This window comes from Marinilabilia rubra, assembly GCF_003121985.1.
GTDB lineage: Bacteria > Bacteroidota > Bacteroidia > Bacteroidales > Marinilabiliaceae > Marinilabilia > Marinilabilia rubra.
Map to the genome: position 1 here is coordinate 288,358 of NZ_QEWP01000001.1, position 230,686 is coordinate 519,043.

Here is a 230,686-nt window from a genome sequence, read left to right on the forward strand (position 1 = left end):
AAGCGTTACTCTGATTGTGGCCCTTGATTGCGGTATTAAGGCGGTTGACAAGGTTGAATATGCCCGCAATAAGGGGGTGGAGTTTATAATATGTGACCACCATACCCCGGGTGATTATTTGCCTGATGCAGTTGCTTGTCTTGATCCAAAGCGGCCTGACTGCGGATATCCCGAAAAAAATCTTTCAGGGTGCGGCGTCGGTTTTAAAATGTTGCAGGGATTTTGTGAAAAAGAAGGGATCAACAAAGAGAAACTCTATCAGTATCTCGATCTTGTTGTGGTGAGTATTGCTTCTGATATTGTGCCTATTATAGGTGAGAATCGGATTCTTGCTGATATGGGGCTGCGCAAGCTGAACGAAGATCCCGGTACCGGCTTGAAAAGTATTATTCGGGTTTCCGGAATGCAGGGAAGGGAGCTGACCATTAGCGATATAATTTTTAAAATTGGTCCCAGAATCAATGCTGCCGGTCGCATTGAGTCCGGAAAAGATGCTGTTCAATTGTTGGTGAGTAATGATGAAAACCAGGCTTATGGGATGAGTCGTACCATTAATGCATGCAATGAAACACGTAAGGATCTTGACCGGAATATTACAAAAGAGGCATTGAACCTACTTCAGTCAGACAAGCCCGGGAATGGCCGTAAAACGACAGTTCTTTTTCAGCCAGAGTGGCATAAAGGGGTTATCGGCATTGTTGCCTCCAGGCTAACTGAATCGTATTACCGTCCTACTGTAGTTCTTACGGCTTCAAAGGGCATGGTAACCGGTTCTGCCCGTTCTGTGGATGGTTATGACCTTTACCATGCAATTGAAGCATGTCAGGACTTGCTTGAGAATTTTGGCGGGCACACCTATGCTGCCGGTTTGACACTCAAACCCGAAAATATTGGTGCCTTCATCGAGCGCTTCGAAAATGTAGTATCCGAAACCATCAGACCTGACCAGATGATTCCTCAAATCGAGGTGGATGCGGAAATCAGTCTTTCTGAAATAACATCAGGCTTCTTCAAAAATCTTAAACGATTCAGACCTTATGGGCCGGGAAATCTGAAACCTGTTTTTGTAACGCACAATGTTTATGATTTTGGTACCAGTAAAGTGGTTGGGAAAGAAAAAGAACACCTAAAGCTTGAAATGATTGAAAGTACTTCGCCTACAATAGTGAAAGGCATTGCCTTTGGGAAGGGGCATCTTCTAAAACAAATCAAAGAATCCCAGCCATTTGATATTTGTTATACAATTGAAGAAAGTGTTTATGATGATCACCTGCCTCTTCAATTGATGGTGAAAGATATCAAATTTTCGGAATAGCCTCTTTAATTGTTTTTCTTTCTTCTTCCCATGGGAGAGAAAAATTTTTTTCACGTCAATTTTTTTCATCTAAAGCCCTTTTGTTGGGCTTTTTTTATTTGTAGCAGTAGCTTTCGTTTCGCTTTGCAAGCACACAAAAGTGATCGCCAGGAGACTCCATAGACCAAATATCTTTTAGAAAAAAATAAAAAAAGTTCAAAAACACATGCAAAAAAATGTAAAAAGGTTATTTTTGTACTGTACCGTTCTGTTTTAAAAATATTAAACTATGAAAAAAATTTTATGGGGTATTATACTGATGGCAGCTATCAGCGGACCCGTTTCGGGACAGAAATTGCCTTACCAGAATGCCAACCTGAAAGTAAATGATCGTGTTGAGGATCTGCTATCCAGAATGACCCTTAAAGAGAAGTTCTGGCAAATGTTTATGATTCCCGGAGATTTAAGCGATGGAAAAGAAAGGTATCAGGAAGGAATTTTTGGATTTCAGGTTGCTGCTAAGGGCCGGCAAGCTGAGGCTGCTGGTCAGATGTTGGATTACGGATCATCGGGAACCGCCGGGCAGGTGGCCGGGAAGATAAACGAAATTCAGCGCTTTTTTATTGAAGAGTCCCGGTTGGGCATTCCCATTATCCCATTTGACGAGGCCTTGCATGGGTTGGTGCGCGATGGTGCAACTGCTTATCCTCAGGCCATCGCATTGGCTGCCACCTGGGATACTACTCTTGTTGGAGAAGTGGCCCGTGCCATTGCGGTGGAGACAAGGACCCGTGGAATTCGCCAAATTCTTTCACCGGTATTGAATATCGCAAGGGATGTTCGCTGGGGAAGAACCGAAGAAACCTATGGAGAGGATCCTTATTTGACGACCTTTATGGCGAAGTCTTTTATCGGTAAGCTCGAAAATAACGGAATCATTGCAACGCCAAAGCACTTTGTAGCAAATGTAGGCGCGGGAGGAAGAGATAGTTACCCCATTCATTTTAATGAACGGATTTTGGAAGAAATTTACTTCCCGGCTTTTAAAGAGGTTTTTTTAGAAACAGGTGTCCGATCTGTTATGACGGCCTATAACTCTTTGGATGGAACTCCATGTACTTCTAATGAATGGTTGCTCCGGGAAAAACTAAAGGGAGAGTGGGGCTTTGATGGCTTTGTGATTTCGGATGCAGGCGCAACTGGTGGGGCTAATGTTCTGCACTTTACAGCAGCTGATTATGCCGAAGCTACCGAGGATGCAATTGAAGGCGGACTGGATGTGATTTTTCAAACTTCATATGATCATTACCCTCTCTTTTGGGAGGCTTATCAAAAGGGTATGATAGATACATCTGCTGTAAATGATGCCGTTAGAAGAGTACTCAAAGCTAAGTTTGAGCTTGGATTATTTGAAGATCCTTATGTTGATCCTCAAAAAGCGGCTAAGTGGAACAATCATAAAAGTCATAGGAGTCTGTCAAGGAGAGCAGCTGTGGAATCCATGGTTTTGCTGCAAAACTATAACGACATCCTCCCTTTAAAAAACAATAATAACATTGCATTGATAGGGTATGATGCAGATGCAGGACGGTTGGGGGGATACAGTGGTCCGGGAAATGATATTGTTACTTTTTATGATGGTTTGAAACGCCGGTTTGGAAAAAATTCTGTTTCCCTTGCAAAAGGGGTGCCGCTCATGTCTTCTGACTTTGTTTCTGTTTCCAGTGAATTTTTGAGTTCTGAAAAGAACGGGCAAACGGTTCAGGGGCTTAATGCTGAATACTTTGATAATATTAATTTCGAGGGAGTCCCGGTTGTAAAGCGAACCGATAAGCAGGTAAGCTTTGGATGGACTTTATTCTCTCCTGATCCCAAGCTCGAATTTGGTTGGTATTCGGTAAGATGGACCGGAACGATTGAGGCTCCCGAAACCGGTATTTTCAATATTGGCATAGAGGGAAATGATGGCTATAAAATGTGGTTGGACAACGAATTGGTAATTGACAATCAAATTAAAACCACTCATGGTGCGCGGGTTTTTCCTTATTCATTTGAAAAAGGAAAGACTTATGACATCAAAATTGAGTTCTTCGAATCATCAGGAAGGGCAAGGTTCAACCTTGTTTGGGACTATGGCGTTGACCGGCATTGGCAAAAACAAATTGCCAATGCGGTGGCAGTTGCTGAGAAATCTGACGTGGCAGTTGTGGCTGCTGGTATTCATGAAGGAGAATTTCAGGACCGTGGACTGCTTTCGTTACCCGGACATCAGGAGGAATTGATAAAGGCTGTTGCAGCGACAGGAAAGCCAACTGTTGTAGTTTTGTTTGGTGGTAGTGCCATTACGATGAGTAACTGGAAAGAGGATGTTGATGGTATTCTGATGGCATGGTATCCGGGAGAAGTGGGGGGAGATGCACTGGCTGATATCATCTCCGGGGATGCTAATCCGGCCGGTCGTTTGCCTGTTACATTTCCGGTTCATGAAGGCCAATGCCCCTTGTATTACAATCATAAACCCACGGGAAGAGGTGATGATTACTATAATCTGACAGGCGAACCTTTATTTCCCTTTGGTTATGGTCTTAGTTATACCTCCTTTGAATATTCAGGTTTGAAACTGAGCCAATCCGAAATAAATCCCGAGGAGAAGGTAAAAGTGACTTGCAAAATCAAAAATACAGGGAAAGTTGCAGGAGATGAGGTGGTTCAATTGTATATACACGATACTCTTGCTTCAGTTGTCAGGCCTGTTATTGAGTTAAAAGGATTTCAAAGGGTATCCTTAAAACCCGGGGAGGAAAAAGAGGTGTCTTTTGAACTTGGATTTAATGAATTGAGCATGCTGGACAAATCTCTCACACGGGTCGTTGAGCCTGGCGAATTTCGAATTATGATAGGGGGCTCCTCCAAGGATATAAGATTAAGAGAATTTTTGACTGTTACTGAAGGATAAAAGCCATCATAATTGAGATCTGTGAAGCGAGCAGGGAACGTTAATTTTTCAAAACTGTTACAAAAGTGAATGTGTATAATGTAGCCGAATTCCCTGTCTTACAACCAGGAGTGTTCCATGTCAATAATTTAGATAAAATTTATAGAGATGAAACGAGCATGATATTTTTTAAGCATAAATATCACAAAAGAATATGTTTAAAAAATATTATGTGAGAGCGAAGCGGTTCCATTCGTTCTCAAATTTTTAATTAGTTTTTTATCAGATAATTACAAGATTTTAAACGAATGAAAAAATATTATTTTTCTCTGCTGCTGAGTGTGCTTCTTTCAGTCTTTAACATGCATGCTCAAATTAGTTTTAAAACCAATGATTTAGAGATAAAGGTTAATAAAAATGGCCAAATCACTCACCTGATTAGTATTGATTCGGGCCAGAATTTTGTCCCTGAAGAAAAGGGCTTTCTTCTGAAAATTAAGATGAACGGAAAGGTTGTTGAGCCGGAAAGAGTTGAAAAAGAGGAGAATGATTTATTGGTTAGTTTTCCTGAGGGCATAAAGCTTAAGGTAAAAACTTTGGAGAATCCCTCTCACGTGCGTTTCGAAATGGTTTCAGTCAATAACCCGGATAGCGTTGAGGCATTGATATGGGGGCCGATAAAAACCCTGATTTCCGAAATTATTGGTGATTTTGTGGGAGTTGTTAGAAATGATGAGTTTGCCATCGGGATTCAAGCATTGAATGTGAAGACTACCGGCGGACAACTCAAGAACAAGGAGGGCGCTGTTTATTCAAGAGGGACGGCAGCAGTTCCCCAGGACTATGGTTCAAGCTTGCAGGCATTTTGTGTTAATAGGAGTCAATCCCGAAAGATTGAAGTATGGAACGGCTTTAAAGAAACTCAGGTTGTTGGCAATCCTGGTTTTGGAATCGAAGGTAGCGCTATTGCTGTTTTCGGAACAAAGCCTGAAAAAGCTTTGGCGACCATTGGCCAAATTGAAATAAAGGAGGGCTTACCTCATATTCTCATCGATGGGGAGTGGATAAAATCCAGTGAAAAAGCAGGTCGACCTTATATTATTAGTAATTTTAGTGAATCCAATTTCGGTGAAATGTTGGATTTTGTTGAAGAGGTCGGGTTTTACAGTCTTTATCATAGTCATCCTTTTTCCAATTGGGGACACTTTGATTTGTTACCCGGTTTATTTCCGGGAGGACGAGACGGACTCAAGGCTTGTGTGGAAAAAGCCAGTCAGCGCAATATAAGGGTAGGAGTTCATACGCTTACAAATTTCATTACCACCAACGATCCTTTAGTAACTCCAATACCAAATGATGGCCTGGCCATCTATGCGACTACTACTTTGGTGCGGGAAATTGCTGCGGAAGACGATGAGATAATTATAGAAGATCCGGAGCATTACTCCGTAAAAACTTCATTGCAAACAGTGAGAATCGGGGACGAACTGATTCGTTTTGCAAGGGTTAGTGATACAAAACCATACAGATTACTGCAATGCCAGCGAGGTGCCTTTGGGACCAATGCCACAGATCATAAAGCAGGAGATACCATTGGCCGTTTAATCGATCATCCGTATAAAACTTTTTATCCGGATATGAATCTTCAATCGAAAATTGTAGAAAATCTCGTAGACTTTTTTAATGAGACCGGTGTATCTCATCTTGATTTTGATGGGCATGAGGGTGCTTTCTCCACCGGCTATGGCGATGCATCAAAAGACTATTTTGCTCTAAAGTTAATAGAAGGAGTTGATCACCCTTTGATCAATGGCACCAGCCGGTCGAGTCATTTTTACTGGCACATCAATACTTATATGAATTGGGGAGAGCCCTGGTATGGCGGAATGCGAGAGAGTCAGAATGAGGTTCGTTTTAGAAATCAAGCCGTTCTGGAACGGAATTATCAGCCTAATATGCTTGGATGGTTTTGGTACAGAGCAAATACAACGCCTGAAGAGATGGAATGGGTCATGGCCCGGGCTGCAGGTTGGAATGCAGGATATGCCCTGGTTGTCAATCCCGATGATATTAAGAAAAACCCTCATACATCAGAATTGATTGAAATCATTAGGATATGGGAAGAGGCCAAAACCCGTAATATTTTCAATGAACAACAAAGGAGGCTGCTGAAATCTGGCGAGAACGATTTTTCACTGTCCAAAGTAAATGAGCTTCAGTTTAATTTGCAACATTACAAGAAGGAGACGTTTATTCATGATAACATAGTTTTGCAACCCGGGCAGCCCAATTATTCTGAATGGAGTTTTATTTCTCAACAAGATGGACAACCTCTTTATATTCAGCTGGGAGCGAATGGTGAAGAAGGGGTTATTAGCAATATTGTAATGGAATTAGACGGTTTTAAAACCATGAAATTTGGAATTGATTTGCAAGCTGGTTACAGTTGCGTTTACAATGGGGGAAATGCTATTCTTGTTTACAATGAAAAAGGACAGTTTATTAAGAAAGTTTTGCCCGACTTTGAAGATGTGAAATTGGATAAAGGGAGGCATACAATTCGGATCTCTTGTGATAACAGCAATTCAGCGATGAAATTGAAAGGAGAGATTCGGTTAAAAGACAGGGTTGATACAATAAAGTTATAGAAGTAACTGGTAAACGTGAAATTCAATACAGGATTATAAACCCAGCCCTGTTTTCTCACTCCTTTATATTAAAATTGTGCAAATAATATGGGCATGCATCATAAAATTTAATGATCTGTTGTATATTTGTGCAAAACAACATAAAGCTGATTAACTATGAGAAATTTGCTTAACCAACCATTGATCGCCATTATATTGGCTGTTGCATTGGTCTTTTCTGCCTGTCAATCTGGAAAGAAAAAGAACAATAACAAGGAAGAAAGAGGAACAGTTGCTACACAGAAGATAGAGAAAGAAGAGATTGAAAAGGATGTTCGTGAGTTTGTTTATCCTTTGCCAACCACTTTCGAAGTGACTGAAATGCTTAATCGGATAGGTGCCTCTTATATCCTTACATTGTCCAATGCCGCTGAGAATGTGGACAAGTATCTGACAGAGAAAAAGCAGGCCATCAACCTTGGTGTTTATGGAGCTGATTTGAGTTATGCCAGTACTTACAATCAAAAGCAGCAAATAATGAGCTATATGGAAGCATCCAGAAAGCTCATCGATGCCTTGAATATCTCAGGTGCTTTGCCTTCCGACCTTGTTGAGAAGATTGAGCAAAATGAAGATAATAAGGATAAACTTGTGGAAATTATTACCAATACTTTCTACGATACCTATGATTATCTGAATGCCAATAACCGTGGTGCAGTGAGTATGTTGGTGTTGGCCGGTAGCTGGGTGGAAGCGCTTTACATTACTACTAACATCTCTGAGGATACTTATCAGAATAAAGAGATGGTGAAAATTGTCATGCAGCAGAAATCTTCACTTAATAAGCTCCTTGGCTTAATGAAAAATTATGAGTCAGATGAGGATGTTGCAGAAGTGATGGGTAAGCTCAAACCTTTAGCCAGAGTTTACAATATGGTTGAAGAAAATGCTATTTCTGAAGAACAGATGGATATTATCATTAACGAAGTTGCTAAAGTGAGGGCTGACTTTGTAGAATAAAAACTTTAGCAGGAAAAGTTCTTTAAAAAGATACAACCAGGAAGCCACTTCGGAATTACCGGAGTGGCTTTGTTATTCTCAGGACATTAGATGTTTCCTTTATTTATGCTTAAACCTTGGGATTATTTTTTTGTATCTTCACCTTGTATTTAACAATCTCAACAGCCTGTAAATTTAACCGTGCAAGCCATGGAACAAACAATGAGTGAAGCCCTTCTTGAATCATTAATGAAGCTTTTTGCTTTGCTTACCGATCTAAAAACGGAAAGCAAAACCGGAAGAGCTCGCTTCTTGGTGGAAGACTTTCTCACCCGTCACTTTAATACAGAATATGCACAGGAATATTTGAAGAAGTTCGATGAATTCCTGAATCGTTATCATTCCCATATTTATAGTAATAATCAGGAATTAATTGAAAAACAGTCCTCTGATAATCAAACCAGGATACTAAATATCTGTAATCAAATAAACCAGGAACTTGAACAGGAACCTAAGATTATCCTTTTCGTTCAACTTCTTGACTTTCTCAAAAAAGAAGACACCATTAGTGAAGAAGAACACTATTTTGTGGATCTTTTGGCTGAGAATTTAAAAATTGATCCGCAGGATTACGACAACCTCAAAACTTTTATTCTGGAAACACCTGAGGAAGTTACGGATAAAGGTTCATTGCTTTATATCAGCGGAGATAAGGACGCTCCCGATGCCAAAATAAAACACATTTATAACCCCAAACAACAAGTTGCAGTCTGGGTATTAAGAGTGCGTAGTACCAAAACATTTATTTTTAGGTATTCAGGCTCAAGAAACCTTTATCTGAACGGGCATAAAGTAGAACAAAACAGACCGTATGCTTTGGCTGTCGGGGCTGTAATAAAAACTTCACGAATGCCGCCCGTATATTACGGACGTGTAGCGGAGAAGTTCATCCACCGAATTGATAAGGCAAGGATTATTTACCGTGCTGTTGATGTGTCCTATAAATTTAATAACAATCAGATCGGAATTCACAGGTTCAGCTTTACAGGACGATCGGGGCAACTGGTAGGCATCATGGGCGGCAGCGGGACCGGGAAATCTACTCTGTTAAATGTGTTGAACGGAAATTACAAGTTGAGCGATGGAAAAATCACCATAAATGGACATGACCTGGAATTAGACAAGGATAGTCTTGAAGGGGTTATCGGATATGTCCCTCAGGATGACCTGCTCAAAGAAGAATTAACGGTTTTTGAAAATCTTTACTTCAATGCCCGCCTTTGTTTTAGTGATCAATGTCACGATGAAATCGTCCGCAGGGTTGACAATGCTCTTCAGGACTTTGACTTGGTTGAAGCCCGTGATTTGGTGGTGGGGAATCCTTTAAACAAAATCCTCAGTGGTGGACAGCGAAAACGACTCAATATAGCACTTGAGCTTATTCGCGAACCCTCTATCCTTTTTGTGGATGAACCAACTTCCGGCCTCTCCTCCATGGACTCTGAAAAAGTTATGTCACTGCTGAAAAGGCAGGTTTTGAAGGGAAAACTGGTGATGATAAATATTCACCAACCCTCTTCCGACTTATATAAAATGCTTGATAAGCTTCTTATTATTGACAAGGGGGGGTATATTATTTTCAACGGAAATCCTATGGATGCCATTGTTTATTTTAAACAGATGGCTAATTACGTAAACCCGGAGGAGAGGGAATGCTATGTTTGCGGCAATGTTAAGTCAGAACAGGTACTCAGAATTATTGAGGCCCGCATGGTTAACCCCTATGGTAAACTTATTCGTAAACGTAAGGTGAAGCCGGAAGAGTGGTATCGCTATTACCTTGAGAATTTTGAAAGTAAATTTCAATGGAAGGTAAAAAGAAAGATAGATCGCAGAGAGCCACTGCCCGAAAACCTTTACAATATTCCAAACAGGCGAAAACAGTTTTGGATATATACTTTGCGCGATGGCCTTTCCAAATTGAAAGACCGTCAGTATATGCTTATTAATATTTTAGAAGCTCCCGTTCTTGCTTTGATCCTTGGGTTCTTTACCAAGTTTTTGGCCGGTACTGGCAGTAATCCTTCTGCTTATGTTTTTGCTGAGAACGTAAACATCCCTGCATATTTATTTATGTGTGTTGTGGTTTCTCTTTTTATAGGGATGAATGTGAGTGCCGAAGAAATAATAAAGGACAGGAAACTACTGCAACGGGAATCATTCCTTAATTTGAGTCGCTTTAGTTTTCTTAATAGTAAAATATTAATCCTTTTTGCCATTTCGGCTATTCAAACTTTAATGTTTGTAGCTATAGGTAATAGCATTCTGGAAATAAAAGGACTGACCTGGAGTTACTGGCTTATTCTGTTCTCAACGTCCTGTTTTGCCAATATGTTGGGGTTAAATGTTAGTAGCGGGCTTAACTCAGTCGTGGCCATTTATGTGCTGATCCCGCTTATTTTAGTCCCCCACCTGTTGTTTAGCGGGGTTATCGTCAACTTTGATAAACTACATAAATCAATTGCTTCAGAGGAGTTTGTCCCGCGTATTGGTGATGTTATGGTGACTCGATGGGCCTATGAAGCTCTGGCTGTTAATCAATTTAAAAACAATGATTTTGATGCCATGTTTTTTGAGGAAGAACAGGGAATGAGCAATGCCTCCTATTACGGAACTACTTTTATTTCTGAGTTGCTCAATCACATTGAGGCAGCAAAGTGGTCAGCGAATCGCGGAGAAACTGATAAAGCAGTTATGTTTAAAGAGCAGCTTTCCGATGCACTCAGGCAGTTACATCAAAGATTTCCACAAGTTATTCCTGAAGTTGGCTTACCTGATCCCGAAAATTCATGGACAGAATCTGACTTTCAAAAAGCTGATAATGTTCTTTTAACAGGAAAAACCTACTTTAATAATGAATATCAAAAGTGGAATCGGGCTCGGAATGAAAAAATGGAGAGTTTGATTGATCGTATGGGAAGTTCTGAGTCTGTTGTTGATCTCAAAAAAGAGTACCATAATGATGCACTTTATGATATGGTGCTCAAGAAGAATTCAGTGGAACAATTTATCTATAACGGGCATGAATTTATCCGTAAGAAGCATCCCGGATACCAGGAGCCTGCCAGTCAATGGGGAAGAGCTCACTTTTATGCACCGGCAAAGCGGGTGGGCCCCATATCTCTTTCTACTCCGGTTTTCAACATGATGGTGGTTTGGTTAGGAATCGGTTTTCTTTATATTGCTTTATATCTTGATCTGCTTAGACGAATTATTCGCTACTTCGAAACGTTCAGGTTGCGTAGATTGAATAAGCGATTGCAGAAACTGGGTACTTGATAGCTGTTAAAGCAGAATCCGGAAACTATAATTAAAAAGGGGCTTCCGAAATGGAAACCCCTTTTGTTTTCTTTACGCTAAATGTAATCTGGTATTGAAATATATATTCTAAACCAATTTAACATCTACTGCATTAAGACCTTTGCGGCCTTCTACGAGCTCGAAACTCACTTCATCGTCTTCTTTAACTTTGTCAATAAGACCGGTGGCGTGAACAAAAAATTCTTTTTCAGACTCGTCTTCTTTAATGAATCCAAATCCTTTTGACTCATTAAAGAATTTTACTTTTCCTGTTTTCATTTTTAAGTAATTTGTTTGTTAATCGTTCCATGAAGCATTAACGATTGGCAACGGGTTCTTTTACCTTGTTGACAATCATAAAACTGCATGATAAATATTCACAGTACAAATAAAAGAACATTCTTTGGATTTAGCATCATTATAAGGCACAAAAAGTTAGACATTAACAAAAAAATAACAGCCGATTTTTGTTGATCATTGTTGGACATCACCAAATACGGGCGTTTTGGGTTTCAACGGTTTTTGGTGTTAGATTAAGATTTAGTTAATTAGTTCGGTCTTTTGAAGGAATTTTATTATTTTCAACAATATTTTACAAAACAGGTTCTTCAATAACCGAAAACAACACACACAATTTGTATTACCATTTAAAAACAAAGAAGATGAAGAAATCAGTGATTATTTTGCTTTTTATTTTACTTGCAACCAATTTTACAATGTGTACTTCCTCTGAACCTCCAAAAGAGATTGGTCTCCAGTTGTACTCCGTAAGAAATTCCATGAAAGAAGCACCAAAGGAAACCGTCAGGAAAGTTGGAGAAATGGGATATGCCTTTATTGAAGCTGCAGGCTATGGTGATGGTGAATTTTATGGCATGAATCCTCTCGAATTTAAGGCTCTTGTTGAAACAAGCGGCATGAAATTTATTAGTTCTCATACAGGTCGTGCTTTGCCGGATTCTGCCAATTGGGATAAAACCATGGAATGGTGGGACCAGTGTATTGATGCCCATTTGGAAGCAGGCGTGAAATATATTGTTCAGCCCTGGATGGGCGAGCAGGGCTATAATTCTCTTGAAGGATTGAAAAAGTACTGTGAGTATTTCAATGCTGTTGGCCAAAAATGTCGTGAAAAGGGGATTGAATTCGGTTATCATAATCATGATGGTGAATTTGCCGAACTTGAGGGTGAAGTGATATACGATTACATGCTTCAAAATACTAACCCCGAAAACGTGTTTTTTCAACTTGATTTATATTGGATTAAGGAGGGGGGTAAAGACGCAGTGTATTATTTTAACGAATACCCAGGGCGTTTTCTTCTATGGCATGTAAAGGATGAGAAAGAACTTGGTGCAAGCGGAGATATGGATTTTGAGTCTTCATTTGAACTTGCCGGCAAAGCAGGTGTGCAGTATTTGATTGTCGAAGTTGAGAAGTATAACTTTGATCCGCTTGAAAGTGTTGAGAAAAGTCTCCAATATCTGCAGAATGCTGATTTTGTTGAGTCTGCTTATGTGAAATAAGCCAAATTATTTAAACCATTTGACCGCAATGGAGTTTTTCTGTTGCGGTTTTTTTTACCCATAGAAATCTTTTAGGCAAAATTATATCTTTGTTTTTTTTAGATGTTTGTATGCAGAACAATAAGTTAGGAACTTTCGGTGGCGTATTTACTCCTTCTTTGCTGACCATATTAGGAGTAATTATGTATTTGCGTTTTGGTTGGGTTGTGGGCAATGTAGGGCTTATTGGCACCCTTATGATTGTTACTCTATCAACTTCCATTACCTTTTTAACTTCTCTTTCCATTGCTTCTATTGCAACCAACTCCAAAGTAAAAGCGGGTGGAGCTTATTACATGATTAGCCGCTCTTTGGGTGTTGAAATCGGCGGTGCATTGGGTATCCCGCTATATCTGGCACAAACATTCTCTGTGGCATTGTATGTGATGGGGTTTTCTGAAAGTCTTGTGGCTGTATTTCCTGTTCTTAACTTCAAGGTTGTGGGTGTAATTACCACCCTTTTGTTGGGTGTACTTGCCCTTTTTTCAACGAAAGCCACCATTAGGGCTCAGTATTTCATTCTTTCCATAATTGGCTTATCGCTGATTTCATTAGTTCTTGGAAAGCCTATTGAGAATTCCGAAATTGAAATGTGGGGCGTACCTGAGCATATGTCCGTTGGGTTCTGGCAGGTTTTTGCAGTGTTTTTTCCCGCTGTAACGGGTATAATGACAGGAGTAAATATGTCTGGTGATTTAAAAAACCCTTCCAGGTCTATTCCCCTGGGAACTTTTTTGGCAGTGGCTATCGGGTACCTTATTTATATGGGGCTTCCTTTGATATTGGCCGGAAGAGCCGATGCTGCCACCTTAGTAGAAGACCCGTTGATAATGCGGAAGATTGCATTTTGGGGTGGCGCTATTTTGTTGGGTGTATGGGGTGCTTCTCTCTCTAGCGCTGTTGGAAGTCTGCTGGGAGCTCCCAGGGTTCTGCAGGCGTTGACACGAGACAATGTTGTGCCCAGAAAAATGTCGGTATTGGCCAATGGTTATGGGCCGGAAAATATTCCCCGTGGCGGAACCATTCTGACAATTGCCATTACCCTGGTGTCGGTAATTCTTGGTGACCTTGATGCCATTGCACCTGTACTCACCATGTTCTTTTTGGCAACTTATGGAATACTGAATGTTACTGCCGGTATTGAGCGTTTTCTGAAAAGTCCTTCTTTCCGGCCCAAGTTTAAGGTTCATTGGATCTTTTCTTTGGTGGGGGCGGTTGGCTGTATTGCTGTGATGTTTTTAATCCATGCGGTAGCAACAATCCTTTCTGTTGTTTTTATTTTAGCCGTACTGATCTGGCTGCGGAGAAGAAGATTAAAAACCACCTGGGGTGACGTGCGAAGCGGTATGCTTTTGCAGGTAGTGAGGTATGCTTTGTTGCAATTGAAACCACATAACGATCCCAAAAGTTGGAGACCCAATATTTTAGTGTTTTCGGGAGCACCTATAAAACGTTGGCACTTGATTGATTTCGCCAACGGACTGGCCCAGGAGAAGGGGCTGTTTACAGTAGCAACTATTCTGCCTGAGGCAAAAGTATCTCAGGAAAAAATTTACCAATATGAAAAACAGATTAAAGAGTATCTTATTGAAAAGAATATTCGTTCTCTGGTTCGTGTAGTAAGGGCTCAGAATCCTTTTGTTGGGGCCCAATATCTGAGTAATGCCTACGGGTTGGGGCCACTGGTTCCAAATACAATTTTGCTTGGCGATACGACTGATGCTTCCCATCATGAGCCTTATTCAGATATGATCAATCATTTTTACCAGTCAAGGAAAAATGTGATCATACTTAGGGATGAGGAACCTGTTCCTAACCGCAGCAATCTTAATGTGGATATTTGGTGGGGAGGGCTGAAAGGCAATGGCGGTTTAATGATGGTTTTGGGCTACATGATGCAAAACAGTCCACACTGGCAACAGGTTAATATTACTATCAAAATGGTTGTAACTTCTCAAAAGGCTGCTTTGGAGGCTGAAAAGAATCTTGACAAATTGTTGTCCTCTATTCGGGTCGACTTCAAAAAGAAAATTCTTGTATCCGAAAAGGGAGATTTTTTCAATTTGCTATCCAATGATTCCCAGGCAACCGATTTAGTGATGTTGGGGCTTAAGAAGCCTGATGCCGGTTTCTCGGGATATTTTAATGATTTGAAGCGAAAAACAGCTTCTATTCCACGCAAACTTTTTGTGGTGGCTTCACACGATATTGCTTTTAAAGAAATCCTAAGTTAAGCGTAGGTTTACCAAACGATCATTAAATCGAGATTTTAGATTTAAAGGAAGATGAATAAATTGTAAATTATTGTTTACACCTGTGTTTTGCCGTGTTTGTTGCTGATAAAAATCATCTTTGCGAGTCTCGCAGCAGTAATTTGTAAGGATTTTCAGTGTTTTTGGAGGGTGTGTGACTGTAAGTAGCTGAATTGCAGTTGTTAGCGCAATTACTATTTGTGCATTTCCAAAAAAAACAGTACTTTTGCGCTAAATTCAGGATCATACCCTCCTTGTTGGATGATACTACCTGATTGCGGATATTTTGCCTCTATTTGTTCGACAGATTTAAGGCACCCAGGGCTCCTTAGATGTTGCTCGTTTTTACTGGGACTGCAATTATTATGCAGTATTGAGAAGAATTGTTAATAAAAATATAAATTTTGGATGCCTATGAAATATCAGATCTATTCATTGCATAATTATCGCAATATACCCCAGATTGATAAGTTGAATGAGCAGGATTTAAGAAACATAGATGTTGTAGGTCATGTTTTGCCATTTAAAACCAACAACTATGTGGTGAACGAATTAATTGATTGGGATAATTTTCATGAAGATCCTATTTTCATCCTTAACTTCCCCCAAAAACAGATGCTTCACCCCGAAGACTTTGATAATATGTCTTCGGTACTTGATAAACAGACAGATAAAGTAGTTCTAAAAAAAGCTGCTAACGAAATACGTCATAAGCTGAATCCACATCCCGCTGGTCAGGCTCAAAATGTTCCTGAGTTAAACGGACAAAAGCTTCCCGGCATTCAGCATAAGTACGATGAAACCATGCTGTTTTTTCCTACGCAGGGGCAAACATGTCATGCTTATTGTACTTTCTGCTTTCGATGGCCGCAATTTACGGGAATGGACGACCTTAAATTTGCAATGAATCAGGTGGAGTATGTGATTGAGTATCTGAAGGTGCATCCCGAGATATCTGATATTCTAATTACCGGAGGGGACCCAATGGTTATGAAAGCTTCTATTTTGGATGCGTATATCACAAAGATACTGGATGCAGATATTCCGCATTTGCAAAATATCCGGATTGGAAGTAAGTCGCTTTCATTTTGGCCTTATAGATATTTAACCGACAATGATGCCGACGATATTCTAAGGATTTTTGAAAAAGTCACTAAAGCTGGAAAATCCCTTGCTTTTATGGCCCATTTCAACCATCACAGGGAACTTGAGACAGAAGCTGTGTCAAAAGCTGTGGAACGAATTCGTCAAACAGGAGCTCAAATTCGCACCCAGTCTCCAATTCTTAACCATATTAATGCTGACAGTAATGTTTGGAGTACGATGTGGAAGAAACAGGTGAATATGGGAATGATTCCATATTACATGTTTGTAGCCCGCGATACCGGAGCCCAGGAATATTTTGGAGTTTCCTTAAGCCGTGCATGGGACATCTTCCGTAATGCCTACATTAACGTAAGTGGGATTTCAAGGACTGTAAGAGGGCCAAGTATGTCTTGTACACCGGGTAAAGTGCGGATTATTGGTGTTAGTCAGGTGCGGGGAGAGAAGGTTTTTGTTTGTGAGTTTATTCAGGGACGTAACAGAGAGTGGGTAGGATACCCGTTTTTTGCAAAATATGATCCTAAAGCATTGTGGATGGATGATCTGAAGCCGGCTTTTGGTGAAAAAGAATTCTTCTTTGAAGAAGATCTTGCCAGATTGCTTCTGTAAGGGGTTTTTAAACTCAGAAACTGTTTAAATTTTGTTTTTGGAAAATATTTTTGAAGAATTGAGTTCTTAGACAAGTCAAGACCAGAAAACTTCCCGGAGGATAAAACTTAAACAGTTTCTCAATAATATTATGAATAATAAACCGCAGAAGTTTCCAACCTGCGGTTTTTTTATTGGATTTACTTACTTTTGAGGTTTTCTTTAAAATAGGTGGTTGCAACCATTGATATTAGATTGAAAGACTATTGATAGATCCTGACAAAAAGTACTTGAGCAACCGAAATTATTATCAATGCAAAAGAAGAAGCTCTTCAAAACGCTAAAGTTAGTTGCCAAAATTGTTCTTAGCGCTGCTATTCTTTGGTATATTTCTACAAAGATTGATGTGGCTGCTATCGGACGAGCTATTGCACGTGCCAATGTGTGGTGGCTGGTACTGGCATTATTTATATACAGTGTTTCTCAGGTGGCAGCATCTTTCAGGCTAAACACTCTTTTTCGTCTTATACCTATTCGTATTAGTCAAGTTTCGAATTTGAGACTTTATTGGCTTGGGTTGTTTTACAATCTTTTTCTGCCGGGAGGAGTTGGAGGTGACGGCTTCAAAGTTTACATGCTGAATCATTATTTGAAAGTGCCTGTTAAAAGATCGCTGGGAGCTATCTTTGCCGACCGGTTATCCGGACTTACCATTATTGTGACTTATTTATTGGTATTACTTCATTTCGTAGATTTGGAGGTTCCCTACAAAAACTGGCTGATAGTGGCTATCCCTGTTCCGGTAGTGGTATTCTTTTTCTTTATGAGATGGGTATTGCCACTTTTTAAGAAGGCTTTTTTCGCAATAAGCCTGTGGTCTCTGCTTGTACAGGGGATCCAAATGCTTGCTGCGGTATGCATCCTAAATGGCCTTGGCGTTGATAATTCTGCAAGCTATGATGACTATCTGTTCCTTTTCTTCGTTTCGGCCATTATGGCTTCAGTGCCTGTTACCCTGGGAGGAATAGGGGCCAGGGAGTTTGCTTTTTTGATTGGGGCACAATACCTGACCTTGCAGCAAGATCAGGCAGTTGCCTTGAGCCTCCTGTTTTTCCTCATTTCCGCATTATCGGCCTTTCCCGGAATTTTGTTTACAATCACCCCCCGCGAGATTATAAATCATTATGAAGAAGATCAGAAGTTTAAGGCCTCCAGCTGAGGATAAACGCCTTTTTCAAATCTTTCCAGTAGTTTTTGTCTTGCCTCTTTTAGGGCATAATCAAAACTCCCCGGCCGCATACCTTTTACACCTGTAATGGTTTCGCTGAAAATTTCTGTTTTGGTTTCTGCAGAGGTGACTGAAATGTGAAGGTCGGCAAATACCAGGTAAACTGTATATCCATTTCCTTCTTTGATGTCCCCTTTCTTAAAGTTGGCATTTACTTCAATAATGTAAGATGCCTTTTCGGAAGTTTGGGTGAAATTAAAAAAGGTTTCATTGAGGTGCGATTTCAATTGGTTTGAAAAAAGCTTTTGCCCCGTTGGTTGCCCGAAAACAGATTCGGATGCATCAAGCCATGCATCTGACTTTTGTAATTCAATATTGAATTTGGCGGTGGGGATGGTTTCTTCAGGAAGAAAGAACTTTACCAAGGGGCTTTTTATGTTTTCTTCCCGGAGCAAAACTGTGTGGTCAAAAGCAACTTCAACTTGCTGTTTCTTTAAAGATGATTCCAGTTTTTGGATATAACTGTCCACTTCACCTCCCGGGTTGGAGGTAGCTTTTTCCTGCAACAGGCCTTCTCCTTGAACAAACTTGTAGTGAACGGGGAAATTCCTGACAGGCACCTTTCTGCCTGTGGAAGAGTAAAACTCTACCATTGCTTTTAAGGGTTTCTCCATCGTTTTGGAAAATGAAACTTTGTAGTTGGGATTTACCGGAGTTATAGAGATTTTTGAAAAAAGGTGTCTAAGGTCCTGCATTATGTCCGAACCAAAATTGATATTCCCGTCTATTGAACGGTAGGTCAAATCTTCCTTAAGGTGATTTTCCAACGATTCAATGGCTTTGAAGTAGGCACCCAGGGCTGCCGTGATTTGCAATCTCCCGGTCATTTCTCTGGCTTCAAGCAAATATGATGCTGCTTTCTTTTTGGCCATTTCAAGGTCAAGTCGTTTTCTTCGCGTGTATTGATCCTTGTTGAGTTTCATTAACACCCAGTATTCCCTTCTGTTTTCCCAGGTTTTAACTTCATAGCCGGTCAAGTTCTCTTCTGCGGAGGTTGAAATCTCTGATTCAAATGTTTCACGAAAATTGTAATTGTCCTCAAATTGCCGCATCAATGAGTTAGCTGATACGTTGACTTCTATTTCAGAAGCCATTTCTTTTAATGCATCGGCTCTTGCTTTTTTGGCGTAATCAAGACCGGAGGTTTCCTTCTTATAGGCCATACCGATACCAATGTAAAAGCTCCTGTCCGAAGGGCGCTTCTTAACCCACTTGGGTTTTCCGGCTTCTGCAGAAGAGTTGGATAGAAGAAAAACAACGAGAATGACTAATGAATAGAGCCGAGGCATAGTTTTGTGTTTAATAGGTTTAATCATTTTTTAACAATAATTGTTCCACAATTGGAATGACTTCCTGATATTCATATCCCTTAGAAACAGCATTTCGAATAATCGCTGCCTTTTGCTTTATGGGTTCCTTGTTTTTCACCTGACGAAGTTTCTCTTTAATAACATCTTCCAGTGTAAGGGTATACTCATCCTTGTTAATTTGTTTCAGGGCCTCTTCAATTATTTCGGGAGGGACTTCTTTTTGCTTCAATTGCCACCATATTTTTTTTCGGCCCCACCGGTTGAATTTGAATTTATCCCTTACAAAGAAATTGGCATAACGGTTTTCATCAATGAATTTTTCTTCAATTAAACTGACCAGTATTTTTTCAATATTATCAGGACTAATGTCCCATTTTATGAGTTTTTTCCGAATATCTGAACGACAGTACTCCTGGCGCGAGCAAAGAGCCTCTACTTTATTTAAGGCGGTTTTTACGTCCATGTAAATTGATCCTTTTTTAGGTTTTGATGGTTCCACTAAAGTAATGAAATTTAATGAGCCGATTTGGTTAGTATTTTTAAATTATAGGTAATGTTGATCAGAGTAATACTTGTTTCAGGTCTTTTATTTGTTGCCCTGGGAGTTTGGGGCCAAAAGTCCGAAAATAGAGCCCCGCTGCACTATTTGTCAGGGTATATCTATGGAGGACAAATAGAAATTCATTCTTCAAAGATTGATCACTTCCAGGGTGTGCGGCCTTTTGGTGCAGGTGTCGATTTCTCCTGGAAATTTGTATCTAAAAAAGCCTACAGCCTTTGTTCATGTTATCCCTCATTAGGACTTTCAGTCAATTACTGGAATTTTGGACATGAATCTTTGGGAAATGCAGTTTCAACCCTGTTTTATGTGGAGCCTGTTCTTTTTTCTCCTGCTGGAATTGATTTGGCGGTAAAGGCCGGAATGGGAGTCAGTTATTTAGACCATCCATACAACGAAAAGTATAATCCATTAAATGTCACTTACAGTACAAACTTTGCCTTTCCATTGATGATCGGATTGTCTGCAGATGTACCCCTTGATACGAACTGGTCAATTCGTCTGTCAGGGATATTTCAACATATTTCAAATGGGGGAGTTAACCAGCCAAACCTTGGCATTAACTATACCACCCTGGGGGTGGGTTTAAAAAGAAAACTGGATTCCAGAAGTTTGCCTCCTCCAATTAAGCCGGAACCCATTGATCCTGATGCTGCAGAGACGAGATTGCTTTTCGCCTTTTCAAGTGGCATCAAAGAACCGGAGGATTCGGAGGAAAAGGCCATTCTTATGGCTGTCTCGGCCGAATACCTCCATCAGTTTGCACGAATCAATGCCTGGTCGGTTGGCTTGCAGGGAGAATATGACAATAGCCGTTCAGAACCGGGATTTAACAACAAATCCCGGCTGAGTTTGACGGCCGGACACAGTTTTTTACTTGGTCGATTCACCTTTGGGCAAAAGGGGGGAATTTATGTTTGGCGGGGCCACTCCACGCATTCGCCATGGTATCAGTATTATACCCTTGATTTTGACTTGGCCGGTCGGTTTGGTTTCGGGGTGGGCCTGAAAGCGCATGGCAAAGTGGCCGAATATCTTGGTGTTCGATTGCTTTACAAGCTTTAATAAACGTCCTTTGCAATATTGTAAACGCACTGACTGGCCATCATGGTGTAAAAATGCAATAAGTTAAACCCTTTTGATACTAAATCTTTGGCCTGCATGATGCTCCACTCGGTGCCGACTTTGCTTACCTGTTCTTTTGTTTCGCACTTTCTTAATTCCTTTGCAAGCGCTTCAGGAATATCCGTGTGGAAAATTTTGGGTAGAACGGTTAGTTGATTTTTACTGTTAATGGGCTTTAATCCGGGGATAATCGGCACATTTATTCCTGACTGTCTGCATTTTCCCACAAATTCCACAAATTTATCGTTGTCAAAAAACATTTGTGTTATAATGTACTCAGCTCCGGCGTCTACTTTTTGCTTGAGCCAGTAAATGTCAGAATCCAGGTTGGGGGCTTCTTCATGTTTCTCAGGGTAGCCTGCTACGCCATAGCTGAAAGGCGTTTCAAACGGTTCCATCAGCGTACCGTCGAGAAACTGTCCCTTATTCAGGTTATTGACCTGATGGATGAGGTCGATGGCGTAAGCGTTGCCACCTTCTTCCGGCTTAAAAAACTGGTGACGGTCAGAGCAATCGCCTCTTAGCAATAATAGGTCGTGAATTCCCAAAAAGTTAAGGTCGATGAGTGCATATTCAGTTTCACTCCGGGTAAAACCGCTGCAAATCATGTGGGGCACTACAGGGATATGGTATCTGTGCTGAATGGAGGCTGCTACAGCTACCGTCCCCGGGCGTTTGCGAAAAACCTGGGGCTCGGTTATGCCCTGGGCATTTTGTTTGTAAACCACCTCATCGCGGTGCGAGGTAATGTTTATATACAAAGGATTGAACTCTTTTAGCTTATCTATGGTGTTAAATACTTTTTGAATGCTGTTTCCTTTTAGGGGAGGGAGCAGTTCAAATGAGAAGGAGGGTTTATCGGTGTTTCGGATAAGTTCGGCAACTGTAGACATAGTTTCTTGATTTTTCGGCTGCAAAAATAAGATTATTATTTTTATGTGCTAAAAAATAACGGTTTGTTTGTGTTTTGCTGTTTTGTGTAATGAATTTAAATTGCTTCCAATACAACCGTCAGAAGAAGGTATTTCCTTTTTGGTTAGTTGCCATGGGTGCTTTAAAAAAGCCATTTGTTATTCCGCAAAGCCCCGGAGCTATCGACGAATAAGCTTCTGTTCTCCAGCTGAAAACCTGAACTTAATTTATTCAAACTCTATCAGTTTCTTTATTTTTCCTGGTTGTGCCCAGTTCATTGTGCCTTCCATTCTTGTAGATAAGAGATATTCTTCAATGGCGGGATTTTTTAAGGCTTTCAAAATTTTATTGGCTTCCGCTTTGTTTTTTGCCGGAATAAATGCCTGAAGAGCCTGGTTGGCTTGCCAGATACCTGAAACAATAATGGGGCAAAAACATTTACGTCCATATGCTTCCCATACCACCTTGTATGAGGCATAGTTGTAGCTGCCTACACCCAGAAGAGCCCACCATCTCCCCTTCTTTATCCATCCATTGATGAGGGTTCCTTTGCGGCCTGTCAGTTTTTGACGATGGTTTTCCAAATAGCTTTTCAGTTCGGGATAATTGTTAAGTTCATCTTCAGAGAGAGGCATTCCTTTGCTGTCGTGTGGTATTAAAACCCAGGCTACCGGTTTTTCAGTTTGATTCTTGAAGTTGACGGATTTTAACAGTGGAAAAACAAACTTAGTTGGAAGTTTCGTTGTCCCATCCACCATACAGAAATCTTCGTTTATTTTTTGGCAGATGTTGAAAAAAAAGACATTGTTTGCTCCGCAGGTGTTGAGGCCTTGTCTGGGCATTGAATCCTTTGAGAGTTTTATTTTGTTGAAGGAGTTGAGTTTTTTCTCCTGGTGTTTTTTGTATATGCTAAGGGGAGCGGTTGGGGTTCCAACCGGCGCTGAGAGATAGTCCTCCCATTTGTTTTGTTTAAAAACGGAGTACTTTATTGGGAAGTCGGGTGCTTGATTGCGTGAAAAATGAACCAGTCCGTAACGGGTAGAAACTTTCTGAAAAACTGCCTCCTTGTTGAAGTCAAACACCCGGATGGGAGCGAAACTTGTTTCATGGATTTTGTAAGTTCTGAACGGCTGATGCGCCCCGTCGTTTAGCAATAGTGATAAAGGCATAAAGAAATAAGCATCGCCACCTTCTTTTAAAAAACCGGCAATTGAGACCTGAATAATAAGTGCGGCGATATCTATTCGTGAACCGCCTAAAAGGAGATTTCGTTTGTTGTCAATCAGGTCAAATTTGGCAAACAGAGGCTTTATCTTCTGTTTATAGATATCCGGTAAATCTACGTAATTTTGCCAGGGTGGGTTGCCCAGAATAATATCAAATGTTTGTTCCGGCAAATCTAATAGGTCCTTGTTCCAGAGATTTTGAGACATGTCTAGTTTGTATGTCTCACGGAATATGGAAAGTGCCTTTTTGTGATGGCTGTAGTTTAACTCGTTGCCGTATAAGTTTTGGGTGGGGAGTTCTTGGATGGCGTATCCTTTTCTTTGACCATGTAAGATCAATGCTTCAAGCAGATGGCCATGCCCCATGGTGGGATCGAATATGGTGGCCCCTTTCATCCATTTTCTGAAAATGTTGAATTGAGAGATGGCGAATTCACCCCATTTAAGAGGGGTGAAGATATCGCCAATTTTCAATTCTTTTTCAACTTCGGATGTTTTCAAGATTCAATAGGTTAAGACGTTTACTTGTCTGCCAGATTGGTGGGGATCCACTTTTCAAACTCCTCGGGAGTCATACCCTTACGGCTTGCAATATCTTTAACCTGATCGCTTTTTACTTTTCCCACACCAAAGTAAATGGCATCGGGATGAGCCAGATAGAGTCCGCTTACCGAGGCGTTGGGGTACATGCTGAAATGTTCGGTGAGGGTGATTCCGGCATTCTTTTCAACTTCCATGAGATCGAAAAGCAAACTTTTTTCACTGTGATCGGGACAAGCCGGATATCCCAGTGCAGGTCTGATACCACGGTAACGTTCTCTTACGAGGTCATCATAATTAAACTCTTCATCGGGATTGTATCCCCAGAATTCTTTTCTCACTCTGAAATGCATCAATTCAGCAAAAGCTTCAGCCAGCCTGTCTGCCAGTGATTTTATCAGTATGGCATTGAAGTCATCCTGTTGCTCCTCAAATTTCTTTGCCCATTCTTCAGACCCTTCTCCGGCGCTTACGGCAAAACCACCTATGTAGTCGGGAGTGCCTGAATCTTTTGGGGCTACAAAATCAGCCAGTGAGTAATAATGTTTTTTACCTTGTTTTTTCTGCTGCTCCCTCAGAAAATGGAAAGTTGTGGAGAGCTCTGTCCGCTGTTCATCGGTGTAAACCTCAATGTCGTCGCCAACGCTGTTAGCCGGGAAAAGCCCTATTACAGCATTGGGTTGAATCATTTTTTCTTCCACAATCTTCTTGAGCATTTCCTGGGCATCGCGCCAGAGCTTCAGAGCTTCAGTGGCTTTGGCTTTGCTGCTTTCCGAATTAAAATTGCTAAGCCATGCTTCTTCCGATGCCTTATCGGTCACCTTTTCAATGCCCCGGTAATTTCCGGTCAGCCGCCAGGCATGGAAGAAGAATGTCCAGTCGATGAATGGAATTATTTCCTCTACCGGGTAGTCTGAAAAGGTTTTGATGCCGAGAAAACTTGGTTTTTTTACCGGAGCATCTTTCCAGTTGGTCTCCCACTTATTCTTTCTGGCTTCTTCAATGCTTAAATATTCAACCGCCTTTTTATTGGCATTGGCATTTCTGAGTTTTTCATATTCCTGACTAATGCTGTCTACATAGTTTCGATGTTCCTTTTTTGAAAACAGAGAACCCACTACCTGAGCACTCATAGATGCGTCTTTTACATAGAGAACGGGGCCTGAATAAAAAGGATCTATTTTAACTGCGGTATGAACTTTTGAGGTTGTAGCCCCACCTATCAATAGTGGTTGCTTCATACCTCTTTGTTCCATTTCCCGGGCAACATTGCTCATCTCTTCAAGCGAAGGCGTAATCAAACCGCTCAAACCAATGATATCAGCTTCCTGTTCAACGGCTTCACTGAGTATTTTCTCAGCCGGAACCATCACGCCCAGATCAACTACATCGTAATTGTTGCAGGCAAGAATGACTCCCACTATGTTTTTTCCAATATCATGGACATCGCCTTTGACGGTAGCCATCAGTACTTTCCCTTTTTTTGTATTGGCATTTCCGGAAGCTTTTTTCTCTTCTTCGATGAAGGGTTCCAGGTAGGCTACCGCCTTTTTCATTACCCTCGCCGTTTTTACCACCTGGGGTAGAAACATTTTTCCGGAACCAAAAAGGTCTCCCACTATGTTCATTCCATCCATTAAGGGTTGCTCAATGATGTCGAGTGAAAAATCGTACTTGCTGCGGGCCTCTTCCAGATCTTCTTCGAGATAATCGGAAATACCCCTGACCAGACAATGATGTAAGCGTTCCTCAAGAGGTTTATCCCGCCAGGTTTCCTTCTGGATGACTGCCCCTTCTTCTTTTTGTTCTTTAAGGGCTTCAGCTTTTTCAATAAGTCGTTCAGTGGCATCTTCCCGGCGATTGAGCACCACGTCTTCAACCAGTTCAAGCAAGTCGGCAGGAATCTCATCATAAATTTGCAACATTCCGGGATTTACAATTCCCATATCCATGCCTGCTTTTATGGCATGGTACAGAAAAACGGCATGCATGGCTTCGCGGACCTGGTTGTTGCCCCTGAAGGAGAATGAAAGGTTGCTGACGCCCCCGCTTACTTTGGCGTGGGGCAGATTTGTTTTGATCCATTTGGTAGCTGCGATGAAGTCTACTGCATAGTTGTTATGCTCCTCAATTCCCGTTCCAATAGCCAGAATGTTGGGGTCGAAAATAATATCTTCCGGGGGGAAGTTTACCTTTTTGGTAAGCAATTCATAAGCTCTTCCGCATATTTCTCTCCGCCGTTCGAAGGTGTCGGCTTGGCCCTTTTCATCGAAGGCCATTACAACCACTGCGGCACCAAAATCTTTAATGCTTTTGGCCTGATGCAAGAATGGTTCCTCTCCCTCTTTCAGACTAATGGAGTTAACAACTGCTTTACCCTGAAGGCATTTCAGCCCTGCTTCGAGTACTTCCCATTTTGAAGAGTCTACCATCACAGGCAAAGAAGCAATGTCTGGTTCGGCTGCCATCAGATTGAGGAACGTGACCATCTCTTTTTTCGCATCCAGCATGGCATCATCCATGTTAACGTCGATGATTTGTGCGCCGCCCTCTACCTGGTTTTGCGCAACAGAAAGAGCTTCTTCATATTTTTCTTCCCTGATGAGGCGGGCAAATTTACGAGACCCGGCCACATTGGTGCGTTCACCTATGTTGACGAAATTAGTGGTCTGCTCCATTACCAGGGCATCTAATCCGGAGAGCCTGGTTTTGGTCTCTATTTCTGAAGGAATGTGGGGCGTTGCTTTACGGATGTATTGCGAAAAGGCCGAGATGTGTTCGGGGGTGGTTCCGCAGCACCCACCAATGATATTTACTAAACCCTGGTTTAAATATTGAAAAATTTTTGGAGCCATTTCATCAGGTGTTTCATCGTATTCCCCAAACTGGTTGGGAAGTCCGGCATTGGGATAGGAGCTGATGAAATGGGGTGTTTTTTCGCCCAGTGTTTTTACATATGAGCGCAGGTCTTCTGCCCCGAAAGAGCAATTCAATCCAATAGAGAAAATTGGGAAGTGAGAAACCGAAATAAGGAATGCATCCAGCGTTTGTCCGGATAAAGTGCGGCCACTGGCATCGGCTACAGTTACCGAAACCATTATCGGAAAGTTCTTTAAATCACGCTTTTCAAGTTCTCCGTAAATTCCGTAAAGTGCGGCTTTGGCATTTAATGTGTCAAAGATGGTTTCGAGTAATAGAAGATCTGCTCCTCCGTCCAATAGGCCTGCCGCCTGTTCGGCATATACCTCTGCCAGGTCGTCGAAAGTTACAGCACGATAACCGGGATTGTTGACATCAGGACTCAGTGAGGCTGTTTTGTTGGTAGGCCCCATGGAACCGGCCACAAATCTTGGTTTTTCAGGGGTTGAGAATTTTTTTGCCGCCTGGGAAGCTAGCAGGGCTGATTGTTTGTTCAGATCATAAACACGGTTCTCAAGAGCATAGTCTGCCTGAGATATTTGGTTGGAGTTGAAAGTGTTGGTTTCAATGATGTCTGCTCCCGCCTCCAGATATTTTTCGTGAATGGCACTTATGATGTCCGGACGAGTCAGGGATAATAAGTCGTTATTTCCTTTTTGAGGATGACTGTGATTCTTAAATTCATCTCCCCTGAAATCCTCTTCGGTTAATTTGTATTGTTGAATGAGGCTTCCCATAGCCCCATCGAGCAGTAAAACTCTCTTCTGTACCAGTTCTCTCAGTTGTTCTGTTTTACTCATAATGATTCTTGTTGACATAAGCCAATAAATCAGACGACTCATTAGATGTAAGTCGTTGACAGATTTGTCGTAAGGTGGTTAATGATTTGTTTTGCCAAAATTGACTCCGAAGCCTTAAGACATCGTAGTCATTTGAACTGCAAAGGTAAGTAAATATATGGTATTAGAAATCCATCGCAGTTTAGGAGATATAATATGGAAGAGCAGGATGGAGGTTTGGGTTTGTAAGGAATATTTGGCAAAAAGAAAGGGAAGGATTAATCCCTTCCCCTTAATTTATTCAATTCATTTAAGTGCTGGCGAGCCATGGTTTTCTCTTTTTCCAAAGCTCTTTTCCGATGGCCTTCATATTCTTTTTCCAGGATATTGTATTTCTCTTTCATTTCGGAGGTGACATGATGACTCCGTTTAAATAAAAGGAAAAGAAACCCTGCGGCTGCTGCAAGAATAATAACCACCCCCCACATTAATGAGTTGTACTTGCCTTTTGGCATTTCTGATCCAAGAAAGGGAATGCTGTTTTTGGCCGTTACGGCTTCGTTGAGATCCTCTTTTGTGTTATCAAGAGTCTGGTTTATTTCACCAATCCTGTTATTCAGTGAATCGATACTTGAATTTCTGCTTTCAATAGTGGATTGGAGGTTGCCCAATGAATCCAGAACGTTTGATTTTAGCTTATTAAGCCATGCGATCTTGACAACCCTGAACTCTTCATATCTGCTGGATTCCTCGATCATATAATCAAATTGTCCGGAAATTGGTCCCTGGTCAAGAGTGGCTTCGGTTTCATCGTTTTGAGCAGATGCTGAATTGGTAATCAACACTATTGCTATCAAAAAATAAATGCTTTTTGTAATTTTCATGGCCAAATGATTCTTGTGGTTTTTATTTTGTAACGATGAACTGGGTTAAAAATTGTTTGGGATTAGACCTTATTGGAAGGTGCCCAACTCAAAGGTACAAAAAAACCGCCCCTATTTCAGAGGCGGCTGAAAAAAAACAAATTTTTTATCCAAATTAGTCTAATGACCCGGTCATTTTGGAAGGATCAACCCAGTTATCAAACTCCTCTGCTGTCAGATACCCTAACTCGAGAGCAGCATCTTTTAAAGTTGTACCTTCTTTGTGGGCTTTTTTAGCAATTTCTGCTGCTTTGTAATAGCCAATGTGGGTGTTCAGGGCAGTTACCAGCATTAGCGAATTGTCCAGGTGCATTTTAATTCGGTCATGGTTGGGCTTAATTCCGGCAGCACAATTATCGTTGAAGGCTACACAGGCATCTCCGATCAGCTCAGCACTCTGCAAAAAGTTATAGATCATAACCGGTTTGAATACGTTAAGCTCAAAGTGTCCGTTTGATCCGGCCACTGAAATGGTTGTGTCGTTGCCCATTACCTGGGTACAAACCATAGTCATTGCTTCTGCCTGAGTTGGGTTTACTTTTCCCGGCATGATGGAAGAACCCGGCTCATTTTCGGGGATGAGGATTTCTCCAATTCCTGAGCGTGGGCCTGAAGCCAGCAACCGGATGTCGTTAGCGATTTTCATCAGGCTTACTGCAATTTGCTTCAATGCACCATGGCTTTCAACTATGGCATCATGAGCGGCTAGTGATTCAAATTTGTTGGGGGCTGTTTTGAAAGGCAGTCCTGTAAATTGTGCAATGAATTTGGCGACGGTTACGTCGTAGCCTTTGGGGGTATTCAATCCGGTTCCAACAGCAGTACCACCAAGTGCCAATTCAGATAAATGTTCCAGAGTGGACTTTAAGGCTCTCAATCCATGAGTTAATTGAGCAGCATATCCTGAAAACTCTTGTCCCAAAGTAAGGGGAGTGGCATCCATTAGGTGGGTACGACCAATTTTTACCACCTCGATCATCTCCTCAGACTTTTTTTGAAGAGTATCTCTGAGTTTTTCAACTCCCGGAATGGTTTTTTCAATCAGCATTTTGTAAGCAGCAATGTGCATGGCTGTTGGGAAGGTGTCGTTTGAGGACTGTGATTTGTTAACATCGTCATTGGGGTGGATTGGTCTTTCACCTTCTCCTAATTTACCTCCGTTAATAACGTGAGATCTGTTGGCAACCACTTCATTGCAGTTCATATTCGACTGTGTGCCACTACCGGTCTGCCAAACAACCAAAGGAAACTGGTCGTTCAGTTTGCCTTCGATGATTTCATCACAAGCTTTAGCAATCAAATCCCTCTTTTCGGCGGGTAGTACCTCTAACTCCTCATTGGCGTATGCAGCGGCTTTTTTCAGGTACCCAAAAGCCTGGACAATCTCCAATGGCATTGACCCTGATGGGCCAATGGGGAAATTCATTACAGATCTCTGGGTTTGCGCAGCCCAGTATTTTTCGGCGGGCACTTTTACCTCGCCCATTGTGTCCTTTTCTATCCGGTAATCCATTTTGCTTTTTAATTTATTTGTTTTCTGATCTATTGTTTGTCAAAAACATCGTCGGCACCATATTCCATTAAATAGGCTTTGATGAAATCGTCAATATCCCCGTCGAGAATGGCCTGCACATTGCTCGATTCGTGATTGGTTCTTACATCTTTGACGAGTTTGTAGGGTTGCAATACGTAGGAGCGAATCTGAGACCCCCATTCGATTTTTTTCTTCTGGGATTCAATCTTGTTCTGCTCATCCAGTTTCTTGCGGAGTTCAATCTCATAGAGCTGAGATTTCAACATGCGCATGGCATTTTCTTTGTTTCCACCCTGAGAACGGGACTCTGTGTTCTCGATGACAATCCCTGTAGGTGCGTGCCGCAGACGAACACCCGTTTCAACTTTGTTTACATTTTGGCCTCCCGCTCCGCTGGAACGGAATGTCTCCCATGTGATATCAGCAGGATTGATGTCAACTTCAATACTATCATCGATCAATGGAATGACAAACACCGATGTAAATGAAGTCATACGTTTATTAGCAGAGTTGAAAGGTGATAACCTAACCAGACGATGCACCCCGTTTTCGCTTTTCAGATATCCGTAGGCATAATCGCCCTCAAACTGGAGGGTGACAGATTTGATGCCGGCTTCATCTCCTTCCTGAAAGTTGGTTTCAGTGACTTTGTAGCCTTGTTTTTCACCCCAGCGGACATACATGCGCATGAGCATTTCTGCCCAGTCCTGGCTTTCGGTACCACCTGCCCCGGCATTGATTTTAAGAATGGCGCCCATTTTATCTTCCTCTTTCTGGAGCATATTTCTCAGCTCCAAATCTTCGATGAGTTCGAGAGTTTTCTGATATTGGGCATCAACATCGCTTTCCCCACCTTCTCCTTCTTTCAGGAATTCGAGTAAAACAGATGTTTCCTCAATGGCATTCTTGATGTCTTCGTATTTGTTAACCCAGCTTTTTAGCTCCTTGATGTGCTTCATTTTGTTTTCGGCTTCTTTTGGGTTGTCCCAAAAATCAGGAGCCTGGGTTCTCATTTCTTCTTCCTCGATTTCTATTTTCTTGCGGTCGATGTCAAAGATACCTCCTTAACGCAATCTCGCGTCCCGATAACTCTTTCATCATTTCAGATGTTACCATTTTGTTTCGTTTTTGTTGGTTTGCCGCAAAGGTAACAAATAAATTAGGGTGTTGTTAAAAGGAAATCTTAATTAGAGAGAAAATTCTTTAATGGAAATTGGGATATAAAAAAAGCGAACAATCTAAAATCGTTCGCTTTTTTTATTTAGGGTGAAAGACCGGTTTCGAACCGGCGACCTCCAGAACCACAATCTGGCGCTCTAACCAACTGAGCTACATTCACCGTTTTTATGACAGGTGCAAAGGTAAAATTTTTTCCATTAGATTTGCAAATGTTTTTATAAAAAATGCGGCTGTGTCTGCTTTTGGAGTTGATTCTGTTTTACTTAAAAATATTGAAAATGAAGTTTTTCCCTGTGAATCCTGAGGCGGATGAAAAAGTTGAAAAAATTTTGAGGCAGGTGCGCCAGTTAAAAGATGGAGAGACTGCAGAGCTGATTGAGAAGTCCGGTGCTCATTACCGGGTTAACTATGGTGTTTCGCTTGTTCACCTGCGAAAAATCGGGGCTCAACTGGATGTTGATGATGCCCTGGCCCAACGGTTATGGTATCGTAAGATTCGTGAAACGATGATTATTGCCACTATGTTGGCAGATTATGATAAGATGGGACCAGAGGAGCTGGAGAGATGGGGCGACATGATAAATACCATTGAGTTGTCGGAGCAAATGGGACAAAACTTCATGGTTAAATCAGATGTGCCGGAATCGGTTTTAGAAGAATGGTGTAAAAGTGATCATTACTACAAGCAATATACCGCCGCTATGGGGATTGGATGGCGAATTAGGATTGATGGGGAAGCTGGATTTGAAGATTTTCATCAGGTTCTGGGAATATTGAAAGTGTTGACTTCTCAACCAGGACTTCACAGAGCCGTTGGTTTTGCTTTGAAAATGGCAGGAAGGTTTCTCACTTCTTATCGCCGTCTTGTTCTGAACCTGGCAGCGGAGTGGCAAAAGAGTTCTGAGCCGTCTTTAAAACAGCTGGGTGAGGAGGTTAGGTTTGAAATTGAAGCCTTTGAGTAATATGCGGGATGTCATAAATCATCTTTTTTGTTTGTGGGACTCCCTATTTTTGCTCGAACTTAAGTTGATTTTGCCCGTAATAAATTTTGACTGGAATAAAAATAGAAGGTTATGCTACCTCATGAAGGACATTTTGCCGAATTCAGAAAGAATATCGTTGGATTTGATACCCGCATTGAAACGCCCTATGGAGAAAAGCCGATTGTTTATGCCGACTGGATTGCTTCGGGACGTCTCTACGCTCCTATTGAAAAACAGCTGGTAAATGTGATAGGCCCAATGGTAGCTAATACCCATTCCGAATCAAGCGATACGGGACGCATTATGACCAATGCCTACCGGCTTTCGCATAAAATCATAAAGGATCATGTTAATGCGCATAAAGATGATGTAATTATAACCGCCGGGTTTGGAATGACAAGTGTTGTAAATAAAATTCAACGAATTTTAGGGATGAGGGTTCCCGAGCAGGCTCAAAAATATTGTTCTATACCTCGCGAAGACCGTCCGGTTGTTTTTTTGACTCACATGGAGCATCATTCCAATCATACCTCCTGGCTTGAAACAAATGCGGATGTGGTTGTTCTGGAGCCCGAACAAAATATGCTTGTTGATCCCAAATCCCTTGAGAAAGAGATGAAAAAATATGAAAACAGACCGTTAAAAATAGGAAGTTTCACGGCTTGTTCGAATGTGACAGGAATTGAAACTCCTTATCATGACCTTGCTCGTATTATGCACCAAAACGGTGGGTTTTGTTTTGTGGATTTTGCTGCATCAGCCCCTTATGTTCCTATCGATATGCATCCTGAAAATCCGACGGAAAGGCTGGATGCGGTTTTCTTTTCCCCTCATAAATTTTTAGGGGGGCCCGGAAGTAGCGGTGTGATAGTTTTCAATTCAGCTTTGTATCATAATACAGCCCCCGATAACTCAGGGGGAGGAACAGTTAACTGGACCAACAGGTGGGGTAAATACAGGTATATTGAAGATATTGAAGTCCGCGAAGACGGAGGAACTCCCGGATTTATGCAATCCATTCGGGCAGCACTAAGTATCCGTCTCAAAGAGAAGATGGAATGTGATAAAATGCATGAAAGAGAAAGTGCCATGCTTAAGCGGATATTCGAAGGATTCAGGGATATTGCGGGATTAAATATCCTTGCAGATACCCAGGAAGAACGTTTGGGAGCGGTTTCGTTTTATATTTACGGAGTCCACTTTAATCTGGTTGTGCGCTTGTTGAATGATCGCTTTGGCATTCAGGTGAGAGGAGGTTGTTCGTGCGCAGGGACGTACGGTCATTATTTGCTTCATGTTGATTATTATACTTCGAGTAACATCACCCGTAAAATAGATATGGGTGATTTATCGGAAAAACCCGGTTGGGTGCGTCTCTCGATCCATCCGGTAATGTCTGAAGAGGAAATTGACTATATTATTGATGCAGTCAGGCAGGTGGCAGAAAATGCCGTAAAATGGAGCGAGGATTATGAGTATAAGCCTTGCGAGAATGAATTTGTGCACAAGCAACGACCCGCAAAAACCATGGAAAATTATCTTTCCTGGTTTCAATTTTAGTGTGTTTGTTCAAATTAATTAACTTTGAACCGCATATAATTTTTCACGAAGCCATTTATTCTCGTTTTATGCATATAATTGAAGTAAAATCTGATAAAGAGAAACGACAGTTTTTGGATGTCGTAGATACAATTTACAAGGATGATGATGCTTACGTTCGTCCTTTGGATGTCATGATTGAAGAGATCTTTGATCCTTCATCAAATGATTTTTTTCAGCATGGCGATGCCATTCGTTTTCTTCTTTTGGATGATGAAGATAAAGTCATTGGTCGTGTTGCTGCCTTTATTAATGAAAAAAAGGCTTACGGTTTTTCTCAGCCGACAGGAGGAATGGGCTTTTTTGAATGTATAAACAACAGAGAAGCTGCTTTTATGCTCTTTGATAAAGCCAAAGAATGGTTGGCTGAGCGTGGAATGGAAGCAATGGACGGGCCTATTAATTTTGGGGAAAATGACACTTTCTGGGGGCTGTTGGTTGAAGGATTTACTCAGCCTGCATTTGGTGTCCAGTACAATCCATCTTATTACAAAGATTTTTTTGAAGAATACGGGTTTACCAATTATTTTGAACAGGTAACCAATCACCTTGATCTTCAGAAACCCTTTCCGGAACGTTTCTGGAAAATTGCCGGCTGGGTAGCTAAGAAGCCGGGGTATCATTTTCGTCACTTCAAATGGGATGAGAGTGAGAAGTTCATCAAGGATTTTATTGAAGTATACAATGATGCCTGGCAGTTTCATGAAAACTTTACTCCAATGAAAGCGGATACCCTTCGTAATTCATTGAAAGAGGCCAAGGATTTTATGGATGAGGAGTTGATATGGTTTGCTTACCATGAAGAGACTCCGATTGGCTTTTTTGTTCAGTTTCCTGATATTAATCAGATTATTAAACACTTCAATGGCAAAATGAACTTTTTCAATAAACTTCGTTTTGCTTATTTGAGATGGCGTAAGGTGATGACGCGCACCAGAGTTGTTATTATGGGTATTCGGCCTCGTTGGCAACGCAATGGCATTGAGTCCGGAATCTTTTGGCATTTGCGCCAGTATGTGTCGCGTAAACCCTGGTTGAAAGAAATGGAACTGTCATGGGTAGGAGATTTCAATCCCAAAATGAGAGCGTTACACGAATCTGTTGGAGCAGAGTTTGGTAAAAAGCATATTACTTACCGCTATATTTTTGATGAAGAGAAGCGCAAAGAGAGTCAGCGTGCCAGTGCTATTCCGTTTGATACAAAAGAGAAGGCACATGCCTCAGATGAATAATGCAATGGCTTTTCGGCTCGACATTAAATATTTACTGAAAATATTTAATGTCTTTTTTGAGAAAAGTTTTGGTGATTGTTAATGGAATAATTAATTTTGCAGTCCGTTTAGCGTGAGTGTCTGTGCATGAAAATGTTGAAAAGTCGTGCAGGGCAGGCCGGAAGCACGGAATATAGGATTAAAAGAAAAAATAAAATACTGAAGCAATGAAAAAGGGAATTCATCCGGACAGTTATCGCATGGTTGCGTTTAAGGATATGTCCAACGGCGATACTTTTATCACCCGTTCTACTGTAAACACCCGTGAATCCATCGACATAGACGGGACTGAATATCCATTGGTGAAACTTGAAATTTCAAGCTCTTCACATCCGTTTTACACCGGTAAGATGAAACTTGTGGATACTGCAGGTCGTGTTGATAAGTTCCGCAACCGTTACAAAAAACACTACGAAGGCAAAAAGTAATTTTTTGTTTTTAGAAAAGAATATTAAAAGCTTCGGGTTATTCCCGGAGCTTTTTTTGTGAATGAACTTCTGTTTTTTACAGGGCAAACGTGGAAATGGGTGGAAATTCTTGCCTGACATGGCTGACAAAAAGCATTATATTTGTAAGGTTTTTAAGTTTGGTACAGCTATTGCCAGATTAAAGAAATTAAAAAATCAGTGTCGTTCTGTCAAAATGGCATTTTGTGCCGGAGGTCTTCAGTTGTTAGATTCTCTCATTAGGAAGTAAGACGCTGATATATAAGAATAAGAAAAAAGAGACTATATATCTTATGGACAAATTTAAAATATCTGTTGACGCTTTTGGAACGGGGGATTTTGCTGATGGAGAGTCTGAATTCATTCCCATTGTGGGAGATGATATGGAGCAGGATACAGATGATAAGCCAATACCGGAAGAACTTCCAATTTTACCTTTACGCAACACAATTCTTTTTCCCGGCGTTATTATTCCCATTGCCATTGGAAGGGAGAAATCACATCAACTAATTAAGGATGTTGAAAAGGCTAAAGGGTATTTTGGTGCATTGACCCAGCTTGACTATAAGGTGGATGATCCTACCCTAAAGGATTTGTATAAAACCGGAACAGTCGCAAGGGTGATCAAAATTCTCCAGATGCCTGATAACTCTACGTCAGTTATTATTCAAGGGAAGAAGCGTTTTCAGCTTGATGAAATGATCAGCGATGATCCTTATTTTTCGGGGCGCGTTTCTGTGTTAGAAGATAAAGAACCTGAAGGTGATAAAACCCGGGAGTTTGAAGCAGTCGTATCTTCACTCAAAGATCTGTCTCTTTCACTGATTAAGCAATCACCTAATGTTCCTCCGGAGGCATCCTTTGCTGTTCGCAATATTGAAAGTCCCTCCTTTTTGATTAATTATGTTTCTTCAAATTCAGATATTCCTGTTAAGGAAAAACAGAGGTTGCTTGAAACCGATGATCTGAAAGAAAGAGGGATGAGATTGGTTGAGTTTCTGGTTCGGGAAGTTCAATTGATGGAAATCAAAAACGACATCCAGTCCAAAGTTAAGCAGGATATGGATCAGCAACAGCGAGAGTATTTGCTGCAACAACAGATGAAGACCATTCAGGATGAACTAGGCTCCAGTCCCGTTGAGCAGGAAATTAAGGATATGGAAAAAAAGGCTGCTAAAAAGAAGTGGCCTGAAAAAACAGAAGAATTCTTTCATAAAGAACTGGCGAAGTTGCATCGCCTGAACCCGGCTTCGGGGGAGTATTCTATTCAATACAATTATGTACAGACCTTATTAGATTTACCCTGGAACGCATACACCAAGGATAATTTTGATCTTAAACGAGCTGCAAAAATCCTTGATCGCGATCATTATGGATTGGAGAATGTGAAGGAAAGAATTCTGGAGCATTTGGCTGTTCTAAAATTAAAAGGTGATTTGAAATCACCCATCTTATGCTTACATGGCCCTCCAGGTGTGGGTAAAACCTCGCTGGGAAAATCCGTAGCAGAGGCATTGGGACGTGAATATGTCAGAATGTCATTGGGTGGTGTGCATGATGAGGCAGAGATACGTGGGCACCGTAAAACCTATATTGGTGCTATGCCCGGACGAATTATCCAAAACATAAATAAAGCCGGATCTGCTAATCCTGTTTTTATTCTGGATGAGATTGATAAAATTAGCAATAGTTTTCATGGCGACCCGGCATCCGCATTGTTGGAAGTGTTGGATCCCGAGCAAAACAGCGCTTTTCATGATAATTTTCTTGAGGTCGATTTTGATCTTTCGAAAGTGATTTTTATTGCTACGGCCAATACTTTAAATACCATTTCGCCACCATTGCTGGATCGTATGGAAATGATTGATGTTAGTGGCTATGTTCTTGAAGAAAAGGTGGAGATTGCCAAACGCCATCTGATTCCGCATCAAATGGAAAATCATGGTATTCCAAAAGGAACCGTGAGTATTCCCAAAAGGAGCATCGGGTACATTATTGATCATTATACACGTGAGTCAGGCGTTCGGGATCTTAATAAAACCCTTGCCAGGCTTTATCGGAAAGTTGCTTTAAAACTGGCAACCGATGAAGGGGTTAAAAAATCAATTGCGATGGCTGATATCAGGGAATACCTTGGCACCGAGAAGTTTTCTAAAGATACATGGCAGGACAATCGCTTTGCCGGAGTGGTTACCGGCCTGGCATGGACTGCCGCTGGTGGGGAGATTCTTTTTGTTGAAAGTAGTTTGAGTAAGGGGAAAGGTCGTTTAACGCTTACCGGTAACCTGGGAGAAGTGATGAAAGAGTCGGCTATGCTGGCATTGGAATATCTTAAGTCACATGCCGATTCTCTGGAACTGGATGAAAGCATCTTTGATGAGCGAAATGTACATGTTCATGTTCCGGAGGGAGCCATTCCCAAGGATGGACCATCAGCAGGAATTACAATGGTGACATCTTTGGCATCATCTTTTACACAGCGAAAGGTTAAATCGCGGATTGCCATGACCGGGGAAATAACTTTAAGAGGAAAAGTCCTGCCTGTTGGAGGTATAAAAGAAAAGATATTAGCAGCACGTCGTGCCGGAATCAATGAGATAATTCTTTCAAAAGATAATAAGAAAGACATTGATGAGATAAAACCCATCTATATTGAAGACCTGAGTTTTCACTATGTTGAAGATATTCTTCAGGTGCTAAAGCTGGCCTTGACCGAAGAAAAAGCCGAAGCTTAAATACTAAAGAGAAGCCTGATCAGACGATCAGGCTTCTTGTTTTTGTTCCGAATAACTCATATATCTTTTATCGAAGGCCGTCAGAATGGCTTGCATGTCTGGCGTAATTCTTGCCAGTGCACGTCTAGTGATTGATTTCGGGATGTGCTTAAAATAGGCTTCTGCCAATCCACCGGTTATACAAGCTATAGTATTGCTTGGGCCTCCAATCGCAATGGCTAGTCTGATCGCTTCTTCGAAGTCAGATGCTTCCATAAATGCGGCCAATGCAGGTTGAACCGGCGAAATGTCACTTTCCGGAGTGATTTTTTGATTTTTCCAGTCTTCTACTTTAATGGAGAAGTCATAATCAAAAGCCTGACCGATAAAAGTCTTGATTTCTTTTTTAGTTCCGGCAGATTTGCAAATGAAAATTGAGGCTGCAACAGCTTTTGCAGCTTTAATGCGCTCTGGAATGTTATGGGTGATTTTTGTGCTCTTTTCTGCTTCTTTAAGTGCTTCTTCCACACTGCCGGCAGCAAATCCTATTGGACTGATTCTTCTTGCAGCACCTTCCCCTTTACTGACATACGGAGCTGAATCATCGGATAAGGCCCATTCCAAAAAAGCAGGTCGGTAACCGGCTTTGGGAAAAGCTCTTACCCATGATTTCAAGGTTGTTTCCTGGTCTTTCTGATTAATAATGGAATCAGCTGTAGCGAGGGTCAATATGGTGTCATCGGTATAAGCTGAATAGGGTTTGAAAAGTTGAAAATTAGTATCAGGAGTATTATCAGTTTTAAATGCCGAACCAATAATGTCTCCAATTATAGCACCTTTCATTGTACGAGGATTTGGGGTTGAATAAATGAGTTTCAATAAAAGCGACTAATATGATAAGTTTTAGTTAAAAAACAAATTTTTTGGCGCTTTATTATGCGATATATTTGATGGGGTAGCCTTTTTTGTAAGGTCTTTATTGAATAAATGAGAGTGAAAGTCAGGTTGATCCAATGATTTTATCAAACTGCATCCGGATTAGGGGTTTCACTATTCCTTCTTTTTAGTAGTGTCAGCCTTATATGGTTTGAGCTTCTGAAAAAGGTTTCAGATGAATATGCTTCTTCAAAAATGATCTATTGGGCCAGGGATTATTTAAGAATAATTTGGTTAAGATATTTCAACCACATTTAATTTGTATATTTGATTGAAGGCTTTTTTTGATTCTTAGAAGTTGAATGCAGAACTTCAAAAGCTTTCTGTCCAGCTACTGTTTTCAATTGCTTAATTTGCTTGTATGAGGATGTTTCTTAAATACATGTTCCTGACAGCCGCCATTATCGGAGGTTTTTTTCTTTTATGGTATTTCCGGTCTATAGTTTTGTTTGTTTGCGTTGCTGCAATTTTGTCTTTGGTTACCCGTCCAATATTTGATCTTTACCGAAGGTTGAAGATTGGAAAATGGTACCTGGGAAAAAGTATTGCCGCATTGCTGACGGTATTATCGCTTTGGATTTTTATTGTTTTGTTTTTTAGGTTTACCGTTCCTCTTATCGCATCAGAGGTTCAATTCTTTTCTACAATTGATATTCCCCAGGCACTGGAGAAAATCGGCAAATTATTATCGGAAGCGTTAAATCCGCTGCGCGGTTCTGCATTTGGTCGGTCAGTCATGGTTAGTATAGAAGAGCAATTGAAAAGTGCATTGCTGACTTTTATGGACCTTGAAGCAGTTCGTCAATTCTTTACTTCAATTGCAGGTTTTTTTGGAAGTGTTTTTATTTCGGCCTTTTCCATTTCCTTCATTACTTTCTTTTTCCTGAAGGAAGAGGGGTTGCTTATCGGGTTGATCTTGTTGTTTGTGCCGCATAAACACGAGGAAGGAATAAAACATGCGTTATTGTCTATTAAATATCTTCTGAGAAGGTATTTTCTTGGGATTTTGATTCAGACCTCTCTGATGGGAACCATTGTAACATCAGGCTTTTCAATGCTGGGCATTGGGTTTAATCACGCTGTAATTATTGGAATCTTTAGTGGATTGATGAATATTGTGCCATATTTGGGTCCTTTAATAGGAGCTTTTTTTGGAATGAGTGTCGGAACCCTGGTTTATTTGCAGTTGCCGCTTGATTTGGCTTTTCTTTCGTTTTTGGGAGGAATGCTGGTCATCTATGTCACAGCACAGTTGGTGGATAATATGGTTTTCCAACCTTTGATTTTTTCAAACAGCGTAAAAGCCCATCCACTGGAGATTTTTATTGTAATACTGAGTGCTGGTTATCTCTCAGGAATTTTAGGTATGTTTCTGGCTATTCCCGTATATACTATTGTAAGGGTAATTGCCAGAGAGTTTTTTGATAAATATGAAGTGGTTCAAAAGTTGACAGACCGAATGTAATAGCACCACCGGGCTGGTTTTGAAGAGGTCTATTGCTTTTGATTTAGAGCTTCTTCAACATTTAGTCTTTTCCCATTTTTAATAGCTATTATGTAGGCATCTTTCAATCCCAAAGTCAAAACCTCTTTTCGAAATCTCTTTGCCTGCTCGTATTCCGGAAAGATGCCAAGGGTAAACTGATTAATTCCCGAAGAACTGTGTTGGTGGAGAGAGAGCATGTTTTTATTAAATTCATTGAGGTCTTTTCCCAGGTAAGCTCCTATTTGAACACTGAACAGAATTCCATCAGAAGGGATTTTTAATAAAATGGTATCCCTTACGGGGGCAATAATTTTGATTTGGCCGGTTGAAGTCTGAGGTGAAGAAGTTTTCTCTTTGCGTGAAACCGTAGTATTTTTTGTTTGTCTGGCTTCAGATGCAGGGCTCGTCTGCTTACCTTCCATTTCTTTGTTGCCCAAAAAGAAGAAAATAATGGCATACGAGGCTATTATTAGGATGCCGGCAGTAATAAAGGAAATTTTTAACTTCTTAAAAGATTCGCTCTTCTTTTGGTTTTCTTCCTTTAAACGCTCTACCTCGTTTTCGAGAGCGGTTCGCCGGGTATCTTCTTTCCATTTCAGGAATTTTTTTTCGTGTTCGGTCATTGTCCTTTTTTTGGGGTTTATGGTTTCGTCATTATGTTTTACTTTGAAAAAATCAATTTAAATTATGTCAGCTTTCTTAAGGATTTCTATTACTGACGGATAGGTGTGTTTTATAAATTCTTTTCCTTCGCTTTTAGGGGTCCAACGAATGTGAGTAATGTTCTCTTCAAGCTGGGGGGTTGGGGTTGAACTTCCGTGATAGATCATCTCGAACCATCTAACCTCCTTAAGAATTTTTTCCCCATCCAGTTCATAAGTATGAAATGTGGACCCTAACGGCCGGGTTATTTCCGGATGCTCAATGCCGCATTCTTCAGAGACTTCTCTTAATGCCGCTTCTTCGAAAGTTTCATTGATCTCAATTTTGCCCTTCGGAAGATCCGCTTTACCCAGGCGTTCCATGCTTAAGAAATGGCTTTTGTCCTGGTTCCATATTAGGCCTCCTGCAGCTGGAAGGTTTTTGAATAAACCCCTAAAACGCTTTAATAATTCATGTTGGTTGTGGTGATAAATAAAAGCTTCTTTCCTGTCTTCATTTGATTCAAAATGATTCACAAACTGCTTCAGCTCGCCGTCACTTCCCAGTTTATGAATGGCTCCAAAATCCCGGCTCAAATCATTGTCTATTTTATCAGTAAGAAAGACAATTCTATCTTTAAAAAATATCTTGTACATTTGCACTATGAAAAAATTAGAGGAAATAATAGCCCTGCAGCTATTGCAAATAAAAGCAATAAAACTGCAACCTGCAAACCCCTTTACATGGGCTTCTGGGTGGACTTCGCCCATATATTGTGATAACCGGAAAACACTTTCTTATCCGGAAGTTAGAAATTTTATTAAAATCCAGTTTGCCCGCCGTTTGATGGAACGATGGCCTGAGGTAGATGTTGTCGCAGGTGTTGCTACCGGCGCCATCGCTCAGGGGGCAATGGTCGCTGATGTCTTGGGCAAACCGTTTGTTTATGTACGTTCAAGTCCCAAAGGGCACGGATTGGAGAACCTCATTGAAGGAGATTTGAAACCCGGCCAAAAAGTAGTGGTGGTAGAAGATCTTATCTCTACCGGAGGCAGCAGTCTTAAAGCTGTAGAGGCCCTTCGCAACAATGGTGCTGACGTGTTAGGAATGCTGGCCATTTTTACCTATGGGTTTAAAGTGGCTGAAGATAATTTTACCAATGCAGGTGTTGAGAACGAAACTTTAAGTGACTATCAAACCCTCATCAAAGTAGCTGCTGAAGGCGGATATGTGTCGTCGGATGATCTTAGTGAGTTGTCCAATTGGCGTGAAGATCCGGCTAACTGGAAGAAATAATTTTTTATGACACGTTTTGAAAGCTCTGTAAAAAGCATTCCTTATCCGGCCTCACGGATTTATGGAATGCTTTCTGATTTTGATAATTTTGAGTCGCTGTTGCCATCAGATAAGGTGAAAAACTGGGAAAGTCAGGGTGATAGCTGCCGTTTCGAGGTTGAGGGAATTGGTCCTGTAGGGTTAAAGATTATTGACAGGGAAGAACCCAAAACCATTAAGTTTACAGCCGACGGGAAAGTGCCATTTAATTTCTTCCTGTGGATTCAGTTGAAGGAGGTTGAAGATGAGGATACTAAATTGAAACTTACGCTTGATGCCGAGCTTAATCCAATGATTAAGATGGTGGCTCAGAAACCTTTGAAAAAATTCTTAGGATTGCTGGCGGATGCTATTGCAGATCACCATTATTAAAGGATGAATTCAACTTCCTTAAAGGCATATCTGGATATTTCCCCGTTTTCCCGTTTAAGAAACAGATAGCCGGCTTTATCGATGTCTTTTATTTCTGCTTTAAATTCGCCCTTTGTATCTCGATAACGACCCATTTCATTTTTTCTATACAAATGGGAAAAATAATCCCGGGTAATATTCATGGAATTTTCCGAAAGCATCAGATCATAATGTTCTATTATTGCTTCTAAAATCTCCCTGAAGACGCGGGATAGTGGTAATTCTTTTCCGGAATTAAGTTTGACAGATGTTGGATTTGGAAGGTATTCAGAAAACTGTTCCTGATTTATATTAAGGCCTATGCCAATTATAGATTGATCGATTGTGGAACCACTTAGGGAATTCTCTATTAAAATACCTCCCATTTTTTTATTTCCAAGATAGATGTCATTGGGCCATTTAATAGAAATTGGGGAGATGTATTTTTCAATTGCTTTTGCAATGGCAACTGAAACTGTTTGAGAAATAATGAATTGATGTGATGCATGAATCTGGTCAGGATAAAAAACCATGCTGAAGGTAAGATTTTTGTTGGGGGCACTTTCCCATTTATTCCCCGGTTGTCCGCGACCTGCCGTCTGATTGTTGGTGATTACTACCGAACATTCAGGCAGGAAACGCTGTTTCAATAACTCTTTCAGGAACGTGCTGGTTGATTCCGTTTTATCGGGTTGAATTATCTCAGGGGTAATTTCCATATGCTTGATTTATGGGATTAATGCCTGCCACGACATAATGTCATTTTGTGGATGGCAGATGAAACAAAAATAGGCATATATGTCCTATTAAAGTATTATCTTTGAGCTCAAATTTCATTGTGGCATTGTTTTTTCTATGAGATTCCCGTAACATAATTGAGTATTAAAGGGAATTGGGTTGAATTGAAAATTATTATTGAATGGGGGAGAATAATCCTGAATTAGTAGCATCTAAAGAATTGGTAAATACCATTGTTGAAGGTATCCAGGAGAAAAAGGGAGCCAATATTACCATTCTTGATCTTCGCAAGATTGAGAATATGATAGCCGAATATTTTGTTATTTGTGACGGAGACAGTAATGTGCATGTTGATGCATTGTCTGATTCGGTTGAAGAGGTAGTGAGAAGAGATGCCGGAGAAAAACCATTTCATGTAGAAGGAAAACAAAATGCCGAATGGATTCTTCTGGATTATATGAATGTTGTTGTGCATGTTTTTCAAAAACAGGTACGCAACTATTACAACCTTGAAGAATTATGGGCAGATGCCGGACGGACTGATATCGAAAATCTTTTTTAACGGATTTATTTCTTAGCAATTATATGACAGAAAACGAACAAAAAAAGCAAAATGGTTGGAGTAACGATCCAAAGGAACTAAACAAAAAGCCGTCAGGTCCGAAACAGCCATCTAAGAACAATTCTGAGGACTCTGAAAACGGAGATCAAAAACCCCAGGGACCTAAAATGCCTAAATTTAATGCTTATTGGATTTATGGTCTTATTTTAATTGCCTTAATCATTGTTAGTACTTTCAATCTGGGACAGGGACCTCAAAAGCTTTCTTATAGTATTTTTGAGGATGAATTATTACCCGGAGGTGACATTGAAAGAGTGGTGGTAGTTACAAATGAAGGGTTGGCTGAAATTACTTTGAAACCCGAAGAACTGGATCAGTACCGGGATCTTTTCAAAGGAGATTATACCCCTTCCAACGTTGGGCCACATTTTTCGGTTAAGATTCCTACAATCGACCGTTTTGAGGAAGCCCGCAAGGAAGCTGAAGATGAAAATAATATTCGCATCCCTGTGGAATATGAAGAAAGGGTGAATTTCTTTCGTGATTTTCTTGGAATGATATGGCCTTTACTTCTTCTGATAGTGATTTGGGTTTTCATTTTTCGCAGAATGAGCTCTCAGGCCGGCGGCGGAGGTGCCGGAAATATTTTTAATGTTGGTAAATCCAAGGCTAAGGTTTTTGATAAAGAGGCTGATATCAACGTTAATTTTGAAGATGTTGCCGGGCTTTCAGAGGCCAAACAGGAGGTGGAAGAGATTGTTGAGTTCCTCAAAAAGCCTGAGAAATTTACGGAGCTTGGAGGTAAAATCCCCAAAGGAGCTCTTTTGATAGGCCCTCCCGGTACCGGTAAAACTTTATTGGCAAAAGCTGTTGCTGGAGAAGCCAATGTGCCTTTCTTCAGCATGTCAGGGTCTGATTTTGTGGAAATGTTTGTGGGTGTTGGTGCTTCCAGAGTACGCGATTTGTTTAAAAAGGCTAAGGAAAAGGCACCATGTATTGTTTTTATAGATGAGATTGATGCCATTGGCCGTGCACGTGGTAAAAATGCCGGCTTCAGCAGTAATGATGAGCGTGAAAACACTCTCAACCAGTTGCTGACAGAAATGGATGGCTTTGGTTCGAACAGTGGTGTTATCATTTTGGCTGCTACGAATCGTGCGGATGTTCTGGACAGAGCTTTGATGAGAGCAGGTCGTTTTGATCGCCAGATTTCGGTTGAATTGCCTGACATGAAAGAACGTAAAGAAATCTTTAAGGTGCACTTGCGTCCCCTGCGTTTAAAAGATGATGTGGATCCGGATTTTATGGCCAAACAAACACCCGGATTTTCGGGGGCCGACATTGCCAACGTATGTAATGAGGCCGCTCTTATTGCTGCCAGACGCGATAAAAAGCTGGTTGAGAAGGATGATTTTCTCGATGCAGTGGACCGTATTGTGGGTGGTTTGGAGAAGAAGAATAAAATTATCAGTAAAGATGAAAAAAGGACTATTGCTTATCATGAAGCAGGTCACGCCGTAATTAGCTGGCTGTTGGAGCATGCTCATCCACTGGTCAAAGTAACAATTGTTCCTCGTGGTAAAGCATTAGGTGCAGCCTGGTATTTGCCGGAAGAGCGTCAACTCACCACATCAGAGCAGATCCTGGATGAAATGTGTTCTGCACTGGGAGGTCGGGCTGCTGAGGAATTGATATTTAATAAGATTTCCACCGGTGCATTGAATGATCTCGAAAAGGTGACACGTCAGGCTTACGCCATGGTTAGTTATTTCGGAATGAGTTCTAAACTCGGAAATTTGAGTTACTTTGATTCTACCGGACAGAATGAGTATTCCTTCCAGAAACCTTACAGTGAAAAAACAGCAGAGGTAATTGATCGCGAAGCCTCAGCAATTGTAGAGGCTCAATATGCCAGGGCTAAGCAGATTCTTAATGAAAACAAAGAGAAACATGCTGATCTGGCAGAACGATTGCTTGAAAAAGAGGTGATTTTTAGTGAAGATCTTGAAAAGATTTTTGGAAAAAGGAAGGGCCCTGAACATGTTATTTCTGCCAACCCAAATGGAAATGGTGATAATAAAAATCAGGATTCTGAGAAACCTGATAGTTCATCCGATGCCTCTTCCTCCAAAAACAAATCATCTGATGACGGAGATGAGAAATCTTAAGAAAATAAATAATCTCTTTATATCCAGGATTATTGTTTTAAGGTATGTTTAAAGAGCTATATATTTCCCCCGGTAATTTCGTCTAGATGGAAATGCCGCGGGGAATTTTTGTTAATGAGAAATTGATCTGAATGAATCGTGATTCTCAAAATCGCAGCCGGTCAAGAATTCTGTCCAAACTGAGAGCAAACCCGAGGAACTATTGGTCTGAAAAATGGCCTGATACTGTGCCGGAAGGTCGTTTGTTTCCACAATCAGAAAATCTCGTTTCTTCTTTTCAACAAGAGCTTGCCGGACTTGGAGGGGAGGTGTTTCTTGAAAAAGATCAGAATGCTTTAATTGAAAGGCTTTTTGAACTTATTCAGGAAAGAGAAAGGGAATCCGTCGTTTCAGCAGAGAATCTTTATCGACAAAAACTTACAGAAAGGGGTATTCTTGTATTGAGCCCTGATAAAGGTATTGATGAATTTGAGATAGGCATTTCCTGTTGTGAAGCTTTAATCGCTCTTACAGGAGGTGTAATGGTAAGCAGTAGGAGCGGATCAGGGCGAAAGATGAATGTGTTCCCCCCTGTTCAAATAATTGTCGCAAAAAAAAGTCAGTTGGTTGAAACCATTGAGGAAGGTTTCACAATGATTGAGGAGCGATATTCTGATTTCCCGTCTCAAATTTCCTTAATTTCAGGCCCCAGCCGAACCGCAGATATCGAAAAGACTTTGGTAATGGGGGCACATGGGCCTGAAAAATTGATTGTTTTGTTAGATTTGGGAAGTTGATTTTTTTAATTTTAAAGATATGTTAGATTTGTATTGTATTCTTTAACTTTTTCTGTTTTTATTGTTTCGTTTAAACAGGAAATATCATTTATCGCAGATGCAGCGAGCATTGAACATTGAAGTTTTAGAGCTGTCGTATGAGTTGCCATCCGCCGATAGGGAGAGTAATGCTATTTTCATTGGCCCAATGTTTTAGATAGATTTTAGGTATGAATAATTTTTGGCAAAGAACCATTACCGGATTTTTAGTTGTAACTGCAATTATTGTAGGCCTTTGGTGGCATCCCCTTGCATATATGACCATTTTTGCAAGTGTTGTGATGCTTGGTATGTATGAGTTTATCAGAATGATTGAAGGATTGGAAACCAAAGTTCGCGTGTTCTGGGCTTTTGCAATCGGGCTTTTTGTTTACTTTAGTTCTTTCCTGATTTTTTATGCGCATATACAATCTCGTTGGTTGATTATAATTGTTCCTCTGGTTGGAGGAGTGTTTGTTTCCGAATTGTACTTTAAAAACAAGAACTCTCTTTTAAATATCGCCACCACATTAATAGTACCCCTTTATGTGGCATTGCCCTTTGCTTTCTTGCATCACTTAGCTTTTTGGAGCGGCGATTATAGCTATAAGTTGTTATTAGGGTTTTTTTTGATGATATGGGGTAATGACTCCGGTGCTTATCTGGTAGGTTCTTTAATTGGACGTAAAAAACTTTTCCCCAGTGTTTCACCAGCTAAAAGCTGGGAAGGCGCCATTGGCGGATTAGTATTTGCATTTGGAATAGCAGCCTTTAACTTCTATGTGATTGATGCATTGAGTTTGGTTGACTGGATTGTAATAGGCGCCATTGTTTCTGTTCTGGGAACTTATGGCGATTTAATAGAATCTATGCTAAAAAGAAGTGTCAATATCAAGGACTCCGGAAGTATGCTCCCCGGACATGGAGGAATTCTTGATAGATTTGATGCTGTATTTTTCTCAGCTCCTGCTGTAAGTTGTTATCTTTTGTTTTGTTAACTTTGCATGCTTTAATTTTCAATCTTAAAAATCGTCATGACAATTCATAAAGAAGGTTTTGCAACATTGTCTATCGTTTTTCTGATACTGGCTGGCGCCAATACGGGAATTTATTTTCTTATGGATGAGCCCTCTGCAGTGTTGGAATGGACTGTAATGAGTTCAATTGTATTGTTTTTCTTTTTTCTCGCCTTTTTCCGCAGTCCCAGGCGGGAGGGTTACCGTCAGGAAAAGGCGGTCATTGCCCCGGCTGATGGAAAAATTGTGGTCGTTGAAGAAACTGATGAAACTGAATTCTTAAAAGACAAATGTATTCAGGTTTCTATTTTTATGTCTGTTTTTAACGTGCACATAAATTGGTTTCCAATAAATGGCATTGTCCGTTATTTCAGACATCATAACGGGCGCTTTCAGGCTGCTTATCTGCCCAAGGCCTCAATTGATAATGAGAGGACCACTATTGCTATGGAGGCTGCCAATGGCAAAAAAATTGTTGTTCGTCAGATTGCCGGAGCACTTGCGCGCAGAATAGTATGTTATGCAGAGGAAGGAGAAAAAGGGCAACAAGGTCGCCAAATGGGATTTATCAAATTTGGTTCCAGGGTAGATATCTATCTCCCGGCAGGCAGTCGCATTGATGTTAAGCCGGGGCAAAAAGTAAAAGGCAAACAGACCATTTTGGGCTGGATAGATTGATCTATATCCTGATGCCCATGAATATTACATCATCAATCTGTTCCAAATCACCTTTCCACTGATAAAAGCGATCTTTAACAGCTTCGTATTGCTTGTTCATTGGAAGGGTGCGTATTTCATTTAGCATGTTTTTCACCCCTACTTTCATGAACTTCTTTTCTCTTGGGCCGCCAAACTGGTCGGTAAAACCATCTGAAAAAAGATAAATCTGATCTCCTCGTTTGCATTGGTATTCAATGTTTACAAAAGGCGTGTCGTCATCAACCAGAGAATCCCCGATGCTTCGTCTATTGCCTTTAAAAATGGTTTGTTCACCATTGAGATAGAGATAGACAGGGCGCTTGGCTGAAGCGACTCTCACCTTGGAAGTTTCATCTTCAATTTCAATAACAGAGATGTCCATCCCATCTTTTGTATTGTCTTTGTTTTTGCTGTTTTGCAACAATACTTTTATTTCCAGATCTAGCCGTTCAAGCAAATCTGCAGGAGAATTGACATCTTTTCTTTTTACAATATCATTTAAAAGTGTGCTTCCAATCATTGACATGAATGCACCGGGGACGCCATGTCCTGTACAGTCAGCACAAGTGATAATAAAGTGTTCCCTGGTTTTGTAGAACCAATAAAAGTCACCGCTTACGATATCCCGAGGGGCAAAAAACACAAAAGAATCCGGATAATACGACGTCAGAATATTTAACGGTGGAAGTATTGATGATTGGATAGTTTTTGCATAATTGATGCTGTCGGTGATATCACGGTTCTTCCGCTCAATTTCAGCTTTTTGTTCTCTTAACTGGACTGTTTGGAGATCCACTTCACGCTGAAGCATCTCTTTCTGGCGTTTTAGATTGCGTTCTCTAAAGTAGATTATCAAGTAAACACCATAAATCAGCAATGCGGCCAGAACAAGGTAAAACCAGGCTTTTTTCCAAAAGGGGGTGGCTATACTAAATGAAACAGAAATGGGATCAGAGGCTACGCCATCAGAATTGAAAGCCCTTACCTTGAGGGTGTAATCTCCGCTGGGAAGGAAATCATATTCTCTGAATCTGGTTGTTCCAAGGTCAATCCATTTATGGGGAGAGTCATCGCCGGCCTTTTGCAGCTGATATTGATAACTTACTTCCTCCGGGGCTTTGAAAGAGATCCCGATGAAGTCGAAACGAAACTTGTAGTTGTTTCTATAAGGATATGGGAGTTCAATTTTATCGGAGGATTTATACTGCTCCCCGGAGATAATTATATCAGTGAAATTTAAGGAAGGAGCGACTTCATTTTTTTTGTGTTTTTTGGGGAAATAATGCACAATACCCTGTGCTGATGAAAACCAAAGGGTGTGGTTGTCATCTTTTTTGATTTGATAAAAATCGCTTCCCAATTCTTCTTCATGGCCAAAAACTTCAATTTCCCCTGTTTGCGAATCTATCATACTAAGTCCCGGGTGATGAGCAACCCATATTCTCCCATGGTTGTCGTATTCGATGCTGTAACAGAAGTTTTTTGCTAATCCATCATTAACATTAAATCTTGATATAGAATCATCCTGGTATTTTAAAACGCCTCTTCCGAGTGTTGCCAACCAAGTCTGTGAATCTCCGGCCTGAATCATGTCGTAAACATCAACCGGGGCATCTGATATTTTATGAATCTCAATACTTTGGTCTTTGATTTTACAAATTCCGCTGTTTTTGGGGCCAATCCAGACGTTATCTTCTTTGTCCAGAAAAACAAAGTTGATGTTATTATGCGGCAGTCCCTTTGCTGTTGTAAGTTGATTTACTGCATTCGTTTCTGTGTTAATTGTAAAGAATCCCCCATATGTTGCCAGGTAAATCATGTTGCCGTGGCCGGCAATGTCCCGTATTTTAAGGCCGGGGACTTCATTGGTATACCATAATTTTGAGAATCGGAATTCATTCGGGCGCCGGTAATACAAACCTTTATTACCACTGGCGGCATATATTGTTCCGTCTTTTTTGCGGTAAAATCCTGTAATCTCATCTCGCGGAATACCCAATTCTGTGTCGTAATATTCGAAGGCTGAAAAGCAGTGCGGGTCTGCCTTGATAAGACCGTTTTCGAGACCAATCCAGAGAGTGCTGTCGTGACGTAGGGTTGACAACACTTTATCGTTCTCAAAGCCTATATTGGATAAATTGTAAAAAATATTGTATTCATTCGCTAAAACAGAGGTGCCTCCTCCGTATGAGGCGAACCAGTAATTTGATTCACGGTCACAAAGAATGTCCCTGATGTAGTTGTTGTTTAGACCATTTTCGGTGGTGAAGTTGAAAGAGTCGGTGTACCGTTGCGTTTCGGCATTAAAAAAAAGCTTTATCACCCCGTTTCCCCATGTTGCGAGCAATAAATTGCCATTGGGTTCTTCTTCAATATCTTTAATGTTTTCCCATTGCAAATCAAATCGCAGACACAAGTTGTTGTCCACTATATGTTGGCTCCTGTTTCTCCCCTTGGAATAAAGGAAAAAACCATTGTCTTCGGTGCCAATCCAAAAATCACCACTTATACCCTTCCTTGGAACAACACAGGTGATGTTGGTCATGGGGATTTGGGATACTCTCTCAACACTTACAATTGAATCTGATTCTTGCGTTGAGATCTGGAACAATCCCTCAGAAGTTCCTGTTAAAATAAAATCCTGAGTGACTGCTAAGGAATAAAACAGTTTTCGTTTGAGCTTAGGATGCGAAAGGAGTTTATATTCTGAAGTTTCTTTGTTTATCTGAATTAGTCCTGTATTTTGGCTGATTGCCCAAATCTTTTTGTTATTAATTGAGCTGATTTGGTTTATCGGACTTTTAGTTTCGGAAATACGCACAGGGATAAACTGATCGTCTCTGAAAATAGTCAGATCCCCATTATTATGGCCCACCCAAAGGTCTCCATTGATTGTTTTGTGCATGGCCGATATAAAATCTCCGGCCAGTGAGTCGGTGTGGTTAAAATTCTCAAATTCCAAGCCGTTGTATCTTACCAGCCCTTCACCGGTACCCATCCATAAATATCCATCCTTGTCCTGCTCCAGTGTATAGACAAAGTTTTGTGGAAGACCAATATTGGAGTCGTAAGTCTTGAACTTAAATGACTGGGCCTCCGACAGGAATGTGAATGTCAGAAAAAATATCGCAACTGAAATGAATCTAATAAACCACCCGGCTTGATACGGCATATCTTTATTGTTTGGGTTTTATTCCTATACTGTATTTGTATTCAGGAATACCTCCAATGGGAATACTGTAAAACGGCATTAATTCCCCGTACTGGTTTTCCAAAAATATAACTACGTTGTTATCTTTTACAAGTTTCGACTTTTTCTTGATCATTTGTACATCCAGTGAACTGTTGTGTTCATCTTTTGAAATTTTGTGTCGGCTTCGAACCCACTTGTCATCCCCTGAGGAGGCTAGTAATTCACCATTTTTGGCAGGAGAAATTATTCGAATAAATCCATCATTGTCCCAGTCAAAATTACTTTGTTTGATGGCAACAACATCCGAAGTCATGTAGGGATAAATATGAGAAACTTCATTAACATCGTTATGAAGACGGAACTTATACTTAAAGTAAAAAGCGAATGCGCCTTCAACCGGGCGGTTTTCTTTGCCCTCGGTGCTGAGGAATAGATTGTAAAGATTTCCGTCGTCACCTTCCTCACCTTCTATGACAAGCTTGAAGATATATCCGCCATATTCGGGGAGAAATTCTCCTTCGGAGGGATTGAAGGGGCCAAAAGTATACCAGCTTTCGTTGTAACGGGGATTTTGGGTAAATACTTTTGATGCAAGTAGATTGCCACTGAGATAATTTCCTTCCAGATTTGATCGGCGGGCATCTTCTTCAGAGCAGGCGCCTTCTCCACCGTAAACCGAATATCTCATTACTGTATCCCATTCACCTTTTTGCTCGTCAATATCTTCTCCGGTTTCGGGGTCGAAAACCCTTATGAAAACAGGTAGTTCATAGTTCTCAGGTATTGAGAAAAAAATGATTTGACAAAAGTCGTCATCGCCCCAGGCAGTTTCTCCGTCTCCGCCAAAGGTTACCAGGTGTGGGATGTTTTCATCCACTGCCGGCACAGGCTGGGCATTTGTTTGGTGATGAATAAAAATCAAACTGGAAAAAAGGAATAGGCAAAATGCAGTTGTTCTCATAGCTCTCATTCTTGGGGATCCGTCACAATAATTTTTCGGTAAAAACAAACTTCCCGGTTGTCATTTAAAACTGCAGAGCAGGTTATTCGGTATTCTCCCGGGTTTTGATAAATATATGCAATATTTTTGCCAATTCTTGTTTCTCCGTCTCCAAACTCCCAGTAAAATTCGTATGCCGTGGTAGAATCCGGATAACCTTGAAGACTTGCACTGAGGTTTATTGGCTTATTAGCTTGTATCGTATCCGGGCTTTCGAACCAAATTTGTTGTGTTCTTTCCAGTTTGAGGTTATAGGATGCAACCGAAAATAATTCTTCATTGAGCAGGGTATCTACAACATTGAGAGATATATCATAATCTCCAGGTCCGGAAAAACAGTGGTCAACTTCTAAACCTCTTGCAGTTTGGTCATCTCCAAAATTCCACCGGTAGATATACGGTAAAGTGTCCGACTTGAACGGGCCGTTTTCAAAGAAAGTAAAACAATAGTTATCGGTCACTATTTCGGTTGGATCTGTGCAATTAATGCGTGGCAATGAAAATTTATAAATATCATCCTGCCCCGAGCGATTGGAGGCAAAATATCCCCAGCTTTCATCCCTGCTTACAAAACATGAAAAATCATCCGAAACAGAGTTGATAGGGGAAGGCATTGCTACTGCTCCCGCTTTCACATTTTGCAAGTCAATGTAGTAGATGTTAAATCCTCCTGTGGGATCAATCCCGTCAGAGGTAAAATAAAGTTTTCCGGAAGGATGAACATAAGGGAAGAGCTCTTTACCATCGGTATTTATAAAGGGACCAAGGTTTTTGGGAGTGCTCCAGCTTTCTCCCGTTTTTTTCGAAATATATATATCCGTTTGACCCTGGCCTCCCTCCATGTCTGAAACAAAGTATAAAGTACGTCCGTCCTGTGACAGTGACGGATGCCCAAAAGAGGTATTCTGGTTTTGGGTTTCATTTAACTGAAGTTCTTGATAGCGGTGCCAGCCACCATTCGATTTTTTAGCCAAAAACAAGCCCAAGGGATTGGTTGTTTGGCGGTCTTTTTTGCCGAGAAAATTTCGTCTTTGGTTATGAGTGGCAATCATTTCTGCCCCATTCTCTGAAAAAGTGAGTGGACCGGCATTGAGTTTGGGTTGTGATGGCGGTGAAAAACGTGTAACTTTTCCAAGCGTAGTGTCCGGTTTCAATGGAGCTCTGAAAACTCTGTATAAGAGTTCTTCATTTTGGTCCATATAGGTAACCAGCAGACTGGTTCTTCTATTGGAGATAAAATAAAGCGTGGAATCCTTAACTACTGGTGCAACTTCGCTGCTTGAAGGTGAATTGATACTGAGTTTGGTTACCTCAATCTTCTGGGCTCTGACATGCAGACTTAACGTCAGTACCAATGCTAAATATATGATTGTTGGTTTTTCCCAGCTCATTTTAGTCAGATTTTAAAAGAATTTCGGACTTGGGGTTTTTACTTTATATCCAAAGTCATATTGGATGGAAATCTCATGGCTCCCCTGATTGAATTGACCGATGTCGCCAAGGGAATAATCATATGAATAGGCCATTCTTAGTTGGGGTAACAATTGCCAGCCGGTATGAAAGATTATTTCCTCCCGGGTGCGGTAAGTAACTCCACCCCAGATTAGATTATTGTATATCATTGTTCCCGATAAATCGGCCCAGCTACCTGTTTCCTGATTTATTTTTGCCATAAAGGATGGTTGAAAACTGAGGGTAGATGAAAAATCAAGCATATAACCTCCGGTAACCAGGTAATCCATTTTTTGGGGATCGAAATTGGTTCCATCAAGTTCCTCGAAATTGTGGGAGAAGAATTCGGGAATAGAAAAACCACCAAAAAAGCGGTCGTTGTAAATGCTCCATCCAAATCCGGCCTGAGGACCAATAGAAGATTCATTCCCTCCAAAAACCTGATCACTGGCATCTTCAAGAGTGACATTGTTCCAGTTGATGGCATAGCTGGCAAATCCTCCCGATGCACTGAAAGCCATCCATGTATAAGGAATAATGCGTACCCGGTAGGTATAGGAAAGTGATGCCCCAAAATTATTTTTTATGGCAAAGGTTTCATTAAAAATTTGAAGTCCCATTGCCATGTTGGGATTCTTTAAAGGAGTATGTCCGGTGAAGTATTGTGCCTGAGGCGACTCGGGGAGTCCCGCCCATTGCTTCCTGAATGAGCCAAAAAGGCTGAGCGCTTCACGTGATCCGGCAAAAGCACTATTTATCGCAAAACGATTGTGCATGTATTGACTAAGCGTCATCGCTTTCTGTCCAAATGCCGAAGAAAGCGAGAGTGTTAGAATGATAATAATGAGTGCCGGTGTTCTCATGAATTCAGAAGAATTTTAGTTTCTTTTGATAACGATGTAATCCTTCAGGGCTTCGATACCTTCCCCTTCAAATATGAAGTAATATATTCCGTTATTTAGGGGTTCTCCATCTAAATCCCTTCCATCCCACTGATTCCCTTCTTCCAGGTTCTGACGGCGAAAGACCACCTGTCCGTTTTGGTCAAATACTATTAGTTCATTATTTGGAATTGTATGGGCCCCTTTCACTTTAAAAAAATCATTAATGCCATCCTGATTGGGCGAAATGCCTGTGTGATATGTTAGCCCCTTAATGGTCAGTGTTAGTGTGTCTGTCGCAGGTGTTTTACAGGCGCCATTTGTCACACTCCATTCTATTACAGTTTCCCCATGCTTTAGCCCGGAGAGCAGAGTTTCTTGTTGAGTTGGATCTGCTATTTCGCCTGATCCTCCCTGAATGTACCATTCACCAAACCATTCCCCCTGACTTGTTATGGGCGCTTTGGCTCGCAATGTAGTCTGGTATTGATGATAAAGTGTATGATCTGCTCCTGCATCAGCAATTGGTGGTTCGTCGAATCTTATGGTTACCTGGTCACTGGCATTGCACAATCCGTTAGTTTCTTCCCATGTCAATATTTGTTCTCCCCAAATATTGCTGTTGAAAACAACTGTGGGATTTTCTGCGTCGTTGTTCTCAAATGTGCCGTCAGCCTGTGCCCATTGTCCAGATTGAGCAACCTCTGACGTGGAATCATTGAGCTCTACCTGTAATCCACACACTGCTGTGTCGTTACCCGCAAAAGGGGTTGGCATTTGGTCTACCTGAACTTCCAGTTGATTGTCTAAGTTGGCCACACAGCCAAGATCGTCAGTTATTGATACAATTTCGTAAATACTTGTCTGATCGGGCGAAAGAGTAAGTGTGGCTGAAGACTCTGAAAAATCAAAGGTGGATAAACTTCCGTCTGTCTGGTAGGTTAACGTCCATGGGCCATTGGTACCTGTGGCAGTAAAGGGGAAAGATGCTTCGTCTCCCTGGCAGACAGTTTCTTTGGTAACCTCCAAATTAACAGATGAATATTCTATAAACTGAATTTGAACCTGATCTGAATTTTCACACCCCTGGTTGTTTTCTGTCCAGGTGAAAACATAAGTTCCCTGCCCTGTAGAGGTGGTTGTGCTGTTGGGCTCCGAGGGGGCATTGATGTCAACATTGACGGGATTATCAACTGTCCAGATACCGGTTCCTTTATGGGGAATGGCTTGTAGCTCGTACGAAAGTCCGCAGGATATTTGATCTTCTCCTGCATTGGTATTGGGCTGTAAATCCACCACAACAGCTTCACCTGAGATGTCTTCCGGCTTTGCATGGCAACCATTGGTGTCGATCACCTGGTTGTAGGTAAAGGTGGTTTCACCGCTAACAAGTGTTGTTTCATTTGTTGTGGAGGTAGAAGATGTACCGGTTATGGTGTTGGTTCCACCATCAGAGATTATATAGTCCCATGGTCCGTCCTCACCACCGAAACTCAAGTTGAGAACAGCTTCCTGCTCGGCGGTGCCGCACACGTCGGAGGTGGTGGAAATGGTGGCGGTGGGGGAGCCTCTGAAAATAATATCTACCGTGTCTTTTGTCGAACAAGCCCCGTTTTCCTGGGTGAAAAAGAGTTGGTATGAGCCCTTTTGGGAGGCCAGATAAGGACTGTTGGGATCTTGTAAATCGGAAATGGACCCTTGGGCGGGGACTGACCAGGAATAGGTTGAGGAGATGGGATCTGGTATCGCACTAAGTGTGGCTTCCAGGCCACAGGAATCAATGTCAGAACCTGCATTAGGAGAGGGCATAGCCCAGTTGGTTAGTGACACAGAAACTCCGGTCATGGAGTTGCCTGATCCATATGACCATGGGGAGTTAGTATCATCAAATACTTCGGTGATTTCGAAGGTTCCGGTTCGCATTTGATCTCCATTTTCAACCGGGAAATTTATATTGTAACTGACATAATAAACACCGTCAACCAGATCTTCGGAAAAGATGGACTTGTCTTCAAATATTTCATTGGAATCGGGCAACTTGATGGTATAGGCAAAAGGGGCGTCTCCGTAGAATCTGATTTGTAAATCTACAGAAGTGGTTGTTTGACTGCAAACATTTATGTCCGCGTTAAGCAGTTCAGCGTAAGGTTCAGTTTGTGACCAGGAGAAAAGAGGAATGGTCAGGAAAAGGAGGAGTAGATATGTGTTTTTTGGTTTTATCATTCTTAACAAAACAATTGTATCAAATTAGGTATGGGGAATCTCTATAAAACACCCACTTACAAACCTAATAAAAAACTCGATGTGAAAAACAATCGTTTTGGTGTGTTATGTGTTATTTTGTAAATAAAAACACTCCATTCATCAAAAAACAGCCTGAAAAGGTAATTTTTTAATGGTAAATGCGGGTTGGAAATGTCTGAAAAAGGGTTATTCAAAATTTATTTTGTTGATCTTGTTCAGCACTTTTAGTAAACCATGTGAGGATAGTGTAGCACCGCTGATTGCATCAACATCATTCCCGATCCGGATTTCCTCTCCTGATTTTACTCCAATGAAATCTTTGAGCCAGCTTTTTGAGGTTATTTGGTACCCATGGGATGACCGGTATTGGAGTATTTCCAAATGCCTGATTACCCCGTCGGTGTAAATAACCATGAAATCGAAGTAATTCCTGCGGCCTTTTCCTTGTGCAATAATGGCATATCCGGATGTTTCTGTGCTGTCAGAAATGTATATTTTTAATATTTCGAATGGATACTCGTTTGCAGTCTCCTGTAGTTTATAGTCAGGGACCTCATCGTATAGCTTTTCTATGGCTTTATTAATTGATTTCAGGTTTTTTTTATTCAGCAAATTGTTTTGTGCAACAGCAGGTAAACTTATTATTACGAGAATGGCTATGGCAATATGTCTTGTGAAAAAGGTCATGTCAGAATAAAAAAAATGAAATGCTTATGCAGAAGCTTATTGCTAATATTGCCCCGGAATTCATGTTGATTCCGGGGGCTGTTATCAATGTCTCTTGTATTTTTCTAAAACCAGAATCCAATTCCCATGTTGAATTGTTTTTGAGCCTCGCTTGCACCTTCCGGCTTAACCCATTGCATGTCAGCTTTCCATACAACTCCCGGAGCCAAAGTGTACCCGACGCCTGCAAATACTTCATGAACGTTGTAAGCGTTGTTGGGAGTTATTGAGGCTGTTGTGTTGTGCAAATCGTATTTTTCAAATCGCACAAAAGGTGTTAGTTTTTGCTGTCCATCGCCCAGGGCAATATCATATGCTCCTTCGAGGTACCAACCCAGAATGCTTTCTCCAAGATCATTTCCTGTGAATTCATTGTAAGCTTTTGTATTGCTTATTTTATTGTAGATAAACTGCCCTCTTGAGTGAAAATTACCGGATGTAAAGCGGTAGTCAAGGCCAAGCATGTTAATACCTACTTGAGAGGAATCAGCACTTGCTTCAGCTTGGGAATCTGACTTGTCAAGTCCGTCAAACAGTGTAGATTGTGTTTTTCCCAGATATGTGGATAGTCCAAGTTGCAGGCCGGGGATGCCGAAATAATTGACTTTTGCCGAGAAATTGGGGCTGGAAATGAACGATTCTGCACCTTTTTGTCTTCCGCCACGGATGCTTTTACTTCCTCCCAGGGTGCCCTCACCGTCATAACCATTAAAGCCATTGACAATAAATGCTTTGTAGCTGAGAGATGCTGAAGGGATAACACCGGTGAAACCTGCGCCTATTTCGCGCCAGGTGGTAGGCACTACTCTACTGTCGATGGAAGGCCGTTCCACCCCGTTGTAAGTTGTAGGTTCATGAAACTCATTTACTATCCCCATCGGAATAAGCATTAATCCGCCGACAAGGTTAAAACCATTGGCAATGCGATGCTCAATAAAAGCCTGTTCTACATATACCTCTTTAACGTGCTCATATTCCAACTCGGTTACCACCGACGTATTTGGCGAGAAACTGTAACCAAATAACATCACTAATCTGTGAACATCAAGCTTACCGTTTTCTCTGACGCCTGAGGTAATTGGTTGGTTGTAATCAATTTGTCCATAGCCGCCAATAACAATCTTTTGCTCTTCAAGTTGTTTCAATAGTTTGTCTGCGGCATTGCCTGAAGCTTCATTCTGAGAAAAGCCCGATGAACCAAATAGAAAAGGTAGGATAAATAAGAGTACAATTTTTCTCATCACTATTTTTGTTTTTGTTATTTCTGATTGCAAAAATGGTGGAGAGATTGTGGATAGACAATAGCCTAAAACAGGGATTTTTTTTGCAGGATGTATTTATTAAGTGGCTTTATATGTGTTGGTTGTATTTAATGGGGTTGGCGCATATCCCAAAATGTTGGTAGAGTAGAAAATCAGGGGCCAAAAATTGAGCGGTTTTCCCGGGGATTTTTTCTTTGCAATTGTCGTCTGTAGTCCCTGTATTTTTCGATAAATCTGTCGTGAAAATTCTCATTTGGCGATGGAGCCGGGGAAAGTACCAGCTGACCATCAGGATTAATTAAATAGTAAAGGGGTACGGCTCTTACATTGTAATCTTTTATAATGTTGGCTTTCATCCCAAAGAACAGAAACTCCCAATTAAGATTTTTATGTGCTTCAATAAAATTTTTGGCTTCTTCGAAATCATTATTGATTATGATAGTAACAATTTCAAGGTCTCTTTTAAAGGTTTCGTGCAGTTTTGGTAATAGTCTGAGATCCCTCTGGCATGCATAATTATCGGTATGGCAGAAGTTGATGTAGACGAATTTGCCTTTATAATCTTCGAGCGATTTATCTTCTCCCTCGAAGTTGTACAGGGTAAACTCAGGTGCAGGCATTCCGGTGCGCAAAGCACTGATTTTTGAATAAAGGCTTGACGCAATTGCCTTTACTTCGGGAATTGAAGCCTGGCTTTTTAGTTGGTTTAACAGCTTAAGAGCTGTTTTTTCCGGTATTACTTTTTCATGATAACTGCGGTGAAGAGAAAATACTGCCACTGCTTCTGCCAAATCAGTTTTTTTTATTAATGTGTCTGACTGGATGCTCGAAATCAGGGATTGTATATTAAGAGAATCTGATTTGAAGAGTTTCTTTTTTAGTTGGCGTTCGTACCCGCTAAAAACGTCCTTGAAAGTATGCCAATATGCCGGCAGGGAAAAGTATACAGGTCGGTTGTAGAAATACTTTCCTATGATTTCTTTTTCAGGGTTTCGGCTTGTGAGCATAGCAAGCCGGGCGTATTTAAAGTGTTTATGGGCCTGAAAAAAATCCTTTTCATCTGGGAATCTCATTTCCAGTGAATCAATGATGGTTGAAGTAAGTTGCTTATTTTTTGTAGTCAGAAGTTTTAGGGCATTGGTGTTGAACTGGTAGTCGAAAGCCCTGTTAAAATCCCGGATTAATGGGTTTAAACTATTTCCATCTTTGTTGGCTATTCCCAGTAAGATTTCTTCCGGCTGGTAAAATGGATTGAGCTTTTCTGATTGGGTTAGAGGTTCAAAAGGGGGCAACTCAAGTTCATACTCCTGCCCGGGTTCCAGGTAGAGAAAACCTCTGAAACGGCCCAGGTCAGAAAAGGCATAAGTGATTTTATTCAGGGGGAAGGAGAAATTAAAATTGCCTTCTTCATTGATTTGGACGGTGATTAACTCCTTTTTGTCGTAATTCAGGAAGTTTTGATAGTATTCAAACACTATGGCCATTTTACTGTATTCAGGGGCATGACCAAAAATCCTCACCTCTTTTGGCTGACCATTGAGGGAGGATGAAGCCAATAAAATACCTGATATTATGAAGCAGAACCTTCTGAATGTGCTTTTCATGCCATTGACTGGTTTTTAGTGGATTTAAACATGAATTGTGCCAGATTAATCTCTGCTTTTGTTTTTTATCTGGATTTTTATTTTTTCGGGAATAAATTTTGAGGCATCCCCGCCATGCTTGAGAATGTCGCGTACAATTGAGGAATTAACAGGCGTATGTTCGGGAGAGGTGAGTAGAAAGACTGTGTCTATGCCCGACATTGATTTGTTGACCTGAGCAATGGCTCTTTCGTATTCAAAGTCAGCTGAAGTGCGGATGCCTCTTAAAATAAAATTGCAGTTAAGCTCTTTGGCAAAATCAACTGTTAAGCCTTCAAAGGTTACCACTTCAATCCTTGGTTCGTCCTCAAACACTTTTTCTATCCATTCAATTCTTTGTTCAATGGGGAAGAAATCTTTTTTGTTGGAATTGTAACCAATGGCAATAAATATCTTATCCACCAAAGATAGTCCCCTGCGGACAATATTTTCATGACCAACGGTGAAAGGATCAAATGAGCCGGGAAATATTGCTGTCTTTTGCATAATTCTCTGTTTTATGAGGCTGTAAAAATCAAAAAAAATAGTTAAAACACCAATTTAACAAGGATTGTTTTGCGTTTAAATGTTTTGTTACTTTAAGTGTGGTGTCCAACTTTTTCTCTCTTATTGGAAAGATGCACTATCTCTTGTTCCGTGGGGCTTTTGATCTGATATTCCGAAATATGAATTTTTGTGTTGATTATTCTTTCTGTTTCAACTGTTCTCAGTTCTGATTTAAAGTTATTGGTTGTTGAAGCTTTGGGGTGATAATAAAAAATTGAAAATCAGGGAGATTAAAAGATATTTTTGTATATTGCGCATGAGCCTTCTCAATGAGCGTAAGTTTGTTAATTCGTGTAGTTGTATGTAATAGGTTCTGTGCAACAAATTTGGAAAACTATATATGAGGCTTTATCTTTGCCGGCGTTTGTTCAGCCTGATTAGAGAATTAGTCCCTTGAATTTTTGTTGGTACAGAAATGAAATAGGTGTTTTAACATGTTGGTTAAGATAAGGTTGTTCGTTGACTGACTTTATTGTTTTGAGAACAGAACAGTGTCTGAATTGGAGTTAAGCCCAAAAAAGACTTGACTTACTTTAGCTTAAAAGCTTATTTTTATTAGTTGATTATTCCCGGTCAGTCAATTTCAGGAAAAGCAACTGCTGTTACACGTTCGGTGTATGATTGTGGTGCTTTTTATTGATAAAGATTTTCCAGATTTTTTATTTGTTTGAGATCTCTCATTTTACCAGAGAGATAAATATAGTATTCAAGTTGAATATAAATTTAAAATTTAAACTATTTAAATTATGAAGAAAGTAGTTTTTGCGATTTTTGCTATTGCCGGACTCCTGACCCAAGGGGTGCTGAATGCACAGGAAGCAAAAGAGGACTATGTGAAATTTGGCGGTGCTGTTCGTTACAACATTCATGACAAAAGTTGGAACGATGATAATACCGATCCACAGTTCACCTGGGATACCTGGAGGCTTAATGTGGATGCACGCACGGCCGGGGTTGACCTTAGCTTCGAGTATCGTTTCTATCCTGATGGAGGCTACCATATGCTTCACCATGGATATTTAGGTTATGGATTTAACGACGATCTTTACATGAAGTTAGGAGTCAGTCAGGTGCCTTTTGGTATTACTAAATTCGCTTCACATTCATGGTGGTTCCAGGCCCCTTACTATGTAGGTCTGGAAGATGACTACGACATGGGAATTAAATTTGACTATACCGGTATTGAAAACCTGACTTTGAACTTTGCTTATTTCCACCAGCCGGAACCAGCCGGAACTCCTGGGTATAATTCCCGCTATTCCTACGATATTATTGCGTCAGGAGAAGGAACCTATGATGCAGATGGGAACTTTACGAAGCCTAATGGCATGACAAAAGAAACCAGACAATTCAATCTTCGAGCAGCTTATAACTTATCAGATAATGTTGAGATTGGTGTTTCAGGGCAGTTTGGCCGTAATTATCATGTGAATTCTGATGAATTTGAATCATCCAATGCATATGCTGCTCATGTTGTAGCTAACTTTGGTGATGGGTTCAATTTTAAAGGAGAATATATTTCTTATGATTTTGGCGCAATTGATGGTAGTGGAGAGGAAGTTGATGTTGTGCAAATGGCTGCCTATAATGCTGCATACAATGTTGCCTCCAAAGCAAATATCTGGGTAGCAGGTCTGGCTTATACCATTCCTGTAGATTTCGGACCTATTTCCAGTATTCAGCCATATGTAGATTATTCAGTTATTGTCAAAGATGGTGAAACTGCCGGTGGAGTTGAATTTGAAAATACCGAGCACCTTGTTCCCGGTATGCTGATTACCGCCGGAAGCATTTATACCTATGTTGATTATGCAATGGGTAAAAACAATGCATGGTTAGGATCATGGACCAATGGTCTTGCCGCAGGTAGCCCCGATGCTGAATGGGAAAGCCGTTTCAATATCAATATTGGCTACTATTTCTAAACAATAATCCTGAGCAAATGAGTAAAATTGAAGTCAAAGACCTCAATCTAATATTTGGTGCCAAACGGAAACAAGCTTTGGAATTAGTCCAAAAGGGCGTTTCCAAAGATGAAGTGTTGGAGAAAACCAAATGTACAGTGGCGGTCAAAGATGCAACATTCTCGATTGAACAGGGCGAAATATTTGTAGTGATGGGACTTTCCGGTAGCGGAAAGTCCTCGCTCATTCGTTGCTTTAATCGACTGAACAATCCTACATCCGGATCCATTTTGGTAAATGGTAAGGATGTGATGAAAATGTCCGATGATGATCTTCGCCAACTTAGAAGAACTGAGATGTCAATGGTGTTCCAGCATTTTGGGTTGTTGCCACACCGTTCTGTAATTGCTAATACTGCATTTGGTCTTGAAATTCAGGGTGTTCCTGAGTCTGAGAGCTACGTGAAAGCCAAAGAGATGCTTAAAACCGTTGGCCTGGAAGGATATGAGGAGATGATGACCGGTCAGCTTAGTGGAGGTATGCAGCAAAGAGTGGGATTGGCACGTGCATTAACAACCAATCCTGAGATTCTGCTTATGGATGAGGCTTTCAGTGCATTAGATCCCCTTATTCGCACAAATATGCAGGATGAGTTGATTCAGTTGCAGGAAAAGTTAAAGAAAACGATCGTCTTTATTACGCACGACCTTGATGAGGCTCTGAAACTGGGTGATCGAATTGCTATTTTAAAAGATGGTGTTATAGTCCAGATAGGTACGCCCGAAGAAATTCTGGTTAAGCCGGCAGACGATTACGTTCGTGCTTTTGTGGAAAATGTAGACCGGAGTATGATCGTTACTGCTTCAAGTCTGATGTTTAAGGATACCGGAAAACTGACCATTGAAAAAGATGGCCCTGCAATTGCGCTTCGTAGAATGCGTGATATGGGGGTTAATCGTTTGCCTGTGGTTAATAAGAACAATAAGTTCCTCGGATTTGTGATGGATGATGGTGTTGTTAAGTTGAAAAAAGATGGAGGTAAGGATTTGAATGAGATCCTGATTTCTGACGTAATGCCTACGGTGTCGCCTGATACTCCTGCTGCCGATCTGTTGCCATTGTTTATTGATAAGCAATTGCCATTACCGGTTGTTGATGATGAAGGAAAACTGCTGGGAGTTGCTGTACATTCTTCTGTCATTGCTGAAGTAACCGGCCGTGATAAAGATGAGATTATTGAAATTCAAAAGAGCGGAGGCAACTGATTATGGAAAAATTAGATCTTGGACAATTTATTGAAAAAGCAATTGAAGGAATTACCAATAATGCCGGTCCTGTACTGGACGGTATAGCTTTGGTTATCGAAGGAATTGTTGATGGCCTTCAATCTGCATTGATTTCAACCCCATCCGGAGTGGTGATGATTCTAATGGCAATTATTGCTTACATCGTTCAGGGTGGAGGAGTAAAGCCCAGTTTAACCAAGAAAGGTTTTAAAAAAGCCTTTGGTTTGTCCATTTTTACAGTGGTAGGTTTGTTCCTGCTTTTCTGGATGGATTATTGGGAAGAAACCATGGAAACGTTGGCATTGGTGTTGGCATCCGCCTTCATTGCGCTGGTAATAGGGATTCCTCTCGGGATATGGGCTGCGCGTAATTCAAAAGCAGACCAGGTTATTCGTCCCGTTTTGGACTTTATGCAAACCATGCCTGCCTTTGTGTATCTTATTCCTGCTATCTTGTTTTTCTCAGTAGGAAACGTTCCGGGTGTTGTGGCAACAGTGGTGTTCTCATTGCCTCCGGCTGTGCGCCTTACCAGTCTTGGTATTCGCGGAGTTCCGGCAGAGGTTGTTGAAGCCGCCCAGTCATTCGGAAGTACCAAGCGTCAGCTGCTCTTTAAGGTGCAGATTCCGTTGGCTATGCCTACCATTCTGGCAGGTGTAAACCAGGTTATTATGTTGGCACTATCTATGGTTGTAATTGCTTCCATGGTTGGAGCTGCGGGTCTGGGAGAACGTGTTTATTCCGGAATTTTGCAGGCCAAAGTCGGACTTGGTTTTGAAGCAGGTCTTGGTATTGTTATATTGGCTATAATTCTTGACCGTGTTACCCAGGCTTTGGGTGGTCTTGGAAAAAAATAGCTACATATAACTCTGAAAATTTGTTATTTAAAAGTTTTTTGTTGAATTTTATTCAACAATCAAACCTTATAAATGTAAATGACTATGAAAAGTAAAATGCAAAAAGTGTTAAATCTGACCATTGCTGCTGCAATTATATTTGCGGTTGCATCATGTGCAGGAAAAAAACAGAAGAAGGAAGTATTTATTCCTTATCCTAACTGGTCTGAAGGTATTGCGATGACCCATTTGGCTAAAGCGTATCTTGATCAAAAGGGATATGATGTAGAAATTAAGCCAATTGAGCCGGGTCCAATCTATGCTTCACTTTCAAAAGGTGATGCTGATGTTTTTGTTGATGCATGGCTGCCTAATACCCATGGAGAGTATTGGGAGCGCTTTGGCGACAAAATTGATCATATCGGTACTGCTTTTGGTGGTGGAACAACAGGTTTGGTAGTGCCAAGCTATGTACCAATTGATTCCATTCCCCAGCTAAATGAGCATGTAGAGGAATTTGGTGGAGAGATTATTGGTATTGGTAGTGGAGCAGGGATTCACAAAAACACCCTTAAAGCTATTGAAGAATATGGTCTGGAATACAAACAGGTAACTTCATCCGGTACAGCCATGGTTGCAGCTCTTGAAGGAGCTATCAATAGCAATGATTGGATTGTAATTACCGGATGGAAACCTCATTTTAAGTGGGCTCGTTACGATATTAAATATCTTAAAGATCCCAAAGGTGTTTATCCGGCAGATGAGCTGCAGATATTGGCCCGTAAAGGCTTTACTGAAGACTTCCCTAAGCTTACTGAATTCTTTGGTAACTTTAAATTAGAGGAAGCTAAGCTTTATGAATTAATGGATGATGTGAAAAATGCCAATGATCCAATTGATGGAGCAAAAGTATTCCTTGAAAACAATAAAGAAATGGTTGAAGGCTGGTTTCCTGCGGCTGAATAAATAATTTCTTTAAAAACATAAAAAAACCGGAGCTGAGAATCAGCTCCGGTTTTTTTATGTTCTGATTTGCTTTTCTACCTGTATTCATTCCAGCTCTTAATTGAAATGTCGCTGATATCCATCTTACAGAATGAATAGATGAATGCACTGGCAAGCCTGGCATTGGTTATCAAAGGGATGTTGAAATCAATGGCGTTACGTCTGATTTGATAGCCATTCCTAAGCTCAGTCTTGCTAAGATTTTTGGGGATATTCACCACCAGGTCTATTTTCTTTTTCTTTATGTATTCAAGAGTATTTGGATGCTTGTCCGGTTCGTCCGGCCAGTGGAGCATGGTTGACTTAATACCGTTTTCTTCAAAGAACTTGTGTGTTCCTGCTGTTGCAAAAATATTGTATCCTTTTTCAACAAGCATTTTGGCGCTTTGTAGCATTTCAACTTTGCTGCGCAAGGGGCCTGATGAAATAAGAATGTTTTTCTCGGGTAATGTGTATCCTACAGCCAGCATAGACTGTAGCACCGCATCGTAATAATTGTCTCCAATACAACCAACTTCTCCTGTTGAGGCCATATCCACACCCAAAACCGGGTCGGCATTGAGCAGTCTTGAAAATGAGAATTGGGGTGCTTTTATACCTACGTAATCCAGTTCAAAGATGCTTTTACTGGGTCTTTCTACAGGTAAATTGAGCATTACCCGTGTGGCAATGTCAATAAGGTTTATTTTTAAAACCTTTGAGACAAACGGGAAACTCCGGGATGCCCGAAGGTTGCATTCTATTACTTTTATGTCATTGTCCTTGGCCAGTAACTGCATGTTGAAAGGGCCGGAAATGTTGAGCGCTTTTGCTATTTGTCGTGCAATGCGCTTGACCCTTCGAATGGTTTCGATGTACAATTTTTGCGGAGGGAATACAATGGTTGCATCTCCTGAGTGTACACCGGCAAATTCGATGTGCTCGGATATAGCATAAGCCACCATTTCGCCATCTTTGGCTACGGCATCAATTTCAATCTCTTTGGCCTGTTCGATAAACTCAGATACCACAACAGGGTATTGCTTTGATACGTTGACTGCCAGTTCAAGGAAATGCTCGAGCTCCTCTTCATTGGAGACTACATTCATAGCTGCCCCGGAAAGCACATATGATGGCCTTACCAGTACCGGATAGCCAACTTCCCCAATGAATTTATAGATGTCTTCGGTTGAGGTCAGTTCACTCCACCTGGGCTGATCAATTTTAAGGTCATCTAAAAGTGATGAAAACTTTTGGCGATTCTCAGCACGGTCAATATCCTCTGGTGAAGTTCCCAGGATGGGAACACCGTTTTTGTGCAGGCGCATTGCCAGGTTGTTAGGAATCTGACCTCCAACTGATACAATCACTCCTTTGGGCTTTTCAATATCTGCTACATCAAGGACACGTTCAAGCGTCAGCTCATCGAAGAATAAGCGGTCACAAACATCATAGTCAGTACTAACCGTTTCCGGATTGTAGTTAATCATTACCGAGCGGTACTTCTGTTTGTTGATTGTGTCGATGGCATTTACACTACACCAGTCAAACTCGACACTGGAACCTATCCGGTACGCACCTGATCCAAGTACCATGACCGATCTTCCGTCCTTTTCGAAATCAATGTCATGGTATTCTCCATTATAAGTAAAATATAAGTAATTGATTTGTGCCGGAAACTCTCCGGCCATGGTATCAATTTGTTTAACTACAGGAAGAATATTTCTGCTTTTTCTGGTCTCTCTGACTTTAAGCAGGGCTTCTTCCATGTTTTTGTCTTCCGGAGAAAGAACAACTCTTGCGATCTGAAAATCGGAATACCCCATCTGCTTTGCCTTTAGCAATAACTCATCGGGCAAATCTTTTAATGTTTTATGATTCGAGAGTTCATTTTTCAGGTCAGTGATGTTCTTTAATTTGTCCAAAAACCATTTGTCAATTTTTGTCAACTCATGGATTTCATCAACGGTTGCACCGTTTTGAAGTGATTCTGAAATGGCAAAAATTCTCTGATCTGTCGGTTCTGCAAGCTCGGTTTTCAGAACGATGTCCTTGAGCGGATGGTTTGCAACAAATCCGTGCATGCCCTGGCCTACCATTCTCAAACCTTTCTGGATGGATTCCTCGAAAGTACGTCCGATGGCCATGATTTCCCCGACACTTTTCATGCTGGAGCCAATTTGCTTGGAAACACCCGAGAATTTGTTTAAGTCCCATCGTGGGATTTTACAAACAATATAATCAAGAGCAGGTTCAAAGAAAGCGGGAGTTGTTTTTGTCACCGAATTTTTAAGCTCAAATAGACCATAGCCCAATCCAAGTTTTGCAGCAACAAATGCAAGCGGATAACCCGTAGCTTTGGAAGCAAGCGCACTTGATCGGGAAAGACGGGCATTTACCTCAATAACACGGTAATCCTCGGAATAGGGGTCGAGGGCATACTGGACATTGCATTCACCTACAACACCAATGTGGCGGATGATTTTTATAGCCAGCTCCCGGAGCTTGTGGTATTCGGAGTTTGTAAGGGTTTGTGATGGAGCAACCACAATACTCTCGCCGGTGTGGATACCCAGCGGATCGAAGTTCTCCATGTTACAAACAGTTATGCAATTATCGTAACTGTCTCTTACGACTTCATATTCTACCTCTTTCCATCCTTTTAGAGATTCTTCGACCAATATTTGCTTAGAGTAAGCCAGGGCATTGTCTGCCCGCTTTATGAGTTCTGTCTCGTTGGTGCAAAATCCGCTTCCCATTCCTCCAAGGGTGTAGGCAGCTCGAATAATAACCGGGTAACCTGTTTTGTTGGCTGCTTCTACTGCATCTTGAACAGAGGTGACAGCGATGCTTTTGGGGGTTTTAACATCTATCTCTCCCAGTTTTCCTGCAAAAATCTCGCGATCTTCCGTGTCAATAATAGCTTGAATGGGGGTTCCCAGTACTTCAAGGTCATATTTTTTGAGAACGCCTTGTTCGTAAAGCTGGATTCCGCAGTTCAGAGCCGTTTGCCCTCCAAATGCCAGCAAGATGCCTTCCGGTTGTTCTTTTTTTATGACTTGTTCAACAAAATAGGGGGTAACCGGCAGGAAGTAAATCTTATCTGCAATTTTTTCGGAGGTTTGAACCGTTGCAATGTTCGGATTTATAAGGATGGTTTCAATACCTTCCTCTTTAAGGGCTTTGAGCGCTTGAGATCCGGAATAGTCGAATTCACCTGCTTCTCCAATTTTCAAGGCTCCCGAACCCAGGATGACCGCTTTTTTTATGTCCTTCTTCATTGATAGAGTGTTTTTTTTATCCAAAATGGCTTACCTGTTCTCCGGGATGCAAAGGTACATTATTCTTTATTAACCTCCATATGTGTGAAGTGATTTTTTGTATATTTTTTGAATATATATTTGTTTTTCATATCTGGCTATCCCTTAGTTGGATATCCGGTGAGTTTTGTTTGCGGGAGGTTTGAACTTGACATTGGCACCGATAAAAAAATGCAAAAAAAGTGGATAAATTTTTGGAATTTGCATTTTTTGAATAAATTTGCATTTGTAATTGAATAATTATTCTGTATTTCAGGAGGGTTTTTCAATTTTTACTAAAGCAAGTGACTGAGGCATTCTCTTGGTGCAATGATTGCGCCGGGGGATATTGTTTTTTATAGCATATGAAAATAAAAACACAAAGACTAAATGTAATCCGGCAACTGATTTCCGATAATAAGGTAGGAAGTCAGGAGGAGCTTTTGAGTTTGCTCGAATCAGAAGGCTTCTCAACAACTCAGGCTACTTTATCTCGTGATTTGAAAGCGTTAAAAGTAGCAAAGCGTCCGGATATCGATGGAGGATATGCTTATGTGCTGCCGGAAAATGATGACCAACGGGATGAAGAGGACGGAAGTGAGGTTTTCCCTGTTAGCGGACTTGAGTCCATTGAATTTTCGGGTAATATGGCAGTAATAAAAACGCGTCCCGGATTTGCAAACAGTATCGCGTCGGTAATCGATAGCCACGGGCCCTTTGAAGTGTTGGGAACCATTGCAGGGGATGATACTATTTTGTTGATAAGTAAAGAAGGAGTTTCTCGTCCGGATGTTATTAATGCATTATCGCTTTTTATGCCGGGGCTGAAAAAGAAACTTGTGTAGAATATTCTTGGACACAATCTAATGACGCAGGAATCAGATATTAATATAATTATTGCTTCGGAAGAACATCTTCCATACGTGGATACCATTCTTAATACTATTGCGGATGCTGCAAAGATTAGAGGAACAGGTATCGCTAAGAGGAATCCGGAGTATATTAAAAGTAAAATCGTTGAAGGAAAGGCAATTATTGCTTTGAGCGGGGAGGAGTTTGCCGGCTTTTGCTATATCGAATCCTGGGGGCACAAGAAATTTGTGGCTAACTCAGGTCTTATTGTAGTGGATAAGTTTCGTGGGCAAGGTCTGGCAAAAGAGATTAAACGTAAAGCATTTGAATTATCACGTAAAAAGTATCCTGATGCGAAAATTTTTGGCTTAACCACAGGTTTGGCCGTGATGAAAATCAACTCCGAGCTTGGATATAAACCGGTGACATTTTCAGAATTAACCGATGATAATCAGTTCTGGAAGGGGTGCCAGAGTTGTGTAAATTATGATATCCTTATGCGAACCAATCGGAAGCATTGCTTGTGCACAGGGATGCTTTATGATCCTGCCAAGGAGGCCAATGCTGATCCTATTCCTCCCAGGCGACTAAGTGTTTATGAAAGATGGTTGCGTTTCAAAAGGTTCGTTTTTCTGAAGAGTAAGAAGAAAGGCGGCAAAGGAGGAAAGGGGAATCTGCTGAAGGGACTTTTTGCAGCTATTTTTGCCTGAATGTTTCATGCCGCAGTGTGATTCAGGGGGGGTAATCAAATCGCAGACTCAGGTAAGACAGCCTTGCCAAGGAGTTTAGAGCAAAGAGATAAAAAAGATAAAAGGGGTTTGAAATCCCGTAAACAAATTGAAAACTGATGAACAATAAAGTAGTACTTGCTTTTAGCGGAGGTCTTGACACTTCTTTCTGTGTTAAGTACTTGAAAGAGGAGAAAGGCCTTGAAATATTTTCAGCTATTGCCAATACAGGTGGTTTTTCAGAGGAAGAACTGGTGGAAATAGAGAGAGGAGCCCGTGATCTTGGTGTTGCCGATCATGTGACGTTGGATGTGACCGATTTGTATTATAGAAATTGCATCCGGTATATGATTTACGGGAATGTTCTTAAAAACAATACATATCCACTTTCTGTATCATCAGAACGTATATTTCAAGCCATGGCTTTGGTTGATTATGCCCGGAAAGTGGGGGCAAAATACATTGCTCATGGTAGTACAGGGGCTGGTAATGATCAAATTCGTTTTGACCTTACGTTTCAGATTCTAGCCCCTGAGATTGAAATATTAACCCCCATTCGTGATTTGGTCCTTTCGCGCGATGAAGAGATTGATTATCTTATGAAACGTGGTGTGGAGAAAGACTGGAGCAAGATGGCCTATTCCATCAATAAAGGAATATGGGGAACCAGTGTAGGTGGTAAAGAAACGCTTACCACCGATCAAAATCTTCCTGAAGAGGCTTATCCCAGTCAATTGAAAAAAGAAGGCAGTGAGGAAATGGTGCTTTCCTTTGAGAAGGGAGAGCTTAAAATGGTCAATGGAGAGAAGTTCGATAATGTTGTTGATGCCATCCGTAAGGTTGAAGCTCTGGGAAGTGTTTATGCCATCGGACGTGATACTCATGTCGGAGATACCATCATTGGAATTAAAGGACGGGTTGGCTTTGAAGCTGCAGGTCCCTTAATGATTATCAAGGCTCATCATTTACTTGAAAAACACACCCTTACCAAGTGGCAGATGTATTGGAAAGAGCAGTTGGGTAATTGGTATGGAATGTTGCTTCACGAAGCTCAGTATCTGGAACCGGTTATGCGTGATATTGAAGCATTTTTAGAAAACTCTCAGGGCAATGTTAACGGAGATGTTATTTTGAAATTGCATCCTTACCGTTTCGAACTTGTGGGTATTAAATCTGCTAACGATTTGATGAATACAGGATTCGGAGATTATGGTGAAGTAAATAAAGCCTGGACCGGAGATGACGTGAAAGGTTTCACCAAATTAATGAGCAATTATCTTAAGATTTTTAATACAGTCAACAAAGGTCAGTTGGATGTTGATTAAAAGGCTGTGAAAAGAAAACAGGGTCAATTTTTAAGTTGATAAAAGCCAATGATTAAAGTAGGTATAGTAGGAGGAGCAGGTTATACAGCCGGTGAACTCATTCGTATTTTGTTGGGGCATTCCATCACCCAAATTGAATGGGTAAACAGCGGTAGTAATGCAGGTAATTATATCAGTGATGTTCATGCTGACCTGGTAGGCGATACAGAAATGATGTTCACCGACCAGTTGGATTTTGATGCGGTTGATATTTTATTTCTGTGCATGGGGCATGGAAAATCAAAAGGTTTCATGCAGGACCACAAGTTGCCGGAGAACTTAAAAGTAATAGACCTTAGCAATGATTTCCGGTTGAACAGGGATGGCAATGAATTTGTTTATGGGCTTCCTGAAGTAAATCGCCCTAAAATTAAGGATTGTAAATATTTGGCCAATCCCGGATGCTTCGCCACATCTATTCAGTTAGCGTTACTGCCTTTGGCAGCCAGTCATATGCTTAATGAAATACACGTGCATGCTATAACCGGTAGTACCGGAGCCGGTCAGGCACCTTCAGCTACCACCCATTTTAGTTGGCGAAACAGCAATGTGTCAACTTACAAGGCCTTTGGGCATCAGCATCTTCATGAGATTAATGAAACGATGGAAGAGCTTATGCCTGCTTTCGACGGGCCATTTAATTTCGTTCCCATGCGGGGAAATTTCGCCAGGGGAATTCTGGCTTCTGTCTATCTCGATTTCGACCCTGACGAACAGGAAGCAGTTGACCTCTTTAAGAAATTTTACAGTACACATCCTTTTGTTACTGTTTCCGGAAAACCAGTGGATGTGAAACAAGTGGTGAATACTAATAAGTGCTTATTACATGTCAGGAAATACGGTACTAAGTTGCATATAGTAAGTGTTATCGATAACCTTACAAAAGGTGCTTCGGGGCAGGCCGTTCAAAATATGAATCTAATGTTTGGTTTGGACGAATCGGAGGGGCTACGACTGAAGCCAGTGGCTTTTTGAGATAGATGAAGGGTTGTTTTTTACGGTTTAAATTTAGGTGTTCATTTTTTCAATCCCACTCCCGCCGATTTGATTGCCGCTGCCCTAAGTAAGGTGCAGCGGCTTTACCAAACCAAATTTTAATAAGAACCAATGGCTTTTGGGAATAATTAAATTTTTCATTAGCTATCAAATGTTTTACGATGCAGTTGTTTGATGTTTATCCGCTAATGGACATTACTCCGGTTTCGGCCAAAGGATGTTATGTTACCGATGATAAAGGTGTTGAGTATTTAGACCTTTATGGCGGCCATGCCGTTATTTCTATTGGTCATGCTCACTCACATTACAACGATAGGATCAAAGAACAATTGGAGCGTATAGGGTTTTATTCCAATTCTGTAATAAATCCTCTTCAGAAAGAGTTGGCCCGCAAGCTTGGACAAATGTCCGGCTTTGATGCTTACAACTTGTTTCTCTGCAATAGCGGAGCTGAAGCCAATGAAAATGCATTGAAACTGGCTTCTTTCTCAACAGGAAAAGGCCGGGTGATCGCTTTCTCCAAGGCCTTTCATGGAAGAACGTCAGCTGCTGTCGGGGCCACCGACAATGAAAATATTCGTGCATATATAAACAAGACGCATAATGTTACGTTTCTGCCTCTGAATGATATTGATGCTCTGGAAAGGGAACTAAAAAAAGGTGATGTGTGCGCTGTGATAATTGAAGGCATACAAGGTATTGGCGGGGTGAGAATTCCTGAAGTTGATTTTCTCCGGAATCTTGAGAAAGTATGTCATCAATATCAGTGCAAACTTATTCTGGATGAGATACAATCCGGATATGGCAGAAGTGGGGAATTCTTTGCGTTTCAACAGGCAAAAATCAAACCAGATATAATAACTGTAGCCAAAGGCATGGCCAATGGGTTTCCTGTTGGTGGTGTGTTAATCAATCCCAGCATAAAAGCCAAATATGGTATGTTGGGAGCCACTTTTGGTGGAAATTATCTCGCTTGTGCTGCTGCCCTGGCAGTGTTGGAGGTAATGGAATCTGAAAGCTTGATTGAAAATGCTTCGCAAGTTGGGAAGTTTTTGTTGTCTGAACTTGGAAAGATGGAAGACATTAGCGAAGTGCGGGGCCGTGGATTGATGATTGGCCTGGAGTTTGACTCCAAAGTGGATGTGCTAAGAAAACAGCTTTTGAAGGATGAGCATATCTTTACGGGAGTTTCTTCGACCAACATCATCCGCTTATTACCGCCTCTTTCATTGAGTAAGGAACAGGCAGCTCATTTCATTCAGGCTTTAGGTCGTCTTTTGGCTTCCTGAACCCTTTAAATTATGATTAAGTCTTATTGGAATGAAGAATGGAAAGAAATCCCCTTTGAAAAAGGTGCTTTAAGGAAACGTTATGCAGTTTCAAATTATGGTCGTGTTGTTAGTTATTGTGCCGACGACATGAGCGATGCTTATTTTGTGAAAGGAGGTGTTTTAAAAGGATACAAAACGCTTCCCTTAAGACCTTTCGGCAAATCAAGAACCTACTATGTGCATAAACTTGTTGCCGAGCAATTTGTTGAGAAGATATCTGACCAGCAGAAATATGTAATTCACCTGGACTATAATAAGTGTAACAACTTTGTTGAAAATCTCTGCTGGGCTGACAAGAAGGATATGTTTTGTCATCAACAGGGAAATCCTTTTGTGCTTGAAGGAAGAAAAAAAATGAAATCAAAAAAACATTGTGAAGGGGCGAAGTTGACTGATACACAGGTGATGTTGTTGAAAAAAAGAATTACCGATCCACAACGAAAAACCCGATTAAAAATCATTGCCCGCCAGTTTGGTATCAGCGAAATCCAACTTCACAGGATTAAGCGCGGAGAGAATTGGGGGCATGTGAAAGTTGAGGAGTCTGAAAAAGTGGACCGGGACTAAAAAATATCCTGATGATAAAAAAAATAGCCATAATCGGAGGTGGAAATCTTGGTTCTGCCATTGCTAAAGGACTCAAGAATGCTAAAAAACCATTCGAAGGAGAAATAGCTGTTACCCGCCGACGGGTGCACCTGATTAAGTCTCTTGAGCAGGATGGCATTATAGTTGGTAAGGATAATGTTGAAGCAACTAAAAATGCGGATATTGTCGTCCTGGCAGTAAAGCCATATCAACTAAAGGATATTCTGGATGAAATATCCCCGTATTTCCTGGAAAAAACGATTCTTATCTCTCTTGCAGCAGGTGTTGACTCCCTGCAAATTTCTGAAATGGCCGGAGGTCGTAAAGGCATCTTCAGGGTTATGCCCAACACGGCCATCTCTATCGGAGAGTCCATGACTTGTGTGTCGGCGTTCCAATCAACAGAAGAGCAAGATCAGATTATTAATGGTCTTTTTGAACCTGTTGGTGTTGTTCAGTTCATTCCGGAAGAATTAATGGCGTCAGCTACCGTTCTGGCTGCCTGTGGCATAGCATATGCCTTGAGGTTTATCAGGGCTGCAACTCAGGGGGGTGTTGAGATTGGTTTTGGTTCCGAGCTTGCTCTCCGAATTGCGTCGCAAACGGTTAAAGGAGCTGCCGAATTGATCATTCAGGATAAAAGTCATCCTGAAGCTGAAATCGATAAAGTAACCACTCCCAGAGGAATAACCATCTCGGGACTTAATGAAATGGAGCATCAAGGTTTTAGTTCCGCTTTGATAAAAGGGGTCCTTACTTCATTTGAGAAAATAGAAAACGCTGGTAAAAAGAAGTGATAAACACTGAGAGCTTGTATTACAATTCAGTTACGATAAAGGTGGGATCCAATGTGTTGACACAATCTAATGGTATGTTGGATTATCAACGAATTGAGCACCTGGCTGCCCAAATCTCCGACTTGCACAAACACGGTACACGTGTTATCTTAGTCTCTTCCGGAGCAGTTGCTGCGGGGAGGAGTATGGTCCAATCCAATGGAACTAAGGATCCGGTTTCTCAGAGGCAATTGCTTTCGTCAGTAGGGCAGGTGAAATTGGTAAATCTTTACTCTCAGTTATTTGAAGATCATAATTTAACCTGTGCTCAGGTTTTGGTCACAAAGCAGGATTTCAGTACAAGGGAGCATTACCTTAATATGAAAAACTGTCTGTCGGTTTTGCTGGATAATGGCATTGTTCCTATTGTTAACGAAAATGATGCGGTCTCTGTTACAGCTCTGATGTTCACAGATAATGATGAGCTGGCAGGATTACTTTCATCGATGATGAATACGGATGCCCTTTTTGTGTTGAGTAATGTGGATGGTATTTATACCGGAATGCCAGGCGACGAAGGAGCTGAATTAGTTCCGCTCATACGCGAAGGCAGGGAGGATTTAAGTTCATTTATCTCCACCACTAAAAGTGACTTTGGTAGAGGAGGGATGCTTACAAAATGCCGGATAGCTCAAAAAACTGCAGCTTCCGGAATAAATGTGCACATTGCAAACGGCACCCGGGATAACATTATTCTGGACCTTGCTACTAGTCCGGAAAGTGTCCAGCATACCCGGTTTGAAGCGAATAGCCCCAGACCCGCCATTAAAAAATGGATGGCTTATGCCGAAGGGTTTGCCAAAGCTGAGATTGTAGTCAACCAGGGAGCCCGATCGGCACTCACTGGTCCCAAAGCAAGGAGTGTGCTGCTTGCAGGAGTGGTCTCTTTTCTGGGTGATTTCAAAAAAGGAGATCTTCTGAGAATTAGAGATGAAGAAGGCGTTCTGATAGGCATTGGCAGGGCTCAGTATGAAAAAGCTTTAGCAGAAAGACATTTGGAAGATGACAAGTACCGTCCTCTGGTTCATTACGACTATTTGTTTATTTTCCCGGATGTACATTAAATCCTTCGTTCGAAATTGTTTTATGATGATTTGAAAATTAACCGATATGACCAATCTTGACCAATTTAAACAAGCTAAGGAGGCAGCACAGATAATGGTTCGTCTTAAAGATGAGCAAATCAGGGAAGTGTTGACGGATTTGGCTGATACAATGGAAGCGCGTACTGCTTTGCTGTTGAGTGCAAATAAAAAAGACCTGGAGAGAATGGATGAGTCGGATCCCAGATACGACCGCTTGATGCTCACCGCTGAAAGAGTTGAAGGTATTGCCACGGACATGAGGGCTGTAGCCAATATGGAGACTCCTTTGGGTGAGGTTTTGGATGAGCGCGAAATGCCTTCCAGGCTTCACTTGAAGAAAGTTACCGTACCTATTGGGGTGGTGGGAGTAATTTATGAAGCTCGACCGAATGTAACATTTGACGTGTTTTCCCTTTGTTTCAAATCAGGCAATGTTTGTGTGCTAAAAGGCGGACAGGATGCCTGGCACTCTAATCTTGCAGGAGTGGGCATTATTCGGGAATGTTTGGCTTCACATGCCATTTCTTCTGAAGTGGTCCAACTGCTCCCGCCAGACCGCGAAGCAGCCAAAGATTTGATGCAGGCCGACGGCTACGTTGATATGCTTATTCCTCGTGGTTCTCAGGGTTTGATCAACTCTGTCAGAGAAGAATCTAAGATTCCGGTTATTGAAACCGGTGCCGGAATTGTGCATACTTACTTTGATGTTTCCGGAGATTTGGAGAAAGGAAAACGGGTTGTGTTTAATGCCAAAACCCGTCGCCCAAGTGTTTGTAATGCTCTGGACTGTCTTGTTATACATGCTGAACGATTGAGTGACTTGCCTGAAATGCTTGCTGCCATGGCTGTAAAAGATGTGGTGGTGGAAGCTGATGAAATGTCATACAGTCAATTAAAAGGGCATTATCCCGACCAACTGCTGGAGAGGGCCAATGAAGAGTCATTCGGGACGGAATTCCTGGGGTTTCGGATGGCAGTAAAAACAGTAAAGAGTTTTGATGAGGCTATTGCGCATGTCACCACCTTTAGTTCGAAGCACAGCGAAGCTATAATTGCTGAGGATGAAGCAACAATTGCCCGCTATTTTAATGAAGTAGACGCAGCAGCTGTTTATGCCAATACATCTACCGCTTTCACAGATGGAGCTCAGTTTGGTTTAGGGGCTGAGATTGGAATTAGTACTCAAAAACTGCATGCACGTGGCCCGATGAGCTTAAAGGAGTTGACAAGCTACAAATGGCTCATAGATAGCGATGGAGTAACACGCCCTTAGCGCTTTTATACATTCAGCTAGCGCTTTATTTTTCTCAACCCGGCCTTTTAAAAAACTTTAAGTATGAAAAGATTTCTCACACCCTCAGATATTGGCGATCTCGAACAAGCATTGAAAGATGCTGCCGAAGTAAAAAAAGACCCTTACGGTCATCAATATCTTGGTAAAAACAAAACGGCTGTTCTTATTTTCTTTAATTCCAGCCTGAGAACCCGCTTAAGTACCCAAAAAGCGGCGGCCAACCTCGGGATGAATGTTATTGTGCTCGACATTAATAAGGATGGCTGGCAACTTGAGACTGAATTCGGAGTTGTAATGGATGGTGATAAGCCCGAGCATATTCGTGAAGCAGTTCCTGTGATTGGACAATATTGCGACATTATTGCGGTTCGTTCCTTTGCTAAGTTTGAAGACAAAGAGGAGGATTACAGCGAACGTTTGCTGAATCAGTTTATTCAGTTTTCCGGAAAGCCTGTTATCAGTATGGAATCTGCAACAAGGCATCCTTTGCAGGCTTTTGCTGATTTGGTAACTATAGAAGAGCATCGCAAAGTGAAGCGGCCCAAGGTGGTTCTTACCTGGGCGCCCCACCCCAAAGCATTGCCCCAGGCAGTTCCCAATTCATTTGTGGAATGGATGAAAGAAGCCGATGTGGATTTGACAGTGACTCATCCTGAGGGATATGAGCTGGCTCCCGAGTTTATGGAGGGCGTTCATGTTGAATACGATCAGAAAAAGGCATTCGAAGGAGCCGATTTTATATATGCTAAAAGCTGGGCCAGTTTCTCTGAATATGGGAAGGTGCTGTCAACCGATCGCAGCTGGACTGTTGATGAGGAAAAAATGGCTTTGACCAATGATGCCAAATTTATGCATTGCCTGCCGGTAAGGCGCAATATGGTTGTAAGCGATGGTGTTATAGACAGTCCGAATTCAATTGTGATCGAGGAAGCTGCTAATCGTGTGGTTAGCGCCCAGGCTGTTCTTAAGCGTATGCTGGAAAACTTATAATTGAAAATGATTGCCTGTAAGGGGTAAAAAAGATTTACATGGACCAACAACTGACTATAGTAAAAGTAGGTGGCAAGGTTTTGGAGAACCGCGAAACGTTGAGTGTTTTTCTGGATGATTTTACGGCTTTACCGGGAGCCAAAATTTTGGTACATGGAGGGGGGCGTTCAGCCACAACCATGGCTCAGCGTTTGGGGCTTGAAACCAGAATGGTTGAAGGAAGAAGGATTACAGATGCCGGGATGTTGGAGGTCGTTACAATGGTCTATGGAGGGCTGGTTAATAAAAACGTAGTGGCAGGCCTTCAAGCCAGAGGAGTTAATGCTTTTGGCGTAACAGGTGCTGATTTTAACCTGATTAAAGCGCATAAAAGAACTGGTGCTGAAATCGATTATGGCTTTGTAGGTGATGTGGACGAAGTGAATCCGGAATCTTTGGCAGGTCTCGTTAAGCAGGAAATTGTTCCTGTTGTTGCTCCTCTTACACATGATGGAAGTGGTAATCTTTTAAACACAAATGCTGATACCATTGCCTCCTCACTCGCTGTTAGTTTTGCGCAAAGCTTTGATACTAGTTTGGTTTATTGCTTTGAAAAGCCAGGCGTTCTGATTAATCCTGAAGACGACAATACGCTTATTCCTTATTTAAATCGTGAATTATTTGATATGTACCGGGAGGAAGGCATAATTGCTGAAGGAATGGTTCCTAAGCTGGAGAATGGGTTCAACTCTCTTGCCAATGGTGTGCTGGAGGTTGTTATTACTAATATTGAAGGGCTTTCAATTCCCGGTAGAGGCACAACTCTGGGTGAGTAATGCTGATTGCTGCGTCTGCATTTTGCTTGTTCCGGTTTCATTTTCGTAATTTAAATATTTCGGCTTTAACCTCTTTGCACTCAGAAATTATTCTGTTGAAATGAATGTTGTTTTTGAGTGCAAAACGATGTAAAGAGCATGAATTAAGTACATCGTGAGTTTCATTCGGTCAATGGATTAACCAAATATTGATCGAATGAAGAAAACGTATCTCCCGTCATAAATTAACTAAAAATGTTTCTAATGAATCAACATTCTTATATCTCCGACTCTATTGAACTGCTCAAAAGTATGATTGACATTCAATCATTTAGTCGTGAAGAAAAGGATGTTGCTGATTTTATTGAACAATTTCTGAAAATAAGAGGACTCTCCCCCCGACGAAAGGGCAATAACATTTGGGTGATTTCAAAGCATTATTCACAGGATAAACCTACTGTATTATTAAACTCCCACATAGACACTGTTCGCCCTTCTTCCGGTTGGACTTATTCACCAACCAGGTCAACTATTGAGAGTGACAGAATTTATGGTTTGGGGAGCAATGATGCAGGGGCATCGGTTGTCTCTTTGTTGGCCCTGTTTAGAATTCTTGAAGAAGAAGAGCAGCCCTGTAATTTTATTTTCTCTGCTACTGCCGAAGAGGAGATTTCAGGAGATGGTGGTGTGGCCTCTATTCTTGATGAACTTTCACCTGTTGATTTGGGTGTTGTTGGGGAGCCCACCCGTATGCAGATGGCAGTGGCTGAAAAGGGGTTGATGGTCCTCGATGGGGAGGTGATGGGTAAAAGCGGTCACGCAGCCCGCAATGAAGGGATAAATGCTATTTATCAGGCGTTGTCTGTCATTGATTGGTTTAAAAACTTTGAATTTTCCAAAAAGTCCGATTTTCTGGGTGATGTTAAAATGACTGTCACCGGTATTGAAGCCGGCTCACAGCATAATGTTGTTCCCGACTCCTGCAAATTTATGGTGGATATACGGGTTAATGAACATTATCAAAACCGGGAGCTGTTTGAATTGATTCAGCAGCAGGTGAGTTGCGAATTGACGGCCCGCTCATTCAGGCTTAACAGCTCTTTCATTCCCGTCGATCATCCTTTAGTTAAACGAGGAGAGGAATTGGGGTTGGAGAAATATGGTTCACCTACCACTTCAGATCAGGCACGAATGCCATTTCCTACAATAAAGATAGGACCGGGAGATTCGGCGCGATCGCATACTCCAAATGAGTATATTATAGTTTCAGAAATAATTGAAGGCGTTCAAATTTACAAGGGATTACTTGAAGGATTGCATATTAATTCAAAGTGAATTTTTTTGTAATAAATGACTTTTGACAGATAAAATTTATTTTTTAGCTGTGATTTCTAAAATAATCGGTTATTTTTGTGATGCTTTCTAGAAAATGATGACATTTTGGAGAAAAAATGTAATATTTTTTTCCATGATTTGAAAGTGAATATTATTCATTCTAACCTACTGGTGAAAAGTAAGGAGCGTAAAAAATATCACCGGTAATTTTGCTTTCACCACATATTGTTCAACTTTCTTATATTAGGCTGAACGTAAGACTTTCCACGCAGTGGAGGAGGGTAAAAGGAATTCTGTCTTTTTTTGAAAAAAATGAATATACGATATGAAGCTTTGGGACAAAGGAACCAGTACCGACAAAAAGATTGAATCTTTTACAGTAGGCAAAGACAGGGAGCTCGATTTGTTTCTGGCCCCTTTTGATGTTGTTGGCACCATGGCTCATACCCGCATGCTGGCAAGTGTCGGGCTTTTATCCGATAAGGATCTTGGTCTGTTATTGCCCGCCTTAAAAGATCTGTATAAAAATACGCAGGAAGGTGATTTTCAGATCGAGGAGGGTGTTGAAGATGTGCATTCACAGGTTGAAATGGAGCTTACCCGGAAGTTGGGCGATGTTGGCAAGAAGGTTCACAGCGGTCGTTCAAGGAATGATCAGGTCTTGTTGGATCTTAAGCTTTTTACCCGTGACAGACTTATGCAGGTCACTCAATCTGTTGAACAACTGTTCGCTGTTCTACAAAAAAGAAGTGAGGAGCATAAAAATGATCTGTTGCCCGGGTATACGCATCTGCAGGTGGCTATGCCTTCATCATTCGGATTGTGGTTTGGTGCTTATGCCGAGAGCCTGGTGGATGATATGCATTTGATGTTGGGTGCCTGGAAAATTACCAATCAAAATCCTTTAGGGGCTGCTGCAGGTTATGGAAACTCTTTTCCTCTCGATCGAAGATTAACCACGGAGTTGTTGGGTTTTGATGATTTGAGCTATAATGTTGTTTATGCTCAAATGGGGAGAGGTAAGATGGAGCGTTCTGTTGCAATGGCACTTTCTTCTGTGGCTTCAACTTTATCACGTTTAGCCGTTGATGCTTGTTTGTATATGAGTCAAAACTTTGGGTTCATTAAGCTCCCTGATGAATTCACCACTGGTTCAAGCATTATGCCCCATAAAAAGAATCCCGATGTTTTTGAACTTCTCAGGGCTCGTTGCAACCGGTTGATTGATGTACCTCAGCAAATAGCTATGATAACCGGGAATTTGCCTTCAGGATATTTCAGGGATTTGCAGCTAATCAAGGAAATATTTATACCGGCTTTTGACGAAATATTAAGCTGTTTGGAGTTGATGACTCTTGCAGTTGAGAAAATGGATGTTGTTTCGGAGATAATGAACAACGAACTTTACAAATATGCCTTTAGTGTGGAAGAAGTAAACCGCCGGGTTTTAAAGGGAGTGCCATTTAGAGATGCTTACAAACAGGTGGGACTGGAAATTGAGAAAGGCAAGTTCTCGCCTAATACTTCGGGTGTTCAGCATACTCATGAGGGGAGTATCGGAAACCTTTGTAACGCTGAAATAAAAAAGAAAATGCAGGATGTTATTGGGCAATTTTCTTTTGACAGGGTGCGCGATGCGATAGGGAATATTATTACTTAACTAACCAAAAAACTGTGTATATGGTCTTTTTGAATGAAATAGCAAAATCTGCAGTTCAGTCATGTGAGATTGATAAGGACTTGTATGTAAAGTACAATGTGAAGCGGGGACTGCGAAATGCCGATTTTTCAGGAGTCCTGGTTGGACTTACCAATATTGGTGATGTTGTTGGTTACAACAAAGATGATGAAGGAAATATAATTCCGGATCATGGTCAGTTATTTTACAGGGGTGTCGAACTGAAGGATCTTTGCCGTGGATTTCAGAGTGAGGGGCGGCATGGTTTTGAGGAAGCAGCTTATTTATTGCTATCAGGTAAATTACCCGATAAAACCCATCTTGAGATATTTTCAAAGCAATTGGCTGAAGAACGTGAGCTTCCGGATTTTTTCTCAAAAAATATGATTTTGTCATTGCGGGGCAGATGTGTGATGAACATGTTGGCAAGGTCTGTTTTGGGGCTCTATACTGCAGATGATGAAGCGGAAAATTATGCTCCGGAGAATTTGCTAAAGCAATCAATGAGTTTGATTGCCAAATTTCCGGTTATTGTTGCATATGCTTATTTTGGAATGCGCCACAGTTACCAGCGTAAGTCTCTTATTATTCGCCACCCCCAACCTGAGTTAAGTGCTGCTGAGAACTTCCTTTATATGCTCAAAGGTAAAAATTATACCAGGCTGGAAGCTGACTTGCTGGATCTTTCCCTGGTACTGCATGCCGAGCATGGTGGCGGTAACAATTCATCTTTTACAACACGTGTGGTAAGTTCGGCACAGACAGATACTTATTCGGCTATTGCTGCGGCTCTTGGGTCACTGAAGGGAGGTCTCCATGGTGGTGCCAACCTGAAAGTCATCAACATGATGAATAACATTAAGCAGAATGTTAAAAACTGGGAAGATGAAGATGAGGTGGCTGCTTACCTTGAAAAAATTCTGCATAAAAAGGCCAATGACGGGACCGGGAAAATTTACGGGATTGGTCATGCCATCTATACGTTATCCGATCCCCGTGCAGTCCTGCTGAAAGAAAAAGCAAAAGATCTTGCCAAAGAAAAAAATCGTCTGGACGAGTTTAATTTGTATGCCATGATTGAGCGGCTGGCTCCTGAGGTTTTCTATAAATTTAAAGGGACCAATTCCAAAGTGGTTTGTGCCAATGTCGATTTTTATTCAGGATTTGTTTATCAGAGTCTGGAGATTCCTGAGGAACTTTACACCCCTATTTTTGCAGTAGCACGTATTGCAGGATGGTGTGCACACCGCATTGAGGAAGTCACTTGTTCGAGTCGTCGGATTATCAGGCCTGCCTACAAAGCAGTGTATCCCAGACTTGAATATACACCCATTGATAAACGTTAAAACTGAATATTTATTCTGAATTTTGATGGGTCTGTAATAAATATTCAGATAATCTTATGTGAGGTGTGATTTTATGCAAAATAATTGCTAATTTTGCAACCTGACAGAACCCATACAATATGCATTTACCAAGGTGAATTGACCGGTAAATGCATTTTTTACGGGAAAAAAGAGCGTTGGATTTTTAACGAAGATTGTTAGTATGCCTGATTTTAAGCCAATTAAGCTGGTTCTGGAAGACGGGACTGTTTTTAAAGGAAAATCCTTTGGTTACCATAAGTCGGTGGCCGGAGAAGTTGTTTTCAACACTGCCATGACGGGATATCCTGAAAGTTTGACCGATCCATCCTACGAAGGTCAGATTCTAGTATCCACTTACCCCCTTGTTGGTAATTACGGAGTGCCACATGACGATAAGGAGAATGGTATACCCAAGTTTTATGAGTCGGACCGGATTCATGTTTCCGGATTCGTGATTTCTGATTACTCTTTTGATTACAGCCACTGGAATGCCAGAGGGAGCCTTGGTGATTGGTTGGAGCAAAACGAGGTGCCGGGTATTTTTGGTATTGACACCAGAGCTTTGACAAAGATTCTGCGTGAAAAAGGAACCATGTTGGGAAAAATTGAGGTTGATGAAGATGACATTGATTTTTACGATCCTAATAAAGAAAATCTTGTTGCAAAAGTCAGTACCAATGAAAAAATCACCTACGGCAACGGGAAGCATAAAATTGGACTGGTAGACACAGGTGGTAAGTACAATATTGTTCGTTGTTTGCTTAAGCGCGATACCACGGTTACAATGGTGCCCTGGGATTATGATTTTAACAATGACGATTTTGATGGAATTATGCTGGCTAACGGACCCGGTGATCCTCAAATGTGTCAGGCAACCATAAAGAATATTAGTAAGGCATTAAATGGTAATAAACCTATTTTTGGTATCTGCCTTGGAAATCAGTTACTGGGAACTGCTGCCGGAGGATCCACACATAAACTCAAATACGGACACCGTGCGCACAACCACCCGGTAATAAAAGTTGGAACCGGAACTTGTTATATCACTAGTCAGAATCATGGTTATGTGTTGGATACGGATTCATTGAGCGACGAGTGGGAACCACTTTTTGTGAATATCAATGATGATACCAACGAAGGAATCCGCCATAAAACCAAACCTTTCTTTTCCACTCAGTTTCATCCTGAAGCTTCCAGTGGGCCTACCGATACGGAGTTTCTTTTTGATGAGTTTGTAGATTTGATTAAGGCATCAAAAGGAGAGAAATAATATTCTACAGAACCAAATATAAAGCCCCGGGAATAGATCTTCCCGGGGCTTTTTCATTGTTTCCCCCGGTTTCTGAAGCGATTTTGAGTTAAAAAAAACCAGAGGTTTTTAGTTTCCTCTGGTTTTGGGGTAATATATCATTTTTCCAGATGATTTATGGATGGCTTTAATTGAAAACCATCATATATCATAAGAATTGTAATTGCCTCCTGCGTTATTCTTGTTTAGGAGGCTGTTTCTTCCGATTCGGTTTTTTCTTTCCATTTTTTGTCAAAAACCTTGATAGCATAAACCGAAGCCAGGTAACCAATAGCAACAGTTGCCAGCCATGAAAGATAGCCTAATATTGCGCCAAAATAACTCATGATATTTATCGTCTTTAAGTCGTTTTTTAATAAAAGTGGGCTTCCCCCGATTTTAGTTCGTCTTTTGTTATTTTCTTTTTGTTTATAGCCCGCCATGTAAACCAAATATAAGCTATAACAAAGGGTACAAAAAGTGAAACATAACTCATTACAGTCAGTGTAAAATGGCTGGATGAAGCTTTCATTATCGTCAATGAACTTTGGATGTCATAGGTTGAAGGATAAAATGCAGTGTTGTTAAAGCCTGCAAGCAGAAAAAGGGAAAATACAGCCAGGAATGTTCCAGAACCTGTAAACCATATACCGCCGTTGCTATTCTTGAAAAGGCTTATTGCAATGCCGTACAAGACCAGCAGCACTGCTGAAAGAAATATAACCAAAACCAAAGGCATCTCAATCAGGTTGTTGAAGTATTTGTTAGCCTCCATAAATACTTTTCCGGTTTCAGAATTAACTGCAAATCCATCTCTCAGCATTAGCCAAATCACGAAAGTCAGGAAAAATACCAGGAATGGGATGGCGTTGTACCATAGTTGTTTTCTGATTCGTTGACTGATATTTTCGTCTTCAATGGTATTTTGAAAATATAACAGCCCCAGCGTTCTTGCCAAAAAGAAGACGGCTATTCCCAAGCTCAGATTGTGAAGGCTGAATAAGAGTTCAATACCCCTCAGTGGCGACTGCCAGCGTGTCTCATTCATATCTGTAAGAGAAAACTGTGACCCTGTGAAAAAGCTGGCTATAACCACCCCTATTAATATTGTTCCAATAAAACCGTTGAAGAACAAAAATGATTCATAGGTGCGCGCCCCAAAAACATTGCCGGGTCGGGATCTAAACTCATAGGAAACCGCTTGCAGGATGAATGCAAAAAGCAGTATCATCCATCCCCAGTAGGCACCTCCGAAACTAGTACTGTAAAAGAGTGGGAAAGAGGCAAAAAAAGCTCCGCCAAAAGTGACCAGTGTGGTAAACGTAAATTCCCACTTTCGGCCCAGGGCATTGATTAGCATGGTGCGTTCATCTTTGTCTTTTCCTATCTGGTAAATCAGTGTTTGTCCGCCCTGAACAAACATCAGGAAAGCCAGCGTTGCGCCTAATATGGATATGATTATCCACCAGTATTGTTGAAGTGCCAGGTGTGATAGAGATTCAAACATTATTTGGGTCCTCCTTTTTTTGCGGTCCTACTTTAATTTGCTTTAACATGATTTTGATCTCGGCGATGAAAAGTCCGACAAAGGTGACGGCGAAAAGAATGAATGTTGTTAAAACCGAGCCGACATCGATGTGTGTGACTGCTTTCATGGTGGGCATTAAATCCTGAATGACCCAGGGCTGACGACCTACTTCGGCTACAATCCATCCGGCTTGGGAAGCAATGTAGGCCAAGGGGATAGTCCATACGCCTGCCCATAAAATCCATTTTTTATTATGAAGCTGGTCTTTCATTACTAAATAGAGAAAAACAACAAAAAGCAATAAAAAAAGGCCGCCTAACATTACCATAATGTGGAATGCATAGAATGTTAATGAAATTGGAGGAACCATTTTAAAGGCATTCTTTTCCAGTTTCTCGGGATCAGGATCATAAAAGTTCCCATATCCAAAGTATTGAACATTGTTATCGATAAAATCTTTATCTCGGAACTTTGCTTTCAAAGCTTCAGCTTCCGGTCCGTTAGGATCAGATTTCTGTGCTTCTTTAAGGGCAATAAGTGCTTTCTGTGCTTTATGGCCTCTCCTTATTTTTTCTGCATAAGAGAGAATTCCATGTTCCTTGTTACCCATAATCAGATCCTTCATTCCTGCAACAAAACTATCTGTGTTTCCATATGCAAGCCAGGAAAGCATCGAAGGAATTTCTATTTTAAAAAGGAAATCAGACTCTGTTTCAGGTGTAAGGTTCTCATTGTTGTATTCTGATCCCAGAACACCAACAGCAACCAGTGGAGCGTTGGTTTGACCTTCGTAGAGGGCCTCCATTGCAGCAAATTTCATGGGTTGTGTTTTGACAATTTCTTTGGCTGAACTGTCGCCGGTTCCTATTAACACTACAGAACTGATTAACCCAAAAACGGAGGCTATAACAATGCTTCTTTTGGAAAGTAATAACTCACGCTTCTTGATGAGATACCAACTGCTGATACCAATAACAAAAATTGCAGCAAGTACGAAACCGGAGGTGATGGTGTGAACAAATTTGTTAACGGCCGTTTCAGAAAGAAATACATCCCAGAAACTGATCATCTCATTCCTCGCCGTTTCGGGATTGAAAAATGTTCCAACAGGATTTTGCATCCAGGCATTGGCCACCAGAATCCATACTGCACTTAAACTGGCGCCAATGGCTGTAAGCCAGGTGGCTGTGAGGTGGAAGCGCTTGCTTACTTTGTCCCAGCCAAAAAACATGACTGCGATGAATGTACTTTCCAGAAAGAAGGCCATAATTCCCTCGATGGCCAGAGGAGCACCAAATATATCCCCGACAAACCAGGAATAATTACTCCAGTTGGTGCCAAACTCGAATTCCAGGATTATTCCTGTTGCCACTCCAATGGCAAAGTTTATCCCAAAAAGTTTCATCCAGAACTTAGTGATCCTTTTCCACTCGGGATCGCCTGTTTTGAAATACATGGTTTCCATGTAAGCAATAATGTAGGCCAGACCAAGTGTGAGAGGAACAAAGAGCCAGTGGAACATGGCTGTTAATGCAAACTGTCCTCTGGACCAGTCGACCAGTGCGAAATCAATGTTTTCCAGCATTTTTTTCTATTTTGTAGATTGGTTCGGTGTTTTGACTATTTTATGAATAATTAATTACCTGGTGTTGTAATGCTTTCAATTACATGCCTGGCTCTTTCTTCATCTGAGTTGAAATTGTTTTGCAATTGATCGGGGAAGAAAAAAAGGCGTAAAACTACAAACATGATAAAAAGCTTGATAAGAATTATTGCCCACATTGTGCGCCCCCATGGCGGGAGATTGCGGAATCCTGTAATGTAAAAATCTACTATTTTCCTTAGTTTTTCCATATCTCAAGCATGAATATAGCAATTTTTCATTAATGATAATAAACTGAACAAGTATAATGGGGTTGCTAAAATAATAAAATAAAAAGGAACTCAAATGCCTGAATGTGGAAAATACTGGCTTTCGGTAGGGGAGAAGAATTTAGTGATTGCTTAGAAATTGAGAGTTTCTTTTAGCTTTCTATATCCTGTTCTGCTGATTTTCAGACGTTGTCCTTCAGTCATTATGGCCACGTAGGTGTCCTTGTCATAAGGTTCAAGTCGTTCCACGAAGTTGACATTAACAATATACGACCGATGGATTCTGACAAAATTTCCCGGGTCGAGATGATTCTCATAATACCTCATTGTTTGGGATTTTAAGTGTCTGGATTTTTCTCCATAAATCATTACATAGTCTTCACTTGCTTCAATGAACCTGACTTTCCCGGTGGGAATAACATGCATCTTATTGCCTGTTTTTACAACAATTCGGTCAATGAAATCATTTGATGCATCCAGGCGGTTTTGAATGACTTCTTTGGTGTTTGTCTTGCTTCCGGAATGTAATTGATCCAGCACTTTTTCGATAGCCTTGTCGAAGCGTTCCTGTGAATAAGGTTTTAATAAGTAATCAACAGCACTCATCTCAAATGCTTTGAGTGCGTATTGATCATAGGCGGTTGAAAAAATCACGACCGGAACTTCATCAAGTACTTCAAGCAATTCCAATCCGGACACTTTCGGCATTTGAACATCTAAAAATAAAAGATCGGGGGTTTTTTCCTGAATAGCCTTGAGAGCTTCGAAACCATTAGAGCATTCTCCCACGACCTTTAAGGTGGAGTGCCTTTCCAGGAAAGAACGAATAACTTCTCTTGCCGGAGGTTCGTCGTCAACAATTAATACTGTAAATACTTTGTTTTGGGACATGGTTAATGAGTCTTTGGTAATATGAATGAAACTTCGAAGTAATCTTCTTCTTTAGATATGGATATTAAATCTTTTCGGTTGTAAAAAAGATATAACTTATTCCGAATATTTTCAAGTCCTACACCTTCGCCTTTTTGCCGGGTGCTGTCCGGGTCGAAGTTGTTTACTATTGACAAGCGCAGTCCATTTTGATAAATCCGGCAGGTAGTTTGTATGGTGACAGGTTCAATGCTTTCGTACAGGCCGTGTTTTATCGCATTCTCGTAAACAGGCTGCAGTAGCATTGCCGGTACGGGCATGTTCAGGCATTCTTCAGGAATGTCAAATTTTGATATTAGCCGTTCTCCAAAACGTACCTTTTCTATATCCAGGTAGCGTTTCATGTTTGTTATTTCATCATTAAGGGGCAAAAATGATTGGTGATTTCTCCTTAAGGAGTAGCGAAGGAAATCTGAAAGTTGGGTGAGCATTTGCCTTGCTGCTTCAGGTTTAGAGATGGTAAGTGAACTTATTGAATTCAAGCTGTTGAATAGAAAGTGTGGATTAAGTTGAGCCTTCAAGGCTTTAAGTTCAGCTTCCTTAACCATCTTTTTGAGTTGTTCTTCTCTCCGGGATTTTTCTTCAAGGTTTTGGTAAAAACTAATGAAATGGTACATGAAAATCAAAAGAAGCAGAAGGAGGCTTCCCAGAGCTGCTCTTACCGGAAGGCTTGATCTTGCAAAATCCATGTATTGAGGGTTGTTTTCAAATACCAGTTTTGCCAGAAAGAATGAAGACCCAAGCCAAATAATAAGTGTAAATAAACCAGTGATTGTATGGTGCAGTAAATGAATAATAAAAACTTTGTTGAGGCTTGACTGTCTTGTATTGTATTCTGAGTATGTTAAAGGGAAATAAAGAGCCAACCCAATAATCATTAATATGAAATTGTAAATAAAGGCATCAATAATGGCCTCATTGAAAGGTAGTAAGTTTTGGTGAGTCAGAAAAATGGTATGCACTAAAAATAAAGTGCACCATCCTGCCAGGAATGCATATAATAATTTTTTCTGAACCAGTATTGGATGGAGCATGTTGGTTTGACCTAAAAATTAGAGATTTCACCGCCACCAAAGATGGTTACCCCTTTAAGGGTGAGGGTTGGTTTTGAGGTGTTTTCTTCTTCCATGTAAACTCTTTTGTCAGCAAAACCTCCCAAAATACTTACTACCTTTATCTTTACATTCCAGTCGCGGGGAACGACCAGCTTAGTGCCGCCAAAAATGTTGGCTAATTCAATGTTGGCGCCTTCGGGAGCCAACTTTGAATTGTTAAAGTAAAGCTCTGTGCCACCAAAAATTGAAGTAATTTCTCCTCCTTTAAAGTTTTGAGATTCAATTCTCTTCATGTTGCCGCTAAAAATGGCCACCTCTTCAATGACATCGTCATCCTGAGCTTTGGGGCCTGAAGAAGAAATGCTTCTTCGCTTTTGATTTGTATAAAGGAAGAGGAGGCCGGCCAGTATGAGTAAGATAGGCCAGAAATTCCAAACTTCTTCTGTTTGTACATTGGGAAATACATCAGGAAAGACAAAAAACAGCCAGATTGTTCCAAAAACAAAGGCGGGAACAAATTTCTTTTTGACTACATTGACAAAAGCAAAAACCAGGAATATGGTTGGCCACCGGGCGATAATATCCCATAATTCCGGAGGAATCATGCCGAGGTTTCCTGCAAGGAAGATGACTCCTGCAATAACCAATGTAATGCCAACAAGCGAATGATGGTGTCTGTGCTTTTTTATTTCCTGATTTCGATCCATGATGTAATAAATATTCGTTAAAAGGTATTTTTATGCAAACTTCAATTGTCTGTTTGGTTGATGTGATTGTACTCTTTTTTTATTGAAAACAAATGTAGTATCATTTTTAAATTCTCACAGGTTTAAATCGATAAGAGAAGGAAATTGGCCGATGAAATGCGATATGAAAACTTGTATGCAGGGTGCGTTAGTGTTAAATTCGCTTTTGGATTATTAAAAAACAATAACAAAAGGGGGTGGTTATATACATTTTTAGGCCTTAGATTTGATAAATGTAATGAAAAGCAGTATTTTTGCTTTCGGTTATTAAGTTTATGTGTCTGCCAATTCAAATAATGTAAGTTTTGGTTGGTCGGCAGGCGCTGAGGCCTACCATTATATGTATTATCTCCTTCAAAAATTAATTCAGTATGCAGCAACGTTTTCCCAAGGTTCAGGGGCTGTACGATCCGGCCAATGAGCACGACAATTGTGGAATAGGATTTGTCGCTCATATCAAGGGCCAACAGTCTAATGATATTGTGCGCAAGGGGTTGGAAGTTCTGGTGAACATGACCCACAGAGGGGCCGAAAGTGCCGACAATAAATCGGGTGACGGTGCCGGTATTCTGATGCAGGTTCCGCATGATTATTTTTCAACGTTTGATTTTGATTTGCCTGCAGCCGGCCATTACGGTACAGGTCTCATTTTCCTGCCGTCGGATCCTGAAGAAGCCAAAGCTTGTCTTGAGGTTTTTAATAAAAATATTGTCGCCGAAGGTCTTGATCTGATTGGATACCGCGATGTACCTGTTAATTCAGATGTGATTGGTGAAATTGCACGAAGCAGCGAGCCCGTTGTTCGTCAGGTTTTTGTGACCGGCGACCTGGAGGAACAAGATGCTCTGGAACGTAAACTGTTTCTTGTTAGAAAGCTGACCGAGAATGAAATTCGTGACTCTGAAATATCGGCACGGGAATGCTTCTACATCGTAAGTCTTTCTACAAAAATATTTATCTATAAAGGAATGCTTACCCCGGCTCAGTTGGGTGAGTACTTTGCTGATCTTCAAGATCCTCAAATTGCAAGTGCTATTGCGCTTGTACATTCTCGCTTTAGTACCAATACCTTTCCTACCTGGGACCTGGCGCAACCATTCAGGATTTTGGCACACAATGGTGAGATTAATACTATTCAGGGAAACCGTTTGTGGATGCAAGCCCGCGAAGGATTGCTGGAATCTGATATGTTTGGCGATGATCTGAAAAAGTTGTTTCCGATCATTGAAGGAGGTAAGAGTGACTCGGCATCTTTGGATAATGTCCTGGAGTTTCTGTTCCTGACAGGAAGAAGTTTGCCCCATGCGCTGACCATGCTGATTCCCGAATCATGGAACGACAAGAACCCTATTCCTCCCAGTCTTAAAGCTTATTACGAATACCATAGTACAATTATGGAACCCTGGGACGGGCCTGCCTCAATTGTATTCTCTGATGGTCGTTATATCGGTGGTACGCTTGACCGTAACGGGTTGCGTCCATCACGTTATGTTATTACTGATGATGACATGATTGTAATGGGATCAGAAGTTGGTGTTCAGACTTTCCCGGCTGAGAAAATTGTTGCTAAAGGGCGTTTAAAACCTGGAAAGCTGTTGTTGGTAGATACTCAATTGGGAATCATTATTCCCGACGAAGAAATAAAAGCTCAGTTATCGCGTCGTCACCCTTATGAAAACTGGTTGAATGAAAATCGCATCAGCCTTAGAGATATTGAGGTGCGTCAAAGAGTTTCCTCCGATTTGGGAGAAAAATACGATATGTATCTGAAGGCTTTTGGGTATAACAAAGAGGATTTTAATGCCATTATAAAACCAATGTCGGAGACCGGTGTTGAACCCATCGGGTCTATGGGTAATGATACTCCTATTTCCGCTCTTTCCGATAAGCCGCAAAGATTATTTACCTACTTTAGACAGCATTTTGCTCAGGTTACCAACCCGGCTATTGACCCGATAAGAGAAGGTTTGGTAATGGCATTGACCAATTATATCGGATCTGTATCCAAAAATATTCTTGTCGAAAGCTATGAGCATTGCCGTTCGATTAAGTTTACCAGTCCGCTGATTACCAATACGGACCTTGGTAAAATTAAGGACTTTAGAAGAGAAGAGTTTTCTCATGTGACTTTGCCCATGCTTTTTCCTGCTGACGGAGGGGGAGAAGGACTTGAAAAGGCAGTTGAGGAAATGTGTCAGGCTGCTGAAAAGGCTGTGGATGAGGGTAATAACTATATTATTCTCAGTGACCGTGGTGTAAGTCTCGAAAATGCTGCTATGCCTTCACTTTTGGCAACCGCTGCAGTGCATCACCACTTGATTAAGGCCAAAAAGCGGATGCAGGTCGGATTGATTGTTGAGACAGGTGAAGCCCGCGAAGTTATGCACTTTGCTCTGCTGCTTGGATACGGTGCCAGTGTTATTAATCCATATGTTTGCTTTGCAGGAATAAATGATCTGGTAGAAAAAGGTAAAATAGAAGGCTCTTACAGCGAGGCCCGTGAGAAATATATCAAAGCAGTGGACAAAGGCTTGATGAAAGTATTGTCCAAAATGGGTATTTCTACACTTCGAAGTTATCATGGTGCTCAGATATTCGAGGCCATTGGTGTCTCAAATGAAGTTGTTGAAAAATACTTTACCGGTACCGCTTCCAAAATTGGAGGAGTAGGCTTTGAGGAAATTGCCAAAGAGGCGATTCAATTCCATCAAAAAGCCTTTGACGAACTGTTGCCAGAGGGACCATTTGACACTGCTGGTGCATATGCCTACAGAAAGAATGGGGAAAAGCACGCCTGGAATCCTGAAACCATTGGATTGCTTCAATGGGCTACAGCCAGAAACGATTACGAAAAATACAAACAATACAGTCGTCATGTTGAGGATGACAACCGCAAGCCATTGTTTCTTCGCGGTTTCTTTAAGCCCAAGACGGGCAAGTCTATCAATATTAATGAGGTAGAGCCTGTAGAAGCAATTATGAAGCGCTTTGTAACAGGTGCTATGAGTTACGGGTCGATTTCTAAAGAAGCTCACGAGGCGCTGGCCCTGGCTATGAATAAAGTTGGTGGTAGAAGTAATACCGGTGAAGGTGGGGAAGACGCCAAACGTTTTAAATCACCAGCCCGCAGTTCAATTAAACAGGTAGCCAGTGGACGTTTTGGGGTGACCAATAATTACCTTGTTAATGCCGATGAGCTTCAGATTAAAGTAGCTCAGGGAGCCAAGCCGGGTGAGGGAGGACAGCTTCCCGGATATAAGGTCGACAAAGTGATTGCCAAACTGAGAAATTCTACTCCGGGAATTACATTGATCTCACCTCCACCCCACCACGATATCTATTCTATTGAGGATTTGGCACAGTTGATTTACGATCTGAAAAATGCCAATCCCAAAGCAAAAATCAGTGTTAAACTGGTATCCGAAGCAGGAGTTGGAACCGTAGCTGCCGGAGTGGCCAAAGCACATGCCGATTTGATTGTCATAAGTGGTACAGAAGGCGGTACAGGAGCAAGCCCTGCAAGCTCAATTAAGCATGCAGGATTGCCTGTGGAGCTTGGTCTCGCAGAAACACAACAAACCCTGGTGCTGAATAACCTTAGGGGGCGTGTTAAATTGCAAACCGATGGACAGCTGAAGACCGGACGTGATGTGATAAAAATGGCTCTTCTGGGAGCTGAAGAATATGGTTTTGCCACTTCAAGTCTGATTGTCTTAGGCTGTATTATGATGCGTAAATGCCATCTGAATACCTGTCCTGCCGGTATTGCAACTCAGGACGAAGGATTGAGAAAGCGTTTTATTGGAAAGCATGAATACCTGGTAAACTTCTTTAACTTCATTGCTCAGGAAGTTCGTGAAATCCTTGCAGAAATGGGATTCCGCTCACTGAATGAAGTTATCGGGCGCAGTGACCTTCTGGAACAGGATCCGGAAGTAAAAGGCTGGAAAACCAAGGGAATTGATCTTTCCGGATTGCTTCACTTCCCTGAAGAAGGACATAAGTATCCATTGCATAATACCATGGAGCAGGATCATAAAATTGATTCTGTGCTGGACCGTAAACTTATAGAAGAGGCACATCCTGCTCTTCAGAGTGGATCGAGAGTTTGGATGGCTTACCCTGTAAATAATGTTGACCGTACTGTTGGAGCTATGCTCTCGGGTGAAGTATCCAAAGTATACGGTGAGGAAGGCTTGCCTAAGAATACTATTAACTGTTCTTTTGCCGGTTCAGCCGGTCAAAGCTTCGGTGCATTCCTTGTGAATGGTGTAAGTTTCCGTCTTGAAGGTGATGCCAACGACTACTTAGGGAAAGGATTGTCTGGCGGTAAAATTGTTGTGGTTCCCCCAACAGGATATACATTTAAGGCTGAAGACAATATAATTATTGGGAATACTGTCCTTTATGGGGCTACAAGAGGAAACCTTTATGTTCATGGAATGGCCGGAGAGCGATTTGCTGTTAGGAATTCAGGTGCCAATGCGGTGGTCGAAGGTACCGGAGATCACTGTTGTGAGTACATGACCGGTGGACGTGTAGTAGTGATCGGACCAACCGGACGTAACTTTGCCGCAGGTATGAGTGGTGGTATAGCTTATGTGTTGGATGAAGCCGGAAACTTTGACTTTTATTGTAATAAAGGGCTGGTGGATTTATTGCCGGTTCAGGATCATGAAGACGTACAGGAGCTTCAGTTCTTGTTGCACAAGCATTTGCTGCACACCAATAGTTCGAAAGCGCGACAGGTTCTTGTGAACTGGGATAAGTATCTGCCAAAATTTGTGAAGGTAATTCCATTTGAATATAAGAAAGTGTTGGAGCAGAAGAAAGTAGAAGAGATGGAGAAAAAGCTACGCGAGACAGAGGATGCACCACACTTAAGAGAGTAGTAACCAGATTTCAAAAATTAGGAATACAGCGTTATTCAGGACAAACGCTGTATTCTTCTTAATAAATATTAGCTATGGGAAATCCAAAAGGATTCATAGAAGTTCAACGTAAGTTGAGCGGAAACAGACCGGTAAATGAGCGAATTGATGATTACGGTGAAGTAGAGCAAACACTAAATGATGGGGATCGCAAACTACAGGCATCCCGTTGTATGGATTGTGGTATTCCTTTTTGCCACTGGGCATGCCCTGTTAGCAGTAAAATACCAGAGTGGCAGGATGCTCTTTACAGAGGGGATTACAAGCTCGCCAGTGATATATTACATTCTACCAACAGTTTTCCGGAGTTTACCGGACGTGTTTGCCCCGCTCCTTGTGAAAAATCATGCGTTTTAGCAATTCATGAGGAAGCTGTGACCATTCGTGAGAATGAGGCATCTACTGTTGAAAAAGCTTTTGATTTAGGCTTAATTCAGCCACAACCGCCAAAAACAAGAACTGGCAAAAAGGTGGCTGTGATTGGTTCAGGTCCGGCTGGACTTTCAGTGGCCGATCAGCTTAATAAACGAGGACATAATGTGACCGTATTTGAACGTGATGACGCTATTGGTGGGTTGTTGCGTTATGGTATTCCGGACTTTAAGTTGAATAAAAAGGTTATCGATCGTCGTCTTAGGATTTTTGAAGCTGAAGGGATTGAATTTAAAACCAATACCTCAGTGGGAGAGGACGTGAAAGGGTCTGAATTATTAAAAGATTACGACGCAGTAGTTCTTGCCATTGGAGCTATGCAGCCACGAGATCTTCCGGTTGAGGGACGCGATTTGGAAGGCGTACACTTTGCGATGGATTATCTTAAACAGCAGAACAAAGTAAACCGGGGAGAAACTTTTGGCGCTGATGAACGCATCGATGCCAAAGGGAAGAGTGTTATTGTGATTGGAGGTGGTGATACCGGTAGTGACTGTGTTGGAACAGCCAATCGTCAGCGTGCATCTAAAGTGACACAGATTGAAATTATGCCTAAACCACCTGCAAAAAGGACTCCCGACAATCCCTGGCCTTACTGGCCGAACATGATGAAGGTTTCCTCCTCGCATGAGGAGGGGTGTGATCGTATGTGGAGTTTGTCTACCCGCCGTTTCATTGGAGAAAATGGAAAGCTTAAAGGTGTTGAAGTTGTAGAAGTGGAGTGGATGCAAGACAATGGCAGATGGGTCATGGAAGAGAAAGAAGATACGGTTCGTACCATTGATGTGGATTTTGCATTTCTTTCTATGGGCTTTGTTCATCCCATTCATAAAGGTCTTGTTGAGGAACTTGGTCTGAATCTTGATCAGCGTGGTAATGTTAAGGTGAATCATGACTTTGCCACCAGCAAAGAAGGTGTGTTTGCTGCCGGAGATGCTGCAAATGGAGCCAGTTTGGTTGTGACTGCCATCGCAAAAGGTCGAGAAGCTGCAGCACAAGTACATGAGTTCCTGACAAAAGAATAATATTCAGAGGGATTTTGATTTTTTTGGTTTTCCCTGTAGAGGAAGTAGGTTTTAATGAAAACCTGCTTCCTTTTTTTATAATGGTCCATTTTTGAAAAAAAACATGTAGCTTAAGTGTTGGATCCCTAATGCCTTATGGAGAGGGTGATGGAAATATGAAGAAAAAATTATTTTTTTGTACGTGTAGTTGCGATCAGGATTGTCTTATATAAAGGTTAAATTGATGAAGTGTTAATAAGCAGGTAATTTATAGATTGTTACAATTTTCTGAATGTCCTGCTTTTTTAAAAGTTTATAAAGAATGGAGCAACTCATTTCGACCAAAGCGGATATTCATCCTGATGCTAAGATTGGAGAAAATGTAACAATTGAAGCTTTTGCTAAGATTGACAAAGATGTGATAATAGGGGATGGGACATGGATTGGAGCTAACGCTACTATTTATCCTGGCGCCCGCATTGGCCAAGAATGTAAGGTATATCCAGGAGCTGTTATCTCGGCAGAACCCCAGGACCTGAAATTTAAGGGAGAATACACAAATGTTGAAATAGGTGATCGGACGACTGTAAGGGAATATGTTACTATTAACAGAGGAACTTCGGCTAAGGGGGTTACCAGGGTTGGTAATGATACCTTGTTAATGGCATACACGCACCTTGGGCATGATGTGGAAGTTGGTAATCATTGCGTCGTGTCTAACAGTGTTCAGCTAGCCGGAGAGGTGGTTCTTGAAGACTGGGTTGTTGTTGGTGGCATGAGCGCCATTCACCAGTTTTGTCGTATTGGAGAGCATTCAATGGTGTCTGGTATGAGCGGAGTGTTATCCGATGTTGCACCTTTTACCAAGGTATTTGGCCTGCCTGTAGCCTATATGGGCGTTAACCTGGTAGGGCTGAGACGTAGAGGATTTAACAGGGAGCAAATTGACAACATTCATGAAATTTACCGGGCCATCTATCAACAGGGAAGAAATGTTTCTCAAGCCATTGAATATGTCCAGGCATATTTGGATCCAAGTCCTGAAATGGGACAAATCATTAACTTTATTAAAGGTTCCAAACGTGGAATTGTGAAAAGTGCCATTGGACAAACAGCAACTGTCGATTCATAAATGTATTACATATCATAAAGAAGAAAGCGCCACATAATGAGGATGTGGCGCTTTCTTTTTTTTAATAGTACCTGTTTGTAAATTAAGCAAATAGTGTCAAAATTTATGTGTGTGTTCAGAAAGTTTTATTTACAAGGCTTGCGTAACGATGCAAATGGTACTTTATGGACAGATACTAAATAGTTTCTTCTTCCGACTGGAGATCTTTCCGGAATGGTGCTACAGCTCTGTGGTAAATGCCATGTACCCAGGCAATGGCCATTCCGTAATTGGTCACAGGAATGCCTGCTTCAATGGCCGGTTGAAGTCGGTTGTGCAGTTGCCTGCGTGTTATCATGCATCCACCGCACTGAATGATGAGCGAATAGTCGGTTATGGGTCTGGTAATTGTGTCCAGACCTGCAACTATGTCAAAATCAAGTTTCTTTCCTGTGAATGCCCTAATCCATCTGGGGATTTTTACCCGGCCTATGTCATCGCAAGAAACATGATGTGTGCATGATTCAAGCATTAAGACCCTGTCGCCATCTGTGAGTTTTGAAATGGATGGAGTCCCCTGCAGGTAATTTTCAAAGTTACCTTTTAAGCGGGCCAGAAGAATGCTGAAGCTTGTTAAGGGAATGTTGCCGGGAATGGATGCATCTGCTTTTGGAAATACCTGGGAGTCTGTAACTGCAAGTGCCGGCTTAATGCCGGTTCTTTCAATGAAAGCATCTGTTTCACGTTCTTTAAGCACGATACAAATTGCATCGTTGTCTAATACGTCACGAATGGTTTGAACCTGAGGCAGGATCATTCGACCGGCGGGGGCTTCTATGTCAATGGGGGTAATGAGCAAAACAATATCCCCGTGCTTGATAAGATCCCCTAAAAGTGTTGGCGTGGTAAATGCCGATTCAGGAATGGCTTTTTGTATGGCTTCAATTACCGGCTCGATGGAGTATTTATGTGAAAATTTGAGAAAACCTTTTGCTCCGGCATCTATTGCTCTCTCCTCCGATTTGGAACTGCTTTGGCTGATGTCCTCCTTGTTATGTATAATCAAAAAGGGAACGTCACGTCTTTTAAACTCCTCAATTAGTTTTTGCTCCGGTTCTTCCAGATGGTTGTTGGTTGTGATAAGAATGGCAAGGTCAACCAAATCAATGGCTTTGAGTGTTTTGGATACTCTTTTTTCGCCCAACTCCCCAATGTCGTCGGTTCCAGCCGTATCAACAAGCACAACCGGGCCGAACCCGGTGATTTCGAAAGACTTTTTTACCGGGTCTGTAGTAGTTCCGGGTGTATCAGAAACAATGGCAATTTCCTGGGCTGCCAAGCGGTTAATAAGGGTGCTTTTGCCGTTATTTCTTCTGCCAAATATGCCGATAAATGGTTGTCTGTCTTTGCCCATTTTTTTTTTTTGTAAAGTAATTAAAATTATTTCAGTTCGGACAACGACCTTTGCTTGCCTGATTTAAAATTAATAAGAATACTCAGGGGGGATTGACAAGAGGCTGATTGGTTGAGGCTGTAATGATCCGACATAGAGCATGTTTGGATGCCTGGCCGTCAGAAAAAATGAGTGGCTTTTTCGGGATGAAAATCACTGGAAAAGAGTTATTTTTGTGACAAATAGTTACTGATTTTTAGATAAACAGATTTCATGGCCCGAAAAATATATTTTCTTGTTCTGCTGATAAGTTTGATGACATATATTAATGCCCAGACCTATCATGATTCTCCCTCCGATTTCTTTTTTTCTAAAAAAGTGGATGCACAGCCATTAATGATGTCTCCCGGCTTTATTTCTTCCGGTATGGATGAATCTGGCGGGTCACTGGGGAAAAACGGTGACGAGTTTTTTTTTGCTTTGAAAAAACAAGGTGCTTTTTCACTGATTTTAGTTACGCGCTTCACTGATGGGTTTTGGACTTATCCTGAAGTTGCTCCATTTTCAGGCCATTACTTTGATGCAAGCCCTTTTCTTTCGCCTGGTGGCGACTATCTTTATTTTGCCTCAAATCGCCCCGAGCATCCGGAGGATGGAATTCCCAACTGGAATATATGGAGAAGCAAAAGAGGTCCGTCCGGTAACTGGTCAAAACCTGAACTAACCGGGTTTAGCAATGCAAATGGGAATGAAACTTCAGTATCTGTGGATAAAGAGGGGAATGTCTATTTCTGTGCGGATTATGAAAGTGGAACCATTACCTTGGAAAAAGATCACCTGGATATCTACTATGTTCCGGTTTCTGATGATGGAAAATGGGGAGAGGTGGTGAAATTTGGTATGCAAATTAATTCTGAAGCTGTGGAACAAACTCCTGCAATCTCGCCTGATGGGAGGTGCCTTGTGTTCAGTTCGTCAAGATCCGGGGGTGAAGGAACGGCAGACTTATATGTATCGTATAAAGAAAATGAAGAGTGGACTCCGTGTCAGAACCTTGAGTCTCCAGTAAATTCTCCGGCTTACGAATATTGTCCGGTGTTTTCTGCAGATGGCAAACTGCTCTTGTTTACAAGCAACCGTGAAGTAAAGATGCCGTCCGGAATTAATTACTCCCGATTGAAAAAATGGGTGCTGGGGCCTGGAAACGGAGCCGGTGATATCTGGTATGTTAAGGCTTCATCTGTTCAAAATGAACGCTGATGATCAGGGGTGTTTTTGATTTTCGGGGAGATCGTTCAGACTAAATCCTTTTGAGATCAGTGAAGATGGTTTTAATATTTCTCTGAGTAATTTATCGCTAAGAACTTTAAGCCTGTCATTAACTTCAAAGATGCTCTCTTGTGCATCCTTCATTTCAAGTGCAATTTTCTCCGCTTCTTTGTGCCCGATGTATGGGACCAGAGCAGTGGTTATTGAAGCTGATTTAAACAAATCTTTTTGCTCATCTTCGGCATCAATTTGCAAGTCTTTAAGCATATTTTGGTGTAGGCTCCGGCATGCTGATTCAAGAAGGTTGAAGCTTTCTAGCATTGCTACACCAATGGAAGGTAAGTAGGCATTAAGATCAAGGCACCCTTGTCCGGCCAATCCCGAAATCATCTGGTCATTGGCGTAAACTTTATGGCTTACCGATACTACATATTCAACAATTACAGGGTTTACTTTTCCAGGCATAATGGAGCTTCCCATCTGTTTTTGTGGAATTTTCAAGGATTGATGCCGGGAGATATCAGAACCGATTAGCCGAAGGTCATTTGAGATTTTTTCGAGATTGACGGCGTGAGCTTTTAAAATGGCATGAACCTCCACTAAACTATCTTGATTCATTGTGGTATCAGCCAGGTTTTCGGAGTGGGAAAGGGGCAGATTTGTTAATTTTCTGAGTTCTGCTATAGCATTCAGGATAAAATATCTGGGGATGCCCATTCCTGTACCTGCTGCTCCCCCTCCAAGGTTGACTTCTTTGAGTCTTTCTCTTATCCGGGAAACCCGCCACCAATCTCGTGAAAGAGCATCGGAGTAGCTGCTGAACAGATGTCCGTAAGAGCTGGGCACTGCTTTTTGCATTTGAGTATACCCTTGTCGGAGGATATTCCTGTGTTGTGTTTCAAGTTCTTCAAGAGAGAATCTGAGCTTGTTGATGGAAGTCTCCAGTTTGTGGGATTGTTGCATCAGCGACAAGTGCAACGCTGTGGGCACAACATCGTTGGTGGACTGGAATATGTTGGCATGATCAAGTGGGTCTGTAATCTCGTATTCTCCGGGATTATGACCGGATTTTTTGAGGGCAGTATTTGCAATGATTTCATTGATGTTCATGTTGATGCTGGTTCCGGCCCCGCCCTGAATTCCCGGAACAATGAAATGATTAAAATAACGCCCTGAGCTTATCTCTTCTGCAGCTTCTTCAAGACTGTTTACTTGTTGGTCACTCATCCATTGATGCCCTGTGGGCCCATTGAGTTGCTTTTGCCGGGCCGTATCGCGAAAATTCCGGTAGGTTCTGTAGTAAGCCTTTTTCACAAGACCTATGGCACTGTACCATTCTATTGGGAAATGTGATTTAGCCGGAAAGTTGGCCTGTGCCCTCACGGAATGAATCCCGTAGAGCTTATCATCATGAATTTCTATTTCTCCCAGAAAGTCTTTTTCAGTGCGCATACAGGGTGGAATTGGTTTTGACTGAATTAAGCCAGAGGCATAGCATAGGTCTTTACATCATCTCCGGATATGGTGCCATTGCAAAGAATGATTAACCTTTCGATGACGTTTCTGAATTCCCGGATATTTCCCGTCCAGTTGATTTGCTGGAGCGCTTTGACAGCAGACTCTTCAAAGGTTTTTGGTTGTACGCCGAGCTCCTGGCATATCAGCTGATTGAAATGCCCGGTGAGTAAAGGAATGTCATCATTACGTTCGTTAAGCGAGGGTACTTTAATGATAATGACACTAAGCCGGTGGTAAAGATCTTCGCGAAATCTGGATTCTTTAATTTCGTCTTGAAGGTTTTTGTTGGTGGCAGCCAGGATCCTTACATCTACTTTTATGTCTTTATCGCTGCCCACCCGTGAAATGACATTCTCCTGTAATGCCCTCAGCACTTTGGCCTGGGCCGCCAGGCTCATATCTCCGATTTCATCCAGAAAAATAGTTCCCCCATTGGCTTGCTCAAATTTCCCTTTGCGCTGTTTATGGGCTGAGGTAAATGCGCCTTTTTCATGGCCAAAGAGCTCACTTTCGATAAGTTCTGAAGGAATCGCAGCACAATTCACCTCAATAAAGGGCTGTCCTGCACGGTTACTTTTTTCGTGAAGCCATCGGGCTACCAGTTCTTTACCGGTTCCGTTTTGTCCTGTAATTAAAACCCGGGCATCGGTTGGCGCCACTTTTTCAATCATCTCTTTGACTTGTTGCATAGGGGCTGACTCGCCTATCATGTCGTAGGTCTTGCTTACCTTTCTGCGCAAAACTTTGGTCTCGTTAACCAGGTCTTTCTTGTCCAGCCCATTTCGAATGGTAACCAAAAGCCTGTTAAGATCAAGAGGCTTTTCGATAAAGTCATAAGCGCCTTTCTTGATGGCTTCAACTGCCGTGTCAATATTACCATGCCCGGAAATCATTATAATAGGTATCTCTGTACCCGTTTGGATCATTTTTTCCAGGACCTCCATGCCATCCATCTCCGGCATCTTTATGTCCAGAAGTACAACATCATATTTATCGGCTGTGAACTTTTCCAGACCCTCAGGGCCGTTTTCAGCCAAAACAACTTCATGTTTTTCGTATTCCAGAATGTCTTTTAGTGTGTTTCTAATGCTTTTTTGGTCGTCAATAACGAGTATTCGGGACATATGAAATTGTATTATCTGGTTTATTTATTTAATAGGTGTTGGTGTTGATATGGAGTTTGTTGCTTATAGCTGATTTGAAATTATTTGCAAAACGGCACCCTCTTTTAGGGCAAAACTACATTGCCAAACCTCTTTTACTTTTAATTCATCAATGATAAACTTTACGATAATGCTTGCAGGTACAATACTGTCGACCCGATGAGGGATCATGCCTGGCATTACTTTTCTTTCATCCGAGGTTGAATCCATCAGCTCTTTGTGAACTGTCATCAGCCGTTTGTCATCCAAAAACAACGAGGTGAGTTTAGTTATGTCCAGTAAAGGGAAAAACTTCTTCGCCAGTATAGCAGCCAGAGTATCGAAAGAACCGGAAGAACCAACTAGTTTCTGAATGGGGAAGTCCTTTATGGCTTCGAAAAGGGGATCTAATTCTTTTTTTAGATGTTTCTGAATGGCTTTAACTTCTGATTCATCAATGGGGTCTGAGGGTTCAAATTGTTCGAGAAGACGGGCTACCCCTATTTCAAAACTATGTTTCCAGGCTACCCCGAATCGATTGGCAATAATGAATTCGATACTTCCTCCGCCAATGTCCATTATAAGAATGTAATCTTCATCCATAGGAAAAACCTGACGTACGCCATCGAAAATGGTTTGGGCTTCTTCATCACCCTGGATGATACTAATGGTTAACCCAAGCTCATCTTTCACTGTTTTTACAAATTCCTGTCCATTGTCTGCAGACCGGATAGCGGAAGTGGCAAAGCAGAAGATGCTTTCAACCTGAAACTCCGAAATGGTAATCAGGTGAGACTTCAGTGCTTCCAGGCCCCTTCCCATGGCTTCGGGAGTGATGGTTGATTTGTGTATTCCGCCTTTCCCCAGTTTTGCCGGATTTTTTGACTCCAGGAGAATACTGTATGTTCCATCGGGCTTAACTTCTGTGATGAGAAGGTTAAATGTGTTTGTGCCAAGGTCTATGATTGCGATCCTGTTGTGTTCCATAGTGATTGCTGAAATGTAAGTTCAAAGTTACAAATAATCATTATGCCGGACTTATATTTCTATCTAAAATAAAGATTGAATTGTTCGGTAAATGAAAACGGCCGGATAACTCCGACCGTTCTGATGTTTATTAATGAGGCTAATTTACTTAATCTCCGGAGTAACGGAACCATTTCCACAACTCTTTGTAATCTACTTTCTTGCCGTACATCAGGATGCCGGTGCGGTAAATTTTTCCTGCAAACCAGGTAGTGAAAATAAATCCGCCTATCAGCAGGGCCATTGACAGCATTAGCTCCCAAAGTGGCACGTCGAAGGGAATTCGGGCCATCATTACAATGGGCGATGTAAACGGTACCATGCTGAACCAGAAAGCCACTTCACTTCCGGGGTTTCGGAAGGTCATCATTGCCACATACAGCGATATAATGATTGGGATCGTTATGGGCAGCATAAATTGTTGCTGGTCGCTTTCATGGTCAATAGCTGAGCCTACTGCAGCAAAAAGAGCTGCGTAAAGCAGGTAACCGCCAAAGAAGTAAAATATGAAAAGTAACAGGGTCTTGATTGGTTCAAGACTTTTGACCATTTCCATAACTTTATCGAAATTGAAACCTTCTTCCATTGCAGCCATTTGCTGGGCAGCTTCCTGATTTCCCATCATTTCTATCTGATTTTGGGCCTGACCGGGCATAGGGGAATCTGAAAAAAATACGCTTTTTACCCCGGTGACGATCAAAATGGTGAGTACCACCCATAGCAGGATTTGCGTAAGGGCGACCATGGCTATGCCAATGATTTTCCCCATCATGAGCTGAAACGGTTTTACCGAAGAAATAATAACCTCTACAATGCGTGAGGTTTTCTCTTCCATCACGCCCCGCATTACCTGCGCCCCGTAAATGAAAATGAACATGTAGGATAGGAAAGCAAAGGCAATGCTAATGATCATTGTCAACTCGGTAGAGCTTTGTTTTTCTGTGCCATCCTGACCTATCTTAACCGTGGAAATGTCAATGTTTACCTGGTTGAGTTCGTTTACAATGTTCTCCAAACCATCAACCTGATAAGAGTTGAGTTTCTGGTTTTTCAAATGATCCCGCAAACTCCTTTTCACATGGTCTTTGGCATCGATGGTTATTTGTGAGTCAGAATACAGGGTGATGGCATTCGGGTTTTCAAGGAGGTTGTCGCTGATTACCAGATAGGCATAATAACCGGATTTATCAAAATCTTTGCGTACGCGGTCTTCAGAATCCTCACTTAAAAATTCAAATTTGAGGATATCTGTGTCTTCAATCTGGCCGGCATAAAGCCCTGTTTGATCAAGGACAGCAATTGTTTTTACTTCATCATCTTCGAGTGTGGCCAGCCATGCCGGAACTACCATCAATGCGGCGAAGAGGATTGGGCCAAGAATAGACATGATAATGAAGCTCTTCTTTTTGACCCGGGTAAGGTACTCCCTTTCTATAATAAGTGATATTTTACTCATAGCTATGATTTTTGGGTAGGTTGTTTTTGTTGATTAACTACCTGAATAAATACATCGTTCATACTGGGAAGCAGCTCCTGGCAACTGTGAATACTGCAATGATCTATTACGGATGAAAGAACCTGGTTGAGCGATTGTTCTTCATTCATTTTTACCTGTGCCGAAATGTGGTTATTGACCGGCCGGATACTTTGAAGGTGAAATTTCTCTTTCAGGATATTCTCCACCTTGTTTTGGTCTCCCGAGAAATCCAAATTGATGAGGTTTTCCCGGTAGTCGAGCCGTACCTTGTGAGTAGGGCCTTCAATCATTGTTTTTCCATTGTTGATAAGGGAGATGTGGTCGCAAATCTCCTCAACCGACGACATGTTATGTGTGGAGAAGATGATGGTGGCCCCTTTTTTCTTAAGGTCTAATATTTCCTCCTTCAAGAGGGTGGCATTGATGGGGTCAAAACCGCTGAAAGGCTCGTCAAATATAAGAAGTGAAGGCTCGTGCAGGATGGTTACGATGAATTGCACTTTCTGTGCCATCCCTTTTGAAAGTTCTTCCACTTTTTTGTCCCACCAGGGTTGGATTTCAAATTTCTCAAACCAGTACTTGAGTTTTTTGAGCGCATCACTGCGAGACATTCCTTTTAATCGGGCCAGGTAAATGGCTTGTTCCCCAACTTTCATTTTTTTGTAAAGCCCGCGCTCTTCGGGAAGATACCCGATTTTTTTGATGTCAGTGGCTTTAAAGGGGTGTCCGTCAAGAGTGAGAGTCCCTTCATCAGGACCGGTAATTCGGTTGATGATGCGGATGAGAGTAGTTTTTCCGGCCCCATTGGGGCCGAGCAACCCGTAAATGGAATTTTCGGGCACATCAATGTCTACTTTGTCAAGTGCCAGGTGGTTGGCAAATCGCTTAACGATGCCCCTGGCTTCTAAAAACGCCATATTTCTTATGGGTTTAGGTTCTACAATAGATGAATTAAGTCGTTGGCAGGCATTTGAATCAATCAGAAAGTTTTCCTGTTTTTTTCAAGCCCGGACAAAGTTAATAAATTTACTTATTTGGTAACTAGATGTTTCCGGAATAGTGTGTTTTAATGGAAAAATCAGATTAGCTGATAGTTATTGTGCAAAGAGCTATGGTGATAGAAATTGACTCTAAAAGTGCAGAATTTGCTTCCGGATTTGCTGAAAAGGAATCTAAGTTAACAGACAAACCATCTTACAGCGCAGGATTGGGATCCAAGCGCAGAGAAACAGTATCCGGGTTTGCAATGATAATATCAAAGCCGGAATATGGTAAAAACAGAAATCAATTCTTACACTTAGACAAGTATGCAATATTTTGCAAAACATCATGCGCCCGGGAACCCGGGGTTGTGTTTTTTTATCAGTTAAATTTTAAATATGAGTCTCGTTGCCATTAACTAACGTCCCCGATCAACCAGTACAATACCGTACTCATCCTTTATAAACTGAAAGTAGTAATATAAGCGATAATTGAGCTCAAGGCCATAATTTTCATGCGTGTTATAGTGAATGCGGGTCTCGTAGAAATCACCATAAGTCAGGGGTTGGTCATGACGATAATTCCATTCAACCACATACTGTTGATTCCAGGTTTCATAGTATTGTTGAGAGTGGTAGTTTGGGGGTGGCTGGGTGGCAAGGTAAGACTCAAATCCAGGGTCCAGTACAACCAGTTCATATTCAGTTGAATCTTTCATGTTCGTAGTGTCATTTTCTACCAGGTCCACTTTTTGTTCCGGAGCACTGCCTTTTTTTAGCGTTTTACAGCTTTGAAATGATATCCCGAAAACTAAAAGCAATAAAGGAATCGCTTTGAAAGTGATTTTTATAGCTGCCTCCTTGTTATTGTGCATATTCATGGTTCAACGATTTTATTTCGGTTTTAAATTTATTATAAAATAAAACCCATTCCCTGAAATGTCAAGGAATGGGTTGCTTTCGTTTAATAGCTTTTTTGTCTATAAAGTACCTTTTGTGCTTGGGAGCTGATCGTTTAAATAGTCTTTCCTGATGGCTGCTTTTATCGATCTTGCAAGGGCTTTAAAAATACCTTCAATTTTGTGATGTTCATTTTTGCCTTTTGCCTTAATGTAGAGATTGGCAGCGGCCGCATCAGAAAAGCTTTTGAAGAAGTGGAGAAACATTTCAGTGGGAAGATCTCCTACTTTTTCGCGTTTAAATTTGGTTTTCCATACCAACCATGGCCGTCCTCCAAAGTCCAGGGCCACATGGGCCATGCAATCGTCCATCGGCAAGGAGAATCCATAGCGTTCGATACCTCTCTTGTCTCCCAGTGCTTTTTTGAAAGCTTCTCCCAGTGCAAGGGCTGTGTCCTCAATTGTGTGGTGCTCATCTACCTGAAGGTCACCTCTTACCTTAATGTTTAGGTCGCAGCCGGAATGACGCCCGATTTGCTCCAGCATGTGATCAAAAAAGCCCAGTCCTGTATCAATTTTGCAGGCTCCGGTGCCATCAAGTTTTAGTTCAACTTTGATTTTTGTTTCAGAAGTATTACGCTCAACGGTAGCTGTTCGTTCCTGCTGGAATAAAAAGCCGGCAATTTCTTCCCAGTCTTCGGTGCAGAGGGGGCAGATATCTGTTAGATTCTTCTCTTTCAATAAAGGAAGGCCATCATCAATTGATTTTACCAGAATACCACGGCAGCCAAGATTTTTAGCAAGCTCAATATCGGTAATCCTGTCCCCTATGACGAATGAGCCGGCCAAGTCGTATTGATCCGAAAAATAATCTTCCAAAAGCCCTGTTCGTGGTTTTCGTGTGGGGGCATCGTCTTCGGGAAAAGAGCGGTCGATGTGTATGTTATCGAATTCAATGCCTTCTCCTTTCAAAGTATTCAGCATCTTATTCTGGGCGGGCCGGAAAGTGTCTTCCGGAAAAGATGAGGTGCCCAATCCGTCCTGGTTGGTCACCATCGCCAATTCAAAATCGAGGTGTTTGGCTATCCTGTTGAGGTTAGTGATGGCACCGGGTATAAAATCCAGTTTTTCGAGACTATCAATTTGATAATCGGTTGGGGGTTCTTTAATGATGGTGCCGTCACGGTCAATAAACAGTACTCTTTTTGGGGTATTTTTATCCATTTTGATTGATTTTTCCAGGTTGCAAAAAATCTGGCGATTTTTTTTATTCGGATATTCGATTATCTAACGTTTATTCGATGTCTTCTTTTAGCCAATGTTCCAGATATTCAGTCCATATAAAGGCAGGACTCTCTTTGCGAAAGCCGAATCCATGTCCGCCCTTTTCAAGTAAAACTTCTTTGACTGCAACATTGTTGCTGCGGAGCGCCTTTGCATATCGGATGGTATTTTCTACAGATACTCCTTCGTCATCTTTGGCGTGAATAATGATGGTGGGTGGCGTATTCGCTGTAATTTGTTTTTCCAAAGAAAAAAGCTGCACGAGTTTATCGGAAGCATTTTTCCCAAGCAAAGCTTCTCTTGAACCTTGATGAGTTATAGTGTCGGCCATTGATATTACTGGGTAAACCAGTATCGAGAAATCAGGTCTAACCTTGTTGCCTTCCCTGCTCAGGGGGACTCTTTGATTAAACAAATTGGATGCCGATGCAGCCAGGTGTCCACCAGCCGAAAAACCCAGGATCCCGATTTTATCGGGATTTATACTCCATTCTGAAGCCTTTTCCCGAACCAATGCGATCGCTCTTCTTGCATCGGCAAGGGGAACAAATGTGGCGTCAGAAAACAGAGAGTCTTCGGGCAGTCGATACTTTAATACAAATGCCTCATAGCCTAACTGAGAAAGCCACTCTGCAACCTGACTTCCTTCATGCTCGTAAGCTTCAACCCTATACCCGCCTCCCGGGCAAATTATAATGGCCGGTTTAATACCTTTACCTTGGGCCGAATAATGCCACAATTCTGGTTCAGTTACATTGTAAAGGATGGGTGTCCCGTAATCGGAGATGGTTTTTCTTTCCTGAGGTGGATTCCCTTTTGATCCTGGGGATGATCCTTCGTATAAACTCAGTATTTTGTCCTGCCCTTCGATGTTTACAGTAGCTGCCATAGCAAAAAGAAAGAGGAAAATTGAACGCATATTTTTATCCCGGGTAAAAAATGAATGTTTTAAAGTTCAATACTTCGTTAAACTTTTATAAAAGTCTAAATTTCAAACTCTTGCGAGCGAATGGGCTTTCGTTTTAAAGCTCAGATTATCAGCGTTATATGATTTATCTTAAATCTTATATCTATCCCGAAGCATCGGGACTAACGATCTATTGAAAGTTAAGCTTTATTTATCCTATTTTGATAACCCTCAAGAGCAGCCAATAGTTTTTTGTTTTCTTCCTGAGTACCCACTGTAATTCTCAGACATCCTTCGCAGAGAGCTACATTGGAACGGTCGCGGATAATGATTTTGTTTCCCACCAGATAATTGTAAATATCCCTGGGAGCGTCTGCTTTTAACAAAATAAAATTGGCATCAGTAGGATAGATCTTATTGACAAATTTACATTGATTAAGAGCTTTCGTTAGCCTGGCCCTCTCAGTCAGTAAGTTCTCCACCCATTGTTCCATATCTTGGCTTTCATTCAGAAGATTCAGTGCCTTCTTTTGAGTAAGGATATTGACATTGTAAGGGTATTTTATCTTGCTAAACACGTTTATTATTTGAGTACTGGCGAATCCCATGCCCAGTCTGATACCTGCCATTCCCCATGCTTTGGAGAATGTTTGAAGAATTATGAGGTTGGGGTAATCCTCAAGTTTTGGAAGCCAGCTTTTTTCAGGGGCGAAATCGATGTATGCTTCATCCAGTACCACAATTCCCTGAAAGCCTTCCAAAACCTTCCTGATTCCCTCTTCTTTGAAACAGTTTCCGGTAGGGTTGTTGGGAGAACAAAGGAAAATGATTTTTGTATGCTCGTCTGCTTCCCTGAGCAATGCATCAGGATCCAGTTCAAAGTCGGGCTTTAGCAGGACCTTCCGAACTTCAATATTGTTGATGTCGGCTGCTACCTGGTACATGCCATAGGTGGGTGAAATTGAAACAATGTTGTCGACTCCGGGCTCACAGAAAGCACGGATAGCAACGTCGATGGCTTCATCACTACCATTGCCAAGAAAAGTGTTTTCAGGTTTGGTCTTTTTAAGTGAGGCAATTCGTTTCTTTAATTCCCTCTGGTATGGGTCGGGGTATCTATTATAGGGAGCATTAAATGGATTTTCATTGGCATCCAGAAAAACAGCGGCCTCACCACTGTATTCGTCACGTGCTGAAGAGTAAGGTTTAAGGTCTCTGATATTGGGACGTAAGAGTTTTTCCAAGGGCTTCATGAACTTTATTTTAAAGTATTTTGAAGAACCCGGCAACCAGGCTCTTCAATCACATGGATATTTAACTGTTTTTAGTTCTCAAGGAAACTGCCATTTTGTGGGCCTCCAGTTGCTCGGCTGCCGCCATTGTTTCAATGGTCGGGCCAAGTTTCTGCAACCCTTTTGGGGTGATCTCCTGGAAAGTAATCTTTTTGCAGAAACTATCCAGATTGACACCACTGTAAGCTTTGGCATATCCGTAAGTCGGAAGTGTATGATTGGTGCCGGAGGCATAATCACCTGCACTTTCGGGTGTATAGTTTCCAAGAAAAACAGATCCTGCATTTACAATTTTTTCACTAACCCAATTATAGTCCCTTACAGAAAGAATCAAGTGCTCCGGAGCATATTGATTGGTGAAGTCTATCATCTCGGAGATGTCTTTCAGGAGAATCATCCGGCTGTTTTTGAGTGCTTTTTTAGCAGTTTCTGTACGGGGAAGTGTTTTCAACTGCTTTTCAATTTCCTTCTCCACCTGCTTAATCATGTTTTCTGAGTCAGTAACCAATATAGATTGGCTGTCAGGGCCATGTTCAGCTTGAGAAAGAAGGTCGGAAGCTACAAATTCAGGGTTGGCACTCTCATCGGCCATAACCTCCACTTCAGATGGACCTGCCGGAAGATCAATAGCAACGCCGTCAAGCGTAATGAGCTGTTTGGCTGCTGTGACAAAACTGTTTCCCGGTCCGAAGATTTTGTCCACAGCAGGAATGGTTTCTGTGCCATAAGCCATGGCAGCAATAGCCTGCGCTCCTCCTGCCTTATAGATTTTTGTGACCCCGGCAATGTGTGCAGCAAACAAAATGGCCGGGTGAATTTTGCCATCTTTTCCGGGAGGGGAGCAAAGCACAATTTCTTTACAACCGGCAATGTCTGCTGGTATTGCCAGCATCAGGACTGTCGAAAACAGAGGTGCCGATCCTCCGGGAATATAGAGACCAACTTTTTCAATGGGGGTGCTTCTTTGCCAGCAAACTACACCCGGCGCTGTTTCAACCTTCTTAACTTTTTGGATCTGTGCTTCGTGAAACTTCCGAATGTTGATAATGGCATTATTTATGGCTCCTTTTAAATTGCTGTCAACACGCAGGCACTCTTCGCGGATTTCATCTTCCGAAATTGCAAAGGAATCAATGGATACCCCGTCAAAGCGTTCGGTAAACTCTTTCAATGCCTTGTCTTTGTCTCTTTTTACAGCGTCCAGAACAGGTCGTACTTTTTCAATAACGTCCTGTTGGTTGCTGATGGCTCTTGTTGTGAGATGGCTCCACTCACCCGGTGCTGGAAATTTGAATGTTTCCATGATAAACTGTTAAATAATTACAGAATCATTTTTTCGATAGGAACGATGAGGATACCCTCTGCGCCATTTTCTTTCAACTGGCCGATAACATCCCAAAACTGATCTTCTTTGATCACAGAGTGAACACTGCTCCATCCTTCTTGTGCCAAAGGTAAAACAGTGGGGCTTTTCATTCCGGGCAAAATCTCTATTATTTTATCCAGATTATTGTTTGGGGCGTTAAGAAGAATGTACTTGTTCGAGTTGGAAGCCATCACAGCATTCATCCTGAAGATCATTTGCCCCAGAATGGCTTCTTTCTCAGGAGATAATTTTCCGCTGGAAACCAATACTGCTTCAGAATCCATTACTTTTTCAACCTCTTTAAGGTGATTGGCTACAAGTGTACTGCCCGAACTAACAATGTCAAAGATGGCATCTGCCAGACCTATTCCCGGCGCAATCTCAACCGATCCTGCAATTTCATGTATCTCAGCATTGATTTTCTTTTCATCAAAGAACTTTTTAAGGATTTCGGGATAAGAGGTGGCGATTTTTTTGTTCTCAAACCATTCAAAACCTGTGTAATCGATCTCCTTGGGAATGGCCAAAGAAAGTCGGCACTTGCTGAATCCCAGTTCTTTCTCGGTTTTCAGGGAGAACCCTTTTTCTTCCAGTTCGTTTTGCCCCACAATACCGATGTCTGCCACACTGTCGGCTACTGTTTGCGGAATGTCGTCGTCACGCAAGAACAATACTTCCAAAGGAAATTTGGTGGCAGTGGCAACCAGGCGTCCGTTTCCTAAGTTAAACTTAATACCTGCTTCTTTGAGCAAGTTACGGCTGTCTTCAAAAAGTCTCCCTTTTTTTTGTAGTGCAATTCTGAGTTTTGTTTCCATTTTTTTGTCAGTTATTATGTTCTTAATTAACTTGTTTTGCCAATCTGATGTTCGTTTTTAGCATAAAAAAAGGCTTACCAACGAGGTAAGCCTTTTCAGAGTAATATTCTTGCATAGTACAACCAGCCCACCCTCGCTATATGAGGTAGAAATGATGATGAGCATGATGATGTACTGAAAAAATCATAGTTTTTATCGGTTTTTTGTTTCGATTCAATGCAAAAGTAGATTCTTTTTGCATAAAATCAAATTTTAGAGCAAAAAATTATGAAGCGACATAGGCTGCATATTGTTTGTCTTCACTCTTAATGTGATTGGTAATCCATTTTTTGATAAAATTGGTGACCTCCAGAGACAAGATTAATTTACCGGAAGTATGTTTGTCATAAAAATCTGTTGCCTTCCCGATAAATTCTTTGTGCTCTTTTTTGTGTTTTTCCAGATTGGGAAAGCCAATGGATTTCATATAGTCCTCTTCATTGCTGAAATGGAAGTTGGCATAATCCAATAGTCCTTTGATGAGGTTGCCTAACTCTTCTTTTGATGACCCGTTTTGAAGACCCTGATAAAAGTCATCCAGAAGTTTGAACAGTTCTTTGTGTTCATCATCAATTTTCGGGTTTTCGACGGAAAACTCAGTTGTCCACTCAATCATAGTTACAAGGGGTTTGTAGATTTATTAATATCAAAGTGTTGGCTGTTTTTAACATTTAAGTGTTAAATGACTTTTAGCATTGGCCATATTAAATTTGATAGTTTGAAATTATCTTGAATTAAAAAAATTGTTTTTAATCAATTGTATTTGCAAACCTGGCATATTGCTGGTCGGTGCCTTTAATGTGGTTGATGAGCCATGTTTTCAGGAAATTGGTGACTGTAAGTGAAAGGATCATCTTATCGTTCACAATTTTTTCATGAAATTCAGTTATTTTCGCTACATACTCGTTGTGTTTTTCTTTATGTAGCTCAAAGTCAGGGTAATTAATTGATTTCATGTAACGCTCCTCATTGGCAAAGTGGTATTTGGTATAATCCAACATTCCAAGGACCAACTCTGTCAGTTTTTCCTTTGATTTCCCGTTCATTAAACCCTGGTAGAAATCATTCAAAAGAGAAACCCATTTTTTATGCTCATTATCAATTTCTTCTATTCCAACGGATAGGTCGGGTGTCCATTTAATAATCATACAGTTTGCTTTTTTTATGTTTCTTGAAATAGGAAGAGAAAAGGTGATGTCCTGGTTGTATTTCCAGGAGGTTTTCTGATTATAGGGATTTAAGGTACAGGAGGTCGTTTTTATTCGATCGATAAAATTAATTAATTGCCGGTTCTAAACGATCAATACTCCGTTAAACTTTTATAAAAGTCTAAAGTTCAAGCTCTTGGGGATGAATAGTTTTTCGTCTTAAAGCCCAGATTATCAGTGTTATATGATCTATTTTAAATCTTATATCTATCCCGAAGCATCGGGACTAACGATCTATTGATTGAAAGGATGGTTTTAATAAAATTAACGGTAGAAGCCGACGCTGTTTGCAATTTTATTCTAATTCGTCCAAAAACGTTACTTTTGTTGAGCATATGTATCTCTTTGTAGGAAATACGAAGGGTGCCAGTGCTGATTCAAGTTGAATAAAATCCTTTCAAATGAGAATAGTTAAAATAATTCCGAATACACTTACCAGTCTCAATTTGTTTTTTGGTGCAACAGGTATGTTGCTTGCTTTTCAGGGAAGACCGGATTTAACTGCCTGGTGTATCCTGATTGCAGCTGTTTTTGACTTTACAGATGGTTTTGCTGCACGGATGTTAAATGCTTACAGTGACATCGGGAAAGAGTTGGATTCTCTGGCTGATCTTATCAGCTTTGGGTTGGCTCCAGCAGCCGCATTTGTGAGCTTACTCAGTTTTCATTTTACAGGAAGTTGGCGGCTAGACTTCTTTGAAATGGAAATACCCCTTCAATTTGTGTTTTTATTGCCATTTGTCTTAACTGTGTTCTCTGCCCTGCGGCTTGCCAAATTTAATATTGATACCCGTCAGACAGAATCATTCCTGGGACTTACGACCACGGCAGCGGGTATGTTCTCTGTTTCACTGATTCATTTGATTTTTACCCGTGAGGGAGGCTGGACAGCCTTGTCTTCTCCCTATGTTATTTTTCCTTTGATTGTTGTGTTTTGCTATTTGCTGGTGAGTGAAATTCCAATGTTTTCTCTGAAATTTAAAAGCTTTGGCTTTAAAGATAATGTAATCAGATATCTGCTTTTGCTGGTTGGCCTGGTAGCTATTATAGCCTTTGGTGTAGGTGGAATTGCTGTGACGATTCTGGGCTATATTCTTTTTTCGGTGGGGGGGGATGTTATGGACGGAAAAAAATAAAGGCCATCTGTTTCGACGGCCCTTAGTATTTTATGTAATGCATTTCCCAGTTTCTTTTAACCTACAAGTTCCAGCTCCTTTACATTGATGTTGAGCGCGGATTTGATGTCGCCTTCTTTTCCTTTGAAGCCTTCACTCGAAGGTGTTCCTTCAATCAGGACTTTTTGTCCTTTTTTTAGAAAATCAGCAATCTTCGTGCTTTGGCCGTCGTTTTTCCAAATTACGGCTTTCACCCATTCGGTCCGCTCAACTTTGTTGCCCTGCTGGTCTTTGTAATTCATCGAAACGCCAACATTAAAATTGATGGCTTTTCTTTTGCCTACTTCTCTGATTTCGGCATCCCGTCCGAGGGCTCCGGACATAATCATCTTTAGCATAGAAACATAATTTTAGGGTAAAAAAATAATAATTAAATATTTATGTCATGTAAATATATGAATATGTTTTGTAAGACTCTAATATTCTGATGATTTTATTAAATTTATTTGAGAAAAGAGCGAATGATGAATTAAGCTGGGCTGTCAATAGCTGCGATATGTCATTCAAGATTAAAGGGGAACTGAATTATCTTTGTATATACTTATCCATTTAAATTCCATGCAAAATGAAGAAATCCTTGTTTTTCCTGAGTGTGCTGATAACTGCACTTTTCTCGTGTAGTCAAACTAAAGAGACTGATATGCAATCTGCTACGATTCCTCAAAACGTGATTGATCAAACCATCACTACCATCAGTGAAAAGTTTCCTGATGAAGCTGCGCGAATTGAAAAGGGGGTACGTCATTCTGCCTCTCTATGGCGTGATAGGGATGGGGATGTCAATCAATTTTCGAGCTTCTGCGTAGAAAATTTTATCGGAGAAGAGGAGTCGCTTGATCTGTTTTTTGAAAAGGTTAGCAGAAATCTTGAGATTTTAAATGGTCATTTTAATCAGATTTCCCTGGAGCTGCTCGAGCCGCTTCATTTAAGATATGGTGAAGTTACTCCAATTGATGAGGTATTTGGGGGATTTAGTCCGGGGGCTCATCTGGACGAGGATCTTTATTCCAGTAAAATTGCTTTCCGCATAACCCTTAATTTTCCTTATTATTCTCTTTCCGAAAAAGAAGAGTTGGGGAAAGACTGGTCGCGCAAACAATGGGCTTATGCCCGTCTGGGGGACTTTTTTACTTCAAGAGTGCCGGCAGAATTGAAGCAGGAAGTTTCAAGAGTAGGTTCCAATTCGGATGTTTATATAAGTGCTTACAATATTTATGCAGGTCAATTGGAGGACAATGAAGGCAAAAAACCATTCCCTGAAGATATGGTTCTGCTTTCACATTGGAATCTGAGAGATGAGTTGAAGGCGAATTATCCTCTTGGAATACAGGGCTTGCATAAGCAGAAGATGATTTATGAGGTAATGAAGCGAATCATAGATCAAACCATTCCCCGTGAAGTCATTGATAGTGACGAATATGTTTGGAATCCGTTTTCAAACCGGGTGACTAAGGGTGGTCAGGTTGTTACCATTGAAAGAGAGCCTGATACCAGGTATAAACAAATAGTAGACAACTTCAAAGCTCTGAAAGCAATTGATAAATACACTCCGCTTGATACCTACATTAAAAGAAAATTTGAGGGAGAGATGGAAATTGCTCAACCAGAGGTGGAAACGCTGTTCGTTAAGTTTCTGGAGTCAGATGTTCTTAAAGAAGTGGGCCTTTTGATCAGTGAGCGATTGAAACGACCGCTTGAGCCTTTTGATATCTGGTATGATGGTTTTAAATCACGTAGTACAATCAATGAAGACGTGTTAACTGCCAAAACACGGAACCGCTACCCTAATACTGAAACTTTTGACAAAGACCTGCCTGTTCTTTTGACTCAACTTGGTTTTTCTAATGAAAAGGCCAATTGGATAGGTGAAAGAGTTTCGGTTGATCCGGCACGTGGATCCGGACATGCATGGGGTGCTGCTATGAAGGGGCAGCAGTCGCATTTGCGCACCCGCATTCCGGAGTCAGGAATGGATTATAAAGGGTACAATATTGCTATTCATGAGTTTGGACATAATGTGGAACAAACCATATCATTGTATGATATGGACTATTATACCCTCAACGGAGTCCCTAATACTGCATTCACAGAAGCATTGGCATTTATTTTTCAAAAACGGGACCTTCAGTTGTTGGGAATAGAAACAAATAATCCGAGGCAGGAAGCTCTTCAGACTCTTGATGTTCTGTGGTCTACTTACGAAATCATGGGGGTTTCATTGCTGGATATGCGTGTTTGGAAATGGCTTTATAAACATCCTGATGCAACTCCGGGAGAGTTAAAACAAGCCACTATTCGCCTTGCTCAGGATATTTGGAACAATTATTATGCTCCTGTTTACGGAATGAAGGATGAACCCATTCTGGCTATTTACAGTCATATGATTAGCTACCCCTTGTATTTATCAGCCTATGCTTATGGCAATATTATCGAATTCCAGCTTGAACAGCATTTAAAGGACAATGACTTTGCCAGTGAAGTGCAACGCATCTATAAGCAGGGCAGACTGACCCCGAATGAATGGATGCAGGAGGCGGTTGGCTCTTCTTTGGATGTTGAGCCCATGCTGCTGAGTGCGGAAGAAGCTTTGAAAGAAATGTAACATTAATAGGGTTGTTATCATGAAAGGTTGTCTTTTTCAGGACAACCTTTTTTTTTGGGTGTGGCCTGCGATTTTTCTATTGAATTGCAAACTAATAATTTAATGATTGTTTTGAATTCTTGTGATTTCTTGCCCGTCTGCCGGAAAAATGTTTTGTCAAGCTCAAAAAATAATTGAGATGGTGAGGTCTAAGTATCCCATAAACAAGGAAAAGTAAGTGTCTTGATGTTTTTTTTCTGGGATATGGTGCCGGATGGATAAAAAGGATGTAATTATCCATTAATTGTATTGACAAAGAAGAAAACTAAGAATAACTTGAAGGATTGGATTATGAGTTAAACCAAAAATTTAGGACAATGAAATTTTATGTTAAAACTTGCCTGCTTCTAATGTTCTTGTCTTTTTCAATAAGCTCCTTTTCACAGGGATTTCTGGAAAGGGTTGCCAAAAAAGCTTCTGAAAAAATAGAGAAGAAAGCCGAAAAGAAAGCGGAAGAGAAGATGGATGAAAAGATTGATGAGGGATTTGATGAAGCAGAGGAATCTCTTGAAGGGAGGAAAGAACAGGAGCCTGAATCCAATAAGAGGCAAAGCTCGAAGCGTATGGAGGAAATGATGAAAAAAATGGGGGTTTCATCAGAGCCTGCACCCGTTGCCGATCAATACGAGTTTAGCTCAAAAATGAGGATGGAATTTCAGAATTATGATGAGAAGGGAAAATTAAAAGACGAAGGAGAAGTGGTGACCTTTATTTCACCGGGGGAAAAGAATTTTGCTTATGAGTTTTTATCTGGCACTCCGGATAATAGCCGCGGGCCCGCGAAAGGCATTTTTATTATGGACTATGAAAACGGGTCAACCATTATTCTGTCTGAAGAAGATGGTGAAAAATCAGGTGTGGTTTACGGTATAAAGTTTTTTGATGAGGCCGTTCAGGATGATGATCCTGAATATACTGAAGAGTACGAAGAGAAGCAGGATATAAATTACACTAGCCCAGGTTTTAAGAAAACAGGGAGGACCAAAGATATTCTTGGCTATAAATGCAATGAGTATGCTTTTGATGACGAGGAGAGTGAAGGAACTGTGTGGATTACGGAAAAGATTGACTGGAAAGCAAAAGATACTTTCTCTACCATTTTCAAGTCAGCTATGACAGCAAGAGGGATTTACAATGGGATGATGTTGGAGAGTGAAAGCAAAGATAAATCTTCGGGAGAAGTAAATAAAATGCAAGTGACAGAAATAGACGATAATGCCAATAAAGTGTTCTCCCCCGGTGAATACCAGTTAGTGAATATGGGCTCTATGAATTTCAGGCAGGGGGAGGAATAACCTCTGTTCCCAAAAGATGAATCTGACTTTTTATTCGAATGGATTCTGAAAAGGGCTGTTTACTCCCGGTTGATTGATCCCCGGTACCAGGAGAAGTATATGCCGGCCACACCGATAATAGAAAAAGTGATAAATCCGTAATTCATCGCTTTAAGAAACGTTTCGTTCGGTACCTGTTCCACCTGGCTGTTTCCAAATAACAGAGCGAAGAAAAAAGTAGCAATGGTCATGCTGATGATTTGGCCCACTACGCGCATAGTGGCAGCGGAACCCGATGCCATCCCGTATTTCGTTTTATCAACGCTACTCATTATGGTGTTCATATTTGGAGAGGAAAAGAAGGCAAATCCCAGTCCGACCCATGTTAGTAATCCTACAATAAGCAAGGTGGCGGTTTCTGGTCCAAGAAAGGCAAAGGCTGCCAATCCCAGTGTGCACATTGCCATGCCAATGGTTGCAAGGTAACGCGGCTGTATACGGTCCGATAAACGTCCGGCCAGAGGAGAAAAAATGGCCATCATTATCGGTTGTGCAACCAGGATCATTCCGGCTTCCCCTGGATCTAAATCTTGTATTTTTTGAAGGTACAGACTCAGTAAAAAAACTATGGCAAAGGTGGCGCTGTAGTTGATTAATGCTGCCATGTTGGAGTATGCAAAGAGCCGGTTGCCGGTGTATAGCTTTGTGTTTATCACCGGATTGGCTGACCTGGATTCAACGCCCCAAAAAATGGCAAGGGAACTAGCCCCTGCTGCAATTAAAATCCATCCTTTCCAAGCCGGGATGGCTGAAGAACCATACACCAGCGCTGTTAATCCAACCATATAAAATAATACTCCTTTAAAACTCATGGTTGGCCCGGGTCCATTTTCTTTCTTTTCATCTTTTTCCAGAAAGATCCAGGTGATGGCTATTACGATTATACCAAGTATGGTTGATGCTCCGAAGATTGACCTCCAACCAAAGGCCTGAGTTAAAAATCCTCCAAAAAAGGGACCAAATGCCAGCCCCAGGTATACGGCAGAAACGGAAATCCCCAATACTCTTCCTTTTTGTTGTGGAGGGAAGGCGGATACTAAAATTGCCGGACCGGTGGTACTTGTTAATGCGGCTCCTCCTCCCTGAAGTAAACGGAATCCAATTAACCAATATCCCGAGGTGGCCAGACTGCATAACAAAGATGATAAGGTAAATAGAATAACCCCGATTTTGAACAACCGGTTTATGCCGGTGAGATCGCCCCAGCGACCTACAGGCAATAGCAAAATTGCCATAGATAACAGGAAAGCTGTTACTACCCAGCTAAGAGTTACAGCATCAAGGCCAAAACTTCTTTCAATAGCAGGAAGGGCAATGTTAATTGAGGATATTAGAAAGGTTCCCATGAAAGAAGTGGTGGCTACTATTGCCAGAATTGATAATTGTTTTTTAGTCCAACTCATAAAAACGAGATGATTGTTCTAAACAAATATAGAAACAATCATCTCGTTTTAGGTTTTGTTTGCGGTTTATTTATAGTTGCCAATAGAATATAGTGTCGTCAGATTCTCTGTTTGCCGTCAGACCGGAGGGGGTGTAAGGGGATTTTTTAGCTGCTTTTTCATTGATGTCTGTCGCCGGGTTATTTTCAAAGTGTGAAACCATCTTCAAAATAATAATTGGTTTCAAATACCTCCTCCGGAATTTCCGAAGGACTACTTTTTCAGCATATTACCCTCATTAAAGGTTGCCGGCTTCAAGCTCTTTGCACCGGAGACCTGCCTCAATCGGGGCAAGACGATGTTAAACTTCATAGAGCAGATTTAATTTCCGGTATTTAGGGGCTGCTGAAAAAGTCAAAAGGGCAAAATTTACAAGCCGCCCAATCGAAGGAGTATTGAAATACTTCGAGATTCGGGCGGGGAAGAAAATTTTGTTCTTTTGATTAGCTGTATTTTAGGATTAAGTGCAAAGAAATTCGAGTGTGATGCGAAATAAGCTTGCACTTTGGAGTTTGTTGATGTGACTTAAGATTTTAGTATTTAATAATGCAAGGGTTTTTCAGCGCCCCCTATTTACAACGATTCTGCAATGATTAGTCATTACTCTATCCACAGGTCAGAGAATCTCTTTTTTGTGAGGGAGAAAGTGCATGTTTAGTTGCATCTTCGACCTTAAGTTCTTTGTGTAGTGAAAAAACGGCGGTTTGGGTAACCTTGATGGAAGAAGGGCCAGTCCGGACTTTGTATTCCCCTGGTTCTGCGACCCACTTACCTCTTTCGGTATTAAAATAGCTTAAGTCGCGGGCAGAAATTTTGAATGTGAGTTTCTCTGATTCACCAGGTTGAAGAAGTTTTGTTTTTGCGAATTGTATCAGTTCCATTACAGGCTTTTTTATCTGACTTTCCGGAGAAGTGAGATAAATCTGAACAACTTCCCGACCGGCAGTAATACCCGTATTTTTGATGTTAAGATTTATTGTTACATGCTCCTTAAAATCATACGAAGAAAGTTTTATCTCACTATAATCAAAGGTTGTGTAAGAGAGTCCATATCCAAACTCATAAGCAACCGGGACCTCAAATGTGTTGTAATACCTGTATCCCACAAAAATGTCTTCTTGATATATTACTTCCCAGGGTGTTCTTTTCATCATTGAGAAACCTGACAAATCTTTGGTCTCATCAACAACTCCCTCTATTGCATGTCCGGGAAAGTTGGAAGCGGTTGGACAGTCTTCATAAGTAATTGGAAATGTGACGGCCAGTTTGCCTGATGGGGTTACCTTTCCCGTTAATATATCCACCACGGAGTTTCCGGCTTCTTGTCCTGGGTGCCAGGCAAGCAGTATGGCATCAGGAAGGTTCCTCCAACTTACCGTTTCAATGGGGGCTCCAATATTAAGGATAACAATGGCTTTTTTATTTTGCTGTTGGAAAGCTTCCGAGACATCTCTGATCATCTGCTTTTCTTTTTGCGTCAGATAAAAATCACCTTCAATGGCTTCCCTGTCAACTCCTTCTCCCGAATTTCTACCAATGGTGATTATCGCCAGGTCGTTTTCAAGTGCCATTTTCCGGGCAATTTCCGGGGTTATCTCCAATTCGGAGACCGGTTCTTTTCCTCCAAGCAGAAAGGTTATGAAGTTTTTGGGCTTTCCTGCTTGCTGACGCATTTTAGTGATGTGTTGGTCGTATGTCAGAGAAAGGTTTTCGTTTGGCTCGAAACCTCCATTTTTGAGGCCTTCAATGAGAGATATTGTGTAAGCCTCATTGACATCGCCACTACCTGTACCTCCGGAAATAAATTCGTAGGAAGCATTTCCAAAGGCTGCAACTTTTCTTGTTCGCCCTGAGTCCAAAGGTAAGGCGTTATTTTGGTTTTCGAGAAGTACTATCCCATCTGTTGCAGCCTGGCGGGTTATTTGAGCATGCTTCCCAAGATCGGGCTTTTGAGAACACTTGTAACTTTTGTACCGAGGTGTCTTCAGCATAACTGATAGTATCCTTTTAATGTTTCTGTCCAGCACCTTTTCTTCCAAAAGGCCGCTTTCTACAGCCTCAATAATGCTTTCAACCTGATGGGGCTGACCTGGCATGATCAGATCGTTCCCTGCCTGCATTTGTTTTACAAGGTCGTTGCCTGCACCCCAGTCTGTCACCACGTAACCTTCAAAACCCCATTCATCCCGGAGGATTTTTGTCAATAAATCATGGCTTTCGGATGCATATTGTTCATTGATTTTATTGTAAGCCGACATTACAGTCCATGGCTGTGATTCTTTGACTGCAATTTCAAATCCTCTTAAGTATATTTCCCTCAACGCGCGTTCGCTGATTACGGTGTTGACTGACAAACGGTTTGTTTCCTGATTGTTGGCTGCAAAGTGCTTAATGGAGGTTCCTACGCCGTTGGATTGTACACCGTTTACTATCGCAGCTGCCATTTTTCCACTGATTAGCGGATCTTCCGAATAGTATTCAAAGTTTCTTCCACACAGCGAATCACGTTGGATATTGAGTGCGGGTGCCAGTAGAACATCGCCACCATACTCCAGGACCTCTTTTCCCATGGCTTTTCCAACTTCTTCAGCAAGTTTGGTATCCCATGATGAGGCAAGAACGGTTGCAATGGGGAATGCCGTACAAAAAAAGGTTTCATTGGAGCCTTCTCGTTTGGGGGAAATCCTTAATCCTGCCGGCCCATCGGCCAGGACCTGTGTTGTTACACCAATATCAGGAAAGGCGGCAGTGAAGCCAGCTGCCCCCGGCAAGATTTTCCTTATGGTGCGGACCATATCGGTATATGTCGCATCGTCAACCTTTTTTAAGGGGTCTTCAAAGGGAGCTTCAGCCGACCCGGGAACATCAAAAATTATCCCTGTTCCGATGACCAATTGAGCTTTCTGCTTTAAGGTCATTTTTGATATTAATTCCTGCAAACCACTCATGTTGCTTTGTATTTTATAGGTTGACGTACATTGTACAATAACATATAAGAATACAAAGGAAAGAATTTATTGTTAACATTCTCACATGGTGTTTCAAAGATACAGGATAGGATTAAAAACAGGGCTTCTTTGCAGTCTGAAAATACCTTAAGTAGTGCCAGCAAGAAAACTCATGTTTTTCATCTGTGCTTGCAAGAAGGCGTCAAGTGTAAGTCTTGCGATGTCAGAAAAACTGGAGTCCCGATGCTTCGGGATGACTGTTTTGAAGACAAGCATAACGTAGCAATTGTCGATTTCTTGCAAATACTAATAAATGCAAGCGTGGCATTCGTTACTGCTTTAAAAACTTCCTGGAAATGGTTTTTTTGTTTGTATCTGTTACAACTAAAAAATAGACTCCGGGTGACAGCTCAGAAACATTTATTTGATTCTGTCTGAAATTTGAATTTTCGAAGACTATCTGGCCGCTAGCGGATATTATTTTCAATGCTTTTACCGATATTCCTTCAATATATAATTTTCCCTTTACCGGAACGGGGAAAATTTTCAGTTCCTGCTCTTTTTGGAATAAAAGATTGTTGGGAACACCATATTCTGCAACTGCCTCCAGGTCCTTAGATATGCCGGTTTTAATAAATGACGAATAATCATCGTTGTCAGTCAGTTTGTCTGAATAATCAATTTCGTTAATGGTGAAGCCAGCTATTTCATAGCCCATGTCAGGGGTTAAGATGAACTCCACATCTGCACCTTTTGTGATCTTGATGGTCCCATCCGGAGTTATCGACCCATTTCCTGAATTAACAATACCTGAAACATTATAGTATTCGGCTTCGATAGCTCCAATATCAATGACGGCTTTTGTAATACGCGGTACATCCAGAAGGTCAAAGTCCGGAACAGGTAACCCGGACAAATTGGTTTTTCCGGCGTCTAATAATGCTGAGTTGAGGTTGAATTGGTAATCACTGTTTAATATCTCTTCTAATTCCTGTTCATTGGAGGGAGGGCCAGAAAAAGATACAGGATTTTTGAATTCAGGGTGGTTTTCAGTTCCGGAGTTGTCGGAAGAGAGGATAATGAGGTTGTCAACTTCAGGTGAAGCGGTTCCTTCCTGTATGGCGCAGAAATCAATGAGAGGAGACTGCGATGTAGATGTGTTGTCATCAAATGATAATTGACGATTACTGGAATAAGGAGTTGTATTTCCCCACATTACAGTATTGTAAATCCGGCCACCGTCGTTGCAATAAACAGCAGCCCCTCTTTCTCCCTTGTTTGAAACCACGGTATTATTTAAAGCAAGACCACCCAGCTGAAGGAAAATGCCCCCTCCTTTTCCGGAGGCTTCATTGTTACCAATGTAATTATTTATAATTTGCCCTCCTTCGTAAGTGGCTACACCGCCTCCCTTGTTCGTCGAACTGTTGGCAAAAACATAGGAGTGAGTTAGTTTACCCTCCTGAGTTTCATCACAGGCAATGAAAATGCCACCTCCTTTTCCATCAGTGGTTAAATTTCCTGCTGTGTTTTTGAAAATGGCACATTTCGAAACAGTGCCTCCCAGATTGGAATAAACTCCGCCACCCTGAACAGTGGCGGCATTTCCTTTGATGATACAACTGTCCGCCCTTCCTCCTTTGTAAAGGTAAACACCGCCTCCGCTTCCTTCTGATTTATTATTAACGACCATACATTCCTTTAATAATCCCCCTTCCCGGATGTGCACTCCAGCTCCCGTTTTAGCAAAGTAAATGTCGGGACCATCGGCATAACCTCCGGATACTTCTACATTTTTTAATATGGCGGTATTATCTGATTCAGGAGGGAATATTACCACGTGATAGACATTGTCTTCTGTTTGGCCTTCCACGCCTATGTCCCCGCTAAGAATGACCTTGTTTTCCGAAGCAAATAGATCTGTCGTTCTTTCTTCTAAACTTGATTCGGTTCCCATAAATCCACCAACGACAGATACTCCGCTAGACATAATAAAGGACAGCTGGCGCTCGTCAGGGGGAGAGTTAAGATCAGTTGGGTTTTGTAAAGGTGGATTTGGAGCATCCGGGGCTGCAGCCAAATATTCTGTAGGTAAATAAGTCCCACCGGCTACCCATATTGTGCCACCTCCATTGCTGGCAACCTGGTCAATTGCTTTCTGGAGGTCATACGTTGCTGTTCCCCATGTGCTGTGGTTGTTGACATCCGAAAAAGCAATGCCTCCTTTTTCGGAAGTTTTAACCTTTACAATGAGTTGAGCATCTGTTGCGACCGGCGCTGTAATGACTGCTAAAAGAATGAAAATGAAAAAGAGATTTGAGGTTCGGAAGGATGTGAATGACTGCATCGGATACTGCTTTAGTGGTTCAAAAAGAAATCCTAAGTTCCAAAAAGGGATCATAAGATGCAATTGAATTATTGTGAATGGCCTCTTTTTTTATAGAAAGGGAGCTTTTTCTTATGCGAGAGAAAAATGGCCGAAATGGTTTTTGTGCTTTCCTTCAAAGTTTTCAGGGTGATTTTTTTCAGGAAAAAGGTTATGTGCAGGACGACAAAACCCCCTGTCCTGGAATAATTCCTTAAGACAGGGGGTAACTCTGCTTTGGTTTAGCAGTCTCCTTCAAAAATGGTTATTAAGAAAATTCGCTAATTTTTCACGAAGCGAACAGTTCGTACTTCTCCACTTATGTCTTCAATGATAAGAATATAAAGGCCTTTGGTGAGGTCAGATACCACTACCGGGGATTCGATATTACCTTTAAGTTGTTTTACCAATTTACCACTTGCTGAGTAAATCTCCAACCCATTAATCTCAATACCTTCGATAAAGAGCTGGTCATTGGTTGGAATCGGATAAACGTTAAATGCATCCAGTCCTGTTTCGGCAAGTGAATTTGGAATACCAAACGATACCACTGCATCTATATCGTCGGAAATTGAAGCCTCGGTGTATGTATAAGAATCACCTTGATCTGCAATTTGATCAAAATAATCAGTTGAATTAATGGTAAAGGTTGAAACATCATACCCTTCTTCCGGCGTTAATGTTATTACAACTTCTTCACCAGCAAGATAATTAGCTGGTCCAACAGGATCAATGGTGCCATTGCTGCCTGAAACAGCTCCGGTTACGGTGTAGTACAATGCTTCGTAGGCACCAATGTCTATTACTCCTTTGGTGATTCTTTGATTTCCGCCTAAATCAAAGGAGGGGATTCCGGCGAATGCATCATTACCCGCATCTAAAAGTGCTGATGTGAGATTGATGCGAAAATCACTGTTTAAAAGGGTTTCTACTTCAGATGAAGTTAGCGGTTGTGCTGCGAAAGAAACAGGATCCCTAAATTCGGGGTAGTTTTCAGTTCCTGACCCTGGATCTGAATTACTAGTTGAGAGGTTGATTACATTGGTTATACCTGTTCCTGTGGCTCCCCCTTGGATGGCAGTAAAATCAATAATGGTGGAATTATCAGTTCTTACAAATTGCACATTGGAGTAAGGGTTTTCATTATTCCATAAAACGGAATTGTAGACAGCTCCCTGAGTGTCTGCATATACTCCTGGACCTAAGTCTGAATAATTGGCAACCACGGTGTTGTTCAGAACAGTTCCACCTCCTTGTAAAAAAATACCACCCCCGTTTCCAAGGGCTTCATTGCTGAGAATAAGATTATTGATAATGGAAGCTTCCCCGAAGGTGCCAATTCCACCTCCTTTATCATCAGATAGGTTAGTAGCAACAACGCAATGAGTTAATGTTCCAAATAAGCCAGGCTCAGAATCAAAGAAAACACCAGCCCCATTTGCCACGCTGTTATCTGTTGAATGATTGGAGTGTATTAAGCTATTCGAAACAGTACCTCCCAGATTAAGAAGGATTCCAGCTCCATTTGACGGGGTGAGATTGTTGGATATCTCACTTTCTGTAATCAAGCCTCCTTTATACAAGTAGGCTCCACCACCACCATCAGAAGAACCATTCTCGGTAATAACGCAATTATTCAAAGTTCCATCTTCCCGCATGTGAACTCCACCTCCACGGAAAGAGAAATAATTTGCTCCATTAGCAAGGCCTCCGGTAATATAGACATCCTCAAGTATGGCCGAATTGTCTACTCCCAGAGGGAAAAGAACAACATGATAGGAATCATTATCAGGATCGACTCCATCCTGATCAATATCTCCACTTAGGGTAACCCTGTTGGTAGTTCCAAATAGATCTGATGGCCTTTCAGCCGCAGTAGTTTCGGTTCCTTCAAACCCCCCCATTACAGTTACGTTGGAGGCCATCACAAAGGTCGCATGTCGGGGATTCCCACTTATATCCACGGCCTCAGGATCTGATGCTGGATCTGCAGCTTGTCTTTTGGTAGGATAGTAAGTACCGCCTTCGATCCATATGGTGCCACCTCCTGTTGCTACAGCAGCCGCATCAATGGCAGTTTGAAGTTCACTTGTGGCCGTGGCCCATGTGCCGTGGCTGTTGGCATCTACAAAGGCACCACCGTCAGTTGTCACCATTATCTGTACCTGTGCGTGGACCCCCAGGGTGGTAAAAGAGAGGAAGAGGATTCCAATAAGAATGCTCCGCACTAATTGCTTTGAGTTGTTGTAAAAATGCATCATAGTCCCTTGTTTTTCAGAATTTGATATATAAGCTTAACTCAAGTTCCGAAAAACAGTTCAAAAATGCACCTTTTTTTTTATGAACGACGAAAATTTAACGTTAAAGCTGCCATTCTCAATGAATGGCGATGTCTCTTTTTGATTTAGCTACATCCACCCTGTACCCTCGTCATCTTTTTCTTTACGGGTTTTTCGCGAGAAGCAAGATTTTCTTCTATTTCAGTCATTTTTTCAGCTGCTTTTTGCCTGAAATTGGCCACCGTTTTTTCCTGCTTTGACGGATCATCAGAAATAGTAATCTCCCCATAGAAGGTTTCCTGAAATTGAGTGGCTGTTTGTTCCAGTGCAAGACTTGTTTGATTGCCGTGGTATCTGGCTATTAGACAAGCTTGTTTGGCTTGTTGGGTAGAAGCGCCGTAAAATACATTTGTCCTGATGCGCTGGTTCAATAACTGCCGGTATGCAGTACTGTGCAAATCGTCAAGTGGAATATTAATGGCTGTGGCGATATGGAATTTCTCATATTCTTCCGGACTTCTGACATCAATGACATTGTATTTATAGTAATTGTTCGTCAATTCGAAGGCCAGTTTATCTGCATCAATTAAGTCAGGTTTACACTCACCGGAAGCAGCTTTGGCTTCTAGCTTAGACATGACAAATTCTTTTCTTGATGGAGTGACCATGACCAATAGCACGAGAAGCACGGGTATGGCTGCAGCTAATACTTTGTTTTTGGGGTTGCCACCCAACAGACTAACTGGCCTTTTATTGACCTTGTCTTCAATAATACCCGTGGCAAAGAAGGCAAACAGAGCAATAAAAGTCATTATGAGTGCAAATGAAATTCGATTGATTCCAAGTTTCTCATAAATCAAAACAGGCCCTTGGGCATCCATTAGGTAGAAGTCTTTCAGTAAAGGATAAAACTCTCCAAAGGAAAAAATCCCAAGTGTTGCTCCAAGGATGAAGGCCCACCCATCAAGTTTGCCGATGGCAGCAGCACAGGCACTGGTTCCGGGGCAGAACCCCCCAATTACAAACCCCAATCCCATAATGACGCCTCCAGTGAGTGCTGATGGCAGAAACGTAGGATTAACAAAAATGATATCGGTATTTAGTAATTCAAGGTGGGAAAGAATTAACACCCCAGTCATGGCTGTGATACCGGCCGTGAAAAAAACTCTTAAAACTGTGAAGTCGTAACCGTAAAAAAGACCAACCAGTTTTCTGGTGGAAGAAAAACCTGCCTGCTCCAATGCAAAACCAAAGCCTATGCCTACGATTAATGCAATGAGATAATTGTATTCAGGTGCTATAATGTCTGGAATTAATGGTGCCATATTACCCTTTCTTTATCCTTTGATCCATAATTTTCTGAAAAACCAGGCAAACGCGTAAGCGCCGCCAAAAATTGCAAGCATAGTCATTATACCGCCGAAGGACATCACTGCCATTCCACTTAAGGCTGAGCCGCTTGTACATCCGCGGCCTAGTTGACTTCCGAAACCAAATAGAAATCCGCCCAAAATAGCGCCGATAATGCGGGTTGTGTTCTGAACGCCGGGTCCTTTTTCAAGTTTCAGGCCCAAACGGCCTGCCAGAGCGCCTGAAAGAAAAGCACCAACCAAAACGCCCAGCATTTCAAACACCAGCCATGATTTCATGGGCCCATCAGGATGATCCGCTGCATAGTTTTGATAGTAAGCGGTTTCTTCAAAATGCTCAGGTGCAGCTTTTTGTACTGCAGAAACGGCAACACTTTTCATCGCACCGCTGGCACCGAGGCCCCGGCCTGTGACATATATGGTTACCAGCAAAACGAAGCCAAGTAAAACTCCGGCCAGGTATGGGTTCATAAATTTATTACTGTGGTCCATATTGTTGTGTTTTTATTTTTTAGGAATGTCGGAAAATTCCGATTCGTATAAGTTCTCTTCAGGCTCATCCTCTTCGAGGTTTTCATAACCAGTAAGCATGGCTTTAATGTTGGATGTGGGTGTTTCTCCTGTTGTGGTCATGTATATGTGTATAATGGCAAACATGAGTATTAGATATGCTCCCAACGTATGTAAAAATGCGATTACATTTAAGGGGATATCGCTAACAATCACCATATCGTTGGCATCAATAGAGCGGTAATACATATAAACCAATCCGGTAATGACCAGCAAAGGTGCCATTACCAGTTTGAAACCAAGATAGGTAAGTGCCTGAAGCGGGTTGAGCTTGTTTCTTACTGATTTTCGGGTGGGATGAGGTTCTCCCTTGAAAATGCCTAATGTATAATATCGTATTTGCGCCTGTAACTTTGAAAATGTGGGGATGTACTGCTTCCATTCTCCGGTTGTAAAGTGCCAAAATATGGAAAAAGCAATCAGGGTCAGCAACATCCAGGCTGCAAATCTGTGAGATTCTACCGCCTGCTCATATCCAAAGAGTGAAAAGCTGCCATGTACTTCAAAGCCTGTTAGAGCCAGAAAGAAAATTAATGCAGCTTGTGACCAGTGCCAGAATCTTTCGAAACCTTTATATATATATACCTTTTGCATAATTCAAAATGGAATTTTAGAGTTCGGTGTTAATTTCTCTTGTTTCTACTTCTTTGTTTTTGATGGAAGCTACGATGCGTCCTAAACCATGGAGAACAACCCCTGCAAGGGCAGCAATAAGAAGAAGTTTTCCGATTAAATCTAATCCTGCATTGGAATCACGGCCGGGCATGTAAAAATTGTCCAGTCCGGCAAGGCGGCTGTCTTCCCGTCGATGGCATTCTTCGCATGACAGTGCCTCTTCCTTGGGGGCTACCATATGATTGACCGGCCAATACATTTCTGTGTTTACGAACTTGTAATTTCCACTGTAAGGTAAGCCAACTCTTTTCATACCTGCCTCGGCAGCTAAATCCCAGTTGAAATCTTTCCAATAGGCGCTATCGCCTTTTTCAGCTGCCCATAGTTTTGGCTGAACAAGCATATTGTTATCAATATCATATATTTGGTCTCCACGGTGAACTTTTACCGGATATATTTTGGCATTTCTGTCGGTTGCTGATCCAAGCAGACTGTTAATCTGAATGGGTATTGAGTTTACCTGATCACCAAGAATGTAATGGGTGGCATGCCCGTTGAACCAATAATACTCAGGTTCAACATTGGTTTCCCAAACAAAAGATCCTTTGATGGACATGTACGTTTCAGCACCGGTAACTGTGTCAGTTTCATGGTAAGGCTTCCCTTCTTTTAGTTTTCCGGCTTCCGACCATCTCCATTCCATCTTGGTTGGATTTACTTTTGCGTAAGTGGGAATGTGGCACGTCTGGCAGGCTACCTTTGAAGTGTGAAGATCCAGGTTTCTGTCCATGTGTGGGGTGCTGGTGTGGCAATGATCGCATGTCAGGCGGTTCTGATCGCTTGATGAAACAGAGTATAGTTTTCCCTTTATATTATGATCTTCTGCAGAGTGACAATCAACGCACGTCATGTTTATACCATTTGCAGCCATGTGCACATCCACCTCTCTGGTTGTAGCCAAAAGTGCTTCTTCCAAATCACCATGTTTCACATTGTTGCCGCCTCCACTGTAAAAGTGACAGGCTCCACAGTTGATGCTCTGAGGTCTCCCGACACTTTGAGCAACCTTTGTCAGGTTTACAGATCTGTCGGGATATCCTGCCATGGAGGCTCCCTTGATGTATTCTTCACTATTGTCATGGCAGACCATGCAATCTACGTTACGGGCATTTTCGAAATCAAAATGATCGTCGCTCATCCCAAATCCAATGTGGCATTTGGCGCAGGCTTGTTCGTTTGAGCTGGCTCCGATACAATAATTATTAAGGACATTGCTTTTTCCCATACTGGCAATCCCTCTTCCTTCGACATAGGATATTCGTTCCCAATTCCAGTGACTGGATGCAATTACCTCTTTATGTCTTTGGTTGTGACACTCAATGCAAGCCTCTGTGACTTCCTGTGGGGTTTTGAAAGTTTTTTGAAGTTCAGGAAACAGAGAATGATCAACATCCGGTTCCGGTTTGATAGCAAATTCCTGCTTGAGCTTTAATTCTCCCAGGTTTGGCAAGGGAGGTTTATAGGCGATGTGAAGTAAAATCAGGATCCCTATTGTAATGGCAATAACAGAAAGTACGACCTTCTTCATGGGGAATATAGTTTGTTTAAAGGTATTGTTAATTTACTTTTTTTTACGGAAATTGTTAATAAATGTTTGAAGTTTCATCGCCACTGAATGGGTGAAGCTTCAAATTGTACATTTTAATGAAAAGTGTTGTGTTCTAAAAGTCCTTAAATCAGTATTTATATCAGTGTTTTAAGGGGTTTGTATGCTGTGTTTTGGTATGGGTAAAAGTAATTATTAATCAAGATATATAAAAATACAAATATATGTAATTAGTAATTTGTAACAAGATTGTTTCTAAATAGTACCAGTCAATAAAGTCAGCTTTTAAACTTATTAGCCATGTGTCTGGTCAGAAAGTGCCAGTTGCAATCCCGAGGCTTCGGGAGCGAAGCTCCAAAAAACGGAGTCCCGATCCTTCGGGATGAGTAATTTTCGGGCAAACGTAACGCGGTAAATGGGACTTTTGGGACACGCACTAAATAGGGACTTAGTCCGCTGGCTGTTATATTTCTCAAATTTGGTTTTCACAATTTTTATTCATTCAAAATCTTGCGGGATAAAAAATCCTTCCCCTAAATCTTTTGTATTCTGTTTGTGTTTTTGTAGGTTCGCATTAACTGATTGGTAGATAAATAGTTGTTTTCAACTTATTCACGGTCAGGAGAAGCGAAATGAATAGCGGACCGAAGGTCATATTGGGTGACCTGAAGATTAAGTTCCGTTAATATTAAAAATTAAAAAGAAGAATATGAATTCATTTAGGAAAACAGTTTTTAGTTTGATGATGTCAATCTTTCTGATTGCGGGAGTAGGTATACAGGCACAGACGCAGCAAGGTATGATGCCTGCTAATGCCCAGCAGTCTCAAAAGGAGTACAGTGAGAAGGAGATTGATGTATTTGCCGGAACGGTTGCAGAGGTAATGCCTATCCAGCAGGAAGCTCAGAAAGAAATGATTAAGAAAATCCAGGAAGGCGGAATGGAACTTAATAACTTCAACCAGATTGCCCGGCAGGTTCAGCAAGGAGGCCAACCTGAAGGGGTGTCTGAAGAGCAGATGGAAAAGTTTCAGGCCATTTCTAAAGAGATCCAGACCATAAACATGGGGATTCAGAAGAAAATGACAAAGGTTATCACAGATGAAGGGATGACGCCTGCTAAGTACCAGGAGATGATTGGAGCGTATAGTTCTAATCCCCAAATGAAGCAAAAAGTGGATCAGAAGTTGGCTGCTATGCAGCAATAAGATTAAGGTAAAAGTCAATGCAATATTATTCCCGTTGTTCATTTCCTGAGCAACGGGTTTTTTTGTTTTAAAGGTTTTGTTGCAAAAAAGAGGAAAGTGTTTTATCTGCAATTTCAATGCACCGTCGGCAGCTTATCGTTCCCTGCTTGCGAATTTGTCTGCAGAAAGGACTTCCCGTTTCTTCTGAAAAAGCTTTGATACATGCATTTTGGGATAAAGGGTGCTTATCTAAAAGAACAAGGGCTCCGTGCAGGGCACCGCAGTAACCTTTGGGCGCACGTCCTGATCCCATTGGTTTCATTTCAGAAATGTCGGCCTCACTTCCTCCGAAATGACAGACCATAGCCTGGGCACAGTTGTATCTGTAATCGGGATGATGGTAGTACCCCGATGCATTTTCAAATTCTTTTTTTACAGGAACATTTGGCACCACAATGAAAATATTTTCACTTTTTCTTCTCCGAATTTCCCCAAGGATTTCATAATCTTTTCCGGGGTTTTTTCTTCTTTCAAATCACGTCCTTTACTGAAGAAGGTGTCTGCAAAGCAGATGATTTGCTCTTCGATGGATCTCGGGATCATATCACGAAGGGGGAGCGGCAGATTTTGTGCTTTTATCTCTTCCTCTGTAAGTCCTGTTCCGGTATGACGCTCACTGACCAGTCCATGCTTATAGAGACCTTCCTTTTCAAGAAGTTCCCGCCCAAGGTAGCCGTGACAGATATATGGATACTCGCCATTGCATCCAATGTCAGGGGCCTCCGTCATGAAAATACCAATGTCGTGAAGTAGGGCGGCTTCAGATAGAAATTGTTTATCGGCATTTAATTCCGGGTGCTTTATCGCTATCTCCAGACTCTTATCCCGGACAAGTTGGCTATGAGTCAACAAAATCTCCCTTGCCGGATGAATGTTTGAGTAGTATTTGTCAAAAATGGTATGAGCCATTTCTATCCCTGACTGCGACATAATCAGCAAAAAATTAAAGATGATCGGGGAGCGTCACACTCCCCGGATCATAATAGTTTTATTTATGTCTTCCCTGAAGCACTTTGATGACGTCTTCAATTCGATGTCCCTTAGCTGTTAAAAGTACCAAAGTGTGGTAGGTTAAATCAGCCACTTCATTGAGGAATAGTTCTTCGTTGCTGTCTTTAGCTTCAATGACTGTTTCTACAGCCTCTTCTCCTACTTTTTGGGCTATTTTGTTGATGCCTTTGTTAAACAAAGAAGTGGTGTAGCTTCCCTCCGGCATGTCTTGCAGACGTTTGTCAATCAGATCCTGAAGGTGGATAAGGAATTCGGCATTACCAAGGTTGGATTCGTTGAAGCAGGTGTCGCTTCCGGTATGACAAACAGGCCCAACCGGGTTGGCTTTAATCAAGATGGTATCGCTGTCGCAATCAGGGGTAATGGAGACCACATTAAGGAAGTTTCCTGATTCTTCGCCTTTTGTCCATAAGCGATCCTTTGAACGGCTATAGAAAGTAACTTTTCCCTCTTTCTGGGTTTTTTCAAATGCTTCTTCATTCATAAATCCCAGCATTAGTACAACGCTGGTTTGCGAGTCCTGCACAATGGCAGGGATTAATCCGTTTCCTAACTTAGAGAAATCTAATTGCATGGTATTGTCTGTCTTTTATTTTAATTACTTGATTGCAAAGATAATAATTTGTCTGTCTTTGCGTGTTTTGGTTATCTTATAGTGATTCCTTCCTTTATCAGGTAGTCTTTTAATTCCGGAACAGGGATTTCATTAAAGTGAAAGATGCTTGCAGCCAAACCGGCATCAGCTTTCCCAATAGTGAATACATCCTTGAAGTGCTCTTTGGCTCCTGCTCCTCCCGAAGCAATAATAGGAATGCCTCTTTCGTCGGAAAGTTTGGCAAGGGCTTCATTTGCAAACCCCTGTTTTACGCCATCGTGGTCCATGCTGGTAAATAAAATTTCACCCGCACCACGCTCTTCAGCTTCTTTTGCCCAGGAGAAAAGTCGCTTGTCGGTTGGGATGCGCCCGCCATTAACGGTTACCGTCCATTCATCTCCCTGCAGTTGTTTTGCATCTATGGCTGCCACAACAAATTGACTGCCGAAATGCCGGGCCATGTCGCTAATTAGTTGCGGATTCTTTACAGCTGACGAGTTGATAGAGATTTTGTCAGCACCGGCATTCAGCAAAGCATCGGCATCGCTCAACTCACTAATGCCGCCACCTACGGTAAAGGGGATGTTGATATGTTGGGCAATCCGCTTAACCAGGTCAACAAATGTTTTTCTTTTCTCGTGACTTGCAGTGATGTCCAGAAACACCAGTTCATCGGCCCCTTGTTCCGCATATAGTGCGCCCAGTTCTACCGGATCACCGACTTCTTTGATGTCCAGAAATTTCACTCCCTTTACGGTTTGGCCGTTACGGATGTCAAGACAAGGTATGATTCTTTTTGCGAGCATTTTTTTAGTTTTTTAGTTCGTAAGGCAGAAGGCAGAAGTTGTGTTAGTTTTTTCGCAATTTCCAGATTAATGACGAAAGCATCTTCTCTATTTCATGGCTTAGGGTGTCAATTTTCTCAAACTCCTCATTGGTACAATAGTGAAGACGATTTGCAATCTCCAGTTGCGTTTGAAACTCATATAAAGAGCCACTTGCAATCTGTAGAAATCTTATATAATCATTTTTGCTGTTCCTGCCATAACCTTCTGCTATATTGCTGGGAATCGATATTGATGATCTTTTTATCTGACTAGTTAATGAATAAATTTCTTCAGAGGGAAATTTTTTAGACAACTTATAGGTGAGGCAGACAAGGTCAATGGCTTTTTGCCAAACAATTAAATCACGATATGATTTCATAATTTATATGGATTAGTTGGTAAAATCTTCTGCCTTCTGCCTTATAACTTCTGCCTGTTATCTCCCCCTTCCCTCAAGCTCCTTAAGTCCAATCCGTCCTTCATAAATGGCTTTGCCAAAAATGACGGCCGGAACACCTGCTTCTTCCAGTTTATCAATGTCGTTCATACTGCTGACCCCACCACTGGCAATTAGCCATAAATCCGGGAATTTCCCAAGAATTTCTTTGTAAAGGTCGGTTGACGGGCCCTCTAACATTCCATCTTTGCTGATGTCGGTGCAAATGGTTTTGGTGATGCCTTTATTTATGTAATCCTCTAAGAAATCAAACAGGTCCAGGGTAGAGGTTTCTGTCCAGCCAGAGACCGCAATTTTTCTATCCTTCGCATCTGACCCCAGAATGATTTTCTCAGATCCGTATTTCTCAATCCAGCCGGTGAATTCATCAGGGTTTTTAACAGCTATGCTGCCTCCGGTTACCATCTGAGCACCACATTCGAAAGCTATCCTTAAATCCTCTGTGGTTTTAAGTCCACCACCAAAGTCCACCACCAGGTTGGTATTACCGGCAATTTTTTCAAGAATGTTATAGTTGATGATTTGTCCGGCTTTAGCGCCATCCAGGTCAACCAGATGAAGGCGGCTGATGCCGCTATCCTGAAACTGGCGGGCTACTTCAAGCGGATCTTCATTGTAAACTTTCTTCGTATTATAATCTCCCTTGCTTAACCGCACACATTTTCCATCAATGATGTCGATCGCCGGGATAAGTTCTATTCTTTTTTTCATTGTCTTAAAGCTCCAGAAAGTTTTTAAGAATTCTTGCCCCTGCGTCGCTGCTCTTTTCGGGGTGAAACTGAGTAGCAAAAAAGTTGTCTTTTTGAAGTGCAGCGCTAAAAGGATGTATGTAATTGCTTTGGGCTGCGGTATCGGGGCCCACTGCTACGTAATAACTATGTACAAAGTAGACGAATTCATTTTCCAGCGAAGCATCAAAGAGTGGCGTTTTTAATTTTGTAAGATTGTTCCATCCCATATGGGGAATCTTCACCTTTTCGGGATTTGAGGTATCCGGAATAAATTTCTTTACGGGTTCGTCGAAGATTCCCAAACAGGGGGTGTTGCCTTCTTCTGAATGACTGCACATCAATTGCATACCCAGGCAAATTCCAAGTACCGGTTGCTTTAAAGAAGGTATCAGTTTATCCAATCCTTCCTGCTTCAGAAATGCCATTGTGGTACTGGCTTCCCCAACTCCCGGGAAGATTACCTTGTCGGCATTTCGGATCGCCTCATGGTCGCTGGTAATCAGGTGGTCTTTGTAACCCAAACGGTCAAGTGCAAAACTTACCGACTGGATATTACCGGCGTTGTATTTTATTATGACAATGTTCATCTCTGTTTTGTTATTATTGCATCAATTCATCAATCCTCTCCACAAGAGAGGAAAATTCTTTTTCGTTGAAAAGGCGGGTAAGAAAAACAATTTTTCCTTCCCGGTCAATCAAAACATTCCTTGTTACACCGGCTTCTTTTTCGGCATAAAGAGAAAATATTTCAGCACCCGGATCCAGTGCCAGAGGATATGTGATACCTGTTTGTTTGGCAAATTCTTTAACTGTTTTAAGTGGCTCATCGCGATCAATGCCAATTACAATCAAGCCGTTCTCTTTGTGTTTTTGCCAGATCTCTTTCTCAATATGCGGCATCTCTTTTCGGCAAACGCCACACCAGCTTGCCGTAAACTGAAGCAAGACCACTTTGCCTTTTTTTTCTTGCAGATTGAATTCTTCACCATTCGTAAGCGTGGTTTTGAAGACCGGTGCTTTTTCACCAACTTCTACAATGTAGCCGCGGCTTTCATTTTTGCTTTGACAAGCTGTAAGTCCTGAAATTATCATTATTGCAAACAGGTATTTGAATAGATGCATGTTGGTAGTTTTGAGTTTTTAGGCAAACACGACGGTTTTGTTATTATATACAAGCGTTTTTCTGTCCAAATGGGCTTTTACAGCTCTTGAAAGAACTATTTTTTCGATGTCCTTGCCTTTCTGAACCAGACTTTCCACAGAGTCATGGTGCGAAATCCGGATAACATCCTGATCTATGATGGGCCCCGCATCCAGGTCAGATGTAACATAATGGCTGGTTGCCCCTATGATTTTAACTCCTCTGGAATGGGCTGCATGATAAGGCTTGGCCCCCGCAAATGCCGGTAAGAAAGAGTGGTGAATGTTGATCACACTGTTGGGGAAATTGGCCACAAATTCTGAGGATAAAATCTGCATGTAACGGGCCAGAACCACAAAATCAACCCGGTGATTTTTTAATATCTCCAGTTCCTTTTCTTCCTGCTCCTTTTTGTTTCCTTTATTAACCGGAATGTGGTAAAAAGGGATGTCGAACTGTTTTGCCACCCGCTCCATCTCTTTGTGGTTACTAATTATTACCGGAATTTCAACCTTAAGTTCCCCTGCTTCATATCTTGCCAGTAAGTCATAAAGACAATGCGAACTTTTAGATACGAATATACCCATACGTGGAATCTTGTATGAGAATTTGAGATCCCAGTACATGTCGAGCGGCTTTCCCAGTAACGGGCCAAAAACGGTTCCAATGTCATTGCGGTCTAATAAGAACCCTTCCAGTTCCCATTCCACCCTCATGAAAAAACGCCCTTCTTCACGGTTGGTGTACTGATCCAGAGCCACCACATTTCCATGATTCTGATGAATAAAATCAGTTACTCTTGCTACAATTCCACGTTGATCCGGACAATGAATCCGTAATATTGCTGTTTCTGTTCTCGGCATATTTGTTAGGTTTTTGATTGCAAAAGTAATAATTTAAAAACCGTTGAGTGTTTGCAGATAACAGTTTATTGGCCATTTTTGAGTTTTTTAATGAATCCGACAATTTCGTTGTGGTCGTCCCCAATGTTTTCAAGATGCTTAATAAAAGCGCTTCCAACAATTGCTCCATGGGCATAATTGCAGACCTCTTTATAATTTTGATGATTGCTGATTCCGAAACCAACCATACACGGCGTTTTTAATTCCATAGAATTGACTCTTTCAAAGTAATCAACCTGTTTAGGTGACAGTCCTCCGTTCCGGGCACCTGTTACTGCTGCAGATGATACCATGTAAATGAAAGAAGTTGAAGCTTTGTTCAGTTTTTTGATTCGGTCGTCAGGCGTTTGGGGGGTAATTAGGAAAATATTGCTAATGCCGTTTTCGGTAAATAACTTTTCGTACTCTTCGATGTAGGTTTCGTAGGGCAGATCCGGAATTATTAGGCCACTGATGCCAACTTCTTTGCATTCTTCAATGAATGCTTCAACTCCAAACTTCAGAACAGGATTAAAATAGCCCATCAAAATCATCGGGATTTTCACCGATTTTTTCAACTCTTTGAGCTGTTCGAAAAGCACTTTGAGTGACATTCCGTTTTTCAGTGCAACTGTGCTGCTGTTCTGAATGACAGGTCCGTCTGCCAGAGGATCGGAATAAGGCATGCCAATTTCCACGAAATCGGCACCTCCTTCTTCCAGGGCTTTAAGCACCGGAAGGGTACTGTCAATATTTGGGAAACCTGCTGTAAAGTATACAGATAATAAATCTTTTTTCTGCTTGAAAAGGGTTTGTAATTTTTCCATTATTCTGTTTGTTCGGTTCGCAGAATTTTTCTGCTAAACGGTAAATGAATAGGTTTGTGTTATTATGGCCTGCTAACTTCTACAATAATCGTAATACATTTATTTTAAGATGGTGGGTTTAACCCATCTTGCCGGGCATGTCTATATTCTGTTTACAGTTTCTTATTTCGTGCGATTTATTGTGTTTGGTTTCATTAAACCAGTTGCAGTCGATCCATGTAGGTCTTCATATCCTTGTCTCCACGACCAGAGATGGTGACAACTACATTTTCACCCGATTTCAGATCGAGTTGATTTAAGGCGGCCAAAGCATGAGCTGATTCAAGGGCCGGAATAATGCCCTCTTTTCGGGTGAGCAACAAGGCTGCATCCAAAGCTTCCTGGTCAGTTACCGACAGGTATTTTGCTCGTCCTGTGTGATTGAGCCATGCATGAAGTGGCCCAATTCCCGGGTAGTCCAGACCGGCAGAAATACTGTATGGTTCAGTAATTTGACCGTCATTGGTTTGCATCAGGTTGGTCATGCTTCCGTGAATAACGCCTGTTTCTCCCAGTGCAATGGAGGCGGCTGTTTTTCCTGAAGACAATCCTTCGCCGGCTGCTTCAGCTCCAATGAGTTTGACATCCGGGTTGTCCATGAAATGATAAAAAGAACCTGCTGCGTTGGATCCACCACCAACACAGGCCACCACATAATCGGGGTCCGACTTATCGGTCTTGTTCCGCAATTGCCATTGAATTTCACCACTAATCACCGATTGCATTTTTGCCACCAAATCAGGATAGGGGTGAGGGCCCACTACTGATCCTATTAGGTAAAATGTGTCCAATGGATTAGCGATCCAGTCCCGTAAGGCTTCGTTTGTGGCATCTTTAAGAGTCCTGCTGCCCGAGACTGCTGATCTTACCTCTGCTCCAAGCATTTTCATCCTTGCCACATTTGGTGCCTGTCGTTCGATGTCTGTTTCACCCATATAAACTATGCATTCTAATCCCATTAGTGCACAAACTGTTGCAGTGGCTACCCCGTGCTGACCAGCGCCGGTCTCAGCAATAATTCGCTTTTTGCCCATTTCGTGCGCAAGCAGAATCTGACCAATAGTATTGTTGACTTTATGACTTCCGGTGTGGTTCAGGTCTTCACGTTTAAGCCAAATATTGCAACCATATTGCTCCGAAAGCCTGGTTGCATAGTATAGGGGAGAAGGCCGTCCTGCATAATCCTCCAGAAGGGTTTTGAAATTCTTCCGAAAACTCTCCGAATTCATGATCCTGATGTAGTTTTCTCGAAGGTTTTCTATGTTTGGGATGAGCATTTCCGGAATATATGCCCCGCCATAGGGACCATAAAATCCTTTTTCGTCGGGTTGAAATGATTCTGACATGAGCTTGTTTGTTGTAAGTTTGGTTACTTTATGATTGTTTTCTGATGGTTTTTATGAATCGTTCAATGGATTCAATGTTTTTTAATCCGGGTTCGATTTCAAATTTACTATTGATATCTACCGCAAAGGGACTGACCGGACAGTCCTCAATGAGTGTTTCAGCATCATTTTCTTCGATGCCACCGCTTAAAAAAAATGGCTTCTCAGAGGGCAGAGCTTTGAGTAAAGACCAGTCGAATTTTTTACCGCTCCCACCATATTTGCGGGTTGGGGTATCGAAGAGAAAATAATCACAGACTTCTTCGTAAGCCATAATTTGGTCAATTTCCTCCATTGAATTTAAACTGAAAGCTTTGATGACTTCCAGCCCCAGGTTTTTTATCGCCCTGCATTGCTCCGGAGATTCTTTTCCATGCAACTGAACAGTGTTTAGGCTTAAGTTCTTGCATATTTCAAGGATGTCCTGATTTTTCAAATTTACAAAAACCCCGGTTTTTTTTATGGATTCCGGGATTTGTTTGATAATCTTGGGCGTTAAGAAACCTCCTGCAAACCTTGGAGATTTAGAGTAAAAAATAAACCCCATATAATCGGGCCCAAGGGCAGTAAGAGCTTCAATGTTCTCTTGCTGTCGCATGCCGCAAACTTTTATTTTTAGGTTATTTTGCATTGTCTTTAATTTCAGGTATTGGCGGTTTTTTGATGGGTGATTTGCTGCCTGAATTCGATGCAGGCTCTAGCCGGATCATCGTGCTTCATAAAGTATTCTCCCATCAGGAACCCTTTGAAGCCTGCTTCTTTCAAAAAAAGGAAATCTTCAGCTGAGTGGATACCGCTTTCAGCTATGGGGAGCATGCTTTCGGGCAGTGAGGAGGCCAGATTGGCAGCGTGCTCCAGATTAACCTCAAAGGTTTTTAGGTTGCGGTTGTTGATGCCCACAAGATCTACGTAGCTGTTGAGAATCTCGGTTTCCGATTCATCGTGTAATTCCATTAGAACTTCCATGCCCAGATAATTGGCCAATGCTGCCAGATCAAATGCCTGCTGCTTGTCAAGGATGGCTGCGATAAGTAGTATTGCACTGGCTCCTATAGCTTTGGCCTCATAAACCTGGTAGGGGTCTATGATGAATTCCTTTCTGATGATAGGCGTTTCGGTCAGATCTCTGGCGGTACTGAGGTCATCATTGCAGCCACCGAAAAAGTCTTTGTCTGTTAATACAGAGATGCCTGAAACACCAGCTTTGGTGTATCCGGGGATAATGTCCTTAATTTTAGCATCAGCATTTATGTTGCCTTTGGATGGTGAGCATCTTTTGAATTCTGATATTACAGGGAATTCAGGATTATTTATCAGACTCTCCTTTAGAGACCTCACCGAAGTTTTAAAATGCCGGTAGTACTCCAGCTCTTTGATGGATGTTTTCTGTTTGGCTCCGGCAACTTCGGTTTTTTTGCGTTCTACTATTTTATCGAGAATATTCATTTTGCCGCTTTGTTTGATTATTGCAAAGACAATAAGGTGTCCAACGTTTTTTTAGCGTTCCCGCTTTTGAGTGAATTTACCGCTTCTTCAATGCTTTGATCAAGCGTTAATCCCGGATTTATGGTATTAATGGCCAGAGCAGCATTGGCTGCTACTGCATTGTTTTGGGCGCTTGAGCCATCTCCTGAGAGAACTTTTTTAAAAATTCCGGCCGATTCTTCCACTGTGCTTCCTCCAAATATGTCTTCTGGCTTATTCTGTGGCAGATTTATATCTTCCGGTGTCATCAGTTTTTCACCATTGTGAGAAATGATCTTGAAGGCATCTGTCAGTGAAACTTCATCGTAACCGTCAATGCTGTGCACAATGCTGAAATTCTTGTCGGTTTGCTGATAAATGTACTGATAGATTCTTGCCAGCTCCAGACTGAATACTCCGACTAATTGATTCTTTGGATCTGATGGGTTTACCATGGGGCCGAGCATGTTGAAAAATGTTTTAATCCCCAACTCTCTTCTAATAGGACCAACGGCTTTCATTGCCGGGTGAAAAAGAGGGGCGTGCAAAAAGCAAATGCCTGCTTTGTCTATTTGATTTTTCAGTTTGTCATTGTCGTTGGTGAATTTATACCCCATGTACTCCATTACATTGGATGACCCGCAAGCCGAACTGACACCTGCGTTCCCGTGTTTGGCCACTTTGTATCCTGCTCCGGCAACGACCAGGGAGGCGAGGGTGGAAATATTAAATGTGTTTTTGCCATCTCCTCCCGTTCCACACATGTCAATGGTGTTGAAATCGGAGAGATCCAGCTTTTTGCATTGCTCAAGAAGGCCGTCGCGAAACCCGGAAAGTTCTTCAACGGTAACCGAACGCATCATGAATACCGATAAAAAGGCCACTACTTCTGATTTGCTGTAGTTTTCGCTGGTAATATTTACCAGTATATTGCGGGCTTCATTTCTGGTAAGGGTGTTGTATTCAAATAGTCTTTTTAATGTAGGTTGTAACATTTCTCAGGTGCTAAGTTGTTAAACAATAATTGAATGATTTATCCTTCCAACCAGTTTTTAATCATTTGTTTGCCATGCTCTGTAAGTATAGACTCCGGATGGAATTGAACCGCCCTGACGTCATATTTTTTATGAGTTATAGCCATGATTTGTCCCTGAATATCTCGGGCAGTTATTTGAAGATCATCCGGAAGGTCATCCTCATTTACGACCCATGAGTGGTAACGGCCTCCCATAAAGGATTCAGGAATCGTATTGAAAAGCAACTCTCTGCGCTCGCATACGGTAATAGGAGTGGCGATGCCATGATAAACACGTGGTAAATTGTAAATGCTTCCGCCAAATACTTCTGCAATGGCCTGGCATCCAAGACAAACGCCAAAAATGGAGTGTGTGGGAGCGAGTTCTTTTATCAAAGATTTTAGAATTCCTGCCTCATCAGGAATCCCGGGACCGGGGGACAAGACTATCTTGTCATAAGCCTTAGCTTCTTCAATCGTAATTTTGTCGTTGCGGAATACAGCCACTTCCTGATTGGCAACTTCTTCAAGGTAATGAACCAGGTTGTAAGTGAATGAATCGTAGTTGTCTATAACGAGTATTTTCATTTTTCTTTTTTTTCGCAAAGACTCAGTGTCTTTTGTTCTTTGTGATTTTCTGTTTTCTCTACTTGGCTATTGTCTGCTTTGACCTGACTTAAAACTCAGCGGCCATTTCGATGGCTTTTTTCAATGCACCAAGTTTGTTGTTTACTTCCTGTAGCTCTTTTTCTTCCACCGATTCCGAAACAACTCCGGCCCCTGCCTGATAGAATAAAGTGTTGTCTTTACTCAGGAAAGAACGAATCATAATTGCCTGGTTGAATGATCCGTCTAGGCCCAGTTTTCCGATGCAACCACCATAATACCCGCGGATGTGGGATTCATATTTGTCAATGAGTTGCATGGCTTTGTATTTTGGAGCTCCTGAAAGAGTTCCTGCCGGAAATGTGTCGGCCATGACACGGGCGACATCATTCGGGTTTCTTAATTTTCCAATTACTTCTGAAACCAGATGCAACACGTGACTATAGTATTGAACTTCCTTATAGGTTTTTACTTCAACTTCTCTGCAGTTGCGGCCAAGGTCGTTGCGGGCCAGGTCTACCAGCATAACATGTTCCGCGTTTTCTTTTGGGTCTTTACCAAGTTCTTCAGCGAGCTTCATGTCTTTGAGGTCATCCCCTGTTCGGCGGAATGTACCTGCAATAGGATTGATTGTAGCAACTCCTTTTTCAATTACCAACTGGCTTTCGGGTGAGGAGCCCATTAACCGGTAATTTCCATAGTCGAAGTAAAACAGATAAGGAGATGGGTTTATATGACGCAAAGCCCGGTATACGTTAAATTCATCACCTTTGAAGGACTGAGAGAATTGTCTCGAAAGCACAATCTGAAATACATCTCCTCTGTAGCAGTGCTGTTTGCCTTTGGTAACCATTTCCTTGTAGGTATCTCCGGTTATTGGCGACTTTTCTTCATCTACCGGGTTAAAGGTAAATGAAGGCACAGCCCTGTTTTTTAAAATCTCAAGTGTGTTTTGAAGATTGGATTCTTCTCCGGGGAGAAGGTGCTCAACAAGATAAAGTTGATTTGTAAAATGGTTGAAGGCTATAACTGACTTGTAGAGATGGTAGCGAATATCGGGGATGGAATGGGGAGCGTTGTAATCAATGTCAAGATTTAGGTCTTCGAAGTATCGGACGGCATCATAGGCAGTGTAACCGTAAAGCCCCGAGGCTGGAACAGAGCAGTTTTTTTGATCTTCTTCAGGGATCTCAAAACTGTTGATAAATTCCTGCATCAGGGCCGGCACTGATTTTTCATCGGGAAGCGATGATCGGGAGGTACTGCCATCCGGATAGCGGCATTTGACCTCTTCTTTTTCAACAATGAAATCGGCCATTGGGTTAAAGCAAATAAACGACAACGAATTGTTGCCACCATGGTAGTCCGAGCTTTCAAGAAGGATTGTATTGGGGAAAAGATCTCTCAACTTCAGGTAGATACTAACAGGCGTAACAACATCGCCGACATGGGCGGGAATCCTGTTGCAGGAAAGATGTAATTTTTGTGTCTTCATAGTCAGGTCTGTATTTGTTCGTTTGTTTCTTGTTTAAAAGCATAAAAAAAAGGCTTGCCGGGGTTCGGCAAGCCTTTTTGATGATATTGTCTGTTTACAATAGTGCATGAGGCCGTCGCCTTCACCCCGAATGAGGAAGGAAAGAATGACGCCACCACCAAATATTGCAAACTGTCTTGTTCATGACTTTTGTTATGTTTTGATTATGCAAGTTTAGGCAATGATTTTTTAATATGCAAGTATTTTTTTCTTCGAATTGTAAATTATCTCCATTTGATCTTCTTTATGTTCTTGGTTTTGTTGATGTTATTAGGGATGTTGTCAAGAATGGCATTTTTTATTTGTTCGATGAGCAATTGTCGGCTGAAGTTTTGATGAACAACAATGCTTACCTCTCTTACAGGTTCAGGTTCTGCAAACCGGCGAACAAATGGACTGTCTGTCATGGAATCGACTGAAAGCTCAGGAACAAGTGTGTAGCCAATGCCTTTTCTTACCATCGATTTAAGAGCTTCAATGCTGCCACTTTCGTAAAAAAAACCAAACGCATTATTGGTCTGATTTTCTTTGCCACAAATGTCCAGAGTCTGGTTGCGGAAACAATGCCCTTCGGTCAGAACCAATACTTTGGCCGGATCCAGGAGTTTGTCTTCAATAAATTTATTGTGCATGAATGGATGATCATAAGGCGCATAGAAGAGAAATGGTTCGTAAAAAAGAGGAACTTCTTTTATTTGTTTTTCGTCTGTCGGCGTTACCATCAGGCCAATGTCTATCCGGTCGTGGTGCAACGCTTTCAGTAGCTGTTCAGACTCTAACTCCTCAATACGAAGATGTGTGCTTGGATTTTCCTGGATAAACTGAGGCAGAAATCTGGGAATGAGATAGGGCGCAAGCGTTGGGATGATGCCAAGACGAAACTCTCCTTCAATGCTCTTTTTTTCGATGGAGACAAAATTGTGAAGTTCATAAACTTCCCTTAGAATCTGTCTGGCCCGCATTATTACCTCTTCCCCTGCCGGCGTAGGTTCAATGGGCTTTTTGCCTCTGTTGAAAATCTTGACATCAATTTCTTCCTCCAGCTTTTTTATCTGCATGGTCAGTGTTGGCTGGGTAATGTGGCAACTTTCAGCGGCATCCACAAAATGACGGTGATCATCAAGTGCAACAATATATTCCAGTTGTTGGATATTCATTTGGTTCTCTGTTTTAGAAGGCAAAAGATATAAAAAAAACGGGAACCTTTTTGGTCCCCGTTTTTAGGAAAATATATTTTATGTATTCGTCTCGGAAAAGAGGGGTCTTTTTATGCTAAAAGATATCTTTCATCTTACTGAAAAAACCACCTTCTTCCTGGTTGGCTTTAGGCTTGAAAGATTCAGACTCTTTCATTTTTTCCAGAGTCTTTTTCTCTTCTTTAGATACATCTGACGGGATCCATACCATTACTCTGACTAAAAGATCCCCTTTGTGGTAACTGTTGACTTCCGGAAGTCCTTTTCCACGCAGTCTGAGAATTTTTCCGGGTTGAGTGCCTGCATCGATTTTAACTTTTACTTTTCCTTCAACCGTTGGGATTTCTGCCGGAGTGCCAAGTACAGCATCGGGAATACCCAATTGGAGATTGTATATCAAATCGCTTCCATCCCTTATTAGCTCGGGATGTTTTTCTTCCTGAATTAGTACCAGCAAGTCGCCATTGATTCCGCCACGACGAGGGGCATTTCCTTTGCCTGAAACAGAAAGCTGCATGCCCTCTTCAACTCCCGCAGGGATGTTGATGCTCACCACTTCCTCTTTGCGCTGAACCCCATCGCCATTACAGTGCGCACACTTTTTGGTAATGGTTTTTCCTTCACCGTTACAAGAGGGACAAGATGAGCGGGTTTGCATCTGCCCCAGAATGGTATTGGCTACACGGGTAACCTGTCCTGTGCCACCACAGGTTGAGCAATTGCTATAGGCGGTTCCGTTGTCTGCACCTGTACCACTGCATTCATCACACGAAACGTATTTCTTTACTTTTATTTTCTTTTCAACGCCATTGGCTATTTCGTTCAATGTCAATTTGACTTTAACCCGCAGATTTGAGCCCTTGTTGACTCTTTGGCCGCCACCCCGGGAGTTGCCGCCAAAACCACCAAAGCCGCCGAAACCACCAAATCCGCCACCAAAGATGTCGCCAAAGTGAGAGAATATGTCATCCATACTCATTCCTCCGCCACCGAAGCCTCCGGATGATGCTCCGCCTACACCGGCATGTCCGAATTGGTCGTAACGTTGTTTCTTTTCGGGGTCGCTCAGTACTTCGTACGCTTCAGCTGCTTCTTTAAATTTGTCTTCTGCCTCTTTGTCACCCGGGTTCTTATCCGGGTGAAATTTCAAAGCCTTTTTGCGATAGGCTTTTTTGATCTCGGCCGCACTTGCACTTTTTGAAACCTCCAGTACTTCGTAATAGTCTCTTTTTGACATGATTAAGTTTTGATTTTATTCTCCTACGACAACTTTGGGGTATCGGATTACTTTGTCGTTCAGTTTATAGCCTTTTTGAATGCAGTCAATGATTTTTCCTTTCAGGTCGTCGGAAGGGGCAGGGATTTTGGTGACAGCTTCATGTACTTCACTGTCAAATTCCTGTTCTTCAGTTTCTATTTCTGAAACTCCTTGTTGCTTTAGGAATTCCTGGAATTTATTATGAATAAGGTCAATGCCTTCCTTTACCGCATCCAGATCACTTGCAGCTCCAAGGTGAGATCTTGCCCGGTCGAAGTCATCAATTACAGGCAGAACGTTGAGCAGGATGCTTTCTCCGGCATTCTTTGAAAGTTCCATTTTCTCACGCAGAGTACGTTTGCGAAAATTATCATACTCAGCTATGAGACGCAGGTGTTTGTCGTTCAGGTCTTCCAGCTGACGTTTTAAAAGCGTTTTTTCGTCTTCAACATCTTCTTTAGCTTCTTTGCACTGATCTTCCTCTTCAGAAATTTCCGCTGCTTCCTCTTTTACCTGCTCTTCCTTTTGTTTCTCCTTGTTTTCAACAGTATCTTGAGCTTCAGAGGCTTTCTTTTGCTCTTCAGTCACTTTTTTTCTGCTCATATTTCGTTTCGTTTTTTTATTATTTGGCGCACAAAGGTATGCAATTTCTTTGCCATATTAAAAACAGGGTCATTTTGGCACATGTGTAACCTGTAAAAATGACAAAGACAGCAAAAAGTCTCTGACTTTTAAGCTGTCTTTGTTGCGCAGTATGGTATTATTTAAGCAGTTACTGTTGCAGTCTTGCCAATGTTTCGTCTATTTTTTCCATGTTCTTTGAAACTGAAACAATTCTGCCATGGCCATCAACCAGATAATTGGTCATGTCTTCAGTTGTTTGAAATTTCTTTGCAATTTCAGAATTACGACCTTTAAAATTGCAGATGTGATACATCTCATTTAGTTGATCCCTCTTAATAACCTGCATTAAGGGAGATTTAAATCTGTCAAGTGAAATACTGACAATGACAAAATCTTTTCCATTTAGAAATTTGTGATTGTTGTATTTCCTGATGAGTTCCTTTTTAGCGGAACTCTCAACTCTGGACGGAGCATCGTAGGATGCCCAAAAGTCCAGCAGGACCATTTTCCCCTTGAGGCTGTCTGTTGTGAAAGCGGTGCCATCAAGTAAAGGCTGGTTTATGGAAGGAATCTTATTCCCTACTTGTAATCCATCTCTTGGTTCCGGAGAACCATTAATAAAGGAAAGGAATACAAATCCAGCTAAAATGGTAATTAATAGTAACTTGTTCCTCATAAGCATAGTCTTTCCCTTTGTTGCTATAGCACAAAGTTTCAACAATTATTTTGGACTGATCAAAGTTTTTCGATGAACAAACAATATTGAGTGACCAGTGGGTTTAATTTGACTACAAAGCTATGCTGTAAAACAGGAAAAAAGGAAGGCTGTTTTCTTGGAGTTTTGAGAAAAAATGTTAATTTATGTGCTTTTGATATCTAAGTCGCATTAAAACAGTCTTTTGGGTCGTGGTTAAAAGACCGTAAAAAAAGAAAAAAGAAGGTGATTAATAAAGAACTTATTCTTTAAATGCGTTTTATTCTTGCTCCTAAACGGCTTAATCTTTCATCAATTTTCTCATATCCACGGTCAATTTGCTCAATATTGTGGATGATACTTTTTCCTTTTGCTGAAAGTGCCGCAATTAACAGAGCCACCCCGGCTCTGATATCCGGAGATGTCATTACACTGCCTCTCAGAGGTGTTTCCTGATTGAGTCCTATAACGGTTGCCCGGTGAGGATCGCAAAGTATTATTCTGGCCCCCATGTCTATTAGTTTATCAACAAAAAAGAGGCGGCTTTCAAACATTTTTTGGTGGATAAGCACACTGCCATTTGCCTGGGTGGCTACTACCAGAAATACACTCAATAAATCCGGGGTAAGTCCCGGCCAGGGGGCATCGGCAATAGTCATGATAGACCCGTCAATGAAGGTTTCTATGGCATATTTTTGTTTTGGGGGAATGTAAATTTCGTCTTTACTTATGTGCATATTTATGCCCATTCGGCGGAAAGCCAGTGGTATTATTCCCAAGTGATCGGTAGCGGCATCTTTAATGGTTATTTCGCTGCCAGTCATGGCTGCCAAGCCAATAAAACTGCCAATTTCTATCATATCCGGCAGAATTCTGTGGGTGCAACCGTTAAGATCTTTGACGCCTTCTATGGTAAGCAAATTGGAACCTATACCAATTATTTTAGCTCCCATGGAAACAAGCATGCGACATAATTGCTGAATGTATGGTTCGCAAGCCGCATTGTAAATAGTCGTGGTTCCAGGTGCCAGAACAGCAGCCATTATGATATTTGCGGTTCCTGTAACAGAGGCTTCATCGAGCAACATGTTAGCCCCTTTCAGGTGTCCTGCATGAACGGTGTAAAAGATTTCTTCCGAATCAAAATCAAATGTGGCACCCAGCTTCTCAAAACCAAAGAAATGAGTGTCCATCCTGCGACGGCCTATTTTGTCACCTCCGGGTTTTGGGAAAAATGCTTTGCCAAAACGCGCAAGCAAGGGCCCCATGATCATTATGGAACCTCTCAATGAGGAAGCCCGGGTTCTGAATTCTTTCGTTTTGAGGTAATCCGGTTTAATTATTTCAGCTTTGAAGCTACATGTTTGAGACGATTGACGATTTATTTGAACTCCAAGATCTTTTAACAGGTCGATGAGGTTGTTGACATCCAGTATGTCTGGCAAATTATCAATAGTAATCTCGTCTTTGCTGAGAAGGGTGGCACAAATCACCTGCAATGCTTCATTTTTTGCACCTTGAGGTGTGATCTCACCTTTCAGGGGTTGTCCACCTTGCACTTCAAAACTGTTCATATTTCGGAGAATGAATTGGGGGTCAGCTACTAATTGCTTTTGCGAATGAATTTTTTTCGAGGCCTGTTGTGGTTGGTGTTACTCTGCACTTCCCGAAAATCAGAAATCTTTGGTTGGCCTTCAATCTTGATTTTTCCCTTAGATAAGCGCTCAATGTCATTCAGGATGCGGTCATCGTTAGCATTGTCTTTATTCCAGTTGGAAAGAGACTTTTTCATGTGGTTTCCAATCAGCATGATGAGGTGACGCTTTAACGGCCCTTCTTCCATTTCAGAAGCTTCTTTGATCATTTGTTCTACAAGCCTGCCGTAATGTTTGAAGGTCATGTTTCCCTGATTGTAGTGAATGGGATCCGGTTTGGCCTGAAAGTTCTCCGGTGCCGGTGGATCGTAAGGATAATCAATATCCAGTTTGAAATCTGCCATTATGGCTAAGTGATCCCATAATTTGTGCTTGAAGTCGCTTACATCGCGCAAATGCGGGAAAAGATTTCCCATAACCCCGATGATGGCCCGTGCAAAGCGGGTCCTTTCATCTTTGTCTTCTATGGTACAGGCATGATCTACCATTTTCTGAATATGGCGGCCATACTCAGGTAATACCAATTTCTTTCTGTTCGAATTGTAATCCATTTTTATAAGAAATGTTTGACTTTCTTTTGATTCCCTGTATTGATTTGCCTAAGGGATTTTGTGTTTAGTTAATCGAAATTTTCCGAAACTATTATTTCCGGAGGGTAATGTGGTTTTTAGTATTTTGTGGGTCCCTGGTGATAAAAAAAAATTATCCGGGGCCAAAGGGTCATGGCATTTTGAGACCTGCAAATATCGGTTTTCGGTTTAAATAATTTGCATTTATCAGGATAAAATTTCGAGGGACAAAACGCTTACTGGTAAGTAAAGCTGTAAAAAAAAGTTGTAATCCTTTGAAGCCTAATTGTATTGCAAATTTAAGAGATTATTTTAAGTTTGGCAAATTTAAGTAATAATTGTTTCTGTCCTGCATTTTTAAAAAATACGGTTGCTTTAATGTTTGGGGCATTTCCCTCTAAATGAAGTACCTTGCCGTGGCCGAAGCGTTCGTGCTCAACCATCACGCCTGGTTGGATTTGATTTGGAGCAGCCAAATCCCGGCTGTTGAATTTTGGTTCAGGTCTGTTGTTCTGCAATACTTTTCCGGAGAAATTAACTTTTTTCTTTTCCGGTGTTTCGTCTTCCAGATTGAATTTTCGCCTGGTTGTTTTTCCCATTCCCGGCATTCCGGGTTTGGGTTTGGCAAAGCTTTGGCTTTCTTCCGGGATGTTTAAGTATTGTTGATCGATCTCTCCTAAAAAGCGGCTGGGACGGGCAAATGTTAATTCTCCGAATTTATATCGACTCCTTGAGCAGGTTAGTGTTGCTCTCTCCTCGGCTCTGGTAAGGGCAACATAAAATAAACGCCGTTCTTCTTCCAATCCGGGTTCAGTGGTGGAGGCCATTCCGGATGGGAATAGCCCTTCTTCAACCCCGACGATGTAAACATTCTTGAATTCCAGTCCTTTTGCAGCATGGATAGTCATCAGTGTTACTTTATTGATGTCGTCAGAGGAATCGTTATCCTGATCGGTTAAAAGGGATACTTCTTCCAGAAAGTCCACCAGCCCATTGTCCTCTCCGCCTTCCTGGCGTTCATCCGAAAACTCTCTGATGGCATTGAACAGCTCCTCCAGGTTTTCAAGTCTTGTTTGACTTTCGTGAGATTTGTCTGTGTGAAGCTCTTTTAATATCCCACTTTGAGTGGCAATTTCATTGGTAATGTCAAATGCTGACATGTTTGGCACCTGACTGATAAATCCACCAATTAAAGTGGAGAAACTGCTCAATTTTTTAAGAATCCCCGAATTAAACCCGGCATTGGGCAATCCGGGATTGGTGATCACCTCCCATAAACTCACATCGTGTTGACTGGCAATGGCCTCCAGTTTTTCCATCGTGGTTTTGCCAATGCCTCTGGCCGGATAATTGATGATTCTTTTTAGCGCTTCGGAATCTTTCGGGTTGATGGTTACCCGGAGATACGCCAGGAGGTCTTTGATTTCTTTCCTCTGGTAGAAGGAGAGACCTCCATATATTTTATAAGGTATATTCTTTTTACGCAGTGCTTCCTCAAAAATCCTTGACTGGGCATTGGTGCGATACAGGATCGCAAAATCTTTATACTGACATTGATGACGCAGACGGGTTTCGTTAATGTCATTAATGACAATAAAACCTTCATCCACATCAGAGTGGGCCTGTATCATGTTGATTTTTTGACCTTCGTCTTTTTGTGAAAAAACGGTTTTTTGTATTTGTTTGTCATTTCGGGCAATGATGCTGTTTGCTGCGTTGACAATCGTCCGGGTGGAGCGGTAATTTTGTTCCAGCTTAAACAGTTTATAGCCTTGATAATCATTGCGGAAGTTGAGTATGTTTTCAATTTTAGCGCCTCTGAAGCTGTAAATGCTTTGGGCATCGTCTCCTACAACACAAATGTTTTTGTATTTTTCCGCAAGCTTTCGGGTAATGAGATATTGAGAAAAGTTTGTATCCTGGTACTCATCTACCAGAATATATTTAAAACGTTCCTGGTATTTAGCCAGAACATCCGGATGATCTCGAAAAAGCAGATTGGTATTTAAGAGCAAATCATCAAAGTCCATGGCTCCGGCCTTTTTGCATTCACTCATGTACTTTTGATATATTTCCGGCATCCTGGGGATTCTGGATGCAGCATCGGCAGTTGTACGCTGTGCATCTCGCGCATAAACAGGCGGAATGATCAGATCATTTTTGGCTGCTGAGATACGTCCTAATACAGTTCCTGTTTTATATGCTTTCTCCTTGTTCAGTTTCATGTTTTTGAGAATGCTGTTGACAAGGCTTTTGGAATCGGTTGTGTCGTATATTGTGAAACTGCTTGGAAAACCAGCATGTTCTGCTTCTACCCTCAGGATTTTGGCAAAAACAGAGTGAAAGGTTCCCATCCATAGCTTGGAGGCCACTTCCTGTCCTACTATTTGGCCAATTCTTTCTTTCATTTCCCTGGCGGCTTTGTTGGTGAATGTAAGTGCCAGGATAGACCAGGGAGCTACACCTTGCCTCAGAAGATGGGCAATTCTGTATGTCAGAACACGGGTTTTGCCGGATCCTGCTCCCGCTATCACCAGGGATGGGCCGTCCGTGTTGAGAACAGCTTCTTTTTGAGCTTCGTTTAATTGTTCTAAGTAATTTTCCACAAAAAATTCCGGTTTTCGAGACATCGAATATAGGGATTCTTTAATTTTTTGATGTCAATGTGATCGAAAAATCAGTCAGGCCAATATCCTCATGCCTGAGTTCGTCTGTGCCCTTATCCAGTTCAATGAACTCTGCATCGGCAGGTATGGAAACCGACTGTGTCATCCACATTGCATCAGGTTTGGGGCTAAGTTTAAAATAGTTTTGATTACCTAGCCTGTTGTAATTTTTTACGAGAAGGATGTTTTTCCCTTTTTTCAGGTCAAGAATCAATTCTCTTGCCATGGGTTCCCCGGGCCTTGAATTGACTGTTAAAATTATCTGCTTTTTGTTAAGCCAGACTTGCAAACCGTCATTTGCCCTTATTTCGTAACAAAATTTCTGGGCGTTTTCAGATTCAATTTCCAGATAATAGTATTTTGCATTTAGCGGCAACGGTAAAAATGGATCTTTCTTGTCAGGGTTTATGCCCATCCACGGAGAGTTAGACATTTGAAGCCGGTTGTTGCCATTGGGATTAATATGAACTTTCTTAAGACAGCCGTAAAAGGGTGGTGTCTGAAATATCTTCCCGGTTTCAATGGTGTCATTCTCAGAGCGGATTAGCTTTTCCGGTTTCCCGTTTAATTTGAGTTTTATGGTGTCGGTTGCAGTTTTTAATGTCAATTCTTTTCCCTGAGATTGCGGGTTGAAGTGCAGTTTTCCCCGAAGGTTTTCATCTGAAATAACATTCCATTTGAGGCCAACAATTGAGGGAATATTTGTGCTTTTGTCCATTCCTGAAATGCTGCGATGTTTGATGGCGTTATCGATATCCAGAATAATCGTATCAGCCGATGAAACGGAAATTGGACTTTCTGTTAATTCACTAACAGGGTTTTCAAAAGAAATTTCCAGGACAGGCAGTTGCATTGGGTCTGCCATGGCGGGTGAGGTCCACTCAATAATATGGGTTTGCCCCATTTGTCTGAAATCAGGTTCAATGCCACTACCCAAAAACTGAACCGACTCAATTTTGTTTTCAAAACCGGATAGCCGGATGGCTTTGTTTGTTGGAACCCTTAGCACAAAAACATAGAGTTTGTTGTTTTTAAATGTAAGATGCCAGTTTGGGTTTGAACGATGAAGTGGATTTTGCCTGGTTCCGAAAATGGCTTCGCGATTTACCTTTATCCAGCGTCCCATATGCTTTATTATTTCCTCTTCGGTTTCAGAAAAGGAGCCATCAGCTTTTGGTCCAAGGTTAAACGCAAAATTTCCCCCTTCGGAGATTACCTGAACCATCTCACGGACTTTTTTCCTTGCAATACTTAATGCATCCTGATTGTCAGTCTGCTTGTGGAAGGAGAGTGTGTTTTTAAAGGCAGATGATCTTTTTATCCATGGAACGGAGAGTGAATGTTCGTGGCTTTGGTTAAATTCGGTGGCGATGAAATCTCCAAGATCATTGCCAATTCCATTGCTGATGAGACATTCCGGTTGCTTTTCTTTGATGAGTTTTTTAAGCTCACGGCTTTGTTTGGTTGTATTGATTCCGGAATGAAAGTATACCTCTGAAATGGGTCCGTAATTGGACATCAGTTCCTCCAGTTGGGCAAGGTTGGTTTGGTGATGTTCCGGTGATACCGGATTGTTCTGCTTGTCAGTCATTGGGAAGGCTACCGGTAAATGCCAGTCTGTTAGCGAGAAGCTTATGCCAAAGTTCATATTGGCTTTTTCGCAGGCACTAGCCATTTCTGCAATTAAGTCTGCATTTAAAGGGGTGAAATCAACCGAGTTGAATTTTGTAGTTTTTGTACCGAACAAGCAAAATCCATCGTGATGTTTGGCAGTGAAAATAATGGTTTTATACCCCGTGTCCCGGGCGATATTGATGATATTTTGAGCATCCCATTTTTGGGGATCAAACTCTCTTACCATTCGTTCGTACTGATTGAGAAAGATACCTGAATTGGCCCAAATGTCTTCAGCCGGGCCATCAGTCAATCTGCCTTGCCATTGGCCTTCAAGCTGGGAGTAAGCGCCAAAGTGCACAAACAAGGTCAATTTATCGTTTTTCCAATCGGAGTAATCTTTTTTTTGGTCCAGGTTCGCAGACTCCTGTTCTCCTGATGTTGATTTTCCGGCATCATTCCGGGAGCACTGAGATGAGAGTAATCCGATAAGAAGGATTAAAAAATAAGATTTGACGGCTTTTAAATATTTGTTTGTCATTGGTGAACAAGTTGTTTTATATGTATTGGCTGCCAGATTTTTTATTAATCAGATGTTAAAGCCCCAGGGATTTGATTGTCGCCAAGTTGATATTATTGCCGGCATCCATGCAAGTTCCCTGTCTCCTGAAATCTGATGATCGATTGATATGGGTCAAAGATAAGAAATCCTGTGCGATGGTAAGTGAAATGCACCTGCAGGATTTGTTTTTATAAGGGATTAACAATTTTCTGATCACCAAATACGTTAATTTATTGTAATTTCGTAGTTCTGATGCAATAATTGTCATCTAATTTGTGCCGGTCTATAAAATCGGCTTTGAAACTGAGGAGTCATGTTTCTGGTCAGAAGGTTCCAGTTGCAATCCCGAGGCTTCGGGAGCGAAGGCCCCAAAAGCGATTTTACTCATGTAAATGAGCATTTTGGGGGCAAGTGTAACGCAGCAAATGGGGCTTTATGGACAGACACTTCTAATTAAGGAGTATTTTGTTAAGAATTCGTTTTCAATGATCAATATGCATAAGCTTTTTACTTTTTTACTTTTTTGTGTTTTTGTGCCCTTTTCAGTAAGTGCGCAGCTGTCCGCTGATGGTGCCTATATTGTGGAAACTGATTATGCTTCCACGGTGGAAAATGATGTGGTTTTTTGCTTTCCTTCCACTTCAACCATGACTATCAGGCATGAAAATGCATCTGCAGGAGCGGTTTATAGTTGGTATCGTTATGATGAGGAAAACAACAGCTGGAGCAATCCTTTGACTGAATCCAGTGCTCAATTGACAGTGTTGTCGCCCGGAGGGTACAGGGTTGTTGTACAGGATGGTGGCAGGGAGACTGAGGAAAGGTGTTGGGTATATAATTCACAGGCTATTCGGAGTGTTTCTCTTCAGGTTGTTTATGATGATTGCTATGGAGTTGATTTGGAGGCATCTGTAGACCGTGTTCCGTTGGTTTATTACGATCCGCTGGATGGAACCGAAGGAACTGTGGACTATAATCTGACTTATTCCTGGAAAACCACTCCTGCCGGGGATGAGCAGCATATAGGCAACCCCGTTTCTTTTGATGCACCCTATGAAAATGTATCTTATGGTGTCACTGTGGCGGATCGTTTTGGCAATACAGCAGAGGGATCAATTGATTATTCTGCCATAGCCGTTAAAGCAGAGTTTGAGGTCGAAAATTTGAAAGATACTATTCAGCATGAGAGGCATTCTGAAACAGAAGGTTCCGCTCCAATAGAAATTCGATTCTTAGACCAATCATCAGGAAAGGTAAGTGCCTGGCAATGGACCTTTGGCGATGCGGGTCAATCTGTTCAGCAAAACCCGCTTTTTGTATTTTCAGAAGCTGGCACCGATAGCGTAACTTTGAGGGTTGTAAACCGTCAATCGTTATGTGAAGACCTCAGTGAACCTTTTATTGTTGTGGTTCGAGAATCGGAGCTTGAAGTGCCAAATGTGTTTACCCCAAATGGAGATGGGGTTAATGATGAGTTCAGAGTAGCCTATAAGTCCATAAAAAATTTTAATATGGTAGTCTATAGCCGTTGGGGGCGCAAGGTTTTCGAAAGTAGTGATCCCGAGCGGGGATGGGATGGAAAAGTAGGCGGTAAAATTGGTGCACCCGGGGTTTATTTTTACAATATTTCAGCCCAAGGTTACAATGAAGGCGAGTCTTATTCTAAAAAAGGTGCCGTTCATCTGATTCGGGGGAAATAGGTTAAGAAAAGATGCTTTTCTCATTTTTTTTGTTGGCGTTTTGCGTTGTGCATTAAAGGTTTTCCAGCTTGTTTTTCACATTCTGGTGTTCAGTTAAATACAGAAAATAAAAAATACTGGTATATTTTTTTTACTTTTGAATCCATTCTTCCGAATTTTGCAGAACATTATTTGAAGATAAATGTTTTTTCTCAATACCTGAAACTCTTCCTGTCAGACTATTAGAATTTTGTTATTTTAACCTTCCTGCAACACTCTGATCTGAAGAACAAAATGTTTTCAGATTATTTTGTTTTAGATCTTTTCAAAGAGATTGTATTTGAATAGAGAACTCCCCCTCCCTAATCTCTGTTTTTGGATAGCTATTGCCTCAACTCTTCCCGGACAAGGATGCACGTTATTAGAAATAAAGAATAGAGATAGAGAATATTTAAAAAGACAAACTGAGAATGCAAATTGAAAAAAACAAAGAATTGATTAGGGTAGGTGTTTTTTATGATGGAAATTACTTTTTTCATGTAAGTAACTATTATAATTATGTCCATGAGCGTCACAGCCGTATTAGCATATCGGGACTTCATGACTTTATCCGGAATAAAATAGCTGATGTTGAGTATGGGCCAAGTGGTTTTCCTCACTGTCAGATAGTGGATGCTCACTATTTCAGGAGCCGGCCGGGGGCCGCGGAAGCCAGTCAGAAAGGAAATCTCTTATACTATGACCGGGTATTTGATGATATTCTAATGTCTGAAGGTATTACAACCCACTATTTGCCTCTGAAAAATAACGGGGGTACACAGCGTTTCGATAAAAGCATTGACGTGTTGCTTGCTCTGGAAGCATTTGAGCTGGCCTTTCATAAAAGCTTTGATGTTATTGTACTGATTGCCTCGGATAGTGATTATGTGCCTTTAGCACGTAAGTTGAATTCGCTGGGAACCAGGATTATGCTTTTATCATGGGACTTTGATTACCAGGATGATTTTGGTAACCACAGGGTTACCCGTACTTCTCAGGATCTCTTGAAAGTGGTGACTTATCCTGTTTATATGGAAGAAATAATTAATGAGCCAACTCCTGAAGAGACGCTATTGGTGGAGAAGTTGTTTGTTAATAAAGAGATTTCCTCAAAGGGAAACGGGAGTGAAGTGAAAGGATCCTATTCCGAAGAAGACAATGAGGACTTTAAAGTAAGTACCATTCTTTCTGTGAAATCGGGGTATGGATTTATAAAATATCCCCCTGAGAATTTATTTTTTCACTATGAAGCTGTTGTTGGCTGTGATTTTTACGACCTTGAACCGGGAGATCAGGTACGGTTCCGGATTGTAAATAACGACAAGGGAGAAGATGTGGCGATGGATGTTGAATTAGCCACTTAGTCGCGAGATAGATAGTATAAAAGACCCCGTTAAGGATTCTTTCTTTAACGGGGTTTTTGCTTTTAACAAGAGCATTTTATAATAATTTCATCGAGAGATCTTTTGGGAACGTGATGTGTCTCTGCGTCGTCCCTCCAATATTTAACATCCTCATTCTTCACATCTTCCAGAACCACTTGCTCTCTTGGTTTCCCGAGGGCAATTACTTCAACAATCTTTAGGTGATCAGGAATGCTTAGTTTTTTTTGGAGCTTTAGTCTGTCGACAGACCCAATAATACACCCACCAAAACCTTGTTCTACCGCCCCCAGCAGAATACTTTGGATAGCAATTCCGTCGTCACAGAAATAATTGTCTGAAATCTTTGTGTCATTAAGTATGACTATGTATGCCGAAGGTCTTTCACCCGGTGCCGGACCATCCCAGTCTTTTATGTATCCGGCCCATGCCAGATGAGGGAAAATCTTTTCATTTGTTTCCGGGTCACAAGAAATAAAGTACTTCAAGGTTTGAGCATTTCGTGCCGAAGGGGACAATCGGGCCAAATCAACTAAACCTTCTAAAATGTATTCAGGAATGGTGACTTCCTGATAAAAGCGGCGGTAACTTCGATTTCGCCGTACCAGATCTTTTAAATTGGTCATTTGTTTAGTTGTTAAAAACAGAAAAAAGGGAATTTGACTGAAATTCATTACCCGGTCTGATGTGGAGACCGGATAATGAGGATTTTGGTTTCTAGAATCGCTTGCCGACGATGTCCCAATCAACACATTTCCAGAAACTCTCAATGTAATCGGGCCGTTTGTTTTGATAATCCAGATAATAAGCATGCTCCCATACATCGCATGTGAGAATGGGGGTCATTCCGTTACGCAATGGATTTCCGGCGTTGCTTTCCTTGATGATTTCAAGTTTGCCGTCGCTGTTTTTTACCAGCCAGGCCCATCCCGATCCAAAAAGAGTTTTTGCAGCTGTTGAAAACTCCTCTTTAAATTTATCGAAAGAGCCAAAAGCCTCATCAATGGCTTGCGCCAGAGGACCAGTCGGAGCATTGCCTCCCTTAGGTGAAAAAGAGGAAAAGTAGAAGGTATGGTTCCATACCTGAGCTCCGTTGTTGTAAATCCCACCATCTGCTTCTTTGATGATGGTTTCTAAATCTGCATTCTCGAACTTGGTACCTGGTACCAGGTTGTTGAGATTGTTAACATATGCCTGATGATGCTTTCCATAGTGGAATTCCAGTGTTTTCTTTGAAATGCCGGGCTCCAGGGCATCAAGTGCATAAGGTAATTGAGGAAGTGAAAAATTCATAGAATTATTATTTTTTTGGTTCGACAATCAATACATTGAAAAGACGAACTGCGAAGGTCTGGTGACCTTCAACAGTGGGGTTTTATAAGAATTTTCCCCCTCTAACAAATATAAAAAAATTCCTGAATTAATTCTGTATTTACTGTGGTTTATGCGTGGTTTTATGTTAAAAAATTCTTTTTCTTTTTTTTCTATATTTACTCTGGTTATCCTGGTCAAGCAATGGGTTGGAATAGCCCTGACATGGCACCGCCGGGCGGCGACCACGGTTGCGGAGCTTGAAATTCTGATTGAATTCGTATATAAGACTTAGTTCATGAGCTCCGGCTGAATTCCATCCAAGTCCGCTGATGGTAATGTCGTAGCTGTACCCAAAACGAATGGGGCCATGGCGATAAGACAATGAAATAATGATTGCATCCTGATTGATCTTGTTCTCCACTTCATTATTGAAGATGGGTAATCCACGATACCATACCCCAATTTCAAGCGGGTCGTTAAACCAGTAAGCCCCAATGTCAGCCTGGTTGAATTCTTGTTGATGCTGAATCCTGAAGCTTCCTGCAAAAGAGCGGTCGCCTTTTATTCTCCGTCGTTTTTCGGTCCATAAATTAACACCACCATAAAAGACATACTTTCGCGGCAGCTGCATTCGTTCGCCAAGGAAGGAGTAGTTGGGCGTGGCAAGGTGATCGGCTGTAAATCCTATCCACATTGCCGGACTATAAAAAAGAATGGAAGAAGCAAAGTCCACGTACTCTGCTTGTTCATTGGTGAGTTGATCCCATGAGCCGGAAGCTCCCCCCCCTATTTCTTCATCTGCAAACCGGAGCTTACTGAAGTCTATGGAGCGGTTGCCGTACGCAAATTGAATTGCCGGCACTACCTGCCAATTCTCAGTAAGTTGGATGTTGTATGAATATTGAAGAGCTGCTTGGGTGGTTGTTAAACCTGCTGAACCTGCTTTGTCCTGTATCAGCATTATCCCAAGGCCACTGTTGAATGAGTTGAAATAATTGTCAAATGATACTGCATAGGTGGAGAAGGCATCTTCAATGCCCGGCCATTGGTTGCGGTAATTCATTACCAGTCTGCCTCCATCTGTGGCACCTGCCAAAGAGGGACTCAGGTAGAGAGGGGAGGCGTAAAATTGCGAAAAGTGCACGTCCTGCCCCCTTACTGAAATTCCGAAAAAGGATAGAATTATCCCCAGGATGATGTATTTTTTTAATTGTTTTATCATTAATGCTCTTCTTGTTTAGCCCTTGGCATTAATTGCTTAATTATCGCAGCAGTGTTACGTCTCCTGCTTCTTCAATTCTTCTTCCGTCGCTGTACGTGGCGGTAACCCTCCAGATGTATACCCCCTGGGGGCATAGATCTTTCCGAAAATAGCCATCCCATCCCTGATGGATATCGTTGCTTTCAAAGACCAACTCGCCCCAGCGTGAATAGATTTGAAGCTTGTATTCTACTATTCCTTTTTGTACAAATGGATAAAAAACATGGTTGTTTCGTTCTCCGTAGTCGTAGTTCCCTCCCGAGGGCCCGCTTTTGTTGGGCGTAAAAGCATTAGGGAAATCAATCTCACCTCCCTGCTCGGCTTTCACTGCATCCGGAATGGTTCTTTCATCTGTGCATCCTTTTTCATTTTCCACATTAAGTGTAACATCATAGCTTCCTACATCCTGGTAGGTGTGCGTTGGAGAAAACTCTGAGGATGAATTGCCATCTCCAAAGAGCCAATGCCACATGGTTGCTCCCTGTGATCTGTTTAAGAAGGTTACGCCGTCGTTGGGAATATAAACTACTTTAGGAACGGGTTCGAAAAGGGCGACAGGAGTTTCAAATACCTCAATGGTAACATCGTCGGCAGACAGTGTTCCTCCCGGGCCATATGCTGTAAGGGTAACGGTGTAGGTGCCGGGAACCCGATAAGTATGTGTGGGCTCGGCTTCCTGTGATACTTGTCCGTCACCAAATTCCCATAGGTAGGAAGTGGCATCCAATGTGTTGTTGTAAAATGACACCATTAGCGGTGGACAGCCACTTTCATCCTGACCGTAATCTATGGCCGGAACCATGGGAAGTATAGAAGTGATTTTAGAATCGGTGGATTCACAGAAAGAACTGTAAGCCCGCAGTACTATTTCGTAATCTCCGGAAGCTTCATACAGATGTGGGGCCGGTGCCATTTCAGTTGACGTTGTGCCGTCACCAAAATTCCAGTCGTAGTTCCATGAGCCGGGAGTGTTGTTGGTCACAGAGACGGTTCGTTCAGGCATCTGTTGTTCCATTGGGGTCGCCTCGAAGCTTGTTTTCGGTGTGGGATGAACCAGAATTGTAGCAGATGCTTCTTCGATGCAGCCAAAGGAAGATGTGCCGGTAACCTTTACTTCATATGAAACATCCTGATTGGTGCTGTTCTCATAAATATGGGATGCTTGATAGGTGCCTGCTTCGGTTTGTCCATCTCCGAAATTCCAGGTGTAGTCCTTTGCTCCCGATTGGGTGTTTAATTCTGTTGCCAGAGGCGCGCATCCTTCTTCAGGAGTTGCTGTCAATTCAATATTTCTTACAGGATAAACTGATATATAGGCTGAGTGTTGATCGGTACATCCGTAGCCGTTTTCTGCGGTCAGCTCCGTGAGGAAAGACTGAACGAAATTTTCAGAATTAAGAAATGTGTGTGTTGGATTTTCTTCAATGGATTCGGTGCTGCCGTCTCCAAAACTCCAGCTGTAGGTAGTTGCTTCGGTGGAGTTATTGGTAAACGAAATTTCTAAAGGAGAACACCCTGCAAGCTCCGAAGCATTAAATATAGCTGATGGAATGGGGTTGGCAATAACTTCGTATTGTTCTTTGTCATTACACCCATAACTGTTTCTGGCATCAAGTATCACCGTGAAAGTATCCGGAATGATGCCACTTGCCTCAAAAATATGATTGGGGCTTTCAGAACTACTTGCACTTCCATCTCCAAAACTCCACTGGTAAGTGTCAGCATTGATGGAGGTGTTGTTGAATGAAATGTCCATTGGAGAGCAACCTTCATTGTTGAATGGATCAACCTGAGCTTCAGCCTGAGGGTAGAATTCCACCACTTGTTGAGCGGTTCCGGTACATCCGTTTGTTGTTGTTTCTGTCCATGTGAATGTGTACATGCCGGGAGCATCAACTGTGACATTGCTTAAGGGGTTGCTGCTGTCTGAAAAACTGCTGTTTCCGGGCCCTGAGGTAACGCTCCATTGGCCCGCAGAAAAGTCTGGAAGGGCTTCCAGTTCGGTGGTTAGTCCACATATTCCAAAATCATCACCAGACATGGGAGATGGTGTTTCTGACAGGGTAATGGTAACATTATCTGATGAGGTGCAACCATTGAGTCCCAGGGTCCATGATAATTCATATGTTCCGTAAGTGTCAGCAGTGATTGTGGCACCGGGGAGAGAACTGTCATCAAAGGCAACAGTCCCCGATCCTGAAATAACCTGCCATTGGCCTGAACTCTGGCCATCCTCATTGCCGTCAAGTTGATAGGTCAATGAGCATGCCAGATCATCGGGGCCGGCAGTGGCAACCGGTTGTTCTTTAACGATTACGGATATGTCTGTTTGATCTGAGCATCCTTTGTCATCAATTACTTCATAGGTGAAAGTAAATGTGCCAGTTTCTGTTGAGTAAAATTCAGGATTGGGCACATCTGTCGCTGAAAGCTTGTCCGTGTCTGTGCCGGTCCAGCTGTGTGATATAAAGGTTGTAGATCCTCCGGAAACGATTGGTGATAACTGGGTGGAAGTGCCTGCACAAACTTCAATAGGATTGGGGGTGAAGTCAATAGATACATCCTCTATGTCAATGGAAATATCTGCCTGATTGCTACAGCCGGTAGCATCGGTAACAATGGCGGTTAAGCTGTAACTGCCTATTGTTGAGGTATTGAACTGAGGGTCTTCTATGTCGGTTGCACTAAGGGGGGCTGTGTCCCCTGTCCATTGAATGGTGTACGGAGGCGTTCCATTGGCAATGGAGGCGTCAAGCTGAAGATCCAGTCCGGGACAAAGATATATGGATGTGCCGGGGGATACATCAATATCCGGGGCTTCCCGGACTTCAATGTCAATGCTGCCACTCGCCGAGCATCCGTAACTGTTGGAAACATCGTAAGTGATGGTATGCGTGCCCGGGCCGGCATCTATAGGGGTGAAAAGCCCTGTAGAGGGGTCTATACCCGGACCCGACCAGGTTCCTCCAGATGTGGCAGGGGTGAGAGTAAAAGCGGGATCGGTTTCACAAAAGGGGCCCGCTGGATCTATTGATCCATCCGGGATGTCAACAATCAATGCAATGGCTGTGGTGGTTACCGGGGGATTATCGCCATTAATTGGATCAGAGGGTGGTGTTGAAGGATCCTCATTGTAGGGGTTACAGGTATTCCAGTTTCGGATGGTGACTTCAAAAAAGTCACCTACATTGTAGTAATCAGGAATGTAAATGTTTTCAGACTCGGAAGGAGGTGGTAAGGGGCCTTCTGCCGGAGCAGGGTAATAATCAATGCTCCCGGAATAAGGCCATGCATGGTTGGTGCCATTGACGGTTGCATCAGTGATAGAAGTGGCACCTGTTCCATAGATCCATTGGGTCCAACGGTTCTGGTCATTTGGCGTGTCCTCTTCAATTGGGGGAGTGCAATTCCATTGGCTGACATCGATGAATTGAACGGAGCCATCGTTGCCAATACATATGGGGAAAACGTCAGGGCTGATGCTTAGCTCTCCTCCGTTTTCGTCGTCAACAGCCCATACTGTTACGAGTTGTTCCTGAACCTGACTTGTGCACCGGGTTCCATTCACTTCTAACCAGGCCCGGGTCTGGTAGTTACATTGATCGCCATCTTCAGGGTAGATGTGGTTTGCAATAACCATCCAGTCATCGGCCGCATAATTGTTGGCAGATAAGGATTCGAGGGGAGAAGTGTCACCCCAATCAATGATGATTTTAACATTGCCGGTTCCACCGTCTTTAACCCCCTGATACCTTACCTCCCAGGTGGCAGTGACCGGGGCGCAAAGCTTGTCTTGAGACATAAAATTGCCCTTCCCTGAAATGTCACATTCTTGTGCATAACCTGTTTTTGCCAAAAACAACCAAAACGTTGCGGCAACTATTAACCCTGTGAAAATATGTTTATTCATATTTGATTTTAACCCTGCTTCCTTACTTGTGAAATCCTCAAATAATAAAATATGAATTTTATCAGACTAAGTCAATCAGTAACTTAATCGTGAGATACGTCATTTTTTTTATGACCTGAAATTGGAATATTTACGTAAGTCCTTTCCGTTTTGTTTGTCTAAATAAGGTTTTTTAAGGACTTGCTCTGATTAATTTATAAGTCTTCACAATCAGTGATCGGACAATTGATCAGTTTTGCTTTGAATCATTTGTTTCACGACTTCAAACTTTGGGTTTGCGAGTCTTATTTTCAAAACGTATGGTCAATAAATTAATTGCATCGGTCCTTCCTCTCCTGCCTAAAAAATTCGTGTGGCTTTTTTCAAAACGTTATATCTCAGGTGAAACTCTTGATGATGCGATAAAGGCATCAAAGAAACTTGCTGGCCTTGGGATTAGGGTTACAGTCGATCATTTGGGTGAATACATTCGGGAGCTAAGTCAGGCTAAGGATGTAAAGGCTGTTTATCTGTCAATGATTGAGCGTTTCGAGGAAGAGGGCATTTCAGCTACTTATTCATTGAAGCCCTCTAGTTTTGGGTTGTTGTTGAATTTTGAGACTTGCTATTCTCATGTGCGGGAGATTATTGAAAAAGCTAAACAATACAACTCTTTTGTCAGAATAGATATGGAAGACAGCAGTTGTGTGGATGCCGAGATTGAACTTTACCACCGGTTGCTTCAGGAGTTTCCATCCAATGTGGGACTGGTTGTTCAGGCATACTTAAAGCGCACTCCTGGTGATTTGAAATACCTGGCTGCTTTTCATAGTTCCAACACACCGGTTAATATTCGTTTATGTAAAGGGATTTATATGGAATCGCCCGAAATTGCGATAAAAGACCGTAAGGCCATTAATAAGCAGTTTGCAGACTCGTTGGAGTTTCTTTTTGAAAAGGGTATTTATGTTGGGATAGCTACCCATGATCATGATCTGACTGATATTGCAGAAGAATTAATTGGTCAATACGGTTTGGGCGAAAGTGATTATGAATTTCAAATGCTCTATGGCGTAACTCCTGAGCTTCGTACTAATTTAGTAAAGAGAGGACATAAAATGCGGGTTTATGTTCCATTCGGGAAAGAGTGGTTTGGTTATTCAACCCGCCGTCTTAAGGAAAATCCAAAACTGGCATTCTATATTATAAAAGCACTTTTTAAGCATGGTTGATTGGTTATGGTGGTATTTGTATGAAAAATTAAAGGGCCGTTTCTCGTTTGAAACGGCCCTTTACACACAGGAATTGTTGGGAGGAAATAAAAAATGTTTCCGGGGTCAAAGATCTCCTTTTGCTCGCTTTTTAATGTTACTTGTATGTTATCCTTGTTTTAATTCCTTTTAAGCTGCGAATTGGTAAAGCCCGCGTTATTCGACTCAGTACTTTTGAAGCTATTTGCAAAGAGTTGAATTGTCAGCCTGGAGATATTCTGGAATGGACTCGAATTAGATGGATAGTCTTTGATCCTGGTGTGCCAAAATGACGCCTACTTGTAGTTTCTTGCGCCAAAATGACACCCAGAGCTTTCTAAGGGTGTCATATTTACTGATTTATGGTATTGGCATTTGGTTTGATGATATTAGGACAGAAACAAAAAACAATAAGTATCAAACCAAAAAAAATCGGAGGATATAGTTATGACAATTGTAAGGAGATTTAACAACCAAGTGCCCGACATCGCCAATATTTTTGATGACTTTTTTGGCGGAGATTTCTTCAATGCACCTGCTGCACGCCCAAACAGAATTTCAACTCCAGCTGTAAATGTGATGGAGAATGAGGAAGAATACGTTATTGAAGTGGCTGCGCCGGGGATGAAGAAAGATGATTTTAAAGTTGAGGTCAATAATAGTGTTCTTACCATCTCTGCTGAGACAGAAGAAAAGAACGAAGAAAAGGGTGAAGAGGAAGGCTACACACGTCGTGAATTTTGCTACTCTTCATTTACACGATCATTTGCCATCCCTAAAAATGAAGTAGACGAAGGAAAAATTGACGCTTCATACAAGGATGGTTTGCTGAAAATTAAATTGCAAAAACGAGATGAGGTTAAACCAAAACCTGCTCGTATGATTGAAATTAAATAATCAGTGTGAAAGAGTTTCGATGGACAAAAAAAGTGTTTGAGTGACTCTTTTTGATGTGTCCCCCTGTTTCTTTGAGGCAGGGGGATTTTTTTCACCAATTGATTTTGTCTAATCCTTTGTCGACCAGCCATTCATTCGCTTTTGAGAAGTGACGACAACCAAAGAAGCCTTTATCGGCAGAATAAGGTGATGGGTGTGCAGCTTGTAAAATAAGATGTTTTGAAGAGTCGATCAGTTCGGCTTTGTTTTTGGCATATCTTCCCCACAATAGAAACGCAACATGATCTTTGGTTTGGGATATCGTATTGATTACAGAATCGGTGAATTGTTCCCATCCTTTTCCCTGATGCGATGCCGGAGTTCGGGCACGGACTGTTAGTGTGGCATTAAGAAGTAAAACACCTTGTTGAGCCCATCTGGTTAAGTCTCCGTTGGCTGGCATCGGATTACCTGTGTCTTCTTTTATTTCTTTGAAGATGTTTATCAGTGAGGGGGGAGGATTGATCCCTTCCGGAACAGAAAAACACAATCCATGTGCCTGGCGTGGCCCATGGTAGGGATCCTGTCCGAGTATTACGACTTTAACTTCGGAGAGAGGTGTTTGGTTAAAGGCATTGAAAATTAAATGACCGGGAGGGAAAACTGTATTATGCCTCTTTTCTTCGATAAGGAATTTTTTTAAATCGGAAAAATAGGGAGCATTAAACGCATCGTTGAGAGCTAATCTCCAGCTTTCTTCAATTTTTGGTTTAATTTCAGGCATATTATAAATTGGGATGTTACTTCTATTTGTCAGGTCATTTACAAATATAAAAAAAAGCACCCCGGAAAAGTACTTTAGTCCGGAGTGCTTTTGCTATGAAAAATTATTGGTTGACTGACAAATGGTCTGTAAAATTGAATTAGCCTTTGAAAAGTTTAGCTACTTCATCCCAGTTAACAACCTCCCAGAAAGCATCAATGTACTCCGGACGTTTGTTTTGATATTTCAGGTAATAGGCATGTTCCCATACATCAAGACCGAGAATGGGGGTTCCTTTGAAATCCGAAAGATCCATCAATGGATTGTCCTGATTGGGGGTACTGCCAATAGCCAGTTGGCCGTCTTCTTTTTTTACCAACCATGCCCAACCTGAACCGAAACGGGTAGCAGCAGCATTGTTGAATTTTTCTTTAAACTCATCAAATGAGCCAAACTCACTCTCGATAGCAGATAGAAGCTCGCCGTCAGGTTTTCCGCCTGCATTGGGTCCCATTACTTTCCAGAAGAGGTTGTGGTTGTAGAATCCACCGCCATTATTTCGAACGGCTGTTGAGTGTTTTGAAACACCGGCCAGGAGGTCTTCAATGCTTTTGCCTTCCAGATCAGTTCCTTCGACAGCTGCATTTAGTTTGGTGGTATATCCGCCATGATGTTTACTATGATGAATTTCCATCGTACGTGCGTCGATGTATGGTTCTAATGCGTCGTAGGCGTAATTTAGTTTTGGAAGTTCAAATGCCATAATGTTTAAGTTTTATGATTATACAATCCTTTTATTTCAGATAACTTTGTCCAAAATTAATTCTTATTTGGATTTATTCCAAATAAAAGAGGCAAAAAATTGTTAAATGTTTTGATTTGGAGGTTTGACAAAATGCAATAGGTGTTTAAACTTCTCTTTTTACCTTTGCAGATTCATAAAAAAAATAAGAGATGAATAAGGAGATACTCAGACTCGCTATTCCAAATATCCTCACAAACTTAACCGTGCCTTTATTGGGGATGGTTGATCTTCATTTAATGGGGCATTTAAACTCCTCTGTATTTATGGGTGCGGTTGCTCTTGGGGGTGTTATCTTCAATTTTGTTTATTGGGGGTTTGCTTTCCTTAGAATGAGTATGAGTGGTGTCGCTGCACAGGCCTTTGGAAAAGGCAAGGATCAGGATATGGCGCTGGTTCTTCAGAGAGGGTTGATGGTGGCTTTTGGAGGTTCGGTATTACTCTTGATTTTGCAGGTGCCGCTTGCTAATCTTAGTTTTTGGCTGCTTGAGGGATCAGATGGAGTTAAAGCAATAGCGAGGGATTACTATTATATTCGCATTTGGGCTGCTCCGGCGGCTATTTCTTTAATGGTCTTTTATGGCTGGTTTCTGGGGATGCAGAATGCACTCTTCCCAATGATCATATCCGTTTCTGTAAATGTGATAAATGTAATTTGCAGTTTTTTGTTTGTACGAGTATTTCACATGAAAGCCGAAGGGGTAGCTCTTGGTTCCGTTGTCGGTCAATATGTGGGTTTGTTGATGGCTGTAGCATTTTTCTTTTTGAAATATCGTTGGGCTGCAGATTTTTTTACCGCCCAAATGGCACTTATTAAAAGAGGTTTTCGCCGGTTTATGAACGTGGGGGGAGATATTTTTATTCGAACACTGAGTGTGATTGCGGTATTTACATTCTTTACCTCCCGGTCGGCCGGAATTGGGAATGATACTCTTGCGGCCAATAGTGCGTTGCTTCAGTTTATGTTACTATTTTCATATTTTCTCGATGGCTTCGCTTTCGCCGGAGAGGCAATGGTTGGACGTTGGTTTGGGGCTAATGACAAGTCAACTTTAAATCGGACTATCGGGCACCTGTTTAAATGGGGGGTAGGTATGGCGATTCTGTTCTCAGCTTCTTATGCAATTGCCGGTAATCAGCTTTTGGCTTTTTTTACCGATCAGGCAGATGTCATTGAACGGGGTAGTCACTATTTACCATGGGTAATTGCTTTACCCATTGTGAGTTTTGCTTCCTATATTTGGGATGGGGTTTATATTGGAGCAACTGCATCGGTAGCCATGCGTAACAGCATGGTAATTGCTGCAATTGGGTTTTTCTTTGTCCCGTTTTTTATACTTTTCCCTGCGATAGGTAATCATGCTCTCTGGCTGAGTATGTTGTTATTTATGTTTTCCCGGGGAGTGTTTTTGACAATATTATTTCCTAAGCTGCTCAAATAATCAGAGGGACTATCTTTTTCCACCTGTTCCAACGGTGAAAAAGTCTTTTAATGCTTTCATTTCTGATTTTCGGGCTTCCTCAAGAGAACCATCGAACGCGATGATTCCGTTGTCAACAAAGAGAATTTTGTCTGCGATGCGCAGAATGCTCGAAACTTCGTGGGTTACCATCAAAACCGTCATTCCAAGTTGCTGGCGAAGTTTCAGAATTAAATCATCCAGACCGGCCAAAGAAACGGGATCCAGTCCTGCACCGGGCTCATCGCAAAATAAAAGTGGAGGGTCCATGATGATGGCTCGTGCCAATGCAGCTCTTTTTAACATCCCCCCACTCAATTGAGAGGGATAAAGGTAGAAAGCGTCTTCAAGGTTGACCAGGTTCAATTTGGTTCTAACCATGTCCTCAATTATTTCAGCCGGAAGATTGGTGTGTTGCTCCAGTGGAAGGGCAACATTTTCTCCAACCGAAAGGGAGTTTAAAAGGGCTCCGTTCTGATAAAAAACACCAAGTTTCTTGTAAAACCGAAGGTCGTCTTCGTCGACTTCTGCTAAATCGCTTCCAAAGACTGAGACAATATCTGACTTTACCGGAAAAAGCCCCAGAAGGTGTTTTAAAATTGTACTTTTTCCGGAGCCACTGCCTCCCAGAATGACTGTTATTTCTCCCTGGTTGACAGAGAAGGAGACGCCTTTCAGGACTTCCCGCTCATCGAAAGAAACCCTCAGATTATTGACTTCTATTATTCTTCCTTCTTCCATTAATAAAATATTAGTCCTAAAATACTGTCCGCAATTATGACCAATGTGATGGCAGCAACAACCGAATTGGTGGTAGATTTTCCTACTCCTTCGGCACCTTCCTCAACTTTGAACCCAAAGAACGTGCCCGTGACAACAATAATAAGGGCAAAAACAATGCTCTTAATAAGACTCGTTATGATGTCTTTTTGGTAAAGAGCTTCGGGCATTCGGTTGTAAAATATCTCCGGGCTGATGTCAAGGTAAAGATAGGCAGCTAGCGCACCTCCTCCAATTCCAGCAACACTGGCCAATACTGTGAGAAAGGGAAGTGTTATTAAACTGCCGTAAATTTTAGGAACCACCACAAATCTTATCGGGTTGAGCCCCATAGTTTTTAGGGCGTCGATTTCTGAAGTCACTTTCATGGTTGCAATTTCAGCAGCAATAGCAGATCCGCTTCGACCCGCAACTAAAATGGCTGTAATAAGCGGGCCCATTTCAGCCATCATGGCAATTACCGTGAGGTCAACGATGTAGATATTTGCTCCAAAATTCCTTAGCTGAGAGGACGATTGTAAGGCCAGTACCAATCCTATTATAAAAGCCATGGACATTACTATGGGAACTGCATTGACGCCAATTGAAACGGCTTGATTTACAAATTCCCCTTTGCGTCGTTGCTTGCTTTGGAATAAATCTTTTATGGACCAGAAGAGAATATCTGAAACCATGTAAAAGAAGGTCGTGACATATTCTGCCAATACATGGGTTGCTATGTCACCAATTTTTACTAAAAAAGACTCTTTTCGATGAGGTTTAGTAGTTTTTGAATCTACTGGTTTGAAAAGATCCAGCTTGCTTTGAATGTCTGATGAAGCATCTCTGATATTTAGTGAAATGCCGTATTTTTGGGCCATCCCTGATAGCGAGTGAACTGCCAGGGCACCTGCGCTGTCTATTTCTTTCACTTCGGATAAGTCAACAGAAATGTCGCCTGACTTTTTGTTCCGGAACAAAAGATCTGTTTGGTAAAGAAAATCCGGAGTATTATCGATAGTCAGTTTGGGGGCTATTCTTATAACATTTCCCTCCTCTGTAAACAAGTCGGATTGATTTGGCCTCTTTTTTTTCACGCCTGTTTTATTTATTCGCTGGTAGAGTTTTTCTTATTTGTTCTGAGAAACCACTTAGCTCTTCGTGCAGCATACGGCTTATAGCAGATGCCCAAAGATTCAAGTCGTTCTTTTTCAGCATTGTATTGCGTGTGACATTGTGAGAGGTTATTATGGTATCGGTTTTAGCATCAATGAGTTCTAAACGAATTCTTAGTCGGGCTTCAAACTTTTTCTTTTCGATGGTCCCCAACTCAAGCTTGAAAATGGTTGTTTTTAATTGGTAATCCGGCGTGACTTCCCAGAACCTGTCTGCCACCCTCTTGAATACCAGATGGGTTGAAAGATAGTCAATAATTAATGGTGTTAAAATCTCGGTCGGGCGAACCGCCCATTCGTGATTGCCAAAGTATCTAATCTGGTGTGAGGCATCACGCAAAACAATGCGCCTGCTTGCAAATGCCGGATAAACTTTGACTTCATCCACTTCACACCAGGCATCAATCATTTTACTTGAATCAGGCTGCAAATTGATCAGGCTGTCAGGCTCCTCAATCATGTAGTATTTTTTAACTATAGTCTTCTGACTTCCACAGCCTGATGATAATAGGAGTAACGATGCGAATATGAAAAATATAATGTGCTTCATATTAGTTTTTTAATTGTTCGTCAGGTAGATTTTTCCCTTTGCTTTTTCTGATGAGCAGAGAGGGGTTTTCATTGATTTTTCTTGATGCTTCATTGAGGTTTCGAAGGGTCGACCTCAAAAGATCCTGACTTTCGACAAAACCTTTGGTGCCTTCATTGATGTCATCATCAACCTTAATCAGCAATTCCTGAGTTCGTTGAACTACGCCGGCCAAATTCTCAATGAGTTGCGTAATGTTAGACTCTTTTAGTTTTGCCGAAATATCCCTGGCATTGCCAATGATGTCGGAAATGGAGTCGCTTCTGACCATGCGGTCAACCCGGGAAATGGTTTTTTCAATGGCTTGACTGGAAACGAGTACCGATTCACTAATTTGGTGAGCATTTAGTATTGTTGCTCTGAAATCATCCTGATTCTGATTGATTACGGTGTCCAGCCGAAGCAACGTTCTGTCTGCATCTGATGCAAGTTTACCGTATCGGGCAAGTGTCCGGGTGATTTTAGAAAGAGTATCCGGATGTGTTATTACCAGAAGATTGTTGAGAACATTTTCAACTTTCTCTGCAATAACCTCTGCTTTCCCTGTTATTTCAGAAGATAAGGAACTTCCGGGTTGAATATAAGATTCCGGGGCCAGAAGTCTGGTTTCATTGGTGCCACCTCGTATTTCGATGGCTTTCATTCCGGTTATGCCCATGGAAACAATGTCAGCTTTGCTGTCTTCCTTGATTGGTGTTCCCGATTTCAAAGAAAGCTCTAGAACAATGCTGGTGATATCCTTGGGATTAATTCTAATATCGGAAATTGTTCCTACATTAATTCCCAGGTATTTGACCGGACTTCCTACTTCCATGCCACTAACGGAAACATCTTGAAAGGCAACATAATATGTGTCACTCTTCTGAAACATTTCTCTGGCCGTAAAATATACGACCAGGAAAAGAAGAAGGGTGGAGCTGATGACAATAAAAATACCCAGTCTGACTTTTTTTGCTCGGTTATCCATATTTTGTTTTGAGGGATTTTATCAAAGATAATGATTTTTATATCCTCCCGGGAATTTTTTGAATGGTTTCAATGGCTTGCGAATGTTCCGAATTGAATGACATTACCAAAGTTCCCTTGATACCGTCATTGGCTTTAATCGCAAAGCATACCATTTCGTCAGCCGGGTCCGTTGGGCCTTCAAAACGATAAGACTTAACGATAGTCAACGCATCAGGGGCATATTTCTTTTTTGAACTCAATGCTTCAACACACTCCTCGGTAGCCCTGAAATTTTCGTCAAATCCTTCCTTGATCAATGTGTTGATGGCTTCTGATAAAGTATCCATGACAATAAATTTTAATGTTGTGGTGAAACTTGATTCTTAAGTTCTTTCCCTTGTTTAAAATCAAGAATGTTTTGTATGGTTGTTGTTGCTATTTGTTCCAAAGCTTCTCTTGTAAAAAAAGCCTGGTGAGACGTTATTAAAACATTTGGGAAACTCATCAGACGCATAATGTCCTCATCCTGTATGATGTTTTCTGACAGGTCTTTGAAAAATAAATCTTCTTCCTGTTCATAAACATCTATTCCCAAATAACCTATCCGGCCTTTTTTTAATCCTTTAATGGCATCTTTGGTGTTAATAAGGGCTCCGCGGCTGGTATTTATCAGCATTGCTCCCCGTTTCATTTGTTTTATGGTTTCTTTGTTTATCAAGTGCTTCGATTCGGGGGTCAATGGGCAATGAAGAGAAATGATGTCGGATTTCGACAGTAGTTCTTCTGTGTTTATATACTCAATGCCTTTGTCAATGAGTTCCTGGTTGGGGTAGGGATCTTGTGCAACTACTTTGCACCCTAATCCCTGCATGATTTTGGCAAACTCGACTCCGATTTTACCGGTGCCAATTACCCCTACTGTTTTACCGTTAAGATTAAATCCTGTCAGCCTTTCCAGTGAAAAGTTGCTCTCTCTTACCCTGTTGTAGGCTTTGTGGGTTTTTCGGTTTAGGGTTAATGTTAGTGCCAGGGCGTGCTCGGCAACGGCACTGGGGGAGTAGGCGGGTACTCTTACCACTTTTATGTTGTGCTTTTCAGCTGCTTCAAGATCAACGTTATTGAACCCTGCACATCTTAGGGCTATTATTTTATTGTTATGCTCAGCCAGTTTCTCTATGACGTCGGCATGAAGTTGGTCATTTACAAAAACACATACTCCATCAAAACCTTTGGTAAGTTCTGTGGTTTCGCAATTAAGTGTTCCATCAAAAAACGTCAGCTCTATTTCAGAATTTTCACTAAAATTTTCAAAATAATCTCTGTCATAAGATTTTGTATTGAAAAAAGCAATCTTCATATATTATCGTTTTTTAGTTAATGAAAAGTTAAGTATTCTTCTACTTTTGATCAAAAAATATTGAATCAGATTAAAATGTTGTACACTAAATTAACTCCTCATTGCCAATAGTGTTTACAATTCTCAGTTCATCTTTTACAATAGACTTGCAGTTGTTTGTGTAATGCTCAGGTTTTTAGTTTTATACGATTTGTTTTGCATCTTACCTGACTGCCTTCAGGCAGGTATCTAAAAATCTAAGGATCTATTGGTTTAGTAAATTACATAAAAAAAGGGTGTTCCGTCAAGAACACCCCTTCCCAGAATAATGAAAAAGCTTACTCTTCTTTTTCTTTCGATTGCTTTTCATAGTCAGTCAGCAACTGTTCCTGAATTTCAGGTGGAACTTTGTCGTATTTGCTGAATGACATGGTGTAAAATGCACGTCCACCGGTAAGAGAACTCAGTGATGTTGAATATTTGTTCATTTCTTTCAAAGGCACTTTAGCCTTGATTACTTCGAATCCTTTTTCGCTGTTCATGCCTTCAATAATGGCCCGGCGTCCTTGAAGGTCACTCATAACATCCCCCATGCGATCGGAAGGTACCCGAACTTCAACAGTATAAACAGGTTCCAGGATTTTAGGCCCTGCCTCTTTAAATGCTGTACTGAAAGCATGACGACCGGCTAGTTTAAAACTTATTTCATTGGAGTCTACCGGGTGCATCTTTCCATCGTAAACACATACCCGAATGTCGCGGGCATAAGAACCGGTCAGCGGACCTTCCTCCATTTTTTCCATTAACCCTTTTATAATTGCGGGCATAAACCGGTTGTCGATGGCGCCACCTACGATACAATTGCAGAACACCAGTTTGCCACCCCATTCAAGTTCAATTTCTTCTTTGTTACGAACGTTGACTTTGTATTCCTGGCCGTTAAATCTATAGAGGGTTGGATCAGGCATGCCTTCATAATAAGGTTCGATGATAAGGTGTACTTCACCAAACTGACCGGCACCACCCGATTGCTTCTTGTGACGATAGTCGGCACGGGCCTGTTTGGTGATGGTTTCCCGATAAGGGATGCGTGGTGTAAGAAATTCAATCGGTAGCTTGTCGTTGTTTTCAATGCGCCACTTCATGGTATTGAGGTGAAACTCTCCCTGCCCGTATACAATGGTTTGCTTAAGTTCTTTAGAGTATTCCACAACAATGGTTGGATCTTCCTCATGCATGCGCTGAAAGATTTCGCCCAGTCTTTCATCATCACTTTCATTTACAGGCCTTATTGCTGTTCTGTATTTTGGAGCAGGGTATTTTATGGGATCAAACACGTAGTCGCATCCTTTGGTATTGAGGGTGTGATTGGTTTTGGTCTCCTTTAGTTTAACGGTTGCACCAATATCGCCAGCCTGCAATTCTTCTACTTTATGGCGTGTGTTTCCAGCTACGCAATACAACTGTGACAGCCTCTCTTTTGAAGACCGGGTCATATTGACCAAATCCATGCCTTCGGAAACTTTTCCTGACATGACTTTGAAAAAACTAACCTCTCCCAGGTGAGGCTCTATGCTTGTTTTGAAAACAAATATTGAAGCAGGACCATTGGGGTCGCAGGCAACTTCCTCTCCTTTGCTGTTTTGCTTGGGAGGCATTTGAGATACCAGAGGAATAATGTTGCCCAGGAATTCCATCAAGCGCCGAACCCCCATGTCTTTGGCTGCTGAAACGCAGAACACAGGAAATAAATCCCGGGCTACCAGGCCTTTTCTTATGCCTCTTCTCATTTCCTCCTCGTCGAGAGAACCTTTGTCAAAGAAAAGCTCCATTAAATCCTCATCATTCTCGGCAGCAGCCTCAACCAACTCATTATGCAGCTCATCTGCTTTGGTTTTTTCGGACTCAGGAATTTCCAAAATTTCAGGTTCTCCGCCATCGGGTCCCCATTTGTACATTTTCATTTTGAGAACGTCAACCAAAGCATCAAAGCCGGTGCCAACAGTAATGGGATATTGCACAATGATAACTTTTCGGCCAAAAGCTTCCCGGGCCGTTTCCATAGTGTTCTCAAAATTGGCCTTTTCATGATCCAGCTGGTTTACAACGAAAATCACGGGTTTGTGGTAGGTGTCAGTATATCTGAAGAGGTTCTCTGTGCCTACCTCGATACCTTGTGCCGAGTTTAAAACCATCAATGCGGTATCGGTTACATTGAGAGCCGTGATGGCACCACTAATGAAGTCATCTGCGCCCGGAGAATCAATGAAATTCAGCTTTTTCTCCTGCCACTCGGTGAACAGTACGGACGAAAAAACCGAGTAGCCATATTCATGTTCTACCCGGTGATAATCCGAAATTGTATTATTATTTTCAATGTTACCTCTGCGTTTTACAACACCACCCTCGAAAAGCATTGCTTCTGCAAGGGTGGTTTTACCCGAGCCGCTACTGCCAAGTAGCGAGATGTTTTTGATTTGATCGGCCTGATATACTTTCATAGTAGTATAATTTTTAAAAAAGGTTAATAAAAATCGTTAAAAAGGGTCGACTGTAAAATTAATAAATCCTCAATAAGATACAAGTGTGAAACCTAAATTCTGATGCAGGAATGAAAAAATTTTGGCCAATACTGTTTTCTCTTAATAAGGCTGATTTGTATTCAAGCGACTTTTAAGTAGCCTTTAAATGAGGATATTTTGGACTTGATGTGATTACGTGGCCGCTTTTTGTAAAGTAAAATTGAATTTGTCAGCAGTAATCTGTAACTTGATTATCTGTTATCAAAACGAAGCCTATGAATCTCTCTGGTCAAGTTAAAAAGTTGAAAATTATTGTTGGAGAATCTGACAGAGTTTATCAACGGCCACTTTACGAGGCAATTGTTTATGCTGCTAAAAAGTATAAAATTGCCGGAGCTACAGTTTATCGGGGGATGCTCTCATATGGTGCCGAAAGTATTGGGCATAGTGGAAAAATATTTGCTTTGTCTGATGATGTACCTGTCATTATCAGTTTAGTAGATGTAAATGAGCGGTTAAGCGATTTTGCATTGATTATTAACCGACTCTTGGATAAAGCCGAGGCCGGAGGACTCATGACGCTTGAAGATGTGGAGGTTTTAAGATATGGGGAGTTCTACGAATGAAGGGTGATCTCGGTGAAAGTTTTGAGCAAATCAGGGCTTTTTTCAAGGGCGTTTCCTACTACCACAATATCAGCACCGCTATTGTAAGCATTTTCCAGTTTGTTGGGAGTGTCTATACCACCTCCGATCATTAATGGGACTGATAGTTGGTCTTTTACTTTTTCAATCATTTGGGAGGGAACAGGTTGATCAGCGCCACTTCCTGCATCCATGTAGATCATCTTTAAACCAAGCATTTGGCCTGCTAGTGCTGTGGCAAGGGCAATATCGGTTTTTTTTGCCGGAATGGGTTGAGTCTGGCTGATGTATTCAACAGAAGTAGGTGTTCCCCCGTCGATAAGCATATAGCCTGTTGAGATGGTTTCAATGCCACTTTTATGAATGGTGGGTGCAGCTGTTACATGAGCTCCGATAAGTAATTCGGCATTTCTTCCGGAAATCATAGATAAGAAAAGCAGAGCATCGGCTGCAAAAGAAATTTGGACGGGATGTCCGGGGTAAAGCACTACAGGAATCTCTGTCTTTTCTTTTAAAAACCGGACCACTTCATCTACCGGATAACTAGTGAGGCTGCCTCCTACGAGAATGAGCTGGGGTTTATAATGATTGATTAGTTTAGCCTGATCATCAAGTTGCTTTCCATGGCACTTGTCGGGATCTATCAACAAAGCCAGCATTTTTTTTTTATTTGTTCTGTAATTCTCTATGTATGCTTGTATCTTCACCCTCATTCTGTATTGGTTTAGGAAGCAAATATAAGTACTTTGATTGTTAATGTCAGATACTATAGAAGCCAGACCAGATAAAAATCATCAGTGCAGTAATATTTCAGCTTAATGTCGTATTCCACTTCTTTTAAATATAACTTAGCTTCAAAGCTACCTTCATCGTTTTCAGGGAAAAAGGGGGTTGTAATGATTTGGTCCTTAAATATAAGCCCGGGTTGCCCGGCTTTTTTAAAGATTGCTTCTTTTGCACACCATATAAGACCCAGCTGTTTCTCTTTTAATTCCGGTCTTAGAAATGTCTCTTTCTTCTGATTGAGGAAACGCCCGGCTACTTTGGTTATCCGCGGGGATGGAAATTCAATGTCGATTCCGGGCGTTGAATCGCAGGATACTGAAACGGCTGCGTAACCTTTTGTGTGGGAAATGCTTACATGTTCCCGGTGCCGGACGATGAATGGTTGTCCGTTTTCAAAATATCCGGTTTCCGGATAAACACCGGTCATTTGATAAATCAGGACTCTTGACGCCAGCCACTCCAATCTTCGTGGCTTGAAGGAAATCTTTTTTAAAAGCTCCTTCTCCGCGGTTTTTAACGGAGGCAGCAATTGTAATAACTTTTCCTCCTCTTCGTGGATGGCCCAAACGGCTATCCTGGTCGATTGGCTGACTTGTTTCTTGAAAAGGAGTGGCATTCTATAGGTCTTTCCAGTTAAGGGTTTCAATTAAATGGACAATGTCTTTTTCTACAAACTCAAGTACAGGAGCTATTGAATCTTTATTGGGGACTGAGTTGAAGTATAACGAACCTCTTAAAAAATGCTCAACACTGTCAGTAACAAAAAACTGCAGGGGTGAAGCGGTGTTGCCTTTTATTTCATACAGAATGCCGTAGACATTCTTTTCAGGAGCCTCAAACATTTTTTCCCGGATAGCGTCGGCTTTTACTGTATGCTTGAATGCCAATTCGCGGTTGTCCTCCAATAGTTGATAAAGGTTATTCTCAACTGACTTATAACTCATATGAACCTTTGCTCCAAAACGCGGAAAATTCAAATTGGCCCAGTATGGCTCATCTTTTGGTCCATGATCCGGTACCACTTCGGAGTAAACGGGATATTCAAAAGAATATGGTAATGTTGTGTCCAGCTTTGAATACTCTTTATCCGGGAGAGTGATTCTAAAATACCCTCTCGGCTTGGGGGCATAGTTGCTTCCGCATGATGAGAGAAACAAAATGCCTCCAGTAAATATAAAGCTGAATATGTGTTTGGCTTTTATCATGAATTCGGTTTTTGGACAAATTTCACTTTTTTTATTCGTCTCTTATCTGCTGCCAGAATGGTGAATTTATAGGGGCCGATTTCGATGATTTCATGTTTTTCCGGAATCACTCCTTTTACTTCCAGTAATAATCCTGCAAGCGTCTCTGCTTCTCCTTTGTAATCATCAAAGGCGTTTTCGTCGATTTCGGTTATTTTGGAAAAATCCTTTAGAAGGGTCTTTCCTTCAAATGCCAATGAACCATCTGGTTGGATAGAAAAGAAGTCCTCTTCTTCATCTAATTCGTCACTTATTTCCCCAACGATCTCTTCCAGGATATCTTCTAAAGTAACTATTCCGGATGTGCCGCCATATTCATCAACAACGATGGCCATGTGAATTTTGTTGGCCTGAAATTCGGATAAAAGATCGTTGATTCGTTTTGTTTCGGGGACATAATAGGCTGGGCGAATGAGGTCTTGCCATTTGAAGCCGTTGTCTTTTCCAAGGTGCGGAAGCAAGTCCTTTACGTAAAGTATGCCCTTTACATTATCAGGTGTTTCATCAAAAACGGGGATTCGGGAGTAGCCGGACTCTACAATAACCGATAAAACTTTGTTGAAATCGCTTCGGATTTCCAAATCGGTTACATCTACTCTGGCGGTCATGATTTCACCGGCATTTATATTGCCAAAGGTGACAATGCTTTTGAGAATATGTTTTTCCTCAAATATTTCATCACCGGTAAGATCGAGGGCGTCAGATATGTCGTCGAGAGACAAATTGCTGGCTCTTTGAGCTGCCTTGTTTTTAACATACTCTGATGATTTAACCAGAAGAATGCTTGCCGGCTTTAATATTTGAGCTGAAGTTTTAAGGGGAAACGCCATTCGTAATGCAAATTTACGAGGCGATTGACCTGCGAAAACTTTTGGCAAAATCTCACCGAAAAACAGTATAATGGCCGTGATTACGACCACATCAAAAATGAATTTCAGTGTAGTGCTGTCGCCGAATGAAATCAACTCTGATGAAATATAGGCTGATAAAATTACAATACCTACATTAATGAAGTTGTTAAGGATTAATATTGTAGCCAGAAGCAGTTCGGGCTTCTCAAGATGTTTGAGAACCTGATCGCTTTTTGCGGAGTTGTTGACTTTGAGGTGGTCAATGTCATCCGGCTTAAGGGAGAAAAATGCCACTTCTGAACCGGACACGAGCGCCGACCCCGCCAACAATAGCATGGTAGCTATTGTGGCTATTATAATGCTTGAGGATACGGGGTGGAGAATAATGTTTGTCGCCGATATGAAAAAAGGTGACAGAAATAACTCTGTTTCCAAGGAATGACTAATTTTTCAATTTACTAAAATGGCAAATCGTCTTCTTGTTGTTCAGCGTTATCATCACCGGCGCTGAAACCTTCATTGCCCGCTGATTGGCCTTGAGGGGCAAAGTCACCGCCTGAAGGAGCAGACTGATTTGCTTGATTTCCGCCCTGAGCAGGACTATCGCCCATGGCTGGATTGTCTGATTTACGTCCCAGAAGCTTAAGGGTTTCGGCAATTACTTCGGTAATATATTTGGTGGTTCCGTCCTGTTCATAGGAGCGGGTCCGCAACTTACCTTCAATGTATAGCTGAGTGCCTTTGCGAATATATGATTCCGCAACTTTTACCAGCCCTCGTCTAACGGTAATATTATGCCACTCGGTTCTTTCCGGAATTTGTTTCCCGTCACGCGTGGTAAAACCAGGTTCAGTGGTGGCCAGCGGGAAGTTTGCTACACCTTCATTGTTGTCAAAATATCTTACGTCAGGGTCTTTCCCTACGTTTCCAACCAAAATTACTTTGTTAATCATTTTATGGGTTTTTTGGATTCCAATCAGCTAAAGTACTAAACTTTTGGCTGCGTTTCATAATGGAATGCTACTTTTTATAATATATTTTTCAGGTTTTCCCGGATTAACTGGGGAAAGGGGATTTTAGGTACATCTTCTTTTTTGATTTCTTCTGTGGCGATTTCATCAAAAAACTCGGGGAGATTTTCGGTTGTTGGCCACTTTATTCTATAAAAAACGGCATGCAGTTCCTGATGGGTTAGTAGATGTTTCTTCTCATGCGCCTTTTTGGCTGTTACCTTAACTCCGGTACCTTCTTCGATAAGTTCAACAATTTTGTTTTTTGGGGTTCGCTTGCTGGTTTCAAGCAATGGGAACTGATAGAGTCCTTGCCAAATGTCTTGTTTTGCCCTTTTTTGAACAATGGTTTTATTGCCTTTTATAATGATGAGGTAGTTGAAAAATCTTTTCTTTCTGATTATTTTCTTTTGTTTTACCGGGAAGCGGTTTTGAGACTTTGTGCCATAAGCTTTACAGTGATTTACAACCGGGCATTCATCGCATTTTGGATTGGCCGGTTTGCAAATTAGTGCACCCATTTCCATAATGGCTTGGTTGTGAGTAGCCGGATCGGCCCGGTCGAGAAGATTATCTGCCAAATTGTAGAAGTATTTTTTTCCTTCTGTAGAGTCAATAGGGATCTCTTTGGCGAAAAGCCGTGATAGCAAGCGGTAAACATTTCCATCTACTACCGGATAGGGGAGCCTGAAAGCGAAAGAAGCAATTGCAGCAGCCGTATAAGGCCCAACCCCTTTTAAAGTCCTGATTTTTTTGTATGTTTGCGGCATCAAACCATTGTGTTCGTTTATAATGGCCTTTGCAGCATGATGAATATTTCTTGCTCTGGAGTAATACCCCAACCCTTGCCATTGTTGCATTAACTCAGTTTCTGTAGCCCTGGCAAGTGTCTGAACGTCCGGAAACCGTTTAATGAAATTACGATAGTATTCCAACCCTTGTTTAACCTGGGTTTGTTGCAGGATGATTTCGGAGATCCAAATTTTATATGGATCCTTGGTCTCCCTCCAGGGGAGCTGTCGGCCGTTCTCACAATACCATTCTCTGATTAATTTGGGGAAATTGGTCATTATTAAAATTTTATGCAAAAATAAGGGTTTTGTTTTTTTTCTTATGGAATTCCTTTATCTTTGCATTCTGAAATTCCAAAAATGAGGTCTAATTAGTTGAAAATTAAATAATTTAATAAAGAGATGACAAAGGCTGATATTGTTAACGAGATTTCGAAAAATACTGGAATTGAGAAGGTTACAGTTCAGAAGACTGTTGAGGCCTTCATGGAAACAGTAAAAGGGAACCTTGTAAAAGGCAAGAATGTGTACCTGAGAGGGTTTGGAAGTTTTATCGTAAAGAAACGTGCAGAAAAAACTGCCCGTAATATTTCCAAAAACACCACTATTATTATTCCCGAACATTTTATTCCTTCGTTTAAGCCTTCCAAGAGCTTTGTTACGAAAGTGAAGAACAATGTTGATTAAAGATGTTTAACTGCTAAATCGAAATGCTATGCCAAGCGGAAAAAAAAGAAAACGGCATAAGATGTCAACACACAAAAGGAAAAAAAGACTCAGAAAAAATCGTCATAAGAAGAGAAAGTAGTCTTTTGAACCTATAAGATTTAAAAAGAACAAACAGCCATGGGGCTGTTTGTTCTTTTGTTGTATTTATAAAATCGCTCTTTGAAATAATTTTTATTTAACTTAATTCGTATTGTGAGTGCTGAACTATTTGTAGATGTAACTCCCAGCGAACTTGTTATTGCTTTGCTTGAAGATAAACGCTTAGTTGAACTAAGGCGTGAACAAAGCAATGTCAAATTCGCAGTTGGCGATATTTACCTTGGGAAAGTTAAAAAGATCATGCCCGGGTTGAATGCAGCTTTTGTAGATGTTGGTTATGAGAAAGATGCCTTTCTCCATTATCTGGATCTGGGGCCTCAGTTTCAAAGTCTGAATAAATATCTCAAGCTGGCCAAAACCAAAAAGGGGAGTGTCTCATTGCACAAGTTCAAACCGGAAAAAGATATCAATAAAAACGGTACTATTTCTGAAGTACTAACCGGTGGACAGGAAGTCCTTGTTCAGGTTGCAAAAGAGCCTATCTCCACTAAAGGACCGAGGCTTACTTCTGAAATTTCTATTGCTGGTCGAAATCTCATTCTTATTCCTTTCTCAGACCGAGTGTCGGTGAGTCAGAAAATCGATTCTCCAGAAGAACGAAGTCGTCTTAAACGCTTATTATTAAGCATTAAACCTAAAAACTACGGTGTCATTATTCGTACCGTAGCTGAAGGTAAAAGGGTTGCAGAGCTGGATAAAGAACTTCGTACCCTCGTAAAACGATGGGAAGATAGCACCAATAAAGTACGTGACGTCAAATCCCCCGGACTTGTTTTGGGCGAGGTTGGTCGTACTTCTGCTATTTTGCGTGATCTTCTCAATCCTTCATTTCAATCGGTATTTATCAATGATACCGAGATCTTCAGGGAAGTTAAAGAGTATGTTGAATTAATTGCTCCCGGTAGAGAAAAAATTGTAAAGCTTTATAAGGGGAATGCCCCTCTATTTGACCAGTTTGGAATAGAAAAACAAGTTAAAGCCCTCTTTGGGCGGACGGTATCGTTTAAAAGTGGTGCTTATCTGATAATCGAACACACCGAAGCGCTTCATGTTATTGATGTGAACAGTGGAAACAGATCCAGATCGGCTTCCGATCAGGAAACTAATGCTGTTGAGGTTAATGTTGCTGCTGCCGAGGAGATTGCCAGGCAGCTTAGGTTAAGAGATATGGGTGGCATTATTGTGGTCGATTTTATTGATATGCAAACCTCCGAACACCGGCAACGTGTTTTTGAGAAAATGAAGGAGGCCATGGACTCTGACAGGACTAAGCATAATATCCTGCCGCTGAGTAAATTTGGCCTTATGCAGATTACCCGCCAACGAGTGCGACCCGAAATGCATATCCAGACTAGTGAAAAATGTCCGGTATGCAAAGGATCAGGTGAAATAACACCTTCCGTTTTGTTGGTTGATACTCTGGATGATAAAATCCGGTTTGTTGTGCAAGAGCTTAAGAAGAAGAATTTGACCCTGTGGGTGCATCCCTATATTTATGCCTATTTAAAACAAGGTTTTCCATCACAAATTTTAAAATGGAAATTTGATCTTGGATTTGGCATAAAGGTGAGACCCTCCGACTCTCTTGCATTTTTAGAATACAAGTTTTTTGATCAAGATAATAAAAAGGTCGATCTCAGTTGAGATCGACCTTTTTTGCTTTTATGCCATTTGCTGCTTATATTTAAACTGTTATGTTATGGTCAAATTTTAAAAGTGCAGACAAATGGACAAATCATCTTTGAATAGGCGTAATTTTTTGCGCCTGGGGGCTGCTGCTACGGCAGGCTTCGCAACTTCTTCTCATGTTACCGGTGCAACTGAAAAGACTTCTTCTAAAACAGACAAAAAAATCATTACCCGGCAGTTGGGAAATACCGGAATTTCTGTTCCCGTCGTTAGTATGGGCGTAATGAGAGCAGATAATTCCAATATTTTAAAAGCAGCCTATAATTTGGGAGTAAAGCATTTTGATACTGCTCATGGTTATCAGGAAGGTAGAAATGAGGAAATGGTGGGGGAATTTTTTAAAGACAAACCCCGGGATTCATTTATTGTGGCGACAAAGATCCATCCTTCAAAGGATGCATCCACCCAAGATTTTCTGGATATGCTTGAGGTAAGTCTTGAGAGACTTCAGATGAGTTATGTTGATATTTTGTATCTACATGCTGTGAATGATGAAGAGTATCTTCATAACCCCAAATTTATGGCGGCTATGAAGAAAGCTAAAGAAGAAGGAAAGGCTAAACACCTTGGTTTCTCTACTCACCGCAATATGGCGAAATTGATTAATTCAGCTGTTACCCGTGGCTTTTATGGGGTAATTTTGACCTCCTATAACTTTCGCCATGTTGACAATACTGAACTTAATGAGGCGATAAAAAAGGCCCATAATGAGGGAGTTGGCATTATTGGTATGAAAAATATGGCTGGTGGATTTCTGGACGAAGAAAAAACCAAGCCGGTTAATGGCAAAGCAGCTCTTAAGTTTGCTTTATCTAACCCACATATACATACCTGTATTCCTGGTATTTCATCGTACGAAATGCTGATGGAGAATTGGTCTGTTGCTAAGGATGTAAATCTGAGCCCTTCCGAGAAGCAGGACCTTGAATTGGCATCAAACGAAACTGGAATGTATTGTACTGGTTGTGATACTTGCGCCGGCCAATGCAAAAGAGATTTGCCGGTGTCGGATCTGATGCGATCCTATATGTACAACTATGCGTATGCTTATCCAGCAAAAGCTCGTGAAACGGTTGTTGCTCTTGGTGTTTCTGATAGCCCCTGTGACGATTGTGATGAATGCTCCGTTAAGTGTCAGTCCGGGTTCGATGTCAGAAACCGGATCACCAATATCGCAAGGATCCAAAATGTTCCCAACGAATTTCTTGTATAAATTTACAACCATTATGATGAAGTTATATTTAATTCCTTTACTGACCGCCTTTTGCTTTATGGCAAAGGCGGCTTCTTTTGATCCTCCTCAAATCCCAGGCTGGCTGCAGGATGGAGATGTTGAGGTTTTTGATAAGGACAATTTATTCAATCACATTAACGGTGCTTCAGAGTTTTACTTTAGCTATAATTTTCAAAAGCTATGGGTGACACGCTATAAAAAGGATGAAGCCGAAATGACGCTGGAGGTTTACGACCATGGAGATATTGTTCATGCCTATGGCATTTACAGTATGGAGCGGCCTCCCGAAGCTGATGTTAAGGATATTGGGGCACAAGGATACTATGAAGAATCCATCCTGAATTTTGTGGCTGGACGTTACTATGTAAAAATGAATGCCTACCGTGAGCCCAATGCTGCTCTGGGGGTGTTGATGAGCACGGCACGCATGGTCTCTGAAAGAATGGCAGATGATCCGTCGCTTCCAGAGATTGTAAGAGCCATGCCCGGCGACCAACTAGTACCCAATTCCCGTCAGTTTGTTTCCAATACTTTTATGGGACTTGAATTCCTCGGTAGTGCTTATCGCGCCAAATATAGTAATGATGATGGCGAACTTACACTTTTTGTTATGGAGCGTGACTCTAAATCAGATATCGAAAACCTCTTATTAAAATATCACGAATTTGCCCAGACGGATGTTTCGGTCCTTTCGGAAGGTGATTATGTTATTGAAGATCCTTTTAATGGTACTATCCATTTATCCTGGATTGGAAATTATATTATTGGCTTCTCAGGAGATGATTTAAAATCTTTACGAGAACGAATTGCTGCTGAGATGGAAAGGAACCTGGGTGTTTGAGGGAGAAAGGTTTGAATCATTAATATTATCTTTTCTTTCATCCTTGAAAAACATCCTTTACGGCAAAGGTTGGAGAATATTTAGGTATGGCGGATTCTTTGGCAAGGAAAGCAGCAGAGCTGAGCATCGATCCGCCATTGTTTATATTATGGACCTGTTTGAGTTTTGTTGTAATGTTTTTATTGATTCATGTATTAAAAAAGCTTGTTTGATCGCCTTGTTCTTTTTGCTAACTATTGCCAATGGACTTGGACAAGAGCGATCTGACTCAGTATCTGTCAACTTTTATGTGGATAATGAAATTCAGAATGTCGACTCTTCTTTTTTTCTTGAATTTCATGCCTCCGGCTAATTGTTGGTGGAGTATCCTTACAAAGGGAAACTGAAAATCCCTGATCTTGGAGAAAGAGAGTTTGTGAAGCTGGCATTTGTTTATGAGGATTCAACAATTGTTACCATTGAGGTTTCTATCAAAGATCATCTGGTTTGCTCTGGAAAGGTATCCTGGGTTTTAGGAATTGACTCCGTCCCTTTTGATAAAAGGTACTTGAAAGGCTTCCCAGTATGGAAGACAACCACAAAAGTCTTCTTTTGGAATAATGTTTCCGATGGTATAGAGGATCTTTTGGTTATTCCTTTAAATGGAAGTCCTGAAATAAATTTTCCAATTTTTGAAGAAGACTTTTAGTTCGGCAAAGTTTGCAACTTCGTCGCAAAAAGTAAGCTCTATACCTTTAAATGCCCTTTTATGCCTGAGATAGTTAAATCATTAAGACCAAGACAGCCCCTCAAATCCTAACAACTGTCTTTTGTTATTTTCCAAAATAAATATACCTTGTTTGAGTGTTTTAAACCAAATTCTACCAGGTATGTCAGGAGAAGAGGAATACGTTGAACTTTCCAAAATATTTAAAAGAAAAAAATCGGATCAGGATATATTTCAAGAGCTCATGTCCTTCAAAGTAACCGAGGTTATGCTGGTTGCTACGTATTACGATTCCTATTCTATTGTTCGCGAAGGGCGCTTTTTTGATAAGATTTTTGGAGAATATCTTCAGCTTAATCTGTTTTCTGCACCTCGCATCACAAGTGTGGCCACTTACGATGAAGCTCTCTCGCATATGGAGGACCGTAAGTTTGATATGGTCATACTAATGGCCGGACTTGATAAACAGATGCCGGTATCGCTGAGTCAGGAGATTCGCAGGTTGTATCCCGATCTACCCATTCTCTTGATGGTTAATAACAACGAAGATCTGAAGTATTTCGATAAGCCCTCTTCTCCCGGGGGAAGCATTGATAAAGTTTTTGTTTGGAATGGCGATTCCCGCGTTTTTCTGGCTATGATAAAGTATGTGGAGGATAAAATTAATACTGCCAATGATGTGGGGGTAGGGGATGTCAGGATCATTCTTCTGGTTGAAGACTCACAAAGGTATTATACCCGCTATTTGCCTTTGCTATATTCCATTATCATGACGCAAACGCAGAATATCCTGACAGAAGAGACTTCGGATCAGACGCATAAAATATTGAAGATGAGAGTTCGTCCCAAAGTCCTTCTGGTGAGTACTTACGAAGAGGCTGTGGAGATTGTGGATAAGTACATGGATAATTTGATCTGCGTGATCTCGGATGTCAAGTATTCCAGAGATGGGGAGCATGACGAAAATGCAGGGGTTGATCTGATTCGGTATGTAAAGTCAAAGATAAATCTTCCTACGCTCCTCCAATCTTCTGATCCGGCTAATGAAAAGGCAGCAGAAGAAGTGGGCGCCGACTTTATAGATAAAAACTCGGATACACTGAGTATGGATATTTACAACTTCATACATCAGAAACTGGGTTTTGGAAATTTTGTTTTTACCAATTCCAGAGGTATACCCCTGGCTACCGCCCGAAACCTGAAGGAATTTATTCGTTGTCTGCGTGATGTTCCCCCTGAGTCGTTGCTTTATCATGCCCGGCGAAATGGTATCTCTACCTGGTTAATGGCACGAGGTGAAATATCCATCGCCAAAAGATTACGTCCTTACAGAATAGAAGACTTTGAAAGTACGACCAAGTTGCGCCAGAAGATTCTTGATGTATTTGAAGAAGCCAGACTTGAGCGCATGCGTGGCCGAGTGGTGCAGTTCGATCCATCGATGGTTGATACCGACCGTTTTGTGATGCGGATTGGAGACGGTTCTTTTGGAGGGAAAGGTAGGGGATTGGCTTTTCTCAGTAATTTTATCGAGAATGTGGATTTTCAATCCACTGTTCCGGAGTTGAATATAAAAATTCCTCCCACAACCATCATTGGTGCCGGAGAGTTTACAGCTTTTCTGGAAAAGAATGACCTGCTGAAATCGATATATGAAGAGAAAGATTTTGAACAAATAAAAAAGCAGTTCCTATCAGCCCATCTCAGCGATGAAGTAGATAAAAAGCTGCACCAGTATGTTGAATATATGAACTCCCCATTGGCAGTACGTTCATCCGGTTTGTTTGAGGACAGTCTGCTCCAGCCTTTTGCCGGTGTTTTCTCTACTTACGTATTGCCCAATAATCATCCCAATCCTGAGGTGAGATATAATCAACTGGCATCTGCAGTTAAGTTGGTTTATGCTTCTATTTTTACGCCTACAGCCAGAGCTTATTTTGATGCGGTACATTATAAGATAGATGAAGAAAAGATGGCCGTTATAATTCAAAAACTGGTGGGACAGAAAGCACATGATCGTTACTATCCACATGTAAGTGGAGTGGCTCAGTCATTTAACTATTATCCCTTTTCTTATATGAAGCCTGAAGATGGGTTTGCCGTTATTGGTGTAGGGTTGGGAAAATATGTGGTGGGAGGTGAAAAGGCCTGGCGCTTCTGTCCCCGTTATCCCAATCTTGAATTGAGTGCCCTTGGCGATCAGATAAAAGATTCTCAGGATTACTTTTATGCTGTTGATCTGGAGGAAAATGAGAAAAGTCTTCAGGACGGCGGAGAGGAGACATTTATTCAGAAACTGGATATTAAAGAAGCTGAGGAAGATGGCAACCTGAAGCATCTGGCAATGGTTTATGACATAGATAATGACAGGCTTAGTACAGATTTCTCCTTGCGAGGCCCGCGGGTATTGAATTTTGCAAATATTCTTAAGTATGACCTGGTGCCGTTGCCAAGGACCTTGGACATTTTGTTGAAGTATTTCCGTGAGGCAATGGGAGCTCCGGTGGAAATTGAATTTGCTCTGGATCTTGATCCGGGATATAAAGGGAAACCGACACTTTGCCTGTTGCAAATTAAACCTTTAATTAGACTGGAAACTCACTTGGATGTGGATTTCGATGAAGTGGAGCAAGAGAGGGTTATTCTTAAATCAGAAAAGGGAATGGGAAATGGCCGCCATACTCATATAAGGGATCTGGTTTATATGGATATCAGTAAATTTGACCGCACCAAAACCCGTGAAATGGCAGTTGAAATGGCCGATCTGAATAAAAAAATGGAGCAGGAGGGGCGAGAGTATGTTTTAATTGGCCCCGGACGTTGGGGAACCCGTGACCCGTCGACAGGCATTCCGGTATACTGGTCGCAAATATCTCAGGCACGTGTAATTGTGGAAATGGGATTGCCCGATTTCCCCCTGGATGCATCATTGGGGTCACATTTCTTCCATAATGTAACTTCAATGAATGTGGGGTATTTCTCCATTCATGGCAAGAATAAAAATGAATTTGTGAATATTGACTTCCTTGATGAGCAACCAGTTGAGGAACATACCGGTTATTTTAAACATGTAGTGATGAAACAGCCATTGACCGTTCTTATGGATGGGAAAACTCAAAAAGCTGTAGTAATGTGGAATCAGAAATAAAAAAGGACTGCTCAAATCAATGGGCAGCCCTGATAATAATTAAAAACGTTCTTATTGAAGTTGACTGATGCCTTCAGTAACCATTTTTCTGTCAACTTTCTTGATTAGTCCCTGAAGTACTTTTCCGGGGCCAATCTCAGTAAAATGATCTCCGCCATCAGCTATCATGTTTTGAACGGTTTGTGTCCATTTAACAGGCGCTGTAAGCTGAGAAATAAGATTGGCTTTAATGTTTTCAGGATCTGTTTGCGGCTTGGCATCCACATTCTGATAAATTGGGCAAACCGGGATGTTGAACTGAGTATTGTTGATAGCTTCAGCCAATTCAGTACGGGCCGGTTCCATCAATGGTGAGTGAAAGGCACCACCAACCGGTAGTTTGAGTGCTCTTTTTGCACCTTTTTCTTTCAATAATTCACAAGCTTTATCGATTCCTTCAAACGTTCCTGAAATGACAAGCTGTCCGGGACAGTTGTAGTTAGCAGGTACAACCACGTCCTCAATGGCTCCGCAAACATCCTCAACGGTTGCATCATCCAGACCAACGATAGCAGCCATGGTTGAAGGCTTTATTTCACAAGCTTTTTGCATCGCCATAGCACGCTGAGAAACCAACTTTAGTCCATCCTCAAATGAGAGTGCTCCGGCAGCAACGAGGGCAGAAAACTCGCCCAGTGAATGTCCGGCTACCATTTCAGGCTTAAAGTCGTGACCCAGGGTTTTTGCCAAAATTACTGAATGTAAGAAAATAGCTGGCTGGGTTACTTTAGTCTGTTTGAGGTCTTCATCGGTTCCCTCAAACATGAGGTCCGTAATGCGAAAACCTAAAATTTCATTTGCTTTCTCGAAAAGTTCCTTGGCCATGGGATTGTTTTCATAAACATCTTTTCCCATTCCAACGTATTGGGCGCCTTGCCCGGGAAATACGTATGCCTTCATTTTTTCTTGATTTTGATGAGTTTACGAATTTGGTTTGCAAATATACAATTGTTCTTTGTTTTTTTGGGTAAAAAGAGGGAGTGTCATTCTACATCTTCTTCTGTACACAAGTCCCAAATGTTTAAAAAGCTAAGCTTTACTATGCTCTCGAGCTTTTTCCAGTCGATCTTTTCCACATGGTCATATGGGCCATGATAATCGGGATGGCCACCAGTATGAAACCACATTATGGGAATGCCTTCTTTTGCAAACGGCGCATTGTCGCTGCCACTGGCAGGATTATTCATGGCACCCCATCTTATATTAAGATTCACATCATATCGGTCATTGTTTTGTTCGGTAATGTTTTTAGCAAGTTTCCAGGTTTTGGTATACATAAACGAAACTGAAGAGTCCGGTTTCTCCGGGTCAAAGCTCCTTCCTATCATGTCGTAATTGTGGTAATATTTTATTTTGCTTAAGTCCTGAAATGTTTTTACGAAATAGGTTGAGCCATGCAGACCTCTTTCCTCAGCAGTCCAGGCAGCAAAGATGAGTGTTTTTTGGGGTTGAATACCAGATTGAGCGAAAGCTTTAGCCAAAGCCATAACACCAGCTGCTCCTGATGCATTATCGTCAGCACCATTATATATATAGCCGTTGTAAATTCCCAGGTGGTCGTAGTGGGCACCTATAACGATTACTTCATCTTTGTTTTTACCTTCGATCATCCCCGCTACGTTCCCACTTGTGAATGGTTCTGATTTAAAACCGGCTGTCAGATTGGCGGAAAAAGATGACTCTTTCAATTCAACAGATTTTTTGTGTGTTTCCCTATCCAAATCTTTCTTCCAGGTGGGGAAAAGAGCAGACAATACTCTGTGGGATATTTTAAAAACCGGAATCTCTGTGTTTATTTCGGCATCCGCCTGTCTTATGGATCTTTTGTAAATACCGGATGAGTATTTCGTCTTTTTTTTCTCGCCGAAGTCTGCCTCTTCAATGCTTTTGTTTTGAAAAACAGGAGAATCCGGATCGAATTCCAGGATGGCTGAAATTCCTGATTCTTTGGCAAGTTGATTCTTTTTTCTTTTCAGCTGTCTGTCCGATAAATTATGGTATTCTTCGTAGCCGTCAGGTAACCCAATTGCCCTCACAAGAATTTGAATCTTATTTTTGTTTGATCTCAAAGTTTTCTCATTGAGCCCGTATCCAGCAAATGCGACTTTGCCTTCAAGCGAGAAAGAAGCATTTGCAGAGGTTACCTGATAGTCTGCCCCTTCTTCCAATGGGAGAAGGAGGTTGCCATGACGAATGTCCAGGGATGAATGCTCCAGATGTTCCCATACCAGTGGCACCGCCTGAATGTAATCCTCTAAAGATTTTGCTTCAGTCCCGGCGATAGGAGATAAGCCATAGCTTTTAAATTGAGATGCTATGAAAAGTGCTGATAAATCAGCCCCTTTTTTCCCGGCCTCCCGGCCCTCAAGCATATCTGAAGCCAAAAATTCAAGATTGGCCTGAAGGTTGTTTTTTGAAATTTCTTTAACAGCTTCGGCTTTTGAGGTTTGGTTCTGTCCAAAGAGTGCACCTAAATTGCAACTCATGGCCAAAAATGCGATGATGATTAAATGTCTCATTGTAGCAATTTTATTTTATCAATATTCCGTTATGCTTTTGGAAAAGGCTGTAAAACAACTTCTTGGGATTATATGCAATTGTATTAAGGCTCCAATTGTCAGTGTTTTATGATTTGTCTTAAATCTTAAAATCTAATGATCTGTTGTTTCTTAAGTGCCCAAAGAATCTAATCTGTAATATAACACCACTTGGAAGTGGTTAGGGATTTTCGTAATAAGAAGCCTGTACGCAAAATTTATTGGGCAAAATGATGATTTGAGCTTGTTTGTTGTTTTGATATGATTTGCAAATAGATATCACGAAATTCTTTTTGTTAGGGGGCAAAATACTAAAGTTTCCTGTTTTTTCGGCATCTGACAAAAAAAAGTTATCCTTTTCAAAACCTTTAAAGCAGCCCTGATTTAAGCTAAAAGTATTTTTAACCAAATATTTACAAGAAAAAATTTCCTTCTTTTGTGGTTTTTCAATTGAAAATTAGTACTTTTGCACCGCTTTTTTGTGCAGAGGTGTGAAAAATGTTGAAAATCAGTGAGATTTTTAATGAAAAAGCCATACCTTTGCAACCCGTTTTAAAAGAGTATTTTAAGTTTAAAATAATTGTTTATATGCCAACAATTCATCAGTTAGTAAAGAAGGGACGGAAGAAGCAGGTGGAAAAAAGTAAATCCCCCGCTTTGAATGCTTGTCCGCAAAGACGAGGTGTTTGTGTGAGAGTTTACACAACCACACCTAAGAAGCCAAACTCAGCCATGCGTAAAGTGGCGAGGGTTAGATTGACCAATGGGAAAGAAGTGAACGCTTACATCCCTGGAGAAGGACATAACCTGCAGGAGCACTCAATTGTATTGGTGCGTGGTGGCAGGGTAAAGGACTTGCCTGGTGTACGTTACCACTTGGTTCGCGGAGCACTTGATGCCTCAGGTGTTGAAGGACGTACTCAGCGTCGTTCAAAGTATGGTACAAAACGTCCTAAGAAGTAATCATTAGTTTCACTGTTTGGTTTTGTTTGTTGGTTTGTAAAAAGGTTGAGTAAATGGTCGTAAGGCCGTTGAAGACACGGATACAGCCAATGAAAGAAAAAGCTGATAAACAAAAAAGAAGAGATGAGAAAGAGTAAACCAAAGAAGAGAATTATTCTTCCAGATCCAAGGTTTAATGACACTTTGGTGACCCAGTTCGTGAACAACATGATGCTGGATGGTAAAAAATCGATCGCTTATGGAATCTTCTACGATGCCATGGATCGTATTAACGAAAAAGCAGAGAAAGAGGGAAAGTCAACCCTTGAAATGTTTAAAAAAGCATTGGAAAATGTGACTCCTTCAGTTGAGGTTAAAAGCCGTCGTGTTGGGGGTGCTACCTTTCAGGTTCCTACCGAAATCAGACCTGACCGCAAGATGTCAGTGAGTATGAAAAACCTGATTGCATTTGCCCGTAAGCGTAGCGGTCGTTCAATGGCCGAGAAACTGAGTGCTGAGATTGTTGCTGCATATAACCAGGAAGGCGGAGCCTTCAAGCGAAAAGAGGATATGCACAAAATGGCGGAAGCCAACCGTGCATTTGCCCATTTCAGATTTTAAACTTAATTAAAAAGGATACCTTAATATGGCAAAGGCAGACTTAAAATATACCAGGAATATCGGAATCATGGCTCATATTGATGCCGGTAAGACAACCGCTACTGAGCGGATCTTGTTTTATACCGGTATGACTCACAAAATTGGTGAGACGCACGATGGTTCCGCTACTATGGACTGGATGGAGCAGGAGCAGGAAAGAGGTATTACCATTACTTCCGCTGCCATTACTACCAATTGGAAATACAACGGTGAGGAATATAAAATTAACATCATTGACACCCCGGGTCACGTTGACTTTACTGTGGAAGTAGAGCGCTCGTTGAGGGTTCTTGACGGTGCTGTTGCTGTATTCTGTGCCGTTGGTGGAGTTGAACCACAATCTGAGACTGTTTGGAGACAGGCCGATAAATATGGTGTGCCCCGGATTGGTTTTGTGAACAAAATGGACCGCTCAGGAGCTAACTTCTTTGAAGTGGTTCGTCAGGTTAAAGAAGTTCTTGGAGCAAATCCAGTGCCTCTTCAAGTACCAATCGGTGCTGAAGATGACTTTACCGGTGTTGTCGATCTGATCGAAAACAAGGCTGTTGTTTGGTTTGACGATGATGTGCTTGGCGCACGTTACGAACTTCAGGACGTACCAGCCGAAATGGCTGACGAAGTTGAAGAATGGAGAGGAAAACTCATTGAATCAGTTGCTGAATACGATGATGAGTTGATGGAGAAATATTTCGACGATCCTGATTCTATCACTAAAGAACAATTGCTTGATGTATTGCGTCAGGCTACTCTTGATATGAAAGTGGTTCCTATGTTGTGTGGTTCGGCTTTCAAAAATAAAGGTGTTCAGCGTTTAATTGACGCTGTTGTTGGTTTCCTTCCTGCGCCTACTGATGTGGCTGAGATTGAAGGTACCAATCCCAGAACCGGTAAAGAAGAAGCTCGTCCTAATGATGAGGACGCTCCATTTACCGCGCTTGCCTTTAAAATTGCCACCGACCCGTTTGTTGGACGCTTGGCGTTTATGCGTGTTTATGCTGGTCGTATCGACTCCGGCTCTTATGTTTGGAATTCTCGTACCGAGAAAAAAGAACGCATCTCTCGTCTGTATCAAATGAAATCAAAACAGCAGCTTCCTAAAGAGAGTATCTCTGCCGGAGATATTTGTGCTGGTGTTGGATTTAAAGATATTCGTACAGGAGATACCCTTTGCGACGAGAAGCACCCAATTGTATTGGAATCAATGGAATTCCCTGATCCGGTGATCGCGGTTTCTGTTGAGCCAAAGAGCCAGAAAGACATGGATAAACTTGGAAACGGGCTTGCAAAATTAGCTGAAGAAGATCCAACTTTCCGTGTTGAAACTGATGAAGAAAGCGGACAGACCATTATCCGTGGTATGGGAGAGCTTCACCTTGAAATCCTTATCGATCGTTTGAAACGTGAGTTTAAGGTTGAGTGTAACCAGGGACGTCCTCAGGTTAACTACAAAGAAGCAATTACCAAAACTGTTGATCACCGTGAAGTATTTAAGAAGCAGACTGGTGGTCGCGGTAAATTTGCCGATGTTGTGGTTAAAGTTGGCCCAGCCGACGAGGGAGAAGATGGCTTGCAGTTTGTTGATCTTATCAAAGGAGGTAACATTCCAAAAGAATTCATCCCTTCTGTTGAAAAAGGATTCAAAGATGCCATGAAGAATGGTGTTTTGGCAGGCTTTAATGTTGATAGCCTTAAAGTGGAACTGCTTGATGGATCTTTCCACCCGGTTGACTCCGATCAGCTTTCGTTTGAGGTGGCAGGGCGTCAGGCATTCAAAGCTGCGAGTATGAAAGCAAAACCAGTTTTGCTTGAACCTATCATGAGAGTTGAGGTCGTAACTCCCGAAGAGTACATGGGTGATGTGATTTCAGACTTCAATAAGCGTCGTGGACAGGTTGAAGGTATGGAATCTAAGTCAGGAGCCCGTGTGGTTAAGGCGATGGTTCCTTTGGCTGAAATGTTTGGTTATGTTACAGCTTTGCGTACCATTTCATCCGGTCGTGCTACTTCCTCTATGGAGTTCAGTCACTTCGAAGAGGTGTCTAAGAACATTGCAACAGAGGTTGTGAAAGAGGCAAAAGGTAAAGTCGAATTATTATAGAAACAGTTCTCATCAAGGATTATGAATCAAAAAATAAGAATCAAATTAAAGTCATACGATCATAATTTGGTAGACAAGTCTGCCGAGAAGATCGTGAAGACAGTGAAGACCACCGGGGCTGTCGTAAGTGGCCCCATTCCGCTGCCCACACATAAGCGGATTTTCACAGTATTGCGCTCGACCTTTGTTAACAAAAAGGCACGTGAGCAATATGAGTTGGCATCTTATAAGCGGTTGATCGATATTTACAGTTCTACTGCTAAAACAATTGATGCCCTCATGAAACTGGAACTTCCCAGTGGTGTGGAAGTAGAAATTAAAGTGTGATCTAATTTTAAATCTTTAAGCAATGCCAGGATTAATTGGAAAAAAAATCGGAATGACTTCCGTTTTCAGTGCCGAGGGAAAAAACATTCCATGCACTGTTATCGAAGCTGGTCCTTGCGTCGTCACCCAGGTTAAAACACAGGAAACCGATGGGTATGAAGCCATTCAGTTGGCTTTCGACGAAAAGAGAGAGAAAAGTACCACCAACCCTATGAAGGGGCATTACAAAAAGGCAGGTACTACTCCCAAGGCCAAGCTGGTTGAATTGAAAGAGTTCGAAGAAGAACTGAAATTAGGTGATGTTGTTACCGTTGATCTCTTCGATGAGAACACGTTTGTAGATGTTACCGGCCTTTCGAAAGGAAAAGGGTTTCAGGGTGTTGTAAAACGCCACGGTTTTAGCGGTGTTGGTGATAGCACCCACGGTCAGCATAACCGTTTGCGTGCACCAGGTTCTTTGGGCGGTTCTTCGTTCCCGTCAAGGGTGTTTAAGGGCATGAGAATGGCCGGCCGTACAGGCGGTGACCGAGTGAAAATCGAAAACCTGAGAGTGATTAAAGTTATTCCCGAAAATAACCTGTTGATGGTTAAAGGGTCTGTTCCTGGACCTAAGGGTTCATATCTAATTATTGAAAAGTAATGGAACTGAACGTAATTAACATACAAGGACAGGAAACCGGCAGAAAAGTGCAATTGCCTGACTCTGTTTTCGGTATTGAGCCCAACGATCATGCCATCTATCTTGATGTGAAACAGTATCTGGCCAATAACCGTCAGGGTACGCATAAATCTAAAGAGCGCGCTGAAATTGCCGGGAGTACTAAGAAAATTAAAAAGCAAAAAGGTACGGGTACAGCTCGTGCCGGTAGTTTGAAATCTCCGGTTTTTCGTGGGGGTGGACGCGTATTCGGTCCCAGACCACGCAACTACAGCTTTAAGTTGAATAAAAAACTGAAGCAGCTGGCTCGTAAATCGGCTCTGGCTTATAAAGCCAAAAACAATGCGATTGTTGTAGTCGAAGACTTTAAACTGGAAGCTCCAAAAACCAAAGAATTTGTAAACATTCGCAAAAGCCTGAACGTGGACGGTAAAAGTTCATTAGTGGTTTTGAAAGATGTGGATCGTAACATCGTTCTTTCATCTCGTAATGTTCCAAAATCAGAGGTTGCTACGCTTTCCGGACTTAATACTTACAGTATTATGAAAGCCCAGTCGCTGGTACTAGCAGAAAGCTCGGTTGAAGAAATCGCGCAACTTTTTAACGCTTAACAAACTAAGTCATGGAAGTAATTATTAAGCCTATAGTAACGGAAAGAATGACCTGGCTTGGCGATACCCTGAACCGATACGGCTTTATTGTGGACAAGCGTGCCAACAAAATAGAAATTAAAAAAGCTGTTGAGGACATGTATAGCGTTTCTGTTACCAGTGTAAACACTATTGTTTATGCCGGAAAAGAGAAAGTACGTTATACTAAAGGCGGTATCATCAACGGGCGAACCAATTCTTTCAAAAAAGCAATTGTAACACTAGCCGAAGGAGATAAGATTGATTTCTTTAGCAATATTTAATTGACATGGCAGTAAGAAAATTAAAGCCCACAACACCGGGGCAGAGACACAAAATTATTGGTGCATTTGATACGATTACCTCAGGTGTACCAGAGAAGTCCTTATTGCGACCTTTGAAAAAATCCGGAGGACGTAACCACAGTGGTAAAATGACCATGCGTTACATCGGAGGCGGTCACAAGAGGAAGTACCGGGTAATCGATTTCAAGAGAAATAAAGACGGTGTTCCGGCAACAGTTGATTCAATTCAATACGATCCTAATCGTAGTGCTCGAATCGCTTTGCTGGTATATGAAGATGGTGAAAAGCGGTACATTCTTGCACCTAACGGTTTGCAGGTTGGACACAAAGTGAATTCAGGTTCGGGAATCGCTCCCGAAATCGGAAATGCTCTTCCTTTGGGAGACATTCCTCTGGGTACTATTGTGCACAACATCGAATTGCGTCCCGGACAAGGTGGTGCATTGGCTCGTAGTGCCGGTACCTTTGCTCAGCTGTCTGCTCGCGAAGGAAAATATGCCGTTGTGAAATTACCTTCAGGAGAATCCAGAATGGTGCTTACCACTTGTCGTGCCACTGTTGGCGCTGTTGGTAACTCAGATCATGCCCTCGAACAATCAGGTAAGGCCGGACGTTCACGTTGGTTGGGACGTCGTCCTCGTGTTCGTGGTGTGGTTATGAACCCAGTCGATCACCCAATGGGTGGTGGTGAAGGTCGCTCCTCTGGGGGACATCCAAGATCAAGGAAAGGCGTTCTTGCCAAAGGTTATAAAACTCGTAACCTTAAGAAAGCTTCTTCCAAGTACATTCTCGAAAGAAGGAAAAAGTAATCGGTTAATTGTTTGAATTATGAGCAGATCGTTAAAGAAAGGACCCTATATTCATTATAAGCTCGACCAGAAAGTGGCAGCAATGAATGAATCCGGCAAGAAGTCGGTCATTAAAACATGGGCCCGTGCATCAATGATTGCCCCTGAATTTGTGGGGCATACCATAGCTGTACATAACGGAAATAAATTTATTCCCGTTTATGTTACCGAAAATATGGTAGGACATAAATTGGGCGAATTTGCTCCCACGCGTACCTATAGAGGTCATGGTGGGAACAAAAAACGATAAACGCCCCCCGCAGTTCTAATTTTTTAATGAAAAAAAAATGGGTGCAAGAAAAAGAATAAGAGCAGAAAAAATAAAAGAAGCCCGGAAACAGGAATTTGTGGCCAGGCTTCGAAATGTGCCTACTTCACCCCGCAAAATGAGGCTCGTAGCTGATATGGTGCGTGGGATGGAAGTAAATCAGGCACTTGACGTCCTGAAGTTTTCCACCAAGGAGGCCTCCCGTCGTGTTGAGAAACTTTTGTTGTCAGCTATTGCCAACTGGAAAGAGAAGAACGAGGACGTTCGGCTGGAAGATGCCAATCTCTATATTAAAGAGATTTATGTGGATTCAGCTAGGATACTGAAAAGACTCAGACCAGCTCCACAAGGACGTGCACACCGCATTCGCAAGCGGTCGAACCATGTGACTATCAAGGTTGACAGTAAGTTAGAAAATCAAGAAAATTAAATTGAGCTAGATGGGACAAAAAGTAAATCCAATAAGTAACAGATTAGGAATTATCCGCGGATGGGATTCCAACTGGTTCGGTGGGAAAGACTACGGCGATAAGCTGGTGGAGGACTCAAAGCTTCGTAAATACCTCAATGCTCGTCTGGCCAAGGCCAGTGTTTCACGTATTATTATCGAGCGTACTTTGAAGCTCGTTACCATTACTGTATATACTGCCCGCCCGGGTATTATCATCGGTAAAGGTGGACAGGAAGTGGACAAGCTGAAAGAGGAGTTGAAGAAGATTACCGACAAAGAGGTACAAATTAATATTTTTGAAGTAAAGCGTCCCGAAATGGATGCCCTGATTGTGGCCAATAATATTGCGCGTCAGCTTGAAGGCCGTATCGCCTACCGCCGTGCTACTAAAATGGCTATTGCTTCTACCATGCGTATGGGAGCAGAGGGGATTAAAATCCAGGTGGCAGGCCGTTTGAACGGTGCTGAAATGGCTCGTTCCGAAATGTATAAAGAAGGTCGTACTCCCCTTCATACTTTCCGTGCCGATATTGACTTCGCAAAAGCCGAAGCTCTTACAAAAACAGGTTTGATTGGTATCAAAGTCTGGATTTGTAAAGGCGAAATTTATGGTAAACCCGATCTTTCACCCAATTTCAATGTGAAAGAATCAGGTGGCCGCGGTAAAGGCGGATTCAAAAAGAGAAGAAAGTAATCATCCGTTAAACTTTAATTGAAACATTAACGATGTTACAACCAAAAAAAGTAAAACACAGAAGGCAACAAAAGGGAAGAATGAAGGGAAATGCTCAACGCGGGCATGAACTGGCATTCGGCTCTTTTGGAATTAAATCACTGCAGACCAAATGGATTACAGGTCGTCAAATTGAGGCTGCCCGTATCGCAGTGACACGTTATATGCAACGTCAGGGGCAAATCTGGATTCGTATCTTCCCCGACAAACCGATTACCAAGAAACCTGCAGAGGTGCGTATGGGTAAAGGTAAAGGTAGTCCAGAAGGATTTGTGGCCCCCGTTACACCCGGACGCATGCTTATTGAATGCGACGGTGTATCTTTCGAGATCGCCAAAGAAGCCCTGCGTTTGGCTGCTCAAAAGTTACCCGTTACCACCAAGTTTGTGGTGCGTCGGGATTTTGTTGAATCTTCAAATGATTAAGAGGTATGAAAAGTTCAGAAATTATTGAGATGGCACCTCAGGAAATTGAGGAGCGTATCGAAACTTTAAGTCAAGAGCTGGTTCGTATGAAACTTAATCATACCATTTCTCCGTTGGAGAATCCTTTGAAGATTAAGCAGACCCGCCGAGACATCGCACGCATGAAAACAATCCTGCGTCAGAAGCAACTTAATGAAAAATAGTAAGTAGATGGAAACCAGAAATCTTAGAAAAGAAAGAATAGGTGTGGTGGTGAGCGACAAGATGGAAAAATCCGTCGTTGTTGCCGTCGTGATCCGTGAAAAACACCCCATTTACGGGAAATTTGTGAAGAAGACAAAGAAGTTTCACGCGCACGATGCCGAAAACACCTGCAATACAGGGGATACTGTCCGTATTATGGAAACACGTCCCTTGAGCAAAACCAAACGTTGGAGATTAGTTGAAATCCTTGAAAGAGCTAAGTAATCATGATACAACAAGAATCCAGACTTAGTGTTGCCGACAATAGTGGCGCCCGGGAAGTCCTCTGTATCCGTGTTCTGGGAGGAACCGGACGCAGATATGCTTCTATCGGCGATCGCGTTGTGGTAACTGTAAAAAGTGCCCTTCCTTCGAGCGAGATGAAGAAAGGTACCGTGAGTAAAGCGGTTGTGGTTCGCACTAAAAAAGAAGTTAGGCGCGCCGACGGCTCTTATATCCGTTTCGATGATAATGCATGTGTGCTTATCAATAATTTGGGCGAAATGCGTGGAACCCGTATCTTTGGGCCCATTCCACGTGAACTTCGCGAAGGTTACATGAAGATTGTTTCATTGGCGCCTGAAGTGCTTTAAATTTTAAAGAGTTACAATTATGGGAAAATTACATATCAAAAAAGGTGACATCGTTATGGTTAATACCGGTGTCAGCAAAGGTCAGGAAGGAAGAGTCCTGGAGGTCTTTCCCGAAAAGAAGCGCGCCATCGTGGAAGGGGTTAATATGGTAAGTAAACATACCAAACCCAATTCTGAAAACCCACAGGGCGGCATCGTGAAAAAGGAGGCCCCCGTTCATATTTCCAATCTCAACCTGAAGGATCCCTCTTCAGGTCAGGCTACCCGCATTGGTCGTAAATTGAATGATCAGGGTAAATTGGTTCGTTATTCAAAAAAATCAGGAGAGGAGATCAAGTAATGAGCTATACACCTACATTAGAAGCTAAATACAAGGAACAAATCGTACCTGCTCTAGTTAAGGAGTTTAGTTACGAAACCGTTATGCAGGTTCCAAGATTGGAGAAGATCGTGATTAACCAGGGTGTAGGCGATGCTGTAGCCGATAAAAAATTGATTGATATCTCTGTTAAGGAGTTAACAACAATTTCCGGTCAGCAGGCAGTGCCCCGTTATTCAAAGAAGGATATCTCCAACTTTAAATTGCGTAAGAGAATGCCCATCGGTGCCAGTGTTACTTTGCGTCGCGATAAGATGTACGAATTTCTCGAGCGTCTGATTCGCGTGGCCTTGCCTCGTATTCGAGACTTTAATGGCATAAATAGTAAACTGGATGGCCGCGGAAATTACACCCTCGGTGTAGAGGAACAAATCATTTTTCCTGAAATAAATATTGATACGGTGAACAAAATTATGGGTATGAATATTACCTTTGTCACCTCAGGAAAAACCGATGAAGAAGCATATTCATTGCTTCGTGAATTCGGGTTGCCTTTTAAAAACCTTAAAAAGAACTAGTTAATATGGCAAAAGAATCCATGAAAGCCCGTGATAGGAAACGGGACAAACTTATTGCCAAATACGCTGAAAAAAGGGCTCGCTTAAAGGCCGAAGGCGATTACGAGGGATTGCAGAAACTTCCTCGTAATGCGTCTCCCGTAAGACAGCACAACCGGTGTAAAATCACCGGACGTCCCAAGGGATATATGCGTCAGTTTGGTGTTAGCAGGATTACTTTTCGTGAATTGGCTTCATCTGGATTGATTCCAGGTGTTAAAAAGGCCAGTTGGTAAGGAGAGTAAGTGTTAAATATTGTCCCGGGTACGGGATCAATTTAAACTTAAGAAGATGACAGATCCAATTGCAGATTACCTGACCAGAGTCAGGAATGCCGTTATGGCAAGGCACAAAGTTGTTGAGGTGCCAGCCTCCAACTTGAAAAAGGAGATGACCAAGATCTTGTATGACAAGGGTTATATCCTCAACTACAAAGTTTTGGATGACGGGAAGCAGGGCCTTATTAAAATGGCTCTGAAGTATGACCCCGCTACCAAAGAAGCAGCCATCAAAAAATTAATGCGTGTGTCTACTCCCGGTTTGAGAAAATATACCGGGTATAGAAATGTACCTCGCGTTTTGAATGGCTTAGGAATCGCGATTATATCCACTTCCAAAGGGGTTATGACTGATAAAGAAGCCCGCAATGAAAAAGTGGGTGGTGAAGTATTGTGTTACGTATATTAAAAAGGAGGTTTAGTTATGTCAAGGATAGGAATTTTACCAATCAGCATACCTTCCGGCGTTAACGTAACGGTTAAGGAAAACACCGTGACTGTAAAAGGTCCCAAAGGTGAGCTTCACCAGGAGATCAACCCCGATATGATCGTGGAAGTTAATGACGGAAATATTGAAGTGAAAAGGCCCTCAGACGAGAAAAAGTTTAAGGCAATGCACGGTCTTTACCGTTCTTTGATCAACAATATGGTGATTGGAGTATCGGAAGGTTATAAACAGCAACTGGAATTGGTTGGTGTAGGTTATCGAGCTCAGAATTCAGGTCAGGTTTTGGAGCTTTCACTGGGATATTCACACCCCATTCATGTGCAGCTACCAGCTGAGGTGAAAGTAGAGGCCAAAACCGATAGAAAAAGTAATCCAAAGATTACACTTGAATCGGCTGATAAACAGCTTCTTGGCCAAGTATGTGCTAAATTGCGTTCTTTACGTAAACCAGAACCTTACAAAGGAAAAGGTGTTCGCTTTCTTGGTGAGCAGATTCGTCGTAAGGCTGGTAAGAGTGCAAAGGTTTAATCTGAGTAAATAAGTTATTTATTATGGCTTTTTCAAAACTAAATAGAAGACTTAAAATTAAGAAGCGGGTCAGGAAAAACATTTCCGGCTCAGCTGAGAAACCCCGTTTGTCGGTTTATCGAAGCAATAAGCAGATTTCAGTGCAATTGATCGACGACAAAAGCGGGAATACCCTCGCGGCAGCTTCCTCACTTGTAAAAGATATTGTATCTCAAAGTGGAACCAAATCAGACAAAGCTGCTTTGGTTGGAAAGTTAATTGCCGAGAAAGCTCAGAAAGCTGGCATTGAGAATGTGGTTTTCGACCGTAACGGGTATTTGTATCATGGTAGAGTTAAACAATTGGCCGATGCTGCTAGAGAGGCCGGTCTTAAATTCTAAACATTATGGCTGGAAACAATAAGAAAGTTAGAAATAACAACGATATCGAACTTAAAGACCGCCTGGTAGCCATTAACCGTGTTACCAAAGTAACAAAAGGTGGGCGTACTTTTAGCTTTTCCGCCATTGTTGTCGTAGGTGATGAGAATGGTGTTGTAGGCTGGGGACTTGGTAAGGCCAATGAGGTAACTACTGCTATTGCTAAAGGAGTGGAAGCGGCTAAGAAAAATATAGTTCGTGTACCCATCTTAAATGGTACCATTCCTCATGAGCAAGTTACTAAGTTCGGTGGTGCACAAATCTTTATGAAGCCTGCATCACATGGTACCGGTCTTGTGGCTGGTGGTGCGATGCGTGCCGTACTTGAGAGTGCCGGCGTTACCGATGTTTTGGCAAAGTCAAAAGGTTCGGCCAATGCGCACAACCTTGTCAAAGCAACGATCAATGCATTGTGCGAAATGCGTGACGCCCGAACAGTTGCTATGCAACGCGGTGTTACCCTGGATAAAGTTTTTAACGGATAAAACACTTTCAAATGGCTAAGATAAAAGTGACCCAGGTCAAAAGCCGCATCAGGTGTAATCAACAGCAGAAGCGCACCCTAGATGCCCTTGGTCTGAAAAAACTCAACGGTACCGTAGAACATGAGGATACTCCCAATATTCTCGGTATGATCGAAAAAGTGCAACACTTGGTAAGTGTTGAAAAGTAATTTTGGTTTAACGTTTTTATCGATATAAATCATGGAATTAAATAATTTAAAACCTGCAAAAGGATCGACACACTACAAGAGACGTCTTGGACGTGGTCCTGGGTCCGGTCTGGGTGGAACTTCTACTCGCGGACATAAAGGAGCCAAATCACGTTCCGGTTACTCCAAGAAGGAAGGTTTCGAAGGAGGTCAGATGCCATTGCAGAGAAGAGTACCTAAATACGGTTTCAAAAACTTTAACCGTAAAGAGTACAAATCAATTAATATTCGTACTCTTCAGGAATTGGTTGAAAAAAGCAATACCGCGGAGATTACTCCTGATGTTCTTTACAATGCCGGACTCATTGGTAAACATGATCTTGTGAAAATTTTGGGGCAAGGAGAACTCAAAGCCAAGGTCAATGTTAAAGCTCACGCTTTCTCAAAGTCGGCAAAAGAGGCTATTGAAGCCGTTCAGGGAACCGCCGAAGAATTATAGACATCGACAAAGGCCCCTCTGCACCTGCAGAGCGGGCTCTTGTTTGTTGTTAATATAGAAAAATACACTCATGAAGTTTATAGAAACCATCCGAAATATCTGGAAAATTGAAGACTTAAAGTCTCGCATCCTGACCACACTCGGTTTTATTCTTATCTACCGTTTGGGGTCATTTGTGGTTATTCCGGGTATTGATCCAAATCAATTGGCCAATCTGGAGGCCCAAACCAGTAGTGGTGTCCTAGGACTGTTAAACATGTTTTCCGGGGGTGCATTTTCCAATGCTTCCATTTTTGCCCTTGGAATTATGCCCTATATATCGGCATCCATTGTTGTTCAGCTTCTGGGTATTGCTATTCCTTATTTTCAGCGACTACAACGTGAGGGTGAAAGCGGAAGACGGCGAATTAATCAGATTACCAGGTATCTTACAGTTATAATACTGTTGTTCCAGGCTCCAGGGTATATTGCTAACCTACATGCTCAGTTGCCACCATCGGCGTTTGCAACTGCAGGATGGGCGTTTACTGTTACTTCAACCATCATCCTTACTGCAGGATCTATGTTTGTTATGTGGCTTGGAGAGCGAATTACCGATAAAGGAATAGGAAATGGTATCTCCCTTATAATCATGATCGGTATTATTGCCCGTTTACCTTTTGCTGTTATAGCAGAATTTGTTTCCAGAATAGAAGAGGGTGGCGGTTTAGTAATGCTCCTGATTGAGATTGTTGTATTATTCTTTGTTTTTGCCGGTACCATTCTTTTGGTACAGGGAACACGTCGTGTGCCTGTTCAGTATGCAAAAAGAATTGTAGGAAATAAGCAATATGGAGGCGTTCGTCAGTATATTCCTTTAAAGGTTAATGCTGCCGGAGTAATGCCTATCATTTTTGCCCAGGCAATTATGTTTATTCCTATTACATTGGCTGGATTTGTAGAAAGTGAAGCTGCCACCGGGTTTGCAGCAGCGTTCGCTGACTTTACCGGCTTTTGGTACAACTTTACATTCGCATTTCTGATTATTATATTTACTTATTTCTATACTGCGATTACCATTAATCCCCAGCAAATGGCTGAGGATATGAAACGCAATGGTGGTTTTATTCCAGGTGTTAAGCCTGGTAAAAAGACCATGGAATTTCTGGATTCTGTAATGTCAAAAATTACTTTACCAGGTTCTATTTTCCTTGCCATTGTCGCTATTTTACCAGCATTTGCTATGTTGGCAGGTGTAGATCAAACTTTTGCTCAATTCTACGGAGGTACCTCATTGCTGATTCTTGTGGGAGTGGTATTAGATACCCTTCAGCAAATTGAGAGTCACTTGTTGATGAGGCATTATGATGGATTGATGAAGTCAGGACGGATTAAAGGACGTACTGGTGGTGGAGCCGCTATGTATTAAAAAGAAGGGCTGTTTTATAGAATGATTTATTTAAAGACCAAAGAGGAAATAGAATTACTTCGGGAAAGTAACATGTTGGTGGCTAAAACTCATGGCGAAGTTGCAAAATGGGTGGAACCAGGTGTTACGACCTTGAAACTGGATAAGATAGCTGAAGAGTTTATCAGAGATCATGGAGGTGTTCCTGCTTTTCTAAACTATCAGGGTTTTCCTAATTCTCTTTGTACTTCGGTTAATGATCAGGTTGTGCATGGAATTCCCGACAACAAACCTTTAAATGAAGGGGATGTTGTTTCTGTTGATTGTGGCGTTTTGCTCAATGGTTATTACGGCGACTCTGCTTTTACATATTGCATAGGTGAAGTTGATCCGGAGATCAAAAAATTGCTGGAAGTAACCAAAGAATCCTTGTATAAGGGCATTGAACAAGCTGTTGAGGGTAAAAGAATAGGTGACGTTGGTTGTGCTGTTCAATCACATGCAGAGGGGTATGGCTTTTCTGTAGTTCGCGAAATGGTAGGACATGGAGTGGGAAAAAATCTTCATGAATCACCAGAAGTTCCTAACTATGGACGGCGTGGAAATGGAGTAAAACTCAAAGAAGGAATGGTTATCGCGATAGAGCCAATGATCAATTTTGGGAAAAGACATATTGTTCAGGAATCTGATGGTTGGACCATTCGTACAAGAGACAGGAAGGTTTCTGCTCATTTTGAGCACACTGTTGCAGTAGGAAAAAATGAAGCAGATATACTATCTAGTTTTAAATTTGTAGAAGAAGTATTACATTTGCAGTCTGAAAAATAAAAAGATACACATTTTATGGCTAAACAAGCTTCTATAGAACAAGACGGAACTATTATCGAAGCGCTTTCCAATGCTATGTTTCGTGTAGAATTGGAAAACGGGCACGTAATTACAGCCCATATTTCGGGTAAGATGAGAATGCACTATATCAAAATCTTACCTGGAGACCGGGTCAAGGTAGAAATGTCGCCTTACGACCTGACAAAAGGAAGAATAAGTTACAGGTATAAATAATTATTCAAAGAGATAACGACATGAAGGTAAGAGCATCCATTAAAAAGCGCAGTGCGGACTGTAAAGTTGTTCGCCGTAAAGGTCGCTTGTATGTGATCAATAAGAAAAACCCCAAGTTTAAACAACGTCAAGGATAAAATTTACGAATATGGCAAGAATTGCAGGAGTTGATATTCCTACGCACAAAAGAGGTGAAGTCGCTTTGACTTACATCTTCGGAATTGGCCGAAGCACCGCGCAGAATGTGCTTGACAAGGCCGGTGTTAGTCGTGAGACCAAGGTGAAAGACTGGACTGACGAACAACTGACCAAAATCCGTGAAGTTATTAGCAATAACATCACTACAGAAGGTGAGCTGAGATCTCATGTACAGCTTAATATTAAGCGTCTGATGGACATTGGTTGCTACCGTGGCATCCGTCACCGTATTGGATTGCCCGTTAACGGCCAGTCTACTAAGAACAATGCCCGCACACGCAAAGGCAAGAAGAAAACTGTTGCTAACAAGAAGAAATAATAAGTGAGTTATGGCAAAAAAGACGGGAAGTCAAAGAAAAAAGGTTGTTAAAGTAGAAGCAGTGGGACAAGCCCACGTGCATTCATCTTTTAACAATATTATTGTTTCTCTGACCAACAATAATGGTCAGGTTATCTCGTGGTCCAGTGCCGGCAAGATGGGATTCCGTGGTTCTAAGAAGAACACCCCATACGCAGCTCAGACTGCTGCCAGCGATTGTGCGAAAGTTGCACATGATATGGGGCTGAGAAAAGTAAAAGTATATGTTAAAGGTCCCGGTAACGGAAGAGAATCTGCCATCCGTGCTATTCACGGTAGCGGTATTGATGTAACCGAGATTGTTGATGTGACGCCACTTCCACACAATGGATGTCGCCCTCCCAAAAGAAGAAGAGTTTAATTTTAACTAGTTGTTAACCATAAGTTTTTGGTTTTGAGTTTTGAATTATGGTGGGTTATATATTATTAGTAACCTCCTCTCTATAATCTTGCGGCTGTCATATTCATCATTTGAAATCAAAAATTTAAAATCAAAAATTTAGTAGAATGGCTAGATATATTGGTCCAAAAACAAAAATTGCCCGTAAGTTTGGGGAAGCCATTTACGGACCCGATAAGTATTTCGAAAGAAAGAATTACCCTCCGGGACAACATGGAAACTCACGACGTCGCAAGACAAGTGAATATGGTGTTCAGTTGAAGGAAAAGCAAAAGGCAAAATACACCTATGGATTGCTTGAGAAGCAATTCCGTAACCTTTTTAAGAAGGCAACTAACCAAAAAGGTATTACCGGTGAAGTATTGCTTGGATTGCTCGAATCCAGACTGGATAACGTAGTATTCCGGATGGGAATTGCTCCTACGCGTTCGGCAGCTCGTCAGCTTGTCTTGCACCGTCATATTACTGTTGACGGGAAGGTTGTAAATATTCCTTCTTATACGTTGCGTTCTGACCAAGTTATTGGTGTTCGCGAAAAATCCAAATCACTTGAAGTGATTAATACCTCTTTGAATAATTCAAGTGTTCAGAAATATTCCTGGCTTGAATGGGACGAAAGTTCCATGCAGGGTAAATTTATCAATGTACCTGAAAGGTCAGAAATACCCGAAAATATTAAAGAACAGTTGATCGTTGAATTGTACTCTAAATAATAAATTCTTATGGCAATATTAGCGTTCCAAAAACCTGACAAAGTCATCATGCTCGAGGCAGACGACAAATTCGGTCGCTTCGAATTTCGTCCTCTTGAGCCGGGATATGGTATTACTGTTGGAAATGCCTTAAGAAGAATCTTGTTGTCCTCACTCGAGGGATATGCGATTACAACTGTGAAGATTGAGGGTGTTGACCATGAGTTCTCCAGCATTCCGGGAGTGGTTGATGATGTTACGGAAATCATCCTCAACCTTAAACAAGTTAGGTTTAAGCAAACCATCGAAGATCATGACCAGGAGAAATTTACCGTTAATATTAGCGGGAAAGAAGTTCTTACTGCAGGCGACTTTGAGCAATTTCTTAATGGGTTTCAGGTATTGAATCCTGATTTAGTTATTGCCCATATGGATGCAGATGTTAAGCTGCAGATGACTTTGAATATTGGTAAAGGTCGTGGTTATGTCCCGGCAAGTGAAAACCAGAATCCTGAACAGGAACTTGGTACTATTGCCATTGACTCTATTTATACTCCCATTCGTAATGTAAAATACGATATCGAGAATTATAGGGTTGAGCAAAAAACCGACTACGAGAAACTGGTTTTCGAAATTGAGACAGATGGATCTATTCATCCGAAGGATGCATTGAAAGAGGCTTCTAAAATTTTGATCCATCACTTTATGCTGTTCTCTGATGAGAAGATTACTTTGGATTCAGAAGAAAAGACCAGCGGTGATGAATTTGATGAAGAAGTACTGCATATGCGTCAGATGCTGAAAACCAAATTGGTTGACATGGACCTGTCTGTACGTGCTCTTAACTGTCTTAAGGCCGCCGATGTGGAAACTCTTGGCGAGTTGGTTCAATATAACCGAAACGACTTGTTGAAATTCCGTAATTTCGGGAAAAAGTCACTTACGGAATTGGATGATCTTTTAGACAATATGGGACTCAATTTCGGTATGGATATTTCGAAGTATAAATTAGACAAGGAATAAATAGCGATGAGACATAGAAAGAAATTTAACCACTTAAGCCGCACGAGCGCTCACCGTAAGGCCATGCTCTCAAATATGGCTAGTTCTCTTATCTTGCATAAGAGAATTAAAACTACCGTGGCCAAGGCAAAAGCGCTGCGTATGTATGTGGAACCTTTGATCAATAAATCAAAAACAGATAATACTCACTCACGTAGGATTGTGTTTAGTCATCTTCAGAATAAAGAGGCTGTATCTGAACTCTTTCGTGAAGTATCTGAGAAAGTTGCCAACCGTCCTGGTGGTTACACTCGTATTCTCAAATTAGGAAACCGTCAGGGTGATGCAGCTGAAGTTTGCTTCATTGAGCTGGTTGACTTTAACGAGAATATGCTTTCTGATAAAGCAGATGGTGAGAAGAAACGTACCAGAAGAAGCCGTCGAGGTGGTGGTGCTAAGAAAACCACTACCCCTGCAACTGAACCAACAGCTAAGGCTGTTGAAGCTGCGGAAGAGACTAAAGAAGACAAGGCTTCCGATAGTGAAGAGAAAAAGGAAGAATAAATCAAATGTTTCTTCATTTGATTTAAAAGTTCTTAAAAAAGGGATAAAGGGTCAGAGCTTTATCCTTTTTTTTTGACAATTCAGCCAGATGTTGAGATATTTGAACTGCCAAATAAAACAACATTGATAAGACAAAATTGAATTTTAATATTTAACTGAAATAAAACGATTAATTATGGGACAAATTGCTAATGTTCATGCCCGCGAAATTCTTGACTCACGTGGTAATCCAACTGTTGAAGTTGAGGTAACTCTGGACTGTGGAATTATTGGTCGTGCTGCCGTTCCTTCCGGAGCATCTACAGGCGAAAATGAGGCACTTGAGCTTCGCGATGGTGATAAAGGTCGTTACCTTGGGAAGGGTGTCTTGAAAGCCGTTGAAAACGTAAATAACGTTATTGCTCCAGCTTTAGTAGGTATGAGTACCCTGGATCAGGTTGGTGTTGATAACAAGATGCTTGAAATCGACGGAACCAAAACAAAAAGTAAATTAGGTGCCAACGCCATTTTAGGTGTTTCATTGGCAACAGCTAAGGCTGCTGCTGAATATCTTGATATGCCTCTTTACCGTTATATCGGTGGAACCAACTCTGTAACTCTTCCGGTTCCTATGATGAACATTATCAACGGTGGTTCTCACTCGGATGCTCCTATCGCATTCCAGGAATTCATGGTTCGTCCGGTTGGCGCGAAGAGCTTCCGCGAAGGATTGCGCATGGGTGCTGAAGTTTTCCATGCTCTTAAGAAAGTACTTAAAGATCGTAACCTAAGTACTGCTGTTGGTGATGAAGGTGGTTTTGCTCCTGAATTAGAGGGAACTGAAGATGCCTTGAACTGCATCATCAAAGCTGTGGAAAACGCAGGCTATAAGCCGGGTCGTCTTGAAGAAGGTGGTCAGGTTTCTATTGCACTCGACTGTGCTGCTTCTGAATTCTTCGAAAACGGCGTATATGACTACTCTAAATTTGAAGGATCAAACGGCGCTAAGCGTAACTCTGAAGAGCAGTCTGCTTATCTTGCTGAGTTGATTGAGAAATTCCCAATTGATTCTATCGAAGACGGTTGCGATGAAGGTGACTGGGACGGTTGGGTGAAACTCAACAACCAGATTGGTGATAAGTGCCAGTTGGTAGGTGATGACTTGTTCGTAACCAATGTCGATTACCTGCAAAAAGGTATTGAAATGGGAGCTGCCAACTCCATTCTTATCAAAGTTAACCAAATTGGTACTTTGACCGAGACATTGAATGCTATTGAAATGGCTCACCGTGCTGGCTATACTTCAGTGACTTCTCACCGCTCAGGTGAAACTGAAGATGCTACCATTGCTGATATTGCAGTAGCAACCAATAGTGGTCAGATTAAAACCGGTTCTTTGAGCCGTTCAGATCGTATGGCTAAATACAACCAGTTGCTTCGTATTGAAGAGGAATTGGGAGATGCCGCTGTTTACGGTTACAAGAAAATTGTTAAAAAGTAATCGTCAGTTTTATCGACATTCAGGCTCTGTTTTAAGCACAGCTTTGGTATTTTTATTTAGTTATTGTTGCTTCAAACAGTTGCCTTTATCATATTTAAGCCGGACAGGATTTATTTCTGTCCGGCTTTTTTGTGCGTGCTGGCAGAGAACAATTTTAACTTTTTTTTGTTTGTTTATCAGGTTTTGACCTTTTGTGGCCATGCTCACAAATTAACCAATTTCAAATCTTTAATTAAAAAATATTATGGATTATATAAAGGAGAAGCTTATCACCATAGGCCGCCCAAAAGCTGAAATTGTTAAGAAACTTCAAAAGGAACATGGTGATAAGGTTGTTCAGGAGGTTACAATGGGACAGGTGCTTTCGGGAATGAAAGGGGTTGTGTCTTTGCTAACTTGTACCTCCAAATTGGATCCCGATGAGGGTATCCGCTTCAGAGGTTATTCAATACCCGAACTGCGCGAAAAGTTGCCTAAATTACATGAAGATGGCGAACCGCTTCCCGAAGGGTTGTTTTACCTGATGCTATTAGGAGAATTACCCACTACTGAAGACGTAAATTTTATCAGTGAATCGTGGGCCAGGAGAGCGCAAAATATTCCTCAGCACGCTTTTGATGTTATCAATGCATTGCCCAAAAGTGCGCATCCCATGATTCAGTTCAACTCTGCTATTCTGGCAATGAGTACCGAAAGCCACTTTCGCCGGGCTTACCTGGCAGGCGCAGATAAAAAAGACTACTGGGATCCTATGTATGAAGGTGTAATGGATCTAATTAGCCGCCTGCCAATTATTGCTGCATATATTTACAGGAGGGTTTTTTATGATGAGAAGCACATTGAAATGGATCCCTCACTGGATTGGGCAGGAAACCTTGCCCATATGATGGGATACGATTCTGAAGAGGTCAGGCGCATGATGCGCTTATATATGGTTATTCATGCCGATCATGAAGGGGGTAATGTTTCTGCCCATGCCACCCACCTTGTGGGGTCAGCTCTTTCCAATCCCTATTATAGTTTTTCCGCTGGAATGAATGGGTTGGCAGGCCCGTTACATGGAATGGCAAATCAAAATGTAATGCATTGGCTGCAGCGCTTAATGGATGAGCTGGGGACACATGATCCTTCGACGGAGCAAGTTCGTGAATATGCCAAGGCTACACTGGATTCCGGGAGAGTAATTCCCGGGTACGGGCATGCTGTTCTTCGGAAGACAGATCCCCGTTTTGCCGTGCAACTGGATTTTGCCAATAAGTATCTCCCCGAAGCCACACTTATCAAACTTGTTAAGAAGGTGTATGATGTGGTTCCTGGTTTATTGGAGGAAACCGGCAAAGTTAAAAACCCATGGCCCAATGTTGATGCAATTTCGGGCAGCCTTTTGTCCAGTTATGGCATTACTGAGTATCCGGTTTATACCATGCTTTTTGGGGTGAGCCGTGCATTAGGTGTTTTAACACAGCTTATCTGGGACCGTTTATATGGACTGCCTATTGAGCGACCAAAATCTCAAAATCTTGATTGGTTTAAAGAAAAAGCCGGGTTTAACCATTAGTTTTAAAATAGCATTTCTCCGTTTTACTATTGCAAATAAACTAAAATCAATTGTTTGCAATTAAAATTCGTATTGTCAGTATTATATGCTTCATCTTAAAACTTACATTTATTCCGGGATTTGGGATTTAATACTTTGTTGTACAGTGGGTTGCAGAAATAGGAAGTGATTTTTAATTAACAAATGTTTAATTGCTTGTTAATTAGGGCTTGCTGGAAAACACTTATATCTCTACGCATCAGCACATTGAGGGTGCTTTAACAAGAATGAGGTGCAAGGATGTTTGTTTGGAATCACAATTAGCTTTGCACTTGGGAAATTCTTTAGGATAAAATTTTAGTAGTTTTTGTTCTGAAAGATTGTTTAAAACAGCTACGCATCTTAGTATTAAAAAGGCGCGCGGGCCCGTCCGTTTTCCGGGCCGGCGGTTGGCGAGAAGGCTTAATGGTCGACTTCCAGGCCTTGCGGGCTAGCCGGAAATTAATCCTGATGCGGGTGGATAGGTTTAAACGGACTTCCCGAGAATAGTTTTTGTGGGTTTTTGGCCTAACAAAAACCTTACAAAACTTAATTCGGGATTTTGTTTCTTTTTGGGGCTATGCCAAAAAGAAAATCAAAAAAAATAAAAATGAGGCTGCTGCCTTTTTAAGCAGCCTCTAATTAAAGGCAAGACTGAGCAGATTTGATTTTTAAAAGTTTTGAAGAAGATGCCGGGGTGCTCTTTTAAGAGTATACCCGGTTTTTTTCTTAGCTAAACTGTTTGCTTTGGTAGTATTTTTATATTTTCGTAGAAATCAATTTTGAAAGCCAATTCCCTTTATTGTGAAAAAAAATCCGAAAGTATACTTTTTTCTTTTTCTCCTTTACGGTTTTCTTGCTTCTTCAGTAGAAGGTCGTAACCATGTTGAATTGCCAAATTTTGATATTGGCAAAGGCCTTTCTAATAATTCGGTTAATGTTTTATTTCAGGATGATTACGGGTTTTTGTGGATAGGAACTGAGGATGGTCTAAATAAATACGATGGGTATGGATTTAAAATCTATAGACATGACCCGTCAAACAAATATTCCATTGCAGGTAACCATATTCAAGCTATTGTGCAGGACGACGAGAAAAATCTTTGGATTGGAACCCTAAACGGAGGTCTGAGTAGACTGGATTATTCAACAGGGAAATTCTATAATTATTTTGCTGATTCCAATGATCCCAATGCACTTCCCGAGAATGGCATTTATGGATTACTTGTCGATAACAGAGGCCGCTTATGGGTTAAAACTCAAACTTATCTGTCACTCTTTAAAGGCGATTCTATAGGTTTTGAAAATTTTGGTCATTTTGATAATGTCTTTAATGTGCAGGAATCAAGCAAATATCCTCTCGTGCTTGAATCTGACACATCGATCCTGGTTGGAACGAAAGATGGTTTGAACAGGTTTAATACACGAAACAAACATTTTACAAGATTCTCATGCCTTGCGTCAGAGGAGAATAATCGGCAGGAATCTGTATTCGATGTCTTGCCATACAATAAAGGGGTTTACCTTGTTGCAACTTCATCAGGCCTTCAAATCCTGGAGTTCTCTGATGAGAATAAGGCTTTGGCTTGCAAAGCTGCAAATGTTGAATCTCTGACAGCTGTAAACGATATTCTCCAGCTTCAAAGTGGAGAAGTTTTTCTGGGCACTGCAACGGGACTTAAGAATGTGGATGTTGAATCATTCGATAGTCAGGCTGTTGAGGAAGTGGATGCTTTTTTGGACAATAAGATTGTTACTTCTATTTGTCAGGATAAAACCGGCATTATCTGGATTGGGACCCGTTACAACGGATTGTATAAACTGAATATGACACCTTCCAAGTTTAAGACAATACCGAAGAGCGTGTTGAAAAACAATAGCATCTCCTCACTGAACATTCAAAGTGTTTTTCAAGATGATGATGGCGCTTTATGGCTTGGAACGATCGATTCAGGGATCTTTAAATACAATTTGAAGTCGAAGAAGATAGAGTTGCTCGATTTTTATTGTGCAGAGACAAGCACACATCAGCCAAATTCTGTTTTTGTATTGAAGAAAGATGTTTTAGGTAAGATATGGGCTGGTACAAACTGCGGTTTGTTTTATTTTTCGCCTACGCAGAATAGGTTTGTGAAATTTTCTAATGTGATAAATAAAAGGGTTGGGAATTTGGTCAAGAAGAATCAAATCTTTGCTCTTCAGGATGACTTAGACGGCAACTTATGGATTGGAGCCCGATTTGGATTGTATCGTTTTGATGGAACACACTTATTTAGCTATTTCTATGACAGTAATGACTCTTCTGGTTTATTAGATGACAGAATTAATTCACTTTGTGCAGATGAGAGAGGGAATATCTGGATTGGTACAGCATCAGGCCTGAATGTTTGGGATCGGGAGTTGAAGCAAATAAAAGCAATCGGGTTGGGCATGAGTGAGGATTTTAATGGCAGAATTCCGGTTCTTTCATTGAATCTGTCGTATCGGGGGAGTGTTCTTGTGGGTACACGCTCAGGTGTTTATGAGGTTGTATCTAAGGATTCCAAGCCGAGATTGATGTCAGGAAATGATAATTTGGAAAATGATATGATCAAGGCGGTTGTTTCGGATAATACCAATCGCGCCTGGGTTGCCACCAATAAAGGGATTTCTTGTTTGAATCCTGACGGAACAGCATATAATTTTGATTTAGTGGATGGTTTGCCCGGATATGTATTTAACCAAAACAGCGTTTTTAAGAATCGCTCGGGAACTATGTTTTTTGGAAGTACCGATGGATTATGTTGGTTTCATCCCGATTCTATAAATTATAATCTCACATTACCTCCGCTGGCATTTACAAGTATTGAAGTAATACGGCGAGGAGAGAAAACAGAATCTTACTGGCCCCAGCGTGAGGCGGTTGAGATTAAATACAGACCATTTACCAGTGTGGAGGTTGAGTTTTCAGCCTTAGAGTTTACCCAGCCGTCAAAGAATAAATATAAAGTTTTTTTACAAGGATACGATTCTGCCTGGCGGCCTTTAACGAATGAGAATAAAGTTTCCTTTTCTAATCTGCTGCCCGGGGAATATGTTTTAAAGATTATTGCATCGAATAATGATTTTACCTGGAATAACACGCCTCATGAACTGAATATCATTGTTAACCCACCCTTGTACCTGTCCAATTATGCTTTTGCTTTTTATATTTTGGCCGTTATTTTCATTATTCATCTTTTCATTAATTACAGAGTAAGACATTATCGGAAGGCCAATAAAGAGTTGCAAGAAAAAAATGTAAATAAAAAGCAAATAGAAGCTCAGCGGGAGGTTTTAACCAGAATAAACAGAAGTTTGACTGATAGTATCAACTATGCAAGGCGCATTCAACGAGCAATGATTCCATCCGAAAAAGCTTTTGCAGCCTTGTTCCCGCAGTCGTTTGTTTACCTGAGAGCCAGAGATATAGTTAGTGGTGATTTCTTTTGGTTCCATGAGCAAAATGATAAAACCTATATTGCAGCAGTAGATTGTACCGGTCACGGAGTTCCGGGGGCTTTTATGTCTATCATTGGGATCGACTTATTAAAAAACATCATTGAAATACAGGGAGTTGTTTCTCCCTCCGAGATATTAAGAACAATGAATGCCGAGTTGATCCGTACTCTTCATAAAGAACAGCCGGTGGAGTCGATAGATGGAGACATCAACGATGGAATGGATATGTCACTTCTGGTGATTGACCGCAAAACTAAAGTAGCAGAGTTTGCCGGAGCTTATAATGGTTTTTACCTTGTGAGGGATAATGAAATTCTAACCTTTAAGGGAGATCGTTTCCCTGTGGGTTATTTGAAAGATGGCGTCTCTCCTTCGTTTTCCAAAAAGGAGGTGCAACTCCAGAACAATGATATTTTGTATCTATTCTCAGACGGACTTCCGGATCAATTTGGAGGGCCTGATCATAAGAAATTTAAGTACAGACGATTCAGGCTTTTATTGCTAAATATTCACAGAATGACTTTCCGTGATCAAAAAAATATGCTTCATCAGAAGATAGAGGAGTGGATGAACGGTGAAAACGAGCAGGTTGATGATATGCTTGTCGTTGGTTTTAAGCCCTATGGAGGGTGAGGAGTACAGTAATCCTCATATTGACCCGTTAATCACAGGTTTATCGATGTCTCATTTTCTTGCCCCTATAAGCATTCATCCCCTCCCTTGCGTTTTTAATAGTGCGTGTCCATAAAGTCCCATTTACCGCGTTACGCTTGCCCGAAAAGTACTTATCCCGAAGGATCGGGACTACGAGTTTTCGGGCTTCTCAAACCTTGTAAATGAAATTTTCTCAACACGCACAACAATTTCAACACTGTTTGCTTAGTTTGTAGACCGACACGAAATAAAACAGGAGGGGAATATCCTCCTGCTTTTGCAACGCAGTATTAAAGATGTTTCTTGATTAATTGCAGCAGCTCATCGGGTTGAAAGGGCTTACTTATGTATCCATCCATGCCGGCAGCCATACATCTTTCTTTGTCTTCTGGAAAAGCATTGGCTGTAACTGCTATAATAGGAGTGTGGGAATTGGTACTTTGTTCCATCTCGCGAATTTTTTGAGTTGCTTTTAACCCGTCCATTACAGGCATCTGAATATCCATAAGAACCAAATCATATTTTGTATGCCCAAATTTTTCGAGGGCTTCTTTCCCGTTAAAAGCCACATCAATCTTTTTAACAGAATTTTTGATGTATAGGATGATGATTTGTTGATTGCTGAGGTTGTCCTCGGCCAATAAAATTGTTGAATCTTTGAGGTTTACCTGTGGTTTAACAGGTTCTTCTTTCCTGATGCTCGTTTCAGACTTACTCGTTGAGACGTTATCAACATCCTGGCCTTCAGAGAAGGTGAAACTGAATTCGAAAACCGTTTTGTCATTTTCTGAAATTATATTGAATGAGCGTCCTTCTGATTCAATTATTTTCAAGGTAATGCCAAGATCAAGTTTGTCAATAATTCGGCTGTTGTTGATCCTGTCCAGATCTTTGTGATTAAAGAAACCTTCATCTATTCTGGTCTTTTTGCTGTCTTCGGGCACAACCATGTTGGTAATAATCCGGAATAGCAGTTCCACCTTACCGGGCATCCCGTCCAGACGGTTAACTTCAATGGTAATAAACTTGCTGGATTGATTGTTGTTTTTAACAATGCTGTTAATGAGATTCAGGAAGACCTGCTTAATTTTTATACTATTGCCGGTGATGGCCGTTGGTATATCGGCAGAGAGGGAGAGGTTGAATCGTGTGCGGGCAAGACCCGGCTTTCCGGAAAAGAGTCTGATGGTATTGTTAAGGGTGGTATATAGATTAAAGCTGACCATGTTCTCCGGTTCGTGTGTGAATGTCTTAGATGAAAAAACCAGATTATTTACCACGTCAACTAAGTTGTTGGTAGAAGCATGGATGGTATTCAGATAATCCCTTTGCTCATCACTCATTACAGAGTTGTCCAGAAGTTCCAGAATACCGGTAATGTTGTTCAAAGGGGTTCTTATTTGGTATGAAAGTTTGTTTATCAGGCTTTCCTGGGCTCTGTTTTGGTTTTCTGACTCCAGAATTTGTCTGTCTTTCTCCAGGAATACCTCGGAACGTAAGAATTGAAAGGTAAATCCTATCAGAAAGGAAATGATGTAACTGCTTACGAAAAACAATTTTTCCTGAAAACTATAGTCAACGATCCAATTGAGAGCTGGCGCAGGAATCAGGAAAAATAAAATCACAAAACCAAACAACCCAAAAGCCCAGTAAATCCCTCTTTTTCGACCGCTAATGGTCATTGTGACCAATGGGTAAAAAACCAACCAGTATCCATCCATCCCGGTTACACCGCCGGTTATCATGAAAAAAGAAAAGGTCACAAATAAGATGGTGAGAAAAATATTTTGAAATCTTAAATCTTGTTCATCACGGGAACTAAAATAATAATTTGCCGTAAAGGACAACGATAATACCAAAAGAGGGGCTGCAAGAATTATGTTTTCCTGAGCTAAGGAGATGAGGCCTTCAATTAAAACAGTGATGATGAACAAGAAGTTGGTGATATTAAGCAGAAGGGTTTTGGTTTTTGAGTCCATGTCTGCTTTATCTTCCCGTTCCGGGATAAACTGACTGACAATTTTATTGAAAAAGGAAGTGAGCATATTTTCGGTTTAGTTTTAAAGTTGTAAATGTATGTATTTTTGTAAAATTCATAAATTTTCTTTTAATATGAAATAGCTTTTCTTTCCTCAAACCGGAGTTTTTTATTAAATTTTGGAACCATTATTGAATTAATTTAAATGTATTCATTCTGGTTTTGTTTAAAAAAGTAATTATGAAACGTATCTTATTCTTTTTATTTGTGGTGGTTTTAGGTGTTTTTGCCCGGGGGCAGGAACATATTCCTGAATTGGAAGATTACCAAAATTTCATGAACAGTAAAACGCTCGTTTTGCTCGAGAAAAACCCAATGAGTGACTTTAACCTTGTCATCAAGGATGTGATGGAAAATACCTGGACCATTACACCTTATGAGTTTATTGATGACGCAGAGTTTGAAGCTTTCAGAAACAATTCGGATTATTCTTTTTTATTAATTACCAAAGCCGCATTTGAGCGTGATAGAACAAAAGCCCGATACAATTTCTTAAGCCTTTTAATGGCAGAAAGAGCCAAAAAAGTTAGGGATATGCCGGATTTATGCAGCCTCCCGTTAGGTTATGTTCAGGTAGAGGATGACAGCTATAGTTATAAGATCGAGGCGTTCATTCGTTTTATCCAAAACCATGTGAAGTTGATGATGGGAGACCCTTCTTTAATTGGTAAGAATCCCTTTAAATACTATAACCGGACCATGCGCGATGATTTGGAAAATAAAACCTTATATTTGACTAAGAAAGATCTTGCAAAAGATATCGATACTGAATCTGAGATTAGGGATGTGTATCCCCATGATTTTGAAATCGTTGAGCCTGAAGAGGTGGCTAGAGCCATCGCGGATAAACGTGAAAATGTTGTGTTTTTGCACAAAGTGGGACCGGAAAAAACCCGAATCAGAGCCCGTGTTTACAAAATGTTGGTAGGAGCTGGAGATCCTCATTTTTATTATTTTGATTATGAAATGATGAAAAAAGCACAGGATGATGCATTCCAAAAGAAAGATTTGAAAAAAATCAGATAATATAATTCTGTTTCCGGGATTGATTTTTATTTTTTCTTAAACCTGTTAGTATTTTTGCATTGCAAAAAGATACTGACAGGTTTTATTTTGGTATCTTTTAATAATAGACCGTTAGAGTTCCTGCCTCCGGCAGGCAGGTCAGGTATAAGATGTAAGGCAAATATTATAACACTGAAAACCTGTGTATTAGCCTAAATCAAGGTATTCCTGCATGCGAGTGATAACAGGTGTGTTGCAAGGGTTTTTCGGAGTATTGTTTTAAGAAGGATAATAAATAAAGATTACGATATGTCAGACGACAAAAAGATTATTTTTAGTATGGTGGGGGTGAGTAAAATATACCCTCCTCAAAAGAGAGTTTTAAATGACATTTATTTGTCATTCTTTTACGGAGCCAAGATCGGAATCATTGGTTTAAATGGTTCTGGTAAATCTACCTTGTTGAAAATTATTGCGGGTATTGAAAATGAATATCAGGGAGACGTGGTATTCTCACCCGGGTACTCTGTTGGCTATCTGGAACAGGAGCCACAATTGGATGAAGGAAAAACAGTAAAACAGGTAGTTGAAGAAGGAGTAAAGGAAGTAACGGATGTGCTTAAGGCTTATGAAGAGGTAAACCTGAAGTTTGGCGATCCTGAAGTACTTGAAGATCCCGACAAGATGCAGGCTTTGATGGATGAACAGGCAAAGTTGCAGGAAAAAATTGATCAACACGATGCATGGAACCTGGATACCCGTTTGGAAAGGGCCATGGATGCCCTTAGGTGTCCCCCTGAAGATCAGCCTGTGAGCGAATTATCAGGAGGAGAGAGACGCAGGGTCGCTTTGTGCCGTTTATTGCTTCAGGAGCCGGATATCCTGCTTTTGGATGAGCCTACTAACCACCTTGACGCAGAATCGGTTCAGTGGCTTGAGTTGTATCTGCAACAATACAAAGGAACGGTGATCGCCATTACCCACGATCGTTATTTCCTAGACAATGTTGCGGGCTGGATATTGGAGCTTGATCGTGGAGAAGGTATTCCCTGGAAAGGAAATTACTCCGGCTGGCTGGAGCAAAAAGCCAAGCGTCTTGAAATGGAAGAAAAACATGCTTCCAAACGGCGAAAGACCCTTGAGCGTGAGCTTGACTGGGTGCGTATGGCTCCAAAAGCAAGGCAAGCCAAGTCAAAAGCCCGACTTTCTGCTTATGACAGTTTAATGCAGGAGGATGTGAAACAGAAGGAAGAAAAACTCGAGATATTTATCCCCAATGGTCCACGTTTGGGTGAAAAGGTTATTGAGGCTCAAAATGTAGCCAAGGGGTTTGGAGATCGGTTGTTGTTTGATAATCTTGATTTTAAACTGCCACGAAATGGGATTGTAGGTGTTATTGGGCCAAACGGTGCTGGTAAAACTACCTTGTTCCGTATGATTATGGGACAGGAATCAGTTGATGAAGGGAACTTTGAAGTAGGCGAGACCGTGAAAGTAGGGTATGTGGATCAGTCGCATGCCGATATTGATCCCGAAAAAACAGTTTATGAGGTTATTTCCGGCGGAAATGAGACACTTAAAATGGGAGGTCGTGAGATTAATGCGCGTGCTTATATTGCAAGGTTTAATTTCTCAGGAGGAGATCAGGAGAAAAAATGTGGGATTCTTTCCGGAGGAGAGAGAAATCGTCTGCATTTGGCCATGACCTTGAAAGAAGAGGCCAATGTATTGTTATTGGATGAGCCGACAAACGATATTGATGTAAACACATTAAGGGCGCTGGAGGAAGCTTTGGATGACTTTGCCGGATGTGCTGTTATTGTATCTCACGACCGTTGGTTCCTCGACCGTGTCTCAACTCACATTCTTGCCTTTGAGGGTAATTCCAATGTCCATTTCTTTGAAGGGGGCTATACTGATTATGAGGAAAATAAAAAGAAACGGGTAGGTGATAATTCACCTCATCGCATAAAATACCGGACTTTACAAAAGAAAGGATAAAGCATTTTAAACCGGAGATCATGAAAAAAATGGTTTCCGGTTTTTGTTGGTTTTAAAGGGTGTCAAAATTTGAAATAGAGGCGTTTCTTAAAGGTCTCCCTTTTTGGGAAAAGAGACTCGAGTCATTTTGGGGTTTGTGAAGGTAATACATTTCAATCATGCCTTTGCCTTTAACACGCTGTGGGACCCTCCTTACAAAGCTGAAATGCGGCTCCAGGAGTTTTTTTGTTGATTCCGATATGTTTATCTGCATTGGACCGCTGTGAGTTTGCATACGAGCGGCGATGTTCACATTGTCTCCGAAAATATCGTAAGAAAGATTGTGCTCACTGATAAAACCGGCAATGATTTCGCCGGAGTTAAGTCCGATTCGCAATTCCCATTGAATCCCATTTTGCAGATTTCTCTTTTGTATGAATTTCCGCATTTCCATGGCGGCCTTGGCTGCTCGCAGGGCATGTTCCTTAGAGTTGCTAAACATACCACTTACGGCCATGTAAGCATCGCCAATGGTTTTGATCCTGACACAATTATGCTTTTGGGAAATCTCATCCATTTTGGTGAAGATAATGCGAAGTTCATCCAGAAGTTTTCGCGGTGACATTCTGGTGGACTTCTCTGTAAAATTCACCAAATCAGCCATCAAAATGGTGACATTCCTGTAAGGTCTTGGTTGAATGGCTTCACCCGCCTTGAGCGATTTGACAATTTCGGCCGGAAGAATATTCTTAAGAATATGGTGCGTTTTCTTTTGTTCAATTTCAAGTTGCTGCTTCTGAATTTTAAGTTGTTTAAGGGTGCTGGCAAGCGTCATTGCCGATCTCACTCTTGCAATAAGTTCTTCTGTTTCAATGGGCTTGCGCAGGTAATCAATGGCTCCGGCTTCCAGGGCTTCTTTAACTTTGTCAGAAGAGCTGAAACTTGAAATAATAATGATGGGAATGTCTTGTGTTTCAGGATTTAGTTTTAGGCTTCTCAAAGCTTCCATCCCTGATATCTCAGGCATTTCCCAGTCAAGAAGAATAATGTCTGGTTTCGACTGAAATGCACATCGGTAGGTTTCATAACCATCTCTTGCCCTTTGAAAATCGATGTCATTGGAAAGCGAGCTCAACTGAACTTTGATAAATTCAGCAATGCTGTCCATGTCATCGGCAATGAGTATGGTTAATTTTGTCGATTGCATTGAAAATGAGTTTGTGAAGGACAAAGTTAGTGTTTTTTGTTGAGATGTGTTTTAATTTGTGTAAAGGATGAAAAAAATATAAACTGTTTGGCAGAAGTCTCTGGTTTTGTGTAATTTTAGGTTTTACTGTAATTGCAATTTTTAAAGAAAATAAATTAGTATGACGCCCGATGAAAAGAACTGGGGGATGTACAGTCACTTAGCGGCCTTCGCAGGTTTGCTTTTCCCTTTTGGAAATGTTATTGGCCCGCTGATTATCTGGGTTCTCAAAAAGGACGAATACCCCTTTGTAGAGCAGGAAGGTAAGGAATCCCTTAATTTTCAAATAACTGTTTCCATTGCCGTGATAGTGGCCGGACTGTTGAGTGTGGTGTTGATTGGAATTCCCTTGTTGATTGCTATTGCCATCTTTGCCCTGGTCTTTATCATTAAGGCCGCAATGGAAACAAGTGAGGGACGTCCATACAGATATCCCTACAACCTGAGGTTGATAAAATAGCCAATATATTGGTTTTTTGTAAAGCAATAC

Annotated in this window: 202 protein-coding genes and 1 tRNA gene (1 of these 203 cut by a window edge); 102 read left to right on the forward strand and 101 right to left on the reverse strand. The window is 41.5% G+C overall.

Translation table 11 applies throughout. The features are described 5' to 3' along the window. The 5 genes from recJ to DDZ16_RS01215 form a co-directional block, all read left to right on the forward strand. A protein-coding gene (gene recJ / locus DDZ16_RS01195) for a single-stranded-DNA-specific exonuclease RecJ (RefSeq protein WP_109262590.1) crosses the window boundary here: on the forward strand, positions 1–1,315 show its 3' portion. 401 nt of this gene lie to the left of the window's left edge; 1,315 of the gene's 1,716 nt are visible here — the last part of the coding sequence; the start codon falls outside the window, past its left edge; it ends in the stop codon at positions 1,313–1,315. 268 nt (positions 1,316–1,583) lie between these two features. Next, a complete protein-coding gene (locus DDZ16_RS01200; RefSeq protein ID WP_109262591.1) occupies positions 1,584–4,250 on the forward strand; it encodes a beta-glucosidase in 2,667 nt (888 codons plus the stop codon). A 287-nt stretch (positions 4,251–4,537) separates the two neighbouring features. Next, on the forward strand, positions 4,538–6,877 hold the full coding sequence (locus DDZ16_RS01205) for a hypothetical protein (RefSeq protein ID WP_109262592.1): 2,340 nt from the start codon (positions 4,538–4,540) through the stop codon (positions 6,875–6,877). Positions 6,878–7,033: 156 nt separating this feature from the next. Next, entirely contained in the window at positions 7,034–7,876 is an 843-nt protein-coding gene (locus tag DDZ16_RS01210) for a hypothetical protein (RefSeq protein ID WP_109262593.1), read from the forward strand. Positions 7,877–8,065: 189 nt separating this feature from the next. Continuing rightward, positions 8,066–11,194, forward strand: a complete 3,129-nt coding sequence (locus tag DDZ16_RS01215; protein WP_109262594.1) for an ATP-binding cassette domain-containing protein — start codon at positions 8,066–8,068, stop codon at positions 11,192–11,194. A 108-nt stretch (positions 11,195–11,302) separates the two neighbouring features. Here DDZ16_RS01215 and DDZ16_RS01220 read toward each other — a convergent pair whose 3' ends face one another. Continuing rightward, complete coding sequence (locus tag DDZ16_RS01220) at positions 11,303–11,494, reverse strand: cold-shock protein (RefSeq protein ID WP_109262595.1); 192 nt, start codon at positions 11,492–11,494, stop codon at positions 11,303–11,305. A 383-nt stretch (positions 11,495–11,877) separates the two neighbouring features. Between DDZ16_RS01220 and DDZ16_RS01225 the strand changes: the two genes are divergently transcribed. The 4 genes from DDZ16_RS01225 to DDZ16_RS01240 all read left to right on the forward strand — a co-directional run bounded on the left by DDZ16_RS01225 (position 11,878) and on the right by DDZ16_RS01240 (position 17,943). Further along, a complete protein-coding gene (locus DDZ16_RS01225; RefSeq protein ID WP_109262596.1) occupies positions 11,878–12,741 on the forward strand; it encodes a sugar phosphate isomerase/epimerase family protein in 864 nt (287 codons plus the stop codon). 110 nt (positions 12,742–12,851) lie between these two features. Continuing rightward, on the forward strand, positions 12,852–15,014 hold the full coding sequence (locus DDZ16_RS01230) for an APC family permease (protein WP_109262597.1): 2,163 nt from the start codon (positions 12,852–12,854) through the stop codon (positions 15,012–15,014). A 432-nt stretch (positions 15,015–15,446) separates the two neighbouring features. Further along, positions 15,447–16,745, forward strand: a complete 1,299-nt coding sequence (locus DDZ16_RS01235; RefSeq protein ID WP_109262909.1) for a KamA family radical SAM protein — start codon at positions 15,447–15,449, stop codon at positions 16,743–16,745. 292 nt (positions 16,746–17,037) lie between these two features. After that, on the forward strand, positions 17,038–17,943 hold the full coding sequence (locus DDZ16_RS01240) for a lysylphosphatidylglycerol synthase transmembrane domain-containing protein (protein ID WP_109262598.1): 906 nt from the start codon (positions 17,038–17,040) through the stop codon (positions 17,941–17,943). Here the strand turns inward: DDZ16_RS01240 and DDZ16_RS01245 are convergent. Both DDZ16_RS01245 and DDZ16_RS01250 read right to left on the reverse strand, forming a co-directional pair. Continuing rightward, the gene (locus DDZ16_RS01245) at positions 17,919–19,301 is read right to left on the reverse strand and encodes an LPP20 family lipoprotein (RefSeq protein ID WP_109262910.1); all 1,383 of its coding nucleotides are present in this window, start codon (positions 19,299–19,301) and stop codon (positions 17,919–17,921) included. The genes DDZ16_RS01240 and DDZ16_RS01245 overlap by 25 nt on opposite strands. Positions 19,302–19,320: 19 nt before the next feature. After that, positions 19,321–19,785 carry a regulatory protein RecX gene (locus DDZ16_RS01250; RefSeq protein WP_109262599.1) on the reverse strand — a complete coding sequence of 155 codons (465 nt, stop codon included), beginning with the start codon at positions 19,783–19,785 and terminating at the stop codon, positions 19,321–19,323. A 90-nt stretch (positions 19,786–19,875) separates the two neighbouring features. Here DDZ16_RS01250 and DDZ16_RS01255 point away from each other — a divergent pair, with 90 nt between their 5' ends. After that, positions 19,876–20,946, forward strand: a complete 1,071-nt coding sequence (locus tag DDZ16_RS01255) for an acyloxyacyl hydrolase (protein WP_109262600.1) — start codon at positions 19,876–19,878, stop codon at positions 20,944–20,946. On the opposite strand, the gene metF is transcribed toward DDZ16_RS01255, so the two are convergent. From metF to DDZ16_RS01290, 7 genes are all read right to left on the reverse strand, one after another. Continuing rightward, entirely contained in the window at positions 20,943–21,899 is a 957-nt protein-coding gene (gene metF, locus DDZ16_RS01260) for a methylenetetrahydrofolate reductase [NAD(P)H] (RefSeq protein WP_109262601.1), read from the reverse strand. The two genes, DDZ16_RS01255 and metF, sit on opposite strands and share 4 nt — an antisense overlap. Before the next feature lie 246 nt (positions 21,900–22,145). Continuing rightward, entirely contained in the window at positions 22,146–23,645 is a 1,500-nt protein-coding gene (locus DDZ16_RS01265) for an Eco57I restriction-modification methylase domain-containing protein (protein WP_109262602.1), read from the reverse strand. A gap of 20 nt (positions 23,646–23,665) precedes the next feature. Then, complete coding sequence (metH, locus tag DDZ16_RS01270; protein WP_109262603.1) at positions 23,666–27,403, reverse strand: methionine synthase; 3,738 nt, start codon at positions 27,401–27,403, stop codon at positions 23,666–23,668. A 257-nt stretch (positions 27,404–27,660) separates the two neighbouring features. Beyond that, positions 27,661–28,266, reverse strand: a complete 606-nt coding sequence (locus DDZ16_RS01275) for a tRNA (guanine-N1)-methyltransferase (RefSeq protein ID WP_109262604.1) — start codon at positions 28,264–28,266, stop codon at positions 27,661–27,663. Between the two features lie 154 nt (positions 28,267–28,420). Next, positions 28,421–29,818: a class II fumarate hydratase gene (gene fumC / locus DDZ16_RS01280; RefSeq protein WP_109262605.1), complete on the reverse strand. Its 1,398-nt coding sequence runs from the start codon at positions 29,816–29,818 to the stop codon at positions 28,421–28,423. Between the two features lie 29 nt (positions 29,819–29,847). Then, a protein-coding gene (prfB, locus tag DDZ16_RS01285; protein WP_109262606.1) for a peptide chain release factor 2 occupies positions 29,848–30,955 on the reverse strand; the annotation gives its coding sequence in 2 pieces (ribosomal slippage) (positions 29,848–30,891 and positions 30,893–30,955; 1,107 coding nt in all). Positions 30,956–31,103: 148 nt separating this feature from the next. Next, positions 31,104–31,179 (reverse strand) — tRNA-His (locus DDZ16_RS01290). Between the two features lie 117 nt (positions 31,180–31,296). Between DDZ16_RS01290 and DDZ16_RS01295 the strand changes: the two genes are divergently transcribed. From DDZ16_RS01295 to lon, 5 genes are all read left to right on the forward strand, one after another. Then, positions 31,297–31,980: a DNA alkylation repair protein gene (locus DDZ16_RS01295; protein ID WP_109262911.1), complete on the forward strand. Its 684-nt coding sequence runs from the start codon at positions 31,297–31,299 to the stop codon at positions 31,978–31,980. 111 nt (positions 31,981–32,091) lie between these two features. Next, positions 32,092–33,561 carry an aminotransferase class V-fold PLP-dependent enzyme gene (locus tag DDZ16_RS01300; protein WP_109262607.1) on the forward strand — a complete coding sequence of 490 codons (1,470 nt, stop codon included), beginning with the start codon at positions 32,092–32,094 and terminating at the stop codon, positions 33,559–33,561. 68 nt (positions 33,562–33,629) lie between these two features. Then, on the forward strand, positions 33,630–34,832 hold the full coding sequence (locus tag DDZ16_RS01305; RefSeq protein ID WP_109262912.1) for an N-acetyltransferase: 1,203 nt from the start codon (positions 33,630–33,632) through the stop codon (positions 34,830–34,832). A gap of 206 nt (positions 34,833–35,038) precedes the next feature. Then, the gene (locus DDZ16_RS01310; RefSeq protein ID WP_109262608.1) at positions 35,039–35,299 is read left to right on the forward strand and encodes a type B 50S ribosomal protein L31; all 261 of its coding nucleotides are present in this window, start codon (positions 35,039–35,041) and stop codon (positions 35,297–35,299) included. 311 nt (positions 35,300–35,610) lie between these two features. Continuing rightward, entirely contained in the window at positions 35,611–38,052 is a 2,442-nt protein-coding gene (gene lon, locus DDZ16_RS01320) for an endopeptidase La (protein WP_109262610.1), read from the forward strand. A 27-nt stretch (positions 38,053–38,079) separates the two neighbouring features. On the opposite strand, the gene DDZ16_RS01325 is transcribed toward lon, so the two are convergent. Further along, positions 38,080–38,874: an ADP-ribosylglycohydrolase family protein gene (locus tag DDZ16_RS01325; RefSeq protein ID WP_109262611.1), complete on the reverse strand. Its 795-nt coding sequence runs from the start codon at positions 38,872–38,874 to the stop codon at positions 38,080–38,082. A gap of 454 nt (positions 38,875–39,328) precedes the next feature. Between DDZ16_RS01325 and DDZ16_RS01330 the strand changes: the two genes are divergently transcribed. After that, the gene (locus DDZ16_RS01330; protein WP_109262612.1) at positions 39,329–40,432 is read left to right on the forward strand and encodes an AI-2E family transporter; all 1,104 of its coding nucleotides are present in this window, start codon (positions 39,329–39,331) and stop codon (positions 40,430–40,432) included. A 29-nt stretch (positions 40,433–40,461) separates the two neighbouring features. Here DDZ16_RS01330 and DDZ16_RS01335 read toward each other — a convergent pair whose 3' ends face one another. Together DDZ16_RS01335 and DDZ16_RS01340 are read right to left on the reverse strand one after the other, a co-directional pair. Continuing rightward, positions 40,462–41,076: a hypothetical protein gene (locus DDZ16_RS01335; RefSeq protein ID WP_109262613.1), complete on the reverse strand. Its 615-nt coding sequence runs from the start codon at positions 41,074–41,076 to the stop codon at positions 40,462–40,464. 57 nt (positions 41,077–41,133) lie between these two features. Next, on the reverse strand, positions 41,134–41,751 hold the full coding sequence (locus DDZ16_RS01340; RefSeq protein WP_109262614.1) for an NUDIX hydrolase: 618 nt from the start codon (positions 41,749–41,751) through the stop codon (positions 41,134–41,136). A gap of 7 nt (positions 41,752–41,758) precedes the next feature. Between DDZ16_RS01340 and pyrE the strand changes: the two genes are divergently transcribed. Further along, a complete protein-coding gene (gene pyrE / locus DDZ16_RS01345; protein ID WP_109262615.1) occupies positions 41,759–42,391 on the forward strand; it encodes an orotate phosphoribosyltransferase in 633 nt (210 codons plus the stop codon). A 6-nt stretch (positions 42,392–42,397) separates the two neighbouring features. Continuing rightward, complete coding sequence (locus DDZ16_RS01350; RefSeq protein WP_109262616.1) at positions 42,398–42,802, forward strand: SRPBCC family protein; 405 nt, start codon at positions 42,398–42,400, stop codon at positions 42,800–42,802. On the opposite strand, the gene DDZ16_RS01355 is transcribed toward DDZ16_RS01350, so the two are convergent. Then, positions 42,799–43,539, reverse strand: a complete 741-nt coding sequence (locus tag DDZ16_RS01355; RefSeq protein ID WP_109262617.1) for a biotin--[acetyl-CoA-carboxylase] ligase — start codon at positions 43,537–43,539, stop codon at positions 42,799–42,801. The genes DDZ16_RS01350 and DDZ16_RS01355 overlap by 4 nt on opposite strands. A 200-nt stretch (positions 43,540–43,739) precedes the next feature. On the opposite strand from DDZ16_RS01355, the gene rsfS reads away from it, so the two are divergent. The 5 genes from rsfS to DDZ16_RS01380 all read left to right on the forward strand — a co-directional run bounded on the left by rsfS (position 43,740) and on the right by DDZ16_RS01380 (position 48,776). Beyond that, the gene (gene rsfS, locus DDZ16_RS01360) at positions 43,740–44,120 is read left to right on the forward strand and encodes a ribosome silencing factor (protein WP_109262618.1); all 381 of its coding nucleotides are present in this window, start codon (positions 43,740–43,742) and stop codon (positions 44,118–44,120) included. Between the two features lie 23 nt (positions 44,121–44,143). Next, on the forward strand, positions 44,144–46,288 hold the full coding sequence (gene ftsH, locus DDZ16_RS01365) for an ATP-dependent zinc metalloprotease FtsH (RefSeq protein WP_109262619.1): 2,145 nt from the start codon (positions 44,144–44,146) through the stop codon (positions 46,286–46,288). Positions 46,289–46,419: 131 nt separating this feature from the next. After that, the gene (locus tag DDZ16_RS01370; protein WP_109262620.1) at positions 46,420–47,064 is read left to right on the forward strand and encodes a LutC/YkgG family protein; all 645 of its coding nucleotides are present in this window, start codon (positions 46,420–46,422) and stop codon (positions 47,062–47,064) included. A gap of 209 nt (positions 47,065–47,273) precedes the next feature. Then, entirely contained in the window at positions 47,274–48,080 is an 807-nt protein-coding gene (locus DDZ16_RS01375; protein ID WP_109262621.1) for a phosphatidate cytidylyltransferase, read from the forward strand. 36 nt (positions 48,081–48,116) lie between these two features. Continuing rightward, positions 48,117–48,776 carry a phosphatidylserine decarboxylase family protein gene (locus tag DDZ16_RS01380; protein WP_109262622.1) on the forward strand — a complete coding sequence of 220 codons (660 nt, stop codon included), beginning with the start codon at positions 48,117–48,119 and terminating at the stop codon, positions 48,774–48,776. Position 48,777: 1 nt separating this feature from the next. Here DDZ16_RS01380 and DDZ16_RS01385 read toward each other — a convergent pair whose 3' ends face one another. The 9 genes from DDZ16_RS01385 to coaD form a co-directional block, all read right to left on the reverse strand. After that, a complete protein-coding gene (locus DDZ16_RS01385; RefSeq protein ID WP_109262623.1) occupies positions 48,778–51,969 on the reverse strand; it encodes a two-component regulator propeller domain-containing protein in 3,192 nt (1,063 codons plus the stop codon). A gap of 4 nt (positions 51,970–51,973) precedes the next feature. Further along, positions 51,974–52,951, reverse strand: coding sequence for a hypothetical protein (locus tag DDZ16_RS01390; RefSeq protein ID WP_232526520.1), 978 nt, complete (start codon positions 52,949–52,951; stop codon positions 51,974–51,976). A gap of 5 nt (positions 52,952–52,956) precedes the next feature. Then, positions 52,957–54,381: a PKD domain-containing protein gene (locus DDZ16_RS01395; protein WP_109262625.1), complete on the reverse strand. Its 1,425-nt coding sequence runs from the start codon at positions 54,379–54,381 to the stop codon at positions 52,957–52,959. Positions 54,382–54,393: 12 nt separating this feature from the next. Beyond that, positions 54,394–55,305, reverse strand: a complete 912-nt coding sequence (locus tag DDZ16_RS01400; protein WP_109262626.1) for a PorP/SprF family type IX secretion system membrane protein — start codon at positions 55,303–55,305, stop codon at positions 54,394–54,396. Between the two features lie 15 nt (positions 55,306–55,320). Next, positions 55,321–57,546, reverse strand: a complete 2,226-nt coding sequence (locus tag DDZ16_RS01405) for a T9SS type B sorting domain-containing protein (protein WP_109262627.1) — start codon at positions 57,544–57,546, stop codon at positions 55,321–55,323. A gap of 207 nt (positions 57,547–57,753) precedes the next feature. Next, positions 57,754–58,254: an FMN-binding protein gene (locus DDZ16_RS01410; protein WP_109262628.1), complete on the reverse strand. Its 501-nt coding sequence runs from the start codon at positions 58,252–58,254 to the stop codon at positions 57,754–57,756. A gap of 104 nt (positions 58,255–58,358) precedes the next feature. Next, positions 58,359–59,534 (reverse strand): hypothetical protein, encoded by a 1,176-nt coding sequence (locus tag DDZ16_RS01415; protein WP_109262629.1) that lies wholly within the window; start codon positions 59,532–59,534, stop codon positions 58,359–58,361. Positions 59,535–59,707: 173 nt separating this feature from the next. Beyond that, positions 59,708–61,159: a TlpA family protein disulfide reductase gene (locus DDZ16_RS01420; RefSeq protein ID WP_109262630.1), complete on the reverse strand. Its 1,452-nt coding sequence runs from the start codon at positions 61,157–61,159 to the stop codon at positions 59,708–59,710. Positions 61,160–61,204: 45 nt separating this feature from the next. After that, complete coding sequence (gene coaD / locus DDZ16_RS01425; protein WP_109262631.1) at positions 61,205–61,684, reverse strand: pantetheine-phosphate adenylyltransferase; 480 nt, start codon at positions 61,682–61,684, stop codon at positions 61,205–61,207. Positions 61,685–62,490: 806 nt separating this feature from the next. Between coaD and DDZ16_RS01430 the strand changes: the two genes are divergently transcribed. The 4 genes from DDZ16_RS01430 to DDZ16_RS01445 all read left to right on the forward strand — a co-directional run bounded on the left by DDZ16_RS01430 (position 62,491) and on the right by DDZ16_RS01445 (position 66,733). Further along, entirely contained in the window at positions 62,491–63,669 is a 1,179-nt protein-coding gene (locus DDZ16_RS01430; protein ID WP_109262632.1) for a hypothetical protein, read from the forward strand. 17 nt (positions 63,670–63,686) lie between these two features. After that, complete coding sequence (locus DDZ16_RS01435) at positions 63,687–64,913, forward strand: quaternary amine ABC transporter ATP-binding protein (RefSeq protein WP_109262633.1); 1,227 nt, start codon at positions 63,687–63,689, stop codon at positions 64,911–64,913. A gap of 2 nt (positions 64,914–64,915) precedes the next feature. Beyond that, positions 64,916–65,788 (forward strand): ABC transporter permease, encoded by an 873-nt coding sequence (locus DDZ16_RS01440; protein WP_109262634.1) that lies wholly within the window; start codon positions 64,916–64,918, stop codon positions 65,786–65,788. Between the two features lie 84 nt (positions 65,789–65,872). Beyond that, positions 65,873–66,733: a glycine betaine ABC transporter substrate-binding protein gene (locus tag DDZ16_RS01445; RefSeq protein ID WP_232526521.1), complete on the forward strand. Its 861-nt coding sequence runs from the start codon at positions 65,873–65,875 to the stop codon at positions 66,731–66,733. A gap of 74 nt (positions 66,734–66,807) precedes the next feature. On the opposite strand, the gene carB is transcribed toward DDZ16_RS01445, so the two are convergent. After that, complete coding sequence (gene carB / locus DDZ16_RS01450; protein WP_109262636.1) at positions 66,808–70,032, reverse strand: carbamoyl-phosphate synthase (glutamine-hydrolyzing) large subunit; 3,225 nt, start codon at positions 70,030–70,032, stop codon at positions 66,808–66,810. 383 nt (positions 70,033–70,415) lie between these two features. On the opposite strand from carB, the gene DDZ16_RS01455 reads away from it, so the two are divergent. From DDZ16_RS01455 to carA, 15 genes are all read left to right on the forward strand, one after another. Then, positions 70,416–70,895, forward strand: a complete 480-nt coding sequence (locus tag DDZ16_RS01455; protein ID WP_109262637.1) for an arginine repressor — start codon at positions 70,416–70,418, stop codon at positions 70,893–70,895. 21 nt (positions 70,896–70,916) lie between these two features. Then, the gene (locus DDZ16_RS01460) at positions 70,917–71,612 is read left to right on the forward strand and encodes a GNAT family N-acetyltransferase (protein WP_109262638.1); all 696 of its coding nucleotides are present in this window, start codon (positions 70,917–70,919) and stop codon (positions 71,610–71,612) included. A gap of 137 nt (positions 71,613–71,749) precedes the next feature. Continuing rightward, positions 71,750–72,955 carry an argininosuccinate synthase gene (locus DDZ16_RS01465; protein ID WP_198416657.1) on the forward strand — a complete coding sequence of 402 codons (1,206 nt, stop codon included), beginning with the start codon at positions 71,750–71,752 and terminating at the stop codon, positions 72,953–72,955. A gap of 48 nt (positions 72,956–73,003) precedes the next feature. Continuing rightward, a complete protein-coding gene (gene argC, locus DDZ16_RS01470; protein ID WP_109262640.1) occupies positions 73,004–73,969 on the forward strand; it encodes an N-acetyl-gamma-glutamyl-phosphate reductase in 966 nt (321 codons plus the stop codon). Positions 73,970–74,151: 182 nt separating this feature from the next. After that, a complete protein-coding gene (locus tag DDZ16_RS01475; protein WP_109262641.1) occupies positions 74,152–75,279 on the forward strand; it encodes an aspartate aminotransferase family protein in 1,128 nt (375 codons plus the stop codon). Positions 75,280–75,291: 12 nt separating this feature from the next. Beyond that, positions 75,292–75,888, forward strand: coding sequence for an NUMOD4 domain-containing protein (locus DDZ16_RS01480; protein WP_109262642.1), 597 nt, complete (start codon positions 75,292–75,294; stop codon positions 75,886–75,888). A gap of 11 nt (positions 75,889–75,899) precedes the next feature. Further along, a complete protein-coding gene (gene proC, locus DDZ16_RS01485; protein ID WP_109262643.1) occupies positions 75,900–76,706 on the forward strand; it encodes a pyrroline-5-carboxylate reductase in 807 nt (268 codons plus the stop codon). A 14-nt stretch (positions 76,707–76,720) separates the two neighbouring features. Further along, the gene (gene proB, locus DDZ16_RS01490) at positions 76,721–77,809 is read left to right on the forward strand and encodes a glutamate 5-kinase (protein WP_232526522.1); all 1,089 of its coding nucleotides are present in this window, start codon (positions 76,721–76,723) and stop codon (positions 77,807–77,809) included. Between the two features lie 46 nt (positions 77,810–77,855). Further along, positions 77,856–79,103, forward strand: a complete 1,248-nt coding sequence (locus DDZ16_RS01495; protein ID WP_109262644.1) for a glutamate-5-semialdehyde dehydrogenase — start codon at positions 77,856–77,858, stop codon at positions 79,101–79,103. Between the two features lie 63 nt (positions 79,104–79,166). Further along, positions 79,167–80,114 (forward strand): N-acetylornithine carbamoyltransferase, encoded by a 948-nt coding sequence (locus DDZ16_RS01500; protein WP_109262645.1) that lies wholly within the window; start codon positions 79,167–79,169, stop codon positions 80,112–80,114. 38 nt (positions 80,115–80,152) lie between these two features. Further along, positions 80,153–80,929 carry an acetylglutamate kinase gene (gene argB / locus DDZ16_RS01505; RefSeq protein WP_109262646.1) on the forward strand — a complete coding sequence of 259 codons (777 nt, stop codon included), beginning with the start codon at positions 80,153–80,155 and terminating at the stop codon, positions 80,927–80,929. 243 nt (positions 80,930–81,172) lie between these two features. Further along, on the forward strand, positions 81,173–82,243 hold the full coding sequence (locus DDZ16_RS01510; protein ID WP_109262647.1) for a M20 family metallo-hydrolase: 1,071 nt from the start codon (positions 81,173–81,175) through the stop codon (positions 82,241–82,243). A 325-nt stretch (positions 82,244–82,568) separates the two neighbouring features. After that, positions 82,569–83,903 (forward strand): argininosuccinate lyase, encoded by a 1,335-nt coding sequence (argH, locus tag DDZ16_RS01515; RefSeq protein WP_109262648.1) that lies wholly within the window; start codon positions 82,569–82,571, stop codon positions 83,901–83,903. A gap of 20 nt (positions 83,904–83,923) precedes the next feature. Further along, positions 83,924–85,267: a citrate synthase gene (locus DDZ16_RS01520; protein ID WP_109262649.1), complete on the forward strand. Its 1,344-nt coding sequence runs from the start codon at positions 83,924–83,926 to the stop codon at positions 85,265–85,267. Between the two features lie 202 nt (positions 85,268–85,469). Continuing rightward, the gene (gene carA, locus DDZ16_RS01525; protein ID WP_109262650.1) at positions 85,470–86,558 is read left to right on the forward strand and encodes a glutamine-hydrolyzing carbamoyl-phosphate synthase small subunit; all 1,089 of its coding nucleotides are present in this window, start codon (positions 85,470–85,472) and stop codon (positions 86,556–86,558) included. 224 nt (positions 86,559–86,782) lie between these two features. Here carA and DDZ16_RS20835 read toward each other — a convergent pair whose 3' ends face one another. The 7 genes from DDZ16_RS20835 to DDZ16_RS01555 all read right to left on the reverse strand — a co-directional run bounded on the left by DDZ16_RS20835 (position 86,783) and on the right by DDZ16_RS01555 (position 92,668). Further along, positions 86,783–86,923 carry a hypothetical protein gene (locus tag DDZ16_RS20835; protein WP_198416658.1) on the reverse strand — a complete coding sequence of 47 codons (141 nt, stop codon included), beginning with the start codon at positions 86,921–86,923 and terminating at the stop codon, positions 86,783–86,785. Positions 86,924–86,949: 26 nt separating this feature from the next. Further along, complete coding sequence (cydB, locus tag DDZ16_RS01530; protein ID WP_109262651.1) at positions 86,950–88,083, reverse strand: cytochrome d ubiquinol oxidase subunit II; 1,134 nt, start codon at positions 88,081–88,083, stop codon at positions 86,950–86,952. Continuing rightward, positions 88,076–89,689, reverse strand: a complete 1,614-nt coding sequence (locus DDZ16_RS01535; protein ID WP_109262652.1) for a cytochrome ubiquinol oxidase subunit I — start codon at positions 89,687–89,689, stop codon at positions 88,076–88,078. Before DDZ16_RS01535 ends, cydB begins: the two co-directional genes overlap by 8 nt. A gap of 50 nt (positions 89,690–89,739) precedes the next feature. Next, on the reverse strand, positions 89,740–89,958 hold the full coding sequence (locus DDZ16_RS01540; protein WP_109262653.1) for a DUF4492 domain-containing protein: 219 nt from the start codon (positions 89,956–89,958) through the stop codon (positions 89,740–89,742). Positions 89,959–90,108: 150 nt separating this feature from the next. Then, complete coding sequence (locus DDZ16_RS01545; protein ID WP_109262654.1) at positions 90,109–90,867, reverse strand: LytR/AlgR family response regulator transcription factor; 759 nt, start codon at positions 90,865–90,867, stop codon at positions 90,109–90,111. A gap of 2 nt (positions 90,868–90,869) precedes the next feature. Beyond that, positions 90,870–91,940, reverse strand: coding sequence for a sensor histidine kinase (locus DDZ16_RS01550; protein ID WP_198416659.1), 1,071 nt, complete (start codon positions 91,938–91,940; stop codon positions 90,870–90,872). 11 nt (positions 91,941–91,951) lie between these two features. Continuing rightward, a complete protein-coding gene (locus tag DDZ16_RS01555) occupies positions 91,952–92,668 on the reverse strand; it encodes a LiaF transmembrane domain-containing protein (RefSeq protein ID WP_109262655.1) in 717 nt (238 codons plus the stop codon). A 410-nt stretch (positions 92,669–93,078) separates the two neighbouring features. Between DDZ16_RS01555 and gltB the strand changes: the two genes are divergently transcribed. From gltB to lpxA, 3 genes are all read left to right on the forward strand, one after another. Beyond that, on the forward strand, positions 93,079–97,599 hold the full coding sequence (gene gltB, locus DDZ16_RS01560; protein WP_109262656.1) for a glutamate synthase large subunit: 4,521 nt from the start codon (positions 93,079–93,081) through the stop codon (positions 97,597–97,599). 74 nt (positions 97,600–97,673) lie between these two features. Next, on the forward strand, positions 97,674–99,095 hold the full coding sequence (locus DDZ16_RS01565; RefSeq protein WP_109262657.1) for a glutamate synthase subunit beta: 1,422 nt from the start codon (positions 97,674–97,676) through the stop codon (positions 99,093–99,095). Positions 99,096–99,396: 301 nt separating this feature from the next. Further along, positions 99,397–100,206, forward strand: a complete 810-nt coding sequence (lpxA, locus tag DDZ16_RS01570) for an acyl-ACP--UDP-N-acetylglucosamine O-acyltransferase (RefSeq protein WP_109262658.1) — start codon at positions 99,397–99,399, stop codon at positions 100,204–100,206. Positions 100,207–100,381: 175 nt separating this feature from the next. On the opposite strand, the gene hydF is transcribed toward lpxA, so the two are convergent. Further along, positions 100,382–101,599: a [FeFe] hydrogenase H-cluster maturation GTPase HydF gene (gene hydF / locus DDZ16_RS01575; protein WP_109262659.1), complete on the reverse strand. Its 1,218-nt coding sequence runs from the start codon at positions 101,597–101,599 to the stop codon at positions 100,382–100,384. 252 nt (positions 101,600–101,851) lie between these two features. Here hydF and DDZ16_RS01580 point away from each other — a divergent pair, with 252 nt between their 5' ends. After that, the gene (locus DDZ16_RS01580; protein WP_109262660.1) at positions 101,852–102,838 is read left to right on the forward strand and encodes a PD40 domain-containing protein; all 987 of its coding nucleotides are present in this window, start codon (positions 101,852–101,854) and stop codon (positions 102,836–102,838) included. A 3-nt stretch (positions 102,839–102,841) separates the two neighbouring features. Here the strand turns inward: DDZ16_RS01580 and DDZ16_RS01585 are convergent, their stop codons facing one another. From DDZ16_RS01585 to DDZ16_RS01650, 13 genes are all read right to left on the reverse strand, one after another. Next, the gene (locus DDZ16_RS01585) at positions 102,842–104,299 is read right to left on the reverse strand and encodes a lyase family protein (RefSeq protein WP_109262661.1); all 1,458 of its coding nucleotides are present in this window, start codon (positions 104,297–104,299) and stop codon (positions 102,842–102,844) included. Between the two features lie 26 nt (positions 104,300–104,325). Next, positions 104,326–105,489 (reverse strand): sigma-54-dependent transcriptional regulator, encoded by a 1,164-nt coding sequence (locus DDZ16_RS01590; protein ID WP_109262662.1) that lies wholly within the window; start codon positions 105,487–105,489, stop codon positions 104,326–104,328. A 63-nt stretch (positions 105,490–105,552) separates the two neighbouring features. Further along, entirely contained in the window at positions 105,553–106,494 is a 942-nt protein-coding gene (locus tag DDZ16_RS01595; protein WP_109262663.1) for a Ppx/GppA phosphatase family protein, read from the reverse strand. Positions 106,495–106,642: 148 nt separating this feature from the next. Further along, positions 106,643–107,989, reverse strand: coding sequence for an ABC transporter permease (locus DDZ16_RS01600; RefSeq protein WP_109262664.1), 1,347 nt, complete (start codon positions 107,987–107,989; stop codon positions 106,643–106,645). A 2-nt stretch (positions 107,990–107,991) separates the two neighbouring features. Continuing rightward, the gene (locus tag DDZ16_RS01605) at positions 107,992–108,927 is read right to left on the reverse strand and encodes an ABC transporter ATP-binding protein (protein WP_109262665.1); all 936 of its coding nucleotides are present in this window, start codon (positions 108,925–108,927) and stop codon (positions 107,992–107,994) included. A 482-nt stretch (positions 108,928–109,409) separates the two neighbouring features. Continuing rightward, positions 109,410–109,871 (reverse strand): DUF6146 family protein, encoded by a 462-nt coding sequence (locus DDZ16_RS01615; RefSeq protein WP_109262667.1) that lies wholly within the window; start codon positions 109,869–109,871, stop codon positions 109,410–109,412. 99 nt (positions 109,872–109,970) lie between these two features. Next, positions 109,971–111,113, reverse strand: coding sequence for a bifunctional histidinol-phosphatase/imidazoleglycerol-phosphate dehydratase HisB (gene hisB, locus DDZ16_RS01620; protein WP_109262668.1), 1,143 nt, complete (start codon positions 111,111–111,113; stop codon positions 109,971–109,973). A gap of 70 nt (positions 111,114–111,183) precedes the next feature. Then, positions 111,184–112,092, reverse strand: a complete 909-nt coding sequence (locus DDZ16_RS01625; RefSeq protein WP_109262669.1) for an alpha/beta hydrolase — start codon at positions 112,090–112,092, stop codon at positions 111,184–111,186. Positions 112,093–112,280: 188 nt separating this feature from the next. Next, positions 112,281–113,333 (reverse strand): histidinol-phosphate transaminase, encoded by a 1,053-nt coding sequence (gene hisC / locus DDZ16_RS01630; RefSeq protein WP_109262670.1) that lies wholly within the window; start codon positions 113,331–113,333, stop codon positions 112,281–112,283. A gap of 61 nt (positions 113,334–113,394) precedes the next feature. Further along, positions 113,395–114,675: a histidinol dehydrogenase gene (hisD, locus tag DDZ16_RS01635; protein ID WP_109262671.1), complete on the reverse strand. Its 1,281-nt coding sequence runs from the start codon at positions 114,673–114,675 to the stop codon at positions 113,395–113,397. A 17-nt stretch (positions 114,676–114,692) separates the two neighbouring features. Beyond that, positions 114,693–115,553, reverse strand: a complete 861-nt coding sequence (gene hisG / locus DDZ16_RS01640) for an ATP phosphoribosyltransferase (protein ID WP_109262672.1) — start codon at positions 115,551–115,553, stop codon at positions 114,693–114,695. Positions 115,554–115,818: 265 nt separating this feature from the next. After that, positions 115,819–116,208 carry a bacteriohemerythrin gene (locus DDZ16_RS01645; RefSeq protein ID WP_109262673.1) on the reverse strand — a complete coding sequence of 130 codons (390 nt, stop codon included), beginning with the start codon at positions 116,206–116,208 and terminating at the stop codon, positions 115,819–115,821. Positions 116,209–116,341: 133 nt separating this feature from the next. Further along, complete coding sequence (locus tag DDZ16_RS01650) at positions 116,342–116,740, reverse strand: bacteriohemerythrin (protein ID WP_109262674.1); 399 nt, start codon at positions 116,738–116,740, stop codon at positions 116,342–116,344. Between the two features lie 461 nt (positions 116,741–117,201). Here DDZ16_RS01650 and DDZ16_RS01655 point away from each other — a divergent pair, with 461 nt between their 5' ends. Beyond that, positions 117,202–117,936, forward strand: coding sequence for a CDP-alcohol phosphatidyltransferase family protein (locus DDZ16_RS01655; RefSeq protein ID WP_109262675.1), 735 nt, complete (start codon positions 117,202–117,204; stop codon positions 117,934–117,936). A gap of 56 nt (positions 117,937–117,992) precedes the next feature. Here the strand turns inward: DDZ16_RS01655 and DDZ16_RS01660 are convergent, their stop codons facing one another. Further along, positions 117,993–118,313: a single-stranded DNA-binding protein gene (locus tag DDZ16_RS01660; protein ID WP_109262676.1), complete on the reverse strand. Its 321-nt coding sequence runs from the start codon at positions 118,311–118,313 to the stop codon at positions 117,993–117,995. A 227-nt stretch (positions 118,314–118,540) separates the two neighbouring features. Between DDZ16_RS01660 and DDZ16_RS01665 the strand changes: the two genes are divergently transcribed. Together DDZ16_RS01665 and DDZ16_RS01670 are read left to right on the forward strand one after the other, a co-directional pair. Continuing rightward, complete coding sequence (locus DDZ16_RS01665) at positions 118,541–120,577, forward strand: gluzincin family metallopeptidase (RefSeq protein ID WP_198416660.1); 2,037 nt, start codon at positions 118,541–118,543, stop codon at positions 120,575–120,577. A 356-nt stretch (positions 120,578–120,933) separates the two neighbouring features. Then, positions 120,934–121,911 (forward strand): DUF4412 domain-containing protein, encoded by a 978-nt coding sequence (locus DDZ16_RS01670; RefSeq protein WP_109262678.1) that lies wholly within the window; start codon positions 120,934–120,936, stop codon positions 121,909–121,911. Positions 121,912–121,970: 59 nt separating this feature from the next. Here DDZ16_RS01670 and DDZ16_RS01675 read toward each other — a convergent pair whose 3' ends face one another. The 8 genes from DDZ16_RS01675 to DDZ16_RS01710 all read right to left on the reverse strand — a co-directional run bounded on the left by DDZ16_RS01675 (position 121,971) and on the right by DDZ16_RS01710 (position 135,127). Beyond that, on the reverse strand, positions 121,971–123,353 hold the full coding sequence (locus tag DDZ16_RS01675) for an MFS transporter (RefSeq protein ID WP_109262679.1): 1,383 nt from the start codon (positions 123,351–123,353) through the stop codon (positions 121,971–121,973). A 644-nt stretch (positions 123,354–123,997) separates the two neighbouring features. Then, on the reverse strand, positions 123,998–126,340 hold the full coding sequence (locus tag DDZ16_RS01680; RefSeq protein WP_232526523.1) for a glycoside hydrolase family 3 N-terminal domain-containing protein: 2,343 nt from the start codon (positions 126,338–126,340) through the stop codon (positions 123,998–124,000). A 331-nt stretch (positions 126,341–126,671) separates the two neighbouring features. Further along, positions 126,672–128,687, reverse strand: a complete 2,016-nt coding sequence (locus DDZ16_RS01685; protein ID WP_158275586.1) for a T9SS type A sorting domain-containing protein — start codon at positions 128,685–128,687, stop codon at positions 126,672–126,674. A gap of 299 nt (positions 128,688–128,986) precedes the next feature. Further along, entirely contained in the window at positions 128,987–130,966 is a 1,980-nt protein-coding gene (locus DDZ16_RS01690; protein WP_109262681.1) for a T9SS type A sorting domain-containing protein, read from the reverse strand. A gap of 143 nt (positions 130,967–131,109) precedes the next feature. Next, positions 131,110–132,309 (reverse strand): YeeE/YedE thiosulfate transporter family protein, encoded by a 1,200-nt coding sequence (locus DDZ16_RS01695; RefSeq protein WP_109262682.1) that lies wholly within the window; start codon positions 132,307–132,309, stop codon positions 131,110–131,112. A 12-nt stretch (positions 132,310–132,321) separates the two neighbouring features. Beyond that, positions 132,322–132,846 carry a YeeE/YedE thiosulfate transporter family protein gene (locus tag DDZ16_RS01700; protein WP_109262683.1) on the reverse strand — a complete coding sequence of 175 codons (525 nt, stop codon included), beginning with the start codon at positions 132,844–132,846 and terminating at the stop codon, positions 132,322–132,324. Between the two features lie 12 nt (positions 132,847–132,858). Then, positions 132,859–133,518, reverse strand: a complete 660-nt coding sequence (locus tag DDZ16_RS01705; protein ID WP_109262684.1) for a cytochrome b/b6 domain-containing protein — start codon at positions 133,516–133,518, stop codon at positions 132,859–132,861. Between the two features lie 16 nt (positions 133,519–133,534). Continuing rightward, positions 133,535–135,127 (reverse strand): tetrathionate reductase family octaheme c-type cytochrome, encoded by a 1,593-nt coding sequence (locus tag DDZ16_RS01710; protein ID WP_109262685.1) that lies wholly within the window; start codon positions 135,125–135,127, stop codon positions 133,535–133,537. 727 nt (positions 135,128–135,854) lie between these two features. Here DDZ16_RS01710 and DDZ16_RS01715 point away from each other — a divergent pair. Then, a complete protein-coding gene (locus DDZ16_RS01715; protein WP_232526524.1) occupies positions 135,855–136,352 on the forward strand; it encodes a DUF4168 domain-containing protein in 498 nt (165 codons plus the stop codon). A 67-nt stretch (positions 136,353–136,419) separates the two neighbouring features. Here the strand turns inward: DDZ16_RS01715 and DDZ16_RS01720 are convergent, their stop codons facing one another. The 24 genes from DDZ16_RS01720 to DDZ16_RS01835 all read right to left on the reverse strand — a co-directional run bounded on the left by DDZ16_RS01720 (position 136,420) and on the right by DDZ16_RS01835 (position 159,721). Next, positions 136,420–136,785 carry a hypothetical protein gene (locus DDZ16_RS01720; protein WP_109262686.1) on the reverse strand — a complete coding sequence of 122 codons (366 nt, stop codon included), beginning with the start codon at positions 136,783–136,785 and terminating at the stop codon, positions 136,420–136,422. Beyond that, complete coding sequence (locus tag DDZ16_RS01725) at positions 136,764–137,321, reverse strand: HD domain-containing protein (RefSeq protein WP_109262687.1); 558 nt, start codon at positions 137,319–137,321, stop codon at positions 136,764–136,766. Before DDZ16_RS01725 ends, DDZ16_RS01720 begins: the two co-directional genes overlap by 22 nt. A gap of 58 nt (positions 137,322–137,379) precedes the next feature. Next, the gene (gene hisIE, locus DDZ16_RS01730) at positions 137,380–137,976 is read right to left on the reverse strand and encodes a bifunctional phosphoribosyl-AMP cyclohydrolase/phosphoribosyl-ATP diphosphatase HisIE (protein ID WP_109262688.1); all 597 of its coding nucleotides are present in this window, start codon (positions 137,974–137,976) and stop codon (positions 137,380–137,382) included. 71 nt (positions 137,977–138,047) lie between these two features. Continuing rightward, positions 138,048–138,803, reverse strand: coding sequence for an imidazole glycerol phosphate synthase subunit HisF (gene hisF, locus DDZ16_RS01735; RefSeq protein ID WP_109262689.1), 756 nt, complete (start codon positions 138,801–138,803; stop codon positions 138,048–138,050). A gap of 43 nt (positions 138,804–138,846) precedes the next feature. Continuing rightward, the gene (locus DDZ16_RS01740) at positions 138,847–139,203 is read right to left on the reverse strand and encodes a four helix bundle protein (RefSeq protein WP_109262690.1); all 357 of its coding nucleotides are present in this window, start codon (positions 139,201–139,203) and stop codon (positions 138,847–138,849) included. A gap of 57 nt (positions 139,204–139,260) precedes the next feature. After that, on the reverse strand, positions 139,261–139,992 hold the full coding sequence (hisA, locus tag DDZ16_RS01745; protein WP_109262691.1) for a 1-(5-phosphoribosyl)-5-[(5-phosphoribosylamino)methylideneamino]imidazole-4-carboxamide isomerase: 732 nt from the start codon (positions 139,990–139,992) through the stop codon (positions 139,261–139,263). A gap of 4 nt (positions 139,993–139,996) precedes the next feature. After that, complete coding sequence (gene hisH, locus DDZ16_RS01750; RefSeq protein ID WP_109262692.1) at positions 139,997–140,599, reverse strand: imidazole glycerol phosphate synthase subunit HisH; 603 nt, start codon at positions 140,597–140,599, stop codon at positions 139,997–139,999. 13 nt (positions 140,600–140,612) lie between these two features. Then, positions 140,613–141,134: a TlpA family protein disulfide reductase gene (locus DDZ16_RS01755; RefSeq protein ID WP_109262693.1), complete on the reverse strand. Its 522-nt coding sequence runs from the start codon at positions 141,132–141,134 to the stop codon at positions 140,613–140,615. An 18-nt stretch (positions 141,135–141,152) separates the two neighbouring features. After that, positions 141,153–142,016 carry a formyltetrahydrofolate deformylase gene (gene purU / locus DDZ16_RS01760; protein ID WP_109262694.1) on the reverse strand — a complete coding sequence of 288 codons (864 nt, stop codon included), beginning with the start codon at positions 142,014–142,016 and terminating at the stop codon, positions 141,153–141,155. A 65-nt stretch (positions 142,017–142,081) separates the two neighbouring features. Then, on the reverse strand, positions 142,082–142,861 hold the full coding sequence (trpA, locus tag DDZ16_RS01765; RefSeq protein ID WP_109262695.1) for a tryptophan synthase subunit alpha: 780 nt from the start codon (positions 142,859–142,861) through the stop codon (positions 142,082–142,084). Between the two features lie 194 nt (positions 142,862–143,055). Continuing rightward, a complete protein-coding gene (gene trpB / locus DDZ16_RS01770) occupies positions 143,056–144,246 on the reverse strand; it encodes a tryptophan synthase subunit beta (RefSeq protein ID WP_109262696.1) in 1,191 nt (396 codons plus the stop codon). A gap of 28 nt (positions 144,247–144,274) precedes the next feature. Beyond that, positions 144,275–144,883: a phosphoribosylanthranilate isomerase gene (locus DDZ16_RS01775; protein ID WP_232526525.1), complete on the reverse strand. Its 609-nt coding sequence runs from the start codon at positions 144,881–144,883 to the stop codon at positions 144,275–144,277. A gap of 44 nt (positions 144,884–144,927) precedes the next feature. Further along, a complete protein-coding gene (gene trpC / locus DDZ16_RS01780; protein ID WP_109262698.1) occupies positions 144,928–145,731 on the reverse strand; it encodes an indole-3-glycerol phosphate synthase TrpC in 804 nt (267 codons plus the stop codon). Between the two features lie 17 nt (positions 145,732–145,748). Continuing rightward, a complete protein-coding gene (trpD, locus tag DDZ16_RS01785; RefSeq protein ID WP_109262699.1) occupies positions 145,749–146,744 on the reverse strand; it encodes an anthranilate phosphoribosyltransferase in 996 nt (331 codons plus the stop codon). A 38-nt stretch (positions 146,745–146,782) separates the two neighbouring features. Continuing rightward, on the reverse strand, positions 146,783–147,352 hold the full coding sequence (locus tag DDZ16_RS01790; RefSeq protein WP_109262700.1) for an anthranilate synthase component II: 570 nt from the start codon (positions 147,350–147,352) through the stop codon (positions 146,783–146,785). Positions 147,353–147,440: 88 nt separating this feature from the next. Next, the gene (locus DDZ16_RS01795; RefSeq protein ID WP_109262701.1) at positions 147,441–148,865 is read right to left on the reverse strand and encodes an anthranilate synthase component I family protein; all 1,425 of its coding nucleotides are present in this window, start codon (positions 148,863–148,865) and stop codon (positions 147,441–147,443) included. 263 nt (positions 148,866–149,128) lie between these two features. Continuing rightward, the gene (locus DDZ16_RS01800) at positions 149,129–150,061 is read right to left on the reverse strand and encodes a hydrogen peroxide-inducible genes activator (RefSeq protein WP_109262702.1); all 933 of its coding nucleotides are present in this window, start codon (positions 150,059–150,061) and stop codon (positions 149,129–149,131) included. A 115-nt stretch (positions 150,062–150,176) separates the two neighbouring features. Then, positions 150,177–151,337: a molecular chaperone DnaJ gene (dnaJ, locus tag DDZ16_RS01805; protein ID WP_109262703.1), complete on the reverse strand. Its 1,161-nt coding sequence runs from the start codon at positions 151,335–151,337 to the stop codon at positions 150,177–150,179. Positions 151,338–151,352: 15 nt separating this feature from the next. Further along, positions 151,353–151,961 (reverse strand): nucleotide exchange factor GrpE, encoded by a 609-nt coding sequence (locus tag DDZ16_RS01810; RefSeq protein WP_109262704.1) that lies wholly within the window; start codon positions 151,959–151,961, stop codon positions 151,353–151,355. Between the two features lie 169 nt (positions 151,962–152,130). After that, positions 152,131–152,658: a TlpA family protein disulfide reductase gene (locus DDZ16_RS01815; protein ID WP_109262917.1), complete on the reverse strand. Its 528-nt coding sequence runs from the start codon at positions 152,656–152,658 to the stop codon at positions 152,131–152,133. Positions 152,659–152,945: 287 nt separating this feature from the next. After that, a complete protein-coding gene (gene murA, locus DDZ16_RS01820; protein WP_109262705.1) occupies positions 152,946–154,250 on the reverse strand; it encodes a UDP-N-acetylglucosamine 1-carboxyvinyltransferase in 1,305 nt (434 codons plus the stop codon). 29 nt (positions 154,251–154,279) lie between these two features. Next, positions 154,280–154,882, reverse strand: a complete 603-nt coding sequence (locus tag DDZ16_RS01825) for a DUF4290 domain-containing protein (protein ID WP_109262706.1) — start codon at positions 154,880–154,882, stop codon at positions 154,280–154,282. A gap of 317 nt (positions 154,883–155,199) precedes the next feature. Next, positions 155,200–157,506, reverse strand: a complete 2,307-nt coding sequence (locus tag DDZ16_RS01830; protein WP_109262918.1) for an ATP-dependent helicase — start codon at positions 157,504–157,506, stop codon at positions 155,200–155,202. Positions 157,507–157,546: 40 nt separating this feature from the next. Beyond that, positions 157,547–159,721, reverse strand: a complete 2,175-nt coding sequence (locus DDZ16_RS01835; RefSeq protein ID WP_109262707.1) for an alpha-L-fucosidase — start codon at positions 159,719–159,721, stop codon at positions 157,547–157,549. A gap of 413 nt (positions 159,722–160,134) precedes the next feature. Here DDZ16_RS01835 and DDZ16_RS01840 point away from each other — a divergent pair, with 413 nt between their 5' ends. Then, positions 160,135–161,442 (forward strand): T9SS type B sorting domain-containing protein, encoded by a 1,308-nt coding sequence (locus DDZ16_RS01840; RefSeq protein WP_232526526.1) that lies wholly within the window; start codon positions 160,135–160,137, stop codon positions 161,440–161,442. Positions 161,443–161,891: 449 nt separating this feature from the next. Then, the gene (locus DDZ16_RS01845; RefSeq protein ID WP_109262708.1) at positions 161,892–162,824 is read left to right on the forward strand and encodes an NYN domain-containing protein; all 933 of its coding nucleotides are present in this window, start codon (positions 161,892–161,894) and stop codon (positions 162,822–162,824) included. A gap of 62 nt (positions 162,825–162,886) precedes the next feature. Here the strand turns inward: DDZ16_RS01845 and DDZ16_RS01850 are convergent, their stop codons facing one another. From DDZ16_RS01850 to DDZ16_RS01865, 4 genes are all read right to left on the reverse strand, one after another. Further along, positions 162,887–163,468: a nitroreductase family protein gene (locus DDZ16_RS01850; protein ID WP_109262920.1), complete on the reverse strand. Its 582-nt coding sequence runs from the start codon at positions 163,466–163,468 to the stop codon at positions 162,887–162,889. Between the two features lie 91 nt (positions 163,469–163,559). Next, on the reverse strand, positions 163,560–164,135 hold the full coding sequence (locus tag DDZ16_RS01855) for a superoxide dismutase (protein WP_109262709.1): 576 nt from the start codon (positions 164,133–164,135) through the stop codon (positions 163,560–163,562). A 166-nt stretch (positions 164,136–164,301) separates the two neighbouring features. After that, positions 164,302–165,378: a PorP/SprF family type IX secretion system membrane protein gene (locus DDZ16_RS01860; RefSeq protein ID WP_109262710.1), complete on the reverse strand. Its 1,077-nt coding sequence runs from the start codon at positions 165,376–165,378 to the stop codon at positions 164,302–164,304. 40 nt (positions 165,379–165,418) lie between these two features. Next, positions 165,419–169,327 (reverse strand): PKD domain-containing protein, encoded by a 3,909-nt coding sequence (locus tag DDZ16_RS01865; protein ID WP_109262711.1) that lies wholly within the window; start codon positions 169,325–169,327, stop codon positions 165,419–165,421. Between the two features lie 299 nt (positions 169,328–169,626). On the opposite strand from DDZ16_RS01865, the gene DDZ16_RS01870 reads away from it, so the two are divergent. From DDZ16_RS01870 to DDZ16_RS01880, 3 genes are all read left to right on the forward strand, one after another. Then, positions 169,627–170,538: a proline dehydrogenase family protein gene (locus tag DDZ16_RS01870; RefSeq protein WP_109262712.1), complete on the forward strand. Its 912-nt coding sequence runs from the start codon at positions 169,627–169,629 to the stop codon at positions 170,536–170,538. A 140-nt stretch (positions 170,539–170,678) separates the two neighbouring features. After that, positions 170,679–170,849, forward strand: coding sequence for a helix-turn-helix domain-containing protein (locus DDZ16_RS01875; protein ID WP_109262713.1), 171 nt, complete (start codon positions 170,679–170,681; stop codon positions 170,847–170,849). A gap of 154 nt (positions 170,850–171,003) precedes the next feature. Further along, positions 171,004–171,453: an Hsp20/alpha crystallin family protein gene (locus DDZ16_RS01880; RefSeq protein WP_109262714.1), complete on the forward strand. Its 450-nt coding sequence runs from the start codon at positions 171,004–171,006 to the stop codon at positions 171,451–171,453. 91 nt (positions 171,454–171,544) lie between these two features. Here the strand turns inward: DDZ16_RS01880 and ung are convergent, their stop codons facing one another. Together ung and DDZ16_RS01890 are read right to left on the reverse strand one after the other, a co-directional pair. Beyond that, the gene (gene ung, locus DDZ16_RS01885; RefSeq protein WP_109262921.1) at positions 171,545–172,216 is read right to left on the reverse strand and encodes a uracil-DNA glycosylase; all 672 of its coding nucleotides are present in this window, start codon (positions 172,214–172,216) and stop codon (positions 171,545–171,547) included. 139 nt (positions 172,217–172,355) lie between these two features. After that, positions 172,356–172,958 carry a superoxide dismutase gene (locus DDZ16_RS01890; RefSeq protein WP_109262715.1) on the reverse strand — a complete coding sequence of 201 codons (603 nt, stop codon included), beginning with the start codon at positions 172,956–172,958 and terminating at the stop codon, positions 172,356–172,358. 191 nt (positions 172,959–173,149) lie between these two features. Here DDZ16_RS01890 and DDZ16_RS01895 point away from each other — a divergent pair, with 191 nt between their 5' ends. Then, a complete protein-coding gene (locus DDZ16_RS01895) occupies positions 173,150–174,439 on the forward strand; it encodes an MATE family efflux transporter (RefSeq protein ID WP_109262716.1) in 1,290 nt (429 codons plus the stop codon). Between the two features lie 9 nt (positions 174,440–174,448). Here DDZ16_RS01895 and DDZ16_RS01900 read toward each other — a convergent pair whose 3' ends face one another. The 7 genes from DDZ16_RS01900 to DDZ16_RS01930 all read right to left on the reverse strand — a co-directional run bounded on the left by DDZ16_RS01900 (position 174,449) and on the right by DDZ16_RS01930 (position 181,765). Next, the gene (locus DDZ16_RS01900) at positions 174,449–175,198 is read right to left on the reverse strand and encodes an ABC transporter ATP-binding protein (protein WP_109262717.1); all 750 of its coding nucleotides are present in this window, start codon (positions 175,196–175,198) and stop codon (positions 174,449–174,451) included. Next, positions 175,198–176,313: an ABC transporter permease gene (locus tag DDZ16_RS01905; RefSeq protein ID WP_109262718.1), complete on the reverse strand. Its 1,116-nt coding sequence runs from the start codon at positions 176,311–176,313 to the stop codon at positions 175,198–175,200. The genes DDZ16_RS01900 and DDZ16_RS01905 overlap by 1 nt, the downstream gene beginning before the upstream one ends. A 7-nt stretch (positions 176,314–176,320) precedes the next feature. After that, entirely contained in the window at positions 176,321–176,941 is a 621-nt protein-coding gene (locus tag DDZ16_RS01910; RefSeq protein ID WP_109262719.1) for an ABC-type transport auxiliary lipoprotein family protein, read from the reverse strand. Between the two features lies 1 nt (position 176,942). Continuing rightward, positions 176,943–177,947: an MlaD family protein gene (locus DDZ16_RS01915; protein ID WP_109262720.1), complete on the reverse strand. Its 1,005-nt coding sequence runs from the start codon at positions 177,945–177,947 to the stop codon at positions 176,943–176,945. A 37-nt stretch (positions 177,948–177,984) separates the two neighbouring features. After that, a complete protein-coding gene (locus tag DDZ16_RS01920; protein ID WP_109262721.1) occupies positions 177,985–178,275 on the reverse strand; it encodes a phosphoribosylpyrophosphate synthetase in 291 nt (96 codons plus the stop codon). Between the two features lie 11 nt (positions 178,276–178,286). Then, on the reverse strand, positions 178,287–179,285 hold the full coding sequence (locus DDZ16_RS01925) for a 2-hydroxyacid dehydrogenase (RefSeq protein ID WP_109262722.1): 999 nt from the start codon (positions 179,283–179,285) through the stop codon (positions 178,287–178,289). Between the two features lie 317 nt (positions 179,286–179,602). Further along, positions 179,603–181,765, reverse strand: coding sequence for an elongation factor G (locus DDZ16_RS01930; protein WP_109262723.1), 2,163 nt, complete (start codon positions 181,763–181,765; stop codon positions 179,603–179,605). A 296-nt stretch (positions 181,766–182,061) separates the two neighbouring features. Here DDZ16_RS01930 and DDZ16_RS01935 point away from each other — a divergent pair, with 296 nt between their 5' ends. Then, positions 182,062–182,412, forward strand: a complete 351-nt coding sequence (locus tag DDZ16_RS01935; protein ID WP_109262724.1) for a DUF190 domain-containing protein — start codon at positions 182,062–182,064, stop codon at positions 182,410–182,412. Here the strand turns inward: DDZ16_RS01935 and DDZ16_RS01940 are convergent. From DDZ16_RS01940 to mutY, 6 genes are all read right to left on the reverse strand, one after another. Continuing rightward, positions 182,403–183,143 (reverse strand): geranylgeranylglyceryl/heptaprenylglyceryl phosphate synthase, encoded by a 741-nt coding sequence (locus DDZ16_RS01940; protein WP_109262725.1) that lies wholly within the window; start codon positions 183,141–183,143, stop codon positions 182,403–182,405. The genes DDZ16_RS01935 and DDZ16_RS01940 overlap by 10 nt on opposite strands. A 53-nt stretch (positions 183,144–183,196) precedes the next feature. After that, on the reverse strand, positions 183,197–183,832 hold the full coding sequence (locus tag DDZ16_RS01945) for a 4'-phosphopantetheinyl transferase family protein (protein ID WP_109262726.1): 636 nt from the start codon (positions 183,830–183,832) through the stop codon (positions 183,197–183,199). Position 183,833: 1 nt separating this feature from the next. Continuing rightward, positions 183,834–184,421 (reverse strand): gliding motility lipoprotein GldD, encoded by a 588-nt coding sequence (gene gldD, locus DDZ16_RS01950; RefSeq protein WP_109262727.1) that lies wholly within the window; start codon positions 184,419–184,421, stop codon positions 183,834–183,836. Continuing rightward, positions 184,418–185,746: a gliding motility-associated protein GldE gene (gene gldE / locus DDZ16_RS01955; RefSeq protein ID WP_109262728.1), complete on the reverse strand. Its 1,329-nt coding sequence runs from the start codon at positions 185,744–185,746 to the stop codon at positions 184,418–184,420. Before gldE ends, gldD begins: the two co-directional genes overlap by 4 nt. Before the next feature lie 23 nt (positions 185,747–185,769). Then, positions 185,770–186,264, reverse strand: coding sequence for a single-stranded DNA-binding protein (locus DDZ16_RS01960; protein WP_109262729.1), 495 nt, complete (start codon positions 186,262–186,264; stop codon positions 185,770–185,772). Positions 186,265–186,338: 74 nt separating this feature from the next. Further along, on the reverse strand, positions 186,339–187,409 hold the full coding sequence (gene mutY, locus DDZ16_RS01965) for an A/G-specific adenine glycosylase (protein ID WP_232526527.1): 1,071 nt from the start codon (positions 187,407–187,409) through the stop codon (positions 186,339–186,341). Positions 187,410–187,514: 105 nt separating this feature from the next. Here mutY and DDZ16_RS01970 point away from each other — a divergent pair, with 105 nt between their 5' ends. The 6 genes from DDZ16_RS01970 (at position 187,515) to DDZ16_RS02000 (ending at position 195,558) form a co-directional block, all read left to right on the forward strand. Continuing rightward, positions 187,515–187,799 (forward strand): HU family DNA-binding protein, encoded by a 285-nt coding sequence (locus DDZ16_RS01970; RefSeq protein WP_109262731.1) that lies wholly within the window; start codon positions 187,515–187,517, stop codon positions 187,797–187,799. Between the two features lie 234 nt (positions 187,800–188,033). Further along, positions 188,034–189,584, forward strand: coding sequence for an Rne/Rng family ribonuclease (locus DDZ16_RS01975; RefSeq protein WP_109262732.1), 1,551 nt, complete (start codon positions 188,034–188,036; stop codon positions 189,582–189,584). An 82-nt stretch (positions 189,585–189,666) separates the two neighbouring features. After that, positions 189,667–190,842, forward strand: coding sequence for an aldo/keto reductase (locus DDZ16_RS01980; RefSeq protein WP_109262733.1), 1,176 nt, complete (start codon positions 189,667–189,669; stop codon positions 190,840–190,842). A gap of 13 nt (positions 190,843–190,855) precedes the next feature. Continuing rightward, a complete protein-coding gene (locus DDZ16_RS01985; protein ID WP_232526529.1) occupies positions 190,856–191,704 on the forward strand; it encodes a DUF6599 family protein in 849 nt (282 codons plus the stop codon). A gap of 355 nt (positions 191,705–192,059) precedes the next feature. Beyond that, positions 192,060–192,392, forward strand: coding sequence for a hypothetical protein (locus DDZ16_RS01995; protein WP_146192187.1), 333 nt, complete (start codon positions 192,060–192,062; stop codon positions 192,390–192,392). A gap of 181 nt (positions 192,393–192,573) precedes the next feature. Then, entirely contained in the window at positions 192,574–195,558 is a 2,985-nt protein-coding gene (locus DDZ16_RS02000) for a PEP/pyruvate-binding domain-containing protein (RefSeq protein WP_109262736.1), read from the forward strand. A gap of 51 nt (positions 195,559–195,609) precedes the next feature. On the opposite strand, the gene fabD is transcribed toward DDZ16_RS02000, so the two are convergent. Both fabD and DDZ16_RS02010 read right to left on the reverse strand, forming a co-directional pair. After that, the gene (fabD, locus tag DDZ16_RS02005; protein ID WP_109262737.1) at positions 195,610–196,497 is read right to left on the reverse strand and encodes an ACP S-malonyltransferase; all 888 of its coding nucleotides are present in this window, start codon (positions 196,495–196,497) and stop codon (positions 195,610–195,612) included. An 83-nt stretch (positions 196,498–196,580) separates the two neighbouring features. Then, complete coding sequence (locus DDZ16_RS02010; protein WP_109262738.1) at positions 196,581–198,116, reverse strand: M28 family metallopeptidase; 1,536 nt, start codon at positions 198,114–198,116, stop codon at positions 196,581–196,583. A gap of 606 nt (positions 198,117–198,722) precedes the next feature. On the opposite strand from DDZ16_RS02010, the gene rpsL reads away from it, so the two are divergent. The 36 genes from rpsL to DDZ16_RS02195 all read left to right on the forward strand — a co-directional run bounded on the left by rpsL (position 198,723) and on the right by DDZ16_RS02195 (position 223,906). Next, complete coding sequence (rpsL, locus tag DDZ16_RS02020; protein WP_010663223.1) at positions 198,723–199,097, forward strand: 30S ribosomal protein S12; 375 nt, start codon at positions 198,723–198,725, stop codon at positions 199,095–199,097. Positions 199,098–199,220: 123 nt separating this feature from the next. Beyond that, positions 199,221–199,697, forward strand: a complete 477-nt coding sequence (rpsG, locus tag DDZ16_RS02025) for a 30S ribosomal protein S7 (protein ID WP_109262740.1) — start codon at positions 199,221–199,223, stop codon at positions 199,695–199,697. A gap of 25 nt (positions 199,698–199,722) precedes the next feature. Next, on the forward strand, positions 199,723–201,834 hold the full coding sequence (gene fusA / locus DDZ16_RS02030) for an elongation factor G (protein WP_109262741.1): 2,112 nt from the start codon (positions 199,723–199,725) through the stop codon (positions 201,832–201,834). A 21-nt stretch (positions 201,835–201,855) separates the two neighbouring features. Then, a complete protein-coding gene (gene rpsJ, locus DDZ16_RS02035; RefSeq protein ID WP_010663220.1) occupies positions 201,856–202,161 on the forward strand; it encodes a 30S ribosomal protein S10 in 306 nt (101 codons plus the stop codon). 22 nt (positions 202,162–202,183) lie between these two features. Further along, positions 202,184–202,801 carry a 50S ribosomal protein L3 gene (gene rplC, locus DDZ16_RS02040; protein WP_109262742.1) on the forward strand — a complete coding sequence of 206 codons (618 nt, stop codon included), beginning with the start codon at positions 202,184–202,186 and terminating at the stop codon, positions 202,799–202,801. After that, entirely contained in the window at positions 202,801–203,430 is a 630-nt protein-coding gene (rplD, locus tag DDZ16_RS02045; RefSeq protein WP_109262743.1) for a 50S ribosomal protein L4, read from the forward strand. Before rplC ends, rplD begins: the two co-directional genes overlap by 1 nt. An 11-nt stretch (positions 203,431–203,441) precedes the next feature. Then, complete coding sequence (gene rplW / locus DDZ16_RS02050; RefSeq protein ID WP_109262744.1) at positions 203,442–203,732, forward strand: 50S ribosomal protein L23; 291 nt, start codon at positions 203,442–203,444, stop codon at positions 203,730–203,732. A gap of 5 nt (positions 203,733–203,737) precedes the next feature. Further along, a complete protein-coding gene (gene rplB, locus DDZ16_RS02055; protein ID WP_109262745.1) occupies positions 203,738–204,562 on the forward strand; it encodes a 50S ribosomal protein L2 in 825 nt (274 codons plus the stop codon). A 19-nt stretch (positions 204,563–204,581) separates the two neighbouring features. Then, positions 204,582–204,851, forward strand: a complete 270-nt coding sequence (gene rpsS, locus DDZ16_RS02060; RefSeq protein WP_010663215.1) for a 30S ribosomal protein S19 — start codon at positions 204,582–204,584, stop codon at positions 204,849–204,851. 37 nt (positions 204,852–204,888) lie between these two features. Beyond that, complete coding sequence (gene rplV / locus DDZ16_RS02065; RefSeq protein ID WP_109262746.1) at positions 204,889–205,299, forward strand: 50S ribosomal protein L22; 411 nt, start codon at positions 204,889–204,891, stop codon at positions 205,297–205,299. 10 nt (positions 205,300–205,309) lie between these two features. Next, the gene (gene rpsC, locus DDZ16_RS02070) at positions 205,310–206,014 is read left to right on the forward strand and encodes a 30S ribosomal protein S3 (RefSeq protein ID WP_109262747.1); all 705 of its coding nucleotides are present in this window, start codon (positions 205,310–205,312) and stop codon (positions 206,012–206,014) included. 32 nt (positions 206,015–206,046) lie between these two features. Continuing rightward, positions 206,047–206,478 carry a 50S ribosomal protein L16 gene (gene rplP / locus DDZ16_RS02075; protein ID WP_010663212.1) on the forward strand — a complete coding sequence of 144 codons (432 nt, stop codon included), beginning with the start codon at positions 206,047–206,049 and terminating at the stop codon, positions 206,476–206,478. Between the two features lie 5 nt (positions 206,479–206,483). Next, positions 206,484–206,681, forward strand: coding sequence for a 50S ribosomal protein L29 (gene rpmC / locus DDZ16_RS02080; RefSeq protein ID WP_109262748.1), 198 nt, complete (start codon positions 206,484–206,486; stop codon positions 206,679–206,681). A gap of 7 nt (positions 206,682–206,688) precedes the next feature. Next, positions 206,689–206,946, forward strand: coding sequence for a 30S ribosomal protein S17 (rpsQ, locus tag DDZ16_RS02085; RefSeq protein WP_109262749.1), 258 nt, complete (start codon positions 206,689–206,691; stop codon positions 206,944–206,946). A gap of 2 nt (positions 206,947–206,948) precedes the next feature. Beyond that, on the forward strand, positions 206,949–207,314 hold the full coding sequence (rplN, locus tag DDZ16_RS02090) for a 50S ribosomal protein L14 (protein ID WP_109262750.1): 366 nt from the start codon (positions 206,949–206,951) through the stop codon (positions 207,312–207,314). Between the two features lie 19 nt (positions 207,315–207,333). Next, the gene (rplX, locus tag DDZ16_RS02095; protein WP_109262751.1) at positions 207,334–207,654 is read left to right on the forward strand and encodes a 50S ribosomal protein L24; all 321 of its coding nucleotides are present in this window, start codon (positions 207,334–207,336) and stop codon (positions 207,652–207,654) included. After that, positions 207,654–208,211, forward strand: a complete 558-nt coding sequence (gene rplE / locus DDZ16_RS02100; RefSeq protein ID WP_109262752.1) for a 50S ribosomal protein L5 — start codon at positions 207,654–207,656, stop codon at positions 208,209–208,211. Before rplX ends, rplE begins: the two co-directional genes overlap by 1 nt. Before the next feature lie 5 nt (positions 208,212–208,216). After that, entirely contained in the window at positions 208,217–208,486 is a 270-nt protein-coding gene (gene rpsN / locus DDZ16_RS02105; RefSeq protein ID WP_109262753.1) for a 30S ribosomal protein S14, read from the forward strand. Positions 208,487–208,541: 55 nt separating this feature from the next. Further along, positions 208,542–208,937, forward strand: coding sequence for a 30S ribosomal protein S8 (rpsH, locus tag DDZ16_RS02110; RefSeq protein WP_109262754.1), 396 nt, complete (start codon positions 208,542–208,544; stop codon positions 208,935–208,937). 15 nt (positions 208,938–208,952) lie between these two features. Continuing rightward, the gene (gene rplF / locus DDZ16_RS02115; RefSeq protein ID WP_109262755.1) at positions 208,953–209,504 is read left to right on the forward strand and encodes a 50S ribosomal protein L6; all 552 of its coding nucleotides are present in this window, start codon (positions 208,953–208,955) and stop codon (positions 209,502–209,504) included. A gap of 23 nt (positions 209,505–209,527) precedes the next feature. Beyond that, complete coding sequence (gene rplR / locus DDZ16_RS02120) at positions 209,528–209,884, forward strand: 50S ribosomal protein L18 (protein WP_109262756.1); 357 nt, start codon at positions 209,528–209,530, stop codon at positions 209,882–209,884. A 5-nt stretch (positions 209,885–209,889) separates the two neighbouring features. Beyond that, entirely contained in the window at positions 209,890–210,408 is a 519-nt protein-coding gene (gene rpsE / locus DDZ16_RS02125; protein ID WP_109262757.1) for a 30S ribosomal protein S5, read from the forward strand. Between the two features lie 11 nt (positions 210,409–210,419). Next, on the forward strand, positions 210,420–210,596 hold the full coding sequence (rpmD, locus tag DDZ16_RS02130) for a 50S ribosomal protein L30 (protein ID WP_109262758.1): 177 nt from the start codon (positions 210,420–210,422) through the stop codon (positions 210,594–210,596). Positions 210,597–210,627: 31 nt separating this feature from the next. Then, complete coding sequence (gene rplO, locus DDZ16_RS02135; RefSeq protein WP_109262759.1) at positions 210,628–211,074, forward strand: 50S ribosomal protein L15; 447 nt, start codon at positions 210,628–210,630, stop codon at positions 211,072–211,074. 70 nt (positions 211,075–211,144) lie between these two features. After that, positions 211,145–212,482 carry a preprotein translocase subunit SecY gene (secY, locus tag DDZ16_RS02140; protein WP_109262760.1) on the forward strand — a complete coding sequence of 446 codons (1,338 nt, stop codon included), beginning with the start codon at positions 211,145–211,147 and terminating at the stop codon, positions 212,480–212,482. A gap of 21 nt (positions 212,483–212,503) precedes the next feature. Beyond that, entirely contained in the window at positions 212,504–213,289 is a 786-nt protein-coding gene (gene map / locus DDZ16_RS02145) for a type I methionyl aminopeptidase (protein WP_109262761.1), read from the forward strand. A 15-nt stretch (positions 213,290–213,304) separates the two neighbouring features. Then, on the forward strand, positions 213,305–213,523 hold the full coding sequence (gene infA, locus DDZ16_RS02150; RefSeq protein ID WP_010663197.1) for a translation initiation factor IF-1: 219 nt from the start codon (positions 213,305–213,307) through the stop codon (positions 213,521–213,523). A gap of 20 nt (positions 213,524–213,543) precedes the next feature. Beyond that, complete coding sequence (gene ykgO, locus DDZ16_RS02155) at positions 213,544–213,660, forward strand: type B 50S ribosomal protein L36 (protein WP_109262762.1); 117 nt, start codon at positions 213,544–213,546, stop codon at positions 213,658–213,660. An 11-nt stretch (positions 213,661–213,671) separates the two neighbouring features. Next, entirely contained in the window at positions 213,672–214,040 is a 369-nt protein-coding gene (rpsM, locus tag DDZ16_RS02160) for a 30S ribosomal protein S13 (RefSeq protein WP_109262763.1), read from the forward strand. Positions 214,041–214,050: 10 nt separating this feature from the next. Then, positions 214,051–214,440 (forward strand): 30S ribosomal protein S11, encoded by a 390-nt coding sequence (rpsK, locus tag DDZ16_RS02165; protein WP_109262764.1) that lies wholly within the window; start codon positions 214,051–214,053, stop codon positions 214,438–214,440. 146 nt (positions 214,441–214,586) lie between these two features. Then, complete coding sequence (gene rpsD / locus DDZ16_RS02170) at positions 214,587–215,192, forward strand: 30S ribosomal protein S4 (RefSeq protein WP_109262765.1); 606 nt, start codon at positions 214,587–214,589, stop codon at positions 215,190–215,192. A gap of 9 nt (positions 215,193–215,201) precedes the next feature. Then, positions 215,202–216,194, forward strand: a complete 993-nt coding sequence (locus DDZ16_RS02175; protein WP_109262766.1) for a DNA-directed RNA polymerase subunit alpha — start codon at positions 215,202–215,204, stop codon at positions 216,192–216,194. Between the two features lie 6 nt (positions 216,195–216,200). Then, complete coding sequence (gene rplQ, locus DDZ16_RS02180; protein ID WP_109262767.1) at positions 216,201–216,737, forward strand: 50S ribosomal protein L17; 537 nt, start codon at positions 216,201–216,203, stop codon at positions 216,735–216,737. Between the two features lie 175 nt (positions 216,738–216,912). After that, positions 216,913–218,217, forward strand: a complete 1,305-nt coding sequence (gene eno / locus DDZ16_RS02185; protein WP_109262768.1) for a phosphopyruvate hydratase — start codon at positions 216,913–216,915, stop codon at positions 218,215–218,217. Between the two features lie 244 nt (positions 218,218–218,461). Beyond that, positions 218,462–219,775 carry a citrate (Si)-synthase gene (locus DDZ16_RS02190; RefSeq protein ID WP_109262769.1) on the forward strand — a complete coding sequence of 438 codons (1,314 nt, stop codon included), beginning with the start codon at positions 218,462–218,464 and terminating at the stop codon, positions 219,773–219,775. An 822-nt stretch (positions 219,776–220,597) separates the two neighbouring features. After that, entirely contained in the window at positions 220,598–223,906 is a 3,309-nt protein-coding gene (locus tag DDZ16_RS02195; RefSeq protein ID WP_109262770.1) for a ligand-binding sensor domain-containing protein, read from the forward strand. Between the two features lie 311 nt (positions 223,907–224,217). Here DDZ16_RS02195 and DDZ16_RS02200 read toward each other — a convergent pair whose 3' ends face one another. Then, a complete protein-coding gene (locus DDZ16_RS02200) occupies positions 224,218–225,972 on the reverse strand; it encodes a response regulator (protein WP_109262771.1) in 1,755 nt (584 codons plus the stop codon). Between the two features lie 173 nt (positions 225,973–226,145). Here DDZ16_RS02200 and DDZ16_RS02205 point away from each other — a divergent pair, with 173 nt between their 5' ends. Then, positions 226,146–226,991, forward strand: coding sequence for a hypothetical protein (locus DDZ16_RS02205; RefSeq protein ID WP_109262772.1), 846 nt, complete (start codon positions 226,146–226,148; stop codon positions 226,989–226,991). A gap of 288 nt (positions 226,992–227,279) precedes the next feature. Next, positions 227,280–228,971 carry an energy-dependent translational throttle protein EttA gene (gene ettA, locus DDZ16_RS02210; RefSeq protein ID WP_109262773.1) on the forward strand — a complete coding sequence of 564 codons (1,692 nt, stop codon included), beginning with the start codon at positions 227,280–227,282 and terminating at the stop codon, positions 228,969–228,971. Positions 228,972–229,023: 52 nt separating this feature from the next. On the opposite strand, the gene DDZ16_RS02215 is transcribed toward ettA, so the two are convergent. Continuing rightward, a complete protein-coding gene (locus DDZ16_RS02215) occupies positions 229,024–230,157 on the reverse strand; it encodes an adenylate/guanylate cyclase domain-containing protein (RefSeq protein WP_109262774.1) in 1,134 nt (377 codons plus the stop codon). A 160-nt stretch (positions 230,158–230,317) separates the two neighbouring features. Here DDZ16_RS02215 and DDZ16_RS02220 point away from each other — a divergent pair, with 160 nt between their 5' ends. Next, positions 230,318–230,656: a DUF4870 domain-containing protein gene (locus tag DDZ16_RS02220; RefSeq protein ID WP_109262775.1), complete on the forward strand. Its 339-nt coding sequence runs from the start codon at positions 230,318–230,320 to the stop codon at positions 230,654–230,656. Positions 230,657–230,686 lie beyond the last annotated feature (30 nt).

Bases quoted from the DNA above. Each gene is read 5' to 3' on its own strand.
- rpsQ (WP_109262749.1), top strand. From the start codon at position 206,689: ATGGAAACCAGAAATCTTAGAAAAGAAAGAATAGGTGTGGTGGTGAGC.
- DDZ16_RS01415 (WP_109262629.1), bottom strand. From the start codon at position 59,534: ATGAGAAAAATTGTACTCTTATTTATCCTACCTTTTCTATTTGGTTCA.
- DDZ16_RS01935 (WP_109262724.1), top strand. From the start codon at position 182,062: ATGAATCTCTCTGGTCAAGTTAAAAAGTTGAAAATTATTGTTGGAGAA.
- rpsE (WP_109262757.1), top strand. From the start codon at position 209,890: ATGGCTGGAAACAATAAGAAAGTTAGAAATAACAACGATATCGAACTT.
- DDZ16_RS01390 (WP_232526520.1), bottom strand. From the start codon at position 52,951: ATGAGAACAACTGCATTTTGCCTATTCCTTTTTTCCAGTTTGATTTTT.
- hisD (WP_109262671.1), bottom strand. From the start codon at position 114,675: ATGGAAACATTCAAATTTCCAGCACCGGGTGAGTGGAGCCATCTCACA.
- DDZ16_RS01400 (WP_109262626.1), bottom strand. From the start codon at position 55,305: ATGAGAACACCGGCACTCATTATTATCATTCTAACACTCTCGCTTTCT.
- DDZ16_RS01550 (WP_198416659.1), bottom strand. From the start codon at position 91,940: ATGCTCCATCCAATACTGGTTCAGAAAAAATTATTATATGCATTCCTG.
- DDZ16_RS01870 (WP_109262712.1), top strand. From the start codon at position 169,627: ATGGTCAATAAATTAATTGCATCGGTCCTTCCTCTCCTGCCTAAAAAA.
- ftsH (WP_109262619.1), top strand. From the start codon at position 44,144: ATGACAGAAAACGAACAAAAAAAGCAAAATGGTTGGAGTAACGATCCA.
- proC (WP_109262643.1), top strand. From the start codon at position 75,900: ATGATAAAAAAAATAGCCATAATCGGAGGTGGAAATCTTGGTTCTGCC.
- DDZ16_RS01920 (WP_109262721.1), bottom strand. From the start codon at position 178,275: ATGGATACTTTATCAGAAGCCATCAACACATTGATCAAGGAAGGATTT.
- hisC (WP_109262670.1), bottom strand. From the start codon at position 113,333: ATGAAGCCCTTGGAAAAACTCTTACGTCCCAATATCAGAGACCTTAAA.
- DDZ16_RS01200 (WP_109262591.1), top strand. From the start codon at position 1,584: ATGAAAAAAATTTTATGGGGTATTATACTGATGGCAGCTATCAGCGGA.
- DDZ16_RS01645 (WP_109262673.1), bottom strand. From the start codon at position 116,208: ATGATTGAGTGGACAACTGAGTTTTCCGTCGAAAACCCGAAAATTGAT.
- DDZ16_RS01925 (WP_109262722.1), bottom strand. From the start codon at position 179,285: ATGAAGATTGCTTTTTTCAATACAAAATCTTATGACAGAGATTATTTT.
- DDZ16_RS01850 (WP_109262920.1), bottom strand. From the start codon at position 163,468: ATGACCAATTTAAAAGATCTGGTACGGCGAAATCGAAGTTACCGCCGC.
- DDZ16_RS01815 (WP_109262917.1), bottom strand. From the start codon at position 152,658: ATGAGGAACAAGTTACTATTAATTACCATTTTAGCTGGATTTGTATTC.
- DDZ16_RS01700 (WP_109262683.1), bottom strand. From the start codon at position 132,846: ATGGACCACAGTAATAAATTTATGAACCCATACCTGGCCGGAGTTTTA.
- DDZ16_RS01910 (WP_109262719.1), bottom strand. From the start codon at position 176,941: ATGAAGCACATTATATTTTTCATATTCGCATCGTTACTCCTATTATCA.
- argB (WP_109262646.1), top strand. From the start codon at position 80,153: ATGGACCAACAACTGACTATAGTAAAAGTAGGTGGCAAGGTTTTGGAG.
- metF (WP_109262601.1), bottom strand. From the start codon at position 21,899: ATGTCTACAGTTGCCGAACTTATCCGAAACACCGATAAACCCTCCTTC.
- argC (WP_109262640.1), top strand. From the start codon at position 73,004: ATGATTAAAGTAGGTATAGTAGGAGGAGCAGGTTATACAGCCGGTGAA.
- DDZ16_RS01300 (WP_109262607.1), top strand. From the start codon at position 32,092: ATGCTACCTCATGAAGGACATTTTGCCGAATTCAGAAAGAATATCGTT.
- DDZ16_RS01385 (WP_109262623.1), bottom strand. From the start codon at position 51,969: ATGCCGTATCAAGCCGGGTGGTTTATTAGATTCATTTCAGTTGCGATA.
- DDZ16_RS01845 (WP_109262708.1), top strand. From the start codon at position 161,892: ATGCAAATTGAAAAAAACAAAGAATTGATTAGGGTAGGTGTTTTTTAT.
- hisA (WP_109262691.1), bottom strand. From the start codon at position 139,992: ATGAAAAAAAGAATAGAACTTATCCCGGCGATCGACATCATTGATGGA.
- DDZ16_RS01790 (WP_109262700.1), bottom strand. From the start codon at position 147,352: ATGAAAATACTCGTTATAGACAACTACGATTCATTCACTTACAACCTG.
- DDZ16_RS02190 (WP_109262769.1), top strand. From the start codon at position 218,462: ATGGATTATATAAAGGAGAAGCTTATCACCATAGGCCGCCCAAAAGCT.
- DDZ16_RS01880 (WP_109262714.1), top strand. From the start codon at position 171,004: ATGACAATTGTAAGGAGATTTAACAACCAAGTGCCCGACATCGCCAAT.
- DDZ16_RS01695 (WP_109262682.1), bottom strand. From the start codon at position 132,309: ATGGCACCATTAATTCCAGACATTATAGCACCTGAATACAATTATCTC.
- purU (WP_109262694.1), bottom strand. From the start codon at position 142,016: ATGCCGAGAACAGAAACAGCAATATTACGGATTCATTGTCCGGATCAA.
- DDZ16_RS01800 (WP_109262702.1), bottom strand. From the start codon at position 150,061: ATGAATATCCAACAACTGGAATATATTGTTGCACTTGATGATCACCGT.
- DDZ16_RS01825 (WP_109262706.1), bottom strand. From the start codon at position 154,882: ATGGATTACAATTCGAACAGAAAGAAATTGGTATTACCTGAGTATGGC.
- DDZ16_RS01250 (WP_109262599.1), bottom strand. From the start codon at position 19,785: ATGGACGTAAAAACCGCCTTAAATAAAGTAGAGGCTCTTTGCTCGCGC.
- DDZ16_RS01210 (WP_109262593.1), top strand. From the start codon at position 7,034: ATGAGAAATTTGCTTAACCAACCATTGATCGCCATTATATTGGCTGTT.
- DDZ16_RS01495 (WP_109262644.1), top strand. From the start codon at position 77,856: ATGACCAATCTTGACCAATTTAAACAAGCTAAGGAGGCAGCACAGATA.
- rpsC (WP_109262747.1), top strand. From the start codon at position 205,310: ATGGGACAAAAAGTAAATCCAATAAGTAACAGATTAGGAATTATCCGC.
- rplO (WP_109262759.1), top strand. From the start codon at position 210,628: ATGGAATTAAATAATTTAAAACCTGCAAAAGGATCGACACACTACAAG.
- DDZ16_RS01585 (WP_109262661.1), bottom strand. From the start codon at position 104,299: ATGCGCACTGAAAAAGACTTTCTGGGAGAAATAGAAATTCATGATGAT.
- eno (WP_109262768.1), top strand. From the start codon at position 216,913: ATGGGACAAATTGCTAATGTTCATGCCCGCGAAATTCTTGACTCACGT.
- DDZ16_RS01465 (WP_198416657.1), top strand. From the start codon at position 71,750: ATGAACAATAAAGTAGTACTTGCTTTTAGCGGAGGTCTTGACACTTCT.
- DDZ16_RS01615 (WP_109262667.1), bottom strand. From the start codon at position 109,871: ATGAATATGCACAATAACAAGGAGGCAGCTATAAAAATCACTTTCAAA.
- rpsJ (WP_010663220.1), top strand. From the start codon at position 201,856: ATGAATCAAAAAATAAGAATCAAATTAAAGTCATACGATCATAATTTG.
- DDZ16_RS01370 (WP_109262620.1), top strand. From the start codon at position 46,420: ATGAATCGTGATTCTCAAAATCGCAGCCGGTCAAGAATTCTGTCCAAA.
- DDZ16_RS01420 (WP_109262630.1), bottom strand. From the start codon at position 61,159: ATGAAAAGCACATTCAGAAGGTTCTGCTTCATAATATCAGGTATTTTA.
- trpA (WP_109262695.1), bottom strand. From the start codon at position 142,861: ATGGAAAAATTACAAACCCTTTTCAAGCAGAAAAAAGATTTATTATCT.
- DDZ16_RS01690 (WP_109262681.1), bottom strand. From the start codon at position 130,966: ATGATGCATTTTTACAACAACTCAAAGCAATTAGTGCGGAGCATTCTT.
- DDZ16_RS01650 (WP_109262674.1), bottom strand. From the start codon at position 116,740: ATGATTATTAAATGGACACCCGACCTATCCGTTGGAATAGAAGAAATT.
- gltB (WP_109262656.1), top strand. From the start codon at position 93,079: ATGCAGCAACGTTTTCCCAAGGTTCAGGGGCTGTACGATCCGGCCAAT.
- pyrE (WP_109262615.1), top strand. From the start codon at position 41,759: ATGAAAAAATTAGAGGAAATAATAGCCCTGCAGCTATTGCAAATAAAA.
- DDZ16_RS01375 (WP_109262621.1), top strand. From the start codon at position 47,274: ATGAATAATTTTTGGCAAAGAACCATTACCGGATTTTTAGTTGTAACT.
- DDZ16_RS01715 (WP_232526524.1), top strand. From the start codon at position 135,855: ATGAATTCATTTAGGAAAACAGTTTTTAGTTTGATGATGTCAATCTTT.
- DDZ16_RS02220 (WP_109262775.1), top strand. From the start codon at position 230,318: ATGACGCCCGATGAAAAGAACTGGGGGATGTACAGTCACTTAGCGGCC.
- DDZ16_RS01900 (WP_109262717.1), bottom strand. From the start codon at position 175,198: ATGGAAGAAGGAAGAATAATAGAAGTCAATAATCTGAGGGTTTCTTTC.
- DDZ16_RS02215 (WP_109262774.1), bottom strand. From the start codon at position 230,157: ATGCAATCGACAAAATTAACCATACTCATTGCCGATGACATGGACAGC.
- fumC (WP_109262605.1), bottom strand. From the start codon at position 29,818: ATGGATTACCGGATAGAAAAGGACACAATGGGCGAGGTAAAAGTGCCC.
- DDZ16_RS01500 (WP_109262645.1), top strand. From the start codon at position 79,167: ATGAAAAGATTTCTCACACCCTCAGATATTGGCGATCTCGAACAAGCA.
- DDZ16_RS01435 (WP_109262633.1), top strand. From the start codon at position 63,687: ATGAGTAAAATTGAAGTCAAAGACCTCAATCTAATATTTGGTGCCAAA.
- rplQ (WP_109262767.1), top strand. From the start codon at position 216,201: ATGAGACATAGAAAGAAATTTAACCACTTAAGCCGCACGAGCGCTCAC.
- DDZ16_RS01605 (WP_109262665.1), bottom strand. From the start codon at position 108,927: ATGGCGTTTTTAGAAGCCAGGGGCATCGTTAAGCGATTTGCCAACCAC.
- DDZ16_RS01350 (WP_109262616.1), top strand. From the start codon at position 42,398: ATGACACGTTTTGAAAGCTCTGTAAAAAGCATTCCTTATCCGGCCTCA.
- rpsN (WP_109262753.1), top strand. From the start codon at position 208,217: ATGGCAAAAGAATCCATGAAAGCCCGTGATAGGAAACGGGACAAACTT.
- DDZ16_RS01860 (WP_109262710.1), bottom strand. From the start codon at position 165,378: ATGATAAAACAATTAAAAAAATACATCATCCTGGGGATAATTCTATCC.
- rpmC (WP_109262748.1), top strand. From the start codon at position 206,484: ATGAAAAGTTCAGAAATTATTGAGATGGCACCTCAGGAAATTGAGGAG.
- rplN (WP_109262750.1), top strand. From the start codon at position 206,949: ATGATACAACAAGAATCCAGACTTAGTGTTGCCGACAATAGTGGCGCC.
- DDZ16_RS01580 (WP_109262660.1), top strand. From the start codon at position 101,852: ATGGCCCGAAAAATATATTTTCTTGTTCTGCTGATAAGTTTGATGACA.
- DDZ16_RS01940 (WP_109262725.1), bottom strand. From the start codon at position 183,143: ATGAGGGTGAAGATACAAGCATACATAGAGAATTACAGAACAAATAAA.
- rplW (WP_109262744.1), top strand. From the start codon at position 203,442: ATGGAAGTAATTATTAAGCCTATAGTAACGGAAAGAATGACCTGGCTT.
- DDZ16_RS02175 (WP_109262766.1), top strand. From the start codon at position 215,202: ATGGCAATATTAGCGTTCCAAAAACCTGACAAAGTCATCATGCTCGAG.
- DDZ16_RS01595 (WP_109262663.1), bottom strand. From the start codon at position 106,494: ATGGAACACAACAGGATCGCAATCATAGACCTTGGCACAAACACATTT.
- DDZ16_RS01810 (WP_109262704.1), bottom strand. From the start codon at position 151,961: ATGAGCAGAAAAAAAGTGACTGAAGAGCAAAAGAAAGCCTCTGAAGCT.
- DDZ16_RS01890 (WP_109262715.1), bottom strand. From the start codon at position 172,958: ATGGCATTTGAACTTCCAAAACTAAATTACGCCTACGACGCATTAGAA.
- gldD (WP_109262727.1), bottom strand. From the start codon at position 184,421: ATGATAAAAGCCAAACACATATTCAGCTTTATATTTACTGGAGGCATT.
- fusA (WP_109262741.1), top strand. From the start codon at position 199,723: ATGGCAAAGGCAGACTTAAAATATACCAGGAATATCGGAATCATGGCT.
- DDZ16_RS01985 (WP_232526529.1), top strand. From the start codon at position 190,856: ATGATGAAGTTATATTTAATTCCTTTACTGACCGCCTTTTGCTTTATG.
- DDZ16_RS01795 (WP_109262701.1), bottom strand. From the start codon at position 148,865: ATGAAGACACAAAAATTACATCTTTCCTGCAACAGGATTCCCGCCCAT.
- DDZ16_RS01460 (WP_109262638.1), top strand. From the start codon at position 70,917: ATGACGCAGGAATCAGATATTAATATAATTATTGCTTCGGAAGAACAT.
- lpxA (WP_109262658.1), top strand. From the start codon at position 99,397: ATGGAGCAACTCATTTCGACCAAAGCGGATATTCATCCTGATGCTAAG.
- fabD (WP_109262737.1), bottom strand. From the start codon at position 196,497: ATGAAGGCATACGTATTTCCCGGGCAAGGCGCCCAATACGTTGGAATG.
- rpsK (WP_109262764.1), top strand. From the start codon at position 214,051: ATGGCAAAAAAGACGGGAAGTCAAAGAAAAAAGGTTGTTAAAGTAGAA.
- rpsS (WP_010663215.1), top strand. From the start codon at position 204,582: ATGAGCAGATCGTTAAAGAAAGGACCCTATATTCATTATAAGCTCGAC.
- DDZ16_RS01685 (WP_158275586.1), bottom strand. From the start codon at position 128,687: ATGCAGTCATTCACATCCTTCCGAACCTCAAATCTCTTTTTCATTTTC.
- DDZ16_RS02205 (WP_109262772.1), top strand. From the start codon at position 226,146: ATGAAACGTATCTTATTCTTTTTATTTGTGGTGGTTTTAGGTGTTTTT.
- rpsM (WP_109262763.1), top strand. From the start codon at position 213,672: ATGGCAAGAATTGCAGGAGTTGATATTCCTACGCACAAAAGAGGTGAA.
- DDZ16_RS01600 (WP_109262664.1), bottom strand. From the start codon at position 107,989: ATGAGTAAAATATCACTTATTATAGAAAGGGAGTACCTTACCCGGGTC.
- metH (WP_109262603.1), bottom strand. From the start codon at position 27,403: ATGAGTAAAACAGAACAACTGAGAGAACTGGTACAGAAGAGAGTTTTA.
- hisG (WP_109262672.1), bottom strand. From the start codon at position 115,553: ATGGAAACAAAACTCAGAATTGCACTACAAAAAAAAGGGAGACTTTTT.
- DDZ16_RS01295 (WP_109262911.1), top strand. From the start codon at position 31,297: ATGAAGTTTTTCCCTGTGAATCCTGAGGCGGATGAAAAAGTTGAAAAA.
- DDZ16_RS02200 (WP_109262771.1), bottom strand. From the start codon at position 225,972: ATGCTCACTTCCTTTTTCAATAAAATTGTCAGTCAGTTTATCCCGGAA.
- DDZ16_RS01755 (WP_109262693.1), bottom strand. From the start codon at position 141,134: ATGCATCTATTCAAATACCTGTTTGCAATAATGATAATTTCAGGACTT.
- DDZ16_RS01775 (WP_232526525.1), bottom strand. From the start codon at position 144,883: ATGCGACAGCAAGAGAACATTGAAGCTCTTACTGCCCTTGGGCCCGAT.
- DDZ16_RS02010 (WP_109262738.1), bottom strand. From the start codon at position 198,116: ATGAGACATTTAATCATCATCGCATTTTTGGCCATGAGTTGCAATTTA.
- DDZ16_RS01510 (WP_109262647.1), top strand. From the start codon at position 81,173: ATGAATCAACATTCTTATATCTCCGACTCTATTGAACTGCTCAAAAGT.
- DDZ16_RS01380 (WP_109262622.1), top strand. From the start codon at position 48,117: ATGACAATTCATAAAGAAGGTTTTGCAACATTGTCTATCGTTTTTCTG.
- DDZ16_RS01555 (WP_109262655.1), bottom strand. From the start codon at position 92,668: ATGGATCGAAATCAGGAAATAAAAAAGCACAGACACCATCATTCGCTT.
- DDZ16_RS01970 (WP_109262731.1), top strand. From the start codon at position 187,515: ATGACAAAGGCTGATATTGTTAACGAGATTTCGAAAAATACTGGAATT.
- DDZ16_RS01625 (WP_109262669.1), bottom strand. From the start codon at position 112,092: ATGCGTTCAATTTTCCTCTTTCTTTTTGCTATGGCAGCTACTGTAAAC.
- DDZ16_RS01865 (WP_109262711.1), bottom strand. From the start codon at position 169,327: ATGAATAAACATATTTTCACAGGGTTAATAGTTGCCGCAACGTTTTGG.
- DDZ16_RS01840 (WP_232526526.1), top strand. From the start codon at position 160,135: ATGAGCATTTTGGGGGCAAGTGTAACGCAGCAAATGGGGCTTTATGGA.
- rplR (WP_109262756.1), top strand. From the start codon at position 209,528: ATGGCTTTTTCAAAACTAAATAGAAGACTTAAAATTAAGAAGCGGGTC.
- DDZ16_RS01325 (WP_109262611.1), bottom strand. From the start codon at position 38,874: ATGAAAGGTGCTATAATTGGAGACATTATTGGTTCGGCATTTAAAACT.
- DDZ16_RS01305 (WP_109262912.1), top strand. From the start codon at position 33,630: ATGCATATAATTGAAGTAAAATCTGATAAAGAGAAACGACAGTTTTTG.
- DDZ16_RS01215 (WP_109262594.1), top strand. From the start codon at position 8,066: ATGGAACAAACAATGAGTGAAGCCCTTCTTGAATCATTAATGAAGCTT.
- DDZ16_RS01565 (WP_109262657.1), top strand. From the start codon at position 97,674: ATGGGAAATCCAAAAGGATTCATAGAAGTTCAACGTAAGTTGAGCGGA.
- DDZ16_RS01475 (WP_109262641.1), top strand. From the start codon at position 74,152: ATGCAGTTGTTTGATGTTTATCCGCTAATGGACATTACTCCGGTTTCG.
- DDZ16_RS01455 (WP_109262637.1), top strand. From the start codon at position 70,416: ATGAAAATAAAAACACAAAGACTAAATGTAATCCGGCAACTGATTTCC.
- hisF (WP_109262689.1), bottom strand. From the start codon at position 138,803: ATGCTCGCAAAAAGAATCATACCTTGTCTTGACATCCGTAACGGCCAA.
- DDZ16_RS01480 (WP_109262642.1), top strand. From the start codon at position 75,292: ATGATTAAGTCTTATTGGAATGAAGAATGGAAAGAAATCCCCTTTGAA.
- map (WP_109262761.1), top strand. From the start codon at position 212,504: ATGATTTATTTAAAGACCAAAGAGGAAATAGAATTACTTCGGGAAAGT.
- rpsG (WP_109262740.1), top strand. From the start codon at position 199,221: ATGAGAAAGAGTAAACCAAAGAAGAGAATTATTCTTCCAGATCCAAGG.
- trpB (WP_109262696.1), bottom strand. From the start codon at position 144,246: ATGTCAGAATCATTTCAACCCGACGAAAAAGGATTTTATGGTCCCTAT.
- DDZ16_RS01430 (WP_109262632.1), top strand. From the start codon at position 62,491: ATGAAGAAAGTAGTTTTTGCGATTTTTGCTATTGCCGGACTCCTGACC.
- argH (WP_109262648.1), top strand. From the start codon at position 82,569: ATGAAGCTTTGGGACAAAGGAACCAGTACCGACAAAAAGATTGAATCT.
- carB (WP_109262636.1), bottom strand. From the start codon at position 70,032: ATGAAGAAGGACATAAAAAAAGCGGTCATCCTGGGTTCGGGAGCCTTG.
- DDZ16_RS01655 (WP_109262675.1), top strand. From the start codon at position 117,202: ATGAGAATAGTTAAAATAATTCCGAATACACTTACCAGTCTCAATTTG.
- DDZ16_RS01705 (WP_109262684.1), bottom strand. From the start codon at position 133,518: ATGCAAAAGGTATATATATATAAAGGTTTCGAAAGATTCTGGCACTGG.
- rpsH (WP_109262754.1), top strand. From the start codon at position 208,542: ATGACAGATCCAATTGCAGATTACCTGACCAGAGTCAGGAATGCCGTT.
- ettA (WP_109262773.1), top strand. From the start codon at position 227,280: ATGTCAGACGACAAAAAGATTATTTTTAGTATGGTGGGGGTGAGTAAA.
- trpD (WP_109262699.1), bottom strand. From the start codon at position 146,744: ATGTTACAACCTACATTAAAAAGACTATTTGAATACAACACCCTTACC.
- DDZ16_RS01855 (WP_109262709.1), bottom strand. From the start codon at position 164,135: ATGAATTTTTCACTTCCTCAATTACCTTATGCACTTGATGCCCTGGAG.
- DDZ16_RS01330 (WP_109262612.1), top strand. From the start codon at position 39,329: ATGAGGATGTTTCTTAAATACATGTTCCTGACAGCCGCCATTATCGGA.
- DDZ16_RS01725 (WP_109262687.1), bottom strand. From the start codon at position 137,321: ATGTCGCAGTCAGGGATAGAAATGGCTCATACCATTTTTGACAAATAC.
- rplE (WP_109262752.1), top strand. From the start codon at position 207,654: ATGAGCTATACACCTACATTAGAAGCTAAATACAAGGAACAAATCGTA.
- carA (WP_109262650.1), top strand. From the start codon at position 85,470: ATGCCTGATTTTAAGCCAATTAAGCTGGTTCTGGAAGACGGGACTGTT.
- coaD (WP_109262631.1), bottom strand. From the start codon at position 61,684: ATGCAAAAGACAGCAATATTTCCCGGCTCATTTGATCCTTTCACCGTT.
- rplX (WP_109262751.1), top strand. From the start codon at position 207,334: ATGGGAAAATTACATATCAAAAAAGGTGACATCGTTATGGTTAATACC.
- DDZ16_RS01225 (WP_109262596.1), top strand. From the start codon at position 11,878: ATGAAGAAATCAGTGATTATTTTGCTTTTTATTTTACTTGCAACCAAT.
- DDZ16_RS01410 (WP_109262628.1), bottom strand. From the start codon at position 58,254: ATGACCTTTTTCACAAGACATATTGCCATAGCCATTCTCGTAATAATA.
- DDZ16_RS01675 (WP_109262679.1), bottom strand. From the start codon at position 123,353: ATGAGTTGGACTAAAAAACAATTATCAATTCTGGCAATAGTAGCCACC.
- dnaJ (WP_109262703.1), bottom strand. From the start codon at position 151,337: ATGTCAAAAAGAGACTATTACGAAGTACTGGAGGTTTCAAAAAGTGCA.
- DDZ16_RS01710 (WP_109262685.1), bottom strand. From the start codon at position 135,127: ATGAAGAAGGTCGTACTTTCTGTTATTGCCATTACAATAGGGATCCTG.
- infA (WP_010663197.1), top strand. From the start codon at position 213,305: ATGGCTAAACAAGCTTCTATAGAACAAGACGGAACTATTATCGAAGCG.
- DDZ16_RS01275 (WP_109262604.1), bottom strand. From the start codon at position 28,266: ATGAAAATTACAAAAAGCATTTATTTTTTGATAGCAATAGTGTTGATT.
- hisH (WP_109262692.1), bottom strand. From the start codon at position 140,599: ATGAACATTGTCATAATAAAATACAACGCCGGTAATATCCAGTCGGTA.
- DDZ16_RS01340 (WP_109262614.1), bottom strand. From the start codon at position 41,751: ATGTACAAGATATTTTTTAAAGATAGAATTGTCTTTCTTACTGATAAA.
- DDZ16_RS01740 (WP_109262690.1), bottom strand. From the start codon at position 139,203: ATGAAATCATATCGTGATTTAATTGTTTGGCAAAAAGCCATTGACCTT.
- DDZ16_RS01245 (WP_109262910.1), bottom strand. From the start codon at position 19,301: ATGCCTCGGCTCTATTCATTAGTCATTCTCGTTGTTTTTCTTCTATCC.
- rsfS (WP_109262618.1), top strand. From the start codon at position 43,740: ATGGGGGAGAATAATCCTGAATTAGTAGCATCTAAAGAATTGGTAAAT.
- DDZ16_RS01540 (WP_109262653.1), bottom strand. From the start codon at position 89,958: ATGGAAAAACTAAGGAAAATAGTAGATTTTTACATTACAGGATTCCGC.
- hydF (WP_109262659.1), bottom strand. From the start codon at position 101,599: ATGGGCAAAGACAGACAACCATTTATCGGCATATTTGGCAGAAGAAAT.
- ung (WP_109262921.1), bottom strand. From the start codon at position 172,216: ATGCCTGAAATTAAACCAAAAATTGAAGAAAGCTGGAGATTAGCTCTC.
- DDZ16_RS01545 (WP_109262654.1), bottom strand. From the start codon at position 90,867: ATGTCCCAAAACAAAGTATTTACAGTATTAATTGTTGACGACGAACCT.
- trpC (WP_109262698.1), bottom strand. From the start codon at position 145,731: ATGAATATTCTCGATAAAATAGTAGAACGCAAAAAAACCGAAGTTGCC.
- ykgO (WP_109262762.1), top strand. From the start codon at position 213,544: ATGAAGGTAAGAGCATCCATTAAAAAGCGCAGTGCGGACTGTAAAGTT.
- DDZ16_RS01960 (WP_109262729.1), bottom strand. From the start codon at position 186,264: ATGATTAACAAAGTAATTTTGGTTGGAAACGTAGGGAAAGACCCTGAC.
- rplF (WP_109262755.1), top strand. From the start codon at position 208,953: ATGTCAAGGATAGGAATTTTACCAATCAGCATACCTTCCGGCGTTAAC.
- DDZ16_RS01395 (WP_109262625.1), bottom strand. From the start codon at position 54,381: ATGAGCTGGGAAAAACCAACAATCATATATTTAGCATTGGTACTGACG.
- DDZ16_RS01355 (WP_109262617.1), bottom strand. From the start codon at position 43,539: ATGGAAATTACCCCTGAGATAATTCAACCCGATAAAACGGAATCAACC.
- rplP (WP_010663212.1), top strand. From the start codon at position 206,047: ATGTTACAACCAAAAAAAGTAAAACACAGAAGGCAACAAAAGGGAAGA.
- DDZ16_RS01235 (WP_109262909.1), top strand. From the start codon at position 15,447: ATGAAATATCAGATCTATTCATTGCATAATTATCGCAATATACCCCAG.
- cydB (WP_109262651.1), bottom strand. From the start codon at position 88,083: ATGTTTGAATCTCTATCACACCTGGCACTTCAACAATACTGGTGGATA.
- DDZ16_RS01205 (WP_109262592.1), top strand. From the start codon at position 4,538: ATGAAAAAATATTATTTTTCTCTGCTGCTGAGTGTGCTTCTTTCAGTC.
- DDZ16_RS01915 (WP_109262720.1), bottom strand. From the start codon at position 177,947: ATGGATAACCGAGCAAAAAAAGTCAGACTGGGTATTTTTATTGTCATC.
- rplV (WP_109262746.1), top strand. From the start codon at position 204,889: ATGGGTGCAAGAAAAAGAATAAGAGCAGAAAAAATAAAAGAAGCCCGG.
- DDZ16_RS02000 (WP_109262736.1), top strand. From the start codon at position 192,574: ATGTCAGGAGAAGAGGAATACGTTGAACTTTCCAAAATATTTAAAAGA.
- rplC (WP_109262742.1), top strand. From the start codon at position 202,184: ATGCCAGGATTAATTGGAAAAAAAATCGGAATGACTTCCGTTTTCAGT.
- DDZ16_RS20835 (WP_198416658.1), bottom strand. From the start codon at position 86,923: ATGAGTTATTTTGGCGCAATATTAGGCTATCTTTCATGGCTGGCAACT.
- DDZ16_RS01445 (WP_232526521.1), top strand. From the start codon at position 65,873: ATGAAAAGTAAAATGCAAAAAGTGTTAAATCTGACCATTGCTGCTGCA.
- hisIE (WP_109262688.1), bottom strand. From the start codon at position 137,976: ATGCAATTAGATTTCTCTAAGTTAGGAAACGGATTAATCCCTGCCATT.
- lon (WP_109262610.1), top strand. From the start codon at position 35,611: ATGGACAAATTTAAAATATCTGTTGACGCTTTTGGAACGGGGGATTTT.
- hisB (WP_109262668.1), bottom strand. From the start codon at position 111,113: ATGGATAAAAATACCCCAAAAAGAGTACTGTTTATTGACCGTGACGGC.
- DDZ16_RS01405 (WP_109262627.1), bottom strand. From the start codon at position 57,546: ATGATAAAACCAAAAAACACATATCTACTCCTCCTTTTCCTGACCATT.
- rplD (WP_109262743.1), top strand. From the start codon at position 202,801: ATGGAACTGAACGTAATTAACATACAAGGACAGGAAACCGGCAGAAAA.
- DDZ16_RS01535 (WP_109262652.1), bottom strand. From the start codon at position 89,689: ATGCTGGAAAACATTGATTTCGCACTGGTCGACTGGTCCAGAGGACAG.
- DDZ16_RS01980 (WP_109262733.1), top strand. From the start codon at position 189,667: ATGGACAAATCATCTTTGAATAGGCGTAATTTTTTGCGCCTGGGGGCT.
- rplB (WP_109262745.1), top strand. From the start codon at position 203,738: ATGGCAGTAAGAAAATTAAAGCCCACAACACCGGGGCAGAGACACAAA.
- DDZ16_RS01680 (WP_232526523.1), bottom strand. From the start codon at position 126,340: ATGAGTGGTTTGCAGGAATTAATATCAAAAATGACCTTAAAGCAGAAA.
- DDZ16_RS01230 (WP_109262597.1), top strand. From the start codon at position 12,852: ATGCAGAACAATAAGTTAGGAACTTTCGGTGGCGTATTTACTCCTTCT.
- DDZ16_RS01835 (WP_109262707.1), bottom strand. From the start codon at position 159,721: ATGACAAACAAATATTTAAAAGCCGTCAAATCTTATTTTTTAATCCTT.
- DDZ16_RS01240 (WP_109262598.1), top strand. From the start codon at position 17,038: ATGCAAAAGAAGAAGCTCTTCAAAACGCTAAAGTTAGTTGCCAAAATT.
- DDZ16_RS01945 (WP_109262726.1), bottom strand. From the start codon at position 183,832: ATGCCACTCCTTTTCAAGAAACAAGTCAGCCAATCGACCAGGATAGCC.
- DDZ16_RS01310 (WP_109262608.1), top strand. From the start codon at position 35,039: ATGAAAAAGGGAATTCATCCGGACAGTTATCGCATGGTTGCGTTTAAG.
- DDZ16_RS01255 (WP_109262600.1), top strand. From the start codon at position 19,876: ATGTTGATCAGAGTAATACTTGTTTCAGGTCTTTTATTTGTTGCCCTG.
- rpsL (WP_010663223.1), top strand. From the start codon at position 198,723: ATGCCAACAATTCATCAGTTAGTAAAGAAGGGACGGAAGAAGCAGGTG.
- rpmD (WP_109262758.1), top strand. From the start codon at position 210,420: ATGGCTAAGATAAAAGTGACCCAGGTCAAAAGCCGCATCAGGTGTAAT.
- DDZ16_RS01660 (WP_109262676.1), bottom strand. From the start codon at position 118,313: ATGCTAAAGATGATTATGTCCGGAGCCCTCGGACGGGATGCCGAAATC.
- DDZ16_RS01440 (WP_109262634.1), top strand. From the start codon at position 64,916: ATGGAAAAATTAGATCTTGGACAATTTATTGAAAAAGCAATTGAAGGA.
- DDZ16_RS01520 (WP_109262649.1), top strand. From the start codon at position 83,924: ATGGTCTTTTTGAATGAAATAGCAAAATCTGCAGTTCAGTCATGTGAG.
- secY (WP_109262760.1), top strand. From the start codon at position 211,145: ATGAAGTTTATAGAAACCATCCGAAATATCTGGAAAATTGAAGACTTA.
- DDZ16_RS01220 (WP_109262595.1), bottom strand. From the start codon at position 11,494: ATGAAAACAGGAAAAGTAAAATTCTTTAATGAGTCAAAAGGATTTGGA.
- DDZ16_RS01670 (WP_109262678.1), top strand. From the start codon at position 120,934: ATGAAATTTTATGTTAAAACTTGCCTGCTTCTAATGTTCTTGTCTTTT.
- murA (WP_109262705.1), bottom strand. From the start codon at position 154,250: ATGAACAGTTTTGAAGTGCAAGGTGGACAACCCCTGAAAGGTGAGATC.
- DDZ16_RS01665 (WP_198416660.1), top strand. From the start codon at position 118,541: ATGAAGAAATCCTTGTTTTTCCTGAGTGTGCTGATAACTGCACTTTTC.
- DDZ16_RS01895 (WP_109262716.1), top strand. From the start codon at position 173,150: ATGAATAAGGAGATACTCAGACTCGCTATTCCAAATATCCTCACAAAC.
- DDZ16_RS01335 (WP_109262613.1), bottom strand. From the start codon at position 41,076: ATGACCGAACACGAAAAAAAATTCCTGAAATGGAAAGAAGATACCCGG.
- DDZ16_RS01590 (WP_109262662.1), bottom strand. From the start codon at position 105,489: ATGTCCCGAATACTCGTTATTGACGACCAAAAAAGCATTAGAAACACA.
- DDZ16_RS01930 (WP_109262723.1), bottom strand. From the start codon at position 181,765: ATGAAAGTATATCAGGCCGATCAAATCAAAAACATCTCGCTACTTGGC.
- rpsD (WP_109262765.1), top strand. From the start codon at position 214,587: ATGGCTAGATATATTGGTCCAAAAACAAAAATTGCCCGTAAGTTTGGG.